The following is a 230,686-nucleotide window of genomic DNA, read 5'->3' as shown; positions in this document are numbered from 1 at the left end:
GGACGGGGTGCTGCGCGCCCGGCTCACCGAACCCGACGGTACGCCCGTGCCCACCGAGCGCACCGCGCGGGAGCTGCTGACCGCCCTGGAGCTGCCCGCGCCGGCCGGGGCGGCCGCCGACGACCTGAGCGAGGCGGTGCGCGAGGCCCTCGCCATCCGCCGCGCCCTGCTGCTGCTCGACGACGCGGCCGACGCCGAGCAGGTCGACGCCCTGCTCCCGGACACCCCCGAGTGCCTGGTCGTCGCGGTCTCCGGAGGGCCGCTGACCGGCATCGCGGACGTCCGCCCCTGCACCCTGGGCGGCCTGGACACCAAGTCCGCGCTCGAACTGCTCGACCGCTTCGCCGGCTCGGTGCGCATCACCGTCGACCCGCTCGCCGCCGAGGGCCTGGTCGAGGAGTGCGCGGGCCAGCCCGCCGCCCTGCGCCTCGCCGGCGGCTGGCTCGCGGCCCGCCCCACCTCGGCCGTCGCCGACCTCGCCAAACAGCTGCGCACCGAAGGCGACGAGGGCACCCCGCTCGCCCGGGTCTTCCGGCTCACCTACGCCTCGCTGCCCGCCACCGCCGCGCGGATACTGCGGCTGCTCTCGCTCGCCCCGGCCGGCCTCGTCGACCCGCACACCGCGTCCGCGCTGGCCGGCTGCTCGGTGGACGCCGCCCGGGCCGCCCTCGACGACTTCGTCGGGCTCGGCCTCGTACGGCGCGTCGAGTCGCCGCTGCCGCAGTACGAGGTGCCCGGCTGCCTGCTGCCGCCGCTGCGCTCCCTCGCCGAGACCGAGGACCGCCCGGCCGAGCTGCAGCTGGCCCGCGCCCGGATGCTGGAGCGGACCGTACGGCTGCTGGTGTCCTGCCGTGTCATCACCGAGACCGACAGCACGCCCGCCCGCGAGAAGCTCGCCGGACTGCCCCGCGAGCTGCGCTTCCCGAACCCCAGGGCGGCCGAGGACTGGCTGCGGATCCGGCAGCCCGCGCTGCTGGCCGCGGCCCGGCTCGCGGTTTCGGACGGGGAGCTGGACACCCTGGCCCGGCGGCTGATGGCCGCGTTGGTGCGGGCCCTGGTGGCCCACTTCGGCACCCGGGCCGCGGCTCCCGAGCTGTACGGCATCCATCGCCTCGTCCTCGACGTGGCCGAGCGCCGTGATCTGCCCCGCGAGCAGGCCGCGGCCCTGCTGAACCTCGCCGACCTGGACGCGCAGACCGGCCGTACGACCGACGCCCTGGCCCGCTACCGGGCCGCCCTGGACGCCGGACGCGCGGCGAACGATCCGTATGCGACCGGCCGCGCGATGGAATCCGTAGGCGGCGCCCACCAGGAGCTGGAGGACTACGACCGGGCCGCCGACTGGTACGGCAGGGCGCTCGCCCAGCGCCTGGCGCGGGACGAGCGGGTGGACGCCGCCCGGCTGTACGGCCGCATCGCCACCGTGCACACCTACGCGGGCCGCTACGGCGAGGCGCTGCGCAACTGGCGCGCCGCCGTCACCGGGCACCGCAGGAACGGTGATGTGGCCGCCCAGGCACGGGCGTTGAGCGAGCTGGCGCGGGTGCAGGAGTACGCGGGGCGGCCCGAGGAGTCGCTGCGCACCTGTCAGGAGGCGGTCGAGTGGGCGCGCCGCGCCGAGGACCTCCGGCTGCAGGGCGCGCTGCAGCTCCGGCTGGCCGACACCCTGGACCGGCTCGGCGACCCCGTCGCCGCCCGACTGCACCGCAAGGCGGCCGAGCGCATGCTGGGCGATGAGCTCCCGGAGAGCGCGACGACCATGGAAGGCACAGAAGGCACGGAACAAGGCGCTAATGCCTACGAAATCCGTAGTACATCCGCAGAAGATTGATGCTTTGAAAGGCTAGACAGAGGGAATCCCTTCATTAGACTGGCTCCGCTGCGTTCTTTCGTGGTGTCTCCCGGTGCGCCTCCATGTATCCGGGTATGACATGCATTGCCCCGGCTTGCGTCGCCCTGGCCATGCATAGCCCCAGAACCCTCTGAGTCAAGGACCGTGATCGACGTGAAGGTCGGCATCCCCCGCGAGGTCAAGAACAACGAGTTCCGGGTGGCCATCACCCCCGCCGGTGTGCACGAGCTGGTGCGCAATGGCCACCAGGTCGTCGTCGAGCGCAACGCCGGTGTCGGCTCCTCGATCACGGACGACGAGTACGTTTCCGCCGGTGCGCGGATCCTGGAGACCGCCGACGAGGTCTGGGCCGCCGCCGACCTGCTGCTGAAGGTCAAGGAGCCCGTCGCCGAGGAGTACCACCGCCTCCGCAAGGACCAGACCCTCTTCACCTACCTGCACCTGGCCGCATCCAGGGAGTGCACGGACGCGCTCCTGGAGTCCGGCACGACGGCCATCGCGTACGAAACGGTCGAGCTGCCCAGCCGCGCGCTGCCGCTGCTCGCCCCGATGTCCGAGGTCGCGGGCCGCCTCGCCCCCCAGGTCGGCGCCTACCACCTGATGGCCGCCAACGGCGGCCGCGGTGTGCTGCCCGGCGGTGTCCCGGGTGTGCTGCCCGCCAAGGCGGTCGTCATCGGCGGCGGCGTCTCCGGCTGGAACGCCGCGCAGATCGCCATCGGCATGGGCTTCCAGGTGACCCTGCTCGACCGTGACATCAACAAGCTCAAGGAGGCGGACAAGATCTTCGGCACGAAGATCCAGACCGTCGTCTCCAACGCCTTCGAGCTGGAGAAGGCCTGCCTCGAGGCCGACCTCGTCATCGGTGCCGTCCTCATCCCGGGCGCCAAGGCCCCGAAGCTGGTCACCAACGAGCTCGTGTCGCGGATGAAGGCGGGAAGTGTCCTTGTCGACATCGCGATCGACCAGGGCGGATGCTTCGAGGACTCCCGTCCGACCACGCACGCCGAGCCGACCTTCCCGGTCCACAACTCGGTCTTCTACTGCGTCGCCAACATGCCCGGCGCCGTGCCCAACACCTCCACGTACGCCCTGACCAACGCCACGCTGCCGTACATCGTGGAACTGGCCAACCGCGGCTGGGTCGAGGCGCTGCGCCGTGACCCCGCGCTGGCCAAGGGCCTCAATACGCATGACGGCAAGGTTGTTTACCGGGAGGTCGCGGAGGCGCACGGGCTGGAGTCCGTGGAGCTCGAGTCCCTGCTCGGCTGAGCCACCGAAGGGTGACCGGACGAACGGCCGGCTGACCCATCAATCAGCAAAAGGCGATACGTCAACATAGGTCGTCAACGCCCCGCACCCGGCCGGACCTTGCCCAGCGAGGTCCGGCCGGATGTGTGTCGGGTCACTTTGCGACACTCGTTCAACTCGCCACGAACGTAACCCTTTAACCGATTCGCACACCGGTGAAACCTGCTGTGCGACGGCCTTACGCCCTTGACAGAGGGGTGTTCGGTTGCCGACACATCGGGTCGGGTCCGGCGGATTGTGTTGCTGCGGACCGGTGACACGCCATAGAGTCGCCAACCGTCGGCATGGTGCCACGCTGACCTATCTAGAAGTTTCCTGGTCACCAAGGAGGTAAGACGACTTGTGAATGAGTCGACATTTACTCCCGGGGGTGGTCAACCAGGAATGCCGGCGCGGGGCCAGGGCCCCATGGGGCTCGAGGCTGTCGGCTCCGTCGCTGTCCGAACCTTCGCAGCCCATCAGAGTCCCCGGATGACTCAGACAGCACACCCGAGCATGGATGGCCATCACGTGAACGCCATGGCCGGCAACGGAAGTGGCGAGAACCGCACCCACTTCGCCGACTACGACGAACTGCCCGAGGGGCACTTCTACGACCCCGATGCCGAGTACGAGCCCGATCCCGAGTACGCGGCCACGCTCGCGCCCGACGCGGCCCGTCAGCGCCGTGAGCGCATCGGCCCGACCGGTCGCCCCCTGCCCTACTTCCCGATCCCGGGTCCGCTGACCAGCCACGGCCCCGCGACGATCATCGCGATGTGCAACCAGAAGGGCGGCGTCGGCAAGACGACGTCGACCATCAACCTGGGCGCCGCGCTCGCGGAGTACGGACGCCGGGTCCTGCTCGTCGACTTCGACCCGCAGGGCGCGCTCTCCGTGGGCCTCGGCGTCAACCCCATGGAGCTCGACCTCACCGTCTACAACCTGCTCATGGAGCGGGGCATGGCGGCCGACGAGGTGCTCCTGAAGACGGCGGTCCCGAACATGGACCTGCTGCCCAGCAACATCGACCTGTCCGCCGCCGAAGTGCAGTTGGTGAGCGAGGTCGCGCGCGAGTCCACCCTGCAGCGCGCGCTGAAGCCGCTGATGGCCGACTACGACTACATCGTGATCGACTGTCAGCCCTCGCTCGGCCTGCTCACCGTCAACGCCCTCACGGCGGCCCACAAGGTGATCGTGCCGCTCGAGTGCGAGTTCTTCGCCCTGCGTGGTGTGGCGCTGCTCACCGAGACCATCGAGAAGGTCCAGGAGCGGCTCAACCCCGAGCTGGAGCTCGACGGCATCCTCGCCACGATGTACGACTCCCGCACGGTGCACAGCCGTGAGGTGCTCGCGCGCGTGGTGGAGGCCTTCGACGATCACGTCTACCACACGGTGATCGGCCGGACCGTCCGCTTCCCGGAGACCACCGTCGCCGGTGAGCCGATCACCACGTACGCCTCCAACTCCGTCGGTGCCGCCGCCTATCGCCAGCTCGCCAGGGAGGTGCTCGCCCGGTGTCACGCCGAGTGAGTCTGCCGGGGGCCGACGAACTGTTCCGTACCACCGGGGGCATGGCGCTCCAGTCATCCACCCCCACCCGCCGGACCAACGGCGAGCCCCGGGTACCGGCTCCGGCCGGTGAGAGCGACCCGGCCGCCGCCGCGGAGGACGCGCCGCAGTCGGTCCCCGTGCAGGGCGGCGACGGCGAGGGCGACGAACACGTCGCCGCCGACGCCGAGCCCGACGCGGGGGAGTCCCGCAGCCGGGGAACGGCTCCGGAGCGCTCCGCGCCGCGGCAGGCGACGCAGGAAGGCGCCGCCGGACAGCCAGCCCGCGGCAAACGTTCCTCCCGCGCAGCCAACCGGCGGCCCAGCGGGCGGGAGCGGCACGACGAGAAGATCACGGTGTACGTGTCCGCCGAGGAGCTCATGGACCTCGAGCACGCCCGCCTGGTGCTCCGCGGGGAGCACGGGCTCGCGGTCGACCGCGGGCGGATCGTCCGCGAGGCGGTCGCCGTCGTGCTCGCCGATCTTGAATCCCGCGGTGACGCGAGCATCCTCGTACGACGGCTGCGCGGGCGGTAGCGGTAGCCTGCGACGGCTATGCGCTCGAACGACGTCCCTGCCCCCACCCCCGGCTCCGCCGGCCGTCGGCGTGCGCTGGGACGGGGGCCGGGGGCTGCGCCCCTGGCTGAGGTCGCTGGTACTCCGGCCGAGGTCCCGCCGCCCGCGGAGGCGGAGCCCGAGCCGGTCACCGCGCCGGCGGTGGAGGCCGAGCCCCATGCGGCGGAGCCGGAACCGAGGAGCGAACCCGAAGCCCTTGCCCGAGCTGAAGCTCCTGCTCAAGCCGAAACCCTTGTCCAAGCCGGGGTGCCTGCCGCGCCCACACCTGCGCCCACACCTGCGCCCTCGCCCGAGGCTCCAGGCGAGAACGGGTCTCGGGCGGAACCGGGTGACGGGGTCTTCAAGGTGCGGCTCTCGAACTTCGAGGGGCCCTTCGACCTGCTGCTTCAGCTGATCTCAAAGCACAAACTCGACGTCACCGAAGTCGCGCTGTCCAAGGTCACCGACGAGTTCATGGCACACATCAGGGCGATGGGGCCGGACTGGGACCTCGACCAGACGACCGAGTTCCTGGTCGTCGCGGCGACGCTGCTCGATCTCAAGGCCGCGCGGCTGCTGCCCGCCGCCGAGGTCGAGGACGAGGCGGACCTCGCCCTGCTGGAGGCGCGGGACCTGCTCTTCGCGCGGCTGCTGCAGTACCGCGCGTACAAACAGATCGCGGACATCTTCAACGCGCGGCTCGAGGAAGAGGGCCGCCGTTACCCCCGTACCGTCGGGCTCGAAGCCCACCACGCCGAGCTGCTGCCCGAGGTGGTCATCAGCATCGGGGCGGACGGATTCGCCAGGCTCGCCGTGAAGGCGATGCAGCCCAAGCCCAAGCCGCAGGTGTACATCGATCACATCCACGCCCCGCTGGTCAGCGTGCAGGAGCAGGCCGGGATCGTGGTGGCGCGCCTGCGGGAGCTCGGGGAGGCCAGTTTCCGCGCCCTCGTCGAGGACACGGAGGACACCCTCACCGTCGTCGCCCGGTTCCTGGCCCTGCTGGAGCTCTACCGGGAGAAGGCCGTAGCCCTCGACCAGGAGGAGGCCCTCGGGGAGCTGATGGTGCGCTGGACGGGCGGGGACAGCGACGAGCAGCCGAGGGTGACGGACGAGTTCGACCGTCCGGCAGAGGCGGCCAAGGACGACCGGACCGAGGACGACCGGACCGCGGACGACCGGACCGAGCACGGCGCCAAGGAGGAGAAGGCGTGAGTCAGGACACCACGGACATCCCGGCGGGCCTGCGCACCGTCGCCGACCTCGACCTGAAGCCCGCTCTGGAGGCCGTCCTCATGGTCGTGGACGAGCCCGCGACCGAGGAGCACCTCGCGAAGATCCTGGAGCGGCCGAAACGGCAGATCAAGGACGCGCTGCGGGAGCTGGCCGACGAGTACACCGTCCAGGGCCGAGGCTTCGAGCTGCGGCTCATCGCGGGCGGCTGGCGGTTCTACACCCGGCCCGAGTACGCCGCGGCCGTCGAACGCTTCGTCCTCGACGGGCAGCAGGCCCGCCTCACCCAGGCGGCGCTGGAGACGCTGGCGGTCGTCGCGTACCGCCAGCCGGTCAGCCGATCCCGGGTCTCGGTGGTCCGCGGAGTGAACTGCGACGGTGTGATGCGCACCCTCCTGCAGCGCGGTCTGGTCGAGGAGGCGGGCACGGAACCCGAAACAGGTGCGATCCTGTATGTGACGACGAACTACTTCCTGGAGCGAATGGGCCTGCGCGGTCTGGACGAGCTCCCGGAGCTCGCGCCCTTCCTCCCCGAGGCGGACGCGATCGAGGCCGAGACGCTGGAAGGGGTCCCGTCGTTCGATCCGGATGCACCGGATGCAGATGCAGACGACACGACGACGACGGAACTTTGATGCGAAGCAGTGGCAGTGGCAGTGGCAGGAACAGCGGGCGCGGCAACCCGCGGGGAACCGGCGGGGGCAGCAATCCGCGGGGGACCGGTGGGAGCGGCAACCCGCGGGGGACCGGTGGGAGCGGCTCCCAGCCGAGGAGCGCGGGAGGGCGCGACGACAGGCCGAAGCGTCCCAGCAAGCCCCGCCCTGAGGAGCGTCGCTACGACGTAGGCCCCGGGGCCTCGCCGGACGGTCCGAAGTCCGGGCGCGGCAACGCGGCACGCGGCGGCGCCAAGGGCGGTCCCAAGCAGGGGCAGCAGCGCGGTGGCCGTACGGAGCCCTCGCGCTCCCGCGAGTACGAGACGCGGACCGAGGAGCGCAACCGGGACCGGTACGCGGGCAAGAAGGACATCAAGCTGCCCAAGACCTTCCCGGGCGCCGAGCAGGAGGGCGAGCGACTGCAGAAGGTGCTCGCGCGCGCCGGCTACGGCTCCCGGCGCTCCTGCGAGGAGCTGGTCGAGCAGGCCAGGGTCGAGGTCAACGGCGAGATCGTCATGGAGCAGGGGCTGCGCGTCGACCCGGAGAAGGACGAGATCAAGGTCGACGGGCTGACCGTGGCCACGCAGTCGTACCAGTTCTTCTCGCTGAACAAGCCCGCGGGCGTGGTGTCCACCATGGAGGACCCCGAGGGCCGGCAGTGCCTCGGCGACTACGTCACCAACCGCGAGACGCGGCTCTTCCACGTCGGGCGGCTCGACACCGAGACCGAGGGTGTCATCCTGCTCACCAACCACGGCGAGCTGGCCCACCGACTGACCCACCCCAAGTACGGCGTCAAGAAGACCTACCTCGCGCACATCGTGGGCCCCATCCCGCGTGACCTGGGCAAGCAGCTCAAGGACGGCATCCAGCTGGAGGACGGCTACGCGAAGGCGGACCACTTCCGGGTCGTCGAGCAGACCGGCAAGAACTACCTGGTCGAGGTGACCCTGCACGAGGGCCGCAAGCACATCGTGCGCCGCATGCTCGCCGAGGCCGGCTTCCCGGTCGACAAGCTGGTGCGCGTCGCCTTCGGCCCGATCACCCTCGGCGACCAGAAGTCGGGCTGGCTGCGCCGGCTGTCGAACACCGAGGTCGGGATGCTCATGGCGGAGGTCGATCTCTAGGCCCCGCCCGACGGCTCCGGAGGGCCGTGTGGGCCCTCCGCCCGTCTTCCCGGCATCCGCGTGCACGGTGGCCGTCCTACGCGCTCCCAGAGGCCGCTGAGGGCTTCTGTCTCGGATGTGCCAGAACTGGGCCAGGGGTCTTGTGGACGCGCACCCGCCTTTTTATAGTCGTAGTGACTATTACTCGTGTGAAACGGGGGCGGGTGCCTTGCGCGCAAGGGGAGGCTTCGCCCCCGAGGGTTACGACAAGTACGCCTTCGAACCCTTCGCCGTCACCGTCGACCTCGCCGTCCTGACCGTCCGCGCGGGCGAGCTGGAGGTGCTGCTCGTCGAACGGGGGCAGGAACCGTACGCCGGCCGCTGGGCGCTGCCCGGCGGCTTCGTACGGCCGAAGGAGTCCGCAGAGACGGCCGCCCGGCGCGAACTCGCCGAGGAGACCGGCCTCCCGGACGTCTCCTGCCTCCATCTGGAACAGCTGCGGAGCTACAGCGAACCCGACCGCGACCCGAGAATGCGGGTCGTCTCCGTCGCGTTCGCCGCGCTGCTCCCGGACCCTCCCCCAGACTTCGTCCGGGGGTACCCCCACCTCGCCTCGCCCGAGCCGCACGGTGGCGGTGACGCGGCACAGGCCCGGTGGGTGCCGTACGGCTCGGTCGGCCCGCTCGCCTTCGACCACGACCGCATCCTCGCCGACGCCCACGAACGCGTCGGCGCCAAGTTCGAGTACACCTGTCTCGCCACGTCCTTCTGCCCGCCCGAGTTCACCCTCGGCGAGCTGCAGCGGGTCTACGAGACGGTGTGGGGCACCACGCTCGACCGGCCCAACTTCCGGCGCAAGGTCCTCGCCACGCAGGGCTTCGTCGAACAGGTCCCGGGGGCCGCTCGCCTCACCGGAGGCCGCGGCAAACCCGCCGCGCTCTACCGCGCGGGCGGCGCCACCGCCCTGTACCCGCCCCTGCTGCGTCCCCCTTCGGAAGGACGGCCCTCATGACCACCACCCCGACGCTCGCCAAGCACGCCGCCACCGGGTCCCTGCTCGGCCTCGCCCTCGGCGACGCGCTGGGATTCCCGACCGAGTTCAACGACGTACCGTCGATCCTCGCCAAGTGCGGCCCCTGGCGGGAGATGAAGCTGCCGCGGCCCGCGATCGTCACGGACGACACACAGATGACGCTGGCGCTGGGGCGGGGGCTGCGCACGGCCATGGACCGGGGCCTGCTCACACCGCTGCAGATGGAACGGCCGGTGCGCGAGGAGTTCGTGGACTGGTACCAGTCGCCCGACAACAACCGGGCGCCCGGCCATACCTGTCTCGTCGCCTGCAACCTCCTGAAGACCGACGGCCGCCCCTGGCAGGACGCCAGCCAGATCGGCTCCAAGGGGTGTGGGGCCAACATGCGGGTGGCGCCCGTGGGGCTCGTACGGGGACTGGGCGACGAACAGCGTTCGGGCGCCGCGCAGTTGCAGGCCGCGCTCACCCACGGCCATCCCACCGCGCTCGCCGCCTCCGACCTCACCGCCCACGCGGTATGGCTCCTCGCCGGAGGTGCCGAGCCGGCCGAACTGGTCGCACTCCTGCGCTCCTACGCCGAGGAGAACCGCAGCCGCTACCTCTCCCGCTGGCTCGGCGACCTGTGGACCCGCAGCCAGGACCCCACGCCGGAGCACTTCATCGAGCGCGGCTGGGACGAGTGCCTGGAGGCCCTCGACCGCCTCCGCGACGCCCTGCGCACGGCCTCGCCCGAGACCGACCCCTGCCTGGCCACCGGCGCGGGCTGGATCGCCGAGGAGGCGCTCACCACCGGGCTGCTCTGCTTCCTGCAGTTCGTCGACGAGCCCGTCACCGCGCTGCGCCGCGCGGCCTGCACCTCCGGCGACTCCGACTCCATCGCCTGCCTGACGGGCGCGTTCGCGGGCGCCCACCACGGCTCGGACGCCTGGCCGACGGAGTGGGCCGACCGCATCGAGTACCAGAGCGACCTCATGTCGCTGGGGGCGCTCTGGGATGCTTGAGCGATGATCGACGACGTCCTGGACATCGACCTCGCGGCCGTGGTCGCCGAGCAGCCCGACCCGGTGCTGTTCGCCACCGTCTCCGGGGCGCACCTGTACGGCTTCCCCTCGCGCGACTCGGACGTCGACCTGCGGGGCGTACACCTGCTGCCGGCGGCCGAACTGGTCGGCCTGCGCGAGCCGGAGGAGACCCGGTCGCGGATGTGGGACCGGGACGGCGTCGAGATGGACCTCGTCACCCACGACCTGCGCAAGTTCGTACGGCTGATGCTGCGGCGCAACGGCTATGTGCTGGAGCAGCTGCTCTCGCCGCTGGTCGTGCACACCGGGGAGGCGCACCGCGAGCTGGTCTCGCTCGCCCCCGGGGTCCTCACCAGCCATCACGCCCACCACTACCGGGGGTTCGCGGCGACGCAGTGGCGGCTGTTCGAGAAGACCGGCGAACTCAAGCCGCTGCTCTACACGTTCCGGGTGCTGCTCACCGGCATCCATCTGATGCGCAGCGGCGAGGTCCAGGCCGATCTGCGCACCCTCGTCGGGGAGGTCGGGGAGGCTCCCGTGTATCTGCCCGACCTGATCGCCGCGAAGGCGGAACGGGAGCACGGGGACGCGGACGTCGACCCCGCGCGCGTGGCCGCCGACGTGGAAGGCCTGCACGGCGTGTTGGACGCGGCGCAGGGCGGCTCAGGGCTGCCGGACGCTCCGTCCGTGTACGACGCCCTGCACGCGTTCGTCGTCAGGGTCCGTCTGGAGGGCTGAGGCGCGGCGCACGCGGACGAGGAAGTCCTCGACGCGGGCGTGGTCCGGCTCGGCGGGAAGCGGGCTGCGTACGGCCGCCTCGTCCACCTCCGCCGCCAGCCGGGACATCCAGGCCTCGACCTTCGGCCACGGAACCTCGCCGCGCTTCACGGCGAGCAGCGGCTCGCGCTGCTCGCCGACGTCGATCGCAAGCGCACCGGCGCGCAGCAGATCGCGGGAGCTCATGAGGAGGCGCAGGAGGTGCATGGCGTGCTTCCAGCGCGGGGCGCCGTGCCGGCGGGCGTCGGCGTCCAGTTTCTTGCGCTGGCCCAGGGCGTAACGGGCGAACGTCTCGTGCGCCTGCCGGGACAGGAACGCCTCGCGCAGGGCAAGGAGTTCGCGGCCCGTGTCGTCGACGTACTCCACGAAGGGGGAGTGCAGGCACTCCAGGATGTTCGGGTTGGCGCGCAGCGCGAGGCCGCAGAAGCGTTCCAGCTCCCAGCTGAACTGCTCCTCGGCCGGACCCTCGACATGCGTCGGCGGCTTCTCGAAGCGCCAGAAGAGTGGGGTCGGGGCGAGGAACACACCCCGACGGTCCGTGTCGCTGTCGTCGGTGGCCAGCCCGAAGGCGCGCGAGCCCATCACACAGGAGTAGATCGTGTGGTCGCGCAGCAGGGCCTCGGAACGCGCCTGCGGATGCATGACCAGGAGCGTACGGGCCGGCTCACCCCAGGTGGATCGAATTTCCCTCCACCGTGATCTTCTCCGCGGGCAGCGGACGCGGGGCCGGGCCGGCGACCACCGAGGCGTCGGTGATGCGGTACTTGCTGCCGTGGCAGGGGCAGTCGATGGTGCCGTCGGCGACGGTGCTCACCGTGCAGCCCTGATGGGTGCAGATCGCCGAGAAGGCTTTGAACTCGTCCTTCGTCGGCTGGGTGACCACGATCTTCTGAGCCTTGAAGATCTTGCCGCCGCCGAGCGGGATGTCGCTCGTCTTGGCGAGTTGCCGGCCACTGGACGCGGAGGCGGACGCGATCGCGTCCGAGTTCGCGGAGGCGGAGGCGGAGGCGGACGTGGACGTGGAGGCGGACGCGGACGTGGACGTGGACGCGATCGCGGTGGGGGAAGACGCCGACGAGCTGTTGCTGTCGCCGTACTTGCCGCACCCCATGAGCAGGGCGGCGGCCGCGCCCGTGCCGAGCACGGTGCGCCGAGCCGGGGGGTTCGTCATGTCGTCACTCCGAACGTGCGGAAGAACCAGAGAGCCGACGTCAGCCAGATGGCCGTGAGGACGACGAAGACGAGTCCTCCGACCAGGGGCAGCAGCCAGCCGGGCAGTCGCTCCGAGCGGAGCAAGAGCATTTTTGCACTAAATGTCCCAAATAAGAAGCAGCCCAGGAGTGAGTGCCACAGCACGCGCGGTTCGTACGTCTGATAGCCCAACGCGTACAGGCAGTGCACCGCGACCGGCACCGCCACCAGGAACGCGACCCGCCCCGACCAGCGGTGCAGCATCGGAGCCCAGCTCGGTCCCGGCAGCTTCCCGTACACCATGAACGCCGAGACCAACTGGACGAGCGCGAAGGCGAACGCCGTCGTCGCCAGCCACGACTTCACCGCGCCCGTACTGCTGAACCCCGCGAGATTGAAGGCGGTTCCCGTCGGGTCGTGCACCTTGCCGTACACGCCGAGGCCGACCGCGACCGCCGCGGCGACCAGGGCGGGGACGAGAAACCGGGCCGCGCTCGGGCGGCGGTGGGTGGGCGGGGGAGAAGGGAAACCCTGGGTGGCGGCGTTCGGATCCACGGTCATGAACGGCTCCCTGTGGAAGAGGGGTTCAGGGGGTCACGGGTCGCGCGGTGAGCGTCTGGCCGTCGACCGTCACGGCGCCGGTCCGCGGGTCGATCGCGGGCGCCGCCGCGGGCTTGTCGTCGCGGTCGAGGATGCCGACCTGCCTGCCGCCGGGCAGCACGATCCAGCCGCCGTCGAGCTTGGCGCCGCGCACCGCGGCCGTCGCGCGGTAGAGCCCGGACGGTTTGACCGCCTTGTCGGCGGTGAAGGGGTAGCGCTGCCCGCCGAGGTCGACAGTGCCGCGGATGCTCTCGCCGTCCTTGAGCGTGCCGTTCAGTTCGGCACCGTGCTTGCCGGTGAGCTTCATGGTGCCGTCGTCGCTGACGTCGCCCTTCAGCCACGACTCCTTGCTCCGGCCGTCGCAGAAGTACGCGATCGCCTTGCCGTCGCGGAGCGAGACGGCGACCGCGGAGGAGTCGTCGTCGGTGCGGCCCGCGTAGTCGGCGTTCGGCGGCGCGCTCTTCGAAGGCGTCGGTGACGGTGAGGACGGGGGTGAGGGGGAGGGTGGTGTGCCCGTGGGCGGTGGGCTCGCCGCCGGCGTGGCGCTGGGTGGTGCCTCTTGGTACGACGACGTGCTCTTCGTCCCCGTCGTCGCGTTGAGCGTCAGCATGAACACGGCGAGCAGGAGTCCCGCTAGAAGGGTGAGCAGCGGTCCTGGGCGCTTGATACGGGCCATGCGGGCCTCCCCCGAGGCGAGTCTCCTGCCATGAGAGCGGACCCGTGCCCCGGCGTCCAGAGGTGTACGGGTGCGTTCTCACCACAAGTAGCGGAATAGGGCGATTCAAGTGACATCGGCGGGGTCCGAGGCCGGGCTGTGACCCACCCCTGGCCGCACTTACGGCCGTCTCGGCAGGCGGGCGCCGCGCACTCGCGCGTTGTGGTCTGACTACGCTGGTGTGACAAGGCAGGGCACGACGAGACATGACGAGATGCGGCGAGTCCGTAGCTCGGCTCAGCGAGGAGTAACACCGTGGCGGTACGAGCGGTCCGGGGCGCCGTCCAACTGGAGCGGGACGAGGCCGGACACATGGACGAGCAGGTCAGCGAACTGCTCACCGCCATCCTGGAGCGGAACGGCCTCACCACGGACGACCTGATCAGCATCTGGTTCACCGCGACACCCGATCTGCACAGCGACTTCCCGGCCGCGGCCGCCCGTAAGCTCGGCATCGTCGACGTGCCGCTGATCTGCGCGCAGGAGCTGGACATCGAGGGCGCGATGCCCCGGGTCGTACGGGTCCTCGCGCACATCGAGTCCGACCAGCCCCGCGCCGACATCGCGCACGTCTACCTGGGCGCCGCGGGCGCGCTGCGCAAGGACATCGCCCAGTGAGAACCGCGCTTGTCATCGGAACCGGCCTGATCGGTACGTCGGCGGCGCTGGCCCTGTCCCAGCGCGGCGTCGTCGTCCACCTGACCGACCACGACCCGGAGCAGGCCCGTACGGCGGCCGCGCTCGGCGCGGGCACCGACGAGGCGCCCGGCGGCCCCGTGGACCTCGCGATCGTGGCGGCCCCGCCCGCACACGTGGCGGCGACGCTCGCGGACGCCATGCGGCGCGGGGTCGCGCGCGGTTACCTCGATGTGGCGAGCGTCAAGGGCGGCCCGCGCCGCGAGCTGGAGGCGCTCGGCCTCGACCTCTGCGCGTACATCGGCTCGCACCCCATGTCGGGCCGCGAGAAGTCGGGCCCGCTGGCCGCGACCGCCGACCTCTTCGAGGGCCGTCCCTGGGTGCTCACGCCCACTCGCGACACGGACACCGAGGTCCTCAACCTCGCCCTTGAACTGGTGTCGCACTGCCGTGCCGTCCCCGTCGTCATGGACGCCGACGCCCACGACCGGGCCGTCGCGCTCGTCTCGCACATGCCGCACCTGGTGTCGAGCATGGTCGCCGCGCGCCTGGAGCACGCGTCGGAGGCGGCGGTACGGCTCTGCGGGCAGGGCATCCGCGATGTGACCCGGATCGCTGCCTCCGACCCCCGGATGTGGATCGACATCCTCTCCGCGAACCCGGGGCCGGTCGCCGACCTCCTCGCGGACGTCTCCGCCGACCTCGACGAGACGGTCCAGGCTCTGCGCGCCCTCCAGTCCTCCGACGAGGCCAAGCGCCGCGAGGGCGCGGGCGGCATCGAGGACGTCCTGCGGCGCGGCAACGCGGGCCAGGTCCGCGTCCCCGGCAAGCACGGTGCCGCCCCGCTGACGTACGAGACGGTGGCCGTCCTCATCGACGACCAGCCCGGCCAGCTGGCCCGCATCTTCGCCGATGCGGGGGCGGCCGGGGTCAACATCGAGGACGTACGCATCGAGCACGCGACCGGACAGCAGGCAGGTCTCGTACAGCTGATGGTGGAGCCGAAGACTGCGCCGGTGCTGAGCACGGCGCTGCGGGAGCGCGGCTGGGCGCTGCGGCAGTAAGCCCGTCGTCCGGCCCGGGTGGCCTGCGCAGCGAGCCGTGGCGATGGCTCATCGGCTGTCGCCGACGGCCGGAGGCCGGCGCAGCCGTGCGAAGCCTGAGAGGCGCCCTGGCGCCGAGCAGTGCGAGCGCCGCGTTGAGGATCGGTGCGCGGCTGGGCGCTGCGGCAGTAGCCGTCGCGGGGCAGGCCCTTCCGGGCCCCCTGGGCCAGGGGGCCCGGAAGGGCCAGTAATACGGGGTCCGGGGAGCCAGTAACCTTGTGCGGGGCGCGATCGTGCCCCGCACAGACCTCCACCCCGCACCAGGAAGGTGTCCCCACCGTGGAAAACGGCGCCGCCCGGACCGCCCCGGCAGTGATTGTCGCCATCGACGGCCCCTCCGGCACGGGCAAGTCGAGCACCTCGAAGGCCGTGGCCGCGCAGCTGGGTCTCAGCTACCTGGACACGGGCGCGCAGTACCGGGCGATCACCTGGTGGATGGTGACCAACGGCATCGACATCACGGACCCGACCGCGATCGCCGCCGTGGCCGGGAAGCCGGAGATCATCTCCGGGACCGACCCGTCCGCGCCGGCCATCACGGTCGACGGGACCGACGTCGCGGGCCCGATCCGTACGCAGGAGGTCACCTCCAAGGTGAGCGCGGTCAGCGCGGTGCCCGAGGTGCGCGCCCGGATCACCGAACTGCAGCGCTCGATCGCGGCCGCCGCCGAGTGGGGCATGGTGGTCGAGGGCCGGGACATCGGCACCACCGTGCTGCCCGACGCCGACCTGAAGATCTTCCTCACGGCCTCCCCGGAGGCGCGTGCCGCCCGCCGCAGCGGTGAGCTGAAGGGCGCGGACGTCAACACCACCCGCGAGGCCCTGCTCAAGCGCGACGCGGCCGACTCCAGCCGTAAGACCTCCCCGCTCGCCAAGGCGGACGACGCGGTCGAGGTGGACACCTCCGACCTCACGCTCCAGCAGGTCATAGAGTGCGTCGTCACCCTGGTCGAGGAGAAGCGGGCCGCCAAGTGACCGCACCCTCCGAGAGGGGCGCCGAGATCGGGCGCCGCATCGGCGTCGGCCTGATGTACGGGCTGTGGAAGCCGCGTGTGCTCGGCGCCTGGAAGGTCCCCGCGACCGGCCCGGCGATCCTGGCCGTGAACCACTCGCACAACATCGACGGCCCGATGGTCATGGGCGTGGCGCCCCGGCCCACGCACTTCCTGATCAAGAAGGAGGCGTTCATCGGTCCGCTCGACCCCTTCCTGCTCGGCATCGGCCAGCTGAAGGTGGACCGTGAGACCACCGACCGCACCGCCATCAGCGACGCCCTCGGCGTCCTGTCGTCCGGCGGCGTGCTCGGGATCTTCCCGGAGGGCACCCGCGGCGACGGTGACTTCGCCTCGCTGCGCGCCGGGCTCGCGTACTTCGCGGTCCGCAGTGGGGCGCCGATCGTCCCGGTGGCGGTGCTGGGAAGTTCCGAGAAGACCAGCCGGTTGACAAAGGGGCTCCCCCCGCTGCGCAGCCGGGTCGACGTCGTCTTCGGCGACCCCTTCGAGGCGGGCGACGGCAGCGGACGGCGGACGCGCAAGGCGCTGGACGAGGCGACCGCCCGCATCCAGAAGCAGCTGAGCGCCCACCTGGACCACGCCAGGCGTCTGACCGGACGCCCGGAAAACGCCGGGCGCCCCACCGGGCACTAGGCGACACTTGAGTAGTGGATCACCCGATATGCGGGCGGTCCACCGATCACCACGAATGAACGACGAGGTACGGACTTCATGAACGACCACATCCAGCCCGACGGCTCGGCCGGCCCGGCCGAGCACGAGCACGGGGCGCTTGGCGATGCCGAGTACGCGGAGTTCATGGAGCTCGCCGCGGAAGAGGGCTTCGACATCGAGGACGTCGAGGGCGCGATCGAGGAGGCGGGCCACGGCCCGCTGCCCGTCCTCGCCGTCGTCGGCCGGCCCAACGTCGGCAAGTCGACCCTGGTGAACCGGATCATCGGCCGCCGAGAGGCGGTCGTCGAGGACAAGCCCGGCGTCACCCGCGACCGCGTCACCTACGAGGCCGAGTGGGCGGGCCGCCGCTTCAAGCTCGTCGACACCGGCGGCTGGGAGCAGGACGTCCTCGGCATCGACGCGTCCGTGGCCGCGCAGGCCGAGTACGCGATCGAGGCGTCCGACGCGGTCGTCTTCGTCGTCGACGCCAAGGTCGGCGCCACCGATACCGACGAGGCGGTCGTACGCCTGCTGCGCAAGGCAGGCAAGCCGGTCGTGCTGTGCGCCAACAAGGTCGACGGCCCGAGCGGCGAGGCCGACGCCTCGTACCTCTGGTCCCTCGGTCTCGGCGAGCCGCACCCCGTCTCCGCGCTGCACGGCCGTGGCACCGGCGACATGCTGGACGCCGTCCTGGAGGCGCTGCCCGAGGCCCCGGCGCAGACCTTCGGCGCCGCGGTGGGCGGCCCCCGCCGCATCGCCCTCATCGGCCGCCCGAACGTCGGCAAGTCCTCGCTCCTGAACAAGGTGGCGAACGAGGACCGCGTGGTCGTCAACGAGGTCGCGGGCACCACCCGCGACCCGGTCGACGAGCTCATCGAACTCGGCGGGGTCACCTGGAAGTTCGTCGACACGGCGGGCATCCGCAAGCGCGTCCACCTCCAGCAGGGCGCCGACTACTACGCCTCGCTGCGCACGGCCGCCGCCGTCGAGAAGGCCGAGGTCGCGGTCATCCTGATCGACGCGTCCGAGACCATCTCCGTGCAGGACCAGCGCATCGTGACGATGGCCGTCGAGGCGGGCCGCGCGATCGTCCTCGCCTTCAACAAGTGGGACACCCTCGACGAGGAGCGCCGCTACTACCTGGAGCGGGAGATCGAGACCGAGCTCCTCCAGGTGGCCTGGGCGCCCCGGGTGAACGTGTCGGCGCGCACCGGCCGTCACATGGAGAAGCTCGTCCCGGCGATCGAGACGGCCCTGGACGGCTGGGAGACCCGCGTCCCGACCGGCCGTCTGAACGCCTTCCTCGGCGAGCTGGTCGCCGCCCACCCGCACCCGGTCCGCGGCGGCAAGCAGCCCCGCATCCTCTTCGGTACGCAGGCGGGCACCAAGCCCCCGCGGTTCGTGCTCTTCTCCTCCGGCTTCATCGAGCACGGCTATCGGCGCTTCATCGAGCGCCGGCTGCGCGAGGAGTTCGGCTTCGAGGGGACGCCGATCCACATCTCGGTACGGGTGCGCGAGAAGCGCGGCGCCAAGAAGAAGTGACGTAGAGACAGGTAAGGGGCGGCTCCCATGGGAGCCGCCCCTTACCTGTTCACCTCACCTGTTCAACCGTTTCTGCTCACAGGCCCCTACGAGGTGCGGGCGGCAGCGCAGCCGGGATGGGGTGCAGGCCCGTACCGTGCTGCCGCGCGACCGGCTGCCAGATGGCGGTCGCCGCAGTGGTGTGCCCCTGCTGCGAGCCGCCGTTGCGCGCGGAGTAGGCCCCCGCGCTGTACGAGCTGTACGACGAGGCGTACGCGGACGAGGCGTACGCGCCCGAACCGTGCGTCAGGCTCCCGAAAGCCGTGAAGCCCAGCTCCTCCTCGCCGTGGCGGTCGCCGGGCAGGGCCCTGAAAGATCTGACCCACTCGGCGTAGAGCGCGTCGTAGATCGGCGTGGCCGAGGGAGCGCCCGGAGGATCCTGAGCCGATCGCGCGGCCGGGATCGGATGGAAGGGCTGGCGGCGGGGGGCGTCGTAGGTGTGCACGTATGTGCCAACGACCCCGCCGCCCAACAGATGCGGCCACCGCGACGCTTTCGCACGCCCCGTCGCGTGGGCGCGCTCAGCCACACATGACCCGTGCCCGACGACGAACCCGCACCGCCCCTTGAGGGGCGCGGGGCTGTGACATTATGCGGCTCCGCCGCGTGGGCGCGCTCAGCCACAATCGACCCGCACAGGACAACGCACCCGCAGTTCCCCGCCGCAACCCAGCGGAGCGCTCACGTCCCCGCGAGCGGCATCGCGGCAGCCACCAACTTCCCGTTCGCCGCCGCCTTGTCCAAAGCGTCCCGCAGCAGATCCTCCCGAGGCTGCCGCCCGATCGACCCGACCGGCGCGGCGAACAACAGCACCTGCTGGTGCTTGTTGGCCGCCGCCCGCCAGCTCTCCGCGACCTGGAGCGCCTGGTGCGCCTGCCACCACGCGACCGGCGACCCACCCCCGCTGCCCGGCTGCAGCACGGCGTGCAGCTGCCCCATGGCGAGCAGCACGGACCACCCGTGCAGCACCGGCGGCACCGAGCTCAGCTCGGTCACCGGCATGAACCCCTGCTCGATGAGGAGCGGCAGGAAGTCGTCGCCGATGTCCATCGAGCCGGGCCGCACGATGGGCCCGGTCGGCTCGACGACGAGCGCCGGGTGCAGCTCGCCGTTGATCAGGACGAGTCCGCTGGTGACACCGAGCACGGCCTGCTCGGGCGCGGCCTGCTCGGGCACGCTGTCGGGGTTGATCGAGCGGACGGCGCCCTGCAGTTGCTCCTCGGTGACCTGCACGACCTGTGAGGGCAGACAGGTGGCGTGGGCGAAGGCGAGGACGGCGGTCTCGTCGCCGATGAACAGGACGGTGCTGGTGCGCTCCTGTTCCGAGTCGCCCGGGGTGCGGCAGGACGTGCAGTCGTAACTGCCCGGGGCGTTCTCTCCGGCGAGCAGCCGGTCGGCTTCTTCGTCGCCGATCTCGGCGCGTACGTCGTCGCTGACGTCGAGCATGCGCGGCACGGGTGGCTCCTCGGGATGCGGTGCGTGGCGATGCCGGGTGGCTCCCGGCCCATGAAGCCGGGGGCCCCGGCTCATGAAGATGACAACGGGCGATCTGTGGCCGGAGTCACGCCCGAGAGCGAACGGAATCGAACCATCCAGCGCACAGGGTGAGATCACGTGCGGAATCTGTTACTCCAAGCCAACTTCTTGGGGGTTCAGGGAAGTTGAACCGGTGAAGCGGGTCACAGATCGGGAGAGCGACTGGTCGATAAATCCTGATATCAGGCAATGAAGTGGGTGGCCGAAAATCGCCGATACTCGCGGTAACCACGAACTGACCTCGAATGACAAGGAGTTGGTTGATATCGGGCGACGAGCTCCCTAGATTTCTCGGCCGTGTGCAACGAGCACCGCTCGGGACACGTCCGCCGGCCGAACCGCACAACGGTTCGCAGCACCACCTCCGGCGGACGGGGCGGAGCACGACGACCGCGCCGTACGCGCAGGGAGTCGCGCCCCGCCTAGGGGGACCCCGGGTGTTTCGAGAGGGAACTACATGTCCGCATGTGCCGATAACACTCGTAAGGTTCGTACGACGCGTACGACGGCGGTCCTCGCCGGGGCGGCCCTGCTGGCCCCGCTCGGACTGCTCGCCGCGACCGGCAACGCCGCCGCGGCCGACAGTGGAGTGTGGGACCGCATCGCCAAGTGCGAGAGCGGCGAGAACTGGCACATCAACACCGGCAACGGCTACTACGGAGGACTGCAGTTCTCCGCCGGCACCTGGCAGGCGTACGGCGGCACGGCCTACGCGTCGACCGCCGACAAGGCCTCCAAGGCCGCCCAGATAGCCATTGCCGCCAAGGTCCAGAACGCACAGGGATGGGGCGCCTGGCCCATCTGTTCGGCGCGGGCCGGGGCGTACGGAAGCGCGCCCGCGTCCTCGGGCGCCGCGGCGTCCGGAGGGTCGGCCACCACGAAGTCGACATCCAAGTCGACATCCAAGTCGGCTCCCGCGAAGACGACGACCAAGGCGGCCCCGGCGAAGGCCCCGACGCGCGAGTCCGGCCACACGAACCGCGCCGCCTCCCGCGGCGACTACACCGTCCGCGGCGGCGACACCCTGAGCGGCATCGCGGAGCGGCACGGAACCACCTGGCGGAAGATCTACGCCGCCAACCGGGCGGTCATCGGTGGTGATCCCGACCTGATCGTGCCCGGGCAGCGGCTCGACCTCTGAGCCCCGCTCCCCCCGGTCCCGGGCACGGGCCCCGCTCGGTCCGCCGACCGGGTGGGGTCCTGGGCGCGGCGGGCCGACCGGGAGCGGTGTGCTGCTTAGCGTGACCCGATGCACCTCGAACCGACGCCGCCGACCATGCCCATGACGCCCATGACGTCCTTGTCGACGATGCCGCCTCTGTCGAGCAAGGGCATGCGGTACGCGGCCGCAATCGTCGCCGCCCTGGCCGCCCTCGTTCCCGCGAGGGCGGCCGCCGCCTCACCGTCCCCGTTCCGCGGCCCGCAGACGGGGCGGGTGTCGTACAACTGTGCGCAGAGCCAGTGGCCCTGGGGCTGTCTCGCCGAGTGCGAAAGCGGCGGGCGCTGGCACGTGAACACCGGGAACGGCTCCTACGGAGGGCTGCAGTTCAGGCAGCCCACCTGGAAGGAGTTCGGCGGCCTGGCCTACGCCTCGCGCGCGGACCTCGCCTCGCGCAAGGAGCAGATCAGGGTCGCCGAGGCGGTGGTGGCAGTCCAGGGGTGGGCGGCCTGGCCCGTCTGTTCCAAGAGGTACAAGCTCCAGGGCCGTAGTCATGTGGTGAAGGCCGGTGAGACGCTCTGGTCGATCGCCCGCCGATACCGGATCGCGGGTGGCTGGAAGGCGCTCTACAAGGCCAACAAGCAGATGGTCGGAGCGAATCCGAACCGGCTGAATCCGGGCATGCCGCTCGTCATCCCGAAAGCCTAGGGCGGTGCGCTTCGGTCGCCTCTCCGCTGAACGCGACCGCGCCGCGGCGCAGTTCATGGACGTACGTCGCCCGGCCCGCCCGCTCCCGCAGATCGGGCGGCAGCCGCTGCTCGGCGACCACCACGCACGCGTCGAGACCGCTCAGGAGTTCGTACGTACGGGCCGCGACCGGCGGTGACATGCCCTGCGAGGGTTCGTCGACGAGCACCACGCGCGCGCGTGCCAGCAGGGCCCGGGAGAGGGCGAGCATGCGCTGCTCGCCGCCGGAGAGGGTGCCGGCGCGGCGCGGGAGGAGGGGCGCCAACTGCGGGTAGGCGGCGAGGGCGGGAGCGAAGTCGGCCGCGGCCAGTGCCAGGTTCTCGCGGACCGTGAGCGCCCCGAAGACCGCGCGGCGTTCGGGGACGAGGCACAGCCCGCGCCGGGCGCGTTCGTGGGCGGGCAGCCGGGTCACGTCCGCACCGTCCCAGACGACGGTGCCGCCGGACAGCGGCACGGTTCCGGCGAGGGCGCGCAGCACGGTCGTACGGCCCGAGCCGTTGCGGCCGAGCAGCACCGTGAGGCCGGGGCCGGGCGCGACCAGCGTCACGCCGTGCAGGGCCTCCAGGGGGCCGTAGCGCACGCGCGCGTGGCGCAGGGAGATGCTCATCCGCCGGGCCTCGTCTCCAGTACGCGGTCGGCGGGGCCGGAGGTGACGACGCGTCCGGCGGCCATGACATGGACGACGTCGGCCAGGTCGGCGACCAGATCGAGGTCGTGCTCGACGACCAGCAGGGCCGTACCGTCCGCGGCGAGCGCCCGCAGCACGCGGGCCAGCGCGGTCACTTCGGCGGTGTCCAGGCCCGCGGCGGGTTCGTCGAGCAGCAGTATGTGCGGGCTCCCGGCGAGCGCCCGGGCCAGCTCGACGCGTCTGAGCGTCCCGGTCGGCAGTCCCGCGGCGGGCAGCGCCCGCACCGGCCCGTCGAGCCCGAACAGCCGCAACGCCCGCTCCAGGGCCGCGGGATCGGCGACCCGGCCGTGCTCCGCCCCCACCCGAACATTTTCCGCCACGGTCAACGAGGGGAAAACCGATAGCTGCTGAAAGGTCCGCGCGATGCCGAGCCGGGTGCGGTCGTGCGCGGCCAGCCGGGTGATGTCCCGCTCGCCGAGCAGCACCCGGCCGTGCGACGGGCGCACGGTTCCGGCCAGGCAGTGGAAGAGCGTGCTCTTGCCGGCGCCGTTGGGCCCCACGACAGCGGTGACGCGCCCGGGCCGGAGCTCCAGGTCGACACCGCCGAGCGCCGCGAAGCCGCCGTAGCCGACGTGCAGGTGGCGGGCGTACAGGGGCTGGGGGGCCGTGGAGGCCAGCGGCGGGCGCGCACGGCGGGGCCCGGCGAAGGCGCGCCGCGGTGTGGGGGCGGGGACGTCACACGGGGCCAGGACGTCACACGGGGCCAGGACGGGGCGCGGGGCCGGGACGGGGGTGGGCCGCGCGGCCGTGGTGTCGTCCGCCGGGACACGCACCCCGGCCCTCCCCGGCCGCAGTCGCTCCCGTACCCGCGCCCCCAACGGCGTAAGGGCGACCTCGGGGCGCGACCGCAGCCGGGAAGCGGCCGTGCGCAGCGCCTCGAACGGGCCCCCGGGAAAGCGCCCGACGAAGACCGCGAGCACCCCGATCAGCGCCGCCGCCACCCCGCCACGCGCCCCCGCGTCGAGCCCCACCAGCAGCGCCGCGGCGGCCGGCGCACCCAGCACGCTGTCGGCGCCCAGGACCACGACCGCCGCGAACCACAGCAGCCCGCGCACCGGGTCGTACGCGGTCGCGTCGAAGGCGCGCAGGCCCATGCCGAGCATCCCGCCGCCCAGCGCGGCCAGCGCGGCGCCCGCCACGAAGGCCGCCAGCTTCAGCGAAGGGACCCGCACGCCCGCCGCCGACGCCCCCGACTCGTGGTCGCGCATCGCGGCCAGGGCCCGGCCCGTACGGCCCCGGCGCAGCGCACTCGCCGTCAGCAACGCGGCGGCCAACAGCCCCAGTTCGAGCACGTAGTACGCGCGGTCGCCGTCGAAGCCCGTCGGGCGGTCCAGCGACAGACCCGAGGTCGCGTACGGCTGTGTGAAGACGAAGCGGCTGACGCCCACGCCCACCGCGAAGGTCGCCAGGGCCAGCGCCAGTCCGTGGCGGCTGATCGCCGGCCAGCCGGTCAGCACGCCGAGCGGGGCGACCAGGACCACCGCCACCGCCAGCGCGGCCAGTTCCGGCAGGCGGGGCAGGCCCGGGAAGCGGCCCGCCGCCAGCAGCGCGGTGAAGAGGGCGCCCAGACCCGCGTACGCCGCCTGCCCGAGGGAGATCTGACCGCCGCGGCCGGTCACGACGACCAACGACAACAGCACCACACTCAGCGCCGGCACCTGCACCGACGTATGCAGGTCCGAGCCCGCGAGGCCCAGCGGCAGCAGGAACAGGACGCCCGCCACGATCCACGCGCCCGGCGGTGTCGCCACCGGGGCCGTCGTCGTGCGCGGCAGCGCGTCCCGGTCACCGATCCCCGGCAGCACGAGCGCCGCGATCAACAGGGCCACCACGAACAGGTTCGCGCCCACCGCCTGGAGCAGCGGCTCCGCCCAGCCCGCCGGATGCAGCCGCGTCAGCTGGCTCTGCGCGACGCCGAGGCCCAGCGCCACCACGACGGCCACCGGGAGGCTGCGCATCCGGGCGGCGACGGCCACCGCCATCACCTCCATGACGAGCAGCGGCATACCGTACGGGTCGAGTCGTACGTAGGGCGCCAGGAGGACGCCCGTCAGGCCCGCCGTGAAGGAGCCGAACGCCCAGCCCGCCGCGGCCACCCGGTCCGCGTCGATACCGCCGAGCACGGCGAGCGCGCGGTCGTCGACGACGGCCCGCAGTTCCGTGCCGAAGCGGGTCCAGCGCGTCACCGCTCCGACCCCGACCGCCAGGACGACCGCCACCGCCAGCTGCCCCCACGGATCCGCCGACACCAGCGTCGGCGCGTCCGCGCGCGCCCCGGTGCCCCACACCAGCGCGGCCCCGCCGACCAGCAGCACGAAGACCCCGAGGGACGCGACCAGCGTCTGTGCCGGGTCGCTGCCCAGGACGGACAGGGGTCGGAACACGAAGCGTTCCAGGGCCATGCCGATCGCCGGAGCCACCACCAGCAGCGTCACCGCGGCGCCGAGCGCGAGCGGCCAGTCCCACTCGACCGTGAACTGCCGCAGCAGATACGCGCACACCATCGCGATCGCGCCGTGCGCGAAGTTGAGCACCCCGGTCGCCCGGTGGGTGACGACCAGTCCGATCCCGGTGAGCGCCGCCGCGCCGCCGACCGAGAGCCCGGCCAGCGTGAGGTCGTACGTCAGGGAACTCATCAGCGCTCCGCGCCGGGTGGCTCACAGATCGGGCACGGGCCCAACTCCCCGCTCGTCAGGACCCGCGAGTCCACCGGCACGGCCGTCGGCTTCCCCGCGACCAGCGGGCAGTCCGCGCGGTGCCGGAGCGTGCCGCCGGGCACCATCAGAAGGTCCCCGCTGACGGCGACCGGCGCCACGGCGGCCTGCCCGGACTCGTCCGCGTCGGCGGGCTCGGCCGCCACGAGCAGCCCGTACAACTCCTCGACGCGCGCCGCCGCCGACGCGTTCCTGCCGTGTGCGAGCAGCACCGCGCCCGCGATGATCAGCGCGGCCCCGGGCACCGTGCAGGACGCGAGGTACGGCAACTGCCGTTCCGCGTACCGCTCGCCCGAGATGCCGTACCAGCCGATGACGCACAGCACCGCTCCGGCGGCGAGCGCGGCCCACCCGGCCCACAGGGCGGGATGCAGATGCACGCTCCGCGGTCGAGATGTCCGCATCCGGGCTCCCAGACGTCGTGTGTCTGTCTGTCTGTCTTCCAAGTCCGCCAATGGACTTGCACTATGCCTTCTGGAAGCTGACCCTGAAAGCTCCGGGCGCGCTCGGCCCGGACCGACACCCGGTGGTGAGCCAGGATGGTTCTCGGGAGCGACCTCAGGCGGGGCAACGGCCAGGGGGTGGCGGCGGTGGCCGTGCTCGTCCTCGCCGCGGCCCTCACGGCGTGCAGCGACAGCACCGGCGGCGGGAGTTCGACTCCTGTGCCCACCCCCTCCGTGGAGCAGTCCAGCAGCGCGCCGCCCAGCCCGACCGGCCCGGCCGATCCGGCGGCGGCCGAGAAGCAGGTCAAGCAGAACTGGGAGAAGTTCTTCTCCCCGTCCGTCCCCGTCAAGGACAAGCTGAACTACCTGGAGAACGGCGACAGGATGACCGCCGTCGTGCAGGGCTTCAGCGGGGACAAGCGCGGCCGGCAGGTCGCGGCCCAGGTCCAGAAGGTCGTGTTCACCTCGCCGACCGAGGCGGAGGTGACGTACGCGTTGACCCTGAAGGGCGCGACCGCCCTGCCGAACGCCGCCGGGACGGCCGTCGACCAGGGCGGCACCTGGAAGGTCTCCGACAGCACCCTCTGCGCGCTGGTGGCGCTGAGCGGCGACGGATCGACGACCCCGGCCGGCTGCTGACCCGCCGTGCACCCCAGGTACCCCAGGGGAGTCCTCGCCGTGGGCCTGCCGCTCGTCCTGGGCGCGGCACTTGTCCTGAGCACGGCCTGCGGCAGCCGGCTCCCCGAGAGCGACTTCGAGCACCGGTCCACACCCGCGCCGCAGAGCACCGCCCCGCTCCGCGTCGGCATCATCACCAGCGCCACCAGCCCCGTCGGCGGCTCCGCCTTCACCGGGCCGCGCGACGGGGCCAAGGCCTACTTCGACCGCCTCGACGCGCGCGGCGGCATCGGCGGCCGCCCGGTCGAGGTGCGCCTCTGCGACGACGGCGGCAGCGGCGTCGGCGACAACGAGTGCGTGCACAGGCTGATCGACGAGGACAAGGTCGTCGCCCTCGTCGCCACCACCGCCCTCGACTACGCGGGCGCCTCCCGCGTGTCCGACGCGGGCGTTCCCGACATCGGCGGCCAGCCCATCGGGGCGGCGTACGACACCTATCCCCACCTCTACGGGATCTACGGCAGCCTCGCGCCCCGCGACGGGACGCCGGGCTGGGGCGGGAAGCTGTACGGCGGCACCGAGGTCTACCGCTACTTCAAGCGCGTCCAGGGCGCCCGCACGGCCGCCGTGGTCTCCTACAACCAGTCCGCGTCGGCCGCGTACGCCCGGCTCGTCACCCGGGGCCTGAAGGCCGAGGGCTACCAGGTGGTCACCGAACAGGTCGACTTCGCGCTGCCCAACTTCCGTGCCGCCGCGGCCGATCTGAAGGACCAGGGAGCCGACCTCGTCTTCGACGCTCTCGACACGCACGGCAACGCCCAGCTGTGCAAGGCGATGGACGACGTCGGCGCGAAGGTCATCGCCAAGGTCACCAACGTGCAGAACTGGACGTCGACCGTCCCCGAGGACTACAAGGACGCCCCGCGCTGCCGCAACGCCCTGTGGGCGACCGGATCCAGCCGTAATTTCGAGGACACGTCCCAGAGGGCCGTCCGCGCGTTCCGGGACGCCACCAAGGGCCTGCCGACGCATTCTCAGTGGCAGCTGGAGGGCTGGGCGGCCGCCATGTGGTTCACGGACGCGGCGAAGTCCTGCGCGGGGGCGGAAACGGGCGTCACGCGCGCGTGCGTCGACCGCTTCATGAACCACGGCGCGCCGTACACCGCCGGCGGCCTGCTGATCCCCGTCTCCTCCGAGCATCTGCCCGCGCCCCCGAGGACCCGCCGGACGTGCGTCTCGGTGGCCCGCTGGAAGGACGGCAAGGGCTGGGTCTCCCAGGGCGACATGAACAGCGACTGCTTCGACGTGCCGCAGCTGTCGTACGAGCCCTGATGCGCTGTGGCTGTCCGTCGACATCGCCGACAAGAGGGCCGTCCTCGGTGTACTCGCGGACAGCGGCTGTCCGCAGGCGCTGGCAGACTCGCAGGCATGTTGGAGACATCGGCACGACTGCTGCGGCTGCTCTCGCTGCTGCAGGCCCACCGCGAATGGTCCGGGGCCGACCTGGCGGACCGCCTGGGCGTGACGCCCCGCACGGTCCGCCGCGATGTGGACCGGCTGCGCGAGCTGGGCTATCCGGTCAACGCCAGCCCGGGCACGGGCGGCGGCTATCAGCTCGGCGCGGGGGCCGAGCTGCCGCCGCTGCTGCTGGACGACGACGAGGCGGTCGCCGTCGCGGTCGGGCTGCGCACCGCCGCCGGGCAGGGCGTCGAGGGCATCGGCGAGACCTCCGTACGCGCCCTCGCCAAGCTCGAACAGGTGCTGCCGAACCGGCTGCGCCGCCGCGTCGGCGCCCTCAACGCGTTCACCGTGCCGATGCTGCGCGGCCCCCAGCCCTCCGCCGTGGACCCGGGCGTGCTCACCGAACTCGCGGTCGCCTGCCGCGACTTCGAGCGGCTGCGCTTCGCATACCGTGACCACGGCGGCGCCCCGACCCGCCGGACCGTCGAACCGCACCGCCTGGTGTGCACCGAGCGCCGCTGGTACCTCGTCGCCTGGGACGTCGACCGCGAGGACTGGCGCACCTTCCGGGTGGACCGCATCACGCCCACGCCGCCGCACGGACCGCGCTTCACCCCCCGTACGCCACCGGCCGAGGATCTGGCGGCGTACGTCTCCAAGGGCGTCTCCACGCGTGCGTACGCCTCCCAGGCCGTCGTCCGGCTCTTCGTGCCCCTGGCGGAGGCGGCCGAGCGGATCTCGCCCTCGGCGGGGACGCTGGAAGCCTCCGGGGAGGACAGCTGCATTCTGCGCACCGGGGCCGCGAGCCTCGACGTGATGGTGATTCACGTGATGCTGATGGGCTTCGAGTTCGAAGTGCTGGAGCCGGACGGGTTCACCGAGGCGATCAGGACGGCCCGGGACCGGCTGTCCCGGGCTCTGGAGCGGGCTGCGGAGCGAGCGCCCCGTACAGGGGATGGTGCAGGTCGAACGCCGGGGACTCGGAGCGGATCCGGGGCAGCGTGACGAAGTTGTGCCGGGGCGGCGGACAGGAGGTCGCCCACTCCAGGGAGCGGCCGAAGCCCCAGGGGTCGTCGACCTCGACCTTCGTGCCGTACCTGGATGTCCTCCAGACGTTGTACAGGAACGGCAGCGTCGAGATGCCCAGCAGGAAGGCGCCGATCGTCGAGACAGTGTTGAGCGCCGTGAAGCCGTCGGAGGCCAGATAGTCCGCGTACCGGCGCGGCATGCCCTCGGCGCCCAGCCAGTGCTGCACCAGGAACGTCGTTTGGAAGCCGACGAAAAGTGTCCAGAAGTGGATCTTGCCGATGCGTTCGTCGAGCAGCTTGCCGGTGAACTTGGGCCACCAGAAGTAGAAGCCGCCGAAGGTCGCGAAGGCGACGGTGCCGAAGACGACGTAGTGGAAGTGCGCGACCACGAAGTACGAGTCGGTGACGTGGAAGTCCATCGGCGGCGAGGCCAGGATCACCCCGGTCAGACCGCCGAACAGGAACGTCACCAGGAATCCGACGGCCCACAGCATGGGCGTCTCGAAGGAGAGCGAGCCGTTGAGCATCGTCCCGCTCCAGTTGAAGAACTTCACCCCCGTGGGCACCGCGATCAGGAACGACATGAAGGAGAAGTACGGCAGCAGCACCGCGCCCGTCGCGAACATGTGGTGCGCCCACACGACGACCGACAGACCGGTGATGGCCATCGTCGCCGCGACCAGCGTCAGATAGCCGAAGATCGGCTTCCGGCTGAAGACCGGCAGGATCTCCGTGATGATCCCGAAGAACGGCAACGCGATGATGTAGACCTCGGGATGCCCGAAGAACCAGAACAGGTGCTGCCACAGCAGCGCGCCGCCGCCTGCCGCGTCGAACACCACCGATCCGAAGCGCCGGTCCGCCTCCAGGACCAGCAGTGCCGCCGCGAGCACCGGGAACGCGAAGAGGACGAGGATCGAGGTGAAGAGGATGTTCCAGCTGAAGATCGGCAGCCGGAACATCGTCATGCCGGGGGCGCGCATCCCGACGATGGTCGTAATGAAGTTCACCGCGCCGAGGATCGTGCCGAAGCCGGCCAGCGCGAGCCCCATGATCCACATGTCGGGGCCGACGCCCGGCGAGCGCTCCAGGCTGTTGAGCGGGGCGTAGGCGAACCAGCCGTAGGCGGCCGGGCCCGTGGGCACCGCGAGCGAGCCGAGGACGATCAGGCCGCCGAAGAGGAAGAACCAGTACGACAGCATGTTCAGGCGGGGGAAGGCGACGTCCGGGGAGCCGATCTGCAGCGGCATGATCTCGTTGGCGAATCCGGCGAAGGTCGGGGTCGCGAACAACAGCAGCATGATCGTGCCGTGCAGCGTGAACAGCTGGTTGTACTGGATATTGTCCATGATCTGCAGGCCGGGCCGGGCGAGTTCGGCGCGCATCAGCAGCGCCATCAGGCCGCCGACCAGGAAGAACGCGAAAGACGTGATCAGATACAGGTGGCCGATCTTCTTGTGGTCCGTGGTGGTGAGCCAGTCCACGACCAGCCGCCCCGGCCGCCTCCCGCCTCGCGTCCCGTGTACAGGGCGCGTAGTCGCCTGCGCGGTGTCCGTGCCCATTGCTCGCCCCTTCGCCGTCGCGCCGTGGGCCCGCCTGAAGCTCACGCCATGATGCTCGCGTCGTCTTGTGCTCCGACAGAGGACTTGCGGGGGTTCTGTGCTGGAACCGTGCATTTCCCATGCGGTGTCGGCTTCCGCGACACGCCCCGGATTCGGAATGGAAAAGCTTCGCCCCGCTGAGTCTCCGCGGGGGTCTTCGCGTCTTTCCATTGGGTTATTCGGGACTGCGTCAAGGTAGTCCCGAATAACGTTCGAAGGCGTGCGGGACACGTACGGAACCCCTCGTACGTGTGACGGAGTTCGGCCGAAACGCGTGTCGTGATCCCGTGACAGAAGCGTGACCGGAGGGGGGCGGGCGGCACAGGGATGCCGGTTCGGGCTTCCCCGGCCCCGGTCGGCCCCTTAACGTGGCGGTCATGGCACCCATTCCCACCCCTCCCGCAGAGCCCGAGGACAGCCCGCAGGCCTATGTCGGACTGGAGGCGAGGAGCGCCGAGCGCCGCGCCCGGGAGCGAGGCTGGTCCACGGTGCGCTCGCTTCCGCCCGGCACGATCATCACCATGGAGTACCGCACGGGACGGCTGAACTTCGAGGTCACCGGCGGCCGGGTGACCCGCTGCTGGAAGGGTTGAACCAAGGCCGACACGAAGGCCCCCGGATCGTCAGGAGCCGGGGGCCTTCGTCGTGCGGGGAGGTTGTGCGTACCGGCCCCGCTGTTCTCCATGGTCGCGCCGTTCGCGCGTTCGCGCCTCAGCTGCCCGCCACGGGCCGGGCCGAGGTCGAGGTGGTGGTGCGCGCCACGCGGTCCGAGTGCGGCGGGCGGCGGCTGCCGACCGGGGTGACCGGAGTGCGCTCCGAACGGGCCGTGTGCGGCCCCGGGGCCAGGTAGACGGGCGGTCGGGGCGGACGGGCGGCGGTCACGGTCTCGCGGGCGGGCACCTCGTCGTCCGCGTCGGCGGACTGCCTGACCAGGACGGGCGCGCCGAGCGGGGAACTCACCGGAACGTTGGCCGGGGCGTCGACCGGGGTGGGCGCCGTACGGCCGCGACGGGCGCGCCAGGCGTCACGCAGGGTGAACAGCCCGACCTCGGCACGGGCGATCAGCGGCTCGCACCACGGCAGCGCCAGCAGGATCAGCAGACCTGCGGCCCAGCCCAGCAGCACGTCGCTCAGCCAGTGCGTACCGAGGTAGACGGTGGTGAGCCCGACGCCGAGCGAGGTCACGGCGGACAGGGCGGACAGCCAGCGCCTGGCCCGCGGGGTCGAGGCCAGATAGGCCAGGATGCCCCAGGTCACGACGGCGTTCGCGGTGTGGCCCGAAGGAAATATATCGCCGCCAAGACCCATCTCGTTCGAGCCGATCGTGATGGCGTAGTGCGGTCCGAGGCGGCCCATGCCGAGCTTGGCGGCACCGACCGTGATGTTCAGCAGCAGCAGCGAGGCGCCCAGCGTGAGCAGCGGGCGCAGGGTGTGCTGCCGCCAGGAGCGCCAGCCCAGCCAGGCGGCGACCATCACGGCGGTGGGGCCGCGCTGGCCGAGCACCACGTAGTAGTCCAGGAACGCGTGGATCTCCGGCCACTGCTGGTAGGGCCGGAAGAACATGACCTGCCAGTCGAACCGGACCAGCCATGACGTGATCGCCACGGCCCACACGATGGCCACGTAGAAGGCCAGGGTGGCTCCGAAGAGCACAACCCTGTGCCGGCTCATCTTCGGCACATCGATGTGGGCCGACCGTTCCGGCTCACGGTCCAACCGGGCGAAGACCCGGTCCAGACGGGTGAGGTTTCGTTCGGTACGCACTCAATCGACGTTACAGCGAGTGAGCTGCGTTCCAGGCCGAATCACTCGGTTTGTGATGACGATGTGATGTGGGATTCCTCTCAGGGTGGTGTTTATTTCCAATGATTCTCTAATCTCCGGCGTCTGGACCTTCAATTCCATTGGCTGGTTCCGGCTTCCGTTTTATGGCCCTTTTGAATTCGTTCACCGAATCCTGGGGTGGAATTATCCGGTCGCTCACCGACCGCCGAGGAGTTGATCATGGCGGTCCGGAACCGTTCAGCCAGAAGGCCCCGTAGATCGCCGAAGCCGCCGCCACCGTGCCGAGAATCGCCGCTGACCTGGACGTACGCAGCCGGGCCAGGGCCAGTGCGAGGGGCAGCAGGAGGGGGAAGACGGGCAGCAGGAGGCGCGGTTTCGAGCCGAAGTAGCTGGACGTGCACAGGGCGAGCGCCGTGACGATCCCCGCGTACACCAGGAGCGGCAGTGGCTGACCCTGCCGTACGCAGATCACGTACAGCCAGATCACCAGGGCGACCCCGACGATCAGTCCGACGCCGGCCAGGGCCGACGGAAAAGACGTGAACTTGTCGCCCACGAAGCGGGCGAAGGCGTACCCGCCGTCGAATCCGTTGCGCCAGCCCGACTGGACGTCGAGATAGCCGAGCGGCCCCTTGCCCGTACGGTGGCCGACCCACAGCACGTACCCGGCGGCGCCGAGGGGCGCGAGGGCCATGCCGAGGGCGCGCCGGAGCACGGGGGCGCCATGCGTGGGCGGTGCGCTCCGGTCTCGCACGAACGAGGCGACGGCCGCCACCCACACGGCGGCGACCACCGCCGCCCCCACCGGGCGGGTCAGCCCGGCGAGCGAGGCGAGCAGGCCCGCCGTCACCCAGCGGCCGGTCAGTACCGCGTGGAGCGACCAGGCGGCGAGTGCCGTGAACAGTGACTCGCTGTACGCCATCGACTGCACGACGCCGACTGGCAGCGCGGCCCACACAAGCGCGGCGCAGACGCCCACGCGGAGGCCGTACACATGGTCCGCGACGGCGAAGATCCCCCAGGCCGCGGCGAGCGAGGCCGACGTGCTGACGAGCAGCCCGGCATCCGCGTACGACAGCGGCGTGATCGCCGAGACGAGCCGCTCCAGCCAGGGCAGCAGCGGGAAGAACGCGAGGTTCGAGTGCACGTCGCCGTTGGGGAGCCGGACCTCGTAGCCGTAGCCGAGATCGGCGACACGGGTGTACCAGAGCGAGTCCCAGCGGGCCGACAGCAGCTTGTGCGCGCTCTTGCCGTTCGCCGCGCTCCACAGGGCGAGCGTGATCAGGCCCAGGGCACGCACGGCGGCGTACCCGAGGAGGGCGGGCGCGGCCCGGCGCAGGGCGCCCGCGCGGGGCGGCATCGCGACAGGCGTCTCAAGATCGGTCACGGGCTCGATTATCGACGGCGCCCGGAACCGGCCGGCCTTTCGGGGCGTGGTGCGCCAGGGAGAGCGTGGCGTACGCCACATGCCCGGTGAGAGGAACGTGAGAGGTCCGCCACGTGTATAAGACGGGAACCGGCGTACTCTGGCCGCTCACTCGCCTTTGATGCGTGCGTCCGGGAGTCCGCTCCTCCCGGGCCGCTGCCGCAGGGAGTCCCCACCCAGCGGATCCGCCGAACGCGAGGGAACATCTGGGAGGTACATACATGTCCGGGACGACCACGGCCGCCACGCGTCGCCGTCGGGAGACCGGGGCCGGTGCCAACCGCTGGGTCGTCCTTGTGGTGCTGTGCGTCAGCCTGCTCCTCGTGGCCCTCGACGCCACCGTGCTGCACGTCGCGGTGCCCGCCGTCACCGAGGATCTCAAGCCCGGCGCGATAGAGCTGCTCTGGATCGTCGATATCTACCCGCTGGTCTGCGCCTCGCTGCTGATCCTCTTCGGCACGCTGGGCGACCGGGTCGGCCGCAGACGCGTTCTCCTCCTCGGATACGGGCTTTTCGGCGTCGCTTCCGGCATCGCCGCCCTCGCCGACAGCGCACAGGTCCTGATCGGGGCGCGCGCCCTGCTCGGTGTCGGCGGCGCGATGATCATGCCCGCGACGCTGTCGATCCTGCGGCAGGTCTTCCCCGACCGGCGGGAGCGGGCGCTCGCGATCGGCATCTGGAGCGCGGTCGCCGCGGTGGGCGCGGCGGTGGGCCCCCTGCTCGGCGGTCTCCTCCTGGAGCACTTCTGGTGGGGTTCGGTCTTCCTCATCAACATCCCGCTGATGCTGATCAGCCTGCCGATCGGGCGGCTGCTGCTGCCCGAGTCGCGGGGCGACCGGAACGGTCCCTGGGACGTGGTGGGGGCCCTGATGGCCGCCGCCGGGCTCTTCGGGCTCGTCCTCGGAGTGAAGCGGCTCGGCGGCGGTGAGGCGCCGTTCGGTCCGTTCACGCTGGCGCCGCTGCTCGTGGGCGGCGCGCTGATGTTCGCCTTCGTACGGCGCCAGCGCCGACGCGCGCACCCGCTGGTGGATCTGCGGATGTTCGCACGGCCCGCGTTCAGTACGTCGGTGGGGTGCATCGTCCTCGCCATGCTCGCCCTGGTCGGGCTCGAACTGATCGCCGCGCAGTACCTGCAACTGGTGCTCGGGCTCTCGCCGCTGCAGACCGGATTGCGGCTGCTGCCGCTCACCTTCGCGGCGATGGCCGCGGGGCTCGCGGGGGCGCGGCTGCTGCGGCGGTACGGGCCGCGCGCGATGGTCTGCTTCGGCTTCTGCCTCACCGCGGCCGCGGTGCTCACGCTCACGGCGATGGGCGGGGACGACAACGCCGGGCTGCTGCTCTGCGGGTTCGCGCTGCTCGGATTCGGGCTGGAGACGACGCTCTTCGGGGCGTACGAGTCGATGCTGAGCGAGGCGCCGCCGGCGCAGGCGGGTGGGGCCGCGGCGATCGGCGAGACCTCGTACCAGCTAGGCGCGGGGATCGGTATCGCGCTCCTGGGGAGCGTGATGAACGCGGCGTACACGCCCGGACTGTCGTCCGTACCGGGGGTCTCCGCGGGGGACTCCGCTGCCGCGGGTCACTCGCTGGGAGAGGCGTACGACGTCGCTGAGCGGCTCGGGGGGTCTCGTGGTGATGCCCTGCGGCATGCGGCTCGGGACTCCTTCGTGCACGGGCTGCATGTGACCTTGCTGGTCAGCGCGGGGCTGTTGCTGCTGGGGGCGGTGATGGCGTTGCGGTTGCCGCGGGTCATGGAGTGCGGGGCGCCCATGGCGGGCTCGGCGGAGATCCCGGCGCCCAGGGAAGTCGCCGAGTCGCGGGTGCCGGCGTAGCCCCCATCGCCCGCCCGCCCACGTGCGACGGAACCGCACGTGTCGGCGGGCTGGAAACGGGCGGTGCGTGGGTGGGAGAGGCACTGGACGTGCGGGACACTGCGTCGTACCGTCAGGGCGAGACCGTAACTAGCGCTGCTAGTTTTAGTGTGCCGGAGGCTGTCGTATGTCCGCGTCCTCGAAGCTGCCCCCCTTCGACCCCGCCGACCCCCTGGGTATCGACGACCTGCTGGAGCCGGAGGACCTGGCGATCCGGGACACCGTACGGGCATGGGCCGCGGACCGGGTGCTGCCGTATGTCGCCGAGTGGTACGAGAAGGGCGAGCTGCCCGGGATCAGGGAGCTCGCGCGCGAGCTGGGCGGCATCGGCGCGCTCGGGATGTCGCTGGAGGGCTACGGATGCGCGGGGGCGAGCGCCGTGCAGTACGGGCTCGCCTGTCTGGAGCTGGAGGCCGCCGACTCCGGCATCCGGTCCCTCGTCTCCGTCCAGGGCTCCCTCGCCATGTACGCCATCCACCGCTTCGGCAGCGAGGAGCAGAAGCGGACCTGGCTGCCGGGCATGGCCTCCGGTGAGGTCATCGGGTGCTTCGGGCTGACCGAGCCCGACCACGGGTCCGACCCGGGCGCCATGCGGACGTACGCCAAGCGCGACGGCGGAGACTGGGTCCTGGGCGGGCGGAAGATGTGGATCACGAACGGGTCCGTGGCCGGGGTCGCGGTCGTCTGGGCGCAGACCGACGAGGGGATTCGGGGGTTCGTCGTGCCCACCGACGTGCCCGGGTTCTCCGCTCCCGAGATCAAGCACAAGTGGTCCCTGCGGGCGAGCGTCACCAGCGAGCTCGTCCTCGATGACGTACGGCTGCCCGCCGACGCCGTGCTGCCCGAGGTCAGCGGGCTCAAGGGGCCGCTCAGCTGTCTGTCGCACGCGAGGTACGGGATCGTGTGGGGCGCCATGGGGGCGGCGCGGGCCAGTTTCGAGGCCGCCGTCGCCTACGCGAAGACGCGGGAGCAGTTCGGCCGGCCCATCGGCGGCTTCCAGCTCACCCAGGCCAAGCTCGCCGACATGGCGGTGGAACTGCACAAGGGGATTCTGCTCGCCCATCACCTGGGGCGGCGCATGGACGCGGGACGGCTCCGTCCCGAGCAGGTCAGCTTCGGCAAGCTCAACAACGTACGCGAGGCGATCGAGATCTGCCGGACCGCCCGTACCATCCTCGGCGCCAACGGGATCTCGCTCGAATACCCCGTGATGCGGCACGCGACCAATCTCGAATCGGTGCTCACCTACGAAGGCACCGTCGAGATGCATCAACTCGTGCTGGGCAAGGCGCTCACCGGACTCGACGCCTTTCGGTGAGTCGAGCACCGGCAGAACAGGGCCGGTGAGCGGCCCTGCCTCAGCTCTGGTTGAAGAATCCGTCCGTCTGGCGCGCCGCGGTCTCGCCGCTGACGATCTCCGTGTTGGCCGGGGTCAGCAGGAAGACCCGGGTGGCGACCCGCTCGATGGTGCCGTGCAGGCCGAAGGTCAGGCCGGCCGCGAAGTCCACCACGCGCTTGGCGTCGGCGGGCTCCATGGCCGTGAGGTTGATGATGACCGGGACACCGTCCCGGAAGAGCTCGCCGATGCCGCGTGCGTCCCGGAAGCTGTCCGGGGTGACCGTGCCGATCCGGCGGCCTGTCTCTTCCGCCGTCTCGGACGCGACCTTCACGCGCGGGTCGGTGACCCAGGCATCGCCGGAGTCCTGTCCCTCGGCGTAGTTGTCGTCGTCGTAGTAACGCTCGTCATCGTTGTCGTCGACGAGGCCAAGCCAGGCACTCGCCTTGCGCACCGATCCCATGGACGCCTCCTCTCACAGCGGTCTTTCTTGCTTTCCGCATCCCCATGGTCGTCCATGATGCGGATGTCGCGCCAAGTGGATAGACGCCGCGCGGGGGTTTCGTGACGGTACTGGTGCACAGCGAATTCGTCGAGAGCCCGCGTGCCCCAAGGGTCTTGCCGTGTACGGCTGCTGACTGAGAGTGAAATATGATTCTCGACGGCGTTCGGGTGACGGCTAGGGCGTACGGGTGAACGAGGGAGTCGCTACGATGCCGCAGCTCAACGTCGTACGAGGCACGGGGGAGTGTCGTGTTCGGAATCGTGAGGCCCTGCGGCCATCGCCTCGGCGAAGGTCTCAAAACGCAGTGGATGGCGCATTTGTGCGGGCTCTGTCTCGCGTTGCGCGGGGACCACGGGCAGTTCGCTCGGGTTGTCACCAATTATGACGGGCTGTTGATATCGGTTTTGACGGAGGCTCAGGCCGAGCGCGGATGGGGGTCCCCCCGGTCGAGCGGAGCCGAGCCCGGGGGAGGGTGGCGGCGTACGGCGGGGCCGTGCCCGTTGCGCGGGATGCGGACCGCGTCCGTAGCGCAGGGCGAGGGTGCCCGGCTCGCCGCCGCCGTCTCGCTGGTGCTGGCCTCGGCCAAGGTGCGCGACCACGTGGCCGACGGGGACGGGCTGTTGGCCCGCAAGCCGGTGGCGCTCGCCGCCCGCCGGGTCGCCGCGAGCTGGGGACGCGCCGGGGCCCGTACGGGATCCGACGTGGGCTTCGACACCGCGGTGCTCGTCGACGCGGTGGACCGGCAGGTCGGCATCGAGGCGCTCGCGGGGCTCGGGACGCCGCTGCGAGCCGTGACCGAGCCGACCGAGACCGCGACCGCCGCCGCGTTCGCGCACACGGCCGTTCTGGCCGGGCGGCCGGGCAATGCCGAGCCGCTCGCCGAGGTCGGACGGCTCTTCGGACGGCTCGCGCATCTGCTGGACGCGGTGGAGGACAGGGAAACTGACGCCGCGTCGGGGGCGTGGAATCCGCTCACGGCCACCGGTACCTCGCTCGCGGAGGCGCGACGGCTCGCCGACGACGCCCTGCACGGGATACGGCTCGCGCTGCGCGAGGTGGCATTCACGGACGGCAAGCTGGCGCATCTCCTGCTCGCGCACGAACTGGGGCGCTCGGTGGACCGGGCGTTCGGGACGTCGGGGTGCGGGCATCAGGCCCATGCGGACGGTGTGCAAGGGGCCTTCGGGCCGCCGCGGCACGGTGGCCCGTACAACCCGCAGAGCCCCTCGCATCCGCACATCGGGCAGAATCCTCACGTCGGTGGTGGCAACCCCTTCGGAGGCGGGCCCTCCTTCCGGCCGCCGGGGCCCGGCAAGCGGGGCTTCTGGGCCGGATGCGCGGCCGCGATCGGGGTGTGCTGCACCTGCAAGGTGTGTTGCGCCGACGAGTTCGAGGGCCCGTGGTCGCGCAAGAAGCGCGAGGGCTGCCTCAGCAACTGTGACTGCGACTGCAGCTGCTGCGAGGCCTGTGAGATCTGCGAATGCTGTGAGTGCTGCTCATGCTGCGATTGCGGACTGTGACTCGGCACGGTCGTACCGGTTGCTGAGATCGGTCGTCCGGAAGCCGCGGGTCGTGTGTGGCTGGGCGCGGGGAATGCTCAGGCCCCTCAGTTCTTCGGTCCCGGTGGGGACATCTCCGACTTCGCCGGCGCCGAACCCGTCGTGCCTGGAAGGCGGGGCCCCCTCGCGGTGGCCGAGAAGTGGTCGGCACACCGGAGGCGGTCGCCGTCGAACTCGACGCGTTCGTGGACCGGGTGGTCCCGCTGCTCCAGGAGCGGGGCGCCTTCCGCACGGAATACACCGGCACGACGCCGCGCTCACACCTCGGGTTGCCGGAACCCGTATGGAAGGGTTGATCACATGACGAAAGACGCATCAGAAGGCGTATCAGAAGGCGCAGCCGAGGTCTGGAAGCAGTGGCACGAGCACCGCATCGAGACGGTGTCCGCGCCCTACGGCCCGCTGGCGCTCACCGGCACGCACTGGCTGGAGGACTATCCGGACGGGCAACTTCCGGACATCCCCGGGCGGTGGACCGCCGACGATGACGGGGTCCTGCTGGCGGCCGCGCCCGAGGACGGTCTGAGCGTGGACGGGGAGCCCTTCACCGGCGAGGTCGGGCTCGACGCCGACCTCGGGTCGGCGGCCGGGGCGCGCGTCGGACTCGGTGAGCGCCGGTTCGTCGTCCTGGTGCGCGAAGGGGTCTGGGGCGTACGCGACTTCGACCCCGCTTCCGAAGCGCGCGCGGCCTTCAAGGGCGTCGAGGCGACGCCGTACGACCCGCGCTGGTCGGTGCCGGGACACTTCACGCCGTACGGCGAGGACCGTACCGTACGTGTGGAGAACGCGGACGGAGTCGCCCGCGGTCTGGAGCTCGGCGGCATCCTCGCCTTCACCCTGGACGGCGAGGACCGCACGCTCCAGGTGTCGGTGGAGAGCGACGGTTCGCTGTGGGCCGTGTTCGCCGACACCACCAGCGGGGACAGCAGCTACCGTTTCCGGTTCCTGCGCCCCGCGGCACCCGACGCCGAGGGGCGTACGACGCTCGACTTCAACCGCGCCGTGCTCCCGCCGTGCGCGTTCGCCGACCACTTCGTCTGCCCCTTCCCGCCGCCCGGGAACACGCTGGACGTGGCCCTCGCGGCGGGGGAGCGCATGCTGCTCTGACGGTTCACTCCGCCGGAGCACTCGCCGTCCTGTGCGCGCTCCGGCGATCCGCACGCAATCCGCACAACCGCGCCGAGGAGATCAACTACCGTTGGTGGTACGCAAGTTGAACGTCGCACGGCCGAAAGGCGCCCTTGCGTCGGTCGGCCGTGCGGCCGAATACTCCCCCACAGCGCTTGTCAGGAGCACGGCTTGTCCGGAATCCGGTCGGGCGGCTCCCGGCTGCGCCTCACGGGCCCCGACCCCACGCGGGCCCCCTACTTCCCCTCGGGAGGAACGAAAAGTGAGGATCAAGCGCACCACCCCCCTCAGCGGTAAAGCGAGACGGACCCGGCTGATCGCCGTGACCACCGGACTCCTGGCCGCCGCAGCGTTCTCCGTCCCCACCGCGAACGCATCCGACGTCCAGACGTTCAGCGCCACCCAGCTGAGCACGGTGAACAAGTCGGTACTCAAGTCCGACATCGCGGGCACCGCCTGGGCGGTCGACGCCAAGACGAACCGCGTGGTCGTCACCGTCGACAGCACCGTCTCCAAGGCCGAGATCGCGAAGATCAAGAGGGACGCGGGCAGCAACTCCGCGGCCATCACGATCAAGCACACCCCGGGCAAGTTCAAGAAGCTGATCACCGGCGGCGACGCCATCTACGGCGGTGCCTACCGCTGCTCGCTCGGCTTCAACGTGCACAGTGGCAGCACCTACTACTTCCTGACCGCCGGCCACTGCGGTCAGGTCGCCTCCACCTGGTACTCCAACTCCGGTCACACCACCACACTGGGCACGAACGTCAGCTACAGCTTCCCGACCAACGACTTCGCGCTGGTGCGCTACACCAACACCTCGATCGCCCACCCGAGCGCGGTCGGCAGCCAGACCATCAGCAGCGCCGCCACGCCCAGCGTGGGCACGACCGTCTACCGTCGTGGCTCGACCACCGGCACGCACAGCGGCCAGGTCACCGCGCTGAACGCCACGGTCAACTACGGCAGCGGCGACGTGGTCTACCAGATGATCCAGACCACCGTGTGCGCCGAGGGCGGCGACAGCGGCGGTCCGCTCTACGCGGGTTCCGTCGCCTACGGCCTGACGTCCGGCGGCAGCGGTGACTGCACCTCCGGCGGTACGACCTTCTTCCAGCCGGTCACCGAGGCGCTGAGCTACTACGGCGTGAGCGTCGGCTGATCCTCGGTTCCCCCAGCGCACCCGCACCACCGCACCCGCACAGCCGGACCTGCAGCCAGCAGCAGGCGAGCCCCCGTACGCAACTGTCGTGCGGGGGCTCGCCCTTGGTCGGGTGACGGAGTTACCGTCGAAGTACACGCCTGACGCCTGGTACGCGCCTGACGCTGTACATGCCTGATGCGCCCACTTCGGACCCTGGGGGGCCGTGATGGTCGAGGAGCTGGTGGCGGCGGGAGTCTCCGTCGTGTCCGTGGGGCTCGTCTATGTGATGGCCGGGGCCCGTGTCGTCAAACAGTACGAACGCGGGGTGGTGCTGCGCCTCGGCCGGCTGCGCCCGGAGGTGCGCGGGCCCGGGTTCACCATGGTCGTGCCCTTCGTCGACCGGCTGCGTAAGGTCAATATGCAGATCGTGACGATGCCGGTGCCCGCGCAGGACGGCATCACGCGGGACAACGTCACGGTCCGGGTCGACGCGGTCATCTACTTCAAGGTGGTGGACGCGGCCGACGCGGTCATCCAGGTCGAGGACTACCGCTTCGCGGTCTCCCAGATGGCACAGACCTCGCTGCGCTCGATCATCGGCAAGAGCGACCTGGACGATCTGCTCTCCAACCGCGAGAAGCTCAACCAGGGGCTGGAGCTGATGATCGACAGCCCGGCGATGGGCTGGGGGGTGCAGATCGACCGGGTCGAGATCAAGGACGTATCACTCCCGGAGACGATGAAGCGGTCGATGGCCCGGCAGGCGGAGGCCGACCGGGAGCGGCGCGCGCGGGTCATCAACGCGGACGCGGAGCTCCAGGCGTCGAAGAAGCTGGCGGAGGCCGCCGGGGTGATGTCCGAGCAGCCCGCCGCGCTCCAACTGCGCTTGCTGCAGACGGTGGTGGCGGTCGCGGCCGAGAAGAACTCCACGCTCGTGCTGCCCTTCCCGGTGGAACTGCTGCGGTTCCTGGAGCGGGCGCAGCCGTCGGTCGAGCAGCCGGCGCGGGAATCGGTTGCTCAACCGGCGCGGGAATCGGTTGCCCAACCGGCGCAGGCATCGGTCGAGCAACCGGTGCGGGAGCAACCTCCTTCCTCTGCGCCCCCGTTGGAATCGGCCTCTGAAGGGTCGGAAACCAGACAGGAGTAGACCTCGCGCGGTGCACATCGGTCACTTGCGTCCGGTGTTTGCACTGCGAACTCACGAGGTGCGATCACACAGGGTCAAGGAGCCCGGGGCGTACGCCCATTGCTGTACGCGCGTCCCGAAGTCGACCTTGTGAGCCCCCTGTGGGCCTCGGAATAGTGGGCGGTCGTACGCCTTCCGGTCCTGGAGGTCCCCACAACCTCCCGGTCGGCCCCCCCCCGCAGGAGGACGTGAGTTGAAGTACCGACGCATAGCCGGGCGCCGCGCCGCCGTGGCCGCCGCGGGTGTCGCCGCCCTGGCCGCCGCGGGAGTCACCAGTCGACCACCCGAGCGAGGTCGACCTCTACAACGGTTCCGCGCAGCCCATCACCCAGGCGGGTGACGCGACTGTCGGGCAATCGGTGACCCGCAGCGGTGCGACGACCCAGGTGCACAGCGGCACGGTCACCGGTCTGGACGCCACCGTGAACTACGGCAACGGCGACATCGTCGACGGACTCATCCAGACCGACGTCTGCGCCGAGCCCGGTGACAGCGGCGGCTCGCTCTTCTCGGGCTCCACGGCCCTCGGCCTCACCTCGGGCGGCAGCGGCGACTGCGCCTCGGGCGGCGAGACCTTCTTCCAGCCGGTCACCGAGGCCCTGTCGACCTTCGGCGCCCAGCTCGGCTGACGCGTCCGTCCTCCCTGTTCGGGACCGGGCGGGCCGGTGTTCGTGCAGGTGGGACGGGCTCGAACGGATGTCGCACAGGTGGCTGTGCGGGCGCCGACGACCCGTCTCGGCGGCTGTTCGCCCTCTGTCTTGCGGCGTACGGGGACTTCTCGGCCGGTCGAGGGTGCGTCGAGACGGGCCCGGATCGCGCGTGAGTGCGCGTGAGTGCGGGCTGGTTCCTGCGGCTCTGTTCCCTGTGCTCGACCAGTTGGCGGCGTTTGGTCCGCTCGCTTCCTGGAGCGCGGCCCTTGCCGCAGGAGACCTGCGCTGGGAGCTGCTGTCGAGCTACGGCGACCCGCTGGGGATTCGTTCCCCGTTACGGAAAGTGTCGTTCGTGCTGCAAACCGTTGCCTTTCCGTGGGCCTTGGGGTCGTGAGCGGCGCCGGCGTGGTGTGCGCCGTGGGGTGGTTCCCCCCAACTGCGCTGCCCGGCCGGGGAGGTGGCGGGTCAGTGCCTGTTTCGGCCGCTGCTTCCCTCGGCAAAGAATCGCTGACGTGTTCGAATCTGGTCGCTGACCGGGGCTGATGGAGTTAGAGTAATCGAACGAGCGTACGACGAACATATCGGGCGTATGACTGAAAAGGGGTGGAGTGATGGAGGTGCGGCATGGCGGGCTTCGCCCATCTGCACGTCGCGTCCGGTTACTCCGCTCGCTACGGTGCCGCTCACCCCGAACATCTCGTCCGGCGGGCGGCCGAGCGGGGCGTGACGGCACTCGCGCTCACCGACCGGGACACGGTCACCGGGGTCGTCCGGTTCGCGCGGGCATGCGCTGCAAGCGGGGTTCGGCCGATCTTCGGTGTCGACCTGGCGGTGGATGCCCTTGTGTCCCCGCAGCCTGCCCAGCGGCAGCGCACTCCAGCGCGCGGCGGCGCACACGTCGTCGAGCCGCCGCTGCGGTTCGTACTGCTCGCGCAGAACCGGGCGGGATGGGCGCGACTGTGCCGCATCACGTCAGCCGCCCATGCGCGTGCCGGGGCCGGTGCGGCACCGGTGGTGCCGTGGGAAGCGCTGCGCGAGTACGGCGGCCCTGGCCTGACGGTGCTGCTCGGACCGCTCTCGGAGCCGGTGCGGGCCTTGGCGGCCGGCCGTGAAGACGTCGCGATGAAGCTGTTGGTGCCGTGGCGGGAGATTTTCGGTAGGGGAATCAGGCTGGAAGCTGTTGTGCATAAACGTTTCGGCATCGGGCCTGGATCGCTGCGGCTGGCTGCCCGCACCCTGACGCTGGCCGACCGCACCAATACCACCGCGGTGCTCTCCAACGCCGTCCGCTACGCCGACCCGGAGCAGCATCGGCTTGCTGATGTCCTGGACGCGGCGAGACTGCTGCGACCGATCGACCGGCGCCGCCTGGACAGCGGGCAGCGTTGGCTCAAGGACGAGAGGGCGATGACGGTCATCGCACAGATGGTCGCCGAATGCGCCGGAGCGGATGTCCGGCGAGCACGACGCCTGGTGACGGACACCGCTGCCACGGCGGCCGCGTGCACCGTCGGCCCCGGAGCGGACCTCGGGCTGGGCACGCCACACTTCCCGGAACCGTCGCTCTTCGGCGCCGAGCCCGGCGCAGGAGGAGCCGCACAGCTGCTGCGTCGGCAGTGCGAGGCAGGTATGGCCCGACGTGGCCTCGACCGCGATCGATTGGCGCTTGACCGGCTGGACGAAGAACTCGACGTGATCTCCAAGTTGGACTACGACTCGTACTTCCTCGCCGTCGGCCAGATCGTGGCCGACATCCGGGAGAAGGGCATCAGGGTCGCGGCCCGCGGCTCGGGTGCCGGGTCAATGGTCTGCCACGCGCTGGACATCGCCACGGCCAACCCGCTCGACCATCACCTGCTGTTCGAACGCTTCCTGAGCGTGCGCCGCGGGTCGCTGCCCGACATCGACATCGACGTGGAGTCGGCCAGACGGCTGGAGTGCTACGACACGATCTTCGAACGGTTCGGCAAGGAACGGGTGGCGGTCACCGCGATGCCCGAGACCTACCGGGCCCGCCGCGCCCTGCGGGACACCGGCCTCGCGCTGGGGATCGTACCGGCTGACATCGACCGGATCGCCAAGAGCTTCCCGCACCTACGGGCCTCGGACATCACCGGCGCGCTCGCCGAACTGCCCGAACTGCGTCAGCTGGCGGCCGAGGCACACCGGTACGGACCGCTGTGGGAGCTCGCCGAAGGCCTCGACTCCCTGGTCCACGGCATGGCCATGCACCCCTGCGGAGTGGTCATCAGCGACGCGACCCTCCTGGACCGGCTGCCTGTGCAGCCCACGCCGCAGGGCGACTACCCCATGGCGATGGCGGCAAAGGAGGAGATCGAGGCGCTGGGCAACATCAAGCTGGACGTTCTGGGCGTGCGGATGCAGTCCGCGATGGCCCACGCCGTCACCGAGATCGAACGGACAACTGGTAACCACATCGACTTGGACGACCCTCGGCAGGTGCCGCTCGACGACGTCTTCGCGTTCAAGCTCATCCAGGAGAGCCAGACCCTGGGCCTGTTCCAGCTCGAGTCGCCCGGCCAGCAAGACCTCCTGTCCCGGCTGCAGCCCCGCGACCCGCAGGACGTCATCGCCGACATCAGTCTCTTCCGTCCCGGACCGGTTGCCGGCGGTATGCCCGAGCGGTACATCGCCGCACGCCATGGCGGCACCCCCTCGTACGCCCATCCGGACCTGGAGCCGGTGCTCGCCGACACCTACGGCGTGACCATCTGGCACGAGCAGATCATCGAAACGTTCTCGGTGATGACCGGCTGCGACCGCGCACTGGCGGAGATCGCCCGGCGGGCGCTCGGCGACAAGAACCGGCTGCCCAGGATCAAGGACTGGTTCCACGGCCTGGCACGCGCGCGTGGCTACAGCGCCGCCGTCCGGGACGAGGTCTGGAAGACGGTCGAGGCCTTCGGGGCGTACGGCTTCTGCCGCGCCCACGCGGTCGCCTTCGCCGTACCCGCCTTGCAGAGCGCCTGGCTGAAGGCGCACTACCCGGCGTTCCTGCTGGCCGGCCTGCTCGAACACGACCCCGGGATGTGGCCCAAGCGCGTGCTCGTCTCCGACGCCCGTCGGCGCGGCGTCCCCGTCCTGCCCGTCGACATCAACCACTCCAAGGTGAAGCACACCGTGGAGCAGGCCGACGGAGAACAGTGGGGCGTACGACTCGCCCTCTCCGCGGTGCACGGCATCAGCGAGGAGGAATGCGCGCGGATCGAGGAGGGCCGGCCGTACGGATCGCTGTCGGACTTCTGGCAGCGGGCCCGTCCCAGCAGGCCGGTCGCCGAACGCCTGGCGGAGATCGGCGCCCTGAACTCCCTCCACGACGGACGCCTCACGCGACGCGATCTGCTGCTGCAGATCGCCGAACTCCACCGGGCCTCCCGCACCCGATCGGCGGGCAAGGGCCAGCTGCCCATCGACACGAACGCCGTCGGCGGAGCGGAGCCGAGCGGCCTGCCGGAGATGACCGGACGCGAAGCCCTGAGCGCCGAGCTGAGCACCCTCGGCATCGACGTCTCCAAGCACCTGATGGAGCACCACCACCGACTCCTGCGCGAGATCGGTGCGACCGACGCCGCCCACCTGGCCGGCCTGCGCGCCGGTCAGCAGGTCCTCGTCGCCGGCGTACGGGCCTCGACCCAGACCCCGCCGATCGCCAGCGGTCGGCGCATCATCTTCGTCACCCTGGAGGACGGCTCAGGCCTGGTCGACCTGGCGTTCTTCGAGGACTCCCACCCGGCCTGCGCCCACACCGTCTTCCACAGTGGCCTGCTGCTGGTGCGCGGCACGGTCCAGGTGCGCGGCACCCGCCGTACCGTCGTCGGCACCATGGCCTGGGACCTGGACGAGATCGCCGCCGCCCGCCGCGACAACGGCCCCGAGGCCGCACTCGCCCTCCTCGGAGCCAGTCACCCGCACCCGACCCCCGCACAGCCGCGGCGGACTCTGGTCAATGGCACCACAGGCGCTCGGCTGCACCCATATGCCGACCTGCAGCCCGCCGGCAGCCGTTCGGCCGACCTGAAGAAGTTCGGCTACACCAGCCCGGGGAGTGCAGGATGACGGCGCGTCAGCGGCATATCGCCCACCTCCATCTGCACGCCGTACTGAGCGACGCCCAGTACGAAGACATAATCGAACTGGTGTCTGGTATCACGCCCCATGTCCAGGCCATTCCGCCCAACGCCGTCCAGCTCGACCTGACATCGGCGCTCAGATACTTCGACCTGTCTCCCTACGACGTCGTCCAGTTGACAAAGCTCAGGCTGAAGGCCCTCTACGACATCGACAGCAGCGCCGGGCTCGCGAACAACCGCATGCTGGCCGCCATGGCGGCCGACGCGTCCGCGCCGGGTGACACCACCTGGATCCGCGCCGGGCAGGCCGCCGCCTGGCTCTACCCCCGCCCGGTCATCGCGCTGCCAGGGATCGGCCGCGCCACAGCGGAAACGCTCAACAGATACGGACTGCACACCATCGGCCAGGTCGCCGACATACCCCCGGCAACCCTGCAGCGACTTCTCGGAGCCGGCTCTGCCCGGCTGCTGGCCGAGCGCGCCCGCGGCCATGATCCCCGCCCGGTCACCCCATCAGAACCGGCAGCGCACCTGGTCGCCGACCTCGTGCTGGAGCGGGACTGTCTTGACCCGGTGTGGCAACACCGAGCGGTCCTGGGACTTGCGGACCAGATCGGTCAACGCCTGCGCGGTGAGAACCAGATCACTGGCCGCCTCGCTCTCACGGTACGGTACGCCGACCGTAGCTCCACCACCCGCTCGCGCGCTCTGCCGGAACCCACCAACCACTCACCCGCCCTCGCCGCAGCGGCCCTGGGCCTGCTGACCGCCCTGGGGCTGCAGCGAGCACGAGCCCGCGCCTTCGCGATCCGTGCCGACGACCTGCTGCCGGCCGACAGCGCCTACCGCCAGCTCTCTCTGGATCCCAGTGATGCCCGTGCCCGCGCAGCCGAAGCCGCCGCAGACCGTGCCCGTCGACGCTTCGGGCCGGAGGCTGTACGGCCGGCCGCTCTGGCTGACTGACTGCTTCGCCAAGAACCACTGGTTCCTGGCGAAGGCGGTGATGTGAGGCGTGGGGGACTGGCTCCCGTCTTTGGGTGGTGGCCACATCGTCGGGAAGGGCCTCGCAGAGGCGCAATGGGGCTTCCGCCTCGCGGAAGCATCTTTGGGAGTTGCCTGGTCAGAGAAGTGATGAGGACGCGTGGGCCGATATCGGATGGCGATGAGGTCGCTATCCGCATTCAGCGTCTTCAGTGACGGCACGGATTGCTCCGTGCTCAGATAGCCAGACGACCAGGAGTACGGCAGCGACCCACCAAAGGGCCTGCACGGTGAAGCCGAACCCGAACACCACCAGGATCAGCAGAAGGAGAAGCATCCACAGGATCATTGCCGGGCCTCCGGATCGCGGGAATTTCCTGACTTCCGCGGGGTCCGGGCGAAGCGGGAACGCGGAATGCGTCGCCCGAGTGATCCGGAGTGGCATGGCACTACACCGTGCTGTCAGTCAACGCCGGGCGACTTCCCTTGTCAACGCAGTGTCAACATGGGGGAGTTCTGCGAGCTGGGCAGGGGCCGCTGGGGCAAACGGAGCCTCGGCGGGAGCGTTGACCAGCTCGGCCGGTGGCGCCGGCAGGATGCGGTCCTCCCACCAGGACAGGCCCATCACGGTGGCGAGCAGGACGAAGGGGGTCGAAGCCGGAACGATCAGCGCGTACATGTGTACCGCCTGTCGTGAAATGCGTGCGACGCGGCGGGCAGCAGAAGGGTGCCCGCACGGGGCGCATCGATGCCGCGCCATGATCGAGTGGCGATGGCGGGTGCGGGAGTCGCCCGTTGGTGACGGGACGGGTTCCGGCACTGATGCGCGAGGTGCGCCCCCGAAGGAGCGCGAGAGGTGATCGACGCTGCCGGGGGCTCGGGCCGTACCACGCACGCTAGCCCTCTCCGCACTCCCCGGACAGATGTCAAGTGGCCATCCCCTTTCGACCGGTTCCGTCGGACGCCGCGGACAGGGGTCGCTATCCGCAACCTCTGGGGAGGGCTAGGCTGTTCGAACAGGCCCCGGCCCCCGGCAGTGATGCGTTGTTCCGCTCCGGGGAGGCCCGCCGTGTTCGTTCTGCTTCTCGTCCTGATCGTCGTCCTGTTCGGCCTCGGCTTTCTCAATCCCCTCTGGTGGGTGGCCGCGGCCGTGTTGCTCTCGCGACAGCGAACCGCTGACTCCGGACGGCTTCCTCCTCGAAGTCGCCGATCTGGTCGACAAGTTGAGTGGACGGCCGACCGCCGCACAGCGGTGCCACGACGCGATCCGGCACTACCAGCAGGATCCGACCGAGCCCCGGCGCCTCGCACTGCGGGATGCCCATCTCGCCGTCCCGCCCCACCTCCGCATCTACGTCCTGGGTGACATGGACCGTCAGGACCGCCCGCTGCGCATCCTGGTCACTGACCTCGGCGAGGCGGTCGACGGGGACGGCCCGGTGGTCACGGCGGAGCTGCGTCACGAGGCACTCGACTACTTCCACCGTGGGGACCGGGCCGTCCAGGACGCGGAGGAACGGCGGGCCGTCCGGTACGCCGACGATCCGGCCGTGGCGGGCCACCCGGCCGTCGTCTCGAATGAGGTCGTCCATCCGCGGGGCTGGCCCGAGGAGCCGGGTCTGTTCGTACTGCGCAACGACTTCCCGGTGAGGATCGACTTCGCCGGGGAGACCTACGCATCCGTACTGCATGGATATTGGGCGCTGTCGGCGGCCGACGCCGCCGACCGGACGCGTATCCGGGAGGCGGCGTCCGGCCGCGACGCGCACGACCTCGGCGGCCGGGCCGCACGGCGGGCCGACTGGGCGCAGGCCCGGCTCGCCGTCATGGCCGGGCTGCTGCGCGCGAAGTTCGGCCAACACCCCGAACTGGCGGAGGTGCTCCTCTCCACGGGGGACGCGAGGATCAGCTACACGGGCTTCTCGGAGTCCCTCCACTGGACCGACGCCCCCGACAGTCGCGGGCGGAACTGGGTCGGCCGCCTGTTGGAGCTCACCCGCTCCGAGCTCGCCTTCCAGATCAGTTCGCCCACGGGGGAGTGAGGACCGAGCCGTCGGCCAGTTCCGCTTGGAGGCCGATGGATGTGGTGACCCAGGAGGTGGCGGTTTCCTGGGTCGGGTTCTCGACGCCGAGGGTCGCGCCGGGGTTGATGATCACCGTGTCGCCCGCGGTGATCCGCTCGGTGCGGCCGTCGAGCGTGATCAGGAGTTCGCCGGAGAGGAGGTGGAAGATCTCCTCGCGGTTGACGGTATGCAGGGGTGCCTTGGTCCCCGCGGGTATCTCGCCGCGCCAGGCGCAGAGTTCCTTGCTGCCGCTCAGCGGGGTGGCGTACGAGACGAAACGGGCGCCGTGGATCTCGTGGACGACGGCTTCGGACGGGCGGACGACGGGCATGGCAGGCCTCCAGGTAGATGGTCAAGCTCCTTGACTACATGGTCAAGCTGCTTGACCAATACGTCAAGGGTGTTTCAATGCTTCCGTGCAGAACTCCGAGGCCGTGACCCTGTCCGCCGCCGTGCTCGCCGTCGCCGGTGAGCTGACGCAGCGTATTCATGAGGGCGTGGTCGCCCGGGGGTTCGAGGGGGTGCGGCCCGCGCACGGCTTTGCGTTCACGCGCCTCGCCCCGGGCGGGGCGACGGTCACCGACCTCGCCGCGCACCTCGGGGTCACCAAGCAGGCCGCGAGTCAGCTCGTCGACGAGTTGGTGCGCAAGGGGTATGTGGAGCGGCGGCCGCATCCCGGCGATGCGCGGGCCCGGCTGGTCGTGCTGACCGGGCGCGGGTGGGAGTGCACGCGCGCCGCGGAGGAGGCGGCGGCGGAGGCTGTTCGGCCGTGGGTGGAGCTGCTCGGGGAGGGGGAAGTCCGCGTGTTGTGCGCGCAGTTGCTGCGGATCGCTCCCTATGGCCCCATCAGGCCCACCTGGTGATCTTTTGGGTTGGCTCGTGCGGGTCGTCGGCGGCACGTGTCAGTGCCGTCCTGTGCCGCCAGAAGTTTTTTACTGACGCGTAACTTCACACTTGCACTACTCGTCCGTAACTTGACGAGTGAACAGCATCCTCGTGATCCGGATCACAGGGCGTATGTCGTCGCAACTCCCTTGAGCCGCAAGGAGATCACCCGATGCTGCCCTGGAAGCGCCTGCTCAGACCCCTCACCGCACTGCTGCTGACCACGGCGGTCGCCGTCGTCCCCGCCGCCACCGCCCATGCCGCCGCGCCGAGCAGCGGCTGGAACGACTACTCCTGCAAGCCCTCCGCCGCCCACCCCCACCCCGTCGTCCTCGTCCACGGCACCTTCGCGAACTCCGTGGACAACTGGCTGGCCTTCGCGCCCTATCTGGAGGACCGCGGGTACTGCGTCTTCTCCCTCGACTACGGGCAACTGCCCGGCGTCCCCCTCTTCAACGCCCTCGGCCCGATCGACAAGTCGGCCGAGCAACTACAGGTCTTCGTCGACAACGTGCTCGCCGCCACCGGCGCCGCCAAGGCCGACCTCGTCGGCCACTCGCAGGGCGGCCTGATGCCCCGCTACTACCTCAAGTTCCTCGGCGGCGCCGCCAAGGTGAACACCTTCGTCGGCATCGCGCCCGACAACCACGGCACCACCCTCGACGGCCTCACCAACCTGTTGCCGTACTTCCCCGGCGCCGAGGACCTGCTGTCCGCGGCCACGCCCGCGCTCGCCGACCAGATCGTCGGATCAGCGTTCCTGACCAAGCTCAACGCGGGCGGCGACACCGTCGCCGGCGTCCACTACACCGTGATCGCCACCAAGTACGACGAGGTGGTCACGCCGTACCGCTCGCAGTTCCTCACCGGATCCGACGTCCACAACGTACTGCTGCAGGACCTGTGCCCGGTCGACCTCTCCGAGCATGCGGCGATCGGACTCCTCGACCGGATCGCCTTCCACGAGGCGGCCAACGCCCTCGACCCGGCGCACGCCACCAGCACGAACTGCGCCTCCGTGTTCAGCTGACCGCCACAGCCGGGGCCTGTCCGACCTGAGCCGCCGGACAGGCCCCGGAGCTTGACGACAGGGTCTAGCGACCGTGCCCGACCGGGTGCGCCAGGTCCAGGTCGGCCCAGGCCAGCGGCTTGGAGGGGTCGTAACCCGTCTTGGTGAGGTAGACGCTGAAGGTGCCCTTGTGCGGGGCCGTCACCCGGTACTTGAAGGTGTACGCGCCGCTGCTCACGCTCGTCGCCGGCCAGTCGGCGCGGGCCAGGTCCAGGCCCTTGAACTCGTCGTTGCCCGCGCTGCACAGCTTCCCGTCGGGGACGATCTGCTGGTGTCTGCCGTTCGCGTCACCGATCCGGATGCCGTTCCAGTCGTACAGCGCCTGGGTGCCGCCGGCCGCGACGGCCGCTTTGCAGGCGTCCGACGTGGGGCTCTCCGGATTCTCCGCGTAGCACTGGAAGACCCGGCTGACCGGGTCGCCCACAGTGCCGTGCGCGGCGGCGGGCGGCGCGGCGAGCACGGTCAGGGCGAGTGGGGCGACACCGACGGCGGCGAGGGTGGCGGCCCTGCGGCGACCAGGCATGGGGGAGCTCCTCGATCGAATCGGTCCCGGGGGCGAGGGGATGATCAGCAAACTAGCCCCAAGAAACCGTGAAACCGCCTGCTGGAGGCGGGTGAGGGAGATCCTTATGGTCGGCTTAAGGGAGCGCTGAGACTGCGCTCAGGTAGATACCAGCGGAGGCGGATCACGCGGCGAACGTGGCGGCAGGGCGCGCGTTCGTCACGGAGGAGTCCGGGGGAGTCCGGGGGAGCCGGAGAAGTCCGGGAAACATGGGAGCACGGGAAGTCCGTGATCGGCCTCGTGGTGCTCAAGGCGTACGAGGCGTACGAGGATCATCTCTTCCTCGACGGCATCGCCGTCCACCCCGACGCCCATGGCAAGGGCGCCGGGGTGGACGGCAACCGGCGTTCGTGGACGCACGCGCGCGTGCGCTCGGACTGTCCGAGGTCCTCGACTGACGGTTTCTGTGCCGGGGCGTGCGGCCCGGGCCGCTCACCCGTCCGGCCACCACGTGCGGTGGATGTCCTTTCGGACTTCCGGGCGCTCGGCCGGACGCTCGTCGGCCTCGTCCCGCACCCGGCGGGAGTCCGACTTCCTCAGGGGCTTCTGCACGGTCACACGGCGCATGGCTGCCTCCTTGTGCCTACCGGATTCCGCTGTTGTACGGAGGTAGACCCTTTCGGGGAGAGTTCCTCATCGGTCGGGATCTGTCTGTGGTGGCTGTCACGATTCGACTGTCAGTGGTGGGTGTCACCCTGGGGCACATGGAGAGTTACGGCAACATGAATCCAGGTGAGAGCAGCGTCAATCAGTGTCAGGACGGCGTGCGGCCGGGCGGGGATGTCGACTGGGACGACCAGGCCGCCACCTTCGACGACGAGCCGGACCACGGGCTGCGCGACGCCGCCGTGCGGGAGGCCTGGGCGGAGCGGCTGGCCGGGTGGCTGCCCCGGACCCCGTCCGACGTGCTCGATCTCGGCTGCGGCACCGGCAGCCTGTCGCTCCTCGCGGCCGAGTGGGGACACCGCGTCACCGGGATCGACCGCGCGCCGCGCATGGTCGACCTGGCCCGCGCCAAGCTCGCCGGGCGTGACGCGGTGTTCCTCCTCGGTGATGCGACGGCACCGCCCGTCGGCGAGCAGCGGTTCGACGTCGTGCTCGTCCGGCACGTCCTGTGGGCCCTGCCCGACCCCGAGCGCGTCCTGCGGCACTGGAGCGGGCTGCTGCGCCCCGGAGGGCGCCTCGTCCTGGTCGAGGGCGTGTGGGGGACGCTGAGCCCGGTGGGCATACCCGCGGACCGGCTGACCGCCCTCCTCGAGCCCTTCGCGTCGGACCTCCGTCTGGAGCGGCTGTCCGACGACGCGCGGCTGTGGGGGCGGGAGGTGGCGGACGAGCGCTACGCGGTGGTGGCCCGAGTCTGACCATCGGTATTCATCGCGTTCTGGTCGAGCTACCGGTATTCATCGCGTTCTGGTCGAGCAGCGTCTCGAAGCCGCCGCCCTCGCGGGCCAGGCGTTCGAGTGTGTCGAGGGCGTCCTGCGCGGCCCTCGCGGCCTCCGGATCGGTGGTCGCGAGGCCGCTCGCCGCGAACTCGTCCTCGTCCAGGCGGCGCACGTCCGTGCCGTCCGCGGAGCGCCACAGGTCCAGGTCGAGATCCTCGACGGCCAGTTCGCCGCCCAAGAGGGTGGCCGGGCGGGTGATGTCGCAGTACCAGCCCTTCCGTACGCCCTCCGCGTCACGGACCTCCTTGATCGCGTACCAGCGGTCCCGCCAGTAGTACTCGGTGAAGACATCGCCCGGCTCGAACCGTACGAAGCCGAAGTCGCGGAAGCCCTCGCCCGCCCACGGCGCGCGCACGGTGACACGGGTGCCGTCGTCGGCGAGCAGCTCGGCGGCGTAACGGATCTTGACGCGGCCGGACTTGACGAGGACGACCTCCACCATGGTCGACCCGTCAGTCGAGTTCACGGACATACCGCACCTCCGTCGCGCAGATCTCGTAGCAGAACCACTTGTTGACCGCGATCATCGGTTCGTTGCCGCTGTCGTTGCCCGTGAACGCCTCCGTATATCCGGCGGCGCGGGCGCGGTGCAGCGAGTCGTTCTTGGCGAGCTTGGCGAGGCCACGGCCGCGGAACGTGGCGGCGGTGCCCGTCATCACGGTGCCGTAGCGGGTGCCGCCGTCCGTGCGGGCCGCGCTGAACGCCGCCGGGCGGCCGTCGACGAGCGCGACCGTGGTGAGTTCGGCACTGAACATGGGGTGGTTCCAGGTCTCCTGGAGCCAGGCCTGGTAGTCCGTGAACTCGTGGGCGATGTCCCCGGGTTCGTCCGAGTAGGTCTCGGCGTCCAGGGCGAACAGGGGGCGCGGGTCGTCGGCGAAGTCCGAGCCCTTGCGGAGTTCGACGCCCGGCGGCGGGTCCTGGAGCGGCGGCAGGGTGCCGCCCGCCAGGTCGAGGCGGAGGAAGTGGGCGGAGCGGCTCGCACGGTAGCCGTGCTTCTCGGCGAACGCGCGGCTGCCCGGCTTGTCCAGCACCCAGGCGAAGAGCTTGGTGGCGCCCAGGGCAGCCAAGCGCTCCTCGGCGGCGCGCACCAGGAGCGAGCCCGCGCCGCGACGCAGGTGGCTCGGGTCGACGTACACGTTGAGGTAGCCCTGACCCGGCTCCGGGCTGTCGTACGCGATACCGACCTGGGCGGTGCCGATCACTTCGCCGTCCTGCTCGGCGAGCAGGGGGCGGTAGTGGGCGTCGGGGTGCGCGTGCGCGATGTCGTACGCGATGGAGTCGGGGGTGTACAGCACGAAGGGGAGGGCGCGGTTGCGGACACGGGCGAAGCCCTCGGTGTGCCGCCGGTCGTCGGGGCGGACGTCGTTGATGATCACAGCCATGGACTCGCACGCTACGTGGGGCGTGTGTTTGGGCGCCTCTCATTTTCCGGGGGCCCCTTGTTTCTCGATGCCCCTCGTTTCCCGGTGCCCTTGTTTCCCGATGCCCTTCATTTTCCCGTCGGTACGGGACAATCGCTCCGTGACGCTGAAGATCCACATCGATGAGGGGGCCGCGCCCTACGAGCAGGTGCGCGCCCAGATCTCCGAGCAGGCCCGTTCCGGAGCGCTGCCGGTCGGCTACAAACTGCCCACCGTGCGGGGGCTGGCCGAGGAGCTCGGCCTCGCCGCCAACACGGTCGCCAAGGCGTACCGGGCGCTGGAGTCGGACGGGGTGATCGAGACGCGCGGCCGCAACGGGACGTTCGTCGCCGCCGCGGGCTCGGCGGCGGAGCGTGAGGCGGCGTCGGCCGCGCAGGCGTACGCCGAGCGCGTGCGCCGCCTCGGCCTCTCCGAGTCCGCCGCGCTGGACGCCGTACGGGATGCCCTGCGGGCGGCTTACGGGGGCTAGCTCCAAGGGGGGTCGGCTTTTTACGGGGGTCGGCTTTCCTGCTTCACAGGTCGTCCGGTGCCCGGGTCACCGTCAGGCCCGTCGCCGTCGCCGCGCGGGCGAAGGTCACCGCGTCCCGGACCGCCGCCGCGTCCGGGTCGTTGTTGAAGTACGCGTACACCTCGGGGGCGTCGGGCCAGGCGTCCGTGATGCGCCGTATCCAGGTCGTCAGGGACTGGCGGCCGTAGCGCGGCCACGGCTGGGCGCGACCCTCGTGGAAGCGGACGTAGCCCCAGCCGGCGGTCCGCCACAGGGGGGTCACCGGGCGGGCCAGTACGTCGGCCCAGCACAGGGCGGCGCCCCGTGACTCCAGTACCTTGCGCACCTGCGGTGTCCACCAGGAGTCGTGGCGCGGTTCGACCGCGACCCGGACGTCGGCGGGGAAGCAGCCGAGGCACTCGTCGAGGAGACCGGGGTCGGCGTGCAGGGTGGGCGGGAGCTGGAGCAGCACCGGTCCGAGGCGGTCACCGAGCCCGGCGGCGTGGCTCAGCAGCCGGTCGACCGGCTCCGCCGGGTCGCGCAGCCGTTTGATGTGCGTCAGATAGCGGCTCGCCTTGAGGGCGACGACGAAGTCCGGCGGAGTGCGCTCCCGCCAGCTCTCGAAGGTCTCGCGCGTCGGCAGCCGGTAGAAGGCGTTGTTGATCTCGACCGTGGCGAACCGTGCCGCGTACTCCTCCAGCCACAGCCGCATGGGCACCCCGTCCGGGTACAGGACGCCGCGCCAGTCCTTGTACTGCCACCCCGATGTGCCCACGAACAGGGTCATACGACCATCAAAGCACCGCACGCAGTTCCGGGCGGCTAGAGATACAGCCCCGCGTCCGCGCCCTCCCGCTGGTCCGGTACCGACGTCGGGGTCGTGCCCCGGCGCAGCGCGTACAGCTCGGCCAGGGTCGCGCCCTCGCGGCCGACGCCCTCCTGCGCGCCGAGCCAGTTCAGCGCCTCGGGGCGGGTCAGCGGGCCGACCTCGATGCGGGCGAGGCAGCGGCCGGGGCGGACGACGGCGGGGTGGAGGCGCTCCAGATCCTCGTTGGTCGTGACGCCCACGAGCACGTTGCGGCCCTGGCCGAGGAGCCCGTCGGTGAGGTTGAGCAGCCGCGAGAGCGCCTGACCCGCGGTGTGCTTGGCCTCGCCGCGGATCAGCTCGTCGCAGTCCTCCAGCAGGAGCAGCCGCCAGCGGCCCTTGCCGGTGCTGTCCTCCTCGCCGATCGCGATGTCCATCAGATAGCCGACGTCGGAGAAGAGCCGCTCGGGGTCCAGGACACAGTCCACCTGGCACCAGTCGCGCCAGGAGCGGGCCAGCGTGCGCAGGGCCGAGGTCTTGCCCGTGCCGGGCGGACCGTGCAACAGCAACAGCCGGCCCGCGATGTCCTCGGGCGTCGTCTTCATCAGGCGGTCCATGGCGTCCGCAACCGGCGCCGTGTAGTTCGGCCGCACTTCCTCCCACGTACCCGCCGAGATCTGGCGGGTGGTGCGGTGCGGGCCGCGGCGCGGGGACACGTACCAGAACCCCATCGTCACGTTCTCCGGCTGGGGTTCGGGCTCGTCCGCCGCGCCGTCCGTGGCCTGGTCGAGGATCTTCTCGGCCAGCTCGGCGCTGGTCGCGGTGACCGTGATGTCGGCGCCACGGTTCCAGCGGGACACGAGCAGGGTCCAGCCGTCGCCCTCGGCGAGCGTGGCGCTGCGGTCGTCGTCGCGGGCCGAGCGCAGCACACGCGCGCCCGGCGGGAGGAGCGTCGCCCCGGACCGTACGCGGTCGATGTTGGCCGCGTACGAGTGCGGCTGCTCGCCCGTCGCGAAGCGGCCGAGGAACAGCGCGTCGACGACGTCCGACGGCGAGTCGCTGTCGTCGACGTTGAGCCGGATCGGCAGAGCGTCGTGTGGGTTGGCAGACATGCCGCCATGATCCGTCACGCGGGCGCCCCGTGCACCCGGTTTCCGCAGTGCGGCCTGTGTGTCGCCTGTGTCGGCGGTGCTGGTGGTGACGGTCGCGACGGTGATGGCGGTGATGGCGCTCGTCCCTCCCTCTGTACCTCTCTGTATCCCTGTCCCTCCGCCCTGTTACACGGCTGTGGTCTTACGAGACCTGTCCCGCGACCGATCCCCGCCGTTACTGTTGCCCTTGATGGGACGTCATGGGTGGAATTCGGGGGCACGGCGGTGGCGGCTCACCGCGTTGCTCGGCGTGGGAGTGGCCGCTCTGGCCCTGGTGGTGACCTTGCTCAACACCTTGCCGGGGGGCGGCGCGAGCACCGCGGGCACCACCCGCGACGGGGACAAGGTGCACGGCACTCCGGTCACCCCGCCCGAAACGCCGCAGCCGGAGGTGGGCTGGGGCTTCACACACACCCAGTACAGCGCCGACGAGGGCAGTGACGCGGCGACCCAGCGCGTCGAGGGGCTGCTGCAGAAGCAGTCGCTGCCGCAGATCCAGCACATCATGGGCTGGGGTGCGGGCAACCCCGAACCCTCCAAGGGGCGCTACGACTTCACGGAGATGGACCGCCGTATCGACTTCATCCGCAAGTCCGGCGGCACCCCGGTCGTCACCCTGTGCTGTTCCCCGGACTGGATGAAGGGCGGCAAGTCCGGCGCGGACAACACGAACTGGAGCCAGGCGGCTCTGGAGACCGCGCCGGACCGCGCCCACTACGCGGACTTCGCCGCGCTCGCCGCGACCGTCGCCAAGCGCTATCCGGACGTCCGTCACTTCATCGTCTGGAACGAGTTCAAGGGCTTCTGGAACAACAGCGAGGGCCGCTGGGACTACGAGGGCTACACCGAGCTCTACAACCTCGTCTACAAGGCGCTGAAGAAGGTCGACAAGGACATCTTGGTCGGAGGGCCGTACCTCGTCATGGACAGTCTCGACCCGCGCCAGACGGAGAACGCCTCCACGACCCTGAAGGGCACCTGGGGCACCATGGACCAGCGGGTCCTCGACGCCTTCGACTACTGGAACAGGAACAAGGTGGGCGCCGACTTCGTCGTGGTCGACGGCTCCAGCTACACCAAGGACGACGACCTGCTCCCCAATGAGTTCGCGGCCACCGACAAGCTCACCGCAGTCAGCCGGTGGGTGCGCGAGCAGACCCACGACCTGCCGCTGTGGTGGGCCGAGTACTACGTCGAGCCCGCCGACGGCAGCGACGACCGCAAGGGCTGGTCCGAGACCCACCGCGTCGCCGTCCAGGCCGCCGGCCTGATCGCGATGGCCCGCGGCGGCGCCTCCTCCGGCTTCTACTGGAACCCGGAGGAGCAGAAGGGCACCGACTGCGCCGGCTGCCTGTGGACGCCGACCGACAGCGCGGACGGGGGCGCGGCTCTGCCCATGCTCGACCTCGTCTCCCGCTTCGACCAGGCGTTCCCGCCCGGCACGAAGTACGCGACGGTGTCCGTCGCCGCGGACGACGTGCCCAACGTCCGCGTCCTCGCCACCGTCAAGGCCGTCCTCGTCGTGAACACCCTGAACCGCTCCATCAGCGCTCAGGTGGACGGCAAGCGGTTCGACATGAAGGCGTACGAAGTGAAGTGGCTGACCCGGTGAAGTGGTTCGTCCCGGTGAACCCGGGGCGAACCGCCGCACGCGCTTCGCCGTCGTGGGTGCTCCTGGCTGTCGGGTCGGGAGCACCCACGACGGGAGGGGTCAGGGGATTTGCTGGTAGAGCGCGGTCACCTGGTTGGGGGTGAGGGCGTAGTTCCAGGCCTGGACGGTGCTGATCAGACCGGGGAAGAAGTCGGTGTTGCTGCCGTTGTACAGGCTGCGGCCGATGGCGAAGGCGTTGGTGGCGTTCCAGGAGGTGACGCCGGTGGCGGTGGCGGCGAGGCTGCCGTTGACGTAGAGCTGGGCGGTCTTTGTGGTGGCGTCGTAGGTACCGACCAGGTGGGTCCAGGTGTTGGCGGTGGCTGCTGTTGTTGAGCCGGCGACTGTGAAGGCCGAGCTGGTGGTGTCGGTGTTGGCGAAGGTGAGGGCCCAACTTGGGCTGCTGGTGTGGGTGTAGTTGTACTGGAGGTAGAAGGGGCTGTTCTGGGTGCCGTCCTGGGCGGCGACGGTGGCATTGCGGGTGGGCAGTGAGGAGAGTTTCACCCACGCTGAGACGGAGTAGCTGCCGGTGGTGTTGAGTACCTGGCCGCTGCCGGCGGCGTAGCCGGTGGTGCCGTCGAAGGAGAGGGTTTCGCCGCGGGTGGTGTCGTTGGTCCAGGTGGTGGCGCCGTTGAGGGTCAGGGTGTTGCTGCCGACGCCGGTGGTGTCGTTGACGGTGTAGGGGGTGTCGGTGGGGGCGGTGTCGTTGGCGATGGTGAAGCCGTCGCCGTCATCGAGGGCCCAGGTGTCGTGGGGGGAGAGGATGGCGAGGGCTTCGGCGGCGTACCCGGAGTTGGTGAGGTTGACGTGGTCGCCGGTGTCGGCGGCCGTGGCGAGTTTGTTCTCGCCGTTGCCGGTGTCGGGCACGGCGAGGGCGGTGTCGAAGTCGGCGTAATAGACCGGCGGGGTGGACCAGGGGCTGCCGAGGTCCATGTCGCCGAGCCAGCCGTTGACGTCGGTGCGGTTGGCGTCGACCGTACTGGTGCAGGGGTCGTTGGAGGTGGCGCCGTCGCCGGCGAAGCCGTCACAGGGGGTGAGGGAGGTCAGAGTGGTGGAGATGCCCCAGCCTTGGAGTTGTTGGACGAGGGCGGTGTAGCCGTTGGCTTCCAGGTCGTCCGGAGTGCTGCCGCTGAGGAGGTCTTCGAGGCCTTCGTAGACCACGACGCTGCTGATGCCGGGTTGGTCGAGGATGTCGCGGTCGATGCGGGAGAGGGCTGAGGGGCCGCCGAGGGTTTTGGCGTTGAAGGTCTGGGGGTTGTCGGTCATGAGGTCGTTGGATTCGATGCCCTCGGCGATGGTGCCGTAGGGGCTGGGGGTGGTGGGTTCGGCGCCTTCCAGGGTGTCGGAGACGCGGCTTCCGCTGGCGACTGGGGTGGTGTTGGGCTGGAAGGCATCGATGAGTCCGTCGCCGAGCACCGCTTCGGTCGGGGTGTGGCTGGTGGTGACGTCGACATTGGTGACGAGGTCGGTGAACCAGCCTTGCAGGGTTCCGGTGTTGCCGTCGAAGGGCGTGCCGGTGGTGTCGGTGGTCTTGTCCCCGGCACCGGTGACGGTGACGTATTGGTAGGCGTTGTTGGCGAATGAGTGCTGGACCAGGTACGGCACGGAGTTGCTCAGTTGGTAGGAGACGAGGAGGTAGTGGTTGGCGGTGACGGGGAAGGTGAGCGGGTCGCTGTAGACGGAGCCGCCCTGGGGGATGGTCACTGACTGGCCGCCGCCGAAGGTGAGGGTGGTGGGGGTGGCGGTGGGCACGGCGGAGGGGGCGCCGGATCCGGAGTCCTGGGCGATGGTGGCGTGACCGATGGACAGCTTGCTGGTGCCGAGGGCGTTGTCGAGCTTGATGCGGACGGTGTTGCCGGAGGTCGAGGCGGGGAGGGCGATACGGAAGGTCTGGTTGGAGAAGTTGGCGCCCTGGAAGTTGTACTGGCCTTCGTTGGGGTTGGCCCAGGCACCGGTCCAGCTCTGGCCGGTCGGTGCGGCGGCGGTGCTGCCGGTGGTCTCAGGGGTGCCGGTGGTGGTGTTGCGGGTGGCCATGCCGAAGACGTGCAGGGACTGGGTGTGGTTGCCGATGTGATTGCCCACATCGGGCAGTGTGACCGAGGCGATGGTCTTGGCCGGGTCGATGGGCACGGAGAAGGCGTAGAGCCGGTGCGGGGTGGTGGTCTGCCCGGAGGTGTTGTTGCGGTGAGGCAGGATCACGGCGGCGATGGCGTCGGCGCTGACAGTCCAGCCGGGAACGGTCAGGTCGTATTTCGCGATGGTGCCGTCGGTGTAGGTGACGGTGCCGGTCGCTGCGCAGGCTCCCACCGGGTCGGTGCCGGAGAAGCAGTACGAACCGCTCACCGTGGTCCCGGTCGGGACGTAGGGCGCGGTGTCGTCGTTGGCGATGGCGCCAGGGGTGGCCAGCGCCGACCAAGTGGAGGTGGCCAGGAACTCCAGCGCGTTTCCGGAGCCGTTGTAGGTGATGGTCTGGTTGGCGGCCAGGACGTTGTCTTTCTGCCCGGCTCCGTAGACGGGCAGGGTGAAGGTCGCTCCGTCAACGGTGACTTTGCCGGCGCTGGCCCAGCCTGCGGTGGCGAGGTCGGTGGCGGAGTAGCTGTCGCCGCTGCCGTCCAGGTCGGCTTGGCTGGGGGTGGCGTCGGCGCTGATACCGGTGTTGTTGAAGCACGCGGACAGGCTGGTGCAGGTGGTGTTCGGGTCTCCGGCGGCCAGGAACGGGTAGCCGGTGGTGCCGGAGTCGTCGCCTGCGGCGTCCACGGCGTACACCCACAGGGTGTGCGGGCCGGGGGAGTAGGGGGTGATCGTCACTGCGGCGGCGTTGCTCGAAGCGTTGACGACCTGGGAAGCGGACGGGTTGCTGGTGGCGGGCGGTACGTCGACGGAGTAGACGAACTTCGTCGCGCCGGCCCCGCCGCTGGTGGCCACGTTGAAGGTGCCGGCGGTGCCGGCCGCGGCGCCTACGCCCCCGTCGTTGTCGGTGTTGGGGTAGAGGCTGTTCTTCGAGGTGACGGTGGGGGCGCTCGGCGCGGTGGGTTCGGCGACGAAGTGACAGGTCGGGGACTGGGTGTAGGCGGTGGTGTCCTCGCCGTCGGTGACCTTCACCTGCCAGTCCACGATCTGACCGCTGGTCAGCGAGCTGATGAAGCTCGACGGCAGGCTGTAGGCGGCGTAGGAGCCGCTGGCCAGGTTGTCGCTGCTGAGCCCGGTGTGCAGGGTGGTGGAGCCGTTGATCCAGTACTGGAAGGTCGCCTGCAGCTTGTCGCCGTCGGCGTCCGAGACCTTCGCCTTCAGCACGGGTGGGGTGCTGGCGATGGTCTTGCCCATGTACGGGTAGTCGGGGCCGGTGGTGTCACAGGCCGCGTCGTCCGCGCCGGCGACTGCGGCCATCGTCGATTTGGAGGGGGCGGAGGGAGGGAGGTTGTAGAAGATCTCCAGGCTGGGGTTGTGCGCGAAGCGGGAGAAGCCGCCGTCGTCGTGGCTGGACTCGGCGGAGTCCTCGCTGAGTGTGGCGGTGAAGGTGGAGGAGTGACCGGCGGCGTTGTGGGCGATCGGGGTGAGCACGTTCAGACCGTGGGTGACTGAACCGTTTGAGGGACAGAATGTCGGGTTGTAGGCACGCGCGTAGCCGGCGGAGGTGGAGTAGTTGTTGTAGCCGGGCCGGTTGCTCCAGTCGGTGCCCGATCCGATGCCGCCGGACCAGTGCAGGTTGACGGTGTAGGAGCTGGAGCAGGACGCGGAGTAGATCTCCGTGGCGTTGACGGTGGCGGTGTTGATGTGCGCGCCGAAGAGGGTGGAGGACAGCTTCCACTGGTAGATCGCGTGTTCTTTGCCCGTGTAGCAGGCGCCCTCCTGCCAGCCGTTGTAGCCGACCCCCAGGTACCCGTCGTCGGCGAGTGACCCGGTCTGGTTGTAGAAGGACTTGTTGGGGCAGCCCTGCTTGACCTCGTCGAAGGCCGGGGCGGCGGGATCGTAGGGGTGCCAGTTGAACGTCGGGTCGATATAGACCGGGAACACTGTGGAGTGGGCCTTCAGCATCCGGGAGTCCGGTACGAGTGACAGCCCGGAGGCGGACACCTTCGTACCCACCGGCGCCTCACGTGCGGCCAGCCCGGGGTGCGCGGCATCCGAGGGGTCCGCGGCGACCTTGGCCTTGCTTGCCCTCTGTGCTTTCTTGGTTGCCGGCGTCGGCAGCACGGTGTTGGAGTCCCACATCAGCGGGCTGGCCGCGTCCATGAGGTCTCGGCCACGGGTGTCACGCAGTGCGAGGTTGTCCGCATTGCCCCGGCTCAGGCGACCGCCGGTCACCTGGGTTCCGAGACGGAGGGTGGCCAGCGCCGGGTTTTGAGCGGCGGCAGGGGACTTGACGACCAGTGTGTCGGTGAAGCCGCCGGCGGCGGTGGCCGAGACCACCAGGTCCACCGAGGGCAGCACGGACCGGTACGTCGCGGATCCGCCCTTGATGACAGGAGCGGGCAGCGTGCCTGGCCAGGAGACAGCCATGCTCACGCCGTTGTAATGGGTGGTGACTAATGGGGCGTGGCCGCCACCGGAGAAGGACACCGTGCCGTACGCGGTCGCGGCCGGAGACCACGTGCCGTCGCTGTTCTGATGCAGTGTCATGTCGACGGGGACCCAGTTGCCGTGCTGCTCGGTCCGCACGGGCTCGGGGTTGGCCGACAGCTGGAATCCGCCCTCGGGGCTGACGGTGACCTGCTGGACGGGGGTTGTCAACGAGTTGATCCCGACTGCCTTCCCGGTTTTCCGGGCCTTCGCCGCCGCAGTCGCCATCGCCTCACGCTGGGTGGCTGACGGGCCGTATTCGTTCGGCAGGTATGGCAGGTCCGATCGCTCGGGCGTGTCCTTGGCGACCGGGGCGGATGCGCCGGAGGAGTAGTGGGCTGCGTCCCCCGTAGTGGCCCTGGGGGTGTTGGCATAGGCCGGGGTCAGGCTCGCTGTGGCGGTGATCAGGGCAAGCGCGGCAGTGACCGCGGCTCTGCTCCGGCCGGTGGTTCTGCGCGCGCCGGGTATGTGGTGCCATCGCATGTGGAGATTCGCCCCTGTCTGATGACCTGAAGATCCAGTAGTTCACGACGCTAGGAGTCCGCTGCTGTCCGTGACCAGAGGGACAGGTGGCTGGAGGTGATCATTCCGCCCGATTGCCCGCAGAATGTTGTCATGTATGCGACGTAAAGGTCTGGTCATGACTCGGTAGGAGGGTTCGTCGAGCGTCAAGTGGTGGGTAGCGTCCGCTCGGATCGAGTGATCATTACGGACGTCGAGGAGCGGGACGCTGTGGTTTCTGGCAGACACCGGGGCAACAAGGCAGTCATAACGGGCCGGGCCGCACGCTCGTGGCTGAGCCGCATTGCACTGCGCGCCCCCACCGCGGCTCTCGCCACGATGGCGTTATGTGCCGGTGTCCTGCAGGCAACACCGGCCGACGCGGCCGGTCGGCACCAGGAGCCCACCCCCGCCCATGACAAGCCGGTGCCGGTCACCGCTGTGGCCTCGCACTACCACCGGCCCAAGCCCATGCCGGCCTACCGGCCCCCGCACATCTCATGGCCCTCGGGTACGGCGGAGGTCACCCTGGGCGGGGCCGGGGCGAAAACGAAGCAGGCATCCGGCGCGGCGATACGTGCCGGGTCGCTCCCGGTGTGGATAGGCCCGGCGAAGACCGCAGCGAAGCGCAACGCCACGCAGGCCACGAAAACCGCGGCCGCCACTCCATCGGGCGTCGGCGTGCGGTTGCTGCCACGCAGCGGAGCGAGCGCCGCAGGCGTGAACGGCGTCCTGCTGGGCCTGGACCGCAGCGATGGCAGCAACGCCGAAAGCCGTGTCGGCCTCAAGCTGGACTACTCGGCGTTCACCGCCGCCTTCGGCGCCGACTGGGCATCCCGCCTGCGCCTGGTCACGCTGCCCGCGTGTGCTCTGACCACTCCGCGGCTGGCCCGCTGCCGCACCCAGACGCCGCTCACGTCGGCGAACGACAGCACCACGCACCGACTGAGCGCGAACATCACCCTCCCCGCAGCGAAGAGCAGCAGCACGACGGGTGCCAGTCCACTGACTCCGGCGTTCACGCCCGCGGTCCCGCTGATCGCCGCGATGCAACGGGCGTCGGTGGTGGTGGCGGCGACCTCGTCGGCGGGCGGAGGCGGCGGCGACTATTCCGCGACGTCGCTGAAGCCGTCAGGGTCATGGCAGGCCGGCGGAAGCACCGACGCCTTCAACTGGTCCTACCCGATCGACACACCGGCGGTGCCGGGCGGGCTCGAACCGAAGATCGCGCTGGACTACAACTCGCAGTCCCAGGACGGTCTGACCTCCTCCACGAACAACCAGGCCTCCTGGGTCGGTGACGGCTTCGAGTACAGCCCAGGCTATGTCGAGCGGTCCTACCAGTCGTGCCACCAGAACCCGTCCGGCACGACCAAGACCCAGGACAAATGCTGGTCCAGCAACAACACGATCACGCTGTCGCTGGGCGGCCAGTCCACGACCCTGGTCAAGGACGACACCACCGGCGACTGGCACACCCAGAACGATTCCAACGACCGGGTGCAGTACAAGACCGGAGCCACCAACGGGGCCCAGAGCGGCGAGTACTGGGTCGTCACCACGGACGACGGCACCCAGTACTACTTCGGGCAGAACCAACTGCCCGGCTACGCCAGCGGGAACACGGCCACCAACTCCGTATGGACCGAGCCGGTCTACGCCACCGCCTCCGGTCAGCCCTGCTACAACGCGACCTTCTCCAGCTCCTGGTGCCAGCAGGCCTACCGCTGGAACCTCGACTACGTCGTCGACACCCATCAGGACACGGTTTCGTACTTCTACACCACCGAGACCAACTACTACGCCCGCGACCTGGGCACCACCGCCAACACCTCCTACATCCGCGGTGGTTACCTCAACAAGATCATGTACGGGCAGCGGGCCGGAACGGTGTACTCCACCTCCCCGGCCGGCCAGGTCACCTTCACCGTCAACGGCCGCTGCTCCACCTCCGCCGGCGGCTGCGCGACCTCGGGCCTGTCCTCCTCGACCGCGGCCAACTGGCCCGACGTCCCGTACGACCTGAACTGCGCCAGTGGCGCGTCCTGCTCGGTGACCACCCCGACCTTCTGGTCGGAGTACGAGCTCACCGGCATCCAGACCCAGGCCCTGGTGGGCACCACCGAGACCAACGTCGACTCCTGGACCTTCACCCACTCCTTCCCGGCCACCGGCGACTCCACCACCGCATCCCTGTGGCTGTCCTCGATCATCCGTACCGGGCAGGACACCAGCGCCGGAGGCTCGACGGCCTCGATCTCCACCCCCGCGGTCGCTCTCACCGGCACCGCGCTGTCCAACCGCGTCAACGTCACCGACGGCTACCCGCCGATCACCCGCCACCGGCTCAACACCATCACCACCGAGACCGGCGCCACCATCAGCGTCGCCTACTCCTCGGCGGCATGTGCATCCGGAACCCCGAGCGACCCGAGCCAGAACACCAAGCTGTGCTACCCGGCCTACTGGACCCCGGACGGGCAGACCGCTCCCGTCCAGGACTGGTTCAACAAGTACATCGTCACCGGCGTCACCCAGCAGGACCCGGCGGGCGGCGGCGTCAACGACACCATCGCCACCCACTACGCTCCGGTCGGTTTCCCGGCCTGGCACTACGACGACAACCCGCTCACCCCCTCCGACCAGCGCACCTGGAACCAGTGGCGTGGCTACCAGGGCATGAAGGTGACCACCGGCACCGCACCGGACCCGGTCACCGAGACCGACTACACCTACTTCCGGGGCATGGACGGCGACACCCTGCCGAGCAACGCCACCCGGTCGGTGACGGTCAGCGACTCCCGGGGCGACACCGGCATCGCCGACCTGGACCAGTACGCGGGATCGACCTACGAGACGATCGGCTACAACGGCTCGGGCAGCGGCAAGGTCGTCACCGACACCATCGCCGACCCGTGGACGTCCGCCGCGACCGCCACCCACACCGTGGGCAGCGGCCTGCCGGACCAGCACGCCTACTTCACCGGCGACAAGAAGCAGCGGGTCTACATCCCCCTGTCCTCCGGCGGTACCCGCGAGACCGAGACCGACTACACCCACGACTCCCACGGACGCGTAAACCAGACGGATGACCTGGGTGACGTCTCCACCGCCTCGGACGACATCTGCTCCACGACCACCTTCGCGGACAACACCACCGCCTGGATCCTGAACGCGCCGGACGAAAAAACCACGGTCGCGGTGAACTGCTCGGCCACCCCGTCGCTGCCGGCCGACGCGGTCTCCGACACCCGCACCTACTACGACCTCTCCACCACTTTCGCCGCCGCCCCCACCACCGGCGACACCACCATGGAGCAGAAGGCCACTGCCTACACCGGCTCCACGCCCACCTTCACCACGATGGCCGCCAGCACCGTGGACCAGTACGGGCGCACCCTGACGGCCACCGACGCGGACAGCCGCAAGACCACCACCGTCTACACCCCGACCACCGGCGCGGAGCCCACCTCGGTCACCGTCACCGACCCGCTCACGCACACGACGACCACCACCTACGACGCCCTGCGCGTCCTCCCGCTGAAGTCCACCGACGCCGGCGGATACGTGACGACGGAGCAGTACGACGCGCTGGGCCGGCTGACCGCCGTGTTCAAGCCCGGCATATCGTCCGCCGTCTACAAGGACTCCTACGTCCTGTCCAACAGCGTGCCCTCGGTGGTCACGACCCAGACCCTCAACGACGACGGCACCTACCGCACCAGCGAAGTCCTCTACGACGCGCTGCTGCGCACCCGGGAGACCCAGACCGGAACCGTGGACGGCGGCCGGCTCGTCACCGACACCGTCTACAACACCGATGGCCTGCCCGCCAAGACCACCGACCCCTACTACACCGGCGGGGTCCCCGACTCCACCCTGGTCCAGGCGCAGGACGGGAAGATCCCCTCCGAGACCGGCTTCGCCTACGACGGCGCGGGCCGCCTGACCGTCGCGACCGCCTACGCGCTCGGTAGCCAGACCTGGCAGACCACCACCGCCTACGGCGGCAACGTCACCACCACCGTCCCCCCGGCCGGCGGCACCGCCAAGAGCGTTCTGACCGATGCCCGCGGCAGGACGACGGACCTGTACGAGTACCACGCCGGTGTTGCGGCGGACCCGGTCAATGCCCCGGCCTCGGACTATTCCGACACCCACTACACCTACTTCCCCAGCGGGAAGCAGGCCACCGAGACCGACGCCGCCGGCAATGCCTGGTCCTGGACGTACGACCTGCTCGGCAACCAGACCGCCGCCACCGACCCGGACACCGGAACCTCGCATTCGACGTACGACAACGCCAGTCAGCTCCTGACGGTGACGGACGCCCGCAGCAAGCAGACCACGTACACCTACGACGCGGACGGGCGGAAGAACTTCGCCTACGACACCACCGGCGGCGCCACCACCTCGGCCGGCGACGAGATCGGTGCCTGGACCTACGACACCCTGAAGAAGGGGTACCCGACCTCGTCGGTCTCGTACCAGAAGGGCACCACCAGCCCCTCGGTGGCCAGCACGGTGCTTGCCTACACCGGGATGGCCAAACCCGCCGCCAGCAAAGAAACCCTGGCGAACCTGCCCTCCAACGAGGCCGGCCTCGCCCCCTCCGCCGGCTACACCACCAGTTACAGCTACACCCTCACCGGAAACCTCGCCTCCCAGGGCGACCCGGCATCCGGCGGCCTGCCCGCCGAGACCATCAACTACGGCTACGACACCTACGGCCGGCCCACCAGCGCCGGCAGTGACGGTGCCACCGCCGCCTGGGACTACGTCACCGCCGTCGGCTACTCCGAGTACGGCCAGCCCCTGCAGTACACCATGGGCCCCTCGGGCACCTGGGTCGCCCTGTCCCTCACCTATGACCCGCAGACCCGGGCACTGACCGACGCCAAGACCACCGACGCCACAGCCAGCACGGTGGTCGACGACACCGGCTACACCTTCGAGGACAAGAGTAGAAACGTCTCGGTCGGAGCAGGCCTGGTCACCTCCACCACCGACAAGCAGAACGGCGGCGCCGCCACCGACACCCAGTGCTACCAGTACGACTACGCCACCCGCCTGTCCGCCGCCTGGACCGCCACCGACCAGTGCGCCGCCACCCCCACCACTGGCAGCAGCGCGACTGTCGGCGGCACCAACGCGTATTGGCAGTCCTGGACCTACGACGCGGCCGGCGACCGTAAGACCCAGACGGACCACGACACCTCGGGCACCACGGCCAACGACACCACGACCACCTACAATTACCCTTCCCAGGGCTCGGCCACCGATCAGCCCCACACCCTCAGCAACACCACCGCGACCGGCCCCGACGCCGCCAAGAACACCGCGTCCTACACCTACGACCTGTCGGGTGACACCGGCACCATCACCGGTGGTGCCACCGGCGACCAGAGCCTGATCTGGAACGACCAGGGCAAGCTCGCCACCGACACCACCAGCGCCGGCACCACCAGCTACCTGTACGACACCGACGGCAATGTGGTGCTGCGTACCGACCCGGGGCAGGCCACGCTCTTCCTGGGTGACGAGCAGATAGTGGAGAACACTTCCACCTCGGCCCTGTCGGGCACCCGCTACTACTCTCTGGGTGGTACGACGGTCGCCGAGCGGTCCAGTACCGGTGACGTCCAGTACCTGATCCCCGACCGGCGGGGCACGGACAGCCTGGCCATCGACTACCAGACCCTGACCGTCACCCGCCGCCAGTACCTGCCCTTCGGCGGCACCCGCGGCACCGCCCCCACGACCTGGCCCGGCGACAAGGGCTACATCGGCGGCACCCCCGACCCCACGACCAGCCTGGAAAACCTCGGCGCGCGCGCATACGACCCGGCCAACGGCCGCTTCCTGTCCGCCGACCCGGTCCTGCAAACCGGCGATCCCACCCAACTCGCCGGATACGACTACTCCGGCAACAACCCCACCACCCGGTCCGACCCGACCGGCCTGGACAACTGGTGGGCCGACCCCACCATGAACAAGCCCGTCGTCAAGGGTGCCAAGCCGATCTCCCAAAAATTGGCCAACGAGCAAGGGCTCGGCGAAAACTGCAACGCGCACAACTGCTCCGACTACGACCCGAAGGCCAAACCCAGCTACTTCGAGAACGCGGCCGAAGAGGCGGAGGAAGCAAAGGCCAACTACGCCGAAGACCAGCACATCAAGGCCATCAACGGCAAGAACTCGGTCTCCGGTGCCATCGCCGCAGCAGACGAGAAATGGGAAACACAGCATTACCTGGACGCATCCCGGCGCGTACGCGCCGCGGTCGTCGCGCGCCTTCAGGAACTGGAGGCCGACGGAGAGATCAGCAAGACCGACCTGCGGCGCTTCGTCACCATCACCGTCGCGTGGGACGAGAAGAAGAGGATGATGTACTGGGCGGCGCTCAAATCACCCAAGAGCGGCAGTAGCGGCCAATGTGCCGAGGACCTTTGCGACGATTTGGCCGACAGCGACGGCTCGGTGAAGGCGGATCGTCAGTACACGGAGGCCGTGAGGGGGCGCGACGGAGAGGAGGTAGCCGTCTGCGCACGGTGCCAGGGACGCCACGAGCTTGAGCAGTTCGAGGCGTCCGGCGCCGAGATGGGAAGGAGCGGCCGCCACTACCCCGAATATCTCAAGCAACTTTCGGGAGAGGGCGACGCGGAGGCCCAGGGCGAAGCGATGGCGGAGGCGGAGGCAGAGGCCGAGGGCCTGAGCGAGGGATTCGCGATGGGAATGGAGGACGAGTGACGGCTGTCACTCGTCGGCGCGATGGAAGAAGCTGAAACCGTTGTGTACGGTCTCGCGGGCGGCGCCTTGAGGGCGCCGCCCGCGGCGCTTTTCGCCGTGCCGGCGGCGGCGTGGGACCACCGTTACTCAGGGCAGGGGGCGTTGCGGATCCAGACGTGCCCTGGTGGAAGGGGCGTGCCCGGAGCAACGAATGACGTCGGTATGCGGACACCCTGTGGGGCGATAACCGGGCGGCGGACGTTCTCCTCGAACCAGGCGCCGGCGATCCGGCCCAACTCCTCCGGAGACCCGGTCGCCTCCAAGGGGGCGATATCGTCGCTGAACTCGCGTTCGTAGGTCTGATTGTGCACTTGGCTGCACACGAGTCTGTTGCCGACCATGGTCGCGCACAGCGTTCTGAGGACACGTTTGCCCTCCAGATCGCTCACGTCCACGATGGCCCGGACCACTTCTTCCCCGCTGGCGAATATCTCGTCGATCACCGGCTTGAACGGTTCGCCGTCCGCGTCATCGTCGTCGATTCCTGGCCGATAGGCGAGCACAAGGGTATGGTCCGGAGGGCATTCCGGCCAGGCGCGTGCGGACTCGTGCAGAACGTCAACAAAGGCTCTCTGTCGGTCGCTTGCCTCGGAAACTTCTACTTCGAACCAGCTGTCATCCACCGCGTCAGTTTACAGCCCTCGCGTTAGGCGCCCGGCGGTCGCCGGCCACCGTCACGCCCAGCGTGCGCAAGAGCAGGTTCTTCACCGGGTCGGACAGATCGCGGCAAGGTCGTCGCCGACACGATCGTGGACGTCCGGCGCGACCGCGGCCCATGCCGTGGGCGGCGGCCTTCCTGTCCAGCACGCCTACTGCACCGGTGACAGCAAGCAGCGGGTGTACACCCCGCTGTCTTCCGGCGGTACCCGCGAGACCGAGACCGACTACACCCACGACTCCCGCGGACGCGTGGACAAGACGGATGACCTGGGTGACGTCTCCACCGCCTCGGACGATCCCTGCTCTCAATCGGCCACGACGGGTGTTCCCGGGCCGGCCTACTTGGCGCTGGGACCGTTGCGGACCCAGCGGTACCTAGGGGGAAGAGCGGTACCCGGCGCGACGAAGGACCACGCTCCGTGACCTACGGGACCGATGACGGGGCGGCGTACGATTTCCTCGAACCAGTCGGCGGCGATCCTGCCCAGCTCCGTCAGGGGTCCGGTCGCCTCCAGCGGTTCCACGTCGTCGCTGGGCTGCGGCCGATAGGTGGTGTTGTGCCGTTGGCTGCAGAAGAGGCGGTCGCCGGCCACGGTCGCGCCCAAGGTCCCGAATACGCGATTTTTCTCCAGATCGCGAAGATCGACGGCCAGCAGTAGCACCTGTTCTCCGTCGGCCAGTGCCTCGTCGATCGCGATGTCATAGGGGTCGCGATCGCGTTCACCATCGCCGCCTTGGCTTTCCCCGCCAGTCTCGTCCGGCTTGCTTACCAGCACAGAGGTCGCACTGGGCGGGCATTCCGGCCAGAAGCGTGCTGATTCCCGCACCACGGCAACAAGTTTCTGATTCTGGTCGTTCACATCGTCGTCTACTTCGAACCAGTCTTCGTCCACCGGATCAGCTTATGCGCCAGGTCACCGGGGTGTTTCTGAGGTGATTGTTTACGGCCGCTCGTGACCTGGGATGAAGCGGTGCCGGGTGACGACTGACCGTCGCCCGCCGCCAGTTCGACGGTACCCGAGGTACCGCTCCCACCACCTGGTCCGGCGGCAGAGGGTAAACAGGCGGCACTCCGGACTCGACCACGAGTCTGGAAAACCTCGGCGTCCGCGAGTACGACCCGGCCAACGGCCGGTTCCTGTCCGCCGACCCGGTCCTGGAATCCGCCGATCTCACTCAGCTCGCCGGGTACGACGACTCGGGCAGCAACCCGACCACCGGGTCCGATCCGACCGGCCTGGACAACTGGTGGGCGGACCCCACCATGAACAAGTCCGTGGTGCCCGGCGCTCCGCCCATCTCGCAGGATCTCGCCAACGCCCAGGGCTTCGGGGACAGCTGCAACGCCAATAACTGCTCCGACTACTCGCCGTACAAGAAGCCCAGTTTCAAGCGCAAGCTCGTCAACGCGATCCAGGACTACGAGCGCAAGGAACAGCAGCAGAAGTCAAAGCTCAAGCAGTGGTGGCAGGGCTTCAAGAACTTCGGCAGGGCTATCCTTGACAACGGCCCGAGCCTGGTCGTCCATGGTGGCGAGGCGGCCCTGGGGATCTTCATCACCAATGTCGGGGCTCACGTGGCGGGCGGCGGGGTCGTCATCTGCCTCTCCGGCTTCGGCTGCGTCGCGGGCGCCCCGGCCGCAGCGGCAGGAGTGGCAACAGCGGCCGGCGCCGCCCTGACGGGTCATGCTGCGAAGGGCCTCGCCGACGACATCGGCAAATTGCCCTCCCAAGCCTCGAGCGATGTCGGGTCTTCAAAGTTGAGCGGTCCTACCTTGATGCGTGGGTCGGACCGCTCAACTTCGAAGACTCCGTTTGACGTGCACGACGGACACCCCGTCGAGATCGAGCAGCAACGTCGTGTTGTTGAGCAAGCCCGTGGCTCCTGCCTGATCCTTCGCGGTTCGAGGATGAAAACCGCTCACTTCATCGTCAAGAACCGCTGGACCAGCGAAGCCAGCAGCACCGCCAGCAGTGGCAGCGAGAACCAGAAGCTGCTCTGCAGCCACCGCAGCTGCCGCACGCTCGGCCGCGCCGCGACCCGTACGACCTCGCGTGCCGCCAGCATGATGATGAGCGCCACGGCCGCCAGCGCGCCGACGACCGACCACGGTGTCCAGGTGATCTGGGGACCGATCGGACCCGGATCGGGGCTCGGGACCTTGCCCGCGGGCTGCTTGCGCAGCGCGTACATGGTCACGTCGTCGTTGACGAGGACCTTCTTCAGGTCCTGCCGGTCGTCGAGGTTGCGGATGAGCCTCGACTCCCAGGTCGCCGAATAGCCCACGTCCATCTGGAGGTAGACCACCTGGCTCCGGTTGATCACGAGGTACGAGTTCGGGCCCGCGTCCTTGAGGGACTTGACCAGCCCGGACACCAGTACCGGGTCGTTCGGCGCCAGCGTCGGCACGTACTGCACCTTCTCCATGTCCCGGGTGCCCCACGGCATCGCGGGCGTCACGTTGTTGACCGTGTCGTTGCTCAGCCACAGCAGCCGTACGGTCGGCTTGTCGTGCGCGTACACGTAGTTCATGGCCGTGACCTCGCCCGGCCGGATCCGCTCGAAGGACTCGTTGCCCCAACGGGCCACCAGGAAGCCGCCCATGAGGAGCAGACCCGCCATGAGGGCGGCGAGCGGGGCGAGGCTCACCCGGTCCTTCTCCCGCTCCTTCGCGGTGACGCCGGCGCGCGGGAAGAGGGCGAGCCCGGAGAGCAGCGCCGCACCCGGCAGAGCGAACATGAAGACCCGCAGGGCCATCTCGCCGCCGTACGACTGCATGCCGAAGCCCAGGAACGGTACGAAGGTCAGGACGAGCAGCGACCGTTCGCGGTACTTGTGGTCGCGCCGCCGCCACCAGCCCCAGCAGGCGAAGGCCATCACGCCGCCGGCGAGCAGCACGCGCGCGTAGAGGACGAGTTTGTGGGTCGAACTGCCGCCCTGGATACGGCCGGAGACGGAGGTCGACACATTGCTGCCGACGCCGCCGACCCCGCCGAACAGGTCGTTGAAGTGCCCCGACCAGTACGGCTCGGCCATGAAGCCGATCCAGACGGAGACCAGGACGGCGAAGAGGATCGGAAGGCCGCGCAGTTCGGAGCGGCCCACGAGGACGAGGACCGCGAGCACCCCGAGCATCACGAACGGGGTGAGCTGGTGCGCCGGGACACTCGCCGCGAACAGGCCGATCAGCACCATGAGGAGCACGGCCCGCTGCCGTCGGTCGGTCGGTTCGACCTCCGCCTCACCGGGGCGTGCCTTCGTCCACAGCACGCGCGGCGCCCGGAACCACACCAGGAGGATCGCCACGAAGACGAGGTAGAGGAGATAGGTGAAGCCCTGCGGGGAGAAGTAGTCCTGGCCGACCCATCCGCTCAGCACGAAGATCCAGATGCCGGTCCACTTGGCACGCCAGCTCGCCCGCATCGAGCGCACGAGCAGGAACATCGGGGCCAGGTAGAGCAGCTGCATGGTCAGCGGCCACCAGCGGATCACCTCGGTGAGGTCGCTGACACCACAGGCCTTCGCCACGAACGTGGCCGCCGCGAAGAAGCCCGGCCAGCTCCAGCGGGCGTCCAGGCCGGGTACGGCGGACCCGGTGCGGTCGATGTAGTCGATGAAGCCGAGGTGCTGCCAGGCCGTCGCGAACCGTGGCTCGGTCTCGATCACCGCCGGGAGCGCGTGCAGGGACACCACGGTGGCGAGCAGGGTGATGAGCAGCAGGCCCTTGTGCTCGCTGTTCATCCAGAGCAGGGAGGCGAAGACCGTGATCAGCAGGGTCGCGCCCACGAGGGTGGGCAGCGGGAGGATCGAGATGAGGCCGAGGCCGCCCATCTTGTCGAGGGAGGCGTCGTTGAGGCTTAGTGCCGGGACCCAGTAGAGGAGTAGTGCGGAGATCAGCAGGAAGCCGAGGAGCACGCCGGGTTTGGAGGGGTGTCGTAGGCGGTCGCGGAGGGGTGGGGTGGTGGTGTCGGGCGGCTGCGGGTCGGTTGTGGCTGGGCGCGCCCACGCGGCGGAGCCGCTTGATGTCCCGCCCCGCGCCCCTGAAGGGGCGCTGTCCTGCCCCTCGGTTTCAAAGGGAGCGTCGACTTCTGGGGCCTCGGACGGGCCCAAGGAGGCTTCCGAACCCGGCTCTCTCGCCTCGACCGGCAGGCCCACGGACTGCCCAGGCAGCTGTTGTGGGCGCAGCGCCCAGGTCGGGCGGTGGTCCGGGCGTACCTTGGGTGTGCCCGTGGGCGGGGTACCCGGGCCCGGCCGTACGTCCGGGCGGCGTTCCTGGTGGTCGAAGTCGACGTGGACGCCGAGGGCGAGGGTGTCGGAGTCGAGGGCCCAGGCGGGTCCGCGCTTCGGCTCGCGCGGCCCCGCGGCGGGCACGTCGCGCGCGCCCAGGTCGGCGAGGTCCCCGTCCGGTGCCGCGTCCGCCGGGAGTTCGGCGGGCGGCGCCGTCCGTACGATCTTGAACAGCTTGGGCGCGGCGATCGACACGATCACCGTGAGGCTGGAGATCTCCGCGACGCCCGCTCCGGTCAGGCCCATCCGGGGCAGCAGGATCACCGTCAGGCCGAGGACCAGGACGCACAGCAGGCCCTGCAGATAGGCGAGTCCGGAGGTGCGGCTCTGGGCGCGCAGCACCGCGAAGTACGTCTCCATGACGACCCGTAGCAGCGCGCCGACCGCGAACCAGCGCAGCAGCGGGGTCGCCGCGTGCGCGTAACCGTCGCCGAAGACGTGCAGGATGAACGGCGCCCCGACGAACAGCAGTCCGCACACCGGCAGCATGATCCGGGCCATGCGCTTGAGCGCGGCCCGGGTGTTCGAGGCGAGCCGCGCCGGGTCGTGCGAGCCCTCGACGGTCAGGGAGGCGCCCATGTTGATGGCGAGCAGGTTGACCGTGCCGCCGATCGTCGTGGTGATGTAGAAGTACGCGTTGTCGGAGGAGCTGACCTGCGAGGCGACGAGCACCGGGACGAGATAGACCACGGCGAGCGAGAAGAGCGAGCCGGTGTAGTCGCCCGCGAGGAAGCGTCCGACCTCCTTGAGCGTGGGCGGCTTCGCGCGCTCCTCGGTCGCCTTGATGTGCCGGGGGACCAGCCGCCGGAAGACCAGCAGGCCGAGCGGTACCACCGACAGGGCGATCGCGGCGACCCAGGAGACGAAGACGCCCGTCGTCGGGATCGCGGCGGCGAGAACGACCAGCAGCGCCAGCTTCACCGTGGAGAACACGGTGTTGCCCACCGGCACCCACAGCGCGCTGCGCAGCCCGGTCAGGACGCCGTCCTGCAGCGTCAGCAGCGACCAGGCGACGACCGCGAGGACGAAACCGAGGCCGTTGAGCGGGCCGTGCAGGAAGCGGTACGAGGGGCCCCACATGTTCAGCGTCAGCAGGAAGACCCCGGCGGCCACCGCCACGACCACCGAACTGCCCGCGTAGGTACGGAAGATGAGGCGTCCGGTGGCGCGGCCCGCGACCGGGATGAAGCGGGCCAGGGCGCCCGTCAGGGTCACCGCGGTCAGGCCCGCGAGGAGTTTCATCGCGGCGATCGCGGCGGAGCCCTGGCCGACCGCCGAGTCGGAGTAGTAGCGGGCGGCGACCAGCCAGTACCCGAGCCCGAGCACCGCGGAGATCCCGGTGTTGAGCATCAGGGCGTAGGCGTTGCGGAACAGTTGGTTGCCTCCGCTGCTGCCGTCCTTGCGGCCCCTGCCGGGCAGGCGGAGGCGGCGTCCCGGCCGCTGTTCGGGCGCTTCGGCGGTGGGCGATGAAGCCTGGGCTGTGGTCGTCGTGTCAGACACGGGAACGGATGGCCTTCCGGCGGACCTGTCGTGCTCTTCGGACCATGGCGTACCCCTTGGTGAGGGCGCGGTCCCGGACGAAATTGAGGGCGATCGCGCGGCCCTCGACGAGCCGCTCGAACTCCTCGATACCGGTGCTGCGGCGCACGGTGACGCGTTGCAGGGCGTACGGGCCCTGGCGGCGGCGCGCCAGGCCGTTGCCGACGGCGAGCGACTGGGCGAAGCCCGCCTCGCGCACCACGTGGCGCACCCGGCGGCTGGAGTAGCCGTAGGGGTACGCGAACGAGGCCGGGCGGGTGCCCAGTTCGTCGCCGATGATCTCCTTGCAGCGCAGCACCTCGAACCGGAGCGCGTCGTCGGTGAGCTGGTCCAGCTGCGGGTGCGTGTGGCTGTGCCCGCCGATCTCGACCTGCTCGGCGGCGAGCTCGCGCACCTGAGCCCAGCTCAGCATGGCGTCGAGGGCGCCGCCGGTGTCGTACGCGCCCTTGATCCACCCCGTCGAGACGAACAGTGTGGACGCGAAGCCGTGCTTGGCCAGCACGGGCAGCGCGTGCCGGTGTACGCCTTCGTAACCGTCGTCGAAGGTGATGAGCACGGGCCGCTCGGGCAGCGGGCGGCCCGAGCGCCAACCCGCCGCCAGGACAGCCGTGTCGACCGGGGTGAACCCCTGGTCCCCGAGCAGCGCCATCTGCTCCGCGAACGCCTCGGGCGCGACGGACAGCTCGCGCGTCGCGTCGCCTGGTGCGGTCGCGATCGAGTGGTACATGAGGATGGGAACGGGGGTGTCGTTCATAGGGCCGCCACACCTCCCGCGTGGGCGTGCGCGCGGTGCGCCTCCGGGCGCGCCGCACCACAAACCGCGCGGCCTGGGCGCGCGTCGGCGCGACGCGTCCCCCCGTGCCGCGCGGCGACCCGCGGGGGTCGTCCTGTGTTCATGCCGCCGCCCCCTCGCGTCCCTGACCGCTCTCGTTCTCGTTCTCGCTCTGGTTGTCGGTCTCGATCTCGGCCACGGTGAACGTGGCGCCACCCCTGCGGGCCCGGACGCTGCCGAGTACGTACCCGCCGGCCGCCGTGAGAACCCCGGCCACGATGGCGCCCGCGCGGCCCGCGCCGCCCGGGCGGGCGAGCAGCGCGTCGCGCAGACCGCGGGCCACCCCCGCGGGCAGCACGCGGGTCGTGTACTGGCGCTCCGACTCGAGGCCCTTGTCGGCGCCGACACTTCGGGCCACCAGGGCCTTGGAGAGGCCCTCGGCGTAGGCGCGGGTGCGGAAGTACGCGAAGTGCTCGCGCGGCTCCGGGACCCGGTGGTGGATGACCGCGCGGTCGTCGATCAGCAGGATGGCGTCCGGGCGGGCGCGGGTGAGGCGGATGCACAGCTCCGTCTCCTCGCAGCCCAGCGGACGCTTGTCGCCGTCGCGGCCGATGCCGGTCGCGAAGCCGCCGGCCGCGTCGAACGCCGTACGACGGAAGGAAGCGTTCCCGCCGAGGACGTTGCGGACCTGGACCCGGCCCGGCGGCAGCCCCTTGTACGTGCAGCCCACCACCCAGTCGAACTCCTCGGGGAACCAGGCGGGCCGGCGCCCCGACGCCCAGATCGGCATCGTACGGCCGCCGACGGCCATCACCCGCGGGTCCGCGTACCCCGCGGCGAAGTGCCGCAGCCAGTCCCGCTCGGCCACGGCGTCGTCGTCGAGGAACGCGATGATCTCTCCGTGCGCGGCGGCGATCCCGGTGTTGCGGCCCGCGGACAGGCCGCGCGGGCCCGCGTTGGCGAGCACCCGCACCGCGTCGGTCTCCTTGTACTCCCCGCGCAACCGTTCCAGCAGCGTGGCGTTGTGGTCCACGACGAGGAGCGTCTCCAGGGCGGGCAGTGACTGCGCCCGCACCGAGGAGACCGCCGCGAGGATGTCCTCCCAGCGGTCCTCGGTGTAGACGCAGATCACCACCGAGATGTCGGAACTGCTCAAGACACCTCTCCCTGGCCCGAGTTGAGCTGTGCGGCGTGCGGCCTGCGGCGCAGCGCGCGCCGGTTGGAGCGCTCGCCCAGGATCACCTTGAGCACCCGCAGCCCGTCCCGTACGGCCCGCAGATTGCTCGTGCCGTGGATGCGGAGGTACTCGTGGCTGGGAATCTCCTGCACCTTGAGCCCGGCCTTGACCACCCGGATGTTCATCAGGGTCTCGACCTCGAAGCCGGTGCAGTCGAGGTCGATCTGGTCCAGGCAGTGGCTCCAGAACGCGTTGTAGCCGTAGCAGAGGTCGGTGTAGCGGGCGCCGAACTTGGCGTTGACGACCGCGCACAGCACTCGGTTGCCGAGCTTGCGGATCGGCGTCATGTCGGAGGTGCCGCCGCCGTTGGCGAAGCGCGAGCCCTTGGCGAAGTCCGCCCCGGACACCAGCGCGGACACGTACGACACGATCTCCTGGCCGTCGGCCGAGCCGTCCGCGTCGACCATCACGATGATGTCGCCGGTGCACGCCTCGAATCCGGTGATCAGGGCGTCGCCCTTGCCCTTCCCGTGCTGCTCGACGACCTTGACGTCGGGCCACAGCTCCCGGGCCACCTCGACGGTGTTGTCGGTGGAATTGCCGTCGACAAGAACCACTTCGTGTATCCAGTCCGGAAGGGTCTTGAAGACGTACGGGAGATTCTCCGCCTCATTCATGGCGGGAATCACAACGCTCACCGGTGGCGCTATGGCCAGGTGAGAGGAGATCGGCCGGTATTTGCCGGCCATTAACGGATCATCGCCCGATACGGCTGGGCGCAGGACTGAACTCATGAGTCTGGTCCCTCTCGTCCGGTGGACCGCCCGCCCCTGGGCGGTCCGGCTCTTTGTCCGGTTCGAAAGGGGGGTTCTCACTTACGGCATGACGAAATGGATCTCCGTGCATGCCGGGTGAGCTGGCAAAGCTGGCCGATTCCGAAGACGGAACCCGAAGGTGGAATTCCGGATGCGGAAACCGGTCGCGCGGCACGACTCGGCACAAGTGTGGTCACCGAGCACGGCACCCCCCTACCGCGCCCCGCGCCGGGCCGTCACCGCGATCTTGAGCCCTCCCCTAGATCGCCTATGCATGATGGTCCGATGCGGGTGAGATGTATGACGGTATTGACGATTGCGTCCCTATGGCAAGACCTGGAACGAGGCCTCACGTTTTTGTTGGTTTGACCGTTACCTGTCGTCTCGAACGGATTTTCCCCATCCGCTTGAGAATCCTGTCGGCGGGCTCGAACAGCTCGGGCCGCGACAGCACCATGTTGCGCAGCACCCGGACCGGGGCGCGCCGCGCCCGGTGTCCGACTGCGACCGGGTGACGACGGGTCACCCACCCTTCGGACACGGCGAGTTCCCGTGTCTTCAGGGAGTCCTTGTATTCCTTCCGGCCCCGCCCGAGATCCAAATAGGCGATTCCGTCGGCGGCGGCCGCCTCGGCCATCCGCAAATGCAGGATCAGCCCGGGCGAGTACTTCGCGAACGCCGGATCGTAAGCCGGGAACCAGCACGCCAGGACCCGCTCGGTGCGCAGCCCGAAGTGCGCGGCGACCGGCTTGCCGTCCGCGTACAGCACCGAGAGGACGCCCGCGAACGGCTCGGAACGGGTGTGGTAGAGCTGCTGCACCAGGTGGTTGATCCAGGCGTGTGCGAAGCGGTCGCTGCGCCCGGTCCTGCGGTACTGCGCGGACTTCCACTCCATCAGGGTGCGCAGGGCCGCCGGATCGCGCTCGTCGTGGACGTAGCGCACCCCGCCGGCGTCCCGCCCGAGCTTGCGCTCCTTGGCGAGGGTGGTCCGGGTGAACTTCGGCGACTGGGCGCGCAGCCGGCGCAGATAGGTTTCGTAGCCCTGGTCGAGGTCCATGACCGGGGACGGGAAGGTGCCGGAGGCTCCCGCCTCGAACGGCGCCTGGCCTTCCACCAGGTGGTCGAACTCCCACATGGCGAGCCCGCAGGCCCGCAGCAGGTCCTGGGCGTCCCAGTGGAAGCCGGGGCCGTGCACCAGCCCCTGGCAGTCGGAGACACCGAGGCCGACGGCCCGGCCGACGCCGGTGGTCGATCTCTGGAACGGGAAGAACGCCGCGGGTTCGCCGTCCTCCCGTACGACCGCGATCCGTACGCCGCGTCTGCACCGGCCCACCGCGAGCGTGAACTCGGGGGACAGGAACGGGTTCGCCAGCTCGGGCGAGCCGTTCAAGTGGGCCTTCGACTGCAAAGTCGTCCAGGCCGCCCGGTCGGCGGCGCTCAGTTCGCCGGGGCGGTACACGCCGATGTCCACGTCAGGAGGCCCGTCTTCTCGCCGCACGGCCGCGCAGCCGCCGTACCAGCACCAGCAGGAGAACGACGGAGCTGATCGCGGTCACGGCCACGATCCCGCCACGGACCGACCACCGGTGCACCGCCAGCATGCCCTGGGCGACGAGGAGGTCGACGGCGATCGCTCCCGCGACGGACACCACCGTGCGGGCGAAGGGATCCAGCCCGCGCAGTGCGGCACCGATGGCGGCTCCGGGCGCGGCGAGCAGGAAGAACAGCGTGAACGGGCCGCGCAGGGACGTGTCCGCGTCGGCGAGCGCGAGCACCGCGCCGACCCCCGCGACGGCCACCGCGACGCCTGCGAGCAGGGGGACCAGGTCCCTCCCCGGATCCTCTCCTGACCGCTCGTCACTGTCTGATGAAGGCGGCTTGATACCTATGGTCTGCATTGGCGACTTTGCCCCCCGAAGCGCCGGATGCCGGGCTTCAATGTCGCGCAACGGGCTGGGGGTCGTCAAGTGCGGTAGGCGCTCACTCGGGCTTCTTGGCCGACTTCAAACATGTGGCGCCATTGTTCACCGCGTGTTTCCCGTAGGCGCCGTTGCTGCCGCTGTTGTCATGAACAGGCGATGAAATATGCGGTGAACGCGTTCGGGCGATGCGGGGGATGCCGGCGGGAGCCGAAGAGTTTTGGCATGGACACTTCCTGTCAACACGCGTAGCTGGTACCACAGTTGTGGCAGAGATCCTGCTAAAGGGAGGTTCCATGAGACGTTCCCGAATTACGGCATACGTGACCTCACTCCTCCTCGCCGTCGGCGTCGCCCTCACCGGCGCCGCGACGGCGCAGGCGTCCGGGACCGCCGCGGCCACCGGGTATGTGGCCCTCGGCGACTCCTATGCGTCCGGTGTCGGCGCGGGCAGCTATATCAGCTCCAGCGGCGACTGCTTGCGCAGCACCAAGGCGTACCCCTACCTCTGGGCCGCCGCCCATTCACCGTCGTCGTTCAGTTTCACGGCCTGCTCGGGCGCTCGTACGGGTGATGTCCTGGCGAACCAGCTGGGCCCGCTCAGCTCCTCCACCGGCCTCGTCTCGATCAGCATCGGCGGCAACGACGCGGGCTTCGCCGACGTCATGACGACGTGTGTGCTCCAGTCCGACAGCGGCTGCCTGTCCCGCATCGACACCGCCAAGGCCTACGTCGACTCCACGCTCCCCGGCCAACTCGACTCCGTCTACTCCGCGATCAGCTCGAAGGCACCCACCGCCCACGTGGTCGTCCTCGGCTACCCCAGGTTCTACCAACTGGGCGCGACCTGCCTCGGCCTCTCCGACACCAAGCGCGCCGCGATCAACGGCGCCGCCGACTACCTGGACAGCGCCATCGCCAAGCGCGCCGCCGACCACGGCTTCACCTTCGGCGACGTCAGGACCACCTTCACCGGCCACGAGCTCTGCTCCGGAGACGCCTGGCTGCACAGCCTCAACCTGCTGAACATCACCGAGTCGTACCACCCGACCGCGGCCGGCCACTCCGGCGGCTATCTCCCGGTCTTCACCTCGGTCGCCTGACCGCCCTCACGGTGACGTGGAAGCGGAGGCCCCGTCCGACGGGGTCTCCGTCACGCACGACACCGAGAACGGCAGCGAGTTGGACGTCGTCCGCACGGGGCCCCGGACCTCCACGCTGATCTCGTTCTGAAAGGTCCCGCTCGCGTTGTACGTCGTCAAGAAGATCGACTTCTGTTTGGTCCTGCCGCCGTCCGACGGGAACGACAGGGTCTTCCAGCCCGGGTCGGACACCTCGCCCGTCTTCAACACCCAGCGGTACTCGACGTCCGCCGGCACGCGGCCCACCGTGAAGGTCGCCGTGAAGGTCGGCGCCTGGGCCTGGGGCGGCGGGCAGGAACCGGAGTAGTCGGTGTGCGCACCCGCGACCGTCACCTGCACGGACTGGGCCGGCGGCTTACTCGTACGGGCGCTGCTGGACGCAGTGGTCGAGGGGCTGCTGCCACCGGGTGCGCCGGTGTTGCTCCCGCTGTCGCTGCTCGTGGCCGGTGAACTCGCGCCCCCGGAACCGCTCTTGGGGCCGCTCCCGCTACTGCTGGTGTCGCTGCTCCCGCCGCTCCCGTTGTCACGGTTCACCAGGGCGTACGTCAGTCCGCCCAGCGCGAGGGCGAGTGCGATCACGCCGACGATCACGGCGGCGGCCGCGCGACGGTTGCGGACGGGCTCCGTGGAGGCGGGGGTGTCCGTGGGCGGCGGGTACGGTGTGTAACCCGGCTGCGGTCCCCGCGCGTACGTCCGGGACGGCGGTCCTGGGGGGCCGAATCCCGGCGGCTCCTGGGCGGGCTGGGAGAACGAGGAGATCGTCGGCGACTGGGCGGTCGGGGACGGCGGGCCCGCGGTGGGGGAGCCGCCCGCGGCGATGAGCCGCAGATCGCTCTCCGCCTGCGCGGCGCTCAGCCGCTCGGCCGGTTCCTTCCTCAACAGCCCCTCGATCACGGGCGCGAGGGGACCCGCGCGGCGCGGCGGCGGCAGCGGCTCGTCCACGATGGCCCGCAGCGTGCTCAGCGGGGTGTTCTGACGGAAGGGCGAGTTGCCCTCGACCGTCGCGTACAGCAGCACGCCGAGCGACCACAGGTCGGACTCGGGCCCCGGCGTACGGCCGAGCGCCCGCTCCGGGGCGAGGAATTCGGGCGAGCCGATGACCTCGCCCGTCATGGTCAGCGCCGAACTGCCCTCGACCGTCGCGATACCGAAGTCCGTGAGGACGACCCGGCCGTCGTTCGACATCAGCACGTTGGCCGGTTTCACATCCCGGTGCAGGACCCCGGCCTCGTGCGCGGCGCGCAGCGCGGAGAGCACCTCGGCGCCGATGTGCGCGGCACGCTGCGCCGACAGCGGGCCCTCGGAGTCCAGGAGGTCGGACAGGGCGATCCCGCGCACGAGCTCCATGACGATCCAGGGGCGGCCGTCCTGCGTCGCCACGTCGTACACCGTCACCACGTTGCGGTTCGCGACCCGGGCCGCGGCCCAGGCCTCGCGCTCCAGGCGGGCGTACATCCGCTCGACGTCCTGCACCGGGATACCGGCGGGCGCGCGGACCTCCTTGACGGCGACCTCGCGGTGCAACACCTCGTCCAGAGCGCGCCACACGGTTCCCATGCCGCCCTCACCCAACGGGGAGAGGAGGCGGTAGCGACCCGCGATCAGACGTTCATTGCCCGGATCTTCGGACACGGGTGTCCCCCCATTCGTATCCGCTGCGCATCCGCGTGATTTCTCCACAAAAGTAGCTCAGCCGAGTGCGGATGCCGCCCCCTTGAACACCAATCCAGCCCCAAGGGCGACGACGATCAACGCCGAGCCCAGGGGGGCGGTCCTGCGGATCAGGGCCGCGGTCGGTCCCCCGGCCCACCGGGGGCGCTTCGACAGCGCCCGGTTCATCCCGTCGTTCAGCTTGACGACGGCGAACCCGGCCGCGGTGAGCGTCAGGGCGAGACCAACGCCGTACGCGAGGACGAGGAGAAGGCCGAACCACGCCTGTCCCAGCGCAGCGGCGCCCACCAGGACGACCACGGCGGAGGGACTGGGCACGAGTCCGCCGGCGAAGCCGAGCAGGATCGTGCCGCGGAGGGTGGGGGCGACCTCGTGGGTGTGGGTGAAACCGCCGTGGGTGTGTTCGAGGGTGGGGGAGACGGCGGGGGTGTGCGCGTGGGGGTGGGGGTGCGCGTGGTCGTGATCGTGGTGTGGCCCGTGTTCGTGTGCGTGCCCGTGGGCGGGGGGCCGGCTGTCCGTTGCCGTTGCCACGGAGGCGTGGGCGTGTGCGAGGACCAGGGGGCGTTCATGCTCTTCTGCGTGCTCGTGGGGGTGGTCCGCGTGGTCGTGAGTGTGGCTGTGGGGGTGCGGGTGGTCATGACCGTGCGGGTGGTCGTGGTCGTGGTCGTGGCCGTGGTCGTGGCCGTGCGTGTGTCCGTGCCCCTGTGCCCGGTTGCCCCAGGCCCGCCGTACGAGCGTGGCGCCCGCGAAGATGACCAGGACGCCGCTCGCGATGCCGAGCCAGGCGATCACCGAGGGCGCCGCGGCCGACCCGGCCGTCACCAGGAGGCCGAGAGCGACCACGCCCAGGGTGTGGGTGACCGTGACGGAGGCGGCCAGCGGCAGGACGTCGCGCAGGCCCGCCTTGCCGCCGCGGGCCGCTGCCGTCGCCGCCATCAGGGTCTTGCCGTGGCCGGGCGCGAGCGCGTGCATCGCGCCCAGGACCACGGAGATGAGCAGGGCCAGCGCGGCGAAGCCGAAGGTGAGGTGATGGCGGGCCACCAGGTTGTTCAGCGCCTGGGTCCAGCGGTCGGCGCCGCGGGGCAGTATGGAGGCGGCGGGCGCGTTCGTCCGCTCCTCGACGAGAGCGGGGCCGCCGGGGCGTATCCGCAGGGCGGCGGTCGAGGTGTCGGCGGGGGAGGAGAGCAGCGCCTTGGGGTAACTGGTCAGCTCCTGCGACACCGACTTCTTCGGTACGTCCGACGTGGTGAGCGTCATCCGGTCGCCGCGCGCGGTGATCTCGCGCCAGCCGGGTCCCCGGTCGGCCCCGGCGCTGTGGAAGCCCAGGGAGACCGTGCCCTTCTTGGGGAGTGGGGCGGTCAACCGGCACTCCACGCGCAGGGTGTTGAGCCCGGCCTGCCCCGGCCGCAACTGCGCGTGGCTCGTGCCGACGGAGAGCGGGACCGCACGCCCGTCCACGGTGACCTTGCTGCCGGTCGCGGCCGTTTCGCAGCGCTGCCGGGCCCAGTCCGTCATCCCGAGCTTCTTGATGTCGGGCTTCGCCTGGGTGGCCGGGATCTCCGCGAGGTCCTCGACATGGTCGACGCGCAGCTGCCCGGGGGCGGCGACGAGTCCGTCGTACCGGTTGACGGTGAAGTTGCCGAGCGGATGCGCGCTCGCGGCCCCGGTGGGGACCAGGACGAGGGCGCAGGCGGCGGTGAGGACGGCCGCGCAGGAGGCGAAGAGACGACGCGACGTCACGCGTGGACGAGAACGAGAGGACTTCACTTGGTCGCCCCCAGTGCCTTACGGGCCTCACGGGCACCCAGGGGCGAGAAGCCCGCGTTCAGGTCGAGGGCCGACTTCAGCGAGGCGCGGGCCTCCTTCTCGTGGCCGGTGGCGCGCTCGATCATGCCGCGGTGGTAGAGGAAGGACGCGTTGCGGTAGCCGGTGGCCGTGGCCTGACGGGCGTACGGCAGGGCTTCCTTGTCGTGACCGTTGACGTGCAGGGCCCAGGCGAGCGCGTCCGCCGTGTGCACGGTGTGGCGGCGGGCCCACTCGGCGCGGGCCGCCGTCAGCGCGTCCTTGGGGTCGCCGTGGTCGGCGGCGGCGAGGGCGGTGTCGAGGTCGGCGTTGACGCCGTAGGAGTGGGCGAGCTTGATCCAGGCGCTCACCAGGGAGTACTGGTCGCGGGCCTTCTGGGCGTCGCCCGCCTGGCCGCGCGCCTCGTACAACTCGCCGAGTTCCACCAGCGGCTGGGGCAGCGGATAGCGCTCCACGACCTGCTCCATGCCCTTGATCGCCGCCGCGCGGTCGCCCTGCGCGGCCTGGGCGCGGGCGCGGCCTTCGAGCGCGGGGAGGTAGCTGTCGTCGGCGGCGAGCGCCCGCGCGTAGTACTTCAGGGCGGAGGCGTACTCGCCCTGGTTCCAGGCGAGTTGGCCGAGCGCCGTCGCCACGTACGAGACGTCGCCCCGGCTCGTCGCGGTGTCGAGCGCCTGCTCGAGGACGCGGCGGGCGGTCTTCACATCGCCGCGCAGCTCGTGGACGTAGGCGTATCGGGTGAAGACGGGGACGCCGGGGCGGCGCGAGTCGGCCAGGTCGGCGGCCTTCGAGGCGTCGGCGTAGCGGCCGAGTTCGACGAGCGCGTCGATACGGGAGGAGAGGGCGCGCTCGCTGTACGGGTTCTCCTTCAGCACCTTGTCCGCGTAGGTCAGGGCGCCGGTGAAGTCGTGCCGCGCCGCGGCGAGGGCGGCGCGGCCCGCGAGCGCCGACTCGTTGTCGGGACGCAGCTTCAGGGAGCGGTCCAGTGCCTGCTGTGCCTGCGGGTAGCGGGAGGGGTCGCCCTTGGTGCGGGCCTGCTCGACGTAGGCGAGCCCGAGGGTGGCCCAGCTGTCGAAGTCCTTGGGCTGGGCGCGGAGATGGGCCTGCAGGGAGGTGATGCTGGCGTCGAGGTCCCCGCTTGCCAGCAACTGGGGCGAGACGGCGCTGGGTGCGGCGGCGACCGCGGTGCCCGAGCCGTCCCGCAGGGCCCCGACGATCATGGCCCCGGCGGTGAGTGCGACGGCCAAGGAAGCGGCGCAGAAGCCGAGTTGGGCCGCTCGCCAACGGCGCGTGGAGGCGGACACCCGCCGGACGGCGGCGACGCGTTCGTCGGCCACGGGCAGGTGTTCGTCGGCTTCGGGGCCGGAAGCGTCGTGCGGAGGCTGCGGGTCGGCTGTGGCTGGTTGCGCCCCCGCGGCGGAGCCGCTTGATGTCACGCCCCGCGCCTCTGAAGGGGCGCGCCGCCCGAGCCCCTGTTCGTCGGCCGCCGTCGCCTCGTCGGGTTCGCCCTCCGGCGCGCTCTCGTTCGTACGCGGGGACATGCCCTCTCCTCAAAGTCCTGGACGGGAACGGTCGTTGTGGGGGTGGGGCGGCGCGGCCCGCACTGTGGGGGGTGGTGGGTGCGGGCCGCGCCAGTCGGTGAGCCGGGCCGGTCAATGGGCCCGGTTCGGGGAGCCGGGTCAGTAGGCCCGGTTGTACATACGGCGGCGCCACCACATCACGCCGGCGCCGATCAGCAGGACCCCGGCCACGCCCGCCGCCGCGGAACCCGCGATCAGCATGGTGTCGGTGCCGCCGGAGCCCGTCTGCAGGGCGTCACCCAGCTGGTTCTTGACGTCGTTGCCGGTGCCCTTCGCCAGCGGTCCGCGCGAACCCGAGGTCGGCTCGGCCACGTACGGGAAGGACTTCTCGAAGCTCTTGTCGTTCGCGTCGACCGAGTCCGTCAGGCCGGTCTTCTGGCCGAGGAGTTCGCCCTCGACGACCCGCAGCGAGGCATCGATCACGTCGTCGGCGAGCCGGCGCCCGTTCGGGAAGCCCGCCTTGTCACCGTCGAGCACACCGAGCCGCTTGGGGTGCATGCTGGGCTTGATCGAGGTGTTGAGCCGCAGTTCCTCCGCCGGACGCACGTTCGGCGGCTGGTTGAGGCCCTTCACGCCCTTCAGGAACACGTCGACCAGGTCGTTGCGCGGCTCGGAGGGCGCCTTGATCTTGTAGATCGACTCGATGAGCTTGGGCAGCTCCGGGTTGGTCACGTTCTTCAGGAACTGCGCGTCGTCCCAGGGCGAGGACGCGTTGAACTTGTCCTTGTCCTTCTGCGGGTTGACGACCTCGTTGACCAGCGGGTTGCCCAGGCGCGAGACCTGCGTCCAGTAGCCGCGGGCGTCCTTGCGCTGGACGGTGGACCAGATGCCGACGACCGGCTGGTGCGACGACTCCTGGATCAGGTAGTTGGGCACCTGCAGGGCCAGCGTGTTGACGTTGTAGCCCTTGAGCGTGTCCCGCCCGACCTCGGAGAGGTTGCCGCCGTACAGCAGGTCGAAGACCCGCAGATCGGCGAAGAACGGGTCGTCCGCCTGACCGGCGAAGGTCGTCGAGTCGCCCGAGAGCTTGTACACGGCCTGGTTGCGCAGCTTCTCGTAGTTCGGCATCGACGCCTTGCCGACGTTCGACGGCGCGACCGGGATGTCGTCCGCGACCTTCGTCTTGGAGACCACCTTCTGGTTGTGCAGCCGCAGCAGATCGATGTCGTACGTCTGCGTGATGTTCAGGGTCGGGTCGTTCAGGCTGTTGACCGGGCCCGTGTTGTAGAGGAACGTGTCGCCGTTCTTGCGGTGCGTCTTGAAGGTGTACCGGTACACCAGCTCGCTCTGCGCGTCACCGTTGTTGTCGATGTGGATGTCGTACTGGGCGTCGTCGGCGAACGTGTAGAAGTTCGGCCCGCCGGCCGGCTCCTCGAAGGGGATGAAGTTCGCGATGACCGTCGTTGTGTCCGGCTTGTCCGGGCTGACGAAGGCGTACAAGTCGGTGTTGTCGTACTGGGGAGTCCCCGAGATCAGCGGGGCCTCCCGGTGGCTGGAGGCGGAGGCCGCCCCGGGGTCCAGCGCGGTCACGCCGGCGGCTACGAGCCCCCCGGTAGCCAGCGCACCGCAGACGAGGGCCGCGAGACTCCTGCGTCCCGAGCCACTCCTGGAGATAGGTGTCATGCCGTCCGTCCTCAGATCCCAATTGCCTGACGCACGCCATTCGGAGCGGTCGCCGGGGTGGATTGGTCGAATCCCAAACGTTCTTACGGCGGGTTTCTCAGCTTGTTTCACCGACGAGCCACTTTCTTTCACGGCGCTCTCACGGGCCTCTCATCACTCCTTGGCCACCGACCCGCGTTTTGGGCGCACTGATCCGTAACCCCATCCGAAGCAGCGCTCGCTACGAACACGTGGGTGAAGGGACAGGCCGCGCGCGGCCGGAGAGGAGGGGCGAGTGGAGGCGGACGAACTTCTGGTGCTCGTGGCCGGAGGCGACCAGAAGGCATTCGAGGACCTGTACGGGCTGGTGTCCGGACCCGTGTTCGGACTGGTACGCCGGGTGGTCCGGGACACGGCCCAGTCGGAGGAGGTGGCCCAGGAGGTACTGCTCGAACTCTGGCGCTCCGCCGCGCGGTTCGACCCCGGCCGGGGCAGCGCGCTGTCCTGGATACTCACCCTCGCGCACCGCCGGGCCGTCGACCGCGTCCGCAGCGCCCGCGCGGCCACCGAGCGCGAGCAGCGCGAGGGGCAGCGCGCGCACCACCCCGCCTTCGACCAGGTCGCCGAGGAGGTGGAGGCCGGGCTGGAACGCGAGTGGGTACGCCGCTGCCTGGACCGGCTCACCGCCCTGCAACGACAGTCCGTCACCCTCGCCTACTACGACGGCTACACCTACCGTGAAGTCGCCGAGCGGCTCTCCCTGCCACTCGGCACCGTCAAGACGCGCATGCGCGACGGTTTGACACGGCTGCGCAACTGCCTGGGAGGTGCGGCGTGAGGGGGCGTTGGGTTGAGCACCGGGATGGTGGGGGCCGTGCGGTGGATCGCCGGGCCGGTGTCCCGCACGTTCGCACCGGCGCGCGGCAAGAGGGTCCCGGCGTGTGTCACCTTGGTCCCGGCGTCCGGCATCTCCCCGCAGGCCCGCGGAATGTCACCACCGGCCTCCGGCAGTCCCGTACCGCCGTCCGGCAGTCCCGTACCAGTGTGCGGCTCCTCCCTCCCGGCGCCCCGCATCCCCGTATCCGCGTCCTGGAATCGCCCAGCCACGCCCCGCAACCTCTGGGAGGCGACGTATGAGCGTCCTCGACCGTCTGCTGCGCCGCGATCTGCACTCGCTCGCCGCCCCCTACGCCCTCGACGCGCTGGAACCCGGCGAACGCCGGCGCTTCGAGCGCCATCTGCGCGGCTGCCCCCAGTGCGCCGCCGAGGTGCGGGCGCTGGGCGAGGACGCGGTGCGCCTCGCCTGGTCCACCGCGGCCCCGGCCCCGGCCGCCCTGCGCGAGCGGGTCCTGACCGCCGTACGCACGACTCCGCAGGAGTCGCTGGACCCGTCGCACCCTTCCCACCCGTCGCAGGCGTTGCCGAACGGCGCACCCCGTGGGCGCGCGGCGCACGGACCCGCGCGCGCCCGAACCCCGCGCTTCCGTCCGCTGCTCGCTCCGCTCTCCACCGCCACCGCCGCGGCGGCGCTCGTGGTGGCGTCCCTCTTCGCCGTCCAGGCGACGCAGACCCAGGACAAGCTGGACCAGGAGCGGGCCCAGGCACGTGAGATCGCCCACGTTCTCGCCGCGCCGGACGCCCGGGCCACCAGTGAACGGGACGCACAGGGCCGCGGAATCGGAGCGGTTGCCTCCGCATCGGAGCGGCGTGCCGTCGTGACACTGAGCGGACTCGGCACTCCGTCCGGGGGGCGCGTGCACCAGCTGTGGCTCATGCGCCCCAACGTCCAACCGCGCTCCCTCGGGCTCTTCGAGGGCGACACGCCCCTGATGGCCACCGGACTGAATACGAACGCCACGTCACTTGCCGTCACCGTCGAGCCGCACGGCGGCTCGGCACAGCCCACCACCACGCCAGTTGCGCAACTCGCCCTGAAATCGGTCGGATTCGGAGAGTAACCGTCAACACCCTTACGAGGAAGGTGAATCCTGCGCCTGCGATACACGAGTGCCACGAGGGAGCGATAGGGTTAGCCTGCCCGGGCCGGGTGGACTCGTACGGGTGGGGAGAGACATGGAACAGATAACAGTGCGCAGCAGGGCACGCGTCCCTGCGATCACCTGTGGGAGCAGTGCGACCAGTTCGCGCCTCGACCGCCATCTGGCGGTGCTGGGTGGCCCTGCCATCCCGCAGCGCGAGACGGTCGAGGCGACCTCGCTGATGCGTGAGCTCACCGCGCGTGACTCCGCGCACGACAGCAGCGGGAGGAGCGCGCGCGTACGGCGGGTCTCGCTCTTCGCCCCTCTGAAGCGGCTGCGTCGTTCGCTGTTCGGCGGCCGCTAGCACGGTCGCGCGGTACTCGAACCCGCGCTCAGGCGACCACACCGCCCCGGCGCAAGCGCTGCGTTCTCGCCGCCCGTCATCCCCACGGCACGCAGCGCCGCCCCGGTGTGCTCCCCGAGCGCGGGTGCACCCCCGTTCGTCTTTTTGTGCGCCTCGTTCCCACCCGGCGGCGCGCTGTGGCTCCTGCTCTCCCCCTCCTCCCGGCCCTCGGCGGTCGTCAACCCCGGATGCCCGAGCCCCCGTTGGGATTCATCGTTCCCCGGTCGCGTATCGGCGTACGGCGAGCGGCACGAACACCGCGAGGATGACGGCGCACCAGGTCAGCGCCCCGGCCACCGGATGCGTCACCGGCCAGGCCCCCTCGCCTGGGACCGGCGCGTTCCCGAAGAGGTCCCGCAGCGCCGTGGTGACCGCGCTGATCGGATTCCATTCGGCCACCGTGCGCAGCCAGCCCGGCAGGTTGTCGGTGGGGATGTACGCGTTGGACAGCAGCGGCAGGATGAACGTCGCGCCGCCCAGTTGCCCGGCCGCCTCCTCGCTCCGTGAGGCGAGCCCCAGCACGATGCCGATCCACGTCGTCGCGAACCGGAACAGCAGCAGGAGCCCGACGCCGGCCACCGCCCGGAGGGCCGATCCCTCGATCCGCCAGCCCACGGCCAGCCCGACCAGCATCAGTGGCACCGTGCCCACGGCGGTGACCACGAGGTCAGCGAGCGCCTGCCCGAGCGGCACGGCGGCCCGGCTCATCGGCAGCGTACGGAAGCGGTCCATCACGCCCCGGTGCGAGTCCTGGGCGGCCTGGAACATGCCGGTCATGATCCCATTGGCGGCGGTCGCCACCAGCAGTCCCGGCAGCAGGCAGGCGCGGTACTCCTGTCCGGGTGTCGCGAGGGCGCTGCCGAAGACATAGCCGAAGAACAGCAGCATCGTGATCGGCATGGTCTGGGTGAGGATCAGCAGCCCGGGATTGTGCCGGATCCGCCGCAGGTGCCGCCCCAGCATCGCGGTCCCGTCGTACGTCAATGTGGTCATGTCACAAGCTCCTTGCGGTCGGTGTGGTCGGTGCCGCCCCCGGTGAGGCGCAGGAAGACGTCGTCGAGCGTCGGTGGCCGCAGGCTCGCGTCGAGCAGGGGCACGCCCGCGGCGTCGAGCTCACGGACGAGCCGGGGCAGGGTCAGTGTCGGATCGGTGGTCATCGCCCCGACCGCGTGCCGCTCCTGGCTGAAGACTGGTTGGGAGCCGGTGAGCCGGTCGAGGACGGCCGCTGCGCCGGGCATCGCGTCGGCGTGGGCGACGACGACTTCCGCGTACGAGCCGATGAGCGCCTTGAGTTCGGCGGGCGATCCGGTGTGCGCGACCCTGCCGTGGTCGACGAGTGCGATGTCGTCCGCGAGTTGGTCGGCCTCCTCCAGGTACTGCGTGGTCAGCACTACGGTCGTGCCCTCACCCTTCAGGGCGCGCACGGCCTCCCAGATCTGGTTGCGGCTGGCCGGGTCGAGCCCGGTGGTGGGCTCGTCCAGGAAGAGCACCTCGGGGCGGCGGATCAGGCTCGCCGCGAGGTCGAGGCGGCGCCGCATACCGCCCGAGTAGGTGGACGCGGGCCGGTCGGCGGCCTCGGCGAGCCCGAAGCGTTCGAGGAGTTCACCGGCGCGCGTGGGAGCGTCCCGCATCCGGTGCAGCCGCGCGAACAGCCGCAGGTTCTCCCGGCCGGTGAGGTCGCCGTCGACGGAGGCGTACTGCCCGGTGACCCCGATGGCGCCCCGCACTGCGGCCGCCTCCCGTACGAGGTCGTGCCCGGCGACCCGCGCGGACCCCGCGTCGGGCCGCAACAGCGTGGTGAGCAGCCGTACCGCTGTGGTCTTGCCCGCGCCGTTCGGCCCGAGCACCCCGCAGACGGTGCCGGCCGCCACGGCCAGGTCCAGCCCGCGCACGGCATGGACGACATCCCCTTTGGACCCGAAGCGTTTCTCCAGACCCTCACTAAGTACAGCGTACGTAGTAGTCATGAGGTGACCATAACGCACTACGTACGGTGTACGTAACTAGGATGGTGGTGAGGTGATCGACCAATGGCAGGGCGCAACGCCGTACCCGAAGTGATCTGGGCCCGTCCGGAGCGCGCGGGCCGTGGTCCGCGGCCCGCGTTCAGCCGCGCGGACATCGCGGCCGCCGCCGTGCGGATCGCGGACGCGGAGGGGCTCGACGCGGTCTCGATGCGGCGCGTGGCCGCCGAACTCGGCTGCGGCACGATGTCGCTCTACAACTACGTGCCGCGCAAGGAGGACCTGTACGAGCTGATGGTGGACGCCGTCAGCGGCGAACACGAGATCCGGGAGCCCTCGGGCGACTGGCGCGCCGACATGCTCCGGGTCGCCCACCAGACCCGCGCCCTCATGCACCGCCACCCGTGGCTGCCGCGCGTGCTGTCCCCGGTCTACGGCTTCAGCCCCAACGCCCTGCGCTACCTGGAGTACTGCCTTGTCTGCCTCGATCCGCTCGACGTGCCGTACGGCACGAAGATGGAGCTGATCGCGATGATCAACGGCGTGGTGATGACGTTCGTCGGCAATGAGCTGGCCACCGCCGAGCGCACCCGCTCCCTGCCCTGGTCCGAGGAGCAGGAGTACGCGATGCGGGTCGCCTACCTCGGCAGTCGGATGGCGACCGGCGCGTATCCGCGCATGGCGGCCGTCTTCACGCAGGACGCGGGGCCGATCGACCTGGAGGCGGCGTTCGAGCGGTCCCTGGGGCGATTGCTGGAGGGGTTCGAACCAAAGGGCTAGATCAATGGGCTGGATCAGTGGGCTAGATCAGCGCGAACTGTCCTTCGGGGCCCTCTTCATGGTGGTCGAGGACGGAGGCGGGCCGCCGCGCCGCGTCCGGCACCGGGAGCACGCCCGCCTTGCGGAGCTCGGTGTGCGTGACGGGCGACGTGATCGTCAGCGTGGTCTGCTGGGGGCGGAGTTCCGCGAGCAGCGCCAGTACCGTGACGAGCTCCAGGAGCTCGGACGTCCAGGCCTGCGGCCAGACGGAGGGCCGGATCGCCTCCAGCGTGCCTGGCTCGGGCGGCTGCGGCTGCCGCTCCAGCCTGGCCGCGAACCATTGCTCCAGGACGCGCACTCCGCCCACCTCGAAGTCCCAGGCCTGAGGCGGCACGGGCGAGATACGGCCCTCGTCGAGATGGAGAGCCTCTTCGACACGGTCGTAGTGCAGGTCGACCGGGCGCGCGGGGAGTGGGGCGCGGACGTACGGGCGGCGGCCCCCCGGGAGCTTGGGGCGCTCTCCGTGGCGGCGCATCAGCCACACCATCCGATGCCCCAACTCGACTCCGCGCGCCCAGAGGCCGCTGTCCTCCGTGAGCGGCACGACATGCCCCTCGGGACCCGGTCGCACGGTCGCCACGCTCCAGGCGAGCACGTCCACGGGCTCGGGAGAGCGGCCGAGACGAGCGCCCAGGTGCTCCAACAGGCCCGGCGCCAGGTTCGGTTCCGCGCCGCCCGGCCGCCGGTACAGCGGCCGGACACGGCCCGGGCGCAGCACGGGCAGCAGAGACGTCACCAGCAGCGGGGGCCCGCCGGTCTCGGGAGCGGCGGGCTGCTCGACGGCGAAGACCTGCCGCTCGTCCGCCACCCGCCACAACTCGGGGCGCGCCGCGTCGATCAGCCGGTGGTCGGGGATCAGCCACTGCTCGTCGAACGGCCCGTGCAGCACCCGTACGGGCTCCGGGCAGGGCCCTGAGGCCCGGACCAGCTTCTCCGTGCCGCTGGACTGCCCGGGCAACTGCCCGACCGCCGAGTGCAGCGTGCGCGAGCGCGTCGGCTCGAACAGCGCCTCCCGGTCGGGCCCCTCGGCCTTCACCAACGCGTCCCAGCGCGCCTTCAGGGACGCGGCGTCGGGCGCCGTCGGCCACCCCCGCCCCAGCCTCGGCGGTGCGACCGACCACGGCATGAGGTCCGCGAGCAGCGGAGCGTCGTCGTGCGTCACGCCCGGCATCGTACGACGTGGGCGGTGCGCGCCGGTCTCGTACGCCATCGTCAGTGGGCGTCGAGGGTGACCGTGAAGGAGAAACGGTCGCCGCGGTAGTGGATCCGGGCCACGTCCAGCGCGCGGCCGTCCTCGCCGTGCACGACGCCCGTGTAGTGCAGGATCGGGCTGAGCAGCGGGACCTGGAGCAGCCGCGCCGTCTCCGGGTCCGCGAGCCGCGCCTCCACCGTGTCGGTGATCCGGCTGATCCGGGCGCCCACCACATCCCGCAGCACCTTGGTCATGGGCCAGCGCACCAGATCCTCCGGGTCGATCAGCGCCGCCAGTTCGGGACGGACGTAGTTGCGCGCGTGATTCGTCGGCTCGCCGGTCTTCTCGTCGCTGCGCAGCCGGTGGTACGTCCCCACCTCGGCCAGATCCGGGAAGTGCTCGGCGAGTTCGGCCGGCACCGGCACCGTGCCGTGGTCCAGCAGCTCGGTCGTCATGCCCGACTGCTGCGCCACGATCGTGTCCACCGACCCCAGCAGCCGCACGGGCGCGCCGCGCCGCGCACTCGGCTCGATGAACGTGCCCCGCCGGCGATGGCGGGTGATCAGCCCCTCGTCCTCCAACTCCTTGAGCGCCTGCCGCATGGTGAGGACGCTCACCCCGTAGTGCCCGGCCAGCTGCTCCTCGGTCGGCAGGCGCAGCGGGTCCTGGGGCGAGCGCCCGAGTATCGAGGCGCGCAGGGACTGCGACACCTGATACCAGAGCGGCAGTTTGCGGTTCAGGACGATCGAGTCCGGGGCGAAGGAGGTCACGAGGGCTATCCGTACCGGTCGCCGCAGCTCAGCGCAATGGGCGGAAGTGCCGCTGGAGGCCCCGCCACACGTCGTCGTAGCCGCGTTGCAGATGTTCCGCGCGCGCCGCCTGGGCCGTGGCGGTCACCGGCCACCGCGTCTCGAACATGAACGCGAGCCCGTCGTCGATCTTCTGCGGCCGCAACTCGGCGGCGCTGGCCCGGTCGAAGGTCTCCCGGTCCGGCCCGTGCGCCGACATCATGTTGTGCAGCGAACCGCCCCCCGGTACGAAGCCCCCTGGACCGGAGGTCTTCGCGTCGTACGCCCCCTCGATGAGCCCCATGTACTCGCTCATCACGTTCCGGTGGAAGTACGGCGGCCGGAAGGTGTCCTCACCCACCAGCCAGCGCGGCGCGAACACCACGAAGTCGACCCCGGCCAGCCCCGGGGTGTCGCTCGGCGAGGTCAGCACCGTGAAGATCGACGGGTCCGGGTGGTCGTAGCTGATGCTGCCGAGCACATTGAAACGGCGCAGGTCGTAGCGGTACGGCACATGGTTGCCGTGCCAGGCGACGACATCCAGCGGCGAGTGGTCGTACGTCGCCGTCCAGAGGTTGCCGCAGAACTTGTTGACCACCTCGACCGGGCCCGCCGCGTCGTCGTCCTCGTACGCGGCGACGGGAGCGAGGAAGTCCCGTGCGTTGGCGAGCCCGTTGGCGCCGATCGGGCCGAGGTCGGGCAGCCGGAACGGCGCTCCGTAGTTCTCGCACACATAGCCGCGGGCAGTCGGACTCGGCCCGCCCGTCGGTGCGGTGTCCAGCAGCTCCACCCGGAAGCGGACCCCCCGAGGAATCAGCGCGACCTGGCCCGGCTCCACGTGCAGCAGCCCGAACTCGGTACGCAGCAGCAGCCCGCCGCGCTCCGGCACGATCAGCAGCTCCCCGTCGGCGTCGCTGAAGACACGGTCCATGGAGGAGTTGGCGTGATACAGGTGCACCGCCATGCCGGTGCGCTGGGTCGCGTCGCCGTTGCCGCCCAGGGTCCACAGGCCCGTGAGGAAGTCGGTGCCCTCCGCGGGCTCCGGCAGCGGGTTCCAGCGCAACCGGTTCGGGTCGGGCTCGGTCTGGGTGAAGGGAGCCGAGCGGAGTGCGCCGTTGTCCGTGCGGGTGAACGCGGGGTGCGCGGCCGACGGGCGGATCCGGTACAGCCACGAACGCCGGTTGGTGGCCCTCGGCTCGGTGAACGCCGTACCGCTCAACTGCTCCGCGTACAGCCCGAGCGGGGCGCGCTGGGGGGCGTTGCGGCCGTGCGGCAGCGCCCCGGGGACGGCCTCCGAGCTGTGTTCGTTGCCGAATCCGGAGAGGTAGGTCAGCCCTTCGGCCGTCTTCCTCGCGTCCCCACTCATGATCGCTCCCTCGCGTCTGATTCCTATGTAGCACCGTATGATTCGGCTTTTGGGTGCGCAAGAGGGAGACGGGGGCCGACGGTGGAGGGCCGGGCCTTCGTGCGGTGTACATCCTGGGGTTGGCGGTGCGACCCGAGAACCCGACTCCAGGGGGATCCGACCGGCAGAGGGTTGTTCTACTTTTCTTGGTATGTCGTGGAAGCGTGGACTGCTCGCCGCGCTCGCGGTCTGCGCCCTGCTCGGCGGATCGGCGAGCTGCGGTACCGGCGATGCGCACGAGCGGAGGGACGGAGTGTCGTCCTCGCCCGTGGGCAAGATCCTGGACGAGACGGACAAGGAGGGACGGCACTACCGTGAGGTCGACAAGAAGAGCGCGCCGGAGGTCGCCATCGAGGTCCAGCCGGACTCCGACGACGGCTGGAACGTAACGCTGACCGTCTCCCGCTTCCTCTTCTCGCCGGCCGGCGCGAAGGCGCAGCCCGTGGCCGGCCACGGCATCGCCCTCCTCTCCCTCGACGGCCGGACCCTCGCCACCCTCCGCACCACCGACTACCACCTCACCGGTGACCTGGTCCCGCGCGGCACCCACCACGTCACCGCGCGCCTGTACGCGGACGACCACACGGCATGGGCCGTGCACGGCAAGCCCGTCGAGAGCACGGCGGACATCACGGCGTCCGCGCCCGCGTCGAAGGAGCCCTCGACTTCGACACCGTCCACCACGCCGGCAACCACACCGGCAACCCCACCGGCACCGACGGCGACGGTGCGCGGGAGCGGCACCGGGGACCGTACTGGCACCGGAGGTTCACCGGACCCCGGCGGACAGGCATCATGAATCCCGTGCCCCAAGCGACCTCGCTACGCCGTGCCCCCGTCCAGCGACGCAGTGCCGAACGACTGACCAGAATCCTCGACGCCTGTGCCGACCTCCTCGACGAGGTCGGCTACGACGCCCTGAGCACCCGGGCCGTGGCCCAGCGTGCGGGCGTCCCCATCGGCTCCGTCTACCGCTTCTTCGGCAACAAGCGCGCGATGGCCGACGCGCTCGCACAGCGCAACCTCGAGCGCTACAGCGAGCGGGTCACCGAACGCCTCCAGCGGGCGGACGGGGGAGGCTGGCGCGTGGCTGTGGACGCCGTGCTCGACGAGTACCTCGCCATGAAACGCACCGCCCCCGGCTTCTCCCTCGTCGACTTCGGCAACCAGATACCGGTCGGCGCCCGCGACGCCGAGCCCAACACCCGCGTCGCCGACCGCCTCACGGACCTCCTGTCCGGCTACCTCGACCGCACCCCCGACGAGGACCTGCGCCGCACCTTCCTGGTCGCCGTGGAGACCGCCGACAGCCTGGTCCACCTCGCCTTCCGGGTCGCCCCGAAGGGAGACGAGCGGATCATCGAGGAGACGCGCGCCCTGCTGCGGGCGTATCTGGCACGCGTGCTCGACTGAACCTGTCCTGGGCAGACGCCCGTAGCCGAGGTGATCCCACCTCGGGTCGGGCATGGGGGGACGCTATGGCTCGGGTGGTCCGCATCCACGGGATCGGCCGGCGGTACGGGGGGAAACCGGAGGTCCTGCGCCGGCTTGAGTCGCCCTCCCCCCTGCACCGCCCTGGCCGCCGGACCGGACGGCGAACCGGCCGTGGGCACCCGCAACGGCCCCATCCTCTTCGACTGACCCCGGACCACCCCCTCCGCGAGTTTCCGACGAGATCCCCGCAGCCACTCCCCTCCATCCGTACCGGTCGGTATGCTCGGCCCCAGTCCGTGTGCCACCGCTGCCACCGCCCTCCGGGAGGACCCGTGTCCCGCACCTCCGGCACCACTGCCGACTCCGGCACCGCCCTGCGCGTCTGCCCCCTCTGCGAGGCCACCTGCGGGCTGACGCTCACCATCGAGGGCACCCGTGTGACCGGTGCCCGCGGCGACCGCGACGATGTGTTCAGCAAGGGGTTCATCTGCCCCAAGGGCGCCTCCTTCGGAGCGGCCGACGGCGACCCCGACCGGCTGCGCACCCCCCTCGTCCGCGAGGACGGCGAGCTGCGCGAGGCCACCTGGGAGGAAGCCTTCGACGCGGTCGCGGCGGGCCTGCGCCCGGTCGTCGAGCAGTACGGCCCGCACGCCCTCGGCGTCGTCCTGGGCAACCCGAACGTGCACACCATGGCCGGCGCGCTCTACCCGCCCGTCCTGCTCACCGCGCTGCGCACCCACAGCGTCTTCACCGCCTCCACGGTCGACCAGATGCCCAAGCATGTGTCGAGCGGCCTGCTGTACGGCGACGCCAACGCGATCCCGGTCCCGGACCTCGACCACACCGACCACCTCCTCCTCATCGGCGCCAACCCGCTGGAATCCAACGGGAGCCTGTGCACCGCCCCCGACTTCCCCGGCAAGCTCAAGGCGCTACGGGCCCGCGGCGGCACCCTCACGGTCATCGACCCGCGCCGCACCCGCACGGCCAAACTCGCCGACCGCCACGTGGCCATCCGCCCCGGTACCGACGCCCTGCTGCTCGCGGCCATGACGTACGTCCTCTTCGAGGAGAAGCTCGTCGACCCGGGCGACCTCACCCCGCACCTCCAGGGCGTCGAGGAACTCGCCGACGCCGTACGCGACTTCACCCCCGAGGCCGCGAGCGAGGCCTGCGACGTCGACGCGGACACCATCCGGGCGCTCGCCCGCGAACTCGCCGCCGCCCCCACCGCCGCCGTCTACGGCCGCATCGGCAGCTGCACCGTCCCGCACGGCACCCTCGCCAGCTGGCTCGTCGACGTCCTCAACATCCTCACCGGCAACCTCGACCGCCCCGGCGGCGCGCTCTTCCCGCAGGCCGCCACCGACAAGACACCCCGCCCCGCCGGACCCGGCCGCGGCTTCGCGCTCGGCCGCTGGCACAGCAGGGTCAGCCGCCACCCCGAGGCCAAGGGCGAACTGCCGCTCGCCGCCCTCGCCGAGGAGATCGACACCGCCACGCCCGAGGGCAGCCCCGTCCGCGCCCTCATCGCCATCGCCGCCAACCCCGTACTGTCGGCCCCCGACGGCAACCGCCTCGACAAGGCCCTCGACTCGCTCGACTTCATGGTCAGCGTCGACCCGTACCTGAACGAGACCTCGCGCCACGCCGACGTCGTCCTGCCGCCGCCCCCGCCCTCCCAGAGCGCCCACCACGACTTCGCCTTCAACACCCTCGCCGTACGCAACCAGGTCCGCTACAACCGTCCCGCCGTCCCCCTCGAACCGGGCCGCATGCCTGAGACCGAGATCCTCGCCCGGCTGGTGCTGGCCGTGACGGGGATGCACGGCGCCGACCCGTCCGCCGTGGACGCCATGGTCATCGACTCCACCCTCGGCAAGGCCGTCCAGGACCCGCACGGCCCCGTCCACGAGCGCGACCCGAAGGAACTCGCCGCACAGCTCACCGGCGAGAGCGGCCCCGAGCGCCGGCTCGACATGATGCTGCGCCTGGGCCCGTACGGCGACGGCTTCGGTGCCCGCCCGGACGGCCTCAACCTGGAGCGACTGCTCGCCCACCCGCACGGCATCGACCTCGGACCACTGCGCTCGCGCCTGCCGCAGCCGCTGAAGACGCCCAGCGGGAAGATCGAGCTGCTGCCCGCACCGATTGTCGACGATCTGCCCCGGCTGCGCTCGGCCCTGCGCGAGCGCCCGGCGGCGCTGGTGCTGATCGGCCGCCGCCATCTGCGCTCCAACAACAGCTGGATGCACAACATCCCCGCCCTCACCGGCGGCACCAACCGCTGCACCCTGCACATCCACCCGGAGGACGCCGCACGCCTGGGCCTCGCCGACGGGACGGCCGTACGGGTCAAGGGCGCCGGGGGAGAGGTGATCGCTCCGGCGGAGGTCACCGACGCCGTACGACGCGGGGTGGTGAGCCTGCCGCACGGCTGGGGACACGACCGGCCCGGCACCCGGATGAGCCACGCGGCCCTCGACCCGGGTGTCAACGTCAACCAGCTCCTCGACGGCTCGCTCCTCGACCCGCTGTCGGGCACGGCGGTGCTCAACGGGGTGCCCGTGGAACTCGCGGCCTGCCCGTAGGGGCGCCTCGGAAGCCGAGCGCTCATCGAGACAAGCCAGTGACCTGGAGTTTTGTGCCTATTGCTCGCATGTCGACATCGTGTTGACGCATGCGAGTCCGACCTGACGTCATCGCACCGCGGGCCCTGCCCTCGCGCTGCGGCTGACCGGCAACCGCCTGGGGCAGGTGGCCGCACCCGCCTCGGCGGCCCGGTCGCCGGGGTCGCCGGAGAAGGCGGCCCCGACCGCGGTGAACCCGTCGTTCGGCCCGGGGTGCCGTTGCGCCGCAAGAGCGACATCTGACCACTCAACAGGCCCGATGACGTGGAACCGAAGCGTCCGCCGGGCCGGTGTCCGACCGTCCGTTTCCGCCGCACCGGAACCGGGACGGGAACCGCGCCGGGAGCGACACGCCCGATCCCGCCGAGCGTCTTCCCCCGGACGTATGCGGTCCGTTAACTTCCGTGACTCACGCGTCCCTTGCGCCCCGCACGGGACGTTCGACCGCGGAGCGCCAGCGCCCTGTGAGCCCCCGGGGGCCCCTTCATGACACGCGCCATCTCCCTGCAACAGGTCAGCAAGTCGTACACACGCGGTGTCCGCGTGGTGGAGCGGCTGTCGCTGGACATCCGGCCCGGTGAGTTCCTCGTGCTGCTCGGGCCCTCCGGCTGCGGCAAGTCGACCGTGCTGAGAATGATCGCCGGGCTGGAGGACGTCACCGAGGGCGAGGTGCGTCTCGACGGTGAGTACGCCAATGATCTGCCGCCGTCCGAGCGGGACATGGCGATGGTCTTCCAGAACTTCGCCCTCTACCCGAGCATGACCGGCCGCGACAACATCGGCTTCCCGTTACGCATCGAGACCCCCGGCGAAGACCCCCGCCCGCGCGTCGACGCCACCGCCCGGATGCTCGGCATCGAGGAGCTCCTCGACCGCTTCCCCCACCAGCTGTCCGGCGGCGAACGCCAGCGCGTCGCGATGGGCCGCGCGATCGCCCGTCACCCCTCCGCCTTCCTGATGGACGAGCCGCTCTCCAACCTCGACGCCAAGCTCCGCAACCATCTGCGCGCCGAAATCGCGGGCCTCACCAGGGAGCTGGGCGTCACCACGGTGTACGTCACCCACGACCAGGCCGAGGCGCTGTCGCTCGGCGACCGGGTCGCCGTACTGCGCGGCGGCGTCCTCCAGCAACTGGGCACACCCCGCACGGTCTACGCGCTGCCCGCGAACGTCTTCGTGGCCGCCTTCATCGGCACCCCGCGCATCAATCTGCTGCGCGGTCTGATCCGGGCCCCGCTCGACGGAGCCATGACGATCAGCCTCGGCAAGCAGGATCTGCCGCTGCGCGAACCCTGGTCCCTGGACCACCGGTTGCTGCGGGTGCAGCAGGGCCGCGAGGTCATCGTCGGGCTGCGCTCCGAGGCGGTCCGCCTCGCCAAGCCGTCGGAGGCCCGGCCCGGCGAGGTGGCGATCAGCGGTCTCGTCGAGCACGTGGAGTTCCAGGGGCACGAGGTGCTGGTCCACTTCAACACCGGTTCGCGGCCCGCCTTCGTACCGGAGTTGGAGGCACCGCGCCCGGTCCACCCGGTCCGTGGGCCCCGGCGCCGCCGCCGTGAGGGTTCCCTCCTGGACCGCCTCAGGGAACGCCGGGGCGGGCTGCGGGCCGGACCCGTGGTCGTCGTCGACCACCCCGCCGACACGGAACCCACGCCCGCCGACGAGATCCCCCCGGAAGGCCGCCTCCCCGGCGACCTGGTGGTGCGCACCACCCCCGACTTCGAACTCCGCCACGGGATGCAGGTCCCCCTCCTCGTCGACCTCGCCCATCTGTTCGTCTTCGACCAGCACGGCGAACGCATCTGTCCCGCTCCGGCGCGGCTGCCGGACCTGGAGGAGTGAGTTCCGCAGGGTGGGTCCCCGGAAGACGTCTGGCGCCCGAAAACTAACACCGCTAGTTTGTGGATCGGACGACACTGTGAGGCGGACGACGCGGCCCCCGCCCGGGAGGAACATGATGAAGGCACACGACGGCATGTACATCGACGGCGCCTGGCGCCCCGCCGCCGGGACGGACACGATCGAGGTCGTGAACCCGGTGGACGAGCAGGTGGTCGGCCGGGTTCCGGCGGGCACGGCCCAGGACGTCGACGCCGCCGTACGGGCCGCCCGCGCCGCCCTTCCGGCCTGGGCCGCGACCCCGCCCGCCGAGCGGGCCGCGCGGCTCGGGGCCCTCCACGACGTGCTCACCGCACGCAAGGACGAGATCGCCGAGACCGTCACGGCGGAACTCGGCTCCCCGCTGCCCTTCTCGCAGTCGGTCCACGCGGCCGTACCGATCCTGGTCGCGGGCTCGTACGCCGAGCTGGCGGCCACGTACGCCTTCGAGGAGAAGGTCGGCAACTCGACCGTCTATCAGGAACCGGTCGGTGTGGTCGGCGCGATCACGCCCTGGAACTACCCGCTGCACCAGATCGTCGCCAAGGTCGCCCCCGCGCTCGCGGCGGGCTGCACGATCGTCCTGAAGCCCGCCGAGGACACCCCGCTCACCGCCCAGCTCTTCGCGGAGGCGATCGCGGAGGCGGGCGTCCCGGCCGGCGTCTTCAACCTCGTCACCGGCCTCGGCCCGGTCGCGGGCCAGGCCCTCGCCGAACACCCGGACGTGGACCTGGTCTCCTTCACCGGCTCCACGGCGGTAGGACGGCGGATCGGAGCGACAGCCGGCGCGGCGGTCAAGCAGGTCGCGCTCGAACTCGGCGGCAAGTCCGCCAACGTCATCCTGCCGAGCGCCGATCTCGCCAAGGCGGTCAACGTCGGCGTCGCCAACGTGATGTCCAACTCCGGTCAGACGTGCAGCGCCTGGACCCGCATGCTGGTGCACACCGCGCGGTACGAGGAGGCGGTCGAGCTGGCCGCGACCGCCGCGGCGAAGTACGCAGACCGCATCGGCCCGGTCGTCAACGCCAAGCAGCAGGCACGGGTGCGGAGCTACATCGAGAAGGGCGTCGCCGAGGGCGCCCGACTCGTCGCGGGCGGCCCCGAGTCCCCGCGCGAACAGGGCTACTTCATCAGCCCGACCGTCTTCGCGGACGTGACCCCGGAGATGACGATCGCGCAGGAGGAGATCTTCGGCCCGGTGCTGTCGGTGATCCCCTACGAGGACGAGGAGGACGCCGTCCGGATCGCCAACGGCACGGTGTACGGGCTCGCGGGCGCGGTGTGGGCGGGCGACGAGGCCGAGGCGGTCGCCTTCGCGCGACGGCTCGACACCGGGCAGGTCGACATCAACGGCGGACGTTTCAACCCGCGTGCCCCGTTCGGCGGTTACAAGCAGTCGGGGGTCGGGCGGGAACTGGGCTCGCACGGTCTCTCCGAGTACCTCCAGACGAAGTCCCTTCAGTTCTAGTCGATTTCGGTCAGTTCCAGTCAGTTCTTGAGTCCTGGGCCCGAGGAGCTTTTACGTGGTTCGCGCTGCCGTACTTCCCGCTGTGGGCGCCCCCTTGGAGATCACCGAGATCGACCTTCCGGCCCCCGGCCCCGGCCAGGTCCGCGTCCGACTGGCCGCCGCCGGGGTCTGCCACTCCGACCTCTCGCTGTCCGACGGCACCATGCGGGTGCCGGTCCCCGCCGTCCTCGGCCACGAGGGCGCCGGGACCGTCGTGGCCGTCGGCGAGGGCGTGACGGGTATCGCGCCCGGCGACGGAGTCGTCCTCAACTGGGCGCCCTCCTGCGGAAGGTGCCACGCCTGCTCGCTGGGGGAGGTGTGGCTGTGCGCCGACGCGCTGACCGGCGCGGGGGACGTGTACGCGCGGCGTGCCTCCGACGGGAGCGACCTCCACCCCGGTCTGAACGTCGCCGCGTTCGCCGAGGAGACCGTCGTGGCCGCCGGCTGCGTACTCCCCGTACCGGACGGTATCCCGCTCACCGACGCCGCCCTCCTGGGCTGCGCCGTGCTCACCGGATACGGCGCCGTCCACCACTCGGCTCGGGTCCGCCCCGGCGAGACGGTCGCCGTGTTCGGGGCCGGCGGGGTCGGGCTGGCGGCGCTGCAGGCCGCGCGGATCGCGGGCGCGTCGCAGGTCGTCGCGGTGGACGTCTCCCCCGAGAAGGAGTCGTTGGCGCGGGAGGCGGGCGCCACGGACTACGTCGTCGCCTCCGACACCACCGCCCGCGAGATCCGCTCCCTCACCGGGAAGCAGGGCGTGGACGTGGCCGTCGAGTGCGTGGGCCGTGCGGTGACCATTCGTGCCGCCTGGGACTCCACACGTCGCGGTGGCCGTACGACGGTGGTCGGCATCGGCGGCAAGGACCAGCAGGTCACCTTCAACGCTCTGGAGATCTTCCACTGGGGCCGCACCCTGTCCGGCTGTGTGTACGGCAACTCGAACCCGGCGCGGGATCTGCCGGTGCTGGCGGAGCATGTCCGGGCGGGGCGTCTGGATCTGGGGATGCTGGTGACCGAGCGGACGGGGCTGGACGGGATTCCGGGGGCGTTCGAGAACATGGTGGCGGGGAAGGGCGGGCGGGCGCTGGTGGTGTTTTGACCGCGGGGGCGAAGCCCCATCGGTTCAGGCGCGTCAGGCGCGTTCCGGCTCGCGTGGGGATTCCGGGGTTCGCCGCGGCACGGTGGCGCGCGGCCGGGAGCGCGACACCGCGACCCCGGCCAGGCACAGCGCCCCACCGGCCAGCGTGACCACCCCCGGAACCTCGTCGAGGAACAGCCAGGACATCGCGACGACGAGCGCGGGCACCGCGTAGGTCGTCGCGCCCATACGGCTCGCGGTGGTCCGGGCCAGGGCGTACGCCCAGGTCGTGAACGCCAGCGCGGTCGGGAAGACGCCCAGGTAGAGCACGTTGAGGGTGGCGGAGGCGGGCGCGTCCGCGAAGTCGTGGACCAGCTGTCCCGCGAACGGCAGGCACGCGACGGCCCCGACCAGGCAGCCGAACGTGGTCACCTGGAGCGCGCTCGCCCGCCCGAGCGCCGGCTTCTGGGCCACCACCCCCGCCGCATAGCCGACGGCGGCGAGGAGGCACAGCACCACCCCGAGGACCGAGGAACCACCCTCGCCGGACATCGACAGCCCCACCGCGACCGCCCCCGCGAACGACACCGCCATCCCCGCGAGCAGCCGCGGCGGCATCGCGTCACCGAGCAGCCGAGCGCCGAGCAGCGCGATGAGGATCGGGCCGATGTTCACGACCAGCGCCGCCGTACCGGCGTCCACCTGCTGCTCGCCCCAGTTGAGCACGCACATGTAGAAGCCGAACCAGAGCAGGCCGGATATCGCGATCCCGCGCCACGCCTCGCGCGGCGGCCACCCCTCCCCGCGTACGAGACAGAGGGCGCCCAGCACGACGGACCCCGCCAGCAGCCGCCCGAGCGCCAGCGCACCCGGCGAGTACGCCGCGCCAGCGCTCCGGATCGACACGAAGGCGGAGGCCCACAGTACGACGGTGACGGTCGCCGCGCCCGCGGCGAGCAGGCCCGCGCGACGGGCGGACACGGGTGAGGTGGCATTCATCATGATCCCGAGGCTAGGTGGGGTACGGGGGAGGGGTCTCGCGGTTTTCGGACGCCGTGGTGGGGCCCGTCGGCTCAGCGGAGTGCTGTCGCCTCGATACCCAGGAGTTCCGCGAAGGCCCGCTCGCCCTCCGGCGTGACCTTGACCGCGCGCTCCGAGCCGATGCGTACGCACCAGCGGGCGTCCAGGGCGTGGCGGCACAGGGTCGCGCCGGCGGTGCCCGCGAGGTGGGGGCGGCGTTCGGTCCAGTCGAGGCAGGCGCGGGTGAGGGGGCGGCGGCCGGTGCGGTCCAGGCCGATGCCCGCCTCGTCGAACCACCGCAGGCCCGCGTCCGTGAGCGCGAACCCGGTGTCCTGGCGGAGCAGTCCGCGGTGGGTGAGGGCCTCGGTGAGGGTGATGCCGAGTCTGCCCGCGAGGTGGTCGTAACACGTGCGGGCGCGGGCCATCGCGGAGCCCGTGCCGGCTTCCCGGAGGGTGCGGGGGCGTCGGGTGGTGTCGGGCGTGACCTGGGCGGCGAGGTCCTCGACGAGTTGGGCGACGCGGGCGTCCGCCAGTCGTACATAGCGGTGTCGGCCCTGCCGTTCCTCGGCGAGCAGCCCGCCCGCCACGAGCTTGCCGAGATGCTCGCTCGCGGTCGACGGCGCGACGTGGGCGTGCCGGGCCAGTTCGCCGGCGGTCCAGGCGCGGCCGTCGAGCAGGGCGAGCAGGAAGGCGGCGCGGGTATCGTCCGCGAACATTCCGGCCAGCGCCGCGAGTCCCGGTGCGACCGGATCTTTCGACCTCGTCATGCCCCCATCGTCCGCCACAGACACTTCGGCCCCCACCGAACGGTTTCCGGGTCCGGGCCGGGTCCCCTGGCTGCGGGTGGGTGGTTTCCGTTCGCGCCCACGCGGCGGAGCCCCCGGGTTGGGATGGGGCGGGTAGGGGCGGCGGGGGCGGGACAGAACCGCCCCGGTGCCGTCAATCGTCGCCCGCAACCCTCCCGAACTGCTCCGCCAACCCGTCCAGCAACGCCCCGAGCCCCACCTCGAACGCCCGCTCGTCCACCTTCTCCTGCTGCTCGGCGAGCAGGTGGGCCTGTCCGAGGTGGGGATAGTCGGCGGGGTCGTACGCGCTCTCGTCGTCCACGAAGCCCCCGGCGAAGGACCCCAGCGCGGACCCCATGATGAAGTACCGCATCAGCGCCCCGATCGACGTGGCCTGGGCCGGGGGCCACCCCGCGTCGACCATGGCGCCGAAGACGGCGTCCGCGAGGCGCAGGCCGGCGGGTCGGCGCCCGGGGCCGCGCGCGAGGACGGGGACGATGTTCGGGTGGTCGCGCAGCGCCGCCCGGTAGGACACGGCCCAGTCGTGCAGGGCGGTACGCCAGTCCCGCCCGTCCTCGAACATCGACAGGTCGACCTGCGCGCTCACCGAGTCCGCGACCGCCTCCAGGATCTGGTCCTTGGTACGGAAATGGTTGTAGAGGGAGGGCCCGCTCACGCCCAGTTCGGCGGCGAGCCGCCGCGTGGAGACGGCGGCCAGACCCTCCGCGTCCACCAGGGCCCGTGCCGTGTCGACGATCCGGTCGGTGCTGAGGAGGGGCTTGCGCGGTCGGGCCATGGCGCACATAGTAGGGCTGCACACTTAAACTAGCAGTGCTAATTTAATTTGGGGTGATCCGTCATGAACCTGGAGCTCAGCGAGGAGCAGACCGCCGTCCGGCAACTCGCCAAGGACTTCGTGGACCGCGAGATCGCCCCCCATGTCGTCGAGTGGGACCGCGCGGAGGAGGTCGACCGCTCGCTCGTGAAGAAGCTCGGCGAGGTCGGCTTCCTGGGGCTCACCATCGACGAGGAGTACGGCGGCAGCGGCGGCGACCATCTCGCGTACTGCCTGGTGACGGAGGAGCTGGGCCGTGGCGACTCCTCCGTGCGCGGCATCGTCTCCGTCTCGCTCGGTCTCGTCGCCAAGACGATCGCGTACTGGGGGAGCGAGGAACAGAAGCGGCAGTGGCTGCCGGGGCTGACCTCCGGCGCGTACGTGGGCTGCTTCGGCCTCACCGAGCCCGGCACCGGCTCGGACGCCGGCAACCTCTCGACGAAGGCCGTACGTGACGGCGACGACTACGTCATCAACGGCACCAAGATGTTCATCACCAACGGGACCTGGGCCGACGTCGTCCTGCTCTTCGCCCGCTCCACCGACGCGCCCGGCCACAAGGGCGTCTCCGCCTTCCTCGTGCCGACCGACACCCCCGGCCTGAGCCGCCGCACCATCCACGGCAAGCTCGGCCTGCGCGGCCAGGCCACCGCCGAAATCGTCCTGGAAGACGTACGCGTACCCGCGAGCGCCATGCTGGCGCCCGAGGGCAAGGGCTTCTCCGTCGCCATGTCCGCCCTCGCCAAGGGGCGGATGTCGGTCGCCGCCGGGTGCGTCGGCATCGCCCAGGCGGCGCTGGACTGCGCCGTGCGGTACGCGACCGAGCGGGAGCAGTTCGGGAAGACCATCGCGCACCACCAGCTCGTACAGGAACTGATCAGCGACATCGCCGTCGACGTGGACGCGGCACGGCTGCTGACCTGGCGGGTCGCCGATCTCATCGACCGCGGACTGCCGTTCACCACGGAGTCCTCGAAGGCCAAGCTCTTCGCCTCGGAAGCCGCCGTGCGCGCCGCGAACAACGCCCTCCAGGTCTTCGGCGGCTACGGCTACATCGACGAGTACCCGGCGGGCAAGCTGCTGCGCGACGCCCGCGTGATGACCCTCTACGAGGGCACCAGCCAGATACAGAAGCTGGTCATCGGGCGTGCTCTGACGGGGGTTTCGGCTTTCTGAGTACGTCCCTGAGTACTTCGGCGGATGTGGCGCGGGCCGCGTCCGCCGACCCTTGTCCGCATGAGTGAGTCATCCGTCAAACAGCAGAGCACGGCCGCCTTCTACGGTCAGGCCGTCGCCTCCTTCGCCGTCGCCATGGCGGCGACCGCCATCGGCATCTTCAGGCTGGACGCCGACGCCTGGGTACGCGCCTTCCTCGGCATCGCCGTCCTCTATCTGGTCACCTCCGCCTTCACGCTGTCCAAGGTGATCCGGGACAGGCAGGAGGCCGGGCAGATCGTCAGCCGGGTCGACCAGGCGCGGCTGGAGAAGCTGCTCGCCGAGCACGACCCCTTCGAGAAACTCTGAGCGACTTTCGCGCGGGCGCTCAGCGGGCACGCTAAGCGCTCGCTCACCTTCGGCGGTATGGTGTACCTCCTGTCAGGCGAGAGGGGCGAACCAGCGATGAGTACGGCGGAGGAGACGGCCGGCGGCGAGATGCAGCCGTGGGCCGAGGTCACCCCGGACGCGGCCCGGCGGCTGCTCGTCGCCGCCGTGGAGGCCTTCGCTGAGCGTGGCTACCACGCGACGACGACCCGGGACATCGCGGGCCGCGCGGGCATGAGCCCCGCAGCGCTCTACATCCACTACAAGACCAAGGAAGAGCTGCTTCACCGGATCAGCCGGATCGGGCACGACAAGGCGCTCGACATCGTGCGCGGCGCGGCGCAGGGCCAGGGCAGCGCCGCCGAGCGGCTCACCGAGGCCGTGCGCTCCTTCGTACGGTGGCACGCCGGGCAGCACACCACCGCGCGGGTCGTGCAGTACGAGCTCGAAGCCCTCGGGCCCGACGCGCGGGCGGAGATCGTCGCACTGCGGCGGCAGACCGACGCGGCAGTGCGCGGGATCATCGAGGACGGCGTGGCGGCGGGCGACTTCGACGTGCCGGACGTGCCGGGCACCACGCTCGCCGTGCTCTCGCTCTGTATCGACGTGGCCCGCTGGTTCAATGTCAACGGCCCCCGTACGCCCGACGAGGTCGGCGCGCTCTACGCCGACCTCGTGCTGCGCATGGTCGGGGCCAAGAAGTAGCCCCGGAGCGCGCGGGGAGTCTCAGACGTAGTACCGCGACACCGACTCCGCGACGCACACCGGCTTGTCGCCGCCCTCGCGCTCCACGGTGAAGCCCACGGACACCTGGACGCCGCCGGTCACGTCCTCGACGCCGGTGATCTTCGCGGTGGCGCGCAGCCGCGAGCCGACCGGCACGGGGGCGGGGAAACGGACCTTGTTCGTCCCGTAGTTGACGCCCATCTTCACGCCTTCGACCTTGATCAGCTGCGGACCGAAGAGCGGAAGCAGCGAGAGGGTGAGGTAGCCGTGCGCGATGGTCGTGCCGAAGGGGCCCGCGGCCGCCTTCTCCGGGTCCACGTGAATCCACTGGTGGTCGCCGGTCGCCTCCGCGAACAGGTCGATCCGCTTCTGCTCGATCTCGACCCAGTCGCTGTACCCCAGCTGCTCGCCCACGGCGGCACGCAGCTCGTCGACCGTCGCGAACGTCCTCGGCTCTGCCATCTTCCCGACCTCCCGCATCTCTATGTCTAAGCAACTGCTTAGCATGGTCGGGCGCGGGGCGCATGTCAACGGACCGGAGGTGTGACGAAGTAGGTAGGGTTGGAGGGGTGCCCCAGATCCCTGAGAAGATCCACGAGCTGACCGTAGGCCAGCTGTCGGCCCGCAGCGGCGCCGCCGTGTCCGCCCTGCACTTCTACGAGTCCAAGGGCCTGATCAGCAGCCGCCGCACCACCGGAAACCAGCGCCGCTACCATCGCGACGCGCTGCGCCGCGTCGCCTTCGTCCGGGCCGCCCAACGCGTCGGCATCCCGCTCGCCACCATCCGCGAGGCGCTCGCCGAACTCCCCGAGGAGCGCACCCCGACGCGTGAGGACTGGGCCCGGCTGTCGGAGGCCTGGCGTTCGGAACTCGACGAGCGCATCACGCAGTTGGGCCGGCTGCGGGATCACCTGACCGACTGCATCGGGTGCGGCTGTCTGTCCCTGGAGCGCTGTGTGCTCTCCAACCCGGACGACGTCTTCGGTGAGCGCCTGACCGGCTCCCGGCTCATGGCCGAGCGCGCCACCGTGCGGCAGAAGGCACCGGAGCGGCAGCCGGAGCGGCCGGAGCGGCAGAGGGAGCCCGAGGACTGCTGCTGAGCGGCACCCCCCGGGGCCCCGCAGGCCCGACCGACCGTCGCCCTGCGTCACTCGCCCTCCGTCACTCGTACTCGGTGCCGCCCTTGCGCGTCAGATACGCCGGGCTGACCGCCTTGGCGATGGCCCGGCCGCCGGTCACGGGGCTGTACCGCTCGGTGGCGGGCCGGATGACGACACCCTCCCGCAGATGCAGCTCGCGCCCGGAGACCGTCTCCCGGCCCGAGGCGACCTCCAGGACGTGGTCGATGTCGTATGGGCCCTCGTACAGCCGTGGCACCAGCGGCAGTTCGCCGTCGAGGAGCACGGCCGCGTCCAGCCAGCGGACCTCGCCGTCGATCTCCGCGGACACGTCGAACACGGCGTAGCCGAGGGACTCTCGGCGGCCGTCGGCGCCGTACGACAGGTCCTGTACGCCCGCCCCGTACACCTCGCCGAAGATGCCGACCCGGCGGGCGCCGAGCCGCTCGGCGAGCCGGGCCGCGACCGCCGCCACCCCGTGGCCGTGGACGGCCCGCCAGTACAGATTGCGCGGATCCTCCACGAGGGCGAGGGACTTGGCGCCGAAGCCCTTGGAGGAGACGTATACGCGGTCCTTGTCCGCCGTGTAGGTCAGCAGGCAGGCCGAGCCGTGCAGTTTCTCGGTCAGGACGACGCTCTCGCCCGGCGCGAAGATGTCCGGGTACCTCTGGATGTTCTCGATGTCGACCCAGGGCAGCAGATCGGGCGCGGACTCGACTTCGCCGTCCATGGTGGGCGGGATCGGCGGCACCCATTTGACGATGCCGAGCGCCTCGGCGAAGTCGGCGCCGTCGGCCGCGGCCCGCGCCAGGTCGACGTCGGCCAGCGCCTTCGGGCGGCAGACGATCCCCTGCGACAGCTCACCGCGCAGACGTACGGCCTTGACGCGGTCGGAGTTGCTGCCCGCGAGGCGTCCGGTCAGGCCCAGCTCCTCGATGAGCTCGCCGGGGAGCACGGACTGCTCCGGGATGTAAACGGCGCTCTCGCCGGTGCGGTAGGCGCCCTTGGCGACGACGGCTCGGTACAGGCCCACCTGGGCCAGTTCGAGCGCGTCGGCGTTCGGATGCTCGTGGATGGTCAGCACTTCGGCGGTGACGCGCAGCGTCGACATCGGGACTCCTCGGGTTCCATGGGTACCTCAGCTGGGTTTCATCGCCCTCAACTGTCCGGAGGGGAAAGGGATGGAGCGAGCGGATTCGCGGCTGGTAGTGTCGGGATCTTCGGCCCGCGGCGACGCCGGGTACGGAGTCCCGACGGGACGGTCAACTCCCATGACCTCAACCGCCCTTGACGCCGCCCTCGCGGACATCGACACGGTCTTCAACGGCTTCGCCAGCCCGAACGAGGTGGGGTGCGGACGCTGCCACCTTCCCGAGGAGATCGCGTTCCTGCGCACCCCGTATACGCGCGTGCCCCCGGACGTGCTGCGGATGTTCGTCTTCGAGGTCCCCGGCCACTTCGACGACCACGCCGCCTTGATGCGCCGGCTGCTGCCGCAGGGGGCACGCCCCCGGTGCGGGCAGCGCCCCAAAGGGGCGCGGGGAACTGCGCGCTCAGCCACGGACAACCCGCGGCCGACGACGCACCCGCAGCTCCCGTACCCCGCCGCTCACCCCAGCGGAGCGCTCACGCCGAGACCAACAGGCGTCCGCGCCTGGCCTCCGCCAGCGCCTCCTGCGTGAGAACGGGCCGCGGCACGACAATTCCGCAGCTCGTGCAGACCGGGCCCGAAGACGGTTCGTGGGCCAGGTCGTACTTCCATGTGAGGCGCTCACCGGCGCACACCGGGCACACCGCACCCGGCTCGCGCTCCAGCGCGGCGATCAGCCGGCGCAGTACCTCGGCCAGTGAAGCGTGGGGGTGGACCGTGGGGTCGTCGCACCAGGCGACGCCGAAACCGCCCCAGGTCAGCCGGTGCCAGTCGTCGACACTGCCCGGCCTGCGCAGCCCGTCGTGCTTCTCCTTCTTGCGACGCTCGGCGAATTCGACCTCGTAGGCGAGCCAGACGGAGCGGGCCTCTTCCAGCTCGTCCAGTGCGGCCACGAGCCGCGCTGGATCGGGGGAGCGGTCCTCGGGACCGAACCCGGCCCGGGAGCACAGATGGTCCCAGGTCGCCCGATGTCCGTAAGGGGCGAACCTTTCAAGGCACTTGCGCAGTGAATAGCGCCGCAGTGCCAGATCACTCCTCGGATCTCGCACCTGTCTCGCCAGACTTCGGAATCCCGCCATCGCCCTGCACCTCCGTCACACCTGCACCTGTACTTCGGTCACTTCGGCGTCGTCGTAGGGACGTCGCCGAGTAGACGTATCGACACGCGATTCGGCTCCATCCAATTTCCGATGAGGGTCATCAGTCACCGGCCGAACTCCCTCCGGCCTGCCTCCCCTCTCTGTCAGCGACCTGTCGAAAAGGCTGTGGGAACGGGATGCCGGGCCTCGGCGGTTCCGCGCAACTCCGAGTGATCGTTGAAAAGTTGACGCATGTTCATCTTCCAACTCGGGGATACCGGCGGTAACGTCCGGCCCACCCCCGTCGGTAGGAGCTGCCATGCCACGGCGCACCCCACGCACCACACTTGACAGACTGAGAACTCCCCGCAGATTCACCAAGTTCCTGGGGGCGGCATCCATCTGCGCCCTGATAGCCGCTCTGCTGTCCCCGCTGACCCAGGCGGCCGCCGCCGACAGCACGTCCGCGCTCGCCGCCAACGACTACTGCGGCGGCCAGTGTTCCGACATCCTCCCGGCCGGTGAGAACGGCACCGCCACCCTCGCCCAGATCCTCCTCAACCAGGCCTTCGGCTCCCAGCCCAGCCATGCGGAGGACCAGCTCGGCCCCTACAGCAACCTGGCCTCGGGCGCCGCCACCCTCACCGATGCCAAGATCAACGACTTCTTCAACGACGCGTCGTTCGGTGTCGCCTCCGACCAGGTCGAGTCGACCATCAACCCCGGCGGCCGCACCGACGTGACGATCGTCCGCGACAAGAAGACCGGTGTGCCGCACATCACCGGCACCACCCGCTACGGCACCGAGTACGGCGCCGGGTACGCCGCCGGCCAGGACCGGCTGTGGCTGATGGACGTCTTCCGGCACGTCGGCCGCGGTCAGCTGACCTCCTTCGCCGGTGGCGCCGCCTCCAACCAGGGCCTCGAGCAGGAGTTCTGGCGCAACGCGCCCTACAGCGAGGCCGATCTGCAGACCCAGATCGACAACGCCATCGCGAACAACGGCGCCCGCGGCCAGCAGGCCCTCGCCGACGCCAACGCCTACCTCGACGGCATCAACGCGTACATCGACGCCTCCGACAGCGGCCGCTACTTCCCCGGCGAGTACGTCCTGACCGGGCACAAGGACTCCATCACCAACGCCGGCACCATCGACCACTTCAAGATCACCGATCTGGTCGCGCTGGCCTCCGTCATCGGCGCGCTCTTCGGCTCCGGAGGCGGCGGCGAGGTCAACAACGCGATCTCGCTGCTGGCCGCCCAGTCCAAGTACGGTGTGACCGAGGGCACCAAGGTCTGGGAGTCCTTCCGCGAGCGCAACGACCCCGAGGCCACGCTCACCGTCCACAACGGCGAGAGCTTCCCGTACGCCACGAAGCCCGACACCGCGCAGGGGGAGGCCCTGCCCGACGCCGGCTCGGTGACCCAGGAGCCGCTGGTCTACGACCGCACCGGCAGCGCGGCCACCTCGACCGCCACCAGCACCTCGGCCACGGCGGCCGCCACCACCCTCACCTCGGCCAAGCGCGGGATGTCCAACGCCCTCGTGGTGAGCGGCAAGTACACGGCCAGCGGCCACCCGATCGCCGTCTTCGGCCCGCAAACCGGCTACTTCGCGCCACAGCTCCTCATGCTCCAGGAGATTCAGGGTCCGGGCCTCAGCGCGCGCGGCGCCTCCTTCGCGGGCCTGAGCATGTACGTCGAACTCGGCCGCGGCCAGGACTTCTCCTGGAGCGCGACGACCTCCGGCCAGGACATCATCGACACGTACGCCGTCGAGCTGTGCCAGGACGACTACCACTACCTCTACCACGGCACCTGCACCGCCATGGACAAGGTCGAGCGCACCAACTCCTGGACGCCGACCACCGCGGACGGCACCGCGGCGGGCTCGTACCGGATGCAGGTCTACCGGACCAAGTACGGCCCCGTGGAGTATCGGGCGACGGTCGGCGGCAAGAAGGTCGCGTACACCACCCTGCGCTCCTCCTACATGCACGAGGCCGACTCGATCATCGGCTTCCAGATGCTCAACGACCCGGACTACGTGAACAGCCCGCAGACGTTCCAGAGCGCGGTGCAGCACATCAACTACACCTTCAACTGGTTCTACGCCGACTCCTCGCACACCGCGTACTACAACAGCGGCGACAACCCGGTGCGGGCGAGCGGTGTCGACGCCGAGTTCCCCGTCTGGGCGCAGGCCGCGTACGAGTGGCAGAACTGGGACCCGACCACGAACACCGCCTCGTACACCCCGGCGTCCGCCCACCCCAACTCCATCGACCAGGACTACTACATCTCCTGGAACAACAAGCAGGCCAAGGACTACACGACAGCCCCCTGGGGTGACGGCTCGGTGCACCGCGGCACCCTCCTGGAGGACCGGGTGAAGAAGCTGGTCGCCGCGGGCGGGGTGACCAGAACGGCGCTGGTGAAGGCGATGGCCGACGCGGCCCTGGCGGACCTGCGGGCCGAGGATGTGCTGCCGAAGCTGCTGAAGGTCATCAACAGCTCGACGGTCACGGACACCACGGCCGCGGCGGCGGTGACCAAGCTGTCCGACTGGGTGACGGCCGGCGCCAAGCGCAAGGAGACCTCGGCCGGCTCGAAGGCGTACGCCAACGCCGACGCGATCCGCATCCTGGACGCCTGGTGGCCGCTGCTGGTGAAGGCCGAGTTCCAGCCGGGCCTCGGCACCGACCTGTACACGGCCATGACCAACAACCTGCCCATCGACGAGTCCCCGTCGGCCGCGCACGGCCCGACCGGCGCACACGCCGGAAGCTCCTTCCAGTACGGCTGGTGGAGCTATGTCGACAAGGACATCCGGGCGGTACTCGGTGAGTCGGTGCAGGGCGGACTGACGCAGAAGTACTGCGGCAGCGGCAGCCTCAGCGCCTGCCGGGACGACCTGATCAGCACCCTCAAGACGGCGGCCGGCCTGACCGCCGCCCAGGTCTACCCCGGCGACGACCAGTGCTCGGCGGGCGACCAGTGGTGCGCCGACTCGATCGTTCAGCGGACGCTGGGCGGTATCAAGCACGGAAAGATCACTTGGCAGAACCGGCCGACCTTCCAGCAGGTGGTGGAGTACACGTCGCACCGGTGACCCCGGAGTGTGCCGACCGCTTGTGTGCGGCGGCGGGTCATTGCACGCGACCCGCCGCCAGTACCACCTGAGCCAGTTCCCGGTGGCAGATGTCGCTGTGGGCCCCGGACGGGGGCCCGCCGCGGTTCACCACCGCGCACGCGTCGACGTTCACGCACCCCGACACCGGCAGTTTCGCGCGCAGCGCGTCGGCGAGCGTGAACGTCTTCGTGCCCTCGACCGCCTGCACCCCGTCGTGGCCCATCGCACCCCACTTGGCGCCCAGCAGGTGACCGGGGTCGAGGTCGAGACCCAGGACCGACCGGTCGTCTTCCGCCATCCGTGAGGCCAGCGGATAGACGGTGCCGAGCGCCGAGTCGAAGTGGGAGTAGCAGCACACCAGGGGCCCGTCGATGCGGTTCTGCCGGCCGTTCAGTACGCCGCTGGAGCGGGGGTCCTCGGGCAGTCGCGCCGCGAACGCGTAGTGCGAGAAGGCCCCTTGGAGCAGGGTCACGGACTTCACCGTGCGCACGCCCTCGGGCAGTCCGCGCAGCGAGAAGGAGACCAGCCGGGCGCCGAAGCTGTGCCCGACCAGATGCACCCGCACCCCGGGGGCGGTGGCCGCGAGCTGTCCGATCGCGCGCCCGAGCCCGAGCTCGCCGACCGTTCCCGCGCGCCGCTTCATGGCGTAGTACGTGGCCTGGCGCAGCAGCTCGCGCGCCCCGTCCCACAGCCGCGGCAGCGCGAACGAGGCCTCACTGGGAGCCCGCATCCCGGCCAGCGCCTGGGCGAACTCGTCGCAGGCCGTGGCCGTGTCCCCGAAGAGCGTCTCGGGGTCGCCCTCCGGCGCTCCCTGGGTGAGCGTGTCCGCGGCGAAGGCGGCCTGCGGTCCCTGCGGCCGTACCTCGACCAGCAGGCGTACGAGACGCCCGAACTCCTCCAGCGAGGCTTCGTCGTCGGGCTGTTGGTCCAGCAGGCGGGCGATCTGCTCGACCACCGTCGCACGGCCCGGGAACACCTCCAGGAGGGCGTGCCGGGTGCCCTCGTCGAGCGCCGGCCGTGCGGTGCCGGGGAGGTCGGTGGGGACGTCGGCGGCCACCGAGGGCGGGAAGTCGGGGATCGGCTCGTCCGAGAACCGCATCGAGGGCCACACCACACCCACGTACCCCAGACGCGCGTGCGGCGCGAGGCCTGGCACGGGTGCGAAGAACTGACTGTAGAGCCGGGTCGCGTCGGAACGGTCGTTGTTCCAGCCGTGCGCGAAGACGATCAGATCGCGCACCTCGCGTGCTGCGACCTCCGCGAGCAGCCGGTCTCTCTCCCGGCCGTCCACGTCCCCGTCCGCGTCGAACGTCAGCTCCCAGTAGGGAGAAACACTGACTGCCGGATCCGCCATGGCAAGTCCCCTCGTCCCCCGAAGGCGATGCGATCTGGGCGCATCGTCCTACCAGGGGCGAAGGTTGGCCATACACCACGACTCAACCGTAGAGGAGATATTCCTTCCGCGTCCGCCGGAAGGTCCTCAACTCGCCCTCCCAGGCCGCCACGACCTCGTCGGCCGTCGCGCCCGCGTCGATCATCGTGCGCACACTCGTGGAGCCGGTCAGCTTGTCGATCCAGTGGTCGGAGCGCCAACCGAAGCCGCTCCAGACCTTCTTGGCGGTCACCAGGAGCGCGATGCCGGTGCGGACGGGGTCGTACGCGGCCCGGTCGTGCACATGGATCTGGACGCCGCCGATCGTCTTTCCCTGGAACTTGGAGAAGGTGGGAGCGAAGTACGCCTCCCTGAAGTGCACGCCGGGGAGGCCGAGTCGGTTTGCCGCCAGAGCCCACTGTCCGTCGATGCCCTCCGCGCCCAGCAGCTCGAACGGGTGGGTCGTGCCCCGCCCCTCCGACAGGTTCGTCCCCTCGAAGAGGCCGGTGCCGGAGTACACCAGGGCGGTGTCGGCCGTCGGCATGTTCGGGCTCGGCGGCACCCAGGGCAGGCCGGAGGCGTCGTAGAAGTCCGACCGCTTCCAGCCCGACATCAGTACGGTGGTCAGCTCCACCGGCGCCGCCAGGAACTCCCCGTTGAACAGCCGTGCCAGCTCCGCCACCGTCATCCCGTGCGCCTGCGCGATGGGCTGCCGTCCGACGAACGTCGCGAACTCCTTGTGCAGCACGGGCCCCAGGGCCGTCCGTCCCGTCACCGGGTTCGGCCGGTCCAGCACCACGAAGCGCTTGCCCGCCAGCTGGGCCGCCTCCATGCAGTCGTACAGCGTCCAGATGTACGTGTAGAAGCGCGCGCCCACGTCCTGGATGTCGAAGACGATGGTGTCCACGCCGGAGTGGGTGAAGATGTCGGCCAGCGGTCGGCCGCTCTTCAGGTACGTGTCGTAGACGGGCAGCCCGGTCGCCGGGTCGTCGTAGCGGCCCTCGGAGCCGCCCGCCTGTGCGGTGCCGCGGAAGCCGTGTTCCGGGCCGAAGACGGCGGTCAGGTCGACGCGGGCGTCGCCGTGCATGACGTCGACGATGTGGCGTACTCCCCCACTCTCGGCTTCGCTCGAGCGGGAGGGGCCCCCACTGGTGACACCGGTGGGGTTGGTGACGAGGCCCACCCGCCGGCCGCGGAGGGGGGCGTAGCCGGTTGCCTGGAGGTGCTCGAAGCCGGTGCGGAGGGGGTCGCCGGGGGTTTCCGCGGCGGGGGTTGTGAGGGTCGCCGTGAGGCCCGCCGCGGTGGTGGCTGTGAGCAGGGCTCTTCGGGACACACGCATGGGGGGACCTCCGTGACCGCGGAAGGTTGGTATCGGCACGTTAAGCGCTCCCGCGGGTCGTTCGTGAGCGGCAGGCCGTAGGTGGCTGGTCGCGCCCACGCGGCGGAGCCGCATGTATGGCGCAGGCCCGCACCCCTCGCAGGGCGCCTCTTCCCTCGCTACATACCGACTGGTTAGTCTGGGGTCGCAGTGGAGCCGTGTTGTGTCGCGTCGTGTCGAAGGAGACCGATGGTGGAAGCCGTGCGGGATGCGGGAGTGGTCGTCACCGGAGCGGGGGGCGGTATCGGGGCCGCGCTGGCCCGCCGTTTCGCCGCCGAGGGGGCCCGGGTCGTCGTCAACGACCTGGACGCCGCCAAGGCGAAGGCCGTGGCCGAGGAGATCGGAGCGATCGCGGTGCCGGGCGACGCGTCCGTGATCGTGGCCGAGGCCCGGGACGCACTCGGGGGCACCATCGACGTCTACTGCGCCAACGCGGGCCTCCCCTCGGCCGGCAGCGAGTCGGCCGACGAGAAGGTCTGGGCGCTCGCCTGGGACGTCAACGTGATGGCGCACGTCCGGGCCGCCCAGGAACTGCTCCCGGCCTGGCTGGAGCGCGGCAGCGGCCGGTTCGTGTCCACCGTCTCCGCCGCCGGACTGCTCACCATGATCGGCGCCGCGCCCTACAGCGTCACCAAGCACGGTGCGTACGCCTTCGCCGAGTGGCTGTCGCTGACGTACCGCCACCGCGGTCTGAAGGTGCACGCGATCTGTCCGCAGGGCGTGCGCACCGACATGCTCGACGCCACCGGCAGCGCGGGTGACCTCGTCCTCCAGCCGACCGCCATCGAGCCGGAGGCCGTCGCGGACGCGCTGTTCGCGGGGATCGAGGAGGACCGCTTCCTGATCCTGCCGCACCCCGAGGTCGCCGGGTACTACCAGGTGCGGGCCGCGGAGCCGGACCGCTGGCTGACGAACATGAACCACCTTCAGCAGAAGTGGGAGGCGACCCGGTGACCACCTACGCCGACCGGCCCTGGATGGCCCTCCTCAACGACGCCCAGAGCGGCCCGGTGAGCCCGCCCGACTCCCTGGTGCACGCCCTGCGCGGGGCCGTGGCGGACACCCCGGACGCCGCCGCGCTCGCCTACTTCGACGGGCGGCTGAGCTACCGCGAGGTGGACGAGCTCAGCGACTCCGTCGCCGGGCACCTCGCCGCCCGCGGCCTGGAGCGCGGCGACCGGGTCGCGATCCTGCTCCAGAACTCCCCGCACTTCGTGCTTGCGCTGCTCGGCGCCTGGAAGGCGGGCGCCACCGTCGTCCCGGTCAACCCGATGTACAAGTCGGGCGAGGTCCGCCACGTCCTGCACGACGCGGACGTACGCGCCCTGGTGTGCTCCGACCGCGCCTGGGAGTCGTATCTGCGCGAGACGGCGGCCGATTCGGCCGTGAGTGTCGTCCTCACAGGGTGTGAGTTGGATTTCCAGACTCGGGGCGACGCGCGCGTGCTGACCTTCGAGCGGCTGCCGCAGGCCGCGGACGCGGACGACCTGGTGGCGGTCGCCCGGGCGGGCCACAAGGCCCCCGAGGGGCGTGACACCGTCCCCGCCGACATCGCGCTGATCAGCTACACCTCCGGGACGAGCGGCACCCCCAAGGGGGCCACCAACACGCACGGCAACATCATGTACAACGCCGAGCGTCAGCGGACGGGTCTCGCGCTGCCCGAGGCTCCGGTCTACTTCGCGATGGCACCCCTGTTCCACATCACCGGAATGGTCTGCCAGCTCGCCGCCTGCCTCAGCAGCGCGGGCACGCTGGTCCTCGCCTACCGCTTCGAGGCGGGAGTCGTCCTCGACGCTTTCGCCGAGCACCGACCCCTCTACACGGTCGGCCCCTCGACCGCCTTCATGGCCCTGGCCGCCCACCCCTCCGTCACCCCCGACCACTTCTCGTCCTTCGTGAACATCTCCTCCGGCGGCGCCCCGCTGCCGCCCGCCCTGGTGGAGAAGTTCCGGGCCGGCTTCGGGCCCTACATCCGCAACGGCTACGGACTCACCGAGTGCACCGCCCCCTGCGCCTCCGTACCGCCGGGCCGTGAGGCCCCCGTCGACCCGGTCTCGGGCACGCTGGCCGTCGGTCTGCCGGGCCCCGACACCGTCGTACGCATCGTCGACGACCAGGGCCAGGAGGTGTCCTTCGGCGAACAGGGCGAGATCCTCGTCCGCGGGCCGCAGGTCGTGCCCGGCTACTGGCGCCGCCCCGACGCCACCGCCGAGACCTTCCCGGACGGTGAGCTGCGCACCGGCGACATCGGATTCATGGACCCCGAGGGCTGGCTCTACGTCGTCGACCGCAAGAAGGACATGATCAACGCGTCCGGCTTCAAGGTGTGGCCCCGCGAGGTCGAGGACGTGCTCTACACGCACCCCGCGGTCCGCGAGGCGGCCGTCGTCGGCATCCCCGACGGCTACCGCGGCGAGACCGTGAAGGCGTACATCAGCCTGCGGCCGGGCGCCGAGGAGGACCCCGACGCGCTCGCCGCGTACTGCAAGGAGAGACTGGCCGCCTACAAATATCCGCGGCATGTGGAGATCCTGCCCGAACTGCCGAAGACGGCGAGTGGCAAGATCCTCCGTCGGGAACTGCGTTCCCGTCCCCAGGAGTCCCAGTAACAGCAGGAGTCCCAGTAACAGCAGGAGTCCCAGTAAGAGCGGGACTCCCGGTAACAGCGGACAACTTTCGGAAGGCAGGTGGCGGCAGTGCCCAGGACGACGGACGGAGACGGTATGCCCGTCCCGCAGCGGCTCTTGGCCGCCGCCACCCGGCTCTTCGCCGAGCAGGGCTACGACCGCACCTCCGTGCAGGAGATCGTCGAGGCGGCGGGCGTCACCAAGGGCGCGCTTTACCACTACTTCGGCTCCAAGGACGACCTCCTGCACGAGGTGTACGCGCGCGTGCTGCGCCTTCAGCAGGAGCGCCTGGACGCGTTCGCGGACGCCGACGCGCCCGTCGAGGAGCGGCTGCGGGGTGCCGCGGCCGATGTCGTCGTCACCACGATCGACAACCTCGACGACGCGGCGATCTTCTTCCGCTCCATGCACCACCTCAGCCCCGAGAAGGACAAGCAGGTACGCGCCGAGCGCCGCCGCTACCACGAACGCTTCCGCGCGCTCGTGGAGGAGGGCCAGAAAAAGGGCGTCTTCTCCACCGCCACCCCGGCCGACCTGGTCGTCGACTACCACTTCGGCTCGGTGCACCACCTGTCGACCTGGTACCGCCCCGGCGGCCCCCTCACCCCCCAGCAGGTCGCCGACCACCTGGCGGACCTGCTGCTGCGCGCGCTGCGCCCGTAGGGGCGGGGGGTGTTTTTCGCCCCGCCGCCCCCAAGATTGCGCAGTTCCCCGCGCCCCTTTTCAGGGGCGCGGGGAACTGCGCAATCTTTTGCGGGGGTCTGGGGGCGCAGCCCCCAGGGGACGGGAATGGGCAGGGGCGGCGGGGGCGAGAAGACCCATCACCGCCCCACCGGACGGACGGTCACACGTACTTCTTGATCTCCCGCCGCGCCAGCGACCGCTGGTGCACCTCGTCGGGACCATCGGCGAGCTTCAGCGTGCGCGCGCTCGCCCACAGCTCGGCCAGCGGGAAGTCCTGGCTGACGCCGCCCGCGCCGTGCAGCTGGACCGCCTTGTCGAGGATGTCGACGACCGTGCGCGGGGTGGCGATCTTGATGGCCTGGATCTCGGTGTGGGCGCCCTTGTTGCCGACGGTGTCCATCATCCAGGCCGTCTTCAGCACCAGGAGACGGAGCTGTTCGACGGCCACGCGCGCGTCCGCGATCCAGTTCTGGACCACGCCCTGCTGGGCCAGCGGCTTGCCGAACGCCGTGCGGGACACGGCCCGGCGGCACATCAGCTCGATCGCCCGCTCGGCCATCCCGATCAGCCGCATGCAGTGGTGGATACGGCCAGGGCCGAGCCGCGCCTGGGCGATGGCGAAGCCGCCGCCCTCCTCACCGATCAAGTTGCTGACGGGGACGCGCACATGGTCGAAGACGACCTCCGCGTGCCCGCCGTGGGAGTGGTCCTCGTAGCCGTACACCTGCATGGCGCGCCGCACTTCGAGGCCCGGGGTGTCGCGCGGGACCAGGACCATCGACTGCTGGCGGCGGACGTCGGCGCCGTCCGGGTCCGTCTTGCCCATCACGATGAAGATCTTGCAGTCGGGGTTCATCGCCCCGGAGATGTACCACTTGCGGCCGGTGATGACGTACTCGTCGCCCTCGCGCTCGATGAGCGTGGTGATGTTGGTGGCGTCGGAGGAGGCCACCTCCGGCTCGGTCATCGCGAACGCCGACCGGATCTCCCCGGCGAGCAGCGGCTCCAGCCACTGCTTCTTCTGCTGCTCGTCGCCGAACTGCGCGAGCACCTCCATGTTGCCGGTGTCCGGGGCCGCGCAGTTCAGCGCGGTGGGCGCCAGGTGCGGGCTGCGGCCGGTGATTTCGGCGAGCGGCGCGTACTGGAGGTTGGTGAGCCCGGCGCCGTACTCGGCATTCGGAAGGAAGAGGTTCCACAGGCCCTGCCTGCGGGCCTCCGCCTTCAGCTCCCCGACCACGGCGGGCGTGTCCCACGGCGAGGCCAGCCGGGCGCGCTGCTCCTCCGCCACCGCCTCCGCCGGATACACGTACTCGTCCATGAAGGCGAGCAGCTTCCCGCGCAGTTCCTCGGTGCGCGCGTCGAATGCGAAGTCCATGTGGGTCAGCCTTCCTGAAGTGTCGTCAGACCGTGCTCGATGAAGAACGGGACCAGTTCACCGATGCGGTCGAAGCCCGCGCCGACCGTCTGGCCGAGCGTGTACCGGTAGTGGATGCCCTCCAGGATCACGGCGAGCTTGAACCAGGCGAACGCCGTGTACCAGGCGACGTCGGACACGTCGCGCCCCGAACGTGCGGCGTACCGTTCGACGATCTCGGCCGGGTCCGGGTGCCCGGCGGCCGAAGCCGTCGTACTGATGGGGGAGTCGGGCAGGTCCAGCGGCGCGCTGTACATCACCAGCAGGCCCAGGTCGGTGAGCGGATCGCCGAGCGTGGACATCTCCCAGTCCAGGATCGCCTTGATCCGGTCGTCCTCGCCGATCAGCACGTTGTCGAGCCGGTAGTCGCCGTGCACGACGGCGGGCGCGGGGGAGTGCGGCAGCTCGCGGCCCAGGGCGGCGTGCAGTTCGTCGATCCCGGCGAGCTCACGGTTCCTGGACGCGTCCAACTGCTTGCCCCAGCGGCGCAGTTGCCGGTCGAGGAAGCCTTCGGGACGCCCGAAGTCGGCGAGGCCCACGGCGGCGGGGTCGACGGCGTGCAGTTCGACGAGCGTGTCGACGAGCCCGAGCACCGCGTCCCGGGTGCGCTCCGGGCCGAGCGGGGCGAGCTGCTCGGCGGTGCGGTACGGGGTGCCGTCCACGAACTCCATGACGTAGAAGGGCGCACCCAGCACCTCCTCGTCCTCGCACAGCAGCACCGGACGCGGCACCGGGACGGCCGTCGGGTGCAGCGCGCTGATCACCCGGTGCTCGCGCTTCATGTCGTGCGCGGTGGCCAGTACATGCCCGAGCGGGGGCCGGCGTACGACCCATTTCGTGGTGCCGTCCGTCACCGCGTACGTGAGGTTCGACCGTCCGCCCTCGATCAGCCGGCCGGTGAGGGGGCCGTGCACCAGACCGGGACGCTCACCGTCGAGCAGGCCGCGCAGCCGGTCGAGATCGAGACCTGGCGGGTGGTCGGGACTCATCTTTTCTCCTACGCACCGGGAAACAGGACGTAACCATGATGCCGACCAGTCGGTATGTCGTCCAGGGCATGGGCGAAACGTGATCGGCGTCTCCCCCGGGAGCCGGGGGAGACGCCGGTGAACCGTTCCGCCCAGTGGTTGTTAGTGGTCGTCCCAGTGGCCCTCGTGCTCGGCGTGCCGGTGACCGTCGTGCAGATAGTCGAGGTGGTCGCCGTGCTCGACGGCGGGGTGTCCGCAGCCCTCGCCGTGCTGGTGGCCATGTGCGTCGTGCGCCGTGTGGCCGCTCGGCTCGCACTCGTCCCAGTGTCCGGAGTGCTCCCGGTGCAGATGTCCGTCGTGCGCGTAGTCGACGTGGTCGCCGTGCGGCACCGCGGCGTGCCCGCAGTCCGGGCCGTGGGTGTGCTGGTGGGTCGGATGCTCCAGGTGGAGGGTGGTCATGGTGCTCACCTTCGTGAGTGGCGTGAAACGACGGCTCAGGCTAGCGATAGAAAGCACCTTATATGCGGCAAGTCCGGCATACGTGCCGCCCGGGTAACCCGGGCGGACGGCTCTCAGGCCTCTCAGGCCCCCAGGCCTCCCAGGCCTCCGAGGGCGCCTAGGCTTCCGAGGGTGCCTAGAACACCAGTGCCGCCGCGCACACGGCCAGGGCGACCGTGCACAGGGTCGCCGCCGTCGCCTGCCGCGGGGGCAGCATGGGCGGGCCGGCGGCGCCTGACGCCGCGAGGACGCGGATACGGCGGTGCGCGATCGCCAGGAAACCCAGCCACAGCCCGCAGCACAGGGCGCAGGCCACGACGCCGGTCACCGACAGGCCGCCGTGCAGCGCCGTCTTCGCCGCGAGGACCGCGGCGACGGTGCTCGACAGGGTCGTACGCCGCCACGCGAGCCGCGTACGCTCCGGCTGCAGCCCCGGGTCGCGCTCGGGATGCCGCTCCGGGGCGGGCGCGGTCATCCTTCCCATCCGACGAGGACGACGACGACCATCGCGACGGCCACGACCGCGACGGCGATGCTCAGCAGCGCCGGGAAGCGGGACACGGGCAGGTCTTCCCCGCGGCGCATCGCGCGCTCGCAGCGCACCCAGTGGTTGACGGCCCGCAGGGAGCAGAGCACGCCCGACGCCAGCAGGGCCAGCGCGAGGCCGACCCGCCAGGCCCACCGCAGGTCCGGCAGGAACTGGTCCACGGCGAAGCCCCCGCCGATCAGCGCCAGCGCCGTACGCAGCCAGGCCAGAAAGGTCCGCTCGTTGGCCAGCGAGAACCGGTAGTCGGGCGTCCGGCCCTCCTGCCGCACCTCCTCGGGCGCGAACCACAGCCGGACGTTCCGTGCGAATTCGATCACGCCCTGGACCCTACCGGGGCCCTGCGCCGGCTCAGTCCGCGCCCATCGCCCGCCAGTCCCTCAAGCGCTCGTACGCCGCGAGGCCGTCCGGCACCCACGTCCAGTCCGTCAGGTGCCGCTCCACCTCCTCCTCGGTGAGGAAGTCGTGCCAGGCGACCTCCTCCGCCTGGGGGTCCACCGGGAGGTCGCAGCGGACCTCGTAGACGGCGGACCACCAGGTCTGGCCGGAGCCGTTGTCGTAGAGGAACTTGAAGAGGGGGACGGGCCGGGGGAGCCCAAAGACGCCGAGTTCCTCCTCGGCCTCGCGCAGGGCCGCGTCGTCGTACGACTCGCCCGCGCCCACGACCCCGCCGACGAACATGTCGTACAGGGAGGGGAAGACGAGCTTGGTGGGCGTGCGGCGGTGGACGAAGAGCCGGCCCTCGGCGTCCCGGGCCTGGATGAACACGCACCGGTGGCGGAGACCGCGGGCGTATGCCTCGCCGCGCGGGGACTGCCCGATGACCACGTCGTTCTCGTCCACGATGTCGAGGATCTCGTCAGCGGCACTCATGGTCCCATCCAAGCAGCCCCGGAAATCCCTCACGGCCCAGAGATCCCTCACGGCCCGGAGTGTCCGCACGCCCCGAGGTGACGCCGCAGCCGGCCCTCAATGGGGCTGAAGGTCCCGCACCCGCTCCGTCTTCGCGGTGCCCCTCGGCATCGCGGGGTGCAGGCCCAGCAGCACGATGCCCACCACGATCGCCGCGAGCCCTGCCGCTTCCCAGGCGAGCGCCCCCACGTCCGTGTGCAGCTGGTCTCCGAGGAAGCCCACCCCGCACACGATGCCGGCCAGTGGCTGGGCGGCGGTGAGCGCGGGCAGCGACATCCGCAGCTCGGCCGTCTCGAAGGCGCTCTGCACCAGCACCAGCCCCGTCACCCCGAGCACCAGCACCCCGTACGGCTGCCAGCCGGTGAGCAGCTCGCTCCAGCTGCCTTCGCCGAACCGCTGCCCGCTGACCCGGGTGAGTGCGTCCTGTACGCCGTACAGCAGCCCCGCGGCCAGCGCGAGCAGTACGGGCGCGGTGCTCAGCCGGGAGCGCTTGGCGTAGGTGGTGAGCAGCAGCGCGAGCCCGACCATGATCCCGATGATCAGCCAGTGCCGCAGCGGATCGGTGACCGAGTCGCCGCCCGTGGGTCTGCCCGCCACGATGAACGTCGTGACCCCGCCCGCGAGCAGCAGAAGCCCCGCCCAGCCCTGGCGGCCCAGGGCGTGCTTGGTCTGGTGGCGGGAGAGCGCGAGCGCGAAGAGCAGGTTCGTCGCGAGGAGTGGTTCCACCAGGGAGATCTCACCCTTGCCCAGGGCGACCGCGCCGAGGACCATGCCGCACACCATGAGCCCGATGCCGCCCAGCCAGCGGGGCACCCGGATGAGGTCGAGCAGCAGGCGGGGGGAGAGGAAGTCGCTCAGCGGGGCGTGCGACGCGGCGTTCTGCTGGAGCACGAAGCCGAAGCCCAGACAGCAGGCCGCGCTCACCGAGAGGATCAGAACGAGAACCGACACGCTGGGTACCTCGATACGTCTGGATCAGCACGGGTCACGGGTGCGTATTCCCGCCGACTGTAGTGCCATGAACCGGGCCGCGCCCACGGGAGTACCCGGAACCGGGCAGTTGACTCGGTCACTCCTCTTGCCGAAGGATCTGACCGATCAGTAACAACGGCTTGGTCGGCCCGTGCTGTGCCCGATCGACCAGGATCGATGTCTGCTGCCTTCCGTACCACTGTCTCATCAACCAGCCACGATGCCGACGCCTCGTGACGAAGCCGACATGATCGGACATTGGCTTCCATGGGCTCCCATGGGCCTTCATGAACCTTCATGGGCTGTCATGAGCCGTCGGAATGCCGAGAGGACGGGCCCATGGCCTACGACGCAGATGTGATCGTGATCGGAGCGGGCCTCGCGGGGCTCGCCGCGACCGCGGAGCTCGTCGATGCGGGCCGCAAGGTGATCCTCCTCGACCAGGAGCCGGAGCAGTCGATCGGGGGCCAGGCCCACTGGTCCTTCGGCGGCCTCTTCTTCGTGAACTCGCCCGAACAGCGCCGGATGCGGATCAAGGACAGCCATGCGCTGGCCCTCCAGGACTGGATGGGCACGGCCGCCTTCGACCGTGTCGAGGACCACTGGCCGCGCCGCTGGGCCGAGGCGTACGTGGACTTCGCGGCCGGTGAGAAGCGGTCCTGGCTGCACCGGCAGGGGGTCCGCTTCTTCCCGGTGGTCGGCTGGGCGGAGCGCGGCGGCTATGACGCCAACGGCCACGGGAACTCGGTGCCGCGCTTCCACATCACGTGGGGGACCGGGCCGGGGCTGGTCGCGCCCTTCGAACGGCGGGTACGGGACGGGGTCGCGCGCGGTCTCGTCCAGCTGAAGTTCCGCCACCGTGTCACCGGGCTCTCCCGCAGCGCGGGCACCGTCGACACGGTGACCGGCGAGATCCTGGAGCCGTCCGGCGCAGCGCGCGGGCAGGCCAGCAGCCGTACGGTCGCCGGGGCGTTCGAGCTCAGGGCACAGGCGGTGATCGTCACTTCGGGCGGCATCGGCGGCAACCACGATCTGGTCCGCGCCAACTGGCCCGAGCGGCTCGGCACTCCTCCCGAGAAGATGATCTCGGGTGTGCCCGCGCACGTCGACGGCAAGATGCTCGCGATCGTGGAGGAGGCGGGCGCGCACCTCATCAACCGCGACCGCATGTGGCACTACACCGAGGGCATCCAGAACTGGAACCCCATCTGGGCCAACCACGGCATCCGCATCCTGCCGGGCCCGTCCTCCCTCTGGCTGGACGCGCGAGGAAACCGCCTCCCCGTACCGCTCTTCCCGGGCTTCGACACCCTCGGCACCCTCGAACACATCATGAAGACCGGCTACGACTACACGTGGTTCGTGCTCGACCAGAAGATCATCGGCAAGGAGTTCGCGCTCTCGGGCTCGGAACAGAATCCGGACCTGACCGGCAAGTCGATCAAGGATGTGATCGGCCGGGCGCGTGCCGACGTACCGGGACCGGTCAAGGCATTCATGGACAACGGCGCGGACTTCGTCGTGGAGAAGGACCTGGGCGCCCTCGTCCGCGGCATGAACGCCCTCACCAAGGAGTCGCTGATCGACGAGGCCGCGCTGCGCCGCGAGCTCGTCGCGCGCGACCGGGAGATCGCGAACCCCTTCACCAAGGACCTCCAGGTGACATCGATCCGAGGCGCTCGCAACTACCTCGGCGACAAACTGATCCGTACCGCCACCCCGCACCGCATCCTCGACCCCAAGGCGGGCCCGCTCATCGCCGTCCGCCTCCACATCCTCACCCGCAAGACCCTCGGCGGCCTGGAGACCGACCTCTCCTCGCGTGTACTGACGGAGGGCGGCGACCCGCTCTCCGGCGTCTACGCGGCCGGTGAGGCCGCCGGCTTCGGCGGCGGCGGCGTCCACGGCTACCGCTCCCTCGAGGGCACGTTCCTCGGCGGCTGCCTCTTCTCCGGCCGCACGGCCGGCCGCGCGGCCGCGAAGGCGGTGAACTGAGCCCCGAGAGGGGGCGGGGGTGACGCCCCGGGCCTCCCCCGGACGCGCGCGGGGCCGGGGCTGAGTCCGACCGTGGTGTGCTCGGCTCGGCAGGGAGCGTTCCCCGGGCGGGCTCGGCCCCGCAGGGGGCCGTTCCGTGGGCTGATTTCAGCCCCGCAGGGAGCCGTCGGGCGAGCGGACCCGGCCCGCAGGGAGCTGTTGCCCGGGCATGGCCCGGCACCCCTGCGGGGAGCCGTTCCGTAGGACTCCAGGGGGTGACCGGGGGGCGCCGCGCCACCCCGGACGCAGCCGTTCCGCGGGATTTCGGCAGTGGGGCGGCGGGTGCGGCCCGCCCCTGGAGGCACTGGTCCGACCAGCTCCTTCCCGTCCCGGAGACCGTGAGAGGGAACATCAACTCTGCGCCAATCAAGGGAGGTTGAAGCGTGCAGCGGAGCAATCGGGCCTTGACTTGAACCCTCAGCCAAGGATTTGCTGTGCGTGATCACCCCTTGACCGGCCGCGTCTGTGAGGAAGCCCAGCGGTGTCGCCACCCCCGCCACCCCCTCCTCCCCTGGGCCGCGGCCGCAAACGCGCGGCCCAGGCCTTCGACGCCGCGCTCGACGACGCCGAACTCATCGCCGCGCGCACCTCGTTGGCGCAGGGGCGATGGACCGCGGTCCGCGCCCTGCTCGCCGCGACCGGCGACGACTGGGACCGCCGCGGACACCGCGTGACCGTTCTCGCGCAGGAACCCGCCACCGTCGCCTGGGCCCGCGACTGGCAGCTCGCCGAACCGGAGTCCGCCGACGCCGCCGTACTCCTCGCCTGTGCCACCGTCCAGCGTGCTCTGAACAGCAAGGACCGCCCGGAGCGGGCCCGCGAGGCCTGCCACACGGCGGCCGCGCTCGCGCCCGCCGACCCCACGCCCTGGCTCGGACTCCTGTTGCTGGAGCGTTCGCTCGGCAGCGAGGGCGACGTGGTCCGGCTCTTCGACGAGGTGCGCCACCGCTATCCCGACCACCACCACGCCCACCACCTGATGGTCGCCCGCCTCGCCGAGCGCCGCGCCGAGGCCGGGCAGGACCCGCTCCACGAGGTCTACGACTTCGCGAACTGGGCGGCCGAACAGGCCCCCGCCGACTCCCCGTTGGCCATCCTCCCCGTCGTCGCGCACGCGGAGCGCTACCGCGTGCTCGCCACCGCCGGCAGTGAGCCCGCCGACCCGGTCGCCTCCGGGCACTGGGTCGGGCGCCGGGCCCGCCAGGTGATGAAGACCGCCTTCGACTGGTGGCTGGAGTGGGAGCGCGAGGACCACCCCCGCCGTCACCTCGACCTCAACTTCCTCGCCCACGCCAAGTTCTGCGAGGGCCGGGGCGCCGAGGCCGCCGCCCTGTTCCACCGCATCGGACCGCACGCCACCCCGGTGCCGTGGTCGTACCCGGACCGCGACCCGTACAGAGCCTTCCGTGCCGCCCGCGACAGCGCCCTCGGCGCGGCGTGACCCACCCATGAAGAGCCAAGAAACCCCATGAAGAGTCAAGAGACCCGAAAGGACGGCCCCGCGATGACGACGGGCAGTTCGAGCACATCGAGCAGTTCGAACACGGGCAGACCCGCCGCGACAGGCGGCGCCATCAGCACCTTCAAGGGCCAGGACCGCGCCCTGCACGCAGGCCGGCTCGGCGCCGGGGGCCTGCTGCTGTCCGTCCTCGCGGCGACCGCACCCCTCATGGTGGTCGCGGGTGTCATGCCCACGGCATTCGCGGTGATGGGCATCGTCGGGCAGCCGCTGATCTTCGTCATCCTCGGCGTGGTGCTGGCCCTCTTCAGCGTCGGGTACGCCGAGATGAGCCGCCACGTCCACAACGCGGGCGCCTTCTACGCCTACGTCGCCCGCGGCCTCGGCGGCACCGCGGGCGCGGGCGCCGCCGCGGTCGCGCTGGTCGCCTACAGCGCGCTGCAGTTCGGCATCTACGGCATCTTCGGCTTCGAGGTCTCCGGGCTGTTCGCCACCTACGCCGACGCCGAAGTCGCCTGGTGGATACCCGCGTTGGCCGCCGTACTCGTCGTCGGCGCGCTCTCCTGGCTGAAGATCGACGTCAACGCGCGCGTCCTCGGCGTCCTCCTGGTCGTCGAAGTGGCGCTCGTCGTCATCTTCGACATCGCCGCCGTGGGCGACCCCGCCAAGGAGGGCCTCTCGCTGCACGCCTTCAACCCCGACACGCTCACCGGGGCGGGCGTCGGCACCGCGCTGTGCTTCTGCATCGCCGCCTTCACCGGCTTCGAACAGGCACCGGTGTACGCCGAGGAGACCAGCCGCCCGCACATCCTCGTCCCGCGCGTGATGTTCCTGGCGATCGGCTTCGTCGCCGTCTTCTTCGCGCTCAGCTCCTGGGCGCTGACCGTCGCCGCGGGCCCCTCCGGGATCGTCGGCGCCGCCCAGAAGCAGAGCGCCGGACTGCTGTTCTTCCTCACCGAGTCGCGCCTCGGAGGCACCTTCACCGACGTCCTGCACGTCCTCTTCGTGACCGGCATGTTCGCGGCGCTGCTCAGCTTCCACAACGTCGTCGCCCGGTACGCCTTCGCCATGGGCCGGGAAGGACTGCTGCCCCCCGCCTTCGGCCGGACCACCGGCACCAGCGGCGCCCCCGGCACCGGCTCGCTGCTGCAGACCGCCGTCTCCGTGATCGTGCTGGTCGCCTTCGCCGTGACCGACGACAAGCCGACCGGCGACCCGACCGCCCCCGTGCTGCAGCTGTTCACCTGGGCCGGCAACGTCGGCGCGCTCGGCGTCATCCTGCTCATGGCGGCGGCCTCGCTCTCGGTCATCGTCTTCTTCGCCCGCCGCGGTGCCGCCCGGGCCCAGGCCTGGCGCCTGGCCACCGCGGCGATCGCGGGCATCGCCCTCCTGGTGATCGCGGGCTACACGGTCAAGGACTTCGACATCCTGGTCGGGGCCGGTCCGGACTCCGTACTGAGCTGGCTGCTGCCCGCCCTCGTCGGAGCCGCCCTGGTCGTCGGCCTGGTGCAGGGCCTGGTCCTGCGCTCCCGCAAACCCGAGGCGTATGCCCGTATCGGGCTCGGCAACGAGGCGTTCCAGCTGGACAAGGCGGCGGAGTCCGCGCCCTGATCCGAGGCGTCTCTCGCGAGGTGTCTGTTCTGAGAAGCGCGTGAGAAGTGGTTACGGAAATCTGACGGGCACCCGCTGCCGCTGGCCTCAAGGGGGTCGCGGGTGCTCGTATGGGTGTGTGAACCCTGAACAGTCCGCAGAGCGGGGAACGGAGCACCCCGAAGAGCGCGGCGCGCCCATCGGCCGCCGGCTCCTGCTCGGCACGCTCGGACTCGGCGCGCTCGGTGTGGTGGTCGCGCCCCCGCTCCAGCGCGGCCTCGAGTCCCTCTTCGCCGGCGACCCCACCGGCCTGACCGGTCTGCTCCCCAATGGCGGCGGCTTCCGCTACTACTCGGTGACCTCGTCCGTCCCGCACAAGAACGCGACGAACTACCGCCTGACCATCGACGGCCTGGTCGACCGCCCCCGCAGCTACACACTGGCCGACCTCAGGGCACTGCCGCAGACCCGGCTCGTGCACGACGTGCAGTGCGTCACGGGCTGGCGGGTGCCCGGCACACCCTTCGAAGGGGTACGGCTCTCCCACCTCCTCGACGCCGCGGGGGTGCGTTCCACGGCCCGCGCGATCCGCTTCACCTGCTTCGACGGGGCGTACACCGAGAGCCTCACACTCGCGCAGGCCCGGCGCCCCGACGTCCTGGTGGCCCACCGCATGCAGGACAAGCCCCTCGGCCACAACCACGGCGGCCCGGTCCGCCTCTACGTAGCCCCCATGTACTTCTACAAGTCCGCCAAGTGGCTCTCCGGCATCACCGTCACCGATGACGTCCGTCCCGGATACTGGGAGAACCGTGGCTACGACGTGGACGCATGGGTCGGCCGCTCGAACGGACGCGACGATGCACCCACGAGTTGACGACACCCCGGTCCGCGCCGAGCCCTCGCCGCGCGTACGGCGCTTCAGCCGCGCCGAGCGCTGGGTGCACCGGGTGACCGCCCTGCTGATGGGGACCTGCGTGGCGACCGCGGCGTGTCTGTACCTCCCGACGTTCGCCGAGCTCGTCGGCCGCCGCGAACTGGTGGTCAGGATCCACGAGTGGGCGGGCCTGATGCTTCCGGTCCCGGTCCTGGTGGGGCTGGCCTCCCGCGCCTTCCGCGCGGACCTGGGCCGCCTGAACCGCTGGGGCGCACACGACCGTACGTGGCTGCGCGCGGCCCTGCGACGGGACCGGCGCCGCTCGTCCCGCCCCGCGGCCAAGTTCAACGCCGGCCAGAAGACCTACGCGGCCTGGATCGCCGGCGCGACCCTGGTCATGCTCGGCACGGGTCTGCTGATGTGGTTCACCCACCTCACCCCGTTGATGTGGCGCACCTCGGCGACCTTCGTCCACGACTGGCTGGCGCTCACGGTCGGCATCGTCCTCGCGGGCCACATCGGCATGGCCCTGGGCGACCCGGAGGCCCGGCGCGGACTGCGCACGGGTTCGGTGAGCAGAGAGTGGGCGGACCGCGAACATCCACTCTGGCGGCCTTAGCAGGACGGGCCCAGGCCCGCTGGGCCCCGTCCCGCTACGCCGGTCCCCGCTGGACCCCGAAGTCCAGGAGCACCTTGCACGAGCGGCTCCGGTCGGCGGCCAGGGTGAACGCCGACTCCGCATCCCGGAGCGGGACCACCGCGCTGACCAGGGAGTCGAAGCGGGGCTCGGCGGCGAGCAGGGCCAGCGCGTCGTCGAACTCCGTGTCGAAGCGGAACGCGCCCCGCAGCTCGATCTCCCGGCTCACCACCAGGTTCCCCGCGAACGGGCTCTGCCCCGGCGGCAGCATGCCGAGCTGGACGACCACCCCGCCGCGCCGCACCAGGCGCAGGCAGGTGTCCAGACCCGCGGCGACACCGGACGCCTCGACGGCCACGTCGACCTCCGAGGGCCACCCGGGATCGGCGGGATCGTCGGCCCGTACGACCGCGTCGGCGCCCGCCGAGACGGCGTACGCCAGCGCCTGCGGCAGCAGGTCCGTGACGGTCACCCGGGCCGCGCCCGCGGCCTTCGCGGCGGCCACCACGAGACAGCCGATGGGCCCGGCCCCCGTCACGAGGACATGCCGGCCCTTCACCGCACCGGCCCGCCGCACCGCGTGCAGCGCGACCGACAGCGGCTCGGCGAGCGCGGCCCGCGTGAGTCCGAGCCCCGCGGGAAGCTCCCTCAACTGCCGGGCGGGCACGGCCACTCGGGATGCGAAGGCGCCCTGCACATGCGGGGTGCGCGCCGCGCTGCCCAGGTACCGCGTGTCCCGGCACACGTTCGCCCGCCCGTCGACGCACTCGGGGCACACCCCGCAGGGTGTCGCCGGGTGCACGGCGACGGCCGTACCCGGCGGAGGACCCGAGGCCCCGGTACCGTACGAGACGACCGTGCCCACGACCTCGTGCCCCAGCACCATCGGCTCCCGCAGCCGGAAGTCCCCGACGCCGCCGTGCCGCCAGTAGTGGAGGTCGGACCCGCACACCCCGCCGTACCGGACCGCGACGAGCGCCTCCCCGGGGCCGGGGGAGGGGACCGGCAGTTCATCGACCCGCAGGTCGCCCTGTCCGTGAATCACACAACCGAGCATCGCCGAGCACCTTTCACCGCGCGGTCCCTTTCACAGCACAGTCCCTTTCACCGCGTGGTCCCCTTCACAGCACACTCGTCATGCCGCCGTCGACATACAGCACCTGTCCGCCGACGAAGTCCGCCGCGGGCGAGGCGAGGAACAGCAGTCCGCCGACCAGATCCTCCGTACGGCCCCACCGCCCGGCCGGGGTGCGCCCCCGTACCCAGGCGCTGAACTCCTCGTCCTCGACGAGGGGCCTGGTCAGCTCGGTCTCGATATAGCCGGGGCCGAGGCCGTTGACCTGCACCCCGTACGGACCCCAGTCCGCGCACATGCCCTTGGTGAGCATCTTCAGCGCGCCCTTGGTGGCCGCGTACGGGGCGATGCCCGGACGGACGACCTCGCTCTGCAGGGAGCAGATGTTGATGATCTTGCCGTGGCCGCGTTCCGTCATCCGCCGGGCCGCCTCGCGGCCGACCAGGAACGCGCTGGTCAGGTTGGTGTTCAGGATGCGGTGCCAGTCCGTGTCCGTGAACTCCAGGAGCGGGGCCCGCAGTTGCATGCCCGCGTTGTTCACGAGGATGTCCAGCGGGCCCACCCGGTCCTCGACGTCCGCTATTCCGGCGGCCACCGAGGGGCCGTCCGTGACGTCGAAGACCGCGGTGTGGACGTCACCGGACAGTGCCGCCGCGGCCTTGGTGAGCCGGTCGGCGTCCCGTCCGTTGAGGACGACCGTGCAGCCCGCCTCCAGAAGCCCGCGGGCGAGCGCGAACCCGATACCGCGGCTGGAGCCGGTGACCAGGGCCGTACGGCCACCGATGTCGAACAGAGGGTGACTCATCCCCGTACTCCCGTGGCTCGTCCTCGTACCCCTAGATGACCAGTGACAGCAACAGGATCAGCCCGCCCGCCACCACGGAGATGATCGTCTCCATGACGGACCAGGTCTTGACGGTCTGGCCGACGCTCAGACCGAAGTACTCCTTGACCAGCCAGAACCCGGCGTCGTTGACGTGGCTGAAGAAGAGCGAGCCCGCTCCGATCGCCAGCACGAGGAGGGAGGTGTGGGCGGTGGACATGTCGGCGGCGAGGGGTGCGACGAGGCCGGCGGCCGAGATGGTGGCGACGGTCGCCGAGCCGGTCGCGAGGCGGATGGCCACCGCGATCAGCCAGGCCAGCAGCAGCGCGGGGATCGACCAGTCCTTGGAGATGTCCAGGATCATCTGGCCCACGCCGGAGTCGATCAGCGTCGCCTTGAAGCCGCCGCCCGCGCCCACGATCAGCAGGATGCCCGCGATGGGAGCGAGGGACTTCTCGACGGTGGTGGAGAGGCGGTCCTTGGTGAAGCCGGCCGCGCGGCCGAGGGTGAACATGCCCACGATCACGGCCGAGAGCAGGGCGATCAGCGGCGAGCCGATGATGTCGAAGACGCGCTGGGTCATGTGCGTGGGGTTGTCCACGACGATGTCGACCAGGGCCTTGGACAGCATCAGGACGACCGGCAGCAGCATGGTGGCGAGGGTGGCGCCGAAGGAGGGGCGCTTGGCGAGGTCCTCGGAGGCGCGGGCGGTGATCATCCGGTCGGGGGCCGGGACGTCCACCCAGCGGGCCGCGAACCGGGAGAAGACCGGGCCCGCGATGATCACGGTGGGGATGGCGACGAGGACGCCGAGCGCGAGGGTGATGCCGAGGTTGGCCTTGACCGCGTCGATGGCGACCAGCGGACCGGGGTGCGGCGGGATCAGGCCGTGCATCACGGACAGGCCGGCCAGCGCCGGGATGCCGATGCGCATCAGGGAGTAGTTGCCGCGCTTGGCGACCATCAGCACGACCGGGATCAGCAGCACGATGCCGACCTCGAAGAACAGCGGCAGACCGATCACGGAGGCGATCAGCACCATCGCCCACGGCATGGCGCGCCCGCCGGCCTTGGCGAGGATGGTGTCGACGATCTGGTCGGCGCCGCCGGAGTCGGCGAGGAGCTTGCCGAGTATCGCGCCGAGCGCGATCAGGACACCCACGCCGGCGACGGTGGTGCCGAGGCCGGTGGTGAAGCTGGTGATGGTTTTGTCCAGAGGGGCCCCGGCGAAGGCGCCGAGGGCGAGTGAGCCGATGGTCAGGGCCAGGAATGCGTGCAGCTTGAACCGGGTGATGAGCAGGACGATGACGGCGATGCCCGCCAGCACGGCGACACCCAGCTGGGCATGGCCCGCCGAGGTGATCGGCTCGACGGCGTCCGCTGCCAGCATCTCGACGCTGAGTCTGGTCACGGTGGTTCCCTTGCTTTCAGGAAGGCCTCAGAAGCCCCGGAGGGCCTCAGGAGGTACGAGGGACTGAAGGGGGAGGTGGGGGTACGAGGAGGGAGAGAGGAGGGCGTTACTGCGAGGGCTCGGCGGCCAGGCCCTGGAGCGCGGCCACGGCCCGTTCGGTGATCTCACCGGGGTCGCCGGAGACGTCCACGGAGACACCCGCCTCGTCCGCTTCCAGCGGCTGGAGGGTGGCGAACTGCGAGTCCAGGAGCGCCGTCGGCATGAAGTGCCCCTGACGGTGCGACATCCGGTCCTCGATCAGCGTGCGGTCACCGGTCAGATGGACGAAGACGACCCCGGGCGCCTCGGCCCGCAGCCGGTCGCGATAGCTGCGCTTGAGCGCCGAACTGCTGACCACTCCGCCGAGACCGGCGCGGTCGTGCGCCCAGCGGCCGATGGCGTCCAGCCACGGCCACCGGTCCTCGTCGGTCAGCGGGGTCCCGGCCGTCATCTTGGCGATGTTGGCCTGGGGGTGGAAGTCGTCGCCCTCGGCGTACGGAACGCCGAGCCTGGCCGCGAGCAGGGGACCGATGGTGGTCTTCCCGGTGCCCGCGACGCCCATGACCACGACGACATGGGGGGTGTTCATCGCTGCCTCGCTGTCTGCGTCACTGAGTGTGTGACTGTCTTCGTCGACATCTGATGTCGACGACACTGAAACTCATTAGGTATGACGAATTCAAGAGTCTGTGACATATAAGTCTGACTTTTTGTTCCCGGGTCCTGCCTCGTACGCTGAGCCCATGACCACAGGGGGCCGGGGGCTGCACGGACATGTACTGGAAACCCTCGGGCCGGCGATCACCGCGGGTGAGTACCCGCCGGGGAGTGTGCTGCGCACGGACGAACTCGCGCAGCGCTTCGAGGTGTCCCGTTCCGTGATGCGCGAGGCGGTCAGGGTGCTGGAGTCCATGCACCTGGTCGAGTCCCGCCGCCGCGTCGGTGTGACGGTCCGCCCCAAGGCGGAGTGGAATGTGTACGACCCTCAGGTCATCCGGTGGCGGCTGGCCGGCGCCGACCGCCCGCACCAGCTGCGTTCCCTCACCGTGCTGCGCTCCGCCGTCGAACCGATCGCCGCGGGCCTGGCCGCCCGGCACGCCACCGCCGAGCAGTGCGCCGAACTCACCGAGTGCGCCCTCGGCATGGTCGCCACGTCACGCGGTCACCAGCTGGAGGCGTATCTCGTCCACGACGTCGCCTTCCATCGGGTGATCCTCAACGCGTCGGGCAACGAGATGTTCGCCCGTCTCGGTGACGTCGTCACCGAGGTCCTGGCGGGCCGCACCCATCACGAGGTCATGTTCGAGGACCCCGACCCCGCCGCCGTCACCCTGCACGTCCAGGTCGCGGAGGCGGTCCGCGAGGGCAACGCGCCCCGCGCGGAGGAACTCACCCGCGAGATCGCGGTCGGCGCGCTCCAGGAGCTGGACATCCTCGCGCCGTAGGAGGTCCTACTCCAGGAACTCGCCGTCCACGTACACCCAGGCCCCGTCGACCCGCTCGAACCGGCTCCGCTCATACAGCGAACCGCCACGGTAGGAGGCGCGGAAGGTGACCGTGCCGGTGCTGTGGAACGCCGACCCCTGCCCCGCGCCGAGGATCTCCAGACCCGTCCACCGCATCCCCGGGTCGAAGTCGACCCGCGCCGGCCGCGTCCGCGGATGCCAGGTCCGCAGCAGATACCCCTCGTCCTCCCTCACGAAGGCGCAGTACCGCGACCGCATCAGGCGCTCGGCGGTCGGGGCCGCGGCCTCACCGCGGTGGAAGCGCCCACAGCACTTCGCGTACGGCTCGGGCAGCCCGCAGGGGCAGGTACGACTGGTCATGACCGCCATTCTGCCTAGACCGAGTCGGCGTTGGTCGGCGGGTAGGTCGGCGGGTAGGCGGGCCGCGCAGGAACCGGCGTGGCCTGCGTGGGCAGCGGCGGCAGCTTCGTCCCGTGCAGCCAGGCCCCGAACAGGTCGTCCAGCGGCTCGGCCGCGTACCGGGCGGCATGCGCGGTGAAGGCCGCCGTGGTGACGGCGCCGCCCCGGTGCAGGCCGGCCCAGCCGCGCAGCATACGGAAGAAGGCCTCGTCGCCCATCGCGCAGCGCAGCGCGTGCACGGTCAGCCCGCCGCGCTCGTAGAGCCGGTCGTCGAACATCATTTTGCGGCCCGGGTTGGACAGCACCAGGTCCTGCGGCTGCCCGGACAGCTTCCGGTGCGCGACGGCGGCGAGCTGCTGCGCCGAGCGCCCACCCGACCGCTCCGACCACAGCCACTCGGCGTACTTCGCGAAGCCCTCGTTCAGCCAGATGTGCCGCCAGTCCGCGATGGACACGCTGTTGCCGAACCACTGGTGCGCCAGCTCGTGGGCGATCAGCCGCTCCGAACCCCGCGCCCCGTCCACATGGTTGGCGCCGAACAGCGACAACCCCTGGGCCTCGACGGGGACATCGAGCTCCTCCTCGGTCACCACCACCGCGTACTCGCCGAACGGATACGGCCCGAAGATCTGCTCGAACAGCTCCATCATCGCGGGCTGCCGCGCGAAGTCCCGGGAGAATTCGGCGAGTAGGCGCGCGGGCAGATGCCCGGCCTGCGGTACGCCGCCGAGCCCCGGGTCGCCGAGCAGCACCGTCTGGTACTTCCCGATCGACAGCCCGACCAGATAGCTGGACGTCGGCGCCGCCTGCTCGTACACCCAGGTGGTCGTCGACGCCTTCGTCGTACGCGTCAGCAGCCGGCCGCCCGCCACCACCGAGTACGCCGACGGCGTCGTGATCGAGATCTGGTATGAGGCCTTGTCGGCCGGGCGGTCGTTGCACGGGTACCAGGAGGGCGCGCCGATCGGCTGGCTCGCCACCAGCGCCCCGTCCTCCAGCTCCTCCCAGCCGAGCTCGCCCCAGGGGCTGGCGACCGGCTTGGGGTTGCCCGACCAGTGCACCTCCACGGTGAAGGCGGCCCCGGCCCGGATCGGCTTCGGCGGACGGATGCGCAGCCGGCCGCCCCGGTGCGTGTAGTGCGGAACCTTGCCGTCGACGCGGACCCGGCCGATCCGGAAATCGGCCAGGTTCAGCTGGAACTCGGCGAGCGGACCCCGGCCCGCTATCGCATTGAGCCGGGCGGTGCCGGACAGCCGGTTCGGGCCGGGACGGTAGTCCAGCGCGAGCTCGTACCGGTGCACCCGGTAACGGGGATCACCGTTGGCCGGGAAGTACGGGTCCGATCCCACTGTCTGCTGAACGCTCACGCTTGCGTCTGCTCCCTGCGCTGTGCTCGTACGACGTGCCGGTGCACCGTCCCCGGACGCCGTGGGCGCCTAGGAACGCCATGCCTCGATCGGGTTGCCCAGCCAGCGGGTGTCGTCGGGTACGAATTCCGCCGCCATGACGAGCGACGCGGGTCCCAGCGTGCTGCGCGCCCCGACTGTGCTGCCGGGAAGGACGATTCCGCCCGGGCCCAGGGTGGCGCCCTCACGGAGGACAACAGTATCCGTCCGCAAGATCCGGTCGTGGAAGAGGTGGGTCTGCAGGACACAGCCACGATTGACCGTCGCCGCGTCCTCCAGGGTCACCAGGTCCGTCTCGGGCAGCCAGTAGCTCTCCACCCATGTGCCCTTGCCGATCCGGGCGCCGAGCCCGCGCAGCCACGCCGTCATCAGCGGCGTACCGGGCACGGATCCGGCCAGCCACGGCACGGCCACCACCTCGACGAACGTGTCCGCCAGCTCGTTGCGCCACACGAACCCGCTCCACAGCGGATGCTCGCCCGCCCGGTGCCGGCCCACGAGCAGCCACTTCGCCACGATGGACGTCAGACAGGCGAGCGCACCGACGCCCAGCAGCACGATTCCGGCCAGCAGGGGAGCCCAGACGCCCAGCACACTGAGCGCGGCGACCGTCAGCACCGCCAGCGCCGCCGAGCAGAACACCGGCACGATCCGGCACAGCTCCACCAGCGCCCGCGCCCACAGCAGCCGCGCGGGCGGGTCGTACGTACGGCTCTGATCGCCGTCCTGGGTCGAGCGCGGCAGCTTCACCGGCGGCAGCCCCAGGTACGAGCTGCCCTTCTTGGCCTTCTTCGGGGTCGCCGACAGCACGCCGACCAGCCCGCCGTCCGGCACGCTGCGGCCCGGTGCGGTCATCCCGGAGTTGCCCAGGAAGGCCCGGCGCCCGATCTCGGCGCGCCCGATCCGCATCCAGCCGCCGCCGAGCTCGTACGGCGCGGTCAGCGTGTCGTCGGCGAGGAACGCGCCCTCGCCGACGGTGGTGAGGCTCGGCAGGGCGAGGACGGTGGAGACCTCGGCGCCCCGGCCGATCTTCATGCCGAGCAGCCGCAGCCACACCGGCGTGATCAGCCCGGCGTACAGCGGGAACAGCGTCTCGCGGGAGCGGTCCATCAGCTGCGTGACCGTCCAGGCCTGCCAGCCGATCCGGCTGTGCGTCGGATACGTGCCCTGGCCGAGGCCCAGGCTGAGCAGCCGTACGCCGATCAGAATCAGCAGCGCGTACGCGAGCCCGAAGGCGAGCGTGGCGGGCACCAGGGCGAGCGCGGCACCGCGCAGGGCTTCGCCGAGCCCGGCGTCCGCGTTCACGAACAGATGGGCCACCAGGAGGGCGGCGACGCCCGCGAGCAGCGGCAGCGCGGTCAGCGCGAAGCCCGTCGCGCCGTACATCGCCCGCCAGTACGTGCCCCGGCGTGGGCGCTCCTTCGGCCAGGCGCGCTTCGCCTTGCCGAGCTTCACGGCGGGCGCACCGGCCCAGCGCTGCCCGGTGGGAATCTGCCCGACCACGGCCGAGCCGGGCGCCACCTCGGCCCGCTTCCCGACGCGCGCGCCGGGGAAGAGGATGCTGCGCGTCCCGACCACCGCACCCGCGCCGACCTTGACCGGGCCGATCTCCAGCCGGTCACCGTCCAGCCAGTGCCCCGACAGGTCCACCTCGGACTCGACGGCGGCACCCCGGCCCAGCTTGAGCATGCCGGTCACCGGCGGCAGCGAGTGCAGATCCACGTCCGCGCCGACCTTGGCGCCCAGGGCACGCGCGTACCGCTCCAGCCAGGACCCGGTCAGCGAGGTCGCGCCACTGAACTCGGCGAGCCGCTCGGCGGTCCACAGCCGCAGGTGCACGCTTCCGCCGCGGGGGTGGCGCCCGGGCTTCACATGGCGCAGCAACAACCGCGCCCCGCCCGCCGCGATCGCGAGCCGCCCCGGCGGGCTGAAGAGCACGACCGCTCCGCCGCCGACGAGCCACCACGAGGCGCTCGGCGCCCACGGATACGGACCGAACCAGTGCAGTACGTTCCCGAGGGCGGCCAGTGCCACGGTCCAGCGCAGCCCCATCAGCGTGAACAGGGGTATCAGCAGGAACAGCTGGGCCACCTTGGCGCGCAGCGGTACCGGCGCGATCACCCGCTCGGCGCCGTCGTCCTGCGCGGACTCCTCCAGGTGCCGGGCCAGCTTGCGCAGGACGGGCTGCTGGTAGATGTCGAGCACGGCGGCGCTGGGGTAGCGGGTGCGCAGTTTGGTGGTGAGCTGGGCGGCAGCGAGACTGCCGCCGCCGATCGCGAAGAAGTCGTCGGACGCGCTGCCGACCGGGATACCGAGGACCTCGCTCCACTGCTCGGCGAGCCAGGCCTCGGTGCCGTAGAGCTGCTCCTTGGCACCGCCGGTCTCCAGGCCCTCCAGCGGCCAGGGCAGCGCGCCCCGGTCGACCTTGCCGGAGGTGCGGGTCGGCAGGTCCTCGACGGGCGCGAGCAGCGGGACGAGGGCGGCGGGCAGTTCGGCGCGCAGCTTCTCGACGGCGGCGGCCTGGTCCCAGCCGTCCTGGGTGACCACGTATCCGACGAGGAGCTGGTTGCCGCTGCGGGCGGTACGGACGGCTGCGGCGGCCCCCGCCACACCGGGGAGCGCCTGGAGCGCCGCGTCGACCTCGCCCAGCTCGATGCGGCGCCCGCCGAGCTTGATCTGCTCGTCGGCCCGCCCGAGGAAGATCAGCCCCTCCGGCTCGGCCTTGACCAGGTCACCGCTGCGGTACGCGCGCTCCCAGCCCAGCGACTTCAGCGGCGCGTACTTCTCCGCGTCCTTCTCGGCGTCGAGGTACCGGGCGAGCCCGACCCCGCCGATCACGAGCTGGCCACTGTCGCCCATGGCCACCGGGTCCCCGGCGTCGTCGACGACGGCGAGCTCCCAGCCGTTCAGGGGCAGCCCGATCCGGATCGGCTCCTCGCCGGTCAGGAGGGAGGCGCAGGCGACGACGGTCGCCTCGGTCGGCCCGTAGGTGTTCCAGACCTCGCGGCCCTCGGTCACCAGCCGCTGGACCAGCTCCGGCGGGCAGGCCTCGCCACCGAAGATCAGCAGCCGTACGTCGGCCAGGGCCTCCGGCTCCCAGAGCGCGGCAAGCGTCGGCACGGTCGAGACGACGCTGATCTCCTGTTCGACCAGCCAGGGCCCCAGGTCGGCGCCACTGCGCACCTGGGAGCGCGGCACGGGCACCAGACAGGCGCCGTACCGCCAGGCCAGCCACATCTCCTCGCAGGAGGCGTCGAACGCGACGGACAGGCCCGCCATGACCCGGTCACCGGGCCCGATCGGATCCTCGGTGAGGAACAACTCCGCCTCGGCGTCGACGAAGGCGGCGGCGCTGCGGTGACTGACCGCCACGCCCTTGGGCTTGCCGGTGGACCCGGAGGTGAAGATGATCCACGCGTCGTGCTCGACGCCGGGCCGGGCGGCGGGCACCTCGGAGGCGCCGTTGACGGTCAGCTGGTGCCCGGCCCCGACGACCGCCCGCACGTCCGCCTCGCCGAACACCAGCTCGGCCCGCTCGTCCGGGTCCTCGGCGTCCACCGGCACATAGGCCGCGCCGGCGGCCAGTACGGCGAGGATGGCGACGTACAGCTCATTGGTGCCGGACGGCACCCGGACCCCCACCCGGTCGCCGAGGCCCACCCCGGCGGCGCCCAGCCGCCGTCGCAGGGCCTCGACCTCGACGGCCAGGGCGCGGTAGGTGAGGCAGTGGTGGCCGTCGTCGAGGGCGGGCTCGTCCGGGTGCGCCCGGACGGAGGCGTCGAGGATGTCGACCAGCGTGCGGGGCGAGGCGGCGGCGGAGGCGGAGAAGCGCGCCGGGTCGCCGAACTCCGCGCGCACCTCCTCGTCGAACAGCGCGAGTGCGGGGCCTTGCTCGAGGGCTGCCATCGGGTCCTCACGTGTCGTTCCCGGAGCGTCCGGGGAGCTGGTGGGCCCGCAGGTATGCCTGGGGATATTCCGGTCCAGCTCCAAACAAGCCTGGAATTTTAGTACGACGCTAGTCGCGCACCTGGTCATCAGCCATGCGAGGAGGCCGTCCGGGGCACCGGAACCGCTGATTCCGGGGTTGTGACGGTGCCCTGACATGGGGGTATGTCATCCTGACGAGATCTGCCCCACATCTGTCCGTAACACGGTGAACACGACCAGCGAGGGCCGTGACGGGGAGGTCGTGACGGGCGCAACGCGTGAGGGCCGCGACCTGATGGTCGCGGCCCTCACGCGTTCTGTGTGTCCGAGGGGGGATCGATACCGGGAGCCCACGGAATGCGTGTCTCACCGCGGTACTTGAGCTATCGGTGTAGGGCAGATACCCCTCAGCGTATTGAGCTTGGACGCCGGTCGGCATCCCTCACAGGAGTGGCGCTCTCTGGTACCGGCCTTATCGAGGGGCAGGGTCAAGGGCCCTGTCGATTCCGGAGCACGAATCCCTCCCCCTTCGGGACGCTTTTCACCGAAGGGCTTCACAGGGCCCAGTGGCGGAAAGCTTCGATCCATTCGGCGCCCTCGGGCGGAGGGTCGGGCAGCGGGAGGTCTCGCAGACCTATGGGTTGGAGGATCCGTCCGCGGCGGCAGATCGCTACCACTCCGCTGCCCGGTCGCAGGTCGATCTCCTCGACGATGACGTCGACTCCCAACACTTCGGTGGTGAAGGGCACGGTAACGCGGTCGCTGAGCACGGCATGGAAGCCGACCAGCTCTTCGTCCTCGCCGTAGGCGTCAACGAGCGCCTCGGCGATCATGGCGTCGAGGTCCTGGTCCGACAGACCCTCCACTGTGTGGTCCTTCCCTGCGAGATCAGTTCCTGGCCGGGGCGCCGCAGCACTTCTTGTATTTTCGGCCCGAGTCGCACCAGCATGGCCCGTTCCGCGGCGGGGGCCAGGCCAGCGACTCGTCCGGGTGGGCGCGCACCACATGCCTGCTGAACGCGCGGCGGGTGTCCGGGGTGCCGGCATCGCGCCCTTCACGGACGGCGAACTCCTCGTACGCGGCCAGAGTGGCGCTGACGATGTGCACCCGGGCGGCGCCGGCCTCCGCGTAGGTGCACGCGTCGGTCTGCAGCCGCTGTGCGTAGGCGGTGTAGTCGTCCCCGTAGGAGTCGGTCGACTCGGGCCAGCGGGTGCGTACCGCGGCGAAGTCCTCGCGTACCCAGCGCAGCACGATCCCGTCGAAGGCCGCAGCGTCCTCGGGCACCTCCACCGGCCTCCCCGACGGCAGCCCACTCAGTGCCCGGTCCAACTCTTCGCCGAATTCCCGTAGTTCGGCGTCAGTCTCGGCTTCGGCGGCCAGGTCGTCGTCGGTCCGCTCCAGACCGAGGTCCCGGCGCAGGAGAGCCCGGCTGATGCGCAGCCCGCGGCGCAGTCGGGCGGCCTCGCCGCCACCGGTCCCCTTGCTCTCCCGCGCTGCGGGGTGTGCCAGGGCGGCCAGGCACCAGTCAAGGGCCCGTTCGGACCTGCCGATCTCCCCGAGCATGTCGACCATGTCGTCGAAGACCTGCAGGTCGGCCACGGCCTCATCGGGCTGCTCGGTCAGCTCCTCGCGTAGGGCTTGCTCGGCCTGTTCGGCGTCCCGCTCGCGGTCCTGCGCGTAGAGCGTCTCCACCACCCCGACCTGCGCCTGTCGGCCGGCCGCGCCGCTGAGTTTCGTCGCCCGAGTGAACAGCTCCAGCGCCTTTGCGTCGTCGCCGCCCTGGTACTGCTTGCCGCGGACGGTCAGCCATCCGGCCTGCACCAGGGCGCGGCCCTGGTCCGGATCCCCGGGGTGCTCGTCGGCCCACTGTTCACACTGCGCCGCCGTCGGCTGCCTGCCCACCGTCGCGAGGAACTGCTCGTACGGGGAGTCGACGGCTCGGACAGGCGAAGGGGATGCGCTGCTCATACCGCGACCCTACCGAGGACCGGCAGCCCAACCCCCCCCTTTCGTTTACGGGCCTGACACCGGGACGGGCCATGTGGTATCGACGGCCGACACCACTGCGCTGCGGTCGGGCCGTGCCTGGACGTGCCGCACGCGCCCGCCTCTCTGGCCGTCCCCAACTCCGTGCCGAAGCCGCCCGGCCTGGTGGGTGGCTTCGTCTCACACCCATGTATGAAAGCGCCTTGGCTCGGCTCGCCCGGCCGGACGGTCAGGGGTTGAGGAAGCCCAGGGCGTCGAACCGGCGCATGAGCGAGGGCTTTCCTCGGTGGGCGGTGCGCAGTTCGCCGGATCTGCGGTCGAAGTCGGCGGCGCTGCCCTGACGTGCGTAAAGTGCGCGCAGGTCGCTGAGCAGCGCGACGGCCTGATCGTAGGCGGCCGGTTTACGCTGGGCGATGAGGTCGTCGACGGTGCGCCAGGCGGTCGCCTGGTCCCGGGCCAAGTGGTCCAGACGCACGTCGCGGGCCTCGGCGACTGCCCGTACTCGCGCTTGCTCCGCCGCCCCGCGTGCGGCCCGCTCCCCCTGGGCGCGCACGGTGCGGTGGCGGTGGGCCGCGTCCAGGAGCTGGGCCGCGCTGCGGCGTACCCCGGGGCCGCCCTCGCTGGTGCGCAGGGATTGCCGGAAGCGGGCCAGGAGTCCGGGGCCGAGCTGGGGGGCTGTGCCGAGGGCTGCCTGGAGCAGCAGGGTGTCCTTCTCGGGCGCCGGAAGTCCGGCGATGAAGGCGGCGAGCCTGTCCGGGGCGGCCGCCGACTCGGTGGCCGGAGCGCTGTCGGACGCTGCGACGGCGAGCAGGTCCTGTGGGACGCGCAGGAAGTCCGCGAGGGCCCGCTGCGGCCCGGTCAGCTCGGCCAGCCCGGCGGGGACGGATGGTTCCGTTTCGCGCTGGTACTCCTCTTCGTCATCGTCCGCGAGCTCCCAGACGGCGACGGCGGCCAGCCAGCCCAGGTACAACGGGCGAAGGTCCCCAGCCGCGAGCTCGGCGCGGAGCCCGGCGAACGAGGCGAGCTCGAAGGAGGTCTCGAAATCCCACTCGCCGCCGTCCTCGGCGCTCAGGGAGAAGTCCAGCAGGGTATGGCCACCGCGCGTCCACACCGCGAGTGTCTCCTGAAGCGCGTAGCCCTGCGCGGTCTTGGCCGGGAGCGCGGAGGCGGGGATACGCAGCAGAAGACGGCGGCTGCCCCAGTTCGCGTAGTACAGGTGGGCGTCGTAAAGCTGCTCGACGAGCTTGGTGGGATCGCCGTGGAAGTCACCCCAGTGATATTCGTTGACGAAGCTGGTGGAGGTGATCCGGGCCCGCGTAGACAGCGCTCTTACCCGGTCGATCTCGGCCTTGGTCAGCGGGCGGTCGACGGCCAGGAACTCGTAGTACTGGTACTCGCTCACGGCCCGGCAGCCTACCTGCGCGGCGGTTTGATGGGATGTCCTGATGAGCGGGGTTGAGGAGCTGGCCAGGCTGGTGGACGGGCTGCGCCGGGACAGGCGCCGCGGCCCCTACGCCGGGCACGGCGCCGGCGGGTTCTTCTTCGCGGCGAGCGGCTCTCACGCTCCCGCGCCACCTCCACGCCCAGGGCGCGCGCCTGCTCTACCACGTTCTCCCGGGCGACTTCGACTGGGGCGGCCTTGCGCATCGCGACCGCGCTGCTGCGCCGGGTGCCGTGGCGGCCCTGGCGTTACGCGGCGGCCGCGGCCCTGACGGCCCCCGCACCGCTGGAGGGCACCCCTGCGCCCTCACCCTGGGATCCCGAACTCGCCGGTGCTCTGCCTGACTTGGAGATCCGAGCGGAGGAGGAGGCCGTCCTGCAAACCCTCCTGAAGGACCTCTCCCACCCCGAATCGCCCCTCACTGTCAGTGGCGCCCCGTAACGTTTGTGTCATGAACGAGGGGCAGAGGCATGCGGCAGACGAAGGAGACGACAGTCCACACCAGGGGAACCGCGGTGCGGTGCGCTGGGGCCGAGAGAGGGCGCGTGCGGCACTCGGTCTCGCGGTGTGGGAGATCGAACTCGCGGTCACGGCAGGGCTGCTGGAGCGCGGCGCGGACCGCCGGTTCGATCCGGACGAGGTGACGCGGACCGCCGCCGACCTGGACGCCTTCCGGGCGCGCCTGACACGTGAGCACCGATTCAACGCAAGCCAGGCGGCCCGGCGACTGGGCGTCTCGGCCGCGCGGTTCGCCCGGGTCGTAGCGCAGACCGGGCTCGCGCCCGTGGCCGAGGAGCAGGTACGCAAGTACGGCAGGGTACTGACCGTGCGGTACTACCGCGCGGTCGATGTCGACGGCCTCGCCGCGTACGCCACAGCCGACCAGGTGCTGCGGGAGGCCGTGACCGCGGTGGGCCGCCCGGCAGCGGCCCGGAAGGCGGCCGTCACCCGCACGCGCAACAAAGAGCGCGCCGAACAGGCCCGCCACGAGCTGCAGGCAGTGCGCAAGCAGACCACGCAAGGTGCGAACGTCGCCCTGGTGCGCTACGCCGCCGCGCTGGCGGCAGGGCTGCCGCGGGGGTCGCGATTCTTGAAGAAGTTCGTCACCGACGAGGCGGTCGGCGTATTGGCGGCCGTGGTCGAGGAGTGCCGAATGCGCGCCGAGGAGCGCTCGGCACTGCTCGACGAGGTTCTGCCGCTGGCGCACAGAGCGTGCGCCGAGCTCACCGGGCCTGCGGAGATCGAGCGGCGGTCCGGCGTCGACCCGGCCGTGTTCGCGGGCCGCACCGACATGATCGGTGGCTACATGGCGCGGGCCGAGCTGGAGAAGGTACTCGCCGCATTACCACAGTGGCCGGCGCAGGCGCGCGCGGCGGCGGTGGCAGCCGAGGCCGAGGCCGCCGTGCACCGGACCCGCGCCGCAGAGGAGCATGCGGCGCTGGCAGCGGCCCGGGAGGCGGCGCGCCTCACCAACGAGACGGTCGCCGAGCTGTTCGGCCTCCCGGTCGACGTCGTCGCGGCGCTGAGGCCGCGCGGCAGCGCGGGACTGTGGAACCCCCAGCACGTGGCCGCCCTGCGGGCCGCACCACCACCCTGGCTGCGCAGCGAGGAGGCCGCCCGCGCCGAAGTCGCGCTGCGCGAGTCACGTGCCGCTCGCGCCCAGCAGGCGCGCGCGGACCGGCGGGCGGGCTGGCGCAGGACCTGGGCCGAACAGCTGGGCGTGCCGCTGGACCGGGTGCCGGAGAACTGCCGCAGACCGACCGCCAAGGCGGTGCGGGCGGCCCGCGCCAATCCGCCGGGCTGGGCCCGGCTGTGACCAGCCGGGGCGCCGCGTCCGCCTGCGCGCCGCAGGGGCGGTCGGGCGCAGGGGGCGCAGAGACAGTGCCCGACGCCACGGCAGGGGAGAGCCCAGCTGTCCCCTGGCGCACCATGGCCGGGCGCAGGGAGCGGGGTGGTGATGTTCGTGAACCCTCTGACACCGCACGCCGCCCGCGGCCACAATGCGTACGTGAGCGATGACTGGAAGCGACGACTGGAACGGGCCGCGGCCGAACTCCTGCGCCGGGATGACCCGGTGGCCCTGGTCCGCGAAATGGACGCACTCGACGCCTCGACCCGCTACCCCTATGTGTGGCCGCGCGGCCCGGTGTTCGGTGTGGCCGCACTCGGCCCGGAACCCGATACCCGCTGGCGGCTGGTGTCCGAGGCCACCGACGGCACCCCGCAAGAGGCCCGGGACGCCCTCAACTCGCTGTTGTGGTTCCAGGCGAAGGACGAGGCCGGCACCGTCGCCGAGCGCCGCGAACTCCTCGCGGCCGTGAACCTCCTGGAGTGTGAGCGGACCGACGAGCTCACCGTCCTCGGCACCCGCTACCGCATCGTCCGCGGCGACGAGTACGCACGCTGCAGCCTGAACAAGGGCCCGGAGCCGCCCCGCCCCACCGACCCCGAACCCGCCGACCGCTCCTGGGACCACCGGCCCGGCCGCGCCCGCACCCTGCCCGACATCGGCCACCCCCTCGATGCCCTGATGGACGATCCCACGGCGCCTCCCGGCGTCATGGCCGAAGGCACCCGCCAAGCCCTCCGGGACTTCACCTACGAGGGCGAGCACGTCCCGCCCGCTATGCGTGCCGCATCCCGGCAGGCGGTCCACGACCACCCCGAACTCGTCCTGCTCCCGATCGGATTCGGTGTCATCAAGCGCACCGGGGTCGGCTGGAGCCCGGCCAGCAGACTCCAGCCGACCCCGCACGACGCTCGCCGCGTCCTCCACAACGGCCTGTCCGGGATCTGGGCCGACATGTACGACCTGGACACCGTGACCCGCGACGCCTACGCACGCGCCGCCGAACACCTGGAATCCACACCGCACTTGAACGAGGTGACGGCCCAGGGCGACACCTACCGCATCTGCCGCGTCGAACGCATGCTGCGCACCGGCCCCGCCGGCCCCGAGCCGCCCCGCTGCTCCGACCCGGAGACCACCGAGCCGATGCGGATCCGCCCGCTCCTGGACGAACACGGCGTCATCCAGCCCGAGCCCGACAGCATGAGCACGGGCGGCGACGAGCTGGCCGGCGAACGGCCGCACTGAGCCGACCGTCCGCGCGCAGCGACAACGACGGCGCGGATCGCAGCATGCCGCCATCACGGCATCGCCCGGCCAGCATGGAGCAGTCGCCTTGCCATCCGCCTGGCGGCCCGGCACGCGGGATCGGACGTCGCTCCGGCGACATGCGCTCGGTACGCCCGGCGCCTGCTCCTGCGCGCCGATGCCTCCGAAGCCCCTGGCGAGGCAGCCTGGTTGGTGAGCACGGCTGTATCCGGCACGGCGCAGCAGATGCCAGATGCCCGGTCTCGGACACTCCCTGGCCTGACCCGAGGCGCACGATGACGACCACGACGCGTACCGCGCGCGAGAATTCCTCGCCCACGCAGGGCGTCTTGGCCCTATGGGCCCAGGACACCGACGCCGGTCGAGCTGCCGCCGCGGCTTCGTCCGGGGTGCGGTTCGCGTTCTACGGGCGGGTGTCCAGGACCCGGCCACGTCGAAAGCCTGGCAGCTCCTCCGGGCGCAGGCCCTGACCTCGGGATACGGCCGTGTGGTCGCGGAGTTCTTCGACATCGGGCGCAGCCGCTCCCTGCCGTGGGCCCGTCGGCCGCAGGCGGCCGCGCTGCTGGCCGCGCTCGCCGATCCGGACCGGGAATTCGACGCGATCGTCATCGGCTCCAGCGAACGGGCCTTCCGCGGGCAGCAGTTTGCGACAATGGCGCCACTGTTCGCCCACTACGGAGTGGCGGTATGGCTGCCAGAACTCGGCGGCCCAGCCGACCCGGCACTCACCGAACACGACGAGCTGATGGTCCTCCTGGGCATCCTCGCCAAACGCGAAGTGGCCCGCGCCCGGATCCGGGCGCGCACGGCGATGACGGTGCAGGCCCGCGACCAGGGCCGGTACCTGGGCGGGCGCCCACCCTACGGCTACCGCCTCGTGGACGTCGGCCCCCACCCCAACCGCGCCATGGCCCGCCGCGGCGTCCACCTCCATGCACTCGCCATTGACCCGGCCACCGGCCCCATCGTGCAATGGATGTTCGCCCAGCGCCTGACCGGGCACAGCAAGGCCCGCATCACCCGCGCGCTCAACGATGCCGGCATCCCCTCGCCCGGCATGACGGACCCGGAGCGCAACCCGCACCGTCACGGCACCCGTTGGACGCTCACCGCGGTCCGGGCGATCCTGGCCAACCCGCGCTACACCGGCCGCCAGGTGTGGAACCGTCAGCGCACCGACCACGTGCTCCTCGACCCGGACAACACCACCCTCGGGGAGCGCGACGTGATGCGCTGGAACCCCCGCGAGGAGTGGGTGATCTCGCACTACCCCGCCCACCCCGCTCTGGTGAGCGAGATGGACTTCGTCCGCGCCCAATCCGTCCGCGCCACTGTCCAAGTGCCCGGGCGCACCTACCGGCTGGCCGGAATGATCACCTGCGGGATCTGCGGACGGCGGATGGAGTCCTGCTGGGTCCACCAGCATCCCGCCTACCGGTGCCGCCACGGGCACTCCAGCGCCACCCCACCGGACACGACGGGACCGCGCAACGCCTATGTCCGCGAGGCACAGATCTGGGCGGTGCTGCCCGCGCTGCACCTGCGCCTCACCGACACCCGGGCGGACACGCCGTCGGCCGAGGAGGCGGCCGCGTATCTGCGCGAGCACCAGATCGGCCTCACCTTCGACCCAGCGACCCGAACCGTCACCGCCCGCACCCCCGGAAGGGAGCGGATGCACCTCGGCTGACCTGCGATAACACCTGTCAAACACCACGCGAGGAAGGGAGGCGGACAGTGAAAAGCACCCGCCTCGGCCTCAGGCCGAGATCGGGTGCCGATCGACGCTGCCCGGAAACCGGGCCGCGTGTACAGAAGGTGTGTCCGAGACCGACACGACCACTACGCCTACGCCCTGACACGGCGGACGCGGCTGGTGGTGGGGTAGGCGGCCAGGCAGCCAGCGCCCACGAGCACGCGGCCGGCTGCATGCTTCGCGGAGGTTGCCAGGTTTGGGGCCAGACCGGCTGGTGCCTGGCCCCGAAGCCCATGTCAGCTCTGCAGACTCCACTGCTGGTTCGCTCCGCCCGAGCAACTCCACAGTTGGATCTTCGTTCCGTTGGCGGTATTCGCGCCGCCTGCATCAAGACACAACCCCGACTGCACTCCTGTGATCGTGCCGTTGGCGTTGATGTTCCACTGCTGGTTCGTCTGCCCGTTGCAGTCCCAAATCACCGCAGGGGTGCCATTGCTGGTCCCCCTCCGGAGGCGTCCAGACACTTGTTGCCGTAGACCATGAGTTGCTTGCTGTCGGTGTAGGTCCACCGCTGGTTGGTGCCGCCGTTGCAGTCCCACAGTTGTGCCTGGGTGCCGTTGGTCGTCGTGGAGTTGTTGATGTCGATGCAGCGGCCCGACTGCTGGCCCACGATCTGCCGGCTGGTGGGTGTGGGGGGCGGGGTGGACGAGTCGAACTGTGTGAAGAACTTCCACACCTCTCCCGACGTCCAGGTGCGCCAGCCGTCGCCGGTGGACCCGTCTATGGGGCCGGGGTCGTGACCTGCTCCGTCGAACGCGGCCCATACGACGGGATACCCGGCCCTGCACCCTGAGTAGGCGGTGATGATGTGCGTCAGGCTGCCGTACGCCGGCTCGGGCGGGTTCTGCTGGGTGCAGCCGTTGTTCCTGACGAACGTGTCACGCAGCGCCCGTCCCGAAGAGATGGGCAGCACGTTGTCCCTGATGCCATGGAGCCCCATGTACGCGACGGGCTGAGTACCGCCGCTGCACCCGCTGAGGTTCGCGCCGGAGTAGACCGCGACCGCGCGGAAGACCGTCGCTCGAGCACAGGCGAGGGCGTACGACATCGCACCGCCGTAGCTGAAACCCGCGGAGAAGAGCTGCGTCGTGTCGACACACAGGCCCGCCTCGATCTGCCGGACCATGTCGTCGACGAAGGTCACGTCCTGACCGCCGGAATTGGCCCAGCCGTTGTCGAAGCCCTGGGGCGCCACGAAGATCGTGCTGTTGTTCGCGTTGTCCGCCAGTCGCCTGAGTCCGTAGTAGGACCAGTTGTACCCATCGGTTCCGCCCGAGTCGACATCGTTGGCGGTGCCGCCCCGCCAGTGGAATCCGAAGATCAACCGGTAGGGGTGGTTGTTGTCGTAGTTGGCGGGGACCCTGAGGATGTAGCTGCGGCTCTGGCCGCTGCTCGAAATCGTATGCGTGCCGCTGGTCAGCGTCGGAGCGTTGCCGCATCCGGCAGTCGCAGCGGCGGCACCGACACTCGTGGGCGACGTGCTCGCGTCGAGGCTGCTGCTCAGCGCCGTGCCGGCAGCGGACATGACGAGAAGTGCCGCAGCCACAAGGGGCATTAAGAGGGATTTACATCTCATCTACTTCTCCTTTTTCATCGGGGCGCCAGTCGCCGCGGCGGCTGGGGCGGTTCAGATGCCGGTAATGGTCCATTCGTTGTTGGTGCTGGAGTTCGGCGTCCACATCACCGTGGTCGCGCCGACCGTGCCGCTGCCGCTGCCGCTGCCGTCGAGGGCGGTGCCGGTGCCCCGATTGATGATCTGGTAGCGGTTGCCCTCAAGGCTGTTGAGCGACCACTGCTGGTTGTTGCCGCCGTTCCAGGCCGTCTGCCGGGCGGGAGCGCCGTTGGCGGCATCGCCCCAGCTGTCGGCGGCCATGCCGTTGGTGCGGTTCATGATGCGGTAGTAGCCGTTGCCGAGGTCTGTCAGCTGCCACTGCAGGTTGGTGCTCCCGTCGTAGTTCCACTGCTTGAGATTGGAGCCGGAGGCGACATTGCCCCCGCTGTCGAGCACCAGTCCGCTGGTCACGTTGGCGATCTTCACCCAGGTGGTGGGGACGCCCGGGCTGTTCAGGGTGGGGATCTGGCCGGAGAAGGTGAGCTTGACCGTGTACGCCAGGGCGCTGAACGGCGCATTGGACGAGGGCATGGCCAGGTGCAGGCCGGCACTGTCCTGGGTCGGTGCGGGCAGGTTGACGTAGGTGCCTGCGGCGTTGTTCAGCAGTTGCGCGCTTGTCAGGCTGCTGAGGTTGATCCGATCCGAGTTCAGCGTCGTGATGGTCATGGTGCCGCCCTGCCAGCCCAGCGCGGTGGCGTAGAGGACCTTGTTGTCCTGACTGCGGGTGAACCGGATGTCCTTCGCCGTCCCGGCCACTGGGCCGCTGAACGAGCCTCCGCCCATCTGGGTGGGGCCCTCGCCGTAGCTGGTCCAGGAGCGGGTGGCGTAGATCGCCTCTCCGAAGCGGCCGAGCCAGTCACCCATGGCGAGCAGGATCGACTGCTGCCCTGAGGGGATGGTGCCGTCGGCCATCGGGGCGATGTTCAGCAGCATGCTGCCGCCCTTGCTGACCCGGTCGATCAGCGAGTGGAGCAGTGCCTGCGTCGAGTAGTAGCCGATGCCCACCGTGTAGCACCAGCTGGAGGAGGAGATGCTGTCGTCGGTCAGCCAGTAGGGGGTGAGCAGCCCGGCCGGGCCGCCACGCTCGAAGTCGAAGACCTCACCCTTGTTGTTGAGGCCGTCCTTGTAGGTCGCGACCACGTCCTTGTTCCACGAGACCGCCTGGTTGTAGTAGTGCGCGAGGAACTGGAGCCGGTAGGACTCCTCCACCCGGCCCAGGTTGAAGTCCTGCCAGACCAGGTCCGGCTGGTAGCCGTCGATGACCTCGACCAGCTTGTCGTACCAGAGCTTGTTCTCCGCGGCCGAGCTCAGCTGGCCGAAGAGGATGCGGAGCGTCGGGTCCGACTGGGACGGCACGTGGTCGTAGTAGCCGGTGAAGTTGTAGGCGTGGTGCAGCGAAGCCATGAACTTCAGCCCCTGCCCGCGGATGGCCTGCGCGTGCAGCCCCACGAGGTCGAGTCTGGGGCCGTGCTGGACCGAGTTCCACGGGTTGGAGCGGCTGTTCCACATGGAGAAGCCGTCGTGGTGCTCGGCGACCGGGCCGGCGAACTTGGCGCCCGCGGCCTTGAACAGCTGCGCCCAGGCGTTCGGGTCCCAATTACCGCCCTGGGAGGCAAGTTTGGGGGCGAACTGCACGTAGTTGCCGGCCTTGTCGCGGGCACCGTCGATGAAGTTGTTGTACGGCCATACCGAGGGGTCGCCGTAGGTGGCGATGTGGTGCTTGTTCTCGTTCGAGCCGCCGATGTACATGTTGCGCGGATACCACTCGTTCCCGAACGCGGGAACGCTGAAGACGCCCCAGTGGTAGTAGATGCCGAACTTGGCGTCCTGGAACCAGGCGGGGGCCGGGGGGTGCTGGTCCACGGAGGACCAGCTCGCGGTGTAGCTTCCGGGGCCGTCGGTCGCGGCGGCCTCGGGGGCGAACCGCAGCAGGCCGAAGGCCGTGGCCGCGCCGGCCGCCGCCAACAGTCGGCGCCGGCTGACCGGAAGGGAAGAGGAAGGCATGCGGGGACCTCTCGGAGGGATGGACGGGGGGAGTTCAGGAATCCGGAATCCGTCGGATCGAGTGCGGCGGGGCAGCGGACACGCTCCGCCGGACGGCGCGGGCGCCGTCCGGCCGACGTGGCTGACGGCGTCGGTACTCGTCAGCCGGTCACCGGATCAACTGCGTGTCCACTTCTGGTTGCTGCTGCCGGTGCAGGTCCACAGCTCCAGCAAGGTGCCGTTGGCCGTTCCCGCGCCGGTGGCGTCCAGACACAGGCCGGACTGGACACCGGTGATCGTGCCGTCGGCGTGGATCGTCCACTTCTGGTTGCTGCCGCCGTCGCAGGTCCAGATGTCCACCTTGGTTCCGGGGTTGGTGCCCTGGCCCGACGCGTCCAGGCAGTCGCCGCCGTAGACCCGTAGCTCATCGGCCGAGGTGTTCGTCCACTGCTGGTTGCTGCCGCCGTTGCAGTCCCACAACTGCACCTGGGTGCCGACCGTCTGCGACTGGTTCGGCACGTCCACGCACCGGCCGGAACCGACCCCGGTGATCGCGGCGGTCGTGCCGCCGCCGGGTCCGCCGCTGCCGGGGGTGATGGAGAGGTTGTCGAACTGCGCCGTCTCACTCTGGCTGGTCGCGTAGCCGATCTGGCCGCCGGCCCAGGTGTAGTCGTTCACGGAACCGACCGTGGAACCGTCGATGACGGCGGTGACGGTGTTGCCGGAGAAGGTGAGGGCCAGGGTGTGCCACCGGTTGGTGCCCAGCGCCGTGGTCGTGCCGTGGGCCAGGGTGGAGACGTTGCCGTTGGTGTTCGAGTTCAGTATCGACCAGGCTCCGGTGTCGCTCACCCGCAGGTGGTAGGCGTTCAGCCCTCCGGTGCTGCCGTAGTCCTGTGCGTTGGCACGGCCGATCAGCTCGGCGTATCCCGATTGTTCGAGCATCACGTCGGACGAGACGGTGTAGTTGCTCCAGCTCACGTCACCGAGCAGGGCGTGCGGATCGGACAGCGCGTCCCAGGTGATCGGTTTCTGCGGGCTCATCTGACGCACGCACTTGCCGCTGCGGCCGCCGCCGCAGCCCATCTCCTCGAAGGCGCCCTGCCAGTCCATGAGGTACTTCGCCTCGGTGCCGGTGGCGTAGCTGTCGAAGGAGTCGCTGTACGGCAGGCTCAGCGTGCCCTGGCCGGGACCACTGGCGGTGCCCTTGCCCTGTCCGGTCGTGGTGGTCAGGGTGTACACACGGCCGGGCTGTACGGTCAGGCTGAATCCGCTGCCGGACGGGGTGATGTCCGTGGCGTGTACGAAGTAGTCGGCCGGGTTGTTGGAATTGACGTCGGTCGACCAGACGTGGACGGTCTTGTCGGACAACCCCCCGGTGACGTTGAAGTTCAGCGTCTGGGCGCTGCCGGCGTCCATCGTCTCGATGACCGTGGAGTAGTCGGAGTTGTTCGTGGACTTCAGTGAGACGTAGCTGCCGTTGTTCCGGTTGCCGCCGATGTAGCCGCTGGAGGCGTCGAGGTAGTGCCATCCCGGGGCGGTGAACTGGCTGGTCTGCGCCGTCACCCAGGCGTTCTTGCCGATCGCGTAATGGCGGGACCACGGCTGCGAGGCCAGGGCGAGACCCATGGTGGGGTAGGGCAGGTTCGGCGTGAGCGCGGCGACCACCGGCCAGTTGAGATAAGCGGTCATCCGGCCGTCGATGTATCCACGGTTGATGCCGCGGGCCACTGCCGGCGCTCCCGCGTTGTAGTCGTCCGAGCCGTTCTCGCTCGCCCACAGCGTCTTGCCGGACGATGTGGCGGCCGACGGCACCGCGCAGTTGGACTGGGAGGACCGGTAGCCGCAGGGGTAATGCGTGCCTATGACATCCACCGAGGCGGCGAACGCCGCGTTGGAGTTGATGTCGTTGGCAACGGACCAGTCCGAGTCGGCTGCGACGATCTTGACGTTGCGGTAGCCGTTGGTGTTGAGCGCGCTGCGCAGTTGCTCGTACCAGGAGACGTTGTAGCCTCTCTCGTTCCACCCGCCGAGGTAGTCGATGCTCAACCCGTGCTGCTTGGCGCAGCCCAGCCACGAGAGCAGATAGTTGATCATGTCGGTGGACCAGAAGTTGCCGCCGCCGATCCAGCCGGGCGCGCCCCAGGCGAGCCCGGACAGCTTGATGTCCGGGTTGCGCGCCTTGGCCTGCTCCATCAGCCACCATTCGTAGCCCCGGTCGCAGTTCAGGTCGGACCGGGTGTGCTGGTGACTCGGCTCGGCCCCCGAGGTGGAGTTGGTGTCGCCGCCGATCTCGGCCTTGAGGATCTGCAGGGAGGCGCCGTAGCCGGGCCGGAACAGGTAGTCCAGGACCTGGCCGCGTTCGGGCTCGGGATAGTCGATCAGGAGTCTGCTGTTGCCGCCCCCGCCGCTGATCGCGCCGACGCCGTCGAAGGTCCGGCCGCCCGACGCGCCGTTGATCGTGATCGAGGTGGCGGCCTGGGCCGGCGCGGCGGCCGTGCCCACGATGCCGCCGGCGGCCAGGACGAGGCCCGTGAGCAAGGCCGTTGAGGTGCGCAAGCGCCGTAACAGCCGACTGAATGCTGACACGGTGGTTCCTTTCGCAGGTCGAAGGTGTCCCGTGGCGGAGCTGTGTTCAGCGGAGGATGAAGTCCTGGTTGGTGCCGGGCGCGTTCTTGCACTGCCACTGGTCCAGTTGCTGACCCAGGTTGCTGCCGGCGCCGTAGACGTCCAGGCACAGACCGCTGTTCTGGTTCTGGAACGCGTAGGAGCCGTCGGACTGCCGCACGGGCAGCCAGAGGCTGCCCGCCGCCGCGTTGGGTGCCTGCTGGACGATGTCCGGGGTGCCCGCCGCCGTGGAGCTGCCGGCCACCGCCACGTCCTGGCCGGAGTTCTGGGCCCGCAGTTCGCCGTAGCCGCCCGAGGCCGGCACGAACTGGAACTGCTGGTTGCTCTGCCCGTTGCAGGTCCACTGGTCGATCGCGGCGCCCGCGCTGCCGGAGTTGCCGTACACGTCCACGCACAGGCTGTCGTTGGCGACCACGAGTTGGTGGAAGCCGCTCGGGAAGCCGCCCCCGCTGGACGAGGCCGGTGTCAGATAGACCGCGAACGCATCGTGCGAGGCTTGGAACGTGAACGGCACGGTGATCGAGCCGCCCGAGGTGCTCACGTTCTGGTCGTACACAGTCTGCGGGGCAGCGAGCGGCGCCTGGTCCGGGATGCGGTGCACGGTGACGTTCACGTTGCCGGCGTTCGCCAGCCAGGGCACTGACGCCAGCCCGTTGAAGGTCACGGACGCGGTGCCGGTGTTCCCGTTCGCGTCACCGATGATCGCCACCACTCGCTTGTTGGCGGAGTCCTCGGAGGCCGAGATCGCCGTCGAGCCGACCTGGCCGGAGGTGTCCACGAGGGTGCCGGTCATGTCGGCGTAGTCCCGAAGTGCCCACCAGTTGCCGGTCGGCTGCCAGCTGCCCCCGCTCTGGGTCAGGACTCCGGTCAGGTTCGGGGTGACGCAGCACACCCAGTTGCCGCGCATCGCGTTGGTGTACCCGGACTGCGCGAACCGCGCCAGGTACCACGCTGTCACCCCGGCGGTCTGCCGGTCGGCCGGCTGGTACTCGTTCGCGGACAGCGGCAGCGGATCGATGCCCGCCGCGGTCAGGTCACTGTTGAGGGCCTGCGCGACGGTGACCGGGTCGTCGACATCGCCCTCGTCGTGGTTGGTGATCATGTCCGGCGCTGTCCCGGCCGCCTTCACGTGCGCGAGCCAGGTCTGCCATTCACCCGGGTTGCGCTGCGGGGTGAACGCGAGTGACGGCCCTACTATCTGCGTCCCGGGGGCGATGCGCCTGATCTCCCGGTAGGCGGTGTCCCACATCTGGAAGTACTGGGTACTGTTCATACCCCGGGTCCAGAAGACGGAGATGTCCGGCTCGTTCCAGATGTCGTAGGCGAACGTCAGCCCCGAAGCCTGCAGCGCTCCCACTGTGGAGTCGATGAAGCTGACCCAGTTGGAGCAGTTGCCGTTGTCGCACGGGTACGTCGTGTTCGACGGCTGGCCGCCGTTCGCGCCGTAGATGTCGCTGACCAGCACCTGGTACTGCGCATGATAGGGCGGCTGAGTGAGCCGTTTCGCCTGCGCGATGATCGAGTCGACGTCGGCCCGAGTGGCCGAGCCGTACTGGTAGTTGTCCTTGATCCAGCCGCCGGAGAACCATCCCCCGCCACGGAAGGCGTTGATCCCCAGCGGCTGGATGAACTGGTCCGCCGGCTGGCTGCCGTCTTCACTGAAGCCGTAGAGGAACCCCTCCCCCACGCCGGTCGACGGCCCCCGCGTCGACGCCAGGTTCACGCTCAGCGACTCGCCCTGGGCGGCCTGGCTCTCGGCCGTCGACAGCAGCTGCAGCACGAGCGCCAAGACGACGCCGGCTGTCAGTACCAGACGGCCGGGCCTCGCTCTCGTCCTCATTCGATCCTCCTGTGGCTCGGCGCCGCCGCGCCGCGGCACGCGTGATGGACAAGGCCGGCTGCCGCCCCGGCGCGGAGTGAGCGGGTTCCTTACGGGGTCAGCTCAGCGACCACTGCTGGTTGGATCCGCCGTTGCAGGTCCACAGTTCTACGGCGGTGCCGTTGGTGGTGGCGGCTCCGGTCACGTCCAGGCACAGGCCGGACTGGGCGTTGGTGATGGTGCCGTTGGCGTTGAGGTTCCACTGCTGGTTGGTCTGGCCGTTGCAGGCCCAGGTGATGACTTTGGTGCCGGGGCTGGTGCCCTGGTTGTAGGCGTCCAGGCACAGCTGGCTGCCGCCGGAGTACACGGTGAACTGGTGTGAGGCGGTCTGGGACCATGTCTGGTTCGCCTGGCCGTTGCAGTCCCAGATCTGCGTCTGGGTACCCGCCGTCGTGGACGCGCCCGGCACGTCAAGGCATCGGCCCGCACCGACCGCGTGCAACGCACCCGTCGTGCCGCCACCGCTTCCCATCCCGTAGCCGGCAGCGGTGATGGCGGCCTGGACTGCGTTTTCGGTGGCGTCGGAGGGGTAGCCCGCTGTCATCGCGCCTTCGAAGAACTCGCCCACGCCATTGGGACTGTTGTCGCCCCCGGTGCCGAGCAGGACCGAGCTGTCGAGCTTCATCGGTGAGTAGCCGTTCGGCAAGGGACCGGAGAAGGTGGTGGTCAGACCGCCGGCGGCGCCGTTGCCGTATTTGAGAGTGAAGTTGCTGGTGCCGTTGTTCTTCAGCCACGCGCTGACGAAGGGGTAGTGCACGCCGGGGTTGTTGGGGTCTTTGTTGGAGCCGGTGTTGGTGTGGTACATGCCGTTCTCCAGGTCGGCCTCGACCCACGGGCCGCTGCCGGTGCATCCGCCGAACCAGCAGGCGTTGCCCCAGTAGATGGCGTTCATGGTGGCGTTGCCGGTGTCGGTGTGGGAGTTCTCACCGCTGCCGTAGTCGAAGCAGCACCACTGGTTCGTGTAGTTCGACGACGTCACCATGTAGATGCCCTCGGGCTGGGAGCCGGTGGCCACGCCGCTCGCGTGGTCGAGCCGGTAGCCGACGCCGGGGGTGACCTTGACGCCGAAGACCTGGTGGCCGGCCGCGGTCACGGGCAGGGCCATGGCGTCCGCCCCGATGTCGGATCCGTTCGGGCCGGGGCCCTTCCAGTAGCCGCCCCAGGAGATCGGCAGGTCGTTGTGCTGGGCGGTCTGGTCGTAGATCTTCGTGATCGTGCACGACGTGCCCGAGCAGAACGAGACCTGGGACGCGGCATCGGCGTATCCGCCCGCGCTGAGCACTTTGATGTCGCGGTAGCTGTGATCGAAGGCCCGCTGGATCTGGTACAGCGGCCCGTTGTACGACGCGAAGAGCGCCCTGGTGGTGGAATGCGCCGTCACACACGGCGTACCGCCCGCGGCGTAGATGTCACACGGAAGCGACGCGGCCGCGGCCGCCGCGGGGGCGTTCGCGGAGTGGGCCGCCGAGTGGCGGGTGGCGGTCGTGCCGGTCCGCGGGGACTTGGCGAACGCCGGTGAGCCGAACGCGGCCACGATCATTGCCAGGGCGACCAGGATCACGGCTGTGCATCGCCTTCGTCGGCGATCAATGGCCGGCTTGAGCATGGAGACCTCCTCTGTGGCGGTGCCGCCACACGGCGGCGCCGAAGCTGCCGGTGGTCGATGGGAGGGCGCCCGACCGTCCGCGGGAGGCAGACCCGCAGGCCGGCCCCGCCGGTGCCCGGCCGAGGCGCTGAGAGGCACTCATCGCAGCGTCCACTGCTGGTTGCCGCTGCCGTTGCAGGTCCACAGCTGCGCGAGGGTTCCGTCGGCGGCGGCCGCTCCGGTGACGTCCAGGCACAGGCCGGACTGGACGCCGGTGATCGTGCCGTTGGAGTTCAGCGTCCACTGCTGGTTGGTCTGGCCGTTGCACGACCAGATCTCCACCTTCGTGCCGGGGGTGGTCTGGTTGTTGTAGGCGTCCAGGCACATCTGGCCACTGCCGGAGTAGACGGTGAACTGGTTGGACGTGGAGTGCGTCCATATCTGGTTGGCCCCGCCGTTGCAGCTCCAGATCTGCACCTGGGTGCCGGCGGTCGTGGTCGAGTTGGGTACGTCCAGGCACTTGCCCGCACCGACCGCGTGCAGCTCACCGGTCACGCTGGTGCCGCCGCCGCTGCCGGTGCCGCCCGCGACCCGGTACATCACCGTGCCGTGCGCCGGCACCGAGGCGCTGATCGTGCCCGAGGTGGTCGAGGCCGCCCCGGACCACAGGTCGGTCAGGGCATAGCTGGACGCCCCGGTCTTCCCGATCGCGGCCGCGGTGGTGGTGATGGTCGCCGTCGAGCCCGTCTCGTTGAACAGGGCCACCGACACATCCCCGTTGGCCAGCGGCTTGGCCAGCACGTCCAGGCCGCCCGAGGACGACACCATGGTGCCCTGTTTGCCCAGGGGGTCCTGGTCGACCGCGATCACCCGGGAGTTGGTCAGCGTGGACAAGGTGTCCGCACTGGCCGAGGGGATGTTGGTGCCCGCGATCAGTGGCGCGGCCATCTCCGCCCACAGACTGAACTCGCTGCGGCTCTCGGTGGGCGTCATCGAGCCGTTGCCGATCTCGAGCATGTCCGGGTCGTTCCAGTGGCCGGGGCCGGCGTAGGAGGCCAGTCCCACGTTGCTGTGGAAGATCGAGAGCATGCTGGAGAAGTTCGCGCTGATGTCCCCGGTGGTGCGCCAGCTGTTGCCCACGCCCGCGCCCCAGGTCCACACGTTCTCCTGGCCCCAGTTGCACAGGCTGTACAGGATCGGCCGGCCGGTGGCCGCCAGGGCGTCCCGCATCGTGGTGTACCGGGTCTGCCCAGGCACCCCGTTGTTGTTGCAGTTGTCGTACTTCAGATAGTCCACACCCCACGACGCGAACGACTGCGCGTCCGTGGTCTCGTGCCCCAGGCTGCCCGGATACCCCGCACAGGTCGCGGTGCCCGCGTCCTCGTAGATCCCCAGCTTCAGTCCCAGCGAGTGCACGTAGTCCGCGGTGCCCTTGATGCCGTCGGGGAACTTCGCCGGATCCGGCACCAGGTGGCCGCCGGAATCGCGGCTGTGCGTCATCCAGCAGTCGTCGATGTTGACGTACGAGTAGCCCGCCGCCTGCATGCCGTTGGTGTGCATCGCCTGCGCGGTGGACTTGATCAGCGACTCGGAGACGTTGCAGCCGTACGCGTTCCAGTCGTTGAAGCCCATCTGCGGGGTCAGCGCCAGCCCGTTGCCCAGCGCGGCGGCGGGCTGCGCCGTACCGAGGGAGACGAGGGGGGCGGCCACGCAGAACAGCGCGACCGAGAAGGTGAGCGCCAACATCCTGCGCAAGGGCAGTCTCGGGAACAGCGGTAAGAGACGCCTGGCTCTCGCAGTGGTCATGGGCATGATTCATCGACTCCTGGACGGGGTTATGGCGGAACACGCCCCCTCCCGGAGCGCATCCACCTATGAGGGGCATGCAGGGCAGCGGTGCGGGTCTCGTGACGGTCCTTCGGGCGTGCCGGAGGACCGCCCCCTCCCGCGCTTGTGAACAGAGCTCAGCGGTAGCCGGCAGCGGTGACGTTGGCCTGCACCGCGTTGTCGGTCGCATCGGAGGGGTAGCCGGCGACGATGGCTCCCTCGTAGAAGGTGCCGGCGCTCAGGTTGGCGCCGCCGCCGGACTTGCAGCAGTCGCCGCCGCTTCCCAGGACGATGGCTCCTTGTTTCTTCATGGGGCTGTATCCGCTGGGAAGCCCGCCGTCCCACAAGGTGGCCAGGCTGCCGGATTGCGCGTTGGCGCCCTTGAGGGCGAATCTCGACGTCCCGTTGTTCTTCAGCATCGCGGTGACGAACTTGCTGGTGAAAGCCCGCTGGTTGGTGTTCCAGGACTGGCTGCCTCCGGAGTACAGGCCCCATTCGAGATCGGCCTGTACCCAGGGACCGCTTCCCGAGCAGCCGCCGAACCAGCACTCGGTGCCGAAGTTGATCGCGTCCATCGCCCCGGCGGCGTCGGCCTTCCGTGTCGTCTCGCTGTTGCCGTAGTCGAAGCAGCAACCGCTGTTGACGTGGGTGCCGCTGGTCACCATGTACGCCCCTTCGGGCGCGCTACCGGTCGGCACGCCCGTCAGGTGACCGTCCCGCCAGTAGCTGTTCCCGGGATTGATGTACAGCGAGTACGCCTTGGTGCCCCCGGCGGTCAGCGACTCGGAGGTCGCCTTCGCGGGACTGCTCTGACTCGATCCCGGGACCTGGGCCGATCCCTGGTACCACAGGTCGTTGCCGTGTCCGGACTGGTCATAGACGACCGTGATCACGCACGAGGTACCCGCGCAGAACGAGTCCTGCGCCGCCGCGTTGGCGAAGCCGCCGGGCGCCAGCACACCGATGTCCCTGGTCGCGTTGTCCGACGAGCGCCTGACCTGGTACAGGTTGCCGCTGTACGAACCGCGGAGCGCCCGCACCGTGCTGTGCGCGGCCACACACGGCGTACCGCCCGCGGCGTAGATGTCGCACGGGCCCGACCCGCCAGACGGAGGCGGAGCTGTCGACGTGCTCCACTTCTGGTTGCTCTGGCCGTTGCAGGTCCACAGGATGACCGCGGTGCCATTGGCCGTGCCCGCCCCGTTGACGTCCAGGCACAGGCCGGACTGGACGCCGGTGATGGACCCGTCGGAGTTCTGGCGCCACATCTGGTTCGACTGCCCGTTGCACGACCAGATGATCACCGGGGTTCCCGGAGCGGTCTGGTTGTTGTAGGCGTCCACGCACCGGGTGCCGCTCATCGTCCTCAGCTCGCCCGCCGACGTGAACTCGAATGCTTGATTCGCCTGGCCGTTGCAGTCCTGGATGTCCAGCGCCGTTCCCAGCGTGTCTACGTTGCCCTTGACGTCCAGACACCGCCCCGACGCAGAGCTCACCAGGGGTGCCGACGACGACGCCGATGCCGACCACGTCGGCGCGGTCGCCAGCAGCGTGGCCAGCAGCGCCATCACGCATACGGCGGCGGCCGCCGGTAAGCGTGGTCGGCGAGCCGCGGGGCTCCGGGGCGAAACGGATGAAGGCTGCATTCTGTTCCTTGAATATGGGGGAAGGTGACAGAGAGTGCCGTGCCTGTCCGAAGGGAAACGCTCTGCGGTCGGCGGCGTGGCGGGTGCAGCCGGCGGGCCGGACACGCCCGGCCGCACACCTGAGTTCCGTTTGGCTCCGGATTGTGCGCGAGGCGTTCGGAAGGTCACGGCAGCCGACCTGACCGGCAGTTCAGGAGGGGCCGTCGACCGTTCCCGTCAAGGTGCGTTCGGCGGTGGAAGGCGCGGGCGAGGGCGCGATCCGGATGAGGTCATGGGGTGACTCTCCTTTGGCGTCGTGGAGGTTAGAACGCCCGAGAGCGCCCACAGAGGCCTCTCAGACATCCCATGTTCCAGTGATTCCATGCGCCTCTCGCCCTGTCAATACGTACGCCTCCCCCAATCGGAACCCGATCAATCCCATGTATTTGCCCTGGTCAGCCCGCCGTGACGGCATGCCGAAACCCGCGTCCGGCGACGGCGGCCGTGCCGGGCGCGGGTGTTCGTTCCGGTCCGCCCGAAGCGATCCGGGAGCGGGAGCGCGCGCTTGGCGCCGGATCACCTCACCTGAAGTTCCAGTGCTGGTTGGCGCCGCCGTTGGAGTCCCAGATCTCGACCGGAGTCCCGTTGGCGGTCTGCCCGCCGGGGATCTCCAACGCCCGGCCGGAAGCGACGTTGGTCAAGGTGTACGAACCGTCGCCGTTCTGACTCGCCCGCCAGTGCTGGTTGGCACCGCCATTGGCGTCCCAGATCTCCATCCGCGTGCCATTACCCGTCTGACCACCCGGCTCGTCCAGAACCCGCCCACTGCCGATGTTCGTCAGAGTGTAGGAGCCGTCGCCGTTCTGATTCGCCCGCCACTGCTGATTCGCAGCACCGCCATTGGCATCCCAGATCTGCAAAGGCGTGCCGTTCGCCGTCTGTCCAGCCGGCACATCCAACACCCGCCCCGCAGCGACATCGCTCAGCGAGTACACCGTGCCCGAGACGATGCCCCCCGGGTTCCCCGTGCTGCCGCCGAGCGCGGACAGGACCGCGTCGTAGGCCGGCTTCTTGTTGCCGTTGTTGTCGAACAGCAGCGGGTTCTCTCCCGTCCGCCACGAGTCGCTGTCCCTGATCCCCCACACGGTGATGCCGGTGCAGCGGGCGACGTTCATGCACGCCCGGACCGTGTTGGCGTAGGCCGTCGACGACGCCTGGGCGATGTCGAGTTCGGTGATCTGGACATCGACGCCGAGGGCGGCGAAGTTGGACAGCGTGGTCTGGAAGCTGGCGGGCGGGCCGCCGGAGCCGAAGTGGCTCTGGAGGCCGACGCAGTCGATGGGCACGCCGCGCGCCTTGAAGTCCTTGACCATCGCGTAGACGCCCTGCGTCTTGGCGTCGCTCCAGTTCTCGATGTTGTAGTCGTTGTAGCAGAGCTTGGCCGAGGCGTCGGTGGCCCGGGCGGTGCGGAACGCCTCCTCGATGAAGCCGTTGCCGAGCACGTTCTGGAACACCGAGCTGCGGTGCTGGGTCGAGCCGTCGGCGAACGCCTCGTTGACCACGTCCCAGGCGTAGATCTTGCCCTTGAAGTGGGTCATTTCGGTGGTGATGTGGTTGTTCATCACGCTGCGCAGCGTGTTCGCGTCGCCGATACTGCTGACCCAGCCGGGCAGTTGGGAGTGCCACACCAGGGTGTGGCCACGTATCCGCTGCCCGTGCGCGGTGGCGTGGCTGACGATCTGGTCGGCCGGGCCGAAGTTGAAGTTGCCGCGGGACGGTTCGGTGGTGTCCCACTTCATCTCGTTCTCCGGGGTGATCATGTTGAATTCCCGGTCGAGAATCGTGGAATACGTCGAGTCGCCGAGCTTTCCGGCAGCCACGGCAGTGCCGAAATAGCGGCCGCTGTCGGCCGCGGCGGCGCCCAGCGTGCCGGAAGCCGCATGTGCGGCGGGGCTCGCCGGCCCGGCCAGGGCCAGTACCGTGCCGGCTATCAAACCGGTGGCCGCGGCCAGGGCCCTGCGGAGACGGGGCTCTTCATTGAGCCAGGACATGAGGAATCATTCTCCTTTTGTGTGGGGGGAGACACCGATCACGAGACGGTGCCGCGGTGGAGTGGGGTCACGGAGTTCAGGAGACCGGCAGAGCGGTCCACCGCTGGTTGGCGCCGCCGTTGCAGTCCCACAGGACCAGTTGCGTACCGTCGGTGGTGGACGCGCCGGGGTCATCGAGGCAACGGCCGGAGACCGGGTTGCGGTAGCCGCCGTCGTACGCCTGCCATTGCTGGTTGGTGCCGCCGTTGCAGTCCCAGATCTCGATCTTGGTGCCGTTGGCGGTGCCGCGGCCGGTGGCGTCGAGGCACTTCCCGAGCGCCCGCAGAGTGCCGTCCGAGCGCGCGGACCACAGCTGCGCGTCAGAGCCGTTGCAGGACCAGACCTCCGCGGCGGTCCCGTTGGCGCTGCTGCCGCCGCTGACGTCCAGGCACTTCCCCGCGATTCCGGAGCGCACCTGCCCGCCCACGGAAACCGGCGGCTTGATCCAGCCTGCGGCGTCCGCGGCCTGGACCCCTGCGTTGAAGGCGTCCGCCATCTTGCTGAAACCGTTGTCGTTGGGGTGCAGGGAGTCGGACAGGTCCGCGGCGGTCAGGGCGCCCATGTCCACCAGACGTACGTGCTTGCCGGCAGCCTGCTCGGCCTGGACGATTGCGGGAAGCTTGGCGTTGAACGCGGGCCGGTTGGCCTCCTCGGTACCGCTGGTGGAGATGATCACGGTGCCGACTAGGACGGTCGCGTCGGGTGCGTCGTTGGTGATCTGGTCGATGAGCGCACGGAGCCGGTCGGCGGCGGTCGGGACCTGATAGTTGCCGTTCAGATCGTTGGTACCGATCTCCAGAGTGACCACATTCGGCCGGTAACGTGCCAGCACGGAGTCCGCGATGCCGGCGATCTGGTCGATCCGCCAGCCGGAGTGGCCTTCGTTGTCCGGGTCGGACATGGTGCCGTTGCGGCCCGAGCCGACGAAGTCCAGGGCATGCCCCTCGGCAGCCAGCCGGTTCCCCAGGAAGCCCCGGTAGCTGTTCCCGGACGGGCTGCCGACGCCCCAGGTGATCGAGTCGCCCAACGGCATCAGCCGCAAGGTGGCGGGCGCGGCGGCGGCCCCGGCGGAGGACGGCGCCTCGCCGCCGGCGGCAGCCGCCGCGGGTAACGCGGCGCTCAGGCCGAGCACGGCCGTCAGCGTCGCGGCCAAGGGTGCCCAGTACTTCCTCATCAGCGTTCCTCACTGGTGCGGGGACAGTGGGTGTGGTGAACGAACCGCCGGTCCGTGCAGGCGTTTCGGACGCACGAGTCGGTCAGCGGGGGGTGAAGTCCTGGTTGGTGCCGGCGGTGTTCTTGCAGGGCCATTGGTCGAGCTGCTGGCCGAGGTTGCTGCCGCCGCCGTAGACGTCCAGGCACAAGCCGCTGTTCTGGTTCTGGAAGGCATACGAGCCGTCGGACTGCTGTACCGGCAGCCACAGGCTGCTGGACGCTCCGCTGGGGGCCTGCTGCACGATGTCGGGCGTACCGGCGGCCGTGGAGCCGCCCGACACCGCCACGACCTGTCCGGAGTTCTGCGCCCGCAGTTGCCCGTAACCGCCCGAGACCGGCATGAACTCGAACTGCTGGTTGCTCTGTCCGTTGCAGGTCCACTGGTCGATCGCGGCGCCCGCGCTGCCGGAGTTGCCGTACACGTCCAGGCACAGGCTGTTGCTGCCGATCACCAGCTGGTGGTAGCCGGTGGGGAAGCCGCCGCCGCCCGGCGACTGGATGCCTGCCTGCTGGATGACCTGCTTGGCGCCCTGAGGCCAGTTGGTGCCGCTGACCAGGACGTTGCCGGTGAGGACGTTGTTGTGCGGAGGACCGGTGGCCACGTACGTGTTGCCGCCGTTGTACCAGTTGCCGGAGAAGGTGCTGTCGTCGGTGTGGTTGTTCGCGTTGGCGTTGGTGAGCGCCCAGTTGCCCGCGTCCTGCACCACGTTGTTGGACACCTTCAGGTACCGGGAGCCCTCGTCGAGGTACAGCGCGGTGGTGTGGTTGTTGTCGTACATGTAGTTGTCGGAGATCACCGAGCCGGGGTTCGCGGACAGGCTGTAGATGCTGCCGCCGTCGAACATCGCGTTCTTGGTGTCGAAGACCAGGTTGTGGGAGACGGTGTTGTTCTTCAGCGTCGTGGGAGTGCTGTAGACGGGCTGGTAGTTGTACGTGCCCCGGTTGACGTAGTCCTGGCTGCCGCCCGGGTCGTTGACACCCCAGCCCCAGCCGATGTCGATCCCGTCGTAGGGAAGGTGGTCGCACTGGTTGTGGGTGATCGTCGCGTTCGTGACGTAGGTGGACAGGATTCCTGCGGTCTCCTTGTAGTCGGTGCCCACGCCGCTGACCCGGTTGTTGCTGATGGTGATGTTCTGGTTGGTCATCTGCGGGTTGCCGGGGTGGTGCGCGTCCGGCTGGATTCCGCCGACCTGGATGCCGCTGCCGGCGATGTCGGTGAACGTGTTGCCGGTGATGGTGACGCCGTTGGCTCCGAGTCCGGTGCCGGAGGCCGTGGCGACGCCGTCGTTCCCCACGCCCAGCCCGGCCTGCCCGAGCTCGGAGAACGTGTCACCGGAGAACGTGATGCCGGTGGCGAGTGGTCCGTGGCCGCGGTGGGCGGGCCACGGGCTGGAGCCGTTCAGGTCAGTTGAGGCTCCATTGCTGGTTGGATCCGCCGTTGCACGTCCAGAGTTCAGCCAGGGCGCCATTGGCCGTGGAGGCACCGGTGACGTCGAGGCAGAGTCCGGACTGGATGCCGGTGACGGTGCCGTTGGAGTTCAGCTGCCATTGCTGGTTGGCGCCGCCGTTGCACGGCCAGGTCTCCACCTTGGTGCCGGCGGAGGTCTGGTTGTTGTACGCGTCCAGGCACATCTGGCTGCTGCCGCTGTAGACGGTCAGCTGGTTGGAGGAGGTGCGGGTCCAGGTCTGGTTGGCGCCGCCGCTGCAGTCCCAGATCTGCAGCTGTGTGCCGGCCGTGGTGGACGAGTTCGGCACGTCCAGGCACTTGCCCGCGCCCACCGCGTGCAGCGCACCGGTGCCCGTCCCGCCCGAGGAATTGCTGTATCCGGCCGCGGTGATGTTGGCCTGAACCGCGTTCTCGGTGGCGTCCGACGGGTAGCCGGAGGTCATCACGCCTTCGTAGAAGGTGCCTTGGGCACCCTTGCTGTTGTCGCCGCCGATGCCCAGGATGATGGCACCCTGCTTCCGCATCGGGTTGTAGCCCGGGACGTTGGGACGCGCCCCGTCGTAGAAGGTGGACAGGCCGCCCGACTGCGCGTTGCCGCCGCGGATCGCCCAGTGGTTCGGACCGCCCTTGATGATGGCCGTCGTGTACCGGTAGTTGACGGTTGGGTCGTTGGCGTTGTAGCCGGCGTTGACTCCGGAGTACAGGCCGTTCTCCAGGTCGGCCATGATCCACGGACCGTTGCCCGAACCATAGCCCCAGACCTTGATGTTGCCGAAGTAGATGGCCTCCATGGTGCCGTTGCCGTCGTCGTTGCTGTCCGTCTCGGCGTTGCCGTAGTCGAAGCAGCAGCCGCCGTTGTAGTGCGTGCCGTCGAAAATCGCGTACATGCCCTCGGGGTTGTCCCCGGTCGCGATGCCGTTGGTGTGGTTGTTGCGGTAACCCGTGCCGGGCGCGACGAAGACACCGTAAGCCTTGTGACCGGCCACCATGGTGGGCGCGGCGGTCGCGTTCGCGAGGTTGTCGGGGCCGCCGGCAGCACCGCCCGCGGGCGCCTGGGTGAGGTTGTTGCCGCGGCCGGACTGGTCGTAGATGACCGTGATCAGGCAGGTCGTTCCCGAGCAGAACGAGTCCTGCGCGGCGGCGTCGGCGTATCCGCCCGCACTCAGGACGCCGATGTCCCGGGTGGCGTTGTCCGAAGCACGCCGGACCTGATAGAGCGATCCGTTGTACGAGGCGTACAACGCCCGCGTCGTGCTGTGCGCCGCCACACAGGGCGTACCGCCTGCCGCGTAGATGTCACACGGCCCGGATGCGGCGGCCTGGGCTGTGCCGGCCGTTGCCGTGGCGCCGCCCAGCGCGCCGGCGACGAGCGCGGCCGCGGCCGCCGCCCGGGCGAACGTCTTCTGCCGAGAGCGGGGCGTGCGCGCCGACGGACGGACGTGTGCCTGATCCGGCACATTTTCCGGCCTGCCACGGCTCCGTACCGCCGCGAGCAGCCGTTGGACGCCACCGCGCCCGGACAGCGGGTGGCGTCTTGTACGTGTGGTTCCCATCTGATCTCCCTACCGTGCGGCGCAACCCACGTCGGGTTGTGTTGGAGGCGCTGACCATCGGAAGCGCTGGAAGGTGCCGTTTTGCAGTGGGATTGCAGAGAGGTTTCGGAGGGAGACGGTGCTCCTGATTCCGCAGGGCTGTCAAGGGCGGGGAGGCCCTTGTCGCGGAATCGATTCGAACGGCTGATTCCTGCGGCTCGGGGACCGATCGACACGTTCGAGCGGGACCGACGTGGCGGCAGGCGGGTGTCTCCGTGTCCTCCCACCGCGCGGCGCGGTGGGTCGAGCGTGTGTCCGACGGCCAGGCCCGGATCACCTGGGTGACCTGCCATCATGCCGGTGAACAGGGACGCAGCCGCCGATCCCGGGTAATGGGGCCCGGCTCGGAGCGCGCTGGCCGAAGCGGCGGGGCCTCGACCCGCACGTCGGCGTCACCTTCGTCTCATGGCACGCCATTGACCCTCCCCTCCGCCGGTCGTACCATCCAATCGAAGCGCTTGCGTGGAATCGATTCGCTCCACACCTTCCGGTGATGCATGAGACGCGGAACGCGTGACGGTGCCCGGCAGCCTGACGCCGTTCCCCGCGGACTCATGGCACTCGGGCATCCTCGGTCCGCCCGGACCCGCGTGCGTCCACGCAGACTGACCCGCATCGAGCGGTCGATCTGCCGTATCCGCGATCACTGCGCCGACACGTCCCTATGCCATGCACACGCCGCTTCCTGCCCCCTGGCGAACCGATTCGCGCGAGGTAGCCTTGCGGCCTGCGGAGAGGTTCGTGGGGAGCTGCATGAACATCGGAGAGATCGCCCGGCGCGCCGGCGTGTCACGCACCACGGTGTCGTACGCGCTCAGCGGCAAACGCCCCGTCGCGACCAACACCCGCAGACGTATCCAAGACGTGATCGACGAATTGGGATATCGGCCCAACGCGACCGCCAGGGCCCTCAAGGAGGGCCGGACCCGGACGATCGGTCTCGTGATCCCGCCGGCCGGCAACCGGCTCACGCACATGCAGCTGGACTTCGTCGCCAGCGTGGTCGACGCCGCCGCCCGGGTGGACCTGGATGTGCTGCTGTCCCCTTCCGGCGAGGATCACGACCGTTCCTTCGAGCGGTTGGTCTCGGAGGGCCGCGTGGACGGGGTGATTCTGATGGAGATCCGTCTGGAGGACCCTCGTGTGGATCGCCTGCAGGGTGCCGGGCTGCCTTTCGTCGGCATCGGACACACGGCAGGCGACCAGCAGATGTCCTGGATCGACGTCGATTACGCGGGCTTGATCCAGCACTGCGTGCGGCACCTCGCCGATCTGGGGCACCGCCGGGTGGCACTGGTCACCCGCTCCCCGGAACTCATCGCGGCCGGTTATGGCCCCGCGCGCAGGGCCAGGGAGGGTTTCGAGACCGCCCTGGCGGAGTACGGCCTTGACGGCATCGAAGTGCCTTGCGGGGACGACGCCCGCTCGGGCCAGGAATGCGTCGAGGCGCTCCTGCGCAGCCATCCGGACCTCACCGCCCTCACCACCATCAACGAGGCCGCCCTGCCCGGCATCCAGCGGGCGCTGGCGGACAGGGGCCTCGAAGTGCCGTACGACTTCTCCATCACCGGAGTGGCGGCCGAAGCTTGGGCCGAGGACTTCCGTCCGCCGCTCACGGCGGCGGACGTACCGGCCCTGGAGATGGGCGAGAAAGCTGTTTCCCTGCTGGTGGAACGCATCGCCGCACCGGACACTCCGCCTCGGCACATCCTGTTGGCACCCCCGATCGCGCTGCGCTCCAGCACAGGCGCCGCACCCACCGGCCGGCAGGCGCGAGTCAACGGCGCGGCGCGCTGAGTCGGTGTCCATCCCTTCGGCAGTCGGGTCGATCTCGTCCTTGCCCCAGCGGCGGACGAGGTCGGCCAGCGATCTGAGGTAGTCGACGCGGGCGGTCGGAAGACCGATCGGCGTGACGAGCGCGGTGAGCTCGTCGTCGGTGGCGGCGGTCAGGGCATCGCATCCGAGGGCCCCTGCGGCGGCGACCACGGAGGCGTAGGTGTCGATCATCCGGTACGAGGCCCGGGTGGACCAGCCGACGGCGATCATCCGCATGCGGGTGTCGGTGATCGAGGTGGGCCACCAGCGGTTGTCATCGTGGTTGGCCTCGACTTCGCGTCGTACGTCCGGCAAGGCCGCGGCCTTTTCGACGAGGCGGTGGATCCGGTCGGCTTCGGTGGTCACGGCGGCGCTCCGATCGCCAGGCGGGTGGCGATCAGGGCCACGGCGAGGTTCGAGGAGATCACCGGGATGCCGACCGCCTGCTGAATGTCGGGAAGGACGGACAGGGTGTGCCAGCCGGTACACGACAGCAACACGGCGTCGGCCGTGCGGAACCCTGCGGCGAGCTCTGGCCGAGTGCGACCGCAAGCTCGCCCGGCATCGCGCCGCCCTCGAAGCCGGAGCCGACCCCACGCTCGTGGCCACATGGAGCCGGGAGGTGCAAGCCGAGCGGGCCGCGTATGCCGCCAAAATGGCACAGGCCGAGAACCGGCGCGGAACCCACCGGCGGATGAGCCGCGAGGAGATCCGCAGCCTGGTTGACGCCCTCGGCGGCCTACTGTCCGTGCTGCACCAGGCTGGTCCCGCTGACAAGGCCGAGGTCTACGGGCAACTCGGGCTGCGGCTGACGTACGACCATCAGACGTACGACCATCAAACGCAAACGGTGCCGGCCGAGAGTCGGCCAGCACCGGTGGGCGTACTGTGCGTGTCCGAGGGGGGACTTGAACCCCCACGCCCGATAAAGGGCACTAGCACCTCAAGCTAGCGCGTCTGCCATTCCGCCACCCGGACAAGGTGTTTGCCGCGCGGGGTTTCCCTCGCGGCGACAGAGGAAACATTACCAGGCTTTCGAGGGCCTCTGATCACGCCCCGTCGCCGCGTGAACGGCGTGTGACGGGCCGGGTCCGGCCTTGGGGCGGGGCGGGTGTGGGAGAGAGGATGAGGGGGACCACCAGCAGCGACAGTGGGAGGAAGCAGCGTGAGCGAGTCGAACACGGCCAGGAGCGTCTCTGGCGAGGACGAGGTCGTGGACCTCTGTCGCGAGCTGATCCGGATCGACACCAGCAACTACGGGGACCACTCCGGGCCGGGCGAGCGCAAGGCCGCGGAGTACGTGGCCGAGAAGCTCGCCGAGGTCGGGCTCGAACCGCAGATCTTCGAGTCGCACAAGGGGCGCGCTTCGACGGTGGCCCGCATCGAGGGCGAGGACCGCTCCCGCCCCGCGCTGCTCATCCACGGCCACACCGACGTCGTACCGGCCAACGCGGCGGACTGGACCCACCACCCCTTCTCCGGCGAGATCGCGGACGGGATGGTGTGGGGCCGCGGCGCGGTCGACATGAAGGACATGGACGCCATGACGCTGGCGGTCGTCCGGGACCGGCTGCGCAGCGGGCGCAAGCCGCCGCGTGACATCGTCCTCGCGTTCCTCGCCGATGAGGAGGCTGGTGGTACGTGGGGGGCGCGGCACCTCGTCGACAAGCACCCCGACCTCTTCGAGGGCGTGACCGAGGCGATCGGCGAGGTCGGCGGATTCTCCTTCACGGTGAACGAGAAGCTGCGGCTGTACCTCGTCGAGACCGCCCAGAAGGGCATGCACTGGATGAAGCTGACCGTGGACGGCACCGCCGGGCACGGTTCGATGATCCACAAGGACAACGCGATCACCGAGCTGTCCGAGGCCGTCGGGCGGCTCGGCCGGCACAAGTTCCCGGTCCGGGTGACTAAGACCCTGCGGCACTTCCTCGACGAGCTCGGGGATGCGCTCGGCACCGAGCTCGACCCGGAGAACATGGACGAGACGCTCGCCAAGCTCGGCGGCATCGCCAAGCTCATCGGTGCCTCCCTGCAGAACACCGCCAACCCGACCCAGCTGGGTGCCGGGTACAAGGTCAACGTGATTCCGGGGCAGGCGACCGCGCACGTCGACGGGCGTTATCTGCCGGGGTACGAGGAGGAATTCCTCGCCGACCTGGACCGGATTCTCGGACCGAAGGTCAAGCGCGAGGACGTGCACGCGGACAAGGCACTGGAGACCACCTTCGACGGGGCGCTGGTCGACGCCATGCAGACCGCGCTGTCCGCCGAGGACCCGATCGCGCGCGCCGTGCCCTACATGCTCTCGGCCGGCACCGACGCCAAGTCCTTCGCCGACCTCGGCATCCGCTGCTTCGGCTTCGCGCCGCTCAAGCTGCCGCCGGAGCTGGACTTCGCGGGCATGTTCCACGGGGTCGACGAGCGGGTGCCGGTGGATGCGCTGAAGTTCGGTGTACGCGTGCTCGACCGCTTCATCGACGCGTCGTGACGCGTCGCGGCGTATTGACGTATTGACGCCGTCATTCGCCCGTACGTACGGAGATCGCCCGGGACGGGTGAATGCGACCATAAGCTCGTAGCTCTACTACTCCTTCCTCGTTACAGGTGATGCGATCCGCTGCATGGGATCGCATTTGCCTACAAGGAGGAATAATGATCAAGAAGGTCGTCGCTGCTGCGGCTGCCACTGGTGGTCTGGTTCTCGCGGGTGCGGGCCTGGCCGTCGCCGACTCGGGTGCCCAGGGTGCCGCTGTGCACTCCCCGGGCGTCGTCTCCGGCAACGTCATCCAGGTGCCCGTTCACGTTCCGGTGAACGTCTGCGGCAACACGATCTCGGTGATCGGGCTGCTGAACCCCGCCTTCGGCAACACCTGCATCAACAAGTGACGTTGTGCCTCACCCCATGAGGATCTGAGCCCGTCGGCCCCGGAGCGCGCCACGCACTCCGGGGCCGACCGGCTTTCGGCGCACGCGCTTGACGGATGCGTGCGCGTTCCGGATGGTCCAAGTCAAGGACTAAGGCAGGGAATTCAGTTATGCGACAGGTCACCCGCAAGGGCCTGATGACCGTGGCGGCCGCGACCGGCGTACTCGCCGCGGCCGGGGGCTACGCACACGCCGACTCGGGTGCGATCGGCTCCAGTTCGGACTCGCCCGGCGTGCTGTCGGGCAACACGGTGCAGGTGCCGGTGCACGTGCCGGTCAACGTCTGTGGAAACACCGTGAACGTGGTCGGGGTGCTCAACCCGGCGATGGGCAACAAGTGCGTCAATCAGGGCGGCGGCAGCGGTTCGTCCTCCGGTGGTCACGTCGGCGGTGGTTCGCACCCGGGCGGCGGCTCCCATGCCGGTGGGTATGCCAGTGACTCGCCGGGTGTCGGCTCCGGCAACCACGTCCAGGTGCCGATCGACGTGCCGGTCAACGCCTGTGGAAACAGCGTGAACGTGGTCGGGGCCGGTAACCCGGCGATGGGCAACGAGTGCGCGAACGGGGCCGGCGGGCACACCACCAATCCGCCCGGCGGCGGTCACCCGGGCCAGCCCGGTCACCCGGGCCAGCCCGGTCACCCGGGCCAGCCCGGTCACCCGGGCCAGCCCGGTCACCCGGGCCAGCCCGGTCACCCGGGCCAGCCCGGTCACCCGGGCCAGCCCGGTCACCCGGGCCAGCCCGGTCACCCGGGTCACCCGTGTCAGCCTGGTCACCCCGGTCAGCCCGGACAGCCGGGTCACCCCGGACAGCCGGGTCACCCCGGTCAGCCCGGACAGCCTGGTCACCCCGGTCAGCCCGGTCAGCCCGGTCAGCCCGGTCAGCCGGGTCAGCCTGGTCACCCCGGACAGCCCGGTCACCCCGGTCAGCCGGGCCACCCGGGTCAGCCGGGCCACCCGGGTCAGCCGGGCCACCCGGGTCAGCCGGGCCACCCGGGTCAGCCGGGCCACCCGGGTCACCCAGGACACCCGGGCACGCCGCCCGCCTCGCACCCCAACCACCCGGGGACGCAGAACGTCTCCCAGCCGCAGGCCGCCGCGCAGCTCGCCCACACCGGCAGTGACCTGCCGCTCGGCGCGGTGATCCCGGCCGGCGCGGGCGCGATCCTCGCGGGTGCCGTGCTCTACCGCCGGGCGCGCGCGGGGGTGTAACCGGCACGGCAGAAGACAGGGCCGGACCGGAACAGGGCCGGACCAGGTCGGGGACGGACCGGGACAGGTGTGATCGCAACGCCACAGACGTCCCCTGTGGCGAAGCGAACGGAGCGGGCCCCGCACTGGTGGGGCCCGCTCCGTTTCAGCCGCTTTCGCTCACCACGTGGCGCGCACCTGGCGGATGATCCGCCGGCGCAACCGCACCTTGCGGCTGCCGTCGGGGTGCAGGCTGAGGCGGTCCAACTCCCAGTGTCCGTACTCCGCATGGTCCGTCAGCAGGCGTGCCGTTTCCTTGCGGGAGACCCCGCGCGGCACGTACACGTCGACAAATTCGTATTCCGGCATCGCATCTATTGTGCGGGCAGAGGCCGTGTACGGATAGCGTCTGCACTATGTCTGATGCTGTGCAGCCCACCGCTGCCGAGGTACGCGCCGCCGCCGAGGCTGTCAAGACCGCACTCGACCGCCACTTGGCCGCGGTCGAGCGCAGGTCGGGCGATGACGACCCGGCCGTCTACGAGGCGTTCAACGAGTTGGCCGCCGCGGCCGAGGAGTACGACGAGCTGCTCTACGACCGCTACGACGAGGTCACGCCCTTCGAGATCCCCGGCAGCGACGACACGCTGCCGCCGTACACGGGCCCCGAGGAACCGAACGCGCTGAGCGTACTGATCCGCCGGGACTACGCGGTGGTGGAGCCGCAGCGACTGCTGGCGCAGGCCCAGCGCGTGGAGGCCGTGGAGGAGGACGGGGCCACCGCGGCCGCGGGCTTCGACGCGGCGTCCGGCACGGTCCACGGAGCGCTCGGCGTCCTGTTCGGCGAGTTCGAACCGGACGAGATCGCCTCCCGGCACAAGGAGTTCGGCCTGGAGGAGGGCGACTCCACGCTCTGGGTCACGGCAGCGGACGAACCGGCCGACCCCGGGGAGTGGCTGGAGACACCCTTCGAAGCGATCGACCCGCAGCGCGTCGTCTGCCGCTTCGACGTCAGCGCGGTCTTCGACGACGAGTCGGAGGACGACGAGCTGGAGGACGACCTCGGCCCGGACCCCGAGCTGGACGAGGACGGGGATCTGGAGCCATTGGACGCCGATCGCTGAGCGGGTCCTACGAAGAAGTGGCGGTCACCGGGAGATCGGTGGCCGCCACTTTCTGTGTACGGGACGCGTGTCCAGGGGCCGGGCTCAGCCCGCCGCCGGTGCCTGTGCCTTGACCAGGGCCGGCAGGCGCGTGCTGCGCGGCTTCTGCGGGACCTCGGCCACCGCCCGCTGCAGGGCCTGCTCCACTCCGTGGACCACGGACAGATGGCGCTCGGCCCGGCCGAAGGCCGTGTAGACCCAGGGTCTGGTCAGGGCCGCCGCGGCGTCGCCGGGGAGCACCACGACCGCGGCGGGCCAGCGCAGACCGACCGCCTGGTGCGCCGTGAGCGCCCAGCCGTGCCGCACGGACTGCTCCACCCGCTCCTTCGGCACGACGACGGGGAGCCCCGCGCACGTGAGGTGCAGCCCGTCGGCGTCGGCCTTCACCACCTGCCCCGGCACCGTACGACCCGGAGCGGGGGAGTACACGATGCGGTCGCCGGGGTCGAAGCCGCCGAAGCGGCCGGGGCCCGGGTTCAGCCGCTCCTTGAGCGCGGTGTTCAGCGCGCGTGTGCCGACCGCGCCGCCGTGCCCCGGGGTGATCACCTGGGTCTGCTCGGCCGGGATGCCGATCGCCCGCGGCACCGAGTCCGCGACCAGCTGCACGGTACGGTGCACCGCCTCGCCGGCGTCGCGCACCGGGACGATCACGACCTCCTTGCCGGGGGCCTCGACCTGGTTGAGCTCGCCGATGCCGACCCCGGAGACCAGCTCACCGATGGGGCCGGGGTCCGGCGTCCGCGAGGCCACCTGCGGGCACACCCGGGCGGCGAGCAGGTCCGCGAAGACCCGCCCCGGACCCGCCGACCACAACACCCCCGGGTCCCCGCTCAGCACCAGTCGCGCGCCGTCCGGCAGAGATTCGGCGAGCATCGCCGCCGTCTCGACGTCCAACTGCGGCGCGTCCAGGACGACGAGGAGGTCGAGGTCGAAGGCGCCGTCCGCGTCCCGGCCCGGGCCCTCGGCGCCGGAGAGGAGTCCTGCGACGGTGGTGACCCCGGTGACCGGCCCGTCCTCGGGGGCGCCCGAGGGCCCGTCCGGCAGGTCGTACAGCGCCATCTGGACCGTGAAGCGGTCGCGGCCGCTCGGCGTGTGGGTGGCGGCCCAGCCGCGCAGGCCGAGACCGCGCGCGGCGTACAGCAGCGCCGCCGCCTCGGCCTGGGAGGCGTCCCCGCCGGTGTGCAGGACCAGGCCGTGGGCGGCGACCGCGCGGATCAGCTCCGCGGCGGAACGGGTGGTCGACGAGGCGGCCTGCTCCCAGCCGCCGGCGGAGCCGTCCGCCTTCGGCACGGAGTTCATCACCCGGGCCAGTCCGTCGGCGAGGCTCTCCTCGGCCAGCGCGTACCGCTCCAGGCCGACGAGGACGCGGACCGGGCGCTCCTCGGGCTCCTCGGCGCCCTCCTCCGGCGCCGGGGGCGCGGTGTCGAGGGCGTCCTGGAAGACGAGCGCCTCGCCCTCCGCGAGGGTGCTCTGCACGGCCGCGTCCGGGTCCGGCACGGCGCGCTGGGCGAGCGCGGCGGTGAGCGCCGGGGCGTCGAGGGCGGTGTGCCCGGCGAGGGCCGCCTGTTCGAGGAGCCATACGGTGACCGCCCGGCCGCGTCGCTCGTCGTCCGGTCCGCACTCCGCGCCGAGCAGCGCCCGGGCGAACCCGTCGGCCTGCTCGGGCCGCACCCCGGCGACGCGCAGCAACTGCCAGGGATCCTCGCGCAGTTGCTCGTCGGCGCCTTCGCCCAGCGCCCCGACCACCTGCGGGGCGAGCGCGTCGGGTGCGCCGCCCCCGGTCAGCACGGCGCGTACGGCGGCGACGGCATCCGGGGCGAGGGCCGCCGAGGTCTCGGCCGGGGCGGCCACCGGCTGCGGGCGCCGCACGGGCTCCGGGGCGGCCGCCCTGCGCGGTGTCGGCTCGGGCTCGCGCAAGGCGGTGGCTACGGGCTTCTCACCGCTCTCCACGGCCCGCACCGCCGCGAGCAGATCCGCGGCCTTCCCGCTGAGCTTGGCCCCGGCCTCGATCGGCCCCTGCTTCTCGGCCTTCCGCCGCTCGATCCGCTCCCGCTCCAGCTGCTGTGCCGCCAGCTCGGCCTCGGCCTCGGACAACTGGGCCGCGTCCGCCGAGCCTTCGGCGGCGCCGTCCGTCGCGGGGGTGCCGTCATCGTCCGGGGCCGAGCCGTCGGCCACCGGGTCCTCGGTTTCCGTGTCGCCCTCGACCGTGGTCCCTTCGACCGTGGTTTTCTCGACCGTGGTCCCCTCGGCCTCCGAGGTGCCGTCGTTCTGCGGGGCGCCCGCGCCCGGCGTCCCCGGCTCCGCTTCCTCCGTGGTCTCGGGCTCCGTGCTCACAGCGTGCTCCAGTCGTGATCGGGATAGTGGTGCACCGGCGCCGACACATCGTCGAGCGCGCGGCAGATCTCGTCAGGAAGACTAAGGGCCTCCACTGACAACGCTGCCGTGAGCTGCTGCGCGTTGCGCGCGCCGACGATCGGGGCGGCGACGCCGGGCCGGTCGCGGACCCAGGCGAGCGCGACCTGCAGCGGCGTGACCGCGAGGCCGTCCGCCGCGGTCGTCACCGCGTCCACGATGCCGCTCGCCGTGTCGTCCAGATACGGCGCGACGAACGGAGCGAGGTGCTCCGAGCCGCCCCGCGAGTCGGACGGCGTGCCGCCCCGGTACTTCCCGGTGAGCACGCCGCGCCCGAGCGGGGAGGAGGGCAGCAGGCCGACGCCCAGATCGAGGGCGGCGGGCAGCACCTCGCGCTCGACGCCGCGCTGGAGCAGGGAGTACTCCATCTGCGTACTGGCGATCCGGGTGCGCGTCCCGGGCGCGGCGAGCTGCCAGGTCGCGGCCTTGGCGAGCTGCCAGCCGCAGAAGTTGGACACCCCCGCGTACCGCGCGCGACCGCTGCTGACCGCGAGGTCGAGCGCCTGGAGGGTCTCGTCCAGCGGGGTGTCCGGGTCGAAGGCGTGCACGTGCCACAGATCCACGTAGTCCGTGCCGAGCCGCTGCAGCGAGGCGTCGAGCGCCGACAGGAGATGCCCGCGCGAGCCGTCGAACCGCCGGTCCGGGTCGGGCACACTGCCCGCCTTGGTGGAGACGACCAGGTCGCGGCGTGGCACGAGCCCTTCCATGAGCTGTCCGAGCAGATACTCCGACTCGCCGTCCCCGTACACGTCCGCGGTGTCGACGAGGTTCCCGCCCGCTTCCCAGAACACCTTCAACAGCTCCGCGGCATCATGCTGGCCGGTATCCCGCCCCCACGTGAGGGTGCCGAGTCCGATCCGGGACACACGCAGGCCGGTACGGCCGAGATGCCTCTGCTCCATGGACGCCGAGATTACTGGCCAAAACTCGCGTCGTGGGGGCCCTGTGGACAACCTGGATGATCAGAGGCCGAAGCCGCTCCTGCCATGCTGCCCATCAGCGCGCTAGGGTCTCCGACACAAGGGACATTACTGATCGGTAAGGGGAATCGGCCATGCAGCTCGGGATCAACCTCGGCTACTGGGGCGGCGGAATGGACGCGGACAATCTCGCCGTCGCCCAGGAGGCCGACCGGCTCGGATACGCCGTCTGCTGGGCCGCCGAGGCCTACGGCTCCGACGCGGCCACCGTGCTCACCTGGGTGGCCGCCAAGACGGAGCGCATCGATGTCGGCTCGGCGATCTTCCAGATCCCCGCCCGTCAGCCCGCGATGACCGCGATGACCGCCGCGACCCTCGACTCGCTCTCCGGCGGCCGCTTCCGCCTCGGCCTCGGCGTCTCCGGTCCGCAGGTCTCCGAGGGCTGGTACGGCGTCAAGTTCGACAAGCCGCTGGCCCGCACCCGCGAGTACGTCGAGATCGTACGGAAGGCGATGACGCGGGAGCGACTGTCGTACGAGGGCGAGCACTGGACGCTGCCGCTGCCGGGCGGCCCGGGCAAGCCCCTCAAGCTGACCGTGCACCCCGAGCGCGAGCACATCCCGCTGTACATCGCCGCGATCGGCCCCAAGAACCTGGAGCAGACCGGCGAGATCGCCGACGGCGCGCTGCTGATCTTCCCCTCGGCCGAGCACCTTGAGGACACCGCGCTGCGGCATCTGCGCGCGGGCCGCGAGAAGGCCGGCAAGACCATGGAGGGGTTCGACGTCTGTCCGACGCTGCCGCTCGCCGTCGGCGCCGACAAGGACGTGCCGACGCTCGCCGACATGTTCCGCCCCTACACCGCGCTGTACGTCGGCGGCATGGGCAGCCGCAAGCAGAACTTCTACAACCAGCTCGCCCAGCGCATGGGGTACGAGAAGGAAGCCGCGGAGATCCAGGACAAGTACCTGTCCGGCGACAAGGAGGGCGCGGCCGCCGCCATTCCGCACGCGCTGATCGACCAGACCACCCTGCTCGGCTCCGTCGACCGCATCGCCGACCGCATGAAGGCGTACGCCGCGGCCGGGGTCACCACGTTGACGCTGTCGCCCGCGGGCTTCACGCTGGAGGACCGGATCGCTTCGCTCCGGGCCGGCTCCGACGCGCTGGAGCGGGCCGGTCTGGCGTAGGAGATCCAGGAGAGTTTCCGCGGCCGTGGTGGGGGCTCGGGGGGTCTTCCCCGCCACGGCCGTCACGGGGGACAACGCGCGGGCGCCCGCTCGGTTACGCGCCTGGAACCGCCCCTCGTCCTTCGTTCGGCGCATTTGTCCGACACATCGGTTGCCGGGTCCCTGGCATCCTATTTGACTCGTTTTCTGTGGACCCTGCAGAGAGGTGTCACCGATGCTGTCGGCCAAGAGTCTGTTCCAGGAGATCCTCGACAACGACGAGTCGTTCCGGCTCTTCTGCTCCATCGCCGCCAGTGGGGAATCGCAGGGAGGATGGGAGAACGCGCGCATCGCCGCGCTGGTCCCGCCGAGCGAACGCGCCCTCGCCCCGAAGATCGCCCGGCACGGCGCCGACGAGGACAAACACGGGCGGATCTTCAACGCCCTCATGAAGAAGCGCGGCCTCGCGCCGGTCGAGGTCCCGGCCGACACCGACTACACCATGCTCCTGGAACGGCGGGGGATCGGCCTGGCCCACGACAAGCTCAAGAGCGAACAGCCGCTCACCGTCCGGGACGTCATCACCTACCTCGCGCACAGCAGGGTCACCGAGCAGCGCGCCTCCGAACAGATGGAGCTGCTGCGCAAGTACTTCGCCGACCACCCCGACATCGGCCGCGCGATCCGGATGATCTCCCAGGACGAGGACAATCACCTCGCCTACTGCCACGAGGAACTGCTGCGCTTCGCGTCCGCCGGACACGGCCGTGCCATCCAGCGGGTGCTGCGGGAGTGCGCGCTCGCCGAGATCCGCATCTACCGGGACGTCAGTCTCGCCGTGATGGCCCACATGGGGCGCATCCTAGGCTGGCCGAGGTCCAGGTCGACGACACTCGCCGCGGGCATCCACGCCGTCTACGCCTACGAGCGTGCTGTCGGCTGGCGCCGCATGGTCTCCCTGAAGATGCCCGAACGCCGCGACGCCCTGGGCGGCCCGGCGACGACGGCACCGGAGTTCGCGTAGTCCCCCGCGAGGTTGCCACGCGCACGCGTGAGGCGGAACGAGCGCCACAGCCAACCCCGCCGCTTGAAGAGTCGGTACAGCAGGATCTCCAGGCCCACCCTCGCCGGTACCACCGCCGGATACGACCAGAACCAGTGCAGCTCGGGCATGCGGTCGAAGTCCTCGGGGCCCTCCGTCCGGCGCCCGTCACGGTAGAAGGCGCAGTCGACGATCACGGAGCCTATTCTTCCGCCGCACGGCCCGTGCCGCACTCCGGCCGCGGTTGTCCACAGGTCTCACCGCGTCCCCTGGCCGCCCGTTTACGCTGGGCCGCATGCCCACCCTGATTCTCGTCCGGCACGGACGTTCGACCGCCAACACCGCTGGGCTGCTCGCCGGCTGGACGCCCGGCGTCGCCCTCGACGAGCGCGGCGCCCAGCAGGCCGCCGCGCTGCCCGGGCGGCTCGCCGCGCTACCGATCTCCGAGGTCGTCACCAGCCCCCTGCAGCGCTGCCAGGAGACCGTGCAGCCGCTGCTCGACGCCCGCCCAGAGCTGCGCGTGCACACCGACGAGCGCATCGGCGAGGCGCACTACGGCGACTGGTCCGGCCGCAAGCTGGCCGAGCTGAACGATGAGCCGCTGATGGAGGTCGTACAGGCGCATCCGTCCGCGGCCGCGTTCCCCGGCGGAGAATCGATGCGGGCCATGCAGACGCGGGCCGCCGAGGCGGTGCGCGAGTGGAACGCGCGCGTGGAGCGCGATCACGGCGGTGACGCCGTGTACCTCATGTGTTCGCACGGCGACATCATCAAGTCCCTCGTCGCGGACGCACTCGGACTTCATCTCGATCTCTTCCAGCGGATCTCTGTGGAACCGTGTTCCATCACCGCGATCCGTTACACACGACTGCGTCCCTTCCTCGTGCGCCTCGGGGACACCGGCGACCTCGCCTCCCTGGCGCCGCGTGAGGAGCCTCCGAGCGGGGACGCACCGGTCGGGGGCGGTGCGGGCGCACCGTGATCGTCGGCCGCAGTAGGGTGAAGCGGTCGAAGCAGCGCAGTAGTTGTCAGCAAGTTGTCAGCAGCCGATGCGGGCCGACGCAGTCAGCCGGTCCACATGCCGATTCCAATGGAGACAGGACGTGTCCCGTCAGGTGTTCCTCTACGACCCCCCGGACCGTTTCGTGGCCGGTACGGTCGGGTTGCCCGGGCGCCGCACCTTCTTCCTGCAGGCCTCCTCAGGCCCCCGGGTGACCAGCGTGGCCCTGGAGAAGACCCAGGTCGCCGCGCTCGCCGAGCGCATGGACGAGCTCCTCGACGAGGTCGTCCGGCGCACCGGCGGCAGCGCCCCCGTCCCGGCCATGGCCCCCAACGAGGTGTCCGACACCGCCCCCCTCGACACCCCCGTGGAGGAGGAGTTCCGGGTCGGCACCATGGCGCTGGCCTGGGACGGTGACGAGCAGCGCATGATCGTCGAGGCGCAGGCCCTCGTGGAGCTCGACGCCGACACCGACGAGGACCTCGCCGAGGCCGAGGAAAGACTGCTCCAGGACGAGGAGAACGGCCCGCCGATGCTCCGCGTCCGGCTCACCGGCGCGCAGGCCAGGGCCTTCGCCAAGCGCGCCCTCGATGTCGTCAACGCGGGCCGGCCGCCCTGCCCGCTGTGCAGCCTCCCGCTCGACCCGGAAGGACACGTATGTCCGCGCCAGAACGGATACCGCCGCGGAGCGTGACCACGGCCGAGCTGCTCGCCCTGGGCGAGCTGAAGGTGCGCGGAAGGATCCGTGAGGCCTCGAACGCGGTGCTGTACTGCTCCGTGTCGTACGAGGGCCGCGACGCGTTCTGCGTCTACAAACCGGTCGCCGGGGAGCGGCCCCTGTGGGACTTCCCCGACGGCACGCTGGCGCAGCGCGAGGTCGCCGCGTACGAGGTCTCCGAGGCGACCGGGTGGGGGCTCGTGCCGACCACCGTGCTGCGCGAGGGACCGTACGGCGAGGGCATGTGCCAGCTGTGGATCGAGGCCTTGCCCGAAGCCGACGGGGACGGGCTGCTCGCCCTGGTGGAGGGCGAGGAGCCCGCGGAGGGCTGGAAGGCCATCGGCTTCGCCGAGGTCGGCGAGGGGCAGACGGCACTGCTCGTGCACGCCGACGACACGCGGCTGCGACGGCTGGCCGTGCTCGACGCCGTGATCAACAACGCCGACCGCAAGGGCGGGCATCTGCTGCCCGCCGAGGAGGGGCGGCTGTACGGCATCGACCACGGGGTCACCTTCAACGCCGAGAACAAGCTGCGCACGCTGCTGTGGGGCTGGGCGGGGGAGTCGCTGACCCCGGAGGCGGTCGAGGTCCTCACGTCTCTGCGGGACGGCCTGGCACCGGGCGCGTCCCTCGCCACCCGGCTGGCCGAACTGATCACCACCGCCGAGATCGACGCCACGCGCGCGCGTGTCGAAGCGATGCTGACTTCGGGCAAGCACCCCGAACCGAGCGGGGAGTGGCCCGCGATTCCCTGGCCACCGGTGTGAGCGAACCCGGCCCGCGCTCCTGAAGGGGCGCGGGCCACTGTGCGATCGACCACAACGAACCCGCGGTCGCGCAGCGCAGATCGAAGCACAGATCACAGAGCGGCCCGAGCTCTCAGGCGCACGGAAGCGCGCATGCCCCAGCATCCGCCGCACACCACTCGGCCTCGCGCAAGGGTGCCTTCCCGGCCATTAGGCGCTGGCCGGTTCGTATGCGGAACTTCCGTCCGGTTAGGCTCATGACATGCATGCCTGGCCCGCTTCTGAGGTCCCCGCCCTGCCTGGTGAGGGCCGCGACCTCCGGATCCACGACACCGCGACCGGCGGCCTCGTCACACTCGACCCCGGTCCCGTCGCCCGTATCTACGTCTGCGGCATCACGCCGTACGACGCGACCCACATGGGTCACGCGGCGACCTACAACGCGTTCGACCTCGTTCAGCGCGTGTGGCTCGACACCAAGCGGCAGGTTCACTACGTCCAGAACGTGACCGACGTCGACGACCCGCTCCTGGAGCGGGCGGAGCGCGACGGCGTCGACTGGGTGGGACTCGCCGAGAAGGAGACCGCCCTCTTCCGTGAGGACATGACCGCCCTGCGGATGCTGCCGCCGCGGCACTACATAGGCGCCGTCGAGGCGATACCCGGCATCGTGCCGCTCGTCGAGCGGCTCCGGGACGCGGGCGCGGCCTACGAACTCGAAGGAGACGTGTACTTTTCCGTCGAGTCCGACCCCGACTTCGGCAAGGTGTCCAACCTGGACGCCGCCGCGATGCGCCTGCTGTCCGCCGAGCGGGGCGGCGACCCGGACCGTCCGGGCAAGAAGAACCCGCTCGACCCGATGCTCTGGATGGCCGCGCGAGAAGGCGAGCCCAGCTGGGACGGGGGCTCGCTCGGGCGCGGCCGGCCCGGCTGGCACATCGAGTGCGTCGCTATCGCCCTCGACCACCTCGGGATGGGCTTCGACGTCCAGGGCGGCGGCTCCGACCTCGCCTTCCCGCACCACGAGATGGGCGCCTCGCACGCCCAGGTGCTCACCGGCGAGTTCCCGATGGCCAAGGCGTACGTGCACGCCGGCATGGTCGCCCTCGACGGCGAGAAGATGTCGAAGTCCAAGGGCAACCTCGTCTTCGTCTCCGCGCTCCGGCGCGAGGGCGTCGACCCGGCCGCCATCCGGCTCGCGCTCCTCGCGCACCACTACCGCGCCGACTGGGAGTGGACGGACGCCGTCCTCACGGACGCGGTGGCGCGCCTGGACAACTGGCGGGCAGCGGTGTCGCGGCCCGACGGCCCGTCCGCCGACGCGCTCGTCGAGGAGATCCGCGAGGCACTCGCGAACGACCTGGACGCCCCGGCCGCGCTCGCCGCGGTCGACCGCTGGGCGGCGCTCCAGCACGAGACGGGCGGCACGGACGAGGGCGCCCCCGGCGTCGTCTCGCGCGCCGTGGACGCCCTCCTGGGCGTTGCCCTGTAGTACTTCAGTACTTCCTGCGTGGGGGCGCCGGGCGGTCGTACCGCCCGGCGCCCCTTCGTTCAGACCGTCAGGGCCGTCACTTGTTCACGATGACGGCCTGTACGGTGCCGTTGGCGTCGTACAGGCCGATGACCTGCTGCCCGTAGGCGAAGGCCTGCTGGACCTCGTCGTGCGTCACCTGGTTGGGGTTCACCAGAGGGCGCCAGGCGTTGTTGATGAACAGGTAGAGGATCGACGGCTGGCCGGGCAGCGGGGTGACCACGTCCCAGAAGTGCTGGGCGATCCCGCTCGCCGCCACCGCCACCGCCTGCGCCTGCTGCTGCCCGCCGAGCTGCTGCAGCAGCTGCTGGAACGGCTGCTGCTGGCCCATCTGCTGGAGCTGCTGCTGCAGGTGCAGCGGGATGTACTGCGGGATCTGCTGCGGGAACTGCTGCTGGTCGATGCCCTGCTGCGGACCGAACGGCTGCTGCATCTGCTGCCCGTACTGCTGGGGCGGCGCAGTGCTCGGCCCCTGCTGTTGTCCCTGGATGCCTTGCTGCTGACTCATCTGCGGGGTGGTGCTCATACGGGTGCCACCTTCCGTGAATCATTGGATCGTTGACTCTTCCGGTACGTCTTCGGACGTCTTCGGGTACGTCAGCCCGTGATGACCAGGCCGACGATCTCGTCGTCCGAGAACCAGACGCGTACGTCGGGCCGTCCGCCCGCGAAGGCGGAGTGCACCGCCTGGCGGATCTCGGGGGACGGGTTGTCCAGGTTGCGCCAGTCGCCGGCCACGAACAGCCGGAGCCTGGGCGGGAGTTCGCGCGGGTACGGCAGCAGCTCGTCCCAGTACCGGTCGGCCCGGCCCGAGCCGACCGCCTCCGGCAGCAGCCGGGTGACCGCCGCCTTGATGTCCGGCCGGTTGCCGATCCGCTGGGAGGCGGGCCGGCCCGGCGCGTCCTGCTGCGGGGAGCCGGTGGCCCGCAGTACCGCGCGGGCACGCTCCGGGGACATGGGTTCCTGGGCCGCCGCCCTGAGCATGCCCTGCAGCGCGGCCAGGGCGCCGACCACCACCGGGGAGGCGGCGGAGGTCCCGGAGAACGTGTCCGTGTACCAGCCGATCTCCTCGGCACCGCCCTGCAGGTCGCCGGGCCGGTCCCAGAAGCCGCCGGTGGTCGTGACCTCGCGTCCCCAGCCCTGCGCGTCCACCCGCGCCCCGTAGTTGGAGAACGCGAGGCGGGAGCGGTCCGGGCCGTGGTCGCGGCCGTGCGTGCCGGGCGGTGGTGCGCCCGCGCCGACCAGGACCGCCCCGGAGGACGGGTTGGCGGGGTTGAAGGGGTTGCGCCACCACGCGGGGAACTCGGCGGGGCGGCGCTCGTACACCGCGTCGTCGAGCGACTCGGCGCCATTGCCCGCGGCCGCCACGACGAGCACGCCCTTGGCGGTCGCGTACCGGATGGCCGCGAAGTTGTCCGGCCACCACTCGATCGCTATGTAACCCTGCTGGTCGTCGCGCTGCTCGAAGTCGAACCGCGGCCCTGGAGCGTGCAGTTCGATCAGGATGATGTCGCCGGGGCCCAGCCGGTCGGCCGCCGCGTGGATCGCGGCCGCCGTGCCGATGCCCTGGAAGGACGCGGCCGCGGTCACGGCGTCCGGCGCGATGCCGGTGATCCCGTACTCGCCCTGGTCGCCGCCGATCACCCCGATGACGGCGGTGCCGTGGTTGCGCCAGGCGAGGTCGGTGAGCGGGGTGCCGACGACCACGCCCGCGAGCTTCGCGGCCAGGTCCTCGTGTCCGAGCTGCCAGGCCCCCTCCACGTCGATCACCGTCACGCCCTGGCCCGTACCGCCCGGCCGCTGCCAGGCCCAGTACCCGTCGATGCCCTCGGGCGCCGGCCGCAGATAGCCCTGGCGGCTGGTGAAGTCCGGGGTGACGGGCGCCCCTTCCTTCCGCTGCCGGCCGTCGTCCGCGCTCGGCGCGGTGTGTCCGACCGACCCCACCGAGGCGGGGACGGCGCCGGGCTTCACGTACGCCGTGTCGATCTCCGGCAGCGCGGCGATCCGCGAGCGCAGCTCCTGGGCGCGGCTCCCGCCGCCCCGCACCCGGTAGAAGAGCGCGAGGTCCGGCCCGCTCTCGCCGTCCGCCACCGCGGACTGGCGAAGTCGCTCCTCGCCGCCGAACAGCGGCTCCAGGACGAGCTGTTCGTCGCTGAGGAACATGTTGAGGGCCGACAGGTCCGCGCCCACCGCCGAGCGGACGCCCTCGGCCCCGGCGCGCAGCCGGGCCTCGGGGCGTGCGACGACGATCAGCTCCTGCTCGGCTCCTCGGTAGGTGAATCCCGCTCCGTCGGGCCCCGGCCCGGCCGTTCCCGGGCCCTGTGTCGGCTGTACCTGGTCGGTCATCGCGCACCGCTCCCTTCGGTTCGGTCCCTGCGGGGGCTGCCATGTCCCGTCCCCGGGCCGCGTCTTCGAGGCACAACCTGGCACGCCCACGGCGGTCCGTCCACCCCGTCTTCGCCAACTCGGTTTGAAAACAAGTTGAATGGGGAAACCTGTGCAATCCGGCCTGAAATAGATGTCACGCCGCAATCCGGCCAAAGGCTGCGGAGATGGGAGACATGTGGTGGGGTGTCAGGGACAGTTGATCGCTGGACCGGTCAACTCCCGGTAACCGCCCGGAAGGACGCACCGTGACATCCACGCACCGTTCGTTCCCACGTCACCTCAGCTCGTTGCCGCATCACCTCAGCCGCCGAAGACTGCTCACCGCCGGTGCCGCGACCGCCGGCGCCGTGCTCGCCGGGGCGTCGGCGGGCACCGCCCGGGCGTCCGAAAAGTCGTTACCCACCGTGATCCCCCTGCCGAACGGCTTCCGCCCGGAGGGCATCACCATCGGCGGCGGCCCGTACGCCTACGCCGGATCGATCGCCGACGGTTCGGTCTACCGCGCCGACCTGCGCACCGGACAGGGCCGTACCGTCGCCGCCGGGCCGGGTACGTCGGCGGCCGGACTCAAACTCGACGGCAGAGGGCGGCTGTTCGTCGCCATGGTCGGGGCGGGAGCCCGCGTGGTGGACGCCCGCACCGGCGCCGAACTCGCGTCGTACGTCCTCGCCACGGAGACCGAGACCTTCGCCAACGACGTGGTCCTGACGCCCCGCGCGGTCTGGTTCACGGACTCCTACGAGCCCACGCTGTACGCGCTGCCGCTCGGCCCGGGCGGCGCGCTGCCGGACGCGGCCGACGTCGTACGGCTCCCCCTGGGCGGCGACTGGAGCCAGGTGCCCGGCGCGGTGATCAACGCCAACGGGATCACGCAGACCCCGGACGGGACCGCGCTGCTGGTCGTGCAGACAGGGGTCGGCGGCCTGCACCGGGTGGACCCGAGGACCGGAGTCACCCGCCTCGTCGACCTCGGCGACGCGGCGCCGCTCGTCAACGGCGACGGACTGCTGCTGACCGGGCGGACGCTGTACGTGGTGCAGAACCGGCAGAACGCGATCGACGTCTTCCGGCTCTCGCCCGACGGGCACAGCGGCGTCTTCCTGCGCCGCCTCACCGATCCCGACCTCGACATACCGACCACCGTGGCCGCGTACGGGGACCGCCTCTACCTGCCCAACGCCCGGTTCACGACGACGCCGACGCCGGACACGCCGTACGACATCATCGCCGTAGAACGCTGAACGCTGAACGCTGAACGCTGAACGCTGAAACGAGGAAGGGGCGGTGCGCTGTGAGCGCGCACCGCCCCTTCCCACTGCTCCGTCCGCTCAGTCCTCCGAGGAGTCCTCGTCCTCGGTGCCGGGCTCCGGCTTCGGCGGCTTCGGCGGCTTCGTACGACCGCCGGGGTTGTCCCGCAGATACGAGGAGCTGTCGCTGCCGTCGGCCGTGGCGTGCCCGCCCGGGGCAGGGCCCGCCGGGCTGCCGCCGTCCCGCCGTCGCAGATACCGCTCGAACTCGCGCGCGATCGCCTCGCCCGACGCCTCCGGCAGCTCCGCGGTGTCCCGGGCCTCCTCCAGCGTCTGCACGTACTCGGCGACCTCGCTGTCCTCGGCGGCCAGCTGATCGACGCCCAGCTGCCAGGCCCGCGCGTCCTCGGGCAGCTCGCCCAGCGGAATACGCAGGTCGATCAGGTCCTCCAGACGGTTCAGGAGGGCCAGCGTCGCCTTCGGGTTCGGCGGCTGCGACACATAGTGCGGCACCGCAGCCCACAGCGACACCGCCGGTACGCCCGCGTGTGTGCACGCCTCCTGGAGGATGCCGACGATACCCGTGGGACCCTCGTACTTGGTCTCCTCCAGGTCCATCGTGCGGGCCAGGTCCGGGTCGGACGTGACCCCGCTGACCGGCACCGGACGTGTGTGCGGGGTGTCACCGAGCAGCGCGCCCAGGATCACCACCAGCTCCACGCCCAGCTCGTGTGCGAAGCCGAGCAGCTCGTTGCAGAACGAGCGCCACCGCATCGACGGCTCGATCCCCCGGACCAGCACGAGATCGCGCGGCTTCTCGCCGCCGACCCGGACCACCGACAGCCGCGTGGTCGGCCAGGTGATCTTGCGGACCCCGCCGTCCAGCCACACCGTGGGGCGGTTCACCTGGAAGTCGTAGTAGTCCTCGGCGTCCAGCGCCGCGAACACCTCGCCCTTCCACTCCCTGTCGAGATGCGCGACCGCGGTGGAGGCGGCGTCGCCGGCGTCGTTCCAGCCCTCGAACGCGGCCACCATGACCGGGTCGATCAGCTCGGGAACCCCCTCGAGCTCGATCACCCAGCGCCTCCTTCCGACGTGCCCCTTACGTACGCCCCAACCTTACGGCGTGCCGAGGGGGCCTCCGCAGCCCCCTTGCACGGGGGAGTGAACGGATCACTGCCCCGTTCGCCACCCTCAAACACCCCTCGGTGATCCCGGCCGTCCCGAACACTCGGCCATCCCCCTCCCGCTCCGCACACCTCCGATGGCTCGCGGGGGCCATGGCTCAGGCTGCGCGGGGACCCGGCTCAGAGGGTGCTGCGCAGCCACTGCTCCACGCTCGCGATGTGCACCGTCGCCCATGAGCGGGCCGCCTCCGCGTCGCGGTCCCGCAGCGCGGACAGGATCGCCCGGTGCTCGTGCAGGGTGCGGCTGACCGCGTCCTCCTGGGTCAGACCGCGCCAGATGCGGGCCCGGGTGGTGGGCCCGGACAGGCCGTCCAGCAGCGAGCACAGGACCGAGTTCCCGGAGGTCTGCACGATGCCCCGGTGGAACTCCAGGTCGCAGGCGACGAGCTCCTCCACCGACGGCGCGGCACCCAGCGCGTCCAGCTGGGAGGTCAGCGCGTCCAGTTGCTGCTCGCTGATCCTCGACGCGGCCATCGCCGTCGCCGCGGGCTCCAGGATCCGGCGCACCGCGAGGAATTCGAGCACCGTGTCGTCGCGGTGGAAGTCGACGACGAAGCTCAGCGCTTCCAGCAGGAGCTGGGGATCGAGGCTGGTGACGTACGTGCCGTCGCCCTGCCGTACGTCCAGGATGCGGATCAGGGAGAGCGCGCGCACCGCCTCCCGCAGGGAGTTGCGGGACAGCCCGAGGTCGGCGGCGAGTTCGCTCTCCTTGGGAAGCCGGTCGCCGGGGCGCAGCGTGCCGGAGACGATCATGCCCTTGATCTTCTCGATCGCCTCATCGGTGACTGCCATGGCGGACCTCCCTGTTCACTCCGGATGCCGATGAGACATCCGATGTCTCAGCACATTATGTGGGGTCACCAGGCCGAACGGACCCGAAATCCACCTCGGATCGGGCAAGCGCCTCCGGGCCGGCGAGGGCGGCGGCGTCGTCGAGCGTCGTGAGGCCTGCGTCGACGTACGCGGTGAGCGGGATCAGGCCGGGCCGGAAGGCGGCCCGGGTCCGGACGAGAACCCGGTGGTGCGGGGGTGCCCGCGGCGCGAACCCTGCCCCGGGGGAGCGGTTCCCGCGCATGCGAGAGGGGCGGCTCCCCCCGTGGGAGCCGCCCCTCAAGCCGTTCGCGCGACCTACTTCTCGTCGAGCATGTCCTGCACCTTGCCCCGGATCTCGTCCGTGGCGAGCCCGCGGATCGTCAGCGTCGTACGGCGGCGCAGTACGTCGTCCGTCGTCTCGGCCCACTCGTGGTCGCGGGCCCATACGACCTGCGCCCAGATCTCCGGGGCGTCCGGGTGGACGCGCTCGCCGAGCTCCGGGTTCTCGTTCGCCAGGCGCGCGATGTCGAAGGCCAGCGAACCGTAGTGCGTCGCCAGGTGCTTGGCGGTGTCGGCGCCCATGCGGGGGCCGGGCGCCGGGCCGTCGACGAGCAGGCGGTGGGCGACCGCGCGCGGGTTGGCGACACCCGGCAGCGGCAGCTTCTTCGGCAGCTCGGAGATCGGCTCGAAGTCCTCGCCCAGCGGGTGGCCCGGCAGTGACTCCAGCTTCTTCATGACCGTACGGCCGATGTGCCGGAAGGTGGTCCACTTGCCGCCCGCGACGGACAGCATTCCGCCGCGGCCCTCCGTGACGACCGTCTCGCGCTTGGCCTTCGAGGTGTCGCCGGGGCCGCCGGGCAGCACGCGCAGACCGGCGAAGGAGTACGTGATCAGATCACGGGAGAGCTGCTGGTCGCGGATGGAGAACGCGGCCTCGTCCAGGATCTGGGCTATGTCCTTCTCGTTGACCGCGACGTCCGCCGGGTCGCCCTCGTACTCCTCGTCGGTCGTACCGAGCAGGAGCATGTCCTCCCAGGGGAGGGCGAAGGTGATGCGGTACTTGTCGATCGGGGTGGCGAGCGCGGCCTTCCAGGGGGAGGTGCGCTTGAGGACGAGGTGCGCGCCCTTGGACAGGCGGATGGACGGCGCCGCGTTCGGGTCCTCCATCGTGCGCAGGTGGTCGACCCAGGGGCCGGTGGCGTTGAGCACGAGGCGCGCGTTGACGCCGAACTCCGCGCCGTTCGTGGCGTCCTTGAGGTCCGCGCCCGTGACCCGGCCCTTGGTGAAGCGCAGGCCGGTCACTTCGGCGTGGTTGAGCACGACGGCGCCCGCCTCGACGGCCGCGCGGACCGTCATCAGCGCCATGCGCGCGTCGTTCATCTGGTCGTCGCCGTACACGGCCACGGCCTTGAGGTTCTCGGTGCGCAGCTCCGGCACGTCCTGCTGCGCCTTCGCGGGCGAGAGCAGGTGGCCGACGCCGTCACCGAACGCGGAGAGCGCGGAGTAGGCGAAGACGCCCGCCCCGAGCTTCGCAGCGCCGTGCGGCCCGCCCTTGTACACGGGGAGGTAGAACGTGAGCGGGTTCGCCAGGTGGGGGGCCACCTGGCGGGAGACCGCACGGCGCTCGAAGTGGTTCTCCGCCACCAGCTTCACCGCGCCGGTCTGCAGGTAGCGCAGACCGCCGTGGAGAAGCTTGGAGGAGGCGGAAGAGGTGGCGCCGGCGAAGTCGCCGGCGTCGACCAGAGCCACCCTCAGTCCGGACTGCGCGGCGTGCCAGGCGGTGGAGATGCCCAGGATGCCGCCGCCGATCACGAGAAGGTCGTACGTCGCCTTGGAGAGCTGCTCCCGCGTCTCGGCGCGGCTCGGGTTGGAGCCGGAGGCCGGGTGCGTACCGAGGGCAGGCACGGTCTGCAGGGTGGGCTGGCTGGTCATTACGGGTTCTTACTCCTCGTCAGTTCTCGTGCTCGATCCAGCCCATGGTCCGCTCGACGGCCTTGAGCCAGCTCTTGTACTCGCTTTCGCGGATCTCCGCGTCCATGTTCGGGGTCCACTCCGCGGCCCGGCGCCAGTTGGCGCGCAGGTCCTCGGTGTTGGTCCAGAAGCCGACGGCGAGACCGGCGGCGTAGGCGGCGCCGAGGCAGGTGGTCTCGGCGACCATCGGACGCACCACGGGGGCGTCCAGGACGTCGGCCAGGGTCTGCATCAGCAGGTTGTTGGAGGTCATGCCGCCGTCGACCTTGAGGGCCGTGAGCTCGACGCCGGAGTCCTTCGTCATGGCGTCGGTGATCTCACGGGTCTGCCAGGCGGTGGCCTCCAGGACGGCGCGCGCGATGTGCGCCTTGGTGACGTACCGGGTCAGACCGGCGATCACACCGCGGGCGTCGGAGCGCCAGTACGGGGCGAACAGACCGGAGAAGGCCGGCACGAAGTAGGCGCCGCCGTTGTCCTCGACCGAGGACGCGAGGGTCTCGATCTCGGCGGCGGACTTGATCAGGCCCATCTGGTCGCGCATCCACTGCACCAGCGAGCCGGTGACGGCGATGGAGCCCTCGAGGGCGTAGACCGGAGCCTGGTCGCCGATGCGGTAGCCGACCGTGGTGAGCAGGCCCGAGTACGAGTTGATGATCTTGTCGCCGGTGTTCATCAGCATGAACGTGCCGGTGCCGTACGTGGACTTGGCCTCGCCCTCGGAGAAGCAGGTCTGGCCGAACAGGGCCGCCTGCTGGTCGCCGAGCGCGGAGGCGACCGGGATGCCGCCGAGCAGCTCGCCGAGCGAACCGCCGGTCACCTCGCCGTACACCTCGGCGGAGGAGCGGATCTCGGGCAGCATCGCCAGCGGGACGCCGATGGACTCGGCGATCTTCTCGTCCCACGCCAGGGTGTGCAGGTTCATCAGCATGGTGCGGGAGGCGTTGGTGACGTCGGTGACGTGGTGGCCGCCGTTCACACCGCCCGTCAGGTTCCAGATGACCCAGGTGTCCATGGTGCCGAAGAGGATGTCGCCGGCCTCGGCGCGCTCGCGGAGGCCCTCGACGTTGTCGAGCAGCCAGCGGGCCTTGGGACCGGCGAAGTACGACGCGAGCGGAAGGCCGGTCTCGCGGCGGAAGCGGTCCTGGCCGACGTTGCGGCCGAGTTCCTTGCAGAGCGCGTCGGTGCGGGTGTCCTGCCAGACGATGGCGTTGTGGACGGGCTCACCGGTGTTCTTGTCCCACAGCACGGTGGTCTCGCGCTGGTTGGTGATGCCGATGGCCTTGATGTCGTCGCGGGTGATGCCGGCCTTCTCGATGGCCCCGGCGACGACTTCCTGGACGTTGGTCCAGATCTCGACGGCGTTGTGCTCGACCCAGCCCGGCTTCGGGAAGATCTGCTCGTGCTCCTTCTGGTCGACGGAGACGATGCGTCCGTCGCGGTCGAAGACGATGCAGCGGCTGGAGGTGGTGCCCTGGTCGATGGCGGCGATGAACGGCCCTTGGCCGTGGGAAGCGATGCCGGCGGAGTGTGCGTCGGTCACGGTGTGCTCCTGAAGGTTCCGTATGAAAGAGGCTGGCTTACGGCGTATTGCTTACGGCTCGGAAAACCTTGCGGTTCAAGGAGGCCCGAGGCGCCGGGGCGAAGGGAGCCGGGCGCCTCGAAGGCTCTAAGCAAAAGCGACGTTGTAGAGGCCTGCGGCGATCGCGCCGCCGATCAGCGGACCGACGACCGGAACCCAGGCGTAGCTCCAGTCGGAGCCGCCCTTGTTCGGCAGGGGGAGCAGCGCGTGCACGATACGCGGACCGAGGTCACGGGCCGGGTTGATCGCGTAGCCGGTCGGACCACCGAGGGAGAGACCGATGGCGACGACGACGAGGGCGGTGATCAGGGCGCCCAGGGGGCCGAGACCGGTGCCGTTGTTGTTCAGACCCTGCGTGAGGACTGCGAGGACCAGCACGATGGTGGCGATGATCTCGGTGGCGAGGTTCTGCACCGCGTTGCGGATCTCGGGACCGGTGGAGAAGATGCCGAGCACGGGGCCCGCGCCCTTCTCCTCCGCCTCGACGGCCTTGGCTCCGGCGACCTCCGCGTCACAAGCCTCGATGATCTCGGGGTCGGTGAGATGCGCCTGGAACTGCCCGTAGTACACGACCCAGACCAGCGTGGCACCGATCATGGCGCCCAGCAGCTGGCCGCCCCAGTACACCGGCAGGTTGTTCCAGCCGCCGTTCTTGATGGTGAGTGCCAGCGTCACGGCCGGGTTCAGGTGGGCGCCGGACAGCGGCGCGGAGGTGTAGACCGCCGTGAGCACCGCGAAGCCCCACCCGAAGGCGATGGCGAGCCAGCCGGCGTTTCTGGCCTTGGAGGCCTTCAGCGTGACGGCGGCACAGACGCCACCGCCAAGCAGGATGAGTATGGCGGTACCTATGGTCTCGCCGATGAAGATGTCGGAGCTGGACACCCGCGACTCCTTTGTCCTTCGTCCAGGGGAAGGCGAACCCCGGGTCCCTCCGGTGGTTCGCGCCCTCGGGGGTGAGGGCGATGCCGGCCCATGGCGTTGTCACACTCTAACTTGTATTGCCGGTAGGTGTTCGACAATGCCGACCGATGGACGGGAGTCTTGCTCTCGCGTTACCAGCTCGTCAAGGGTTCTGTTATCGAAAGCGCGATCGTTATTGATTGCTGTGAGCTATCGATCTTGCGCGCGCGTGCGCACCTCCGCGGGCACACGCCGAAGGGCCGGCGCGTCGGTGACGCACCGGCCCTTTTGTCGTACGGCTTTTTGTCGTGTGAGGGATCGAGGGGTGTACGGGAGTCAGAACCGCCCGGCGCCCAGATCCCGCGACACCGCGCGGGCGCAGTCCCGCACTGCCGCGATCAGCTCGGGGCGCAGCTCCCCGTCCCGGCAGATCCGCTCCACGGCCCCGGCGATACCCACCGCGCCGACCGGCATGCGCCGCCGGTTGTGGATGGGTGCCGCGACCGAGGCGACGCCCGTCCAGGTCTCCTCGATGTCGTCGGCGTACCCCCGCGCGCGGGTCAGATCGAGGACCCCCTCGAACTGCTCCGGCTCGACCGTCGTACGGGCCGTGAACGCCTTGCGCTCGGCCTCCAGGACCTCGCTGTGCGCCACCGGGTCGTAGGCCGACAGGACCTTGCCCAGGGCCGTGGAGTGCAGCGGCTGCATGGCCCCGACCTCCAGCACTTGGCGGCTGTCGTCGGGCCGGAACACGTGGTGCACGATCAGCACGCCCTGCTGGTGCAGCACACCCAGATAGACGCTCTCACCGCTGGAGCGGGCCAGGTCGTCGGTCCACACCAGGGCCCGCGCGCGCAGCTCGTGCACGTCGAGATAGGTGGTGCCGAGCCGCAGCAGCTCGGCACCCAGCTGGTAGCGCCCGGAGACGGTGTCCTGCTCGACGAAGCCTTCCTGCTGGAGGGTGCGCAGTATGCCGTGGGCCGTGCCCTTGGCCAGGCCCAGCGAAGAGGCGATGTCGGACAGGCCGAGCTGCCGCTCGCCGCCCGCGAGCAAGCGCAGCATCGCCGCCGCCCGTTCGAGCGACTGGATGTTCCGTGCCATCGCCGTGCTACCTCCGTCCCCTTCGGCCGACGGGGTGCGACATCGCTACCACCGTTCGGCAATGTCGAACATTACCGTTCGTTGCCGAGCTCCCGCTAATGGGTGGCCGCAACATGCTCGGTCTGTCTTAACACCCCTGGCACAGGCGCCACGCCCGTCCGCCCCGTGGACGCCACTGACCCGGGCCGGTGCTCCGGGCTACCCTGACGGCGTGCGCCTTCCACGGGAAGCGCAAAGCCGACAGCCGTCGCACTCCAGGGAGCACCTTCATGGCTTCGTTGCCGAACCCGTCCCTTCCGTTCGAGCCTGCCCGGAACCGGGCCCGCACCGCCGCACTCCGCGAGGCGCTCGCCGAGCGTGTCGTGGTGGCCGACGGCGCGATGGGCACGATGCTGCAGGCGCAGGACCCGACGCTGGAGGACTTCGAGGACCTCGAGGGCTGCAACGAGATCCTCAACATCACCCGACCCGACATCGTCCGCTCCGTCCACGAGGCCTACTTCGAGGTGGGCGTCGACTGCGTCGAGACGAACACCTTCGGGGCGAACCACTCGGCGATGGCCGAGTACGAGATCTCCGAGCGTGTGTACGAGCTGTCCGAGGCGGGCGCCCGGATCGCCCGCGAGGTGGCGGACGAGTTCGGCGGCCGTGACGGCCGCCAGCGCTGGGTGCTGGGCTCCATCGGTCCCGGTACCAAGCTGCCGACCCTCGGCCACATCGGTTTCCACGCACTGCGCGACGGCTTCCAGGCGAACGCCGAGGGACTGATCGCCGGCGGTGCGGACGCCCTGATCGTCGAGACCACCCAGGACCTGCTCCAGACCAAGTCGTCGATCCTCGGCGCCCGCCGGGCCCTGGACGCGCTCGGCACGGACCTGCCGCTGCTGGTCTCCCTCGCCTTCGAGACCACGGGCACGATGCTGCTGGGCTCGGAGATCGGCGCCGCGCTGACCGCGCTGGAGCCGCTCGGCATCGACATGATCGGCCTGAACTGCTCCACCGGCCCGGCCGAGATGAGCGAGCACCTGCGCTATCTCGCCCGCCACTCCCGCATCCCGCTGCTGTGCATGCCCAACGCCGGGCTGCCCATCCTCACCAAGGACGGGGCCTACTTCCCCCTGACCCCGCCGGAGATGGCGGACGCGCAGGAGACCTTCGTCCAGCAGTACGGCCTGTCCCTGGTCGGCGGCTGCTGCGGCAGCACACCTGAGCACCTGCGCCAGGTCGTAGAGCGCGTGCGTGGGATGGCGCCGACCGAGCGGAGCCCCCAGCCGGAGCCCGGCGCCGCCTCCCTCTACCAGACTGTCCCGTTCCGACAGGACACCGCGTACATGGCGATCGGCGAACGCACCAACGCCAACGGCTCGAAGAAGTTCCGCGAGGCCATGCTGGAGGGCCGCTGGGACGACTGTGTGGAGATGGTCCGCGACCAGATCCGCGAGGGCGCGCACATGCTCGACCTGTGCGTCGACTACGTCGGCCGCGACGGCGTCGCGGACATGGAGGAGCTCGCCGGACGCTTCGCCACCGCCTCCACACTGCCGATCGTGCTGGACTCCACCGAGGTCGAGGTCCTGCGCGCCGGTCTGGAGAAGCTCGGCGGCCGGGCCGTCATCAACTCCGTCAACTACGAGGACGGCGACGGCCCCGAGTCGCGCTTCGCCAAGGTCACCCGGCTCGCCCAGGAGCACGGCGCCGCGCTGATCGCGCTGACCATCGACGAAGAGGGCCAGGCCCGTACCGCCCGGACCAAGGTCGCCATCGCCGAACGGCTCATCGAGGACCTGACGACGAACTGGGGCATCCACGAGTCCGACATCCTCATCGACACCCTGACGTTCACCATCTGTACCGGCCAGGAGGAGTCCCGCAAGGACGGCATCGCGACCATCGAGGCGATCCGCGAGCTCAAGCGCCGCCGCCCGGACGTGCAGACCACGCTGGGCCTGTCGAACATCTCCTTCGGTCTCAACCCGGCCGCCCGCATCCTGCTCAACTCGGTCTTCCTCGACGAGTGCGTCAAGGCGGGCCTGGACTCGGCGATCGTGCACGCGTCGAAGATCCTGCCGATCGCCCGCTTCACCGAGGAAGAGGTCCAGACAGCCCTGGACCTGATCCACGACCGCCGCGCCGAGGGTTACGACCCCCTCCAGAAGCTGATGGCGTTGTTCGAGGGCGCCACCACCAAGTCCCTCAAGGCCGGCAAGGCCGAGGAACTGGCCGCGCTGCCCCTGGACGAGCGCCTCAAGCGGCGCATCATCGACGGCGAGAAGAACGGCCTCGAAGCCGACCTCGCCGAGGCCCTCCGGACCCGCCCCGCCCTCGACATCGTCAACGAGACGCTGCTCGACGGCATGAAGGTGGTCGGCGAGCTGTTCGGCTCCGGCCAGATGCAGCTGCCGTTCGTACTCCAGTCCGCCGAGGTCATGAAGTCCGCGGTGGCCTACCTCGAACCGCACATGGAGAAGTCCGACGCCGAGGGCAAGGGCACGATCGTGCTGGCCACCGTGCGCGGCGACGTGCACGACATCGGCAAGAACCTCGTCGACATCATCCTGTCCAACAACGGATACAACGTCGTCAACCTCGGCATCAAGCAGCCCGTCTCCGCGATCCTGGAAGCTGCCGAGGAGCACCGCGCCGACGTCATCGGGATGTCCGGCCTGCTGGTCAAGTCCACGGTGATCATGAAGGAGAACCTGGAGGAGCTCAACCAGCGCGGCCTGTCCGCCGATTACCCGGTCATCCTGGGCGGCGCCGCCTTGACGAGGGCGTACGTCGAACAGGACCTGCACGAGATCTACCAGGGCGAAGTCCGCTACGCCCGCGACGCCTTCGAGGGCCTGCGCCTGATGGACGCGCTGATCGGGGTCAAGCGGGGGGTGCCGGGAGCCGTGCTGCCGGAGCTCAAGCAGCGCCGGGTGCGGGCCACCGCCCAGACCGTGGTCGAGGAGCGCCCGGAGGAGGGCCACGTCCGCTCCGACGTCGCCGTCGACAACCCGGTGCCCACCCCGCCCTTCCGGGGCACCCGTGTCATCAAGGGCATCCAGCTCAAGGAGTACGCCTCCTGGCTGGACGAGGGCGCGCTGTTCAAGGGGCAGTGGGGCCTGAAGCAGGCCCGCGCGGGCGACGGACCGACGTACGAGGAACTCGTCGAGACCGAGGGCCGTCCCCGGCTGCGCGGGCTGCTGGACAAGCTCCAGACCGACAACCTGCTCGAAGCCGCCGTCGTCTACGGCTACTTCCCCTGTGTGTCCAAGGACGACGACCTGATCATCCTGGATGAGCAGGGCAACGAGCGCACCCGCTTCACCTTCCCGCGCCAGCGCCGCGGACGGCGGCTGTGCCTGGCCGACTTCTTCCGGCCCGAGGAGTCCGGCGAGACCGATGTCGTCGGCCTCCAGGTCGTCACCGTCGGCTCCCGGATCGGCGAGGAGACCGCCAGGCTCTTCGAGTCGAACTCCTACCGCGACTACCTCGAACTGCACGGTCTGTCCGTCCAGTTGGCCGAGGCGCTCGCCGAGTACTGGCACGCGCGCGTCCGTTCGGAGCTCGGCTTCGCCGGAGAGGACCCGGCGGCCATCGAGGACATGTTCGACCTCAAGTACCGCGGCGCCCGCTTCTCCCTCGGCTACGGCGCCTGCCCCGACCTGGAGGACCGCGCGAAGATCGCCGAACTCCTGGAGCCCGAGCGCATCGGCGTCCGCCTCTCCGAGGAGTTCCAGCTCCACCCCGAGCAGTCCACGGACGCGATCGTCATCCACCACCCGGAGGCGAAGTACTTCAACGCGAGGTGAGGGGTGGGCGCCCCTCACCTCTGACGCGCCCCTCACAACCAACAAGCGCTTCACTTGAGGCCGTCGTACACTGGACGGTCCACAGCAGGCCGGTTCCCCTGAGGGAACCGGCCTGCGCGTCCCTCAAGGAGGTGCGCCAGGATGACCACTACGGTCCCCGCGCTCGGTACCCGTACGGCCGAAGGCTCAGCGTTGCAGGCCGTACTGCTGGACATGGACGGCACCCTGGTGGACACCGAGGGGTTCTGGTGGGACGTCGAGGTCGAGACCTTCCAGCGCCTCGGTCACGCCCTCGACGACACCTGGCGCCATGTGGTGGTCGGCGGCCCCATGACCCGCAGCGCCGGCTTCCTGATCGAGGCCACCGGGGCCGACATCACCCTCGCCGAGCTCACCGTGCTGCTCAACGACGGCTTCGAGGACCGTATCGGCCGGGCACTGCCCCTGATGCCGGGCGCGGCCAGACTCCTCGCGGAGCTCGCGGCGCACGAGATCCCCACTGCCCTGGTCTCCGCCTCGCACCGGCGCATCATCGACCGCGTCCTGTCCTCCCTCGGCCCCCAGTACTTCGCGCTGACCGTCGCGGGCGACGAGGTGGAGCGGACCAAGCCGTTCCCCGACCCGTATCTGCTGGCGGCGTCCGGACTCGGTGCCGACCCGGCCCGGTGCGCCGTCATCGAGGACACCGCCACGGGCGTCGCCGCCGCGGAGGCCGCCGGTTGCCAGGTGGTCGCCGTACCCTCGGTCGCGCCGATCGCCCCCGCGGCCCGGCGCACGGTCGTGACCTCTCTCGAAGAGGTCGACCTGCCTTTTCTCCGCGGCCTGATGACGGAAATGCGCTAGGCGTTCACCCAGCGTGCATAACCGAATGTGCGGATAACCCCGAGGTATCCGCCGGTAAGTGTCCGAGGCCTGTCGCGGATAACTCAATCTGCGGCCGGATGGTCGAATTCCGGTACTCTCCCCCAGGGTCGAGAGTGTGACGTTCGCCACTCTCGAAGGGGTCGACATCCGGCCCGGCATGTGCCGCCACCCCCCTTCCGGGGGTGGTCGACGTGCCCTTGTGTCCCGATTGGTGGAATGCTGTACGAATCCTTCCGCTGTCGGGTTATCGGTGCGTCCGCGCCCGGTTTCGTAGCGTGATGGGAACTCAACTCCGGTCTCTGCGGGCGGTCCTGGTGGTGCGGACTAATGTCGTCGCGAGAACCTCGCCATAACCCCGGTGACTCGCCCGCACCACCCCTGCATGGCGAGTACACGGACACGACAGCTCTGGAGAAACTCGAGCATGAACCGCAAGACTTTGGTGCTGCCGGCCGTTGTCGGCTTGCTCGCCCCGGTGCTCGCCGCGTGTGGCGGTTCCGGCAGCGGAGGCAGCAGCGGCGGCACGATCGTCGTGGGCACCACGGACCGGTTCACCGCATCGAAGGATGCCCCGGCTCCTCTCGACCCGGCGTACGCCTACGACGTCGGCACCTGGAACATCCTGCGCCAGACCGTGCAGACCCTGATGGTCCAGCCGCGCGGTGACGGCGACCCCCAGCCCGAGGCTGCCGAGAGCTGCGGTTTCACCGACTCCGGCAACGAGCGCTACGCCTGCACGCTGCGGGACGGACTGAAGTTCGCGAACGGTGACGCGATCACCGCCAAGGACGTGAAGTTCTCGATCGACCGCGCGATGTCGCTCAAGGCCGACAGCGGTGTGTTCGCGCTGCTGTCCACCGTGGACACGATCGAGACGCAGGGCGACCGCCAGGTGATCTTCCACCTCAAGACCGCGGACGCCACCTTCCCGTTCAAGCTGTCGACCCCGGTCGCCGGCATCGTGAACCCGAAGGACTACGAGAAGGACAAGCTGCGCGACGGCTTCAACGTCGACGGCTCCGGTCCGTACACCCTTCAGGCCGACGTCAAGAACGACGAGGCCGTCAAGCTCACCTTCACCAAGAACCCGAACTACAAGGGTCTGTTGAAGCCGAAGAACGACAAGGCCGAGATACGCTCCTTCGAGAGCGCCGACGCCATGGGCGCCGCGCTCGACAAGGGCGACATCGACCTGATGACCCGCGCGATGACGCCGGCGCAGATCACCAAGCTCGGCGCCGCGGGCACGAACAGCAAGATCAATCTGGTCGAGATGCCCGGCCTCGAGATCCGCTTCCTCGGCTTCAACACCGACGACCCGTCGGTGAAGAACAAGGCAGTCCGCCAGGCCATGGCCGAGGTGATCAACCGCGCCGAGCTCGTCTCCAAGGTGTACGGCTCCCAGGCCGAGCCGCTGTACTCCATGGTCCCGGCCACCATCACGGGTCACTCCAACTCGTTCTTCAACAAGTACGGCGACCCGAGCGTCTCCAAGGCCACCACGACGCTGAGCAAGGCCGGCATCACCACCCCGGTGAAGCTCACCCTGCACTACACGACCGACCACTACGGCTCGGTCACCCAGCAGGAGTTCGAGGTGCTGAAGAAGCAGCTCAACGCCAGTGGCCTGTTCGACGTCGACATCAAGGGCACGCCCTGGGTGAACTACCGCAAGGCCGAGCAGAAGGGCACGTACGAGGTCTACGGCATGGGTTGGTTCCCCGACTTCCCGGACGCCGACAACTACCTCGCGCCGTTCCTCGACAAGGACAACACCCTCGCGTCCCCGTATGTGAACACCACGATCCGCAACACGCTGATCCCGGAGTCCCGTCGCGAGGCCGACCGCCTCACCGCGTCGAAGAGCCTCACCGACATCCAGGACAAGGTGGCCGACGACGTACCGATCCTGCCGCTGTGGCAGGGCAAGCAGTACATCGCCGCGCGGGACAACATCACGGGTGCCGAGTGGGCGCTCAACTCCTCCTCGACGCTCCAGCTGTGGGAGCTCGGCCGCGGCGTGAGCTGACCGGTTCTCTTCGGGCGCCGGATCTCGCGGCCCGGCGCCCGCCCGCCGGATCCGGCGCCTGCCCGATCCGGCTTCCAGAGAACCCATGACCAGGCACCACCTCGTGAACACGTGCAACCAGTTGCCAGTCCTGTCCATCACGACGGGGCCGGCCACCGGTCTGCTCACCGGATGCGGCTCGGAAACGGGCGGGCAAGTACGGCGTGTACGGCTCCAGGACATCGTGGCCGAGGAGCTCCCGGACCTCCAGATCTGACACCGGCGGTAGCCGCACGACCTGTACGAACGCCGAGGGCGCCCTCTTCCAGGAAGAGGGCGCCCTCGGTCGTGTCGCTGCGTCGCCAGGGAAGCGAGTGGGTGGCTCCCGGGCTACGGCTGCGCGCCGGGGCGCACCAACCCGCTCTCGTACGCGTACACCGCGGCCTGCACCCGGTCGCGCAGCCCCAGCTTGGTCAGCACGTGGCCCACATGCGTCTTGACGGTGGTCTCGCTGACGAACAGGTCGGCGGCGATCTCCGCGTTCGACAGTCCGCGCGCCACCAACTTCAGCACCTCGACCTCACGCTCGGTCAGGGTGTGCAGCGTGTCCGGCACGGGCTCGTCGCCCGACGGCAGATGGCCCGCGTACTTGTCCAGCAGCCGGCGCGTGATGCTCGGCGCGAGCATCGCCTCGCCCGCGGCGACCACGCGGATCGCCTGCACCAGCTCATTGGCCGGCGCGTCCTTGAGCAGGAAGCCGCTGGCACCGGCGCGCAACGCCTCCACCACGTACTCGTCGAGGTCGAAGGTCGTCAGGACCAGCACCTTGGCCGGTCCGTCCCGCCCCGGCCCGGTGATCTGCCGGGTCGCCTCCACCCCGTCCATCCGGGGCATACGGATGTCCATCAGAACCACATCGGGCTGCAGGGCTCGTACCTGATCGAGTGCCTGGAGACCGTCACCGGCCTCGCCGACGACCGCAAGGTCCTGCTCCGCCTCCAGGATCATCCGGAAGCCGGTACGCAGCAGCGGCTGGTCGTCGACCAGTAGGACGCGGATGGCCACGTAAGTCTCCTTCGCTAGGGTCTGTCCGGCGGACCAGGTCTGAGGTGAGCAACGGCGCCTGACCCCGCGTCTCCGGCATGGTCCGCCCGACAGGCCCTAGCCCGGCCCCATTCTGCCCTGCTCGGTGCCGCCCGACTCGGGCGCCCTGACCGGCAGCGGATACGGCGGGGGAGTGCCGCCGAATTCCGGACACACCGACTGGTGGTCGCACCAGCCGCAGAGCTTGGTGGGCCGGGGCCGCCAGTCGCCCGTCTCGGTGGCCTGCCGGATCGCCTCCCACAGGGTGAGCAGCTTGCGCTCGACACGCTCCAGGTCCGCGATCACCGGGTCGTACGTCAACACGTCGCCGCTGCCGAGATAGACGAGCTGGAGCCGGCGCGGGACCACCTGCTTCAGCCGCCACACCACCAGGGCGTAGAACTTCATCTGGAACAGCGCACCCTCGGCATACTCGGGCCGCGGCGCCTTGCCCGTCTTGTAGTCGACGATCCGGACCTCGCCCGTAGGGGCCACGTCGACGCGGTCGATGATGCCGCGCAACTTCAGCCCGGAGTCGAGCTGGGTCTCGACGAACAGCTCACGCTCGGCCGGCTCGAGCCGCGTCGGGTCCTCGAGACTGAACCAGCGCTCCACCAACTGCTCCGCCTCGCCGAGCCAACGCGCCAGCCGCTCGCCCTCGGGGTCGTCGGCGAACAGCTCCACGACCTCGGGCCGGGTCTCACGCAGCCGGTCCCACTGACCGGGGATGAGGGACTTGGCGCGCGGAGCCGTCCGCTCCGTCGCCGGCGCGTCGAAGAGCCTCTCCAGCACCGCGTGCACCAGCGTGCCGCGGGTGGCCGCCTCGCTCGGCTTCTCGGGCAGCTTGTCGATCACCCGGAACCGGTAGAGCAACGGACACTGCATGAAGTCACTGGCGCGCGAGGGCGACAGCGAAGTCGGCGGCACGGCCGTGACGGCTCCGGCCGGCTCGGGCGGTACGGCGGCCCCGGTGCTGGTTTCCATGACCACAGACCTTACGGCCCGCCACTGACAGTGAGTGCACCGTCGGGGCTGGTGCGACCTTGTGCGACTGCGCGGAAAACAGAGGGGGTGCCGGGGCGAAACGCGTCGCGACGGCCGCATACCATCGACCCAGACCCTCCTGCTTCGCATGATCGGGAGCGGGAGACGCTTCGAACGAGGGGACATCGTGGACGAGAGCGGCGGGAGCGGGCAGCCGCGGTCCGGCACCGACGAGGCGACCGAGCGCCACGGAGAGCCGGGGGCCCCCTCGGCCCCGGCCGCCGACGCCACGCGCCCCGGACCGGAGCGACCCGAGCACCCCACCGGGCCGACGCCCACCGAACCGGGCCCCCCCGAGGCCGACCCCTCTCCCGACGGGACCCGCGAGGCAGAGCCGCACGCCAGCTCTCCGAGCGAGCCCGAGACGCCCAGCGGCGCCTCGGACGAGGCGGGAAGCGAAACCTCGGGCCAAGGCGCTACCGACTCCTCGGACCGGCCTCGCTCCGGGGCCTCGGGCGAGGCTCAGGCGGGCTCCGGCTCCCAGGACGCGCCCCCGGTACACCCCGACCCCCCGGCGGGAGCCCACACGGACCCCGCCCCCGCGAGCGACGCAGCCCGGGGCGCGGACGACCAGCCCACCGGCACCGGCACCCCCGCGCACCCCCGTACCCTCGCCCACTCCGCAACCGGCACCGGCAAGACGAAGCCGCCCCGGCGCGGCAGGGAGCCCGGCGGCGGCCTGCTGATGGGACGGCCGTTCGGCGTGCCCGTGTACGTGGCGCCCAGCTGGTTCCTCGTGGCCGCGCTGATCACCTGGGTGTTCGGCGGCCAACTCGACCGCGTGCTGCCCGAACTCGGCGCCCTGCGCTACCTCGTCTCCCTCTTCTTCGCGGTCGCCTTCTACGCCTCCGTCCTCGTCCACGAACTCGCCCACACCGTCGCCGCCCTACGCTTCAAACTGCCGGTGCGCCGGATCCAGCTGCAGTTCTTCGGCGGAGTCTCCGAGATCGAGAAGGAGGCCGAGACCCCGGGCCGGGAGTTCGTGCTGGCCTTCGTCGGCCCGCTGCTCTCCCTCGTCCTCTCCGGCCTCTTCCTCCTCGCCATGCAGGCCGTCGAACCCGGCACCGTCCCCGGCGTCCTGCTGGCAGGCCTGATGATCTCCAACCTGATCGTGGCCGCCTTCAACCTGCTCCCCGGCCTGCCCCTGGACGGCGGCCGCATGCTCCGCGCCGTCGTCTGGAAGATCACCGGCAAGCCGATGAGCGGCACGATCGCCGCCGCCTGGGTCGGCCGCGCCCTCGCCGTCTCCGTACTGATCGGACTGCCCCTGCTCACCCAGTCCGGAGCACTCGGCCAGACCCAGGACAACGGCAGCGGCATGGACACGGTCACCGACGCCCTGCTGGCCGCGATCCTCGCCGCGATCATCTGGACCGGCGCCGGCAACAGCCTCCGCATGGCCCGGCTGCGCGAACACCTGCCCGAGCTGCGCGCCCGCTCGCTCACCCGGCGCGCGGTCCCGGTCGAGACCAACACTCCGCTCTCGGAGGCACTGCGCCGCGCCAACGAGGCCGGCGCCCGCGCCCTGGTCGTGGTCGACGCCAACGGCGAACCGCTCTCCCTCGTCCGCGAGGCCGCCATCGTCGGCGTCCCGGAGCACCGCCGCCCCTGGGTCGCCGTCAGCGGCCTCGCCCAGGACCTCACCGACGGCATGCGCGTCTCCGCCGAGCTCGCCGGCGAAGACCTCCTCGACGTCCTGCGCGCCACCCCCGCCACCGAGTACCTGGTGGTCGAGGACTCCGGCGAGATCTACGGGGTCCTGTCGGCGGCAGACGTCGAGCGAGCCTTCGTCAAGGCGATGGCCCGCCCCTCCTGAGCGAATCCGTCGAACCCCCGCTGCTGTGGCGCGCCCCAATGGGGAGCGAGGCTGTGACATCGTGCGGCTCCGCCCCGTGGGCGCGACCAGCCACAGACGACCCGCACCTTCGAACCGCACCTCAGCAGGGCCCCCACGTGGTCGGCGCCCCGCGCAGGGACCGGTAGGCTGGTCACATGTCCGAACCGACCGGTGCCGCCCGCAGGCGCGGGCCCTTCAAGGTCGGGGACCAGGTTCAGCTGACCGACCCCAAGGGCCGCCACTACACGTTCACGCTCGAGGCCGGGAAGAACTTCCACACCCACAAGGGTTCCTTCCCCCACGACGAGCTGATCGGCGCTCCCGAGGGCAGCGTTGTCCGCACCACGGGGAACGTCGCCTATCTCGCGCTGCGCCCCCTGCTCCCCGACTACGTCCTGTCCATGCCCCGCGGCGCCGCCGTGGTCTACCCCAAGGACGCGGGGCAGATCCTGGCCTTCGCCGACATCTTCCCCGGCGCACGCGTCGTGGAAGCGGGCGTGGGCTCCGGCTCGCTCAGCAGCTTCCTGCTGCGCGCCATCGGTGACCAGGGCATGCTGCACTCCTACGAGCGCCGCGAGGACTTCGCCGAGATCGCCCAGCAGAACGTGGAGCGCTACTTCGGCGGCCCGCACCCCGCCTGGCAGCTCACCGTCGGCGACCTCCAGGACAACCTGTCCGACACCGAAGTCGACCGCGTCATCCTCGACATGCTCGCTCCCTGGGAGTGCCTGGAGGCCGTCTCCAAGGCGCTCGTCCCCGGCGGCATCCTCTGCTGCTACGTGGCGACCACCACCCAGCTCGCACGGACCGTCGAGTCCATCCGCGAGATCGGCTCCTTCAACGAGCCGACCGCCTGGGAGACGATGATCCGCAACTGGCACATCGAGGGCCTGGCCGTCCGCCCGGACCACCGGATGATCGGCCACACCGGCTTCCTGCTGACCGCCCGCCGCCTCGCGGACGGCGTCGAGCCGCCCATGCGTCGCCGCCGCCCCGCCAAGGGCGCCTACGGCGAGGACTACGCCGGTCCGAACGCCGACGGAGGCTCTCCAGCCGGATGAGCGGTCCGTAACGAACCCGTGGCCGACTGTCACGGGCGCGCCCGGCGCCCAGGCGACGTCGGGCACCCTCCTCGGCCGTATAGCTGTGCAGGCTGGGCCGACCAGCGTCCGGAGGGACGTGCCACGCGGGCTGACGGCTCCTGCCCCCAGCACCAGGGCACGAAGGCGATGGGCTTGCACCCAGCACCACTTGGGATCACCGAGCCAATCAGAGACGCTCAGGCCGCTGACCCGGTCGGCGCCCACGCCGTCGACGCACCCAACGCACCACACCTGTGGCCGAGTTCCCGGAAAGCACCCCGGAACTCGGCCACAGCGCCTTTCCGTAACCGGGCCCCAGGACACGTACGCAACTCCGCCGCAGCACTTTTCCGTTGACGCGCCGCCAGAAGTCCGGACCCCGCCGTTCCGCCCCACTGTGACGTGTGGCACCATGCTGGCCACCCCCCAACCCCACCGTCACGGCCCTCCCAGGAGACGCTCCTAGTGCAGCAATCCGTCGTCCCGGAACTGGCACACACGCACACCCGCCCCATCCACTGGCTCGCCACGGCCACCGCTCTGGCCGGAGTCGTCGCCCTCTCCTCGGTCATCCAACCCGGCTCCGCGACGGCGGCCCAGCCCGGCCCCGAGGCCAAGTCCGCCCCGGCCGCGACCACGGCCCCCGACCCCGCCGGCGTCACGTTCCCGATCGAGTGCGGGCCCACCAAGGTCCTCATACAGAAGACGGCCTCCGGAGATCTCGACGGAGACGGCAGCCCGGAGACGGTGGCCGTGGTCCGCTGCGACGCGGGCTCGGGCACCCCGCCCAACGGCGTGTACGTCCTCACCCAGGGCGAGGGCGCCAAGAAGCCCCGCGTCGTGGCCACCTTGGTCGATCCGAAGGACCGGCTGAGCGTCACGGACTTCGCGGTGCGTGACAGCGCCGTCACGGCGACGCTCCTCGGCTACTCCTCGGCCGACGTACCGAGTTGCTGCCCGGACGTGAAGGACCAGGCCAAGTGGCAGTGGAAGAACGGCACGTTCATCCGCTCGACGCCCGCCGACGCCCAAAACGTATGAGAAGTATGTGAGAAAAGAGACACGTCGTGACGCGGAGTGCCCCTCAGGTCACTCCGCGTCGGGGCCGTAGACCTCGACCCTGTCCGAAACTCGACGCACATGAATGCAGTCGCCCGGGCACTCCTTCGCGGAGTCGACGACATCGCGCAGAAGCGTCAGCGGTACGGGCGTTGTGGCGCCCGGGGCCTGCAGGAGCTCGTCCTCGGCGCTCTTCACATAGGCCAGGCCGTCGATGTCCAGCTCGAAGACCTCCGGCGCGTACTGGACGCAGATCCCGTCGCCAGTACAGAGATCCTGGTCGATCCAGACCTCAAGCGCCTCGATGGCGCCCTGCGCCTCCTGCTGCACGGTCATTTCTCCTGCCGTTTCCTGCGTCGAGCGATCCGAAGACTGGGGAATCGGGCCAGCTCTGACGGGTGTTGAACACGTCGACCCTACCTCCGCCCGCTTCCCAATCATGTTCGGTGGGTATTCCCCTGGCGTGAGGGAGAGCGCAAGGGTGAAGATCGGACACACCCCGACAGTCTTTGTGATCTAGGGGTTTCAATCGACACCCACCCAGGTAGGGTCTGGAAGCGTCCAGCTCCCCTTGGAGGAGGTGAGGACCGTGGCAGCCCACGACGACGACATGAACCGCGGCATCCGCCCGGGACGAGGGTCCGATGACCCTGCCGGGCAGGTTGCCTACCTTGAGCAGGAGATCGCCGTCCTGCGCCGCAAGCTCGCCGACTCTCCGCGGCACACGAGGATTCTCGAAGAGCGGATCGTCGAGCTGCAGACCAACCTGGCCGGCGTGTCCGCACAGAACGAGCGGCTCGCCAACACGCTCCGTGAGGCCCGCGACCAGATCGTGGCCCTCAAGGAAGAGGTCGACCGGCTCGCACAGCCACCGGCCGGCTTCGGCGTCTTCCTCACGGCGAACGAGGACGGCACGGCGGACATCTTCACCGGGGGCCGCAAGCTCCGGGTGAACGTCAGCCCCAGCGTGGAGCTCGAAGAGCTCAGGCGCGGCCAGGAAGTGATGCTCAACGAAGCCCTCAACGTGGTCGAGGCCATGGAGTACGAGAGCGTCGGCGACATCGTCACCCTCAAGGAGATCCTCGAGGACGGCGAACGCGCCCTCGTGGTGGGGCACACCGACGAGGAACGGGTGGTACGGCTCGCCGAACCGCTGCTGGACGTCGTCATCCGCCCCGGTGACGCCCTGCTTCTCGAACCCCGTTCCGGCTATGTCTACGAAGTTGTCCCCAAGAGCGAGGTCGAAGAGCTCGTCCTCGAAGAGGTCCCGGACATCGGCTACGAGCAGATCGGCGGCCTGGGAAACCAGATCGAAATGATCCGCGACGCGGTCGAGCTCCCCTACCTCTACCCCGACCTCTTCAAGGAGCACGAACTGCGCCCGCCCAAGGGCGTGCTGCTGTACGGGCCCCCCGGATGCGGCAAGACGCTCATCGCCAAGGCGGTCGCCAACTCGCTGGCCAAGAAGGTCGCCGAGGTCACCGGCCAAGCCACCGGCAAGAGCTTCTTCCTCAACATCAAGGGCCCCGAGCTCCTGAACAAGTACGTCGGCGAGACCGAGCGGCAGATCCGCCTCGTCTTCCAGCGTGCTCGTGAGAAGGCCAGCGAGGGCACCCCCGTCATCGTCTTCTTCGACGAGATGGAGTCCCTCTTCCGCACCCGTGGATCGGGCGTCAGCTCGGACGTGGAGAACACCATCGTCCCCCAGCTGCTCGCCGAGATCGACGGCGTGGAAGGCCTGGAGAACGTGGTCGTGATCGGCGCCTCGAACCGTGAGGACATGATCGACCCCGCGATCCTGCGCCCCGGACGACTCGATGTGAAGATCAAGATCGAGCGCCCGGACGCCGAGGCCGCCAAGGACATCTTCGCGAAGTACCTCACCGAGCGCCTCCCGCTGCACTCCGACGACCTCGGTGAGCACGGCGGGGACCGGGCGGCCACCGTCCACGGCATGATCCAGACCGCCGTGGAGCAGATGTACGCCGAGTCCGAGGAAAACCGCTTCCTCGAGGTCACCTACGCCAACGGCGACAAGGAAGTCCTCTACTTCAAGGACTTCAACTCCGGCGCCATGATCGAGAACATCGTCGGCCGCGCCAAGAAGGCCGCCATCAAGGCCTTCCTCGAACAGAACCAGAAGGGCCTTCGGGTCTCCCACCTCCTCCAGGCTTGCGTGGACGAGTTCAAGGAGAACGAGGACCTGCCGAACACCACCAACCCGGACGACTGGGCCCGAATCTCCGGAAAGAAGGGCGAACGGATCGTTTACATCCGTACGCTTGTCACCGGAAAGCAGGGCGCGGACACCGGACGCTCCATCGACACGGTGGCGAACACCGGTCAGTACCTGTAAAGGACAGGGCGGCTGCGGGTGCCCTCCACGGGTACCCGCAGCCGACTGTTTTCCGGGGCACGGCTGGAGCAGAGCAATGACGCAAATGATCTCCCCACCAGCGCAGAGGCGCTCTAGGCTCTTTCGTACCGCCGAGTCGCGCAGTGCGGGGACGGGCACCGCACACGCACCGGAGAACCAGCGGTACTTGAGCAGCGTCCCCGACCGAGGGCGCCGCCGGGCAAGGAGGGCCGCATGACCGTACGGCGAGTAATGGGCATCGAGACGGAGTACGGGATCTCCGTCCCCGGCCACCCCAACGCCAATGCCATGCTCACCTCGTCCCAGATCGTCAACGCGTACGCCGCGGCGATGCACCGGGCGCGCCGCGCCCGCTGGGACTTCGAGGAGGAGAACCCGCTCCGGGACGCGCGAGGCTTCGACCTCGCCCGCGAGACCGCCGACTCCAGCCAGCTCACCGACGAGGACATCGGCCTGGCCAATGTCATCCTCACCAATGGCGCACGGCTGTACGTGGACCACGCACACCCGGAGTACAGCGCTCCCGAGGTCACCAACCCGTGGGACGCCGTCCTGTGGGACAAGGCCGGCGAGCGCATCATGGCGGAGGCCGCGGAGCGCGCGGCCCAGCTCCCCGGCGCCCAGCCGATCCACCTCTACAAGAACAACACCGACAACAAGGGCGCCTCGTACGGCACGCACGAGAACTACCTGATGAAGCGGGAGACCCCCTTCTCGGACATCGTGCGCCACCTCACGCCGTTCTTCGTCTCACGCCAGGTCGTCACCGGAGCGGGCCGCGTCGGGATCGGCCAGGACGGGCACGAGCACGGCTTCCAGCTCAGCCAGCGCGCCGACTACTTCGAGGTCGAGGTGGGCCTCGAAACCACCCTGAAGCGCCCCATCATCAACACCCGCGACGAGCCGCACGCGGACGCGGAGAAGTACCGCAGGCTCCACGTGATCATCGGCGACGCGAACCTGTCGGAGATCTCGACCTATCTCAAGCTGGGCACGACCGCCCTGGTCCTGTCCATGATCGAAGACGGCTTCATCGCCGTCGACCTGGCCGTCGACCAGCCGGTGCGCACGCTGCACCAGGTCTCGCACGACCCCACGCTGAAGCGACTCGTCACGCTGCGTAGCGGACGCACACTGACGGCCGTACAGCTTCAGATGGAGTACTTCGAGCTGTCGCGCAAATACGTGGAGGAGCGCTTCGGGGCGGACGCCGACGACCAGACCAAGGATGTCCTGGCGCGCTGGGAGGACACCCTGAACCGCCTGGAGAACGACCCGATGAGCCTGGCCGGGGAGCTGGACTGGGTGGCCAAGCGGGAGCTCATGGAGGGCTACCGGCGCCGTGACGGCCTCGACTGGGACGCCGCCCGGCTGCACCTGGTCGACCTCCAGTACGCCGACGTACGCGCCGAGAAGGGTCTGTACAACCGTCTGGCGGCACGCGGCAAGATGAAGCGGCTCCTGGACGAGCAGGATGTCGAGCGGGCCCGCACCAAGCCGCCGGAGGACACCCGTGCGTACTTCCGCGGACGCTGCCTGGAGCAGTACGCGGACGACGTGGCGGCGGCCTCCTGGGACTCGGTGATCTTCGATCTGCCGGGCCGGGACTCGCTCCAGCGCGTCCCAACCCTGGAGCCGCTTCGCGGAACGCGTAATCACGTCAAGGAGCTCCTCGACCGCTGCCGTACGGCGGAAGACCTGGTCAGGGTCCTGTCAGGCGGCTGAGCGGGCCGCCAGGGGCCCTGCGGCCCAGGTGGCGCAATGGGGTGGAAAGACGCGACGTCCGGGAATCATCGAGGTGGCCCCCGGACGTTGTGGCAACTGCGGGGCCGATGTCGGACCCTGCTTGTAGGGTCTGATCAAGAACGGCGAACCGAGCGGGGTGAGGGTTATGGCGACCAAGGACACCGGCGGCGGACAGCAGAAGGCGACGCGTTCCACCGAGGAGGTCGAGGAGACGGCGCAAGACGCGCAGGTCTCCGAGGACCTCAAGGAACGCCAGGAGAAACTGAGCGACGACGTGGACTCGGTACTGGACGAAATCGACGACGTCTTGGAGGAAAACGCCGAGGACTTCGTTCGAAGTTTCGTTCAGAAAGGCGGCGAGTAGCCTTCGGATCGAAGGTTGCGGGGGCTTTCGACTTGGCAAGCGAAGAGGATGTGAAGTGCTGCGTGCGGTGCGGCGAGTACAAGCCGTACGCGGCCTTCGCCCGCAAGCGGTCCAACCTGGACGGTCTGCAGCGACACTGTCGAGATTGCGCATCGGACTATCACCGGACACATCAGCAGAGCCTCGGGCGAAAAGTTCGCCCCAAGATGGTAGTACCCGAGGGACACAAACTCTGTCTCAAGTGCGGCGAGGTCAAGCCGTGGACCGAGTGGCACCGCAATGCAACAGCCTCGGACGGGCTGTCGACGCGCTGCAAGGCGTGTCGAGCCGTTGAGGGGCGTGCCAGCCATCTGAAGCGCCACTACGGCATGACCGAAGCCAAGCGTGACGAGATGGTCGCCTCTCAAATGGGGCTCTGTGTGATCTGTTTGAAAGCTCCCGCAGTTCATGTGGATCACTGCCACGAGACGGGTAGGGTCCGTGGCGTACTGTGCTTCAACTGCAATTCGGCCATCGGCAAGTTGGGAGATGATCCCGACGCTGTTCGTCGGGCTGCCGCCTACTTGGAAGGATCCCCGTGGAAGCCAACACTCGTAGCACCGGGCGTCTACCGGCTGCCTTCCTGACGCCCGGTTCGTCGTCCTTCATGGACTTCCTGTCCGAGCACCAGCCGGAGATGCTGCCGGGCAAGCGGCAGCTGCCGCCCGTCCAGGGCGTGATCGAGGCCCCGCACGGCACGACCATCGTCGCCGTCACGTTCCCCGGCGGGGTCGTCCTCGCCGGTGACCGGCGGGCCACCATGGGCAACATGATCGCCCAGCGTGACATCGAGAAGGTCTTCCCGGCCGACGAGTACTCGGCGGTGGGCATCGCCGGTACGGCCGGTCTGGCCGTCGAGATGGTCAAGCTGTTCCAGCTGGAGCTGGAGCACTTCGAGAAGGTGGAGGGCACCACGCTCTCCCTGGAGGGCAAGGCGAACCGCCTCTCCACCATGATCCGTTCCAACCTCGGCATGGCCATGCAGGGCCTCGCTGTGGTCCCGCTCTTCGCCGGGTTCGATGTGGACCGCGACAAGGGCCGCATCTTCTCCTACGACGTCACAGGCGGCCGCTCCGAGGAGCAGGGCTACGCCTCCACCGGCTCCGGCTCGATCTTCGCGCGCGGTGCCATGAAGAAGCTCTACCGCGACGACCTGACCGAAGAGCAGGCTACGACCCTCGTCATCCAGGCGCTGTACGACGCGGCCGACGACGACTCGGCGACCGGTGGTCCCGACGTCGCCCGCCGGATCTACCCGATCGTCACCGTGATCACCGAGGACGGCTTCCGCAGGCTCACCGACGACGAGTCCGCCGAGATCGCCCGCGCGATCCTGGAGCGGCGTCTGGAGCAGCCGGACGGTCCGCGGGCCGCGCTGCTCTGAGTCCGGCTCTTTTTGCCAAGGTGACCCAGTGACTTCGACAGAAAGGGACGGATAACCGGTGTCGACGCCGTTCTATGTCTCACCCCAGCAGGCCATGGCCGACCGGGCGGAGTACGCCCGTAAGGGCATCGCCCGCGGTCGCAGCCTCGTTGTGCTGCAGTACGCCGACGGCATTGTGTTCGTCGGCGAGAACCCGTCCCGTGCGCTGCACAAGTTCAGCGAGATCTATGACCGGATCGGCTTCGCGGCCGCCGGCAAGTACAACGAATATGAGAATCTGCGGATCGGTGGTGTGCGTTATGCCGATCTGCGGGGTTACACCTATGACCGTGATGATGTGACCGCTCGGGGCCTGGCGAATGTGTACGCGCAGACGCTGGGCACGATCTTCTCCTCGGCGGCCGAGAAGCCGTACGAGGTGGAGCTGGTTGTCGCCGAGGTGGGGGAGACCCCTGAAGGTGACCAGATTTATCGGCTGCCGCACGACGGGTCCATCGTGGATGAGCACGGGTCCGTCGCGGTGGGTGGTAATGCCGAGCAGATCAGTAGCTATCTGGATCAGCGCCACCAGGACGGTATGACGCTGGCGGAGGCGCTGAAGCTGGCCGTGCAGTCGCTGTCGCGGGAGCCGAACGGGGGTGAGCGGGAGATTCCCGCGGAGCGCCTGGAGGTCGCGGTGCTGGACCGTACGCGTCCGCAGCAGCGTAAGTTCAAGCGGATCGTGGGGCGTCAGCTGGATCGGTTGTTGGAGGCGGGGGGCGCGTCGACCGCTACGGAGGCCGAGGACGCCGACGACGAGGAGTGATCCCTCGCCTGGCTTGGCCCTGCCCATCGGTCGGTGGGTGGGGCGGGGCCGTGCCGGTACATCCAGCCCGTCGCCGACGGATCAGACGTTGCCCTATGGGGAGCCGTTTCCCGATCCGGACGTAAGCGACGGGCTTTGGATGTACCGGCACGGCCCCTTCTGTGTGTCGGTGGCTGCGGGTGCGTGGGGCGAGAGGTTCAGAGGGAGCTTGGTGGGGCTGTGGAGCCTCGTACGACCAGTTCCACTGGGATGTTGTCGGTTGGTGGGGTGCGGCCGTCCAGGACGGCCAGGAGGGCTTCCATGCCGCGTTCGCCGAAGCGTTCGGCGTCCAGGCGGACGGTGGTCAGTTCAGGGTCGATCGCCCGGGCCAGGGCCAGGTCGTCCAGGCCTGTGATGGAGAGGTCCTCGGGGATGCGCAGGCCCAGGCGGCGGGCCGCCTTGTAGGCGCCGGCCGCCAGTTTGTCGTCGTCGCAGACCAGGGCGGTGGGCCGGGGGCCGGGGGCGGTGAGTGCCGTCTCCGCGACGGACAGGGCGTCCTCGAAGGAGATCGGGGCTCGGGCGGTGTCCAGGTGTGTGCCGGGGACCTTGTTCAGTTGCGTGGTGAGTTCGCGGGCGCGTACCTCGAAGGTCCAGGACGGGATGTCGGCCGCCAGGTGGAGGAAGCGGCGGTGGCCCAGGGACAGGAGGTGCTCGGCCACCTGTCGTACGCCGTCCTTGATGTCCAGGTTGACGGTTGCCGCGCCCAGGCTGCCCTGCGGGTCGCTGTCCAGCATCACGAGGGGGAGCTGGTCGCCTCGGATGGCGGAGAGGGCGTCCGCGGCCATGGAGGAGGCGATGACGCCGTCCAGCGCGGCGGCCGCGGAGCCGAACGGGTTGCGGGCGGGGCCGATGCCCTCGGGGGAGGGGTAGAGGACCACGCCGAAGCCGTGTTCCGCGGCGATGCGGGCCGCGCCGGTGTAGACGCCCGCGAAGAACTCGGTGGTCAGTGCGGGGACCACCAGGAGGACTGTGCGGGTGCGGCCGAGGCGGAGGTTGCGGGCGGCCAGGTTCGGGCGGTAGCCGAGCTCCTGGGCGGCCTCGCGGACGCGCTGCGCCGTGGCTTCGGAGACCCGGCCGCGCCACTTGTCGCCCAGCACCAGGGAGACCGCGGCCTGGGAGACCCCGGCGGCCTGGGCGACGTCACGGCTCGTGGGGCGCGTGCTACCTCGTGCCACCGGCGACCTGCTCTTTCGTCTGGACTCGCGGACTGGGCACATGGTACGTATGACGCGGGACGTTATACGTAAAACCTCAGGCGCATCGGACGTCACGCGCTAATGGAAGGGCATGACATGGCCGCGGGGTATCTGGAGATCATCAGGGCGAGGCACGCCGCACGGCTTCTCGTCGGGACGCTCATAGGGCGGCTGCCGAACGCCACCGCTGCCATCGCCGTCGTGCTCTTCATCCGGGCGGAGGGCGGGACGTACAGCCTGGCCGGTGCGCTCGCGGCCGTGTACGGGGTGGGCAACGCCGTGGGGCAGCCGCTGCTCGGGCGACTCGTGGACCTGTGCGGGCAGCCGCGGGTCCAGCTGCCGGCCGCTCTTGTCTCGGCTGCTGGGATGGCCGTCTTCGCGTTCTCGGGCACCGACCCGCTGCCGGTGGCGTACGTCTCCATGGCTGTCGCCGGGCTTTTCACGCCGCCTCTGGAGGGCGGACTGCGGGCGCTGTGGCCTTCCGTCCTCCGTAAGGAGGAGCAGGTGCACACCGCTTACGCGATGGACGCCGTGGCCCAGGAAGTCATGTTCACCGTCGGACCGTTGCTCGTGACCCTGTGCGTGTCGCTCTGGTCCGCCCGGGCGGCGCTGCTGATCCTGAACGTCATCGGTGTGCTGGGCGCCCTCTCCGTGGTCCTCTCGCCGCCCTCGCGCGCGTGGCGTTCGGCACCGCGCGAGGCGCACTGGCTCGGCGCGCTGCGCTCGCCGGGGCTGCTGGCGCTGCTCGGCGCGTTCCTGTTCGTGGGAATCGCGCTCGGCTCCATCACGGTCGCCGCGATGTCGTACGCGGACGACCACGGCGGGGACGGGGTGTACGGCTGGCTGATGGCGGCCGTGGGGCTCGGTGCGCTCGTCGGTGGGACGGTGTACGGCGCGCGGACGTGGAGCGGGGCGCCGGAGCGGCGACTGCGGGTGCTTGTGGCCCTTCTGGCGGTGTGTTACCTCCCGCTCATGCTGATGCCGGGCGCGGTCGCCATGACGGCTCTCACGGCGCTCGCGGGAGTCTTCCTGGCACCCTGCATCGCCTGCGCCTTCATCATCGTCGACCGGCACGCGCCGAGCGGCACCGTCACCGAGGCGTTCTCCTGGCTTGTGACGACGTTCACTGTGGGCGCGTCGGTCGGAACGGGCCTCGCGGGGCCGGTCGTCGAGTGGGGCGGGGCGGTGTGGGGCTTCGCCGTACCGGGTGTCGCGGGGGCCGCCGCGCTGGTGGTTCTGCTGGCCACGGGGCGGGTCCTCGCAGCTACCGGGGATGGTGCGGTGGTTGCGGTCTCATCGGAAAATGATCCAAACCGTGCTGTCGAACCCCGTTTCAGGTCGGGGGATCGGGCGTAATGTTCAGTCATGGACCGCCGCATTTTCGGGCTGGAGAACGAGTACGGCGTCACGTGTACGTTCAGGGGACAGCGGCGCCTGTCTCCCGACGAGGTGGCGCGGTACCTCTTCCGCCGTGTCGTGTCATGGGGCCGCAGCAGCAATGTCTTTCTGCGGAACGGTGCCCGCCTCTATCTCGACGTGGGATCACATCCGGAATACGCGACACCCGAATGTGACAACGTGACGGAACTCGTCACTCACGACAAGGCCGGCGAGCGTATTCTCGAAGGACTCCTGGTGGACGCCGAACGACGCCTGCACGAGGAAGGAATCGCGGGCGACGTCTACCTGTTCAAGAACAACACCGACTCGGCGGGTAACTCCTACGGGTGCCACGAGAACTATCTGGTGGCCCGGCACGGGGAGTTCTCCCGGCTCGCGGACATTCTCATTCCCTTCCTGGTCACCCGGCAGCTGCTGTGCGGTGCGGGCAAGGTGCTGCAGACGCCGCGCGGCGCCGTGTACTGCGTCAGTCAGCGCGCCGAGCACATCTGGGAGGGGGTCAGTTCCGCGACGACCCGCTCCCGGCCCATCATCAACACCCGCGACGAACCGCACGCCGATGCCGAGCGCTACCGCCGGTTGCATGTCATCGTCGGCGACTCGAACATGTCCGAGACGACCATGCTCCTGAAGGTCGGTGCCACCGATCTCGTGCTGCGCATGATCGAGGCGGGCACGGTCATGCGTGACCTGACCCTGGAGAACCCCATTCGGGCGATCCGCGAGGTCAGTCATGACATCACGGGCCGGCGCAAGGTGCGCCTGGCCAGTGGCCGGGAGGCCTCCGCGCTGGAGGTGCAGCGCGAGTACTACGAGAAGGCCGTGGACTTCTGCGAGCGCCGCGGCATCCGCACCGGCACCGTCGAGCAGGTGCTCGAACTGTGGGGCCGTACGCTCGACGCGATCGAGGCGGAGGACCTCGACCGGATCGGTACCGAAATCGACTGGGTCATGAAGTACAAGCTCATCGAGCGGTACCGGGCCAAGCACAACATGACGATGTCGCACCCGCGGGTCGCGCAGATAGACCTCGCCTACCACGACATCCACCGTCGTCGTGGTCTGTACTACCTGCTGGAGAGGAAGGGACAAGCCACCCGGATCTGCAACGATTTGAAGATCTTCGAGGGCAAGTCCGTGCCGCCGCAGACCACTCGGGCGCGGTTGCGTGGTGACTTCATCCGGCGCGCTCAGGAACAGCGCCGCGATTTCACCGTCGACTGGGTCCATCTCAAGCTCAATGACCAGGCGCAGCGGACGGTGTTGTGCAAGGACCCGTTCCGTTCCGTCGACGACCGGGTGGAGAAGCTGATCGCGGGGATGTGAGCCAGGAGTTCCGCGAGGGATGCGGAACGCAACGCGGGGCGTCGTACGTTTTCCGTACGGCGCCCTTCTCACGTCGTAGAGTTGCGCGCACGCCATCAACCAAGATCGATCGATACGAGGCCCTCACCGTGCGCCGACGCTCACTTCTCATCGCCGTACCCGCCGGACTGGTCACTCTCGCCGGATGCGGTGACGACAACAAGTCGGACAAGGCCAAGTCCAGCAGCAGCCCGTCCCCTTCGGCCTCCGCCTCGACGGTTCCGCCGCCGAAGATCGTCGAGGGTCCGCTGCCGGCCATCACGGCCGGGACGAAGTTCGACGAGAAGCCGACCGTGGCCAAGGGCAACGGTGACCCGTCGAAGGACCTGGCGGTCAAGACGGTCATCGCGGGCGGCGGCCAGACGGTGGCGGAGAACGACTTCATCCAGGCGAACTACCTCGGCCAGATCTGGTCGACGGCGAAGGTCTTCGACAACTCCTACGACCGTAAGACGCCGCTGCTCATCCAGCTCGCCCAAGGCAGCATCATCGACGGCTGGCGCTACGCTCTGGCGGGCAAGAAGGTCGGCAGCCGGGTTCTGATGGCCGTGCCGCCGCTCTGGGGCTACGGCACATCGGGGAACACGCAGGCGGGCATCAAGGGCACCGACACGCTGGTGTTCGTCATCGACATCCAGGACACCTTCAACTCCAAGAGCTCGGTCAAGGGCAAGGCGGTCGCGCAGAGCGACGCCGCTCTGCCGAAGGTCGGCACCAACACCGATGGCAAGGCCCCCTCCGTCGACGTACCGAAGTCCGCCGCTCCCACGAAGCTCGTGTCGGACTATGTGCTGGAGGGGGACGGTGCCGAGGTCAAGGCGGACTCGGCCGTCCTCGTGCAGTTCAAGGGCGTGGTCTGGGACAGCGGCGCGGAGTTCGAGTCCACGTACACCCAGGGGCGGCTGGCCCAGTTCTCGCTGCAGCAGATGCAGACGGTCATCAAGGGCCTGGGCGAAGGGCTGACGGGTAAGAAGGTCGGCAGCCGCGTCCTCATCGTCGTCCCGCCGAAGCTCGCCTACGGTGACAACCCGCCGAGCGGTGGCAAGATCAAGAAGGGCTCCACTCTCGTCTTCTCGGTGGACATCCTGGCGAAGATGTAACGCCTGCGGGGATGTGAGAGTGTCGGTGTTGCCTTAAGGCCTTTACGCGAACAAGCAGGAGCGAGAGACGTGAGCATCGAGAAGCCCGAGATCGACTTCCCGGGCGGCGAGCCCCCGGCGGACCTCGAGATCAAGGACATCTGGGAGGGCGACGGCCCGGTCGCCAAGGCCGGCGACTTCGTCAAGGTCCACTACGTGGGCGTGGCCTTCTCCACCGGCGAGGAGTTCGACGCCTCCTGGAACCGCGGCACCCCGCTGCAGTTCCAGCTCGGCGTCGGCCAGGTCATCAGCGGCTGGGACCAGGGTGTGCAGGGCATGAAGGTCGGCGGCCGCCGCCAGCTGATCATCCCGGCGCACCTCGCCTATGGCGACCGCGGCGCCGGTGGCCGGATCGCCCCCGGCGAGACGCTGATCTTCGTCTGCGACCTGGTCGCGGTCTGACGTCGGCTGTCGGGGACCGGTTCCTGGTCGGGTGACCAGAGGGATCGGTTCCCGACCCGACGGCCACGGCGACCGCCCGGCCGGGCGGTCACGGGGCCTGTTGCCGGCCTCGCCCGGTGGCCGGGCAGGGAGATGTGCCGCAGGTTTGTTGATCATGTCGTGGGCCGATCTTCGTGCGTCGCGTGATCGGGATCGACCGGAGTTGATCATCTGGGGTCCATGCCTGCCCGGGCATGGGCCCTCGGCTTTTGTCACGGCACTTCGGAGCGGTACGGTCATCGGTCGGAAGCACCATAGGGAAGGGCGTCGATGGCCATTGCCAAGGCCGAGCGGCTGATGAACCTCGCGCTGTGTCTGCTCGGGACGCGGCGGCCGCTCAGCAAGCGCGAACTCCGCGATTCCATCGAGGCGTATGTCGAGGCCTTCAGGCCGGGCACGGGCGCGGCCGGGTCGGACGACTCCTTCAACCGGATGTTCGAGCGCGACAAGGACGATCTGCGCGAGCTGGGCCTGGTCATCGAGACGGTGGAGAACCTCGACGGCGAGGTCGGCTACCTCGCCCGCCGCGACAGCAACCGCCTGCCGCCCATCACCCTCGACGCCGAGGAGGCCGCCGCCCTCGGCCTCGCCGCCAAGGTCTGGCAGCAGGCCCGGCTGGCCGGCGCGGCGAGCGGTGCGCTGCAGAAGCTGCGCGCCGCGGGCCTTCCCGAGGACGTCGACCCCTACGAGGCCCACGGCGCCCTCGAACCGCACATCCCCGTGCACGAGGCGGCCTTCGAGCCCCTGATGCTAGCCTGCCGCGACCGCCGCCCGGTCGTCTTCGACTACCGCAAGGCCACCGCCGCACACCCCGAGACCCGGCAGGTCGAGCCATGGGCGCTGGAGTGCTGGCGCGGCCACTGGTACCTGGCGGGCTGGGACCGCGACCGCGGCGCCGAGCGGGTCTTCCGGCTCTCCAGGATCACCGGCAAGGTCCGCTCCCGCGCCGGGCGCTACACCGCCGAGGTGCCCGATGTCGTCACCGTGCGCGAGACGGTCGCGGGCTGGGCGGGCGAGATCGCCGACCGCTCCGCACGGATCCGGCTGCGCACCGGCTCCGGCTACCCGCTGCGCGCCAAGGCCGTCTCCGTACGGGAACTGGGCGACGGCTGGGACGAGTTGGAGATTCCGTACGGGCACGGCCTGGACGCCTGGCTCGTCGAGTTCGGGCCCGACGTGGTGGTCCTGGAGCCCGCAGAGCTGCGGGCCGATGTAGTGGACCGGCTGCGCGCTGTGGCCAAGGGCTGAGGGGGAACGTAGAGAACGTGGCAGGAAAACCGGTCAGGCCCACGAACGCGATCGACCAGACCCGGCGGATGCTCTCGCTGGTGACCTATCTGCGCGAGCGCCCCGGCGCGCACGTCGGTGACGTCGCCCGCGCCTTCGGGATCACCGAGGACGAGCTGATCTCCGACCTCGACGTACTGCCGCTGTGCGGGACCAGCTTCCGCGGCGGGGATCTGCTGGACATCGACACCGACGGCGACCGGATCTGGTGGCACAACCCGGACGATGTGGCGGAGCCGCTGCGTATCGCCGCCGACGAGGCGACCGCGCTGCTGGTGGCCGCCCGCGCGGTGTCCACGCTGCCCGGGCTGCGCGAGGGCGACCGGCAGGCGCTGCTGCGCGCCACCGCCAAGGTGGAGGCCGCTTCGGGCGAGGCAGCGGGCGCCAGCTCCCGGCTCTCGGTGACCTTCGAGTCCGAGGGCGGGGTCTTCGCGGACGTCGACCGGGCGATCTCCGAGCGGCGCCGGCTGTGGATCCGCTACTACTCACCCTCGCGGGACGAGCTCACCGAGCGCGAGATCGACCCGATCCGCCTGGTCAGCGTCGGGCACACCTATGTGGAGGCCTGGTGCCGCCGATCCGAGGCGCGCCGCACCTTCCGGCTCGACCGGGTCGCCGAGATCCAGATCCTCGACGAGCCGTCCGCGCCGCCGGAGGTCGAGCTGCGGGACCTGTCGGAGGGCCTGGTGCAGCCGGCCGCCGAGGACCCGGAGGTCGTGGTCGAGGTCGGCCCGGGGGGCCGCTGGGTCGCGGAGTACTACCCGCACGACAGCGCGGATGAGCTTCCCGATGGCGGGCTGCGTATTACCCTGCGCACGCCCGACCCGGCATCGCTCAGACGGCTGGCGCTGCGCCTGGGCCGTGACGGCCGGATCGTCTCGCCGCCCGAGCTCGCCGACAGCGCGCGTCACGCGGCCCGCGAGGCGCTGGCCGCGTACGACGGGATCGAGGCGGCGCAGGACGCACCGCGGGGTGCCCATGAGGCGCACGGCGTTCAGGACGGGCAGTACGACAAGCGGGAGTGAGCCGCGGGGGCCGCGCCGGTGCCGCGGGGCGAGCGCGCCAAGGTCCGAAAGGCTGAGCACGGTCGCCACGCGACGGCGGCTGTGGCGTCCCGGAGGCGAACGACCAGAACAAGAGGAGCGAGGGCTTTGAGCGAGTCTCCGATGTCCGGTGCGAGGGAAATGACGGT

189 protein-coding genes, 1 tRNA gene and 7 pseudogenes (2 of these 197 cut by a window edge) are annotated in these 230,686 nt (G+C 70.3%); 102 read left to right on the top strand and 95 right to left on the bottom strand.

Annotated elements, in window-relative coordinates; translation table 11 throughout:
- From OG747_RS09450 to OG747_RS09405, 10 genes are all read left to right on the top strand, one after another.
- On the top strand, positions 1-1,831 hold the 3' portion of the coding sequence (locus OG747_RS09450; protein ID WP_405878832.1) for a tetratricopeptide repeat protein. It extends 269 nt beyond the left edge of the window; the window shows 1,831 of its 2,100 coding nt (coding positions 270-2,100); its start codon lies off the left edge, out of view; the stop codon is at positions 1,829-1,831.
- Positions 1,832-1,996: 165 nt separating this feature from the next.
- The gene (ald, locus tag OG747_RS09445; RefSeq protein WP_405878831.1) at positions 1,997-3,121 is read left to right on the top strand and encodes an alanine dehydrogenase; all 1,125 of its coding nucleotides are present in this window, start codon (positions 1,997-1,999) and stop codon (positions 3,119-3,121) included.
- Between the two features lie 423 nt (positions 3,122-3,544).
- A complete protein-coding gene (locus OG747_RS09440) occupies positions 3,545-4,672 on the top strand; it encodes a ParA family protein (RefSeq protein WP_405878830.1) in 1,128 nt (375 codons plus the stop codon).
- The gene (locus tag OG747_RS09435; RefSeq protein ID WP_405878829.1) at positions 4,657-5,226 is read left to right on the top strand and encodes a hypothetical protein; all 570 of its coding nucleotides are present in this window, start codon (positions 4,657-4,659) and stop codon (positions 5,224-5,226) included. Before OG747_RS09440 ends, OG747_RS09435 begins: the two co-directional genes overlap by 16 nt.
- 18 nt (positions 5,227-5,244) lie before the next feature.
- Positions 5,245-6,459, top strand: coding sequence for a segregation/condensation protein A (locus tag OG747_RS09430; protein WP_405878828.1), 1,215 nt, complete (start codon positions 5,245-5,247; stop codon positions 6,457-6,459).
- Positions 6,456-7,112, top strand: a complete 657-nt coding sequence (gene scpB / locus OG747_RS09425) for an SMC-Scp complex subunit ScpB (RefSeq protein WP_405878827.1) — start codon at positions 6,456-6,458, stop codon at positions 7,110-7,112. The genes OG747_RS09430 and scpB overlap by 4 nt, the downstream gene beginning before the upstream one ends.
- The gene (locus OG747_RS09420) at positions 7,112-8,257 is read left to right on the top strand and encodes a pseudouridine synthase (protein ID WP_405878826.1); all 1,146 of its coding nucleotides are present in this window, start codon (positions 7,112-7,114) and stop codon (positions 8,255-8,257) included. The genes scpB and OG747_RS09420 overlap by 1 nt, the downstream gene beginning before the upstream one ends.
- Positions 8,258-8,465: 208 nt before the next feature.
- Positions 8,466-9,248, top strand: coding sequence for an NUDIX hydrolase (locus tag OG747_RS09415; RefSeq protein ID WP_405878825.1), 783 nt, complete (start codon positions 8,466-8,468; stop codon positions 9,246-9,248).
- Positions 9,245-10,270: an ADP-ribosylglycohydrolase family protein gene (locus OG747_RS09410; protein WP_405878824.1), complete on the top strand. Its 1,026-nt coding sequence runs from the start codon at positions 9,245-9,247 to the stop codon at positions 10,268-10,270. Before OG747_RS09415 ends, OG747_RS09410 begins: the two co-directional genes overlap by 4 nt.
- A gap of 3 nt (positions 10,271-10,273) precedes the next feature.
- Positions 10,274-11,029 (top strand): DNA polymerase beta superfamily protein, encoded by a 756-nt coding sequence (locus OG747_RS09405; protein WP_405878823.1) that lies wholly within the window; start codon positions 10,274-10,276, stop codon positions 11,027-11,029.
- Here the strand turns inward: OG747_RS09405 and OG747_RS09400 are convergent.
- The 4 genes from OG747_RS09400 to OG747_RS09385 are packed head-to-tail and all read right to left on the bottom strand — an operon-like array spanning position 10,955 to position 13,526.
- Complete coding sequence (locus OG747_RS09400) at positions 10,955-11,710, bottom strand: DNA polymerase beta superfamily protein (protein WP_405878822.1); 756 nt, start codon at positions 11,708-11,710, stop codon at positions 10,955-10,957. The two genes, OG747_RS09405 and OG747_RS09400, sit on opposite strands and share 75 nt — an antisense overlap.
- Positions 11,711-11,732: 22 nt before the next feature.
- Positions 11,733-12,239 carry a Rieske (2Fe-2S) protein gene (locus tag OG747_RS09395; protein WP_405878821.1) on the bottom strand — a complete coding sequence of 169 codons (507 nt, stop codon included), beginning with the start codon at positions 12,237-12,239 and terminating at the stop codon, positions 11,733-11,735.
- Entirely contained in the window at positions 12,236-12,820 is a 585-nt protein-coding gene (locus OG747_RS09390; protein ID WP_405878820.1) for a DUF6529 family protein, read from the bottom strand. The genes OG747_RS09395 and OG747_RS09390 overlap by 4 nt, the downstream gene beginning before the upstream one ends.
- Positions 12,821-12,845: 25 nt before the next feature.
- The gene (locus OG747_RS09385; protein WP_405885490.1) at positions 12,846-13,526 is read right to left on the bottom strand and encodes a hypothetical protein; all 681 of its coding nucleotides are present in this window, start codon (positions 13,524-13,526) and stop codon (positions 12,846-12,848) included.
- Between the two features lie 303 nt (positions 13,527-13,829).
- Here OG747_RS09385 and aroH point away from each other — a divergent pair, with 303 nt between their 5' ends.
- From aroH to der, 5 genes are all read left to right on the top strand, one after another.
- On the top strand, positions 13,830-14,192 hold the full coding sequence (gene aroH, locus OG747_RS09380) for a chorismate mutase (RefSeq protein WP_362068630.1): 363 nt from the start codon (positions 13,830-13,832) through the stop codon (positions 14,190-14,192).
- The gene (locus OG747_RS09375; protein WP_405878819.1) at positions 14,189-15,274 is read left to right on the top strand and encodes a prephenate dehydrogenase; all 1,086 of its coding nucleotides are present in this window, start codon (positions 14,189-14,191) and stop codon (positions 15,272-15,274) included. Before aroH ends, OG747_RS09375 begins: the two co-directional genes overlap by 4 nt.
- Before the next feature lie 318 nt (positions 15,275-15,592).
- A complete protein-coding gene (cmk, locus tag OG747_RS09370; protein WP_405878818.1) occupies positions 15,593-16,288 on the top strand; it encodes a (d)CMP kinase in 696 nt (231 codons plus the stop codon).
- Positions 16,246-16,959, top strand: a complete 714-nt coding sequence (locus OG747_RS09365) for a lysophospholipid acyltransferase family protein (protein WP_405878817.1) — start codon at positions 16,246-16,248, stop codon at positions 16,957-16,959. The genes cmk and OG747_RS09365 overlap by 43 nt, the downstream gene beginning before the upstream one ends.
- A gap of 78 nt (positions 16,960-17,037) precedes the next feature.
- Positions 17,038-18,522 (top strand): ribosome biogenesis GTPase Der, encoded by a 1,485-nt coding sequence (gene der / locus OG747_RS09360; protein WP_405878816.1) that lies wholly within the window; start codon positions 17,038-17,040, stop codon positions 18,520-18,522.
- Positions 18,523-18,598: 76 nt separating this feature from the next.
- On the opposite strand, the gene OG747_RS09355 is transcribed toward der, so the two are convergent.
- Both OG747_RS09355 and OG747_RS09350 read right to left on the bottom strand, forming a co-directional pair.
- Positions 18,599-19,006, bottom strand: a complete 408-nt coding sequence (locus OG747_RS09355; protein ID WP_405878815.1) for a hypothetical protein — start codon at positions 19,004-19,006, stop codon at positions 18,599-18,601.
- Positions 19,007-19,242: 236 nt separating this feature from the next.
- The gene (locus OG747_RS09350; RefSeq protein ID WP_405878813.1) at positions 19,243-20,016 is read right to left on the bottom strand and encodes a hypothetical protein; all 774 of its coding nucleotides are present in this window, start codon (positions 20,014-20,016) and stop codon (positions 19,243-19,245) included.
- A gap of 538 nt (positions 20,017-20,554) precedes the next feature.
- Here OG747_RS09350 and OG747_RS09345 point away from each other — a divergent pair.
- Positions 20,555-21,238, top strand: a complete 684-nt coding sequence (locus tag OG747_RS09345) for a transglycosylase family protein (RefSeq protein WP_405878812.1) — start codon at positions 20,555-20,557, stop codon at positions 21,236-21,238.
- A 168-nt stretch (positions 21,239-21,406) separates the two neighbouring features.
- Positions 21,407-21,964 (top strand): transglycosylase family protein, encoded by a 558-nt coding sequence (locus OG747_RS09340; protein WP_405885489.1) that lies wholly within the window; start codon positions 21,407-21,409, stop codon positions 21,962-21,964.
- Here the strand turns inward: OG747_RS09340 and OG747_RS09335 are convergent.
- Genes OG747_RS09335 through OG747_RS09325 form a run of 3 tightly spaced genes read right to left on the bottom strand, consistent with a single transcriptional unit; the run spans position 21,948 to position 25,809 of the window.
- A complete protein-coding gene (locus OG747_RS09335) occupies positions 21,948-22,610 on the bottom strand; it encodes an ATP-binding cassette domain-containing protein (RefSeq protein WP_405878811.1) in 663 nt (220 codons plus the stop codon). The two genes, OG747_RS09340 and OG747_RS09335, sit on opposite strands and share 17 nt — an antisense overlap.
- Entirely contained in the window at positions 22,607-25,327 is a 2,721-nt protein-coding gene (locus OG747_RS09330) for an ABC transporter permease subunit (protein WP_405878810.1), read from the bottom strand. Before OG747_RS09330 ends, OG747_RS09335 begins: the two co-directional genes overlap by 4 nt.
- The gene (locus OG747_RS09325) at positions 25,327-25,809 is read right to left on the bottom strand and encodes a hypothetical protein (RefSeq protein ID WP_405878809.1); all 483 of its coding nucleotides are present in this window, start codon (positions 25,807-25,809) and stop codon (positions 25,327-25,329) included. Before OG747_RS09325 ends, OG747_RS09330 begins: the two co-directional genes overlap by 1 nt.
- Positions 25,810-25,944: 135 nt before the next feature.
- Here OG747_RS09325 and OG747_RS09320 point away from each other — a divergent pair, with 135 nt between their 5' ends.
- From OG747_RS09320 to OG747_RS09310, 3 genes are all read left to right on the top strand, one after another.
- Positions 25,945-26,487 (top strand): hypothetical protein, encoded by a 543-nt coding sequence (locus OG747_RS09320; protein ID WP_405878808.1) that lies wholly within the window; start codon positions 25,945-25,947, stop codon positions 26,485-26,487.
- A 39-nt stretch (positions 26,488-26,526) separates the two neighbouring features.
- Positions 26,527-27,798: an ABC transporter substrate-binding protein gene (locus OG747_RS09315; protein WP_405878807.1), complete on the top strand. Its 1,272-nt coding sequence runs from the start codon at positions 26,527-26,529 to the stop codon at positions 27,796-27,798.
- A 96-nt stretch (positions 27,799-27,894) separates the two neighbouring features.
- Entirely contained in the window at positions 27,895-28,932 is a 1,038-nt protein-coding gene (locus OG747_RS09310; protein ID WP_405878806.1) for a helix-turn-helix transcriptional regulator, read from the top strand.
- Here OG747_RS09310 and ctaD read toward each other — a convergent pair.
- Complete coding sequence (gene ctaD, locus OG747_RS09305; protein WP_405878805.1) at positions 28,814-30,517, bottom strand: cytochrome c oxidase subunit I; 1,704 nt, start codon at positions 30,515-30,517, stop codon at positions 28,814-28,816. The genes OG747_RS09310 and ctaD overlap by 119 nt on opposite strands.
- A 416-nt stretch (positions 30,518-30,933) precedes the next feature.
- Between ctaD and OG747_RS09300 the strand changes: the two genes are divergently transcribed.
- Complete coding sequence (locus tag OG747_RS09300; protein ID WP_405878804.1) at positions 30,934-31,149, top strand: I78 family peptidase inhibitor; 216 nt, start codon at positions 30,934-30,936, stop codon at positions 31,147-31,149.
- A gap of 118 nt (positions 31,150-31,267) precedes the next feature.
- Here the strand turns inward: OG747_RS09300 and OG747_RS09295 are convergent, their stop codons facing one another.
- On the bottom strand, positions 31,268-32,320 hold the full coding sequence (locus tag OG747_RS09295) for a phosphatase PAP2 family protein (RefSeq protein WP_405878803.1): 1,053 nt from the start codon (positions 32,318-32,320) through the stop codon (positions 31,268-31,270).
- A gap of 238 nt (positions 32,321-32,558) precedes the next feature.
- The gene (locus OG747_RS09290; protein ID WP_405878802.1) at positions 32,559-33,728 is read right to left on the bottom strand and encodes a hypothetical protein; all 1,170 of its coding nucleotides are present in this window, start codon (positions 33,726-33,728) and stop codon (positions 32,559-32,561) included.
- A 260-nt stretch (positions 33,729-33,988) separates the two neighbouring features.
- Here OG747_RS09290 and OG747_RS09285 point away from each other — a divergent pair, with 260 nt between their 5' ends.
- Both OG747_RS09285 and OG747_RS09280 read left to right on the top strand, forming a co-directional pair.
- Positions 33,989-35,596 (top strand): MFS transporter, encoded by a 1,608-nt coding sequence (locus OG747_RS09285; RefSeq protein WP_405878801.1) that lies wholly within the window; start codon positions 33,989-33,991, stop codon positions 35,594-35,596.
- A gap of 166 nt (positions 35,597-35,762) precedes the next feature.
- Entirely contained in the window at positions 35,763-36,953 is a 1,191-nt protein-coding gene (locus tag OG747_RS09280; RefSeq protein ID WP_405878800.1) for an acyl-CoA dehydrogenase family protein, read from the top strand.
- Between the two features lie 40 nt (positions 36,954-36,993).
- Here the strand turns inward: OG747_RS09280 and OG747_RS09275 are convergent, their stop codons facing one another.
- Positions 36,994-37,434 (bottom strand): cell division protein SepF, encoded by a 441-nt coding sequence (locus OG747_RS09275; protein ID WP_405878799.1) that lies wholly within the window; start codon positions 37,432-37,434, stop codon positions 36,994-36,996.
- A gap of 290 nt (positions 37,435-37,724) precedes the next feature.
- Here OG747_RS09275 and OG747_RS09270 point away from each other — a divergent pair, with 290 nt between their 5' ends.
- From OG747_RS09270 to OG747_RS09235, 8 genes and pseudogenes are all read left to right on the top strand, one after another.
- Entirely contained in the window at positions 37,725-38,996 is a 1,272-nt protein-coding gene (locus OG747_RS09270; protein ID WP_405878798.1) for a DUF5685 family protein, read from the top strand.
- Between the two features lie 179 nt (positions 38,997-39,175).
- Positions 39,176-39,331 carry a hypothetical protein gene (locus OG747_RS09265; protein ID WP_405886086.1) on the top strand — a complete coding sequence of 52 codons (156 nt, stop codon included), beginning with the start codon at positions 39,176-39,178 and terminating at the stop codon, positions 39,329-39,331.
- A gap of 4 nt (positions 39,332-39,335) precedes the next feature.
- A complete protein-coding gene (locus OG747_RS09260; RefSeq protein ID WP_405878797.1) occupies positions 39,336-40,142 on the top strand; it encodes a DUF1684 domain-containing protein in 807 nt (268 codons plus the stop codon).
- A 283-nt stretch (positions 40,143-40,425) separates the two neighbouring features.
- Positions 40,426-41,325 carry a S1 family peptidase gene (locus OG747_RS09255; protein WP_405878796.1) on the top strand — a complete coding sequence of 300 codons (900 nt, stop codon included), beginning with the start codon at positions 40,426-40,428 and terminating at the stop codon, positions 41,323-41,325.
- A 208-nt stretch (positions 41,326-41,533) separates the two neighbouring features.
- A complete protein-coding gene (locus OG747_RS09250) occupies positions 41,534-42,454 on the top strand; it encodes a slipin family protein (RefSeq protein ID WP_405885488.1) in 921 nt (306 codons plus the stop codon).
- 314 nt (positions 42,455-42,768) lie between these two features.
- Positions 42,769-43,122, top strand: a pseudogene (locus tag OG747_RS09245) (S1 family peptidase); the annotation flags it as partial.
- A 645-nt stretch (positions 43,123-43,767) separates the two neighbouring features.
- Positions 43,768-47,220 (top strand): DNA polymerase III subunit alpha, encoded by a 3,453-nt coding sequence (locus OG747_RS09240; RefSeq protein WP_405878795.1) that lies wholly within the window; start codon positions 43,768-43,770, stop codon positions 47,218-47,220.
- On the top strand, positions 47,217-48,197 hold the full coding sequence (locus OG747_RS09235; protein ID WP_405878794.1) for a DNA polymerase thumb domain-containing protein: 981 nt from the start codon (positions 47,217-47,219) through the stop codon (positions 48,195-48,197). Before OG747_RS09240 ends, OG747_RS09235 begins: the two co-directional genes overlap by 4 nt.
- A gap of 484 nt (positions 48,198-48,681) precedes the next feature.
- Here the strand turns inward: OG747_RS09235 and OG747_RS09230 are convergent, their stop codons facing one another.
- On the bottom strand, positions 48,682-48,894 hold the full coding sequence (locus tag OG747_RS09230) for a hypothetical protein (protein ID WP_405878793.1): 213 nt from the start codon (positions 48,892-48,894) through the stop codon (positions 48,682-48,684).
- 544 nt (positions 48,895-49,438) lie between these two features.
- Between OG747_RS09230 and OG747_RS09225 the strand changes: the two genes are divergently transcribed.
- Positions 49,439-50,257, top strand: a complete 819-nt coding sequence (locus OG747_RS09225; RefSeq protein WP_405878792.1) for an NADAR family protein — start codon at positions 49,439-49,441, stop codon at positions 50,255-50,257.
- Here OG747_RS09225 and OG747_RS09220 read toward each other — a convergent pair.
- Complete coding sequence (locus OG747_RS09220) at positions 50,235-50,609, bottom strand: cupin domain-containing protein (RefSeq protein WP_405878790.1); 375 nt, start codon at positions 50,607-50,609, stop codon at positions 50,235-50,237. The two genes, OG747_RS09225 and OG747_RS09220, sit on opposite strands and share 23 nt — an antisense overlap.
- An 85-nt stretch (positions 50,610-50,694) precedes the next feature.
- Between OG747_RS09220 and OG747_RS09215 the strand changes: the two genes are divergently transcribed.
- Both OG747_RS09215 and OG747_RS09210 read left to right on the top strand, forming a co-directional pair.
- The gene (locus OG747_RS09215) at positions 50,695-51,141 is read left to right on the top strand and encodes a MarR family winged helix-turn-helix transcriptional regulator (RefSeq protein WP_405878789.1); all 447 of its coding nucleotides are present in this window, start codon (positions 50,695-50,697) and stop codon (positions 51,139-51,141) included.
- Positions 51,142-51,335: 194 nt separating this feature from the next.
- Positions 51,336-52,193 (top strand): esterase/lipase family protein, encoded by an 858-nt coding sequence (locus OG747_RS09210; RefSeq protein WP_405878788.1) that lies wholly within the window; start codon positions 51,336-51,338, stop codon positions 52,191-52,193.
- Between the two features lie 79 nt (positions 52,194-52,272).
- Here the strand turns inward: OG747_RS09210 and OG747_RS09205 are convergent.
- Positions 52,273-52,755, bottom strand: a pseudogene (locus tag OG747_RS09205) (lytic polysaccharide monooxygenase); the annotation flags it as partial.
- 149 nt (positions 52,756-52,904) lie between these two features.
- Between OG747_RS09205 and OG747_RS09200 the strand changes: the two are divergent.
- Positions 52,905-53,183 (top strand): annotated as a pseudogene (locus OG747_RS09200) (GNAT family N-acetyltransferase); the annotation flags it as partial.
- 43 nt (positions 53,184-53,226) lie between these two features.
- Here OG747_RS09200 and OG747_RS09195 read toward each other — a convergent pair.
- Positions 53,227-53,361, bottom strand: a complete 135-nt coding sequence (locus tag OG747_RS09195) for a hypothetical protein (protein WP_362068809.1) — start codon at positions 53,359-53,361, stop codon at positions 53,227-53,229.
- 155 nt (positions 53,362-53,516) lie between these two features.
- On the opposite strand from OG747_RS09195, the gene OG747_RS09190 reads away from it, so the two are divergent.
- A complete protein-coding gene (locus tag OG747_RS09190; protein ID WP_405885487.1) occupies positions 53,517-54,155 on the top strand; it encodes a class I SAM-dependent methyltransferase in 639 nt (212 codons plus the stop codon).
- A gap of 10 nt (positions 54,156-54,165) precedes the next feature.
- Here OG747_RS09190 and OG747_RS09185 read toward each other — a convergent pair whose 3' ends face one another.
- On the bottom strand, positions 54,166-54,708 hold the full coding sequence (locus OG747_RS09185; RefSeq protein WP_405878787.1) for a DUF402 domain-containing protein: 543 nt from the start codon (positions 54,706-54,708) through the stop codon (positions 54,166-54,168).
- The gene (locus OG747_RS09180) at positions 54,689-55,618 is read right to left on the bottom strand and encodes a GNAT family N-acetyltransferase (protein WP_405878786.1); all 930 of its coding nucleotides are present in this window, start codon (positions 55,616-55,618) and stop codon (positions 54,689-54,691) included. Before OG747_RS09180 ends, OG747_RS09185 begins: the two co-directional genes overlap by 20 nt.
- A 139-nt stretch (positions 55,619-55,757) precedes the next feature.
- Between OG747_RS09180 and OG747_RS09175 the strand changes: the two genes are divergently transcribed.
- Entirely contained in the window at positions 55,758-56,126 is a 369-nt protein-coding gene (locus OG747_RS09175; protein WP_405878785.1) for a GntR family transcriptional regulator, read from the top strand.
- A gap of 43 nt (positions 56,127-56,169) precedes the next feature.
- Here the strand turns inward: OG747_RS09175 and OG747_RS09170 are convergent, their stop codons facing one another.
- Entirely contained in the window at positions 56,170-56,931 is a 762-nt protein-coding gene (locus tag OG747_RS09170) for a DUF72 domain-containing protein (protein WP_405878784.1), read from the bottom strand.
- A gap of 35 nt (positions 56,932-56,966) precedes the next feature.
- On the bottom strand, positions 56,967-58,061 hold the full coding sequence (locus OG747_RS09165) for a DUF5925 domain-containing protein (RefSeq protein WP_405878783.1): 1,095 nt from the start codon (positions 58,059-58,061) through the stop codon (positions 56,967-56,969).
- A gap of 229 nt (positions 58,062-58,290) precedes the next feature.
- Here OG747_RS09165 and OG747_RS09160 point away from each other — a divergent pair, with 229 nt between their 5' ends.
- Positions 58,291-59,712, top strand: coding sequence for a GH39 family glycosyl hydrolase (locus OG747_RS09160; RefSeq protein WP_405878782.1), 1,422 nt, complete (start codon positions 58,291-58,293; stop codon positions 59,710-59,712).
- A gap of 99 nt (positions 59,713-59,811) precedes the next feature.
- Here OG747_RS09160 and OG747_RS09155 read toward each other — a convergent pair whose 3' ends face one another.
- Entirely contained in the window at positions 59,812-64,791 is a 4,980-nt protein-coding gene (locus OG747_RS09155; protein ID WP_405878781.1) for a LamG-like jellyroll fold domain-containing protein, read from the bottom strand.
- 357 nt (positions 64,792-65,148) lie between these two features.
- On the opposite strand from OG747_RS09155, the gene OG747_RS09150 reads away from it, so the two are divergent.
- Positions 65,149-71,559 carry an RHS repeat-associated core domain-containing protein gene (locus OG747_RS09150; RefSeq protein WP_405878780.1) on the top strand — a complete coding sequence of 2,137 codons (6,411 nt, stop codon included), beginning with the start codon at positions 65,149-65,151 and terminating at the stop codon, positions 71,557-71,559.
- 122 nt (positions 71,560-71,681) lie between these two features.
- Here the strand turns inward: OG747_RS09150 and OG747_RS09145 are convergent, their stop codons facing one another.
- Together OG747_RS09145 and OG747_RS09140 are read right to left on the bottom strand one after the other, a co-directional pair.
- Positions 71,682-72,221 (bottom strand): hypothetical protein, encoded by a 540-nt coding sequence (locus tag OG747_RS09145; RefSeq protein WP_405878779.1) that lies wholly within the window; start codon positions 72,219-72,221, stop codon positions 71,682-71,684.
- Positions 72,222-72,596: 375 nt separating this feature from the next.
- The gene (locus OG747_RS09140; protein ID WP_405878778.1) at positions 72,597-73,151 is read right to left on the bottom strand and encodes a hypothetical protein; all 555 of its coding nucleotides are present in this window, start codon (positions 73,149-73,151) and stop codon (positions 72,597-72,599) included.
- 182 nt (positions 73,152-73,333) lie between these two features.
- Here OG747_RS09140 and OG747_RS09135 point away from each other — a divergent pair.
- A pseudogene (locus OG747_RS09135) lies at positions 73,334-73,486 on the top strand (hypothetical protein); the annotation flags it as partial.
- A 692-nt stretch (positions 73,487-74,178) separates the two neighbouring features.
- Here OG747_RS09135 and OG747_RS09130 read toward each other — a convergent pair.
- The 6 genes from OG747_RS09130 to OG747_RS09105 all read right to left on the bottom strand — a co-directional run bounded on the left by OG747_RS09130 (position 74,179) and on the right by OG747_RS09105 (position 82,746).
- Positions 74,179-78,045 carry a lipopolysaccharide biosynthesis protein gene (locus tag OG747_RS09130; protein WP_405878777.1) on the bottom strand — a complete coding sequence of 1,289 codons (3,867 nt, stop codon included), beginning with the start codon at positions 78,043-78,045 and terminating at the stop codon, positions 74,179-74,181.
- Complete coding sequence (locus tag OG747_RS09125; protein ID WP_405878776.1) at positions 78,038-78,838, bottom strand: polysaccharide deacetylase family protein; 801 nt, start codon at positions 78,836-78,838, stop codon at positions 78,038-78,040. The genes OG747_RS09130 and OG747_RS09125 overlap by 8 nt, the downstream gene beginning before the upstream one ends.
- Before the next feature lie 139 nt (positions 78,839-78,977).
- Entirely contained in the window at positions 78,978-80,012 is a 1,035-nt protein-coding gene (locus OG747_RS09120; protein WP_405878775.1) for a glycosyltransferase, read from the bottom strand.
- A complete protein-coding gene (locus OG747_RS09115) occupies positions 80,009-80,827 on the bottom strand; it encodes a glycosyltransferase family 2 protein (protein WP_405878774.1) in 819 nt (272 codons plus the stop codon). The genes OG747_RS09120 and OG747_RS09115 overlap by 4 nt, the downstream gene beginning before the upstream one ends.
- Before the next feature lie 370 nt (positions 80,828-81,197).
- Entirely contained in the window at positions 81,198-82,319 is a 1,122-nt protein-coding gene (locus tag OG747_RS09110; protein ID WP_405878773.1) for a GNAT family N-acetyltransferase, read from the bottom strand.
- Position 82,320: 1 nt separating this feature from the next.
- Positions 82,321-82,746, bottom strand: a complete 426-nt coding sequence (locus OG747_RS09105; RefSeq protein ID WP_405878772.1) for a hypothetical protein — start codon at positions 82,744-82,746, stop codon at positions 82,321-82,323.
- A 317-nt stretch (positions 82,747-83,063) separates the two neighbouring features.
- On the opposite strand from OG747_RS09105, the gene OG747_RS09100 reads away from it, so the two are divergent.
- Entirely contained in the window at positions 83,064-83,870 is an 807-nt protein-coding gene (locus OG747_RS09100) for an SGNH/GDSL hydrolase family protein (protein ID WP_405878771.1), read from the top strand.
- 6 nt (positions 83,871-83,876) lie between these two features.
- Here OG747_RS09100 and OG747_RS09095 read toward each other — a convergent pair whose 3' ends face one another.
- From OG747_RS09095 to OG747_RS09080, 4 genes are all read right to left on the bottom strand, one after another.
- Positions 83,877-85,541: a serine/threonine-protein kinase gene (locus OG747_RS09095; protein WP_405878770.1), complete on the bottom strand. Its 1,665-nt coding sequence runs from the start codon at positions 85,539-85,541 to the stop codon at positions 83,877-83,879.
- Positions 85,542-85,598: 57 nt separating this feature from the next.
- Complete coding sequence (locus tag OG747_RS09090) at positions 85,599-87,320, bottom strand: sulfite exporter TauE/SafE family protein (RefSeq protein WP_405878769.1); 1,722 nt, start codon at positions 87,318-87,320, stop codon at positions 85,599-85,601.
- A 23-nt stretch (positions 87,321-87,343) separates the two neighbouring features.
- Positions 87,344-88,921, bottom strand: a complete 1,578-nt coding sequence (locus OG747_RS09085; RefSeq protein WP_405878768.1) for a tetratricopeptide repeat protein — start codon at positions 88,919-88,921, stop codon at positions 87,344-87,346.
- Positions 88,922-89,059: 138 nt separating this feature from the next.
- A complete protein-coding gene (locus tag OG747_RS09080; protein ID WP_405878767.1) occupies positions 89,060-90,583 on the bottom strand; it encodes a DUF4331 domain-containing protein in 1,524 nt (507 codons plus the stop codon).
- 274 nt (positions 90,584-90,857) lie between these two features.
- Here OG747_RS09080 and OG747_RS09075 point away from each other — a divergent pair, with 274 nt between their 5' ends.
- The 3 genes from OG747_RS09075 (at position 90,858) to OG747_RS09065 (ending at position 92,905) form a co-directional block, all read left to right on the top strand.
- Positions 90,858-91,400 (top strand): sigma-70 family RNA polymerase sigma factor, encoded by a 543-nt coding sequence (locus OG747_RS09075; RefSeq protein WP_405878766.1) that lies wholly within the window; start codon positions 90,858-90,860, stop codon positions 91,398-91,400.
- A gap of 295 nt (positions 91,401-91,695) precedes the next feature.
- Positions 91,696-92,520: an anti-sigma factor domain-containing protein gene (locus OG747_RS09070; protein WP_405878765.1), complete on the top strand. Its 825-nt coding sequence runs from the start codon at positions 91,696-91,698 to the stop codon at positions 92,518-92,520.
- Between the two features lie 115 nt (positions 92,521-92,635).
- The gene (locus tag OG747_RS09065; RefSeq protein WP_405878764.1) at positions 92,636-92,905 is read left to right on the top strand and encodes a hypothetical protein; all 270 of its coding nucleotides are present in this window, start codon (positions 92,636-92,638) and stop codon (positions 92,903-92,905) included.
- Between the two features lie 249 nt (positions 92,906-93,154).
- On the opposite strand, the gene OG747_RS09060 is transcribed toward OG747_RS09065, so the two are convergent.
- Together OG747_RS09060 and OG747_RS09055 are read right to left on the bottom strand one after the other, a co-directional pair.
- Positions 93,155-93,937, bottom strand: a complete 783-nt coding sequence (locus tag OG747_RS09060) for an ABC transporter permease (RefSeq protein ID WP_405878763.1) — start codon at positions 93,935-93,937, stop codon at positions 93,155-93,157.
- Positions 93,934-94,911, bottom strand: coding sequence for an ATP-binding cassette domain-containing protein (locus OG747_RS09055; protein WP_405878762.1), 978 nt, complete (start codon positions 94,909-94,911; stop codon positions 93,934-93,936). The genes OG747_RS09060 and OG747_RS09055 overlap by 4 nt, the downstream gene beginning before the upstream one ends.
- A 63-nt stretch (positions 94,912-94,974) precedes the next feature.
- Here OG747_RS09055 and OG747_RS09050 point away from each other — a divergent pair, with 63 nt between their 5' ends.
- Complete coding sequence (locus OG747_RS09050; RefSeq protein ID WP_405878761.1) at positions 94,975-95,688, top strand: TetR/AcrR family transcriptional regulator; 714 nt, start codon at positions 94,975-94,977, stop codon at positions 95,686-95,688.
- A 22-nt stretch (positions 95,689-95,710) separates the two neighbouring features.
- On the opposite strand, the gene OG747_RS09045 is transcribed toward OG747_RS09050, so the two are convergent.
- Genes OG747_RS09045 through hmgA form a run of 3 tightly spaced genes read right to left on the bottom strand, consistent with a single transcriptional unit; the run spans position 95,711 to position 99,073 of the window.
- Positions 95,711-96,898, bottom strand: coding sequence for a type ISP restriction/modification enzyme (locus tag OG747_RS09045; protein ID WP_405885486.1), 1,188 nt, complete (start codon positions 96,896-96,898; stop codon positions 95,711-95,713).
- Positions 96,899-96,939: 41 nt separating this feature from the next.
- Positions 96,940-97,689 carry a GntR family transcriptional regulator gene (locus OG747_RS09040; RefSeq protein ID WP_405878760.1) on the bottom strand — a complete coding sequence of 250 codons (750 nt, stop codon included), beginning with the start codon at positions 97,687-97,689 and terminating at the stop codon, positions 96,940-96,942.
- Between the two features lie 28 nt (positions 97,690-97,717).
- A complete protein-coding gene (gene hmgA / locus OG747_RS09035; protein ID WP_405878759.1) occupies positions 97,718-99,073 on the bottom strand; it encodes a homogentisate 1,2-dioxygenase in 1,356 nt (451 codons plus the stop codon).
- Positions 99,074-99,263: 190 nt separating this feature from the next.
- Here hmgA and OG747_RS09030 point away from each other — a divergent pair, with 190 nt between their 5' ends.
- The 6 genes from OG747_RS09030 to OG747_RS09005 all read left to right on the top strand — a co-directional run bounded on the left by OG747_RS09030 (position 99,264) and on the right by OG747_RS09005 (position 107,657).
- Positions 99,264-99,911 carry a nuclear transport factor 2 family protein gene (locus OG747_RS09030; RefSeq protein ID WP_405878758.1) on the top strand — a complete coding sequence of 216 codons (648 nt, stop codon included), beginning with the start codon at positions 99,264-99,266 and terminating at the stop codon, positions 99,909-99,911.
- Positions 99,908-100,525 (top strand): TetR family transcriptional regulator, encoded by a 618-nt coding sequence (locus OG747_RS09025; protein ID WP_405878757.1) that lies wholly within the window; start codon positions 99,908-99,910, stop codon positions 100,523-100,525. The genes OG747_RS09030 and OG747_RS09025 overlap by 4 nt, the downstream gene beginning before the upstream one ends.
- A gap of 353 nt (positions 100,526-100,878) precedes the next feature.
- A complete protein-coding gene (locus tag OG747_RS09020) occupies positions 100,879-103,137 on the top strand; it encodes a molybdopterin oxidoreductase family protein (protein ID WP_405878756.1) in 2,259 nt (752 codons plus the stop codon).
- Positions 103,138-103,662: 525 nt separating this feature from the next.
- Entirely contained in the window at positions 103,663-105,015 is a 1,353-nt protein-coding gene (locus tag OG747_RS09015; RefSeq protein ID WP_405878755.1) for an ABC transporter ATP-binding protein, read from the top strand.
- 115 nt (positions 105,016-105,130) lie between these two features.
- Positions 105,131-106,519: an aldehyde dehydrogenase family protein gene (locus tag OG747_RS09010; RefSeq protein WP_405885485.1), complete on the top strand. Its 1,389-nt coding sequence runs from the start codon at positions 105,131-105,133 to the stop codon at positions 106,517-106,519.
- 55 nt (positions 106,520-106,574) lie between these two features.
- Positions 106,575-107,657, top strand: coding sequence for a Zn-dependent alcohol dehydrogenase (locus OG747_RS09005; protein WP_405878754.1), 1,083 nt, complete (start codon positions 106,575-106,577; stop codon positions 107,655-107,657).
- A 33-nt stretch (positions 107,658-107,690) separates the two neighbouring features.
- Here OG747_RS09005 and OG747_RS09000 read toward each other — a convergent pair whose 3' ends face one another.
- The 3 genes from OG747_RS09000 to OG747_RS08990 form a co-directional block, all read right to left on the bottom strand.
- Complete coding sequence (locus tag OG747_RS09000; protein WP_405885484.1) at positions 107,691-108,635, bottom strand: DMT family transporter; 945 nt, start codon at positions 108,633-108,635, stop codon at positions 107,691-107,693.
- 74 nt (positions 108,636-108,709) lie between these two features.
- On the bottom strand, positions 108,710-109,423 hold the full coding sequence (locus tag OG747_RS08995; RefSeq protein WP_405878753.1) for an ArsR/SmtB family transcription factor: 714 nt from the start codon (positions 109,421-109,423) through the stop codon (positions 108,710-108,712).
- A 172-nt stretch (positions 109,424-109,595) separates the two neighbouring features.
- A complete protein-coding gene (locus OG747_RS08990; protein ID WP_405878752.1) occupies positions 109,596-110,237 on the bottom strand; it encodes a TetR/AcrR family transcriptional regulator in 642 nt (213 codons plus the stop codon).
- 63 nt (positions 110,238-110,300) lie between these two features.
- On the opposite strand from OG747_RS08990, the gene OG747_RS08985 reads away from it, so the two are divergent.
- From OG747_RS08985 to OG747_RS08975, 3 genes are all read left to right on the top strand, one after another.
- A complete protein-coding gene (locus tag OG747_RS08985; protein ID WP_405878751.1) occupies positions 110,301-111,452 on the top strand; it encodes an acyl-CoA dehydrogenase family protein in 1,152 nt (383 codons plus the stop codon).
- A gap of 60 nt (positions 111,453-111,512) precedes the next feature.
- On the top strand, positions 111,513-111,800 hold the full coding sequence (locus tag OG747_RS08980) for a YiaA/YiaB family inner membrane protein (protein WP_405878750.1): 288 nt from the start codon (positions 111,513-111,515) through the stop codon (positions 111,798-111,800).
- Positions 111,801-111,896: 96 nt separating this feature from the next.
- Positions 111,897-112,523 (top strand): TetR/AcrR family transcriptional regulator, encoded by a 627-nt coding sequence (locus OG747_RS08975; RefSeq protein ID WP_405878749.1) that lies wholly within the window; start codon positions 111,897-111,899, stop codon positions 112,521-112,523.
- A 21-nt stretch (positions 112,524-112,544) separates the two neighbouring features.
- Here OG747_RS08975 and OG747_RS08970 read toward each other — a convergent pair whose 3' ends face one another.
- Positions 112,545-113,006 carry a MaoC family dehydratase gene (locus tag OG747_RS08970; protein WP_405878748.1) on the bottom strand — a complete coding sequence of 154 codons (462 nt, stop codon included), beginning with the start codon at positions 113,004-113,006 and terminating at the stop codon, positions 112,545-112,547.
- Positions 113,007-113,113: 107 nt separating this feature from the next.
- On the opposite strand from OG747_RS08970, the gene soxR reads away from it, so the two are divergent.
- A complete protein-coding gene (gene soxR, locus OG747_RS08965) occupies positions 113,114-113,644 on the top strand; it encodes a redox-sensitive transcriptional activator SoxR (protein WP_405878747.1) in 531 nt (176 codons plus the stop codon).
- Between the two features lie 61 nt (positions 113,645-113,705).
- Here the strand turns inward: soxR and OG747_RS08960 are convergent, their stop codons facing one another.
- Positions 113,706-114,773, bottom strand: a complete 1,068-nt coding sequence (locus tag OG747_RS08960) for an RNA ligase (ATP) (protein WP_405878746.1) — start codon at positions 114,771-114,773, stop codon at positions 113,706-113,708.
- A 160-nt stretch (positions 114,774-114,933) separates the two neighbouring features.
- Between OG747_RS08960 and OG747_RS08955 the strand changes: the two genes are divergently transcribed.
- On the top strand, positions 114,934-115,344 hold the full coding sequence (locus tag OG747_RS08955) for a hypothetical protein (RefSeq protein ID WP_405878745.1): 411 nt from the start codon (positions 114,934-114,936) through the stop codon (positions 115,342-115,344).
- Here OG747_RS08955 and OG747_RS08950 read toward each other — a convergent pair.
- Positions 115,289-115,891 carry a hypothetical protein gene (locus OG747_RS08950; RefSeq protein WP_405878744.1) on the bottom strand — a complete coding sequence of 201 codons (603 nt, stop codon included), beginning with the start codon at positions 115,889-115,891 and terminating at the stop codon, positions 115,289-115,291. The genes OG747_RS08955 and OG747_RS08950 overlap by 56 nt on opposite strands.
- A 319-nt stretch (positions 115,892-116,210) precedes the next feature.
- Between OG747_RS08950 and OG747_RS08945 the strand changes: the two genes are divergently transcribed.
- The gene (locus tag OG747_RS08945; protein ID WP_405878743.1) at positions 116,211-119,003 is read left to right on the top strand and encodes a penicillin acylase family protein; all 2,793 of its coding nucleotides are present in this window, start codon (positions 116,211-116,213) and stop codon (positions 119,001-119,003) included.
- 37 nt (positions 119,004-119,040) lie between these two features.
- Here the strand turns inward: OG747_RS08945 and OG747_RS08940 are convergent, their stop codons facing one another.
- Complete coding sequence (locus OG747_RS08940; protein WP_405878742.1) at positions 119,041-120,378, bottom strand: serine-threonine protein kinase; 1,338 nt, start codon at positions 120,376-120,378, stop codon at positions 119,041-119,043.
- A gap of 82 nt (positions 120,379-120,460) precedes the next feature.
- Positions 120,461-121,735 carry an exo-beta-N-acetylmuramidase NamZ domain-containing protein gene (locus OG747_RS08935; protein WP_405878741.1) on the bottom strand — a complete coding sequence of 425 codons (1,275 nt, stop codon included), beginning with the start codon at positions 121,733-121,735 and terminating at the stop codon, positions 120,461-120,463.
- A 228-nt stretch (positions 121,736-121,963) separates the two neighbouring features.
- Between OG747_RS08935 and OG747_RS08930 the strand changes: the two genes are divergently transcribed.
- The 3 genes from OG747_RS08930 (at position 121,964) to OG747_RS08920 (ending at position 125,067) form a co-directional block, all read left to right on the top strand.
- Complete coding sequence (locus OG747_RS08930) at positions 121,964-122,728, top strand: SDR family oxidoreductase (RefSeq protein ID WP_405878740.1); 765 nt, start codon at positions 121,964-121,966, stop codon at positions 122,726-122,728.
- A gap of 23 nt (positions 122,729-122,751) precedes the next feature.
- Positions 122,752-124,386: a class I adenylate-forming enzyme family protein gene (locus tag OG747_RS08925; protein ID WP_405885483.1), complete on the top strand. Its 1,635-nt coding sequence runs from the start codon at positions 122,752-122,754 to the stop codon at positions 124,384-124,386.
- A gap of 87 nt (positions 124,387-124,473) precedes the next feature.
- Positions 124,474-125,067 (top strand): TetR/AcrR family transcriptional regulator, encoded by a 594-nt coding sequence (locus tag OG747_RS08920; RefSeq protein ID WP_405878739.1) that lies wholly within the window; start codon positions 124,474-124,476, stop codon positions 125,065-125,067.
- A gap of 181 nt (positions 125,068-125,248) precedes the next feature.
- On the opposite strand, the gene OG747_RS08915 is transcribed toward OG747_RS08920, so the two are convergent.
- The 7 genes from OG747_RS08915 to OG747_RS08885 form a co-directional block, all read right to left on the bottom strand.
- Positions 125,249-126,463 (bottom strand): acyl-CoA dehydrogenase family protein, encoded by a 1,215-nt coding sequence (locus OG747_RS08915; RefSeq protein WP_405878738.1) that lies wholly within the window; start codon positions 126,461-126,463, stop codon positions 125,249-125,251.
- 5 nt (positions 126,464-126,468) lie between these two features.
- Complete coding sequence (locus OG747_RS08910) at positions 126,469-127,491, bottom strand: phosphotransferase family protein (RefSeq protein ID WP_405878737.1); 1,023 nt, start codon at positions 127,489-127,491, stop codon at positions 126,469-126,471.
- 141 nt (positions 127,492-127,632) lie between these two features.
- Positions 127,633-127,929: a hypothetical protein gene (locus tag OG747_RS08905; protein WP_405878736.1), complete on the bottom strand. Its 297-nt coding sequence runs from the start codon at positions 127,927-127,929 to the stop codon at positions 127,633-127,635.
- A 175-nt stretch (positions 127,930-128,104) separates the two neighbouring features.
- Positions 128,105-128,443, bottom strand: a complete 339-nt coding sequence (locus tag OG747_RS08900; protein WP_405878735.1) for a DUF202 domain-containing protein — start codon at positions 128,441-128,443, stop codon at positions 128,105-128,107.
- The gene (locus OG747_RS08895; RefSeq protein ID WP_405878734.1) at positions 128,440-128,832 is read right to left on the bottom strand and encodes a YidH family protein; all 393 of its coding nucleotides are present in this window, start codon (positions 128,830-128,832) and stop codon (positions 128,440-128,442) included. Before OG747_RS08895 ends, OG747_RS08900 begins: the two co-directional genes overlap by 4 nt.
- 31 nt (positions 128,833-128,863) lie before the next feature.
- Positions 128,864-129,385 carry an NUDIX hydrolase gene (locus OG747_RS08890; protein WP_405878733.1) on the bottom strand — a complete coding sequence of 174 codons (522 nt, stop codon included), beginning with the start codon at positions 129,383-129,385 and terminating at the stop codon, positions 128,864-128,866.
- Between the two features lie 96 nt (positions 129,386-129,481).
- A complete protein-coding gene (locus OG747_RS08885; protein ID WP_405878732.1) occupies positions 129,482-130,375 on the bottom strand; it encodes a DMT family transporter in 894 nt (297 codons plus the stop codon).
- A 360-nt stretch (positions 130,376-130,735) separates the two neighbouring features.
- Between OG747_RS08885 and OG747_RS08880 the strand changes: the two genes are divergently transcribed.
- From OG747_RS08880 to OG747_RS08860, 5 genes are all read left to right on the top strand, one after another.
- On the top strand, positions 130,736-132,391 hold the full coding sequence (locus OG747_RS08880; protein WP_405878731.1) for an FAD-binding dehydrogenase: 1,656 nt from the start codon (positions 130,736-130,738) through the stop codon (positions 132,389-132,391).
- A 520-nt stretch (positions 132,392-132,911) separates the two neighbouring features.
- A complete protein-coding gene (locus OG747_RS08875; RefSeq protein WP_405878730.1) occupies positions 132,912-133,871 on the top strand; it encodes a hypothetical protein in 960 nt (319 codons plus the stop codon).
- 63 nt (positions 133,872-133,934) lie between these two features.
- Positions 133,935-135,500: an APC family permease gene (locus OG747_RS08870; protein ID WP_405885482.1), complete on the top strand. Its 1,566-nt coding sequence runs from the start codon at positions 133,935-133,937 to the stop codon at positions 135,498-135,500.
- A gap of 118 nt (positions 135,501-135,618) precedes the next feature.
- Positions 135,619-136,356 (top strand): molybdopterin-dependent oxidoreductase, encoded by a 738-nt coding sequence (locus tag OG747_RS08865; RefSeq protein ID WP_405878729.1) that lies wholly within the window; start codon positions 135,619-135,621, stop codon positions 136,354-136,356.
- Positions 136,340-136,975, top strand: a complete 636-nt coding sequence (locus OG747_RS08860) for a cytochrome b/b6 domain-containing protein (protein ID WP_405878728.1) — start codon at positions 136,340-136,342, stop codon at positions 136,973-136,975. Before OG747_RS08865 ends, OG747_RS08860 begins: the two co-directional genes overlap by 17 nt.
- Positions 136,976-137,009: 34 nt before the next feature.
- Here OG747_RS08860 and OG747_RS08855 read toward each other — a convergent pair whose 3' ends face one another.
- The 4 genes from OG747_RS08855 to OG747_RS08840 form a co-directional block, all read right to left on the bottom strand.
- Positions 137,010-138,050, bottom strand: coding sequence for an L-idonate 5-dehydrogenase (locus OG747_RS08855; protein WP_405878727.1), 1,041 nt, complete (start codon positions 138,048-138,050; stop codon positions 137,010-137,012).
- A gap of 64 nt (positions 138,051-138,114) precedes the next feature.
- Positions 138,115-138,873, bottom strand: a complete 759-nt coding sequence (locus OG747_RS08850) for an SDR family oxidoreductase (protein WP_405878726.1) — start codon at positions 138,871-138,873, stop codon at positions 138,115-138,117.
- Between the two features lie 31 nt (positions 138,874-138,904).
- Positions 138,905-140,302 (bottom strand): gluconate:H+ symporter, encoded by a 1,398-nt coding sequence (locus OG747_RS08845; RefSeq protein ID WP_405878725.1) that lies wholly within the window; start codon positions 140,300-140,302, stop codon positions 138,905-138,907.
- A 106-nt stretch (positions 140,303-140,408) separates the two neighbouring features.
- Positions 140,409-140,930: a gluconokinase gene (locus tag OG747_RS08840; protein WP_405878724.1), complete on the bottom strand. Its 522-nt coding sequence runs from the start codon at positions 140,928-140,930 to the stop codon at positions 140,409-140,411.
- Positions 140,931-141,084: 154 nt separating this feature from the next.
- Between OG747_RS08840 and OG747_RS08835 the strand changes: the two genes are divergently transcribed.
- Positions 141,085-141,786: a FadR/GntR family transcriptional regulator gene (locus tag OG747_RS08835; RefSeq protein WP_405878723.1), complete on the top strand. Its 702-nt coding sequence runs from the start codon at positions 141,085-141,087 to the stop codon at positions 141,784-141,786.
- A 6-nt stretch (positions 141,787-141,792) separates the two neighbouring features.
- Here the strand turns inward: OG747_RS08835 and OG747_RS08830 are convergent, their stop codons facing one another.
- The 6 genes from OG747_RS08830 to OG747_RS08805 form a co-directional block, all read right to left on the bottom strand.
- Entirely contained in the window at positions 141,793-142,167 is a 375-nt protein-coding gene (locus OG747_RS08830) for a YchJ family protein (RefSeq protein WP_405878722.1), read from the bottom strand.
- A 14-nt stretch (positions 142,168-142,181) separates the two neighbouring features.
- Positions 142,182-143,573 carry a M1 family metallopeptidase gene (locus OG747_RS08825; protein WP_405878721.1) on the bottom strand — a complete coding sequence of 464 codons (1,392 nt, stop codon included), beginning with the start codon at positions 143,571-143,573 and terminating at the stop codon, positions 142,182-142,184.
- A gap of 69 nt (positions 143,574-143,642) precedes the next feature.
- Positions 143,643-147,518 (bottom strand): Pls/PosA family non-ribosomal peptide synthetase, encoded by a 3,876-nt coding sequence (locus OG747_RS08820; RefSeq protein WP_405878720.1) that lies wholly within the window; start codon positions 147,516-147,518, stop codon positions 143,643-143,645.
- 575 nt (positions 147,519-148,093) lie between these two features.
- On the bottom strand, positions 148,094-148,405 hold the full coding sequence (locus OG747_RS08815; RefSeq protein WP_099498388.1) for a hypothetical protein: 312 nt from the start codon (positions 148,403-148,405) through the stop codon (positions 148,094-148,096).
- Between the two features lie 22 nt (positions 148,406-148,427).
- Positions 148,428-149,507, bottom strand: a complete 1,080-nt coding sequence (locus OG747_RS08810) for an SEC-C metal-binding domain-containing protein (protein ID WP_405878719.1) — start codon at positions 149,505-149,507, stop codon at positions 148,428-148,430.
- Positions 149,508-149,754: 247 nt separating this feature from the next.
- On the bottom strand, positions 149,755-150,927 hold the full coding sequence (locus OG747_RS08805) for a hypothetical protein (protein WP_405878718.1): 1,173 nt from the start codon (positions 150,925-150,927) through the stop codon (positions 149,755-149,757).
- Between the two features lie 237 nt (positions 150,928-151,164).
- Between OG747_RS08805 and OG747_RS08800 the strand changes: the two genes are divergently transcribed.
- From OG747_RS08800 to OG747_RS08785, 4 genes are all read left to right on the top strand, one after another.
- Positions 151,165-151,407, top strand: a complete 243-nt coding sequence (locus OG747_RS08800) for a DUF2399 domain-containing protein (protein ID WP_405878717.1) — start codon at positions 151,165-151,167, stop codon at positions 151,405-151,407.
- 10 nt (positions 151,408-151,417) lie between these two features.
- On the top strand, positions 151,418-152,782 hold the full coding sequence (locus OG747_RS08795; RefSeq protein ID WP_405878716.1) for a hypothetical protein: 1,365 nt from the start codon (positions 151,418-151,420) through the stop codon (positions 152,780-152,782).
- A gap of 192 nt (positions 152,783-152,974) precedes the next feature.
- Positions 152,975-154,063: a DUF5954 family protein gene (locus OG747_RS08790; RefSeq protein ID WP_405878715.1), complete on the top strand. Its 1,089-nt coding sequence runs from the start codon at positions 152,975-152,977 to the stop codon at positions 154,061-154,063.
- 508 nt (positions 154,064-154,571) lie between these two features.
- Positions 154,572-155,774, top strand: a complete 1,203-nt coding sequence (locus OG747_RS08785; protein WP_405878714.1) for a recombinase family protein — start codon at positions 154,572-154,574, stop codon at positions 155,772-155,774.
- Between the two features lie 302 nt (positions 155,775-156,076).
- Here OG747_RS08785 and OG747_RS08780 read toward each other — a convergent pair whose 3' ends face one another.
- The 12 genes and pseudogenes from OG747_RS08780 to OG747_RS08725 form a co-directional block, all read right to left on the bottom strand.
- Positions 156,077-156,349: a ricin-type beta-trefoil lectin domain protein gene (locus OG747_RS08780; protein ID WP_405878713.1), complete on the bottom strand. Its 273-nt coding sequence runs from the start codon at positions 156,347-156,349 to the stop codon at positions 156,077-156,079.
- On the bottom strand, positions 156,256-157,365 hold the full coding sequence (locus tag OG747_RS08775) for a ricin-type beta-trefoil lectin domain protein (protein WP_405878712.1): 1,110 nt from the start codon (positions 157,363-157,365) through the stop codon (positions 156,256-156,258). The genes OG747_RS08780 and OG747_RS08775 overlap by 94 nt, the downstream gene beginning before the upstream one ends.
- A gap of 102 nt (positions 157,366-157,467) precedes the next feature.
- A complete protein-coding gene (locus OG747_RS08770; RefSeq protein ID WP_405878711.1) occupies positions 157,468-159,456 on the bottom strand; it encodes an alpha-L-fucosidase in 1,989 nt (662 codons plus the stop codon).
- Between the two features lie 156 nt (positions 159,457-159,612).
- A complete protein-coding gene (locus OG747_RS08765; protein WP_405878710.1) occupies positions 159,613-162,021 on the bottom strand; it encodes a ricin-type beta-trefoil lectin domain protein in 2,409 nt (802 codons plus the stop codon).
- A gap of 46 nt (positions 162,022-162,067) precedes the next feature.
- Positions 162,068-163,900, bottom strand: a complete 1,833-nt coding sequence (locus OG747_RS08760; protein ID WP_405878709.1) for an RICIN domain-containing protein — start codon at positions 163,898-163,900, stop codon at positions 162,068-162,070.
- A gap of 97 nt (positions 163,901-163,997) precedes the next feature.
- Positions 163,998-165,500 (bottom strand): arabinofuranosidase catalytic domain-containing protein, encoded by a 1,503-nt coding sequence (locus OG747_RS08755; protein ID WP_405878708.1) that lies wholly within the window; start codon positions 165,498-165,500, stop codon positions 163,998-164,000.
- A 183-nt stretch (positions 165,501-165,683) separates the two neighbouring features.
- Entirely contained in the window at positions 165,684-167,336 is a 1,653-nt protein-coding gene (locus OG747_RS08750) for a glycoside hydrolase family 27 protein (RefSeq protein ID WP_405878707.1), read from the bottom strand.
- Between the two features lie 152 nt (positions 167,337-167,488).
- Positions 167,489-168,919, bottom strand: coding sequence for an arabinofuranosidase catalytic domain-containing protein (locus tag OG747_RS08745; protein ID WP_405878706.1), 1,431 nt, complete (start codon positions 168,917-168,919; stop codon positions 167,489-167,491).
- 641 nt (positions 168,920-169,560) lie between these two features.
- Positions 169,561-171,027: pseudogene (locus OG747_RS08740) on the bottom strand (endo-1,4-beta-xylanase); the annotation flags it as partial.
- Between the two features lie 76 nt (positions 171,028-171,103).
- Complete coding sequence (locus OG747_RS08735) at positions 171,104-172,240, bottom strand: ricin-type beta-trefoil lectin domain protein (protein ID WP_405878705.1); 1,137 nt, start codon at positions 172,238-172,240, stop codon at positions 171,104-171,106.
- Positions 172,241-172,322: 82 nt separating this feature from the next.
- Positions 172,323-173,573: an RICIN domain-containing protein gene (locus OG747_RS08730; protein ID WP_405878704.1), complete on the bottom strand. Its 1,251-nt coding sequence runs from the start codon at positions 173,571-173,573 to the stop codon at positions 172,323-172,325.
- A gap of 109 nt (positions 173,574-173,682) precedes the next feature.
- Positions 173,683-175,278 (bottom strand): arabinofuranosidase catalytic domain-containing protein, encoded by a 1,596-nt coding sequence (locus OG747_RS08725; protein WP_405878703.1) that lies wholly within the window; start codon positions 175,276-175,278, stop codon positions 173,683-173,685.
- Positions 175,279-176,070: 792 nt separating this feature from the next.
- Here OG747_RS08725 and OG747_RS08720 point away from each other — a divergent pair.
- Entirely contained in the window at positions 176,071-177,114 is a 1,044-nt protein-coding gene (locus tag OG747_RS08720; protein ID WP_405878702.1) for a LacI family DNA-binding transcriptional regulator, read from the top strand.
- Between the two features lie 380 nt (positions 177,115-177,494).
- Here the strand turns inward: OG747_RS08720 and OG747_RS08715 are convergent, their stop codons facing one another.
- Positions 177,495-177,743, bottom strand: a complete 249-nt coding sequence (locus tag OG747_RS08715; protein ID WP_405878701.1) for a hypothetical protein — start codon at positions 177,741-177,743, stop codon at positions 177,495-177,497.
- Positions 177,744-178,025: 282 nt separating this feature from the next.
- Positions 178,026-178,110: transfer RNA gene (locus tag OG747_RS08710), tRNA-Leu, on the bottom strand.
- Between the two features lie 187 nt (positions 178,111-178,297).
- Between OG747_RS08710 and OG747_RS08705 the strand changes: the two genes are divergently transcribed.
- The 3 genes and pseudogenes from OG747_RS08705 to OG747_RS08695 all read left to right on the top strand — a co-directional run.
- Positions 178,298-179,623, top strand: coding sequence for a M20/M25/M40 family metallo-hydrolase (locus OG747_RS08705; RefSeq protein WP_405878700.1), 1,326 nt, complete (start codon positions 178,298-178,300; stop codon positions 179,621-179,623).
- 164 nt (positions 179,624-179,787) lie between these two features.
- Positions 179,788-180,021 carry a chaplin ChpH gene (gene chpH / locus OG747_RS08700; protein ID WP_019066065.1) on the top strand — a complete coding sequence of 78 codons (234 nt, stop codon included), beginning with the start codon at positions 179,788-179,790 and terminating at the stop codon, positions 180,019-180,021.
- 149 nt (positions 180,022-180,170) lie between these two features.
- A pseudogene (locus OG747_RS08695) lies at positions 180,171-180,932 on the top strand (chaplin family protein); the annotation flags it as partial.
- Positions 180,933-181,430: 498 nt separating this feature from the next.
- Here OG747_RS08695 and OG747_RS08690 read toward each other — a convergent pair.
- Positions 181,431-181,619: a DUF5703 family protein gene (locus OG747_RS08690; RefSeq protein ID WP_405878699.1), complete on the bottom strand. Its 189-nt coding sequence runs from the start codon at positions 181,617-181,619 to the stop codon at positions 181,431-181,433.
- Positions 181,620-181,666: 47 nt separating this feature from the next.
- Between OG747_RS08690 and OG747_RS08685 the strand changes: the two genes are divergently transcribed.
- On the top strand, positions 181,667-182,374 hold the full coding sequence (locus tag OG747_RS08685; protein WP_405878698.1) for a hypothetical protein: 708 nt from the start codon (positions 181,667-181,669) through the stop codon (positions 182,372-182,374).
- A gap of 84 nt (positions 182,375-182,458) precedes the next feature.
- On the opposite strand, the gene OG747_RS08680 is transcribed toward OG747_RS08685, so the two are convergent.
- Together OG747_RS08680 and OG747_RS08675 are read right to left on the bottom strand one after the other, a co-directional pair.
- On the bottom strand, positions 182,459-184,747 hold the full coding sequence (locus OG747_RS08680; protein ID WP_405878697.1) for a helix-hairpin-helix domain-containing protein: 2,289 nt from the start codon (positions 184,745-184,747) through the stop codon (positions 182,459-182,461).
- Complete coding sequence (locus tag OG747_RS08675; protein WP_405878696.1) at positions 184,744-185,727, bottom strand: aldo/keto reductase; 984 nt, start codon at positions 185,725-185,727, stop codon at positions 184,744-184,746. The genes OG747_RS08680 and OG747_RS08675 overlap by 4 nt, the downstream gene beginning before the upstream one ends.
- A 152-nt stretch (positions 185,728-185,879) precedes the next feature.
- Here OG747_RS08675 and OG747_RS08670 point away from each other — a divergent pair, with 152 nt between their 5' ends.
- Together OG747_RS08670 and OG747_RS08665 are read left to right on the top strand one after the other, a co-directional pair.
- The gene (locus tag OG747_RS08670; RefSeq protein ID WP_405878695.1) at positions 185,880-186,935 is read left to right on the top strand and encodes an LLM class F420-dependent oxidoreductase; all 1,056 of its coding nucleotides are present in this window, start codon (positions 185,880-185,882) and stop codon (positions 186,933-186,935) included.
- Positions 186,936-187,149: 214 nt separating this feature from the next.
- Positions 187,150-187,938 carry a ferritin-like domain-containing protein gene (locus OG747_RS08665; protein WP_405878694.1) on the top strand — a complete coding sequence of 263 codons (789 nt, stop codon included), beginning with the start codon at positions 187,150-187,152 and terminating at the stop codon, positions 187,936-187,938.
- Between the two features lie 47 nt (positions 187,939-187,985).
- On the opposite strand, the pseudogene OG747_RS08660 reads toward OG747_RS08665, so the two are convergent.
- Positions 187,986-188,099, bottom strand: a pseudogene (locus tag OG747_RS08660) (magnesium transporter CorA); the annotation flags it as partial.
- Positions 188,100-188,251: 152 nt separating this feature from the next.
- Between OG747_RS08660 and OG747_RS08655 the strand changes: the two are divergent.
- From OG747_RS08655 to mshC, 4 genes are all read left to right on the top strand, one after another.
- On the top strand, positions 188,252-188,938 hold the full coding sequence (locus OG747_RS08655) for a histidine phosphatase family protein (RefSeq protein ID WP_405878693.1): 687 nt from the start codon (positions 188,252-188,254) through the stop codon (positions 188,936-188,938).
- Positions 188,939-189,059: 121 nt separating this feature from the next.
- Positions 189,060-189,650 (top strand): DUF3090 domain-containing protein, encoded by a 591-nt coding sequence (locus tag OG747_RS08650; RefSeq protein ID WP_405878692.1) that lies wholly within the window; start codon positions 189,060-189,062, stop codon positions 189,648-189,650.
- Positions 189,614-190,441, top strand: coding sequence for an SCO1664 family protein (locus OG747_RS08645; protein ID WP_405878691.1), 828 nt, complete (start codon positions 189,614-189,616; stop codon positions 190,439-190,441). Before OG747_RS08650 ends, OG747_RS08645 begins: the two co-directional genes overlap by 37 nt.
- A 241-nt stretch (positions 190,442-190,682) precedes the next feature.
- Complete coding sequence (gene mshC, locus OG747_RS08640; protein ID WP_405878690.1) at positions 190,683-191,912, top strand: cysteine--1-D-myo-inosityl 2-amino-2-deoxy-alpha-D-glucopyranoside ligase; 1,230 nt, start codon at positions 190,683-190,685, stop codon at positions 191,910-191,912.
- A 76-nt stretch (positions 191,913-191,988) separates the two neighbouring features.
- Here the strand turns inward: mshC and OG747_RS08635 are convergent, their stop codons facing one another.
- Together OG747_RS08635 and OG747_RS08630 are read right to left on the bottom strand one after the other, a co-directional pair.
- A complete protein-coding gene (locus tag OG747_RS08635; RefSeq protein ID WP_405878689.1) occupies positions 191,989-192,477 on the bottom strand; it encodes a hypothetical protein in 489 nt (162 codons plus the stop codon).
- A gap of 71 nt (positions 192,478-192,548) precedes the next feature.
- Positions 192,549-194,297, bottom strand: coding sequence for a S8 family peptidase (locus tag OG747_RS08630; protein ID WP_405878688.1), 1,749 nt, complete (start codon positions 194,295-194,297; stop codon positions 192,549-192,551).
- A gap of 287 nt (positions 194,298-194,584) precedes the next feature.
- Between OG747_RS08630 and OG747_RS08625 the strand changes: the two genes are divergently transcribed.
- Entirely contained in the window at positions 194,585-195,580 is a 996-nt protein-coding gene (locus OG747_RS08625; protein WP_405878687.1) for an SMP-30/gluconolactonase/LRE family protein, read from the top strand.
- 87 nt (positions 195,581-195,667) lie between these two features.
- On the opposite strand, the gene OG747_RS08620 is transcribed toward OG747_RS08625, so the two are convergent.
- The 7 genes from OG747_RS08620 to OG747_RS08590 all read right to left on the bottom strand — a co-directional run bounded on the left by OG747_RS08620 (position 195,668) and on the right by OG747_RS08590 (position 203,137).
- Positions 195,668-196,663, bottom strand: coding sequence for a PAC2 family protein (locus OG747_RS08620; RefSeq protein ID WP_405878686.1), 996 nt, complete (start codon positions 196,661-196,663; stop codon positions 195,668-195,670).
- Positions 196,664-196,893: 230 nt separating this feature from the next.
- Complete coding sequence (locus OG747_RS08615; protein ID WP_405878685.1) at positions 196,894-197,565, bottom strand: FadR/GntR family transcriptional regulator; 672 nt, start codon at positions 197,563-197,565, stop codon at positions 196,894-196,896.
- A gap of 55 nt (positions 197,566-197,620) precedes the next feature.
- Positions 197,621-197,848, bottom strand: coding sequence for a hypothetical protein (locus tag OG747_RS08610; RefSeq protein WP_405878684.1), 228 nt, complete (start codon positions 197,846-197,848; stop codon positions 197,621-197,623).
- 53 nt (positions 197,849-197,901) lie between these two features.
- Positions 197,902-199,518: an FAD-dependent oxidoreductase gene (locus OG747_RS08605; RefSeq protein WP_405878683.1), complete on the bottom strand. Its 1,617-nt coding sequence runs from the start codon at positions 199,516-199,518 to the stop codon at positions 197,902-197,904.
- A 19-nt stretch (positions 199,519-199,537) separates the two neighbouring features.
- Positions 199,538-201,097, bottom strand: coding sequence for a glycerol kinase GlpK (gene glpK, locus OG747_RS08600; protein WP_405878682.1), 1,560 nt, complete (start codon positions 201,095-201,097; stop codon positions 199,538-199,540).
- Between the two features lie 126 nt (positions 201,098-201,223).
- Positions 201,224-202,018 (bottom strand): MIP/aquaporin family protein, encoded by a 795-nt coding sequence (locus tag OG747_RS08595; protein ID WP_405878681.1) that lies wholly within the window; start codon positions 202,016-202,018, stop codon positions 201,224-201,226.
- Between the two features lie 354 nt (positions 202,019-202,372).
- Positions 202,373-203,137, bottom strand: a complete 765-nt coding sequence (locus OG747_RS08590; protein WP_405878680.1) for an IclR family transcriptional regulator — start codon at positions 203,135-203,137, stop codon at positions 202,373-202,375.
- Between the two features lie 269 nt (positions 203,138-203,406).
- Here OG747_RS08590 and metH point away from each other — a divergent pair, with 269 nt between their 5' ends.
- The 4 genes from metH (at position 203,407) to OG747_RS08570 (ending at position 210,083) form a co-directional block, all read left to right on the top strand.
- Positions 203,407-206,934, top strand: coding sequence for a methionine synthase (metH, locus tag OG747_RS08585; RefSeq protein WP_405878679.1), 3,528 nt, complete (start codon positions 203,407-203,409; stop codon positions 206,932-206,934).
- Between the two features lie 141 nt (positions 206,935-207,075).
- Positions 207,076-207,777 (top strand): HAD family hydrolase, encoded by a 702-nt coding sequence (locus OG747_RS08580; RefSeq protein WP_405878678.1) that lies wholly within the window; start codon positions 207,076-207,078, stop codon positions 207,775-207,777.
- 445 nt (positions 207,778-208,222) lie between these two features.
- Positions 208,223-209,827 carry an ABC transporter substrate-binding protein gene (locus OG747_RS08575; RefSeq protein ID WP_405878677.1) on the top strand — a complete coding sequence of 535 codons (1,605 nt, stop codon included), beginning with the start codon at positions 208,223-208,225 and terminating at the stop codon, positions 209,825-209,827.
- An 85-nt stretch (positions 209,828-209,912) separates the two neighbouring features.
- Complete coding sequence (locus OG747_RS08570; protein ID WP_405878676.1) at positions 209,913-210,083, top strand: hypothetical protein; 171 nt, start codon at positions 209,913-209,915, stop codon at positions 210,081-210,083.
- 113 nt (positions 210,084-210,196) lie between these two features.
- Here the strand turns inward: OG747_RS08570 and OG747_RS08565 are convergent, their stop codons facing one another.
- Both OG747_RS08565 and OG747_RS08560 read right to left on the bottom strand, forming a co-directional pair.
- Positions 210,197-210,871 carry a response regulator gene (locus tag OG747_RS08565; protein WP_405878675.1) on the bottom strand — a complete coding sequence of 225 codons (675 nt, stop codon included), beginning with the start codon at positions 210,869-210,871 and terminating at the stop codon, positions 210,197-210,199.
- 96 nt (positions 210,872-210,967) lie between these two features.
- The gene (locus tag OG747_RS08560) at positions 210,968-211,873 is read right to left on the bottom strand and encodes a RecB family exonuclease (protein WP_405878674.1); all 906 of its coding nucleotides are present in this window, start codon (positions 211,871-211,873) and stop codon (positions 210,968-210,970) included.
- Positions 211,874-212,060: 187 nt separating this feature from the next.
- Between OG747_RS08560 and OG747_RS08555 the strand changes: the two genes are divergently transcribed.
- From OG747_RS08555 to OG747_RS08545, 3 genes are all read left to right on the top strand, one after another.
- The gene (locus tag OG747_RS08555; protein ID WP_405878673.1) at positions 212,061-213,749 is read left to right on the top strand and encodes a site-2 protease family protein; all 1,689 of its coding nucleotides are present in this window, start codon (positions 212,061-212,063) and stop codon (positions 213,747-213,749) included.
- Positions 213,750-213,925: 176 nt separating this feature from the next.
- Positions 213,926-214,831 (top strand): tRNA (adenine-N1)-methyltransferase, encoded by a 906-nt coding sequence (locus OG747_RS08550; RefSeq protein ID WP_405878672.1) that lies wholly within the window; start codon positions 213,926-213,928, stop codon positions 214,829-214,831.
- A 486-nt stretch (positions 214,832-215,317) separates the two neighbouring features.
- A complete protein-coding gene (locus OG747_RS08545; RefSeq protein ID WP_405878671.1) occupies positions 215,318-215,893 on the top strand; it encodes a hypothetical protein in 576 nt (191 codons plus the stop codon).
- A 48-nt stretch (positions 215,894-215,941) separates the two neighbouring features.
- On the opposite strand, the gene OG747_RS08540 is transcribed toward OG747_RS08545, so the two are convergent.
- The gene (locus OG747_RS08540; protein ID WP_405878670.1) at positions 215,942-216,247 is read right to left on the bottom strand and encodes a ferredoxin; all 306 of its coding nucleotides are present in this window, start codon (positions 216,245-216,247) and stop codon (positions 215,942-215,944) included.
- 253 nt (positions 216,248-216,500) lie between these two features.
- On the opposite strand from OG747_RS08540, the gene arc reads away from it, so the two are divergent.
- The 6 genes from arc to prcA all read left to right on the top strand — a co-directional run bounded on the left by arc (position 216,501) and on the right by prcA (position 222,626).
- Positions 216,501-218,267, top strand: coding sequence for a proteasome ATPase (gene arc, locus OG747_RS08535; protein ID WP_405878669.1), 1,767 nt, complete (start codon positions 216,501-216,503; stop codon positions 218,265-218,267).
- A 234-nt stretch (positions 218,268-218,501) separates the two neighbouring features.
- Positions 218,502-220,013: a depupylase/deamidase Dop gene (gene dop / locus OG747_RS08530; protein ID WP_405878668.1), complete on the top strand. Its 1,512-nt coding sequence runs from the start codon at positions 218,502-218,504 to the stop codon at positions 220,011-220,013.
- Positions 220,014-220,179: 166 nt separating this feature from the next.
- Entirely contained in the window at positions 220,180-220,398 is a 219-nt protein-coding gene (locus OG747_RS08525) for a ubiquitin-like protein Pup (protein WP_189187860.1), read from the top strand.
- A gap of 32 nt (positions 220,399-220,430) precedes the next feature.
- Positions 220,431-221,024 (top strand): endonuclease VII domain-containing protein, encoded by a 594-nt coding sequence (locus OG747_RS08520; RefSeq protein WP_405878667.1) that lies wholly within the window; start codon positions 220,431-220,433, stop codon positions 221,022-221,024.
- On the top strand, positions 220,976-221,821 hold the full coding sequence (gene prcB, locus OG747_RS08515; RefSeq protein WP_405878666.1) for a proteasome subunit beta: 846 nt from the start codon (positions 220,976-220,978) through the stop codon (positions 221,819-221,821). The genes OG747_RS08520 and prcB overlap by 49 nt, the downstream gene beginning before the upstream one ends.
- A gap of 58 nt (positions 221,822-221,879) precedes the next feature.
- Entirely contained in the window at positions 221,880-222,626 is a 747-nt protein-coding gene (prcA, locus tag OG747_RS08510; protein WP_405878665.1) for a proteasome subunit alpha, read from the top strand.
- Positions 222,627-222,823: 197 nt separating this feature from the next.
- Here prcA and OG747_RS08505 read toward each other — a convergent pair whose 3' ends face one another.
- Positions 222,824-223,840 carry a LacI family DNA-binding transcriptional regulator gene (locus tag OG747_RS08505; RefSeq protein ID WP_405878664.1) on the bottom strand — a complete coding sequence of 339 codons (1,017 nt, stop codon included), beginning with the start codon at positions 223,838-223,840 and terminating at the stop codon, positions 222,824-222,826.
- A gap of 117 nt (positions 223,841-223,957) precedes the next feature.
- On the opposite strand from OG747_RS08505, the gene OG747_RS08500 reads away from it, so the two are divergent.
- From OG747_RS08500 to OG747_RS08470, 7 genes are all read left to right on the top strand, one after another.
- Positions 223,958-225,217, top strand: a complete 1,260-nt coding sequence (locus tag OG747_RS08500; RefSeq protein ID WP_405878663.1) for an MFS transporter — start codon at positions 223,958-223,960, stop codon at positions 225,215-225,217.
- Between the two features lie 9 nt (positions 225,218-225,226).
- Positions 225,227-226,588, top strand: a complete 1,362-nt coding sequence (pafA, locus tag OG747_RS08495; RefSeq protein ID WP_340382033.1) for a Pup--protein ligase — start codon at positions 225,227-225,229, stop codon at positions 226,586-226,588.
- Between the two features lie 128 nt (positions 226,589-226,716).
- Entirely contained in the window at positions 226,717-227,727 is a 1,011-nt protein-coding gene (locus OG747_RS08490; protein ID WP_405878662.1) for an FKBP-type peptidyl-prolyl cis-trans isomerase, read from the top strand.
- A gap of 69 nt (positions 227,728-227,796) precedes the next feature.
- Entirely contained in the window at positions 227,797-228,168 is a 372-nt protein-coding gene (locus OG747_RS08485) for an FKBP-type peptidyl-prolyl cis-trans isomerase (RefSeq protein WP_405878661.1), read from the top strand.
- Positions 228,169-228,477: 309 nt separating this feature from the next.
- On the top strand, positions 228,478-229,455 hold the full coding sequence (locus OG747_RS08480) for a helix-turn-helix transcriptional regulator (RefSeq protein ID WP_405878660.1): 978 nt from the start codon (positions 228,478-228,480) through the stop codon (positions 229,453-229,455).
- 17 nt (positions 229,456-229,472) lie between these two features.
- Entirely contained in the window at positions 229,473-230,519 is a 1,047-nt protein-coding gene (locus OG747_RS08475; RefSeq protein WP_405878659.1) for a helix-turn-helix transcriptional regulator, read from the top strand.
- A gap of 141 nt (positions 230,520-230,660) precedes the next feature.
- On the top strand, positions 230,661-230,686 hold the 5' end (the start) of the coding sequence (locus OG747_RS08470; protein WP_405885481.1) for a hypothetical protein. 253 nt of this gene lie beyond the right edge of the window; only the first 26 of its 279 coding nucleotides appear in the window; it begins with the start codon at positions 230,661-230,663; the stop codon falls past the right edge of the window.

Origin of the sequence: Streptomyces sp. NBC_01384 (assembly GCF_045040035.1) — a bacterium.
Taxonomy (GTDB): Bacteria; Actinomycetota; Actinomycetes; order Streptomycetales; family Streptomycetaceae; genus Streptomyces.
This window is presented reverse-complemented; position numbering and strand designations above follow the sequence as displayed.

Bases quoted from the DNA above. Each gene is read 5' to 3' on its own strand.
- OG747_RS09440 (WP_405878830.1), top strand. From the start codon at position 3,545: ATGCCGGCGCGGGGCCAGGGCCCCATGGGGCTCGAGGCTGTCGGCTCC.
- OG747_RS09430 (WP_405878828.1), top strand. From the start codon at position 5,245: ATGCGCTCGAACGACGTCCCTGCCCCCACCCCCGGCTCCGCCGGCCGT.
- OG747_RS09420 (WP_405878826.1), top strand. From the start codon at position 7,112: ATGCGAAGCAGTGGCAGTGGCAGTGGCAGGAACAGCGGGCGCGGCAAC.
- OG747_RS09410 (WP_405878824.1), top strand. From the start codon at position 9,245: ATGACCACCACCCCGACGCTCGCCAAGCACGCCGCCACCGGGTCCCTG.
- OG747_RS09405 (WP_405878823.1), top strand. From the start codon at position 10,274: ATGATCGACGACGTCCTGGACATCGACCTCGCGGCCGTGGTCGCCGAG.
- OG747_RS09400 (WP_405878822.1), bottom strand. From the start codon at position 11,710: ATGCATCCGCAGGCGCGTTCCGAGGCCCTGCTGCGCGACCACACGATC.
- OG747_RS09395 (WP_405878821.1), bottom strand. From the start codon at position 12,239: ATGACGAACCCCCCGGCTCGGCGCACCGTGCTCGGCACGGGCGCGGCC.
- OG747_RS09390 (WP_405878820.1), bottom strand. From the start codon at position 12,820: ATGACCGTGGATCCGAACGCCGCCACCCAGGGTTTCCCTTCTCCCCCG.
- der (WP_405878816.1), top strand. From the start codon at position 17,038: ATGAACGACCACATCCAGCCCGACGGCTCGGCCGGCCCGGCCGAGCAC.
- OG747_RS09345 (WP_405878812.1), top strand. From the start codon at position 20,555: ATGTCCGCATGTGCCGATAACACTCGTAAGGTTCGTACGACGCGTACG.
- OG747_RS09340 (WP_405885489.1), top strand. From the start codon at position 21,407: ATGCCGCCTCTGTCGAGCAAGGGCATGCGGTACGCGGCCGCAATCGTC.
- OG747_RS09335 (WP_405878811.1), bottom strand. From the start codon at position 22,610: ATGAGCATCTCCCTGCGCCACGCGCGCGTGCGCTACGGCCCCCTGGAG.
- OG747_RS09330 (WP_405878810.1), bottom strand. From the start codon at position 25,327: ATGAGTTCCCTGACGTACGACCTCACGCTGGCCGGGCTCTCGGTCGGC.
- OG747_RS09325 (WP_405878809.1), bottom strand. From the start codon at position 25,809: ATGCGGACATCTCGACCGCGGAGCGTGCATCTGCATCCCGCCCTGTGG.
- OG747_RS09320 (WP_405878808.1), top strand. From the start codon at position 25,945: ATGGTTCTCGGGAGCGACCTCAGGCGGGGCAACGGCCAGGGGGTGGCG.
- OG747_RS09310 (WP_405878806.1), top strand. From the start codon at position 27,895: ATGTTGGAGACATCGGCACGACTGCTGCGGCTGCTCTCGCTGCTGCAG.
- ctaD (WP_405878805.1), bottom strand. From the start codon at position 30,517: ATGGGCACGGACACCGCGCAGGCGACTACGCGCCCTGTACACGGGACG.
- OG747_RS09300 (WP_405878804.1), top strand. From the start codon at position 30,934: ATGGCACCCATTCCCACCCCTCCCGCAGAGCCCGAGGACAGCCCGCAG.
- OG747_RS09285 (WP_405878801.1), top strand. From the start codon at position 33,989: ATGTCCGGGACGACCACGGCCGCCACGCGTCGCCGTCGGGAGACCGGG.
- OG747_RS09280 (WP_405878800.1), top strand. From the start codon at position 35,763: ATGTCCGCGTCCTCGAAGCTGCCCCCCTTCGACCCCGCCGACCCCCTG.
- OG747_RS09275 (WP_405878799.1), bottom strand. From the start codon at position 37,434: ATGGGATCGGTGCGCAAGGCGAGTGCCTGGCTTGGCCTCGTCGACGAC.
- OG747_RS09260 (WP_405878797.1), top strand. From the start codon at position 39,336: ATGACGAAAGACGCATCAGAAGGCGTATCAGAAGGCGCAGCCGAGGTC.
- OG747_RS09250 (WP_405885488.1), top strand. From the start codon at position 41,534: ATGGTCGAGGAGCTGGTGGCGGCGGGAGTCTCCGTCGTGTCCGTGGGG.
- OG747_RS09240 (WP_405878795.1), top strand. From the start codon at position 43,768: ATGGCGGGCTTCGCCCATCTGCACGTCGCGTCCGGTTACTCCGCTCGC.
- OG747_RS09235 (WP_405878794.1), top strand. From the start codon at position 47,217: ATGACGGCGCGTCAGCGGCATATCGCCCACCTCCATCTGCACGCCGTA.
- OG747_RS09230 (WP_405878793.1), bottom strand. From the start codon at position 48,894: ATGTACGCGCTGATCGTTCCGGCTTCGACCCCCTTCGTCCTGCTCGCC.
- OG747_RS09220 (WP_405878790.1), bottom strand. From the start codon at position 50,609: ATGCCCGTCGTCCGCCCGTCCGAAGCCGTCGTCCACGAGATCCACGGC.
- OG747_RS09210 (WP_405878788.1), top strand. From the start codon at position 51,336: ATGCTGCCCTGGAAGCGCCTGCTCAGACCCCTCACCGCACTGCTGCTG.
- OG747_RS09195 (WP_362068809.1), bottom strand. From the start codon at position 53,361: ATGCGCCGTGTGACCGTGCAGAAGCCCCTGAGGAAGTCGGACTCCCGC.
- OG747_RS09190 (WP_405885487.1), top strand. From the start codon at position 53,517: ATGAATCCAGGTGAGAGCAGCGTCAATCAGTGTCAGGACGGCGTGCGG.
- OG747_RS09185 (WP_405878787.1), bottom strand. From the start codon at position 54,708: ATGTCCGTGAACTCGACTGACGGGTCGACCATGGTGGAGGTCGTCCTC.
- OG747_RS09180 (WP_405878786.1), bottom strand. From the start codon at position 55,618: ATGGCTGTGATCATCAACGACGTCCGCCCCGACGACCGGCGGCACACC.
- OG747_RS09170 (WP_405878784.1), bottom strand. From the start codon at position 56,931: ATGACCCTGTTCGTGGGCACATCGGGGTGGCAGTACAAGGACTGGCGC.
- OG747_RS09165 (WP_405878783.1), bottom strand. From the start codon at position 58,061: ATGTCTGCCAACCCACACGACGCTCTGCCGATCCGGCTCAACGTCGAC.
- OG747_RS09160 (WP_405878782.1), top strand. From the start codon at position 58,291: ATGGGACGTCATGGGTGGAATTCGGGGGCACGGCGGTGGCGGCTCACC.
- OG747_RS09155 (WP_405878781.1), bottom strand. From the start codon at position 64,791: ATGCGATGGCACCACATACCCGGCGCGCGCAGAACCACCGGCCGGAGC.
- OG747_RS09150 (WP_405878780.1), top strand. From the start codon at position 65,149: ATGGCGTTATGTGCCGGTGTCCTGCAGGCAACACCGGCCGACGCGGCC.
- OG747_RS09125 (WP_405878776.1), bottom strand. From the start codon at position 78,838: ATGAACGACACCCCCGTTCCCATCCTCATGTACCACTCGATCGCGACC.
- OG747_RS09115 (WP_405878774.1), bottom strand. From the start codon at position 80,827: ATGAGTTCAGTCCTGCGCCCAGCCGTATCGGGCGATGATCCGTTAATG.
- OG747_RS09105 (WP_405878772.1), bottom strand. From the start codon at position 82,746: ATGCAGACCATAGGTATCAAGCCGCCTTCATCAGACAGTGACGAGCGG.
- OG747_RS09100 (WP_405878771.1), top strand. From the start codon at position 83,064: ATGAGACGTTCCCGAATTACGGCATACGTGACCTCACTCCTCCTCGCC.
- OG747_RS09085 (WP_405878768.1), bottom strand. From the start codon at position 88,921: ATGTCCCCGCGTACGAACGAGAGCGCGCCGGAGGGCGAACCCGACGAG.
- OG747_RS09080 (WP_405878767.1), bottom strand. From the start codon at position 90,583: ATGACACCTATCTCCAGGAGTGGCTCGGGACGCAGGAGTCTCGCGGCC.
- OG747_RS09070 (WP_405878765.1), top strand. From the start codon at position 91,696: ATGAGCGTCCTCGACCGTCTGCTGCGCCGCGATCTGCACTCGCTCGCC.
- OG747_RS09065 (WP_405878764.1), top strand. From the start codon at position 92,636: ATGGAACAGATAACAGTGCGCAGCAGGGCACGCGTCCCTGCGATCACC.
- OG747_RS09060 (WP_405878763.1), bottom strand. From the start codon at position 93,937: ATGACCACATTGACGTACGACGGGACCGCGATGCTGGGGCGGCACCTG.
- OG747_RS09055 (WP_405878762.1), bottom strand. From the start codon at position 94,911: ATGACTACTACGTACGCTGTACTTAGTGAGGGTCTGGAGAAACGCTTC.
- OG747_RS09050 (WP_405878761.1), top strand. From the start codon at position 94,975: ATGGCAGGGCGCAACGCCGTACCCGAAGTGATCTGGGCCCGTCCGGAG.
- OG747_RS09045 (WP_405885486.1), bottom strand. From the start codon at position 96,898: ATGCCGGGCGTGACGCACGACGACGCTCCGCTGCTCGCGGACCTCATG.
- hmgA (WP_405878759.1), bottom strand. From the start codon at position 99,073: ATGAGTGGGGACGCGAGGAAGACGGCCGAAGGGCTGACCTACCTCTCC.
- OG747_RS09030 (WP_405878758.1), top strand. From the start codon at position 99,264: ATGTCGTGGAAGCGTGGACTGCTCGCCGCGCTCGCGGTCTGCGCCCTG.
- OG747_RS09025 (WP_405878757.1), top strand. From the start codon at position 99,908: ATGAATCCCGTGCCCCAAGCGACCTCGCTACGCCGTGCCCCCGTCCAG.
- OG747_RS09015 (WP_405878755.1), top strand. From the start codon at position 103,663: ATGACACGCGCCATCTCCCTGCAACAGGTCAGCAAGTCGTACACACGC.
- OG747_RS09010 (WP_405885485.1), top strand. From the start codon at position 105,131: ATGAAGGCACACGACGGCATGTACATCGACGGCGCCTGGCGCCCCGCC.
- OG747_RS09000 (WP_405885484.1), bottom strand. From the start codon at position 108,635: ATGAATGCCACCTCACCCGTGTCCGCCCGTCGCGCGGGCCTGCTCGCC.
- OG747_RS08995 (WP_405878753.1), bottom strand. From the start codon at position 109,423: ATGACGAGGTCGAAAGATCCGGTCGCACCGGGACTCGCGGCGCTGGCC.
- OG747_RS08990 (WP_405878752.1), bottom strand. From the start codon at position 110,237: ATGGCCCGACCGCGCAAGCCCCTCCTCAGCACCGACCGGATCGTCGAC.
- OG747_RS08985 (WP_405878751.1), top strand. From the start codon at position 110,301: ATGAACCTGGAGCTCAGCGAGGAGCAGACCGCCGTCCGGCAACTCGCC.
- OG747_RS08980 (WP_405878750.1), top strand. From the start codon at position 111,513: ATGAGTGAGTCATCCGTCAAACAGCAGAGCACGGCCGCCTTCTACGGT.
- OG747_RS08975 (WP_405878749.1), top strand. From the start codon at position 111,897: ATGAGTACGGCGGAGGAGACGGCCGGCGGCGAGATGCAGCCGTGGGCC.
- OG747_RS08970 (WP_405878748.1), bottom strand. From the start codon at position 113,006: ATGGCAGAGCCGAGGACGTTCGCGACGGTCGACGAGCTGCGTGCCGCC.
- OG747_RS08960 (WP_405878746.1), bottom strand. From the start codon at position 114,773: ATGTCGACGCTGCGCGTCACCGCCGAAGTGCTGACCATCCACGAGCAT.
- OG747_RS08955 (WP_405878745.1), top strand. From the start codon at position 114,934: ATGACCTCAACCGCCCTTGACGCCGCCCTCGCGGACATCGACACGGTC.
- OG747_RS08950 (WP_405878744.1), bottom strand. From the start codon at position 115,891: ATGGCGGGATTCCGAAGTCTGGCGAGACAGGTGCGAGATCCGAGGAGT.
- OG747_RS08945 (WP_405878743.1), top strand. From the start codon at position 116,211: ATGCCACGGCGCACCCCACGCACCACACTTGACAGACTGAGAACTCCC.
- OG747_RS08940 (WP_405878742.1), bottom strand. From the start codon at position 120,378: ATGGCGGATCCGGCAGTCAGTGTTTCTCCCTACTGGGAGCTGACGTTC.
- OG747_RS08935 (WP_405878741.1), bottom strand. From the start codon at position 121,735: ATGCGTGTGTCCCGAAGAGCCCTGCTCACAGCCACCACCGCGGCGGGC.
- OG747_RS08930 (WP_405878740.1), top strand. From the start codon at position 121,964: ATGGTGGAAGCCGTGCGGGATGCGGGAGTGGTCGTCACCGGAGCGGGG.
- OG747_RS08925 (WP_405885483.1), top strand. From the start codon at position 122,752: ATGGCCCTCCTCAACGACGCCCAGAGCGGCCCGGTGAGCCCGCCCGAC.
- OG747_RS08915 (WP_405878738.1), bottom strand. From the start codon at position 126,463: ATGGACTTCGCATTCGACGCGCGCACCGAGGAACTGCGCGGGAAGCTG.
- OG747_RS08910 (WP_405878737.1), bottom strand. From the start codon at position 127,491: ATGAGTCCCGACCACCCGCCAGGTCTCGATCTCGACCGGCTGCGCGGC.
- OG747_RS08905 (WP_405878736.1), bottom strand. From the start codon at position 127,929: ATGACCACCCTCCACCTGGAGCATCCGACCCACCAGCACACCCACGGC.
- OG747_RS08900 (WP_405878735.1), bottom strand. From the start codon at position 128,443: ATGACCGCGCCCGCCCCGGAGCGGCATCCCGAGCGCGACCCGGGGCTG.
- OG747_RS08890 (WP_405878733.1), bottom strand. From the start codon at position 129,385: ATGAGTGCCGCTGACGAGATCCTCGACATCGTGGACGAGAACGACGTG.
- OG747_RS08880 (WP_405878731.1), top strand. From the start codon at position 130,736: ATGGCCTACGACGCAGATGTGATCGTGATCGGAGCGGGCCTCGCGGGG.
- OG747_RS08870 (WP_405885482.1), top strand. From the start codon at position 133,935: ATGACGACGGGCAGTTCGAGCACATCGAGCAGTTCGAACACGGGCAGA.
- OG747_RS08860 (WP_405878728.1), top strand. From the start codon at position 136,340: ATGCACCCACGAGTTGACGACACCCCGGTCCGCGCCGAGCCCTCGCCG.
- OG747_RS08855 (WP_405878727.1), bottom strand. From the start codon at position 138,050: ATGCTCGGTTGTGTGATTCACGGACAGGGCGACCTGCGGGTCGATGAA.
- OG747_RS08850 (WP_405878726.1), bottom strand. From the start codon at position 138,873: ATGAGTCACCCTCTGTTCGACATCGGTGGCCGTACGGCCCTGGTCACC.
- OG747_RS08840 (WP_405878724.1), bottom strand. From the start codon at position 140,930: ATGAACACCCCCCATGTCGTCGTGGTCATGGGCGTCGCGGGCACCGGG.
- OG747_RS08835 (WP_405878723.1), top strand. From the start codon at position 141,085: ATGACCACAGGGGGCCGGGGGCTGCACGGACATGTACTGGAAACCCTC.
- OG747_RS08830 (WP_405878722.1), bottom strand. From the start codon at position 142,167: ATGACCAGTCGTACCTGCCCCTGCGGGCTGCCCGAGCCGTACGCGAAG.
- OG747_RS08820 (WP_405878720.1), bottom strand. From the start codon at position 147,518: ATGGCAGCCCTCGAGCAAGGCCCCGCACTCGCGCTGTTCGACGAGGAG.
- OG747_RS08810 (WP_405878719.1), bottom strand. From the start codon at position 149,507: ATGAGCAGCGCATCCCCTTCGCCTGTCCGAGCCGTCGACTCCCCGTAC.
- OG747_RS08795 (WP_405878716.1), top strand. From the start codon at position 151,418: ATGAACGAGGGGCAGAGGCATGCGGCAGACGAAGGAGACGACAGTCCA.
- OG747_RS08775 (WP_405878712.1), bottom strand. From the start codon at position 157,365: ATGTCCGCTGCCGGCACGGCGCTGAGCAGCAGCCTCGACGCGAGCACG.
- OG747_RS08770 (WP_405878711.1), bottom strand. From the start codon at position 159,456: ATGCCTTCCTCTTCCCTTCCGGTCAGCCGGCGCCGACTGTTGGCGGCG.
- OG747_RS08760 (WP_405878709.1), bottom strand. From the start codon at position 163,900: ATGAGGACGAGAGCGAGGCCCGGCCGTCTGGTACTGACAGCCGGCGTC.
- OG747_RS08750 (WP_405878707.1), bottom strand. From the start codon at position 167,336: ATGCCCATGACCACTGCGAGAGCCAGGCGTCTCTTACCGCTGTTCCCG.
- OG747_RS08745 (WP_405878706.1), bottom strand. From the start codon at position 168,919: ATGGCGCTGCTGGCCACGCTGCTGGCGACCGCGCCGACGTGGTCGGCA.
- OG747_RS08735 (WP_405878705.1), bottom strand. From the start codon at position 172,240: ATGAGGAAGTACTGGGCACCCTTGGCCGCGACGCTGACGGCCGTGCTC.
- OG747_RS08725 (WP_405878703.1), bottom strand. From the start codon at position 175,278: ATGGGAACCACACGTACAAGACGCCACCCGCTGTCCGGGCGCGGTGGC.
- OG747_RS08720 (WP_405878702.1), top strand. From the start codon at position 176,071: ATGAACATCGGAGAGATCGCCCGGCGCGCCGGCGTGTCACGCACCACG.
- OG747_RS08715 (WP_405878701.1), bottom strand. From the start codon at position 177,743: ATGTGGCCACGAGCGTGGGGTCGGCTCCGGCTTCGAGGGCGGCGCGAT.
- chpH (WP_019066065.1), top strand. From the start codon at position 179,788: ATGATCAAGAAGGTCGTCGCTGCTGCGGCTGCCACTGGTGGTCTGGTT.
- OG747_RS08690 (WP_405878699.1), bottom strand. From the start codon at position 181,619: ATGCCGGAATACGAATTTGTCGACGTGTACGTGCCGCGCGGGGTCTCC.
- OG747_RS08685 (WP_405878698.1), top strand. From the start codon at position 181,667: ATGTCTGATGCTGTGCAGCCCACCGCTGCCGAGGTACGCGCCGCCGCC.
- OG747_RS08675 (WP_405878696.1), bottom strand. From the start codon at position 185,727: ATGGAGCAGAGGCATCTCGGCCGTACCGGCCTGCGTGTGTCCCGGATC.
- OG747_RS08670 (WP_405878695.1), top strand. From the start codon at position 185,880: ATGCAGCTCGGGATCAACCTCGGCTACTGGGGCGGCGGAATGGACGCG.
- OG747_RS08665 (WP_405878694.1), top strand. From the start codon at position 187,150: ATGCTGTCGGCCAAGAGTCTGTTCCAGGAGATCCTCGACAACGACGAG.
- OG747_RS08655 (WP_405878693.1), top strand. From the start codon at position 188,252: ATGCCCACCCTGATTCTCGTCCGGCACGGACGTTCGACCGCCAACACC.
- OG747_RS08645 (WP_405878691.1), top strand. From the start codon at position 189,614: ATGTCCGCGCCAGAACGGATACCGCCGCGGAGCGTGACCACGGCCGAG.
- mshC (WP_405878690.1), top strand. From the start codon at position 190,683: ATGCATGCCTGGCCCGCTTCTGAGGTCCCCGCCCTGCCTGGTGAGGGC.
- OG747_RS08635 (WP_405878689.1), bottom strand. From the start codon at position 192,477: ATGAGCACCACCCCGCAGATGAGTCAGCAGCAAGGCATCCAGGGACAA.
- OG747_RS08630 (WP_405878688.1), bottom strand. From the start codon at position 194,297: ATGACCGACCAGGTACAGCCGACACAGGGCCCGGGAACGGCCGGGCCG.
- OG747_RS08615 (WP_405878685.1), bottom strand. From the start codon at position 197,565: ATGGCAGTCACCGATGAGGCGATCGAGAAGATCAAGGGCATGATCGTC.
- OG747_RS08610 (WP_405878684.1), bottom strand. From the start codon at position 197,848: ATGCGCGGGAACCGCTCCCCCGGGGCAGGGTTCGCGCCGCGGGCACCC.
- OG747_RS08605 (WP_405878683.1), bottom strand. From the start codon at position 199,518: ATGACCAGCCAGCCCACCCTGCAGACCGTGCCTGCCCTCGGTACGCAC.
- OG747_RS08590 (WP_405878680.1), bottom strand. From the start codon at position 203,137: ATGGCACGGAACATCCAGTCGCTCGAACGGGCGGCGGCGATGCTGCGC.
- metH (WP_405878679.1), top strand. From the start codon at position 203,407: ATGGCTTCGTTGCCGAACCCGTCCCTTCCGTTCGAGCCTGCCCGGAAC.
- OG747_RS08580 (WP_405878678.1), top strand. From the start codon at position 207,076: ATGACCACTACGGTCCCCGCGCTCGGTACCCGTACGGCCGAAGGCTCA.
- OG747_RS08575 (WP_405878677.1), top strand. From the start codon at position 208,223: ATGAACCGCAAGACTTTGGTGCTGCCGGCCGTTGTCGGCTTGCTCGCC.
- OG747_RS08570 (WP_405878676.1), top strand. From the start codon at position 209,913: ATGACCAGGCACCACCTCGTGAACACGTGCAACCAGTTGCCAGTCCTG.
- OG747_RS08560 (WP_405878674.1), bottom strand. From the start codon at position 211,873: ATGGAAACCAGCACCGGGGCCGCCGTACCGCCCGAGCCGGCCGGAGCC.
- OG747_RS08550 (WP_405878672.1), top strand. From the start codon at position 213,926: ATGTCCGAACCGACCGGTGCCGCCCGCAGGCGCGGGCCCTTCAAGGTC.
- OG747_RS08540 (WP_405878670.1), bottom strand. From the start codon at position 216,247: ATGACCGTGCAGCAGGAGGCGCAGGGCGCCATCGAGGCGCTTGAGGTC.
- dop (WP_405878668.1), top strand. From the start codon at position 218,502: ATGACCGTACGGCGAGTAATGGGCATCGAGACGGAGTACGGGATCTCC.
- OG747_RS08525 (WP_189187860.1), top strand. From the start codon at position 220,180: ATGGCGACCAAGGACACCGGCGGCGGACAGCAGAAGGCGACGCGTTCC.
- OG747_RS08500 (WP_405878663.1), top strand. From the start codon at position 223,958: ATGGCCGCGGGGTATCTGGAGATCATCAGGGCGAGGCACGCCGCACGG.
- pafA (WP_340382033.1), top strand. From the start codon at position 225,227: ATGGACCGCCGCATTTTCGGGCTGGAGAACGAGTACGGCGTCACGTGT.
- OG747_RS08480 (WP_405878660.1), top strand. From the start codon at position 228,478: ATGGCCATTGCCAAGGCCGAGCGGCTGATGAACCTCGCGCTGTGTCTG.